Source organism: Anaerolineaceae bacterium oral taxon 439 (assembly GCA_001717545.1).
Taxonomy (GTDB): Bacteria; Chloroflexota; Anaerolineae; order Anaerolineales; family Anaerolineaceae; genus Flexilinea.
The window spans coordinates 517,085-747,770 of sequence record CP017039.1; the positions used below are offsets into that span (position 1 = coordinate 517,085).

General features: G+C 55.0%; 204 protein-coding genes, 5 tRNA genes, 1 pseudogene, 1 CRISPR repeat array and 1 other annotated feature (2 of these 212 cut by a window edge). Of the genes and pseudogenes, 150 read left to right on the forward strand and 60 right to left on the reverse strand.

All coding sequences use genetic code 11. The features are described from left to right. The 5 genes from BEQ56_02430 to BEQ56_02450 all read left to right on the forward strand — a co-directional run. Positions 1 to 231, forward strand: partial view of a diguanylate cyclase gene (locus BEQ56_02430; GenBank protein ID AOH42436.1) — the end only. Its footprint begins 1,332 nt before the window's first position; only the last 231 of its 1,563 coding nucleotides appear in the window; its start codon lies beyond the left edge, outside the window; its stop codon occupies positions 229 to 231. 302 nt (positions 232 to 533) lie between these two features. After that, positions 534 to 1,739 (forward strand): hypothetical protein, encoded by a 1,206-nt coding sequence (locus BEQ56_02435; GenBank protein AOH42437.1) that lies wholly within the window; start codon positions 534 to 536, stop codon positions 1,737 to 1,739. After that, a complete protein-coding gene (locus BEQ56_02440; protein ID AOH42438.1) occupies positions 1,717 to 2,931 on the forward strand; it encodes a hypothetical protein in 1,215 nt (404 codons plus the stop codon). The genes BEQ56_02435 and BEQ56_02440 overlap by 23 nt, the downstream gene beginning before the upstream one ends. A 79-nt stretch (positions 2,932 to 3,010) precedes the next feature. Beyond that, a complete protein-coding gene (locus BEQ56_02445) occupies positions 3,011 to 3,274 on the forward strand; it encodes a prevent-host-death protein (protein ID AOH42439.1) in 264 nt (87 codons plus the stop codon). Continuing rightward, positions 3,228 to 3,569 carry an addiction module toxin RelE gene (locus tag BEQ56_02450; GenBank protein ID AOH42440.1) on the forward strand — a complete coding sequence of 114 codons (342 nt, stop codon included), beginning with the start codon at positions 3,228 to 3,230 and terminating at the stop codon, positions 3,567 to 3,569. The genes BEQ56_02445 and BEQ56_02450 overlap by 47 nt, the downstream gene beginning before the upstream one ends. Before the next feature lie 6 nt (positions 3,570 to 3,575). On the opposite strand, the gene BEQ56_02455 is transcribed toward BEQ56_02450, so the two are convergent. Further along, positions 3,576 to 4,412, reverse strand: a complete 837-nt coding sequence (locus tag BEQ56_02455; GenBank protein AOH42441.1) for a TIGR00268 family protein — start codon at positions 4,410 to 4,412, stop codon at positions 3,576 to 3,578. Beyond that, positions 4,409 to 5,209, reverse strand: a complete 801-nt coding sequence (locus BEQ56_02460; protein ID AOH44365.1) for a 1-(5-phosphoribosyl)-5-amino-4-imidazole-carboxylate carboxylase — start codon at positions 5,207 to 5,209, stop codon at positions 4,409 to 4,411. The genes BEQ56_02455 and BEQ56_02460 overlap by 4 nt, the downstream gene beginning before the upstream one ends. 100 nt (positions 5,210 to 5,309) lie before the next feature. Between BEQ56_02460 and BEQ56_02465 the strand changes: the two genes are divergently transcribed. The 8 genes from BEQ56_02465 (at position 5,310) to BEQ56_02500 (ending at position 16,499) form a co-directional block, all read left to right on the forward strand. Further along, positions 5,310 to 7,823, forward strand: a complete 2,514-nt coding sequence (locus tag BEQ56_02465; GenBank protein AOH42442.1) for a hypothetical protein — start codon at positions 5,310 to 5,312, stop codon at positions 7,821 to 7,823. A 16-nt stretch (positions 7,824 to 7,839) separates the two neighbouring features. Then, the gene (locus tag BEQ56_02470; protein AOH42443.1) at positions 7,840 to 8,823 is read left to right on the forward strand and encodes a hypothetical protein; all 984 of its coding nucleotides are present in this window, start codon (positions 7,840 to 7,842) and stop codon (positions 8,821 to 8,823) included. Next, on the forward strand, positions 8,810 to 10,633 hold the full coding sequence (locus BEQ56_02475) for a hypothetical protein (protein AOH42444.1): 1,824 nt from the start codon (positions 8,810 to 8,812) through the stop codon (positions 10,631 to 10,633). Before BEQ56_02470 ends, BEQ56_02475 begins: the two co-directional genes overlap by 14 nt. Next, positions 10,630 to 12,273, forward strand: a complete 1,644-nt coding sequence (locus tag BEQ56_02480) for a hypothetical protein (protein ID AOH42445.1) — start codon at positions 10,630 to 10,632, stop codon at positions 12,271 to 12,273. Before BEQ56_02475 ends, BEQ56_02480 begins: the two co-directional genes overlap by 4 nt. Before the next feature lie 177 nt (positions 12,274 to 12,450). Beyond that, positions 12,451 to 12,654 carry a hypothetical protein gene (locus BEQ56_02485; protein ID AOH42446.1) on the forward strand — a complete coding sequence of 68 codons (204 nt, stop codon included), beginning with the start codon at positions 12,451 to 12,453 and terminating at the stop codon, positions 12,652 to 12,654. Positions 12,655 to 12,775: 121 nt separating this feature from the next. After that, complete coding sequence (locus tag BEQ56_02490) at positions 12,776 to 13,234, forward strand: transcriptional regulator NrdR (GenBank protein AOH44366.1); 459 nt, start codon at positions 12,776 to 12,778, stop codon at positions 13,232 to 13,234. Between the two features lie 35 nt (positions 13,235 to 13,269). Continuing rightward, positions 13,270 to 15,888, forward strand: a complete 2,619-nt coding sequence (locus BEQ56_02495) for a ribonucleotide reductase (protein ID AOH42447.1) — start codon at positions 13,270 to 13,272, stop codon at positions 15,886 to 15,888. A gap of 170 nt (positions 15,889 to 16,058) precedes the next feature. Continuing rightward, positions 16,059 to 16,499, forward strand: coding sequence for a DNA starvation/stationary phase protection protein (locus BEQ56_02500; protein ID AOH42448.1), 441 nt, complete (start codon positions 16,059 to 16,061; stop codon positions 16,497 to 16,499). Between the two features lie 465 nt (positions 16,500 to 16,964). Here the strand turns inward: BEQ56_02500 and BEQ56_02505 are convergent, their stop codons facing one another. Further along, a complete protein-coding gene (locus tag BEQ56_02505; GenBank protein AOH42449.1) occupies positions 16,965 to 17,453 on the reverse strand; it encodes a hypothetical protein in 489 nt (162 codons plus the stop codon). Between the two features lie 203 nt (positions 17,454 to 17,656). Here BEQ56_02505 and BEQ56_02510 point away from each other — a divergent pair, with 203 nt between their 5' ends. The 11 genes from BEQ56_02510 (at position 17,657) to BEQ56_02560 (ending at position 24,156) form a co-directional block, all read left to right on the forward strand. Continuing rightward, complete coding sequence (locus tag BEQ56_02510; GenBank protein ID AOH42450.1) at positions 17,657 to 19,612, forward strand: hypothetical protein; 1,956 nt, start codon at positions 17,657 to 17,659, stop codon at positions 19,610 to 19,612. A 224-nt stretch (positions 19,613 to 19,836) separates the two neighbouring features. Further along, positions 19,837 to 19,909: transfer RNA gene (locus BEQ56_02515), tRNA-Thr, on the forward strand. A 73-nt stretch (positions 19,910 to 19,982) separates the two neighbouring features. Next, positions 19,983 to 20,065: transfer RNA gene (locus tag BEQ56_02520), tRNA-Tyr, on the forward strand. A gap of 81 nt (positions 20,066 to 20,146) precedes the next feature. Continuing rightward, positions 20,147 to 20,219, forward strand: a tRNA-Thr gene (locus tag BEQ56_02525). Positions 20,220 to 20,269: 50 nt separating this feature from the next. Beyond that, positions 20,270 to 21,472, forward strand: a complete 1,203-nt coding sequence (locus tag BEQ56_02530) for a translation elongation factor Tu (protein ID AOH42451.1) — start codon at positions 20,270 to 20,272, stop codon at positions 21,470 to 21,472. A gap of 32 nt (positions 21,473 to 21,504) precedes the next feature. Further along, positions 21,505 to 21,675, forward strand: coding sequence for a 50S ribosomal protein L33 (locus BEQ56_02535; GenBank protein AOH42452.1), 171 nt, complete (start codon positions 21,505 to 21,507; stop codon positions 21,673 to 21,675). A gap of 46 nt (positions 21,676 to 21,721) precedes the next feature. Beyond that, positions 21,722 to 21,795 (forward strand) — tRNA-Trp (locus BEQ56_02540). Positions 21,796 to 21,959: 164 nt separating this feature from the next. Next, positions 21,960 to 22,133 carry a preprotein translocase subunit SecE gene (locus tag BEQ56_02545; GenBank protein ID AOH44367.1) on the forward strand — a complete coding sequence of 58 codons (174 nt, stop codon included), beginning with the start codon at positions 21,960 to 21,962 and terminating at the stop codon, positions 22,131 to 22,133. Positions 22,134 to 22,362: 229 nt separating this feature from the next. Then, on the forward strand, positions 22,363 to 22,869 hold the full coding sequence (locus BEQ56_02550; protein ID AOH44368.1) for a transcription termination/antitermination protein NusG: 507 nt from the start codon (positions 22,363 to 22,365) through the stop codon (positions 22,867 to 22,869). 88 nt (positions 22,870 to 22,957) lie between these two features. Next, positions 22,958 to 23,383, forward strand: a complete 426-nt coding sequence (locus tag BEQ56_02555; GenBank protein ID AOH42453.1) for a 50S ribosomal protein L11 — start codon at positions 22,958 to 22,960, stop codon at positions 23,381 to 23,383. Between the two features lie 50 nt (positions 23,384 to 23,433). Then, entirely contained in the window at positions 23,434 to 24,156 is a 723-nt protein-coding gene (locus BEQ56_02560; GenBank protein ID AOH42454.1) for a 50S ribosomal protein L1, read from the forward strand. 307 nt (positions 24,157 to 24,463) lie between these two features. Here BEQ56_02560 and BEQ56_02565 read toward each other — a convergent pair whose 3' ends face one another. Continuing rightward, the gene (locus BEQ56_02565) at positions 24,464 to 24,925 is read right to left on the reverse strand and encodes a hypothetical protein (GenBank protein AOH42455.1); all 462 of its coding nucleotides are present in this window, start codon (positions 24,923 to 24,925) and stop codon (positions 24,464 to 24,466) included. A 477-nt stretch (positions 24,926 to 25,402) separates the two neighbouring features. Between BEQ56_02565 and BEQ56_02570 the strand changes: the two genes are divergently transcribed. From BEQ56_02570 to BEQ56_02590, 5 genes are all read left to right on the forward strand, one after another. Continuing rightward, positions 25,403 to 25,966, forward strand: coding sequence for a 50S ribosomal protein L10 (locus BEQ56_02570; GenBank protein AOH42456.1), 564 nt, complete (start codon positions 25,403 to 25,405; stop codon positions 25,964 to 25,966). Between the two features lie 84 nt (positions 25,967 to 26,050). After that, complete coding sequence (locus tag BEQ56_02575) at positions 26,051 to 26,437, forward strand: 50S ribosomal protein L7/L12 (GenBank protein ID AOH42457.1); 387 nt, start codon at positions 26,051 to 26,053, stop codon at positions 26,435 to 26,437. Positions 26,438 to 26,567: 130 nt separating this feature from the next. Then, positions 26,568 to 27,026 (forward strand): hypothetical protein, encoded by a 459-nt coding sequence (locus BEQ56_02580; protein AOH44369.1) that lies wholly within the window; start codon positions 26,568 to 26,570, stop codon positions 27,024 to 27,026. Between the two features lie 107 nt (positions 27,027 to 27,133). Continuing rightward, positions 27,134 to 28,981, forward strand: coding sequence for a hypothetical protein (locus BEQ56_02585; protein AOH42458.1), 1,848 nt, complete (start codon positions 27,134 to 27,136; stop codon positions 28,979 to 28,981). Positions 28,982 to 29,093: 112 nt separating this feature from the next. Then, on the forward strand, positions 29,094 to 29,585 hold the full coding sequence (locus BEQ56_02590; GenBank protein AOH42459.1) for a ferritin: 492 nt from the start codon (positions 29,094 to 29,096) through the stop codon (positions 29,583 to 29,585). 188 nt (positions 29,586 to 29,773) lie between these two features. Here BEQ56_02590 and BEQ56_02595 read toward each other — a convergent pair whose 3' ends face one another. Continuing rightward, the gene (locus tag BEQ56_02595; protein ID AOH42460.1) at positions 29,774 to 31,132 is read right to left on the reverse strand and encodes an ATPase; all 1,359 of its coding nucleotides are present in this window, start codon (positions 31,130 to 31,132) and stop codon (positions 29,774 to 29,776) included. Positions 31,133 to 31,449: 317 nt separating this feature from the next. Between BEQ56_02595 and BEQ56_02600 the strand changes: the two genes are divergently transcribed. The 8 genes from BEQ56_02600 to BEQ56_02635 all read left to right on the forward strand — a co-directional run bounded on the left by BEQ56_02600 (position 31,450) and on the right by BEQ56_02635 (position 46,701). After that, a complete protein-coding gene (locus tag BEQ56_02600; GenBank protein ID AOH42461.1) occupies positions 31,450 to 32,277 on the forward strand; it encodes a hypothetical protein in 828 nt (275 codons plus the stop codon). After that, complete coding sequence (locus tag BEQ56_02605) at positions 32,274 to 35,459, forward strand: hypothetical protein (protein AOH42462.1); 3,186 nt, start codon at positions 32,274 to 32,276, stop codon at positions 35,457 to 35,459. Before BEQ56_02600 ends, BEQ56_02605 begins: the two co-directional genes overlap by 4 nt. Positions 35,460 to 35,482: 23 nt before the next feature. Further along, positions 35,483 to 39,478, forward strand: a complete 3,996-nt coding sequence (locus BEQ56_02610; GenBank protein ID AOH42463.1) for a hypothetical protein — start codon at positions 35,483 to 35,485, stop codon at positions 39,476 to 39,478. Between the two features lie 198 nt (positions 39,479 to 39,676). Continuing rightward, the gene (locus BEQ56_02615) at positions 39,677 to 42,289 is read left to right on the forward strand and encodes a DNA gyrase subunit A (protein AOH42464.1); all 2,613 of its coding nucleotides are present in this window, start codon (positions 39,677 to 39,679) and stop codon (positions 42,287 to 42,289) included. A 71-nt stretch (positions 42,290 to 42,360) separates the two neighbouring features. Further along, complete coding sequence (locus tag BEQ56_02620; protein ID AOH44370.1) at positions 42,361 to 43,188, forward strand: Maebl; 828 nt, start codon at positions 42,361 to 42,363, stop codon at positions 43,186 to 43,188. A 2-nt stretch (positions 43,189 to 43,190) separates the two neighbouring features. Continuing rightward, entirely contained in the window at positions 43,191 to 43,730 is a 540-nt protein-coding gene (locus BEQ56_02625; GenBank protein AOH42465.1) for a hypothetical protein, read from the forward strand. Between the two features lie 19 nt (positions 43,731 to 43,749). Continuing rightward, entirely contained in the window at positions 43,750 to 45,003 is a 1,254-nt protein-coding gene (locus tag BEQ56_02630) for a hypothetical protein (GenBank protein AOH42466.1), read from the forward strand. A gap of 6 nt (positions 45,004 to 45,009) precedes the next feature. Then, the gene (locus BEQ56_02635; GenBank protein ID AOH42467.1) at positions 45,010 to 46,701 is read left to right on the forward strand and encodes a hypothetical protein; all 1,692 of its coding nucleotides are present in this window, start codon (positions 45,010 to 45,012) and stop codon (positions 46,699 to 46,701) included. Positions 46,702 to 46,863: 162 nt separating this feature from the next. Here BEQ56_02635 and BEQ56_02640 read toward each other — a convergent pair whose 3' ends face one another. The 6 genes from BEQ56_02640 to BEQ56_02665 form a co-directional block, all read right to left on the reverse strand. Next, complete coding sequence (locus BEQ56_02640; protein ID AOH42468.1) at positions 46,864 to 47,073, reverse strand: hypothetical protein; 210 nt, start codon at positions 47,071 to 47,073, stop codon at positions 46,864 to 46,866. Then, the gene (locus BEQ56_02645; GenBank protein AOH42469.1) at positions 47,070 to 47,318 is read right to left on the reverse strand and encodes a hypothetical protein; all 249 of its coding nucleotides are present in this window, start codon (positions 47,316 to 47,318) and stop codon (positions 47,070 to 47,072) included. The genes BEQ56_02640 and BEQ56_02645 overlap by 4 nt, the downstream gene beginning before the upstream one ends. Next, positions 47,311 to 47,793 carry a hypothetical protein gene (locus BEQ56_02650; GenBank protein ID AOH42470.1) on the reverse strand — a complete coding sequence of 161 codons (483 nt, stop codon included), beginning with the start codon at positions 47,791 to 47,793 and terminating at the stop codon, positions 47,311 to 47,313. Before BEQ56_02650 ends, BEQ56_02645 begins: the two co-directional genes overlap by 8 nt. Further along, complete coding sequence (locus BEQ56_02655; GenBank protein ID AOH42471.1) at positions 47,790 to 48,026, reverse strand: prevent-host-death protein; 237 nt, start codon at positions 48,024 to 48,026, stop codon at positions 47,790 to 47,792. The genes BEQ56_02650 and BEQ56_02655 overlap by 4 nt, the downstream gene beginning before the upstream one ends. Before the next feature lie 105 nt (positions 48,027 to 48,131). Next, complete coding sequence (locus BEQ56_02660; GenBank protein ID AOH42472.1) at positions 48,132 to 48,971, reverse strand: hypothetical protein; 840 nt, start codon at positions 48,969 to 48,971, stop codon at positions 48,132 to 48,134. Between the two features lie 174 nt (positions 48,972 to 49,145). After that, positions 49,146 to 50,351, reverse strand: a complete 1,206-nt coding sequence (locus tag BEQ56_02665; GenBank protein ID AOH42473.1) for a methionine adenosyltransferase — start codon at positions 50,349 to 50,351, stop codon at positions 49,146 to 49,148. Between the two features lie 60 nt (positions 50,352 to 50,411). Further along, positions 50,412 to 50,511, reverse strand: a binding site (SAM riboswitch class I). 215 nt (positions 50,512 to 50,726) lie between these two features. On the opposite strand from BEQ56_02665, the gene BEQ56_02670 reads away from it, so the two are divergent. The 23 genes from BEQ56_02670 to BEQ56_02780 all read left to right on the forward strand — a co-directional run bounded on the left by BEQ56_02670 (position 50,727) and on the right by BEQ56_02780 (position 73,029). Further along, the gene (locus BEQ56_02670) at positions 50,727 to 51,221 is read left to right on the forward strand and encodes an NADH dehydrogenase (protein ID AOH42474.1); all 495 of its coding nucleotides are present in this window, start codon (positions 50,727 to 50,729) and stop codon (positions 51,219 to 51,221) included. Continuing rightward, entirely contained in the window at positions 51,214 to 52,803 is a 1,590-nt protein-coding gene (locus BEQ56_02675) for an NADH dehydrogenase (GenBank protein ID AOH42475.1), read from the forward strand. The genes BEQ56_02670 and BEQ56_02675 overlap by 8 nt, the downstream gene beginning before the upstream one ends. Positions 52,804 to 52,833: 30 nt before the next feature. Beyond that, a complete protein-coding gene (locus tag BEQ56_02680; protein AOH42476.1) occupies positions 52,834 to 54,564 on the forward strand; it encodes an NADH:ubiquinone oxidoreductase in 1,731 nt (576 codons plus the stop codon). A 208-nt stretch (positions 54,565 to 54,772) separates the two neighbouring features. Further along, entirely contained in the window at positions 54,773 to 55,504 is a 732-nt protein-coding gene (locus BEQ56_02685) for a restriction endonuclease (protein ID AOH42477.1), read from the forward strand. 13 nt (positions 55,505 to 55,517) lie between these two features. Beyond that, positions 55,518 to 56,366, forward strand: coding sequence for a methyltransferase (locus BEQ56_02690; GenBank protein AOH42478.1), 849 nt, complete (start codon positions 55,518 to 55,520; stop codon positions 56,364 to 56,366). 87 nt (positions 56,367 to 56,453) lie between these two features. Continuing rightward, the gene (locus tag BEQ56_02695) at positions 56,454 to 56,720 is read left to right on the forward strand and encodes a hypothetical protein (protein ID AOH42479.1); all 267 of its coding nucleotides are present in this window, start codon (positions 56,454 to 56,456) and stop codon (positions 56,718 to 56,720) included. Further along, positions 56,717 to 57,247 (forward strand): CRISPR-associated protein Cas4, encoded by a 531-nt coding sequence (locus BEQ56_02700; GenBank protein ID AOH42480.1) that lies wholly within the window; start codon positions 56,717 to 56,719, stop codon positions 57,245 to 57,247. Before BEQ56_02695 ends, BEQ56_02700 begins: the two co-directional genes overlap by 4 nt. 1 nt (position 57,248) lies before the next feature. Continuing rightward, positions 57,249 to 58,142, forward strand: a complete 894-nt coding sequence (locus BEQ56_02705; GenBank protein AOH42481.1) for a hypothetical protein — start codon at positions 57,249 to 57,251, stop codon at positions 58,140 to 58,142. A gap of 39 nt (positions 58,143 to 58,181) precedes the next feature. Further along, entirely contained in the window at positions 58,182 to 58,727 is a 546-nt protein-coding gene (locus BEQ56_02710; GenBank protein AOH42482.1) for a hypothetical protein, read from the forward strand. A gap of 70 nt (positions 58,728 to 58,797) precedes the next feature. Further along, complete coding sequence (locus BEQ56_02715; protein ID AOH42483.1) at positions 58,798 to 60,534, forward strand: DNA repair protein RecN; 1,737 nt, start codon at positions 58,798 to 58,800, stop codon at positions 60,532 to 60,534. Next, positions 60,527 to 61,333, forward strand: a complete 807-nt coding sequence (locus tag BEQ56_02720) for a hypothetical protein (GenBank protein AOH42484.1) — start codon at positions 60,527 to 60,529, stop codon at positions 61,331 to 61,333. The genes BEQ56_02715 and BEQ56_02720 overlap by 8 nt, the downstream gene beginning before the upstream one ends. A gap of 44 nt (positions 61,334 to 61,377) precedes the next feature. Further along, complete coding sequence (locus BEQ56_02725; protein AOH42485.1) at positions 61,378 to 62,334, forward strand: hypothetical protein; 957 nt, start codon at positions 61,378 to 61,380, stop codon at positions 62,332 to 62,334. Beyond that, a complete protein-coding gene (locus BEQ56_02730) occupies positions 62,318 to 64,069 on the forward strand; it encodes a hypothetical protein (protein ID AOH42486.1) in 1,752 nt (583 codons plus the stop codon). Before BEQ56_02725 ends, BEQ56_02730 begins: the two co-directional genes overlap by 17 nt. A 3-nt stretch (positions 64,070 to 64,072) precedes the next feature. Beyond that, positions 64,073 to 64,729 carry a dTMP kinase gene (locus BEQ56_02735; protein ID AOH42487.1) on the forward strand — a complete coding sequence of 219 codons (657 nt, stop codon included), beginning with the start codon at positions 64,073 to 64,075 and terminating at the stop codon, positions 64,727 to 64,729. A 79-nt stretch (positions 64,730 to 64,808) separates the two neighbouring features. Next, positions 64,809 to 66,110: a hypothetical protein gene (locus BEQ56_02740; protein ID AOH42488.1), complete on the forward strand. Its 1,302-nt coding sequence runs from the start codon at positions 64,809 to 64,811 to the stop codon at positions 66,108 to 66,110. 112 nt (positions 66,111 to 66,222) lie between these two features. After that, positions 66,223 to 66,933 carry a hypothetical protein gene (locus BEQ56_02745; GenBank protein AOH42489.1) on the forward strand — a complete coding sequence of 237 codons (711 nt, stop codon included), beginning with the start codon at positions 66,223 to 66,225 and terminating at the stop codon, positions 66,931 to 66,933. 237 nt (positions 66,934 to 67,170) lie between these two features. After that, positions 67,171 to 68,442 carry a transcription termination factor Rho gene (locus tag BEQ56_02750; GenBank protein AOH44371.1) on the forward strand — a complete coding sequence of 424 codons (1,272 nt, stop codon included), beginning with the start codon at positions 67,171 to 67,173 and terminating at the stop codon, positions 68,440 to 68,442. Beyond that, entirely contained in the window at positions 68,439 to 69,536 is a 1,098-nt protein-coding gene (locus BEQ56_02755) for a hypothetical protein (GenBank protein ID AOH42490.1), read from the forward strand. The genes BEQ56_02750 and BEQ56_02755 overlap by 4 nt, the downstream gene beginning before the upstream one ends. A 16-nt stretch (positions 69,537 to 69,552) precedes the next feature. Next, positions 69,553 to 70,272: a hypothetical protein gene (locus BEQ56_02760; protein AOH42491.1), complete on the forward strand. Its 720-nt coding sequence runs from the start codon at positions 69,553 to 69,555 to the stop codon at positions 70,270 to 70,272. A 21-nt stretch (positions 70,273 to 70,293) separates the two neighbouring features. Beyond that, positions 70,294 to 70,782 carry a hypothetical protein gene (locus tag BEQ56_02765; protein ID AOH42492.1) on the forward strand — a complete coding sequence of 163 codons (489 nt, stop codon included), beginning with the start codon at positions 70,294 to 70,296 and terminating at the stop codon, positions 70,780 to 70,782. A 128-nt stretch (positions 70,783 to 70,910) separates the two neighbouring features. Further along, the gene (locus BEQ56_02770) at positions 70,911 to 71,468 is read left to right on the forward strand and encodes a ribosome recycling factor (protein ID AOH42493.1); all 558 of its coding nucleotides are present in this window, start codon (positions 70,911 to 70,913) and stop codon (positions 71,466 to 71,468) included. 9 nt (positions 71,469 to 71,477) lie between these two features. After that, a complete protein-coding gene (locus BEQ56_02775; protein ID AOH42494.1) occupies positions 71,478 to 72,209 on the forward strand; it encodes a di-trans,poly-cis-decaprenylcistransferase in 732 nt (243 codons plus the stop codon). Continuing rightward, on the forward strand, positions 72,199 to 73,029 hold the full coding sequence (locus BEQ56_02780; GenBank protein AOH42495.1) for a hypothetical protein: 831 nt from the start codon (positions 72,199 to 72,201) through the stop codon (positions 73,027 to 73,029). Before BEQ56_02775 ends, BEQ56_02780 begins: the two co-directional genes overlap by 11 nt. Here the strand turns inward: BEQ56_02780 and BEQ56_02785 are convergent. From BEQ56_02785 to BEQ56_02805, 5 genes are all read right to left on the reverse strand, one after another. After that, entirely contained in the window at positions 73,026 to 74,189 is a 1,164-nt protein-coding gene (locus BEQ56_02785; GenBank protein ID AOH42496.1) for a hypothetical protein, read from the reverse strand. The two genes, BEQ56_02780 and BEQ56_02785, sit on opposite strands and share 4 nt — an antisense overlap. A gap of 140 nt (positions 74,190 to 74,329) precedes the next feature. Continuing rightward, positions 74,330 to 75,457, reverse strand: coding sequence for a hypothetical protein (locus BEQ56_02790; protein ID AOH42497.1), 1,128 nt, complete (start codon positions 75,455 to 75,457; stop codon positions 74,330 to 74,332). A gap of 3 nt (positions 75,458 to 75,460) precedes the next feature. Further along, positions 75,461 to 76,489, reverse strand: coding sequence for a hypothetical protein (locus BEQ56_02795; protein ID AOH42498.1), 1,029 nt, complete (start codon positions 76,487 to 76,489; stop codon positions 75,461 to 75,463). Between the two features lie 150 nt (positions 76,490 to 76,639). Continuing rightward, positions 76,640 to 76,993, reverse strand: a complete 354-nt coding sequence (locus BEQ56_02800) for a hypothetical protein (protein AOH42499.1) — start codon at positions 76,991 to 76,993, stop codon at positions 76,640 to 76,642. Between the two features lie 385 nt (positions 76,994 to 77,378). Then, positions 77,379 to 78,281, reverse strand: a complete 903-nt coding sequence (locus BEQ56_02805; protein ID AOH42500.1) for a hypothetical protein — start codon at positions 78,279 to 78,281, stop codon at positions 77,379 to 77,381. 198 nt (positions 78,282 to 78,479) lie between these two features. Between BEQ56_02805 and BEQ56_02810 the strand changes: the two genes are divergently transcribed. The 10 genes from BEQ56_02810 to BEQ56_02855 all read left to right on the forward strand — a co-directional run bounded on the left by BEQ56_02810 (position 78,480) and on the right by BEQ56_02855 (position 88,458). Beyond that, the gene (locus tag BEQ56_02810; protein ID AOH42501.1) at positions 78,480 to 79,322 is read left to right on the forward strand and encodes a hypothetical protein; all 843 of its coding nucleotides are present in this window, start codon (positions 78,480 to 78,482) and stop codon (positions 79,320 to 79,322) included. A gap of 132 nt (positions 79,323 to 79,454) precedes the next feature. After that, the gene (locus BEQ56_02815) at positions 79,455 to 80,969 is read left to right on the forward strand and encodes a hypothetical protein (GenBank protein ID AOH42502.1); all 1,515 of its coding nucleotides are present in this window, start codon (positions 79,455 to 79,457) and stop codon (positions 80,967 to 80,969) included. A gap of 84 nt (positions 80,970 to 81,053) precedes the next feature. Further along, positions 81,054 to 81,989, forward strand: coding sequence for a peptide ABC transporter (locus BEQ56_02820; GenBank protein ID AOH42503.1), 936 nt, complete (start codon positions 81,054 to 81,056; stop codon positions 81,987 to 81,989). Between the two features lie 4 nt (positions 81,990 to 81,993). Next, entirely contained in the window at positions 81,994 to 82,875 is an 882-nt protein-coding gene (locus tag BEQ56_02825; protein AOH42504.1) for a peptide ABC transporter permease, read from the forward strand. 13 nt (positions 82,876 to 82,888) lie between these two features. Further along, positions 82,889 to 83,899 (forward strand): dipeptide/oligopeptide/nickel ABC transporter ATP-binding protein, encoded by a 1,011-nt coding sequence (locus tag BEQ56_02830; GenBank protein AOH42505.1) that lies wholly within the window; start codon positions 82,889 to 82,891, stop codon positions 83,897 to 83,899. Further along, the gene (locus BEQ56_02835) at positions 83,892 to 84,866 is read left to right on the forward strand and encodes a peptide ABC transporter ATP-binding protein (protein ID AOH42506.1); all 975 of its coding nucleotides are present in this window, start codon (positions 83,892 to 83,894) and stop codon (positions 84,864 to 84,866) included. Before BEQ56_02830 ends, BEQ56_02835 begins: the two co-directional genes overlap by 8 nt. Beyond that, the gene (locus tag BEQ56_02840; GenBank protein AOH42507.1) at positions 84,867 to 85,862 is read left to right on the forward strand and encodes a hypothetical protein; all 996 of its coding nucleotides are present in this window, start codon (positions 84,867 to 84,869) and stop codon (positions 85,860 to 85,862) included. It begins immediately after the preceding gene. 15 nt (positions 85,863 to 85,877) lie between these two features. Beyond that, positions 85,878 to 86,846, forward strand: coding sequence for a hypothetical protein (locus BEQ56_02845; protein AOH42508.1), 969 nt, complete (start codon positions 85,878 to 85,880; stop codon positions 86,844 to 86,846). A gap of 5 nt (positions 86,847 to 86,851) precedes the next feature. After that, the gene (locus tag BEQ56_02850; protein ID AOH42509.1) at positions 86,852 to 87,829 is read left to right on the forward strand and encodes a hypothetical protein; all 978 of its coding nucleotides are present in this window, start codon (positions 86,852 to 86,854) and stop codon (positions 87,827 to 87,829) included. Between the two features lie 374 nt (positions 87,830 to 88,203). Next, a complete protein-coding gene (locus tag BEQ56_02855; GenBank protein AOH42510.1) occupies positions 88,204 to 88,458 on the forward strand; it encodes a hypothetical protein in 255 nt (84 codons plus the stop codon). A gap of 390 nt (positions 88,459 to 88,848) precedes the next feature. After that, positions 88,849 to 90,538: a CRISPR direct-repeat array (repeat unit 32 nt; unit sequence ATTTCAATCCACGCGCCCACGAGGGGCGCGAC). A 160-nt stretch (positions 90,539 to 90,698) separates the two neighbouring features. Here BEQ56_02855 and BEQ56_02860 read toward each other — a convergent pair. Genes BEQ56_02860 through BEQ56_02890 form a run of 7 tightly spaced genes read right to left on the reverse strand, consistent with a single transcriptional unit; the run spans position 90,699 to position 98,491 of the window. Next, positions 90,699 to 90,989 carry a CRISPR-associated endonuclease Cas2 gene (locus BEQ56_02860; protein ID AOH42511.1) on the reverse strand — a complete coding sequence of 97 codons (291 nt, stop codon included), beginning with the start codon at positions 90,987 to 90,989 and terminating at the stop codon, positions 90,699 to 90,701. Between the two features lie 11 nt (positions 90,990 to 91,000). After that, positions 91,001 to 92,029 carry a subtype I-C CRISPR-associated endonuclease Cas1 gene (locus tag BEQ56_02865; protein ID AOH42512.1) on the reverse strand — a complete coding sequence of 343 codons (1,029 nt, stop codon included), beginning with the start codon at positions 92,027 to 92,029 and terminating at the stop codon, positions 91,001 to 91,003. Continuing rightward, positions 92,026 to 92,694: a CRISPR-associated protein Cas4 gene (locus BEQ56_02870; protein AOH42513.1), complete on the reverse strand. Its 669-nt coding sequence runs from the start codon at positions 92,692 to 92,694 to the stop codon at positions 92,026 to 92,028. The genes BEQ56_02865 and BEQ56_02870 overlap by 4 nt, the downstream gene beginning before the upstream one ends. A 30-nt stretch (positions 92,695 to 92,724) precedes the next feature. After that, entirely contained in the window at positions 92,725 to 94,902 is a 2,178-nt protein-coding gene (locus BEQ56_02875) for a CRISPR-associated endonuclease Cas3'' (GenBank protein ID AOH42514.1), read from the reverse strand. A 2-nt stretch (positions 94,903 to 94,904) separates the two neighbouring features. Next, positions 94,905 to 95,765: a CRISPR-associated protein gene (locus tag BEQ56_02880; GenBank protein ID AOH42515.1), complete on the reverse strand. Its 861-nt coding sequence runs from the start codon at positions 95,763 to 95,765 to the stop codon at positions 94,905 to 94,907. A gap of 37 nt (positions 95,766 to 95,802) precedes the next feature. Continuing rightward, positions 95,803 to 97,875, reverse strand: coding sequence for a hypothetical protein (locus tag BEQ56_02885; GenBank protein AOH42516.1), 2,073 nt, complete (start codon positions 97,873 to 97,875; stop codon positions 95,803 to 95,805). After that, positions 97,868 to 98,491 carry a CRISPR-associated protein Cas5 gene (locus BEQ56_02890; GenBank protein AOH44372.1) on the reverse strand — a complete coding sequence of 208 codons (624 nt, stop codon included), beginning with the start codon at positions 98,489 to 98,491 and terminating at the stop codon, positions 97,868 to 97,870. Before BEQ56_02890 ends, BEQ56_02885 begins: the two co-directional genes overlap by 8 nt. A 321-nt stretch (positions 98,492 to 98,812) precedes the next feature. Here BEQ56_02890 and BEQ56_02895 point away from each other — a divergent pair, with 321 nt between their 5' ends. The 13 genes from BEQ56_02895 (at position 98,813) to BEQ56_02955 (ending at position 111,520) form a co-directional block, all read left to right on the forward strand. After that, positions 98,813 to 99,421: a hypothetical protein gene (locus BEQ56_02895; GenBank protein AOH42517.1), complete on the forward strand. Its 609-nt coding sequence runs from the start codon at positions 98,813 to 98,815 to the stop codon at positions 99,419 to 99,421. 177 nt (positions 99,422 to 99,598) lie between these two features. Continuing rightward, positions 99,599 to 101,821, forward strand: a complete 2,223-nt coding sequence (locus BEQ56_02900) for a hypothetical protein (GenBank protein AOH42518.1) — start codon at positions 99,599 to 99,601, stop codon at positions 101,819 to 101,821. A 127-nt stretch (positions 101,822 to 101,948) separates the two neighbouring features. Next, complete coding sequence (locus BEQ56_02905) at positions 101,949 to 102,878, forward strand: hypothetical protein (GenBank protein AOH42519.1); 930 nt, start codon at positions 101,949 to 101,951, stop codon at positions 102,876 to 102,878. Between the two features lie 24 nt (positions 102,879 to 102,902). Next, positions 102,903 to 103,895: a hypothetical protein gene (locus tag BEQ56_02910; GenBank protein ID AOH42520.1), complete on the forward strand. Its 993-nt coding sequence runs from the start codon at positions 102,903 to 102,905 to the stop codon at positions 103,893 to 103,895. A 189-nt stretch (positions 103,896 to 104,084) separates the two neighbouring features. Further along, positions 104,085 to 105,188, forward strand: a complete 1,104-nt coding sequence (locus BEQ56_02915) for a heat-inducible transcription repressor HrcA (GenBank protein ID AOH42521.1) — start codon at positions 104,085 to 104,087, stop codon at positions 105,186 to 105,188. A 25-nt stretch (positions 105,189 to 105,213) separates the two neighbouring features. After that, a complete protein-coding gene (locus tag BEQ56_02920) occupies positions 105,214 to 105,777 on the forward strand; it encodes a nucleotide exchange factor GrpE (protein AOH42522.1) in 564 nt (187 codons plus the stop codon). Between the two features lie 15 nt (positions 105,778 to 105,792). Further along, positions 105,793 to 107,697, forward strand: coding sequence for a molecular chaperone DnaK (locus tag BEQ56_02925; GenBank protein AOH42523.1), 1,905 nt, complete (start codon positions 105,793 to 105,795; stop codon positions 107,695 to 107,697). A gap of 117 nt (positions 107,698 to 107,814) precedes the next feature. Next, a complete protein-coding gene (locus BEQ56_02930; GenBank protein ID AOH42524.1) occupies positions 107,815 to 108,933 on the forward strand; it encodes a molecular chaperone DnaJ in 1,119 nt (372 codons plus the stop codon). Next, entirely contained in the window at positions 108,926 to 109,846 is a 921-nt protein-coding gene (locus BEQ56_02935; GenBank protein AOH42525.1) for a hypothetical protein, read from the forward strand. Before BEQ56_02930 ends, BEQ56_02935 begins: the two co-directional genes overlap by 8 nt. A gap of 10 nt (positions 109,847 to 109,856) precedes the next feature. Further along, entirely contained in the window at positions 109,857 to 110,084 is a 228-nt protein-coding gene (locus BEQ56_02940) for a hypothetical protein (GenBank protein ID AOH42526.1), read from the forward strand. 131 nt (positions 110,085 to 110,215) lie between these two features. Further along, complete coding sequence (locus BEQ56_02945) at positions 110,216 to 110,722, forward strand: hypothetical protein (protein AOH42527.1); 507 nt, start codon at positions 110,216 to 110,218, stop codon at positions 110,720 to 110,722. Between the two features lie 167 nt (positions 110,723 to 110,889). Then, positions 110,890 to 111,141: a hypothetical protein gene (locus BEQ56_02950; GenBank protein AOH42528.1), complete on the forward strand. Its 252-nt coding sequence runs from the start codon at positions 110,890 to 110,892 to the stop codon at positions 111,139 to 111,141. A 103-nt stretch (positions 111,142 to 111,244) separates the two neighbouring features. After that, positions 111,245 to 111,520 (forward strand): hypothetical protein, encoded by a 276-nt coding sequence (locus tag BEQ56_02955; protein ID AOH42529.1) that lies wholly within the window; start codon positions 111,245 to 111,247, stop codon positions 111,518 to 111,520. 39 nt (positions 111,521 to 111,559) lie between these two features. On the opposite strand, the gene BEQ56_02960 is transcribed toward BEQ56_02955, so the two are convergent. From BEQ56_02960 to BEQ56_02985, 6 genes are all read right to left on the reverse strand, one after another. After that, a complete protein-coding gene (locus BEQ56_02960) occupies positions 111,560 to 112,012 on the reverse strand; it encodes a hypothetical protein (GenBank protein ID AOH44373.1) in 453 nt (150 codons plus the stop codon). 25 nt (positions 112,013 to 112,037) lie between these two features. Then, complete coding sequence (locus BEQ56_02965; GenBank protein ID AOH42530.1) at positions 112,038 to 112,481, reverse strand: purine-nucleoside phosphorylase; 444 nt, start codon at positions 112,479 to 112,481, stop codon at positions 112,038 to 112,040. Then, positions 112,481 to 113,176: an orotate phosphoribosyltransferase gene (locus tag BEQ56_02970; protein AOH42531.1), complete on the reverse strand. Its 696-nt coding sequence runs from the start codon at positions 113,174 to 113,176 to the stop codon at positions 112,481 to 112,483. Before BEQ56_02970 ends, BEQ56_02965 begins: the two co-directional genes overlap by 1 nt. Before the next feature lie 17 nt (positions 113,177 to 113,193). Further along, positions 113,194 to 114,102, reverse strand: coding sequence for a dihydroorotate dehydrogenase B catalytic subunit (locus BEQ56_02975; GenBank protein ID AOH44374.1), 909 nt, complete (start codon positions 114,100 to 114,102; stop codon positions 113,194 to 113,196). 52 nt (positions 114,103 to 114,154) lie between these two features. Next, positions 114,155 to 114,997, reverse strand: a complete 843-nt coding sequence (locus BEQ56_02980) for a hypothetical protein (protein AOH42532.1) — start codon at positions 114,995 to 114,997, stop codon at positions 114,155 to 114,157. A 126-nt stretch (positions 114,998 to 115,123) separates the two neighbouring features. After that, positions 115,124 to 116,173 (reverse strand): hypothetical protein, encoded by a 1,050-nt coding sequence (locus tag BEQ56_02985; GenBank protein AOH42533.1) that lies wholly within the window; start codon positions 116,171 to 116,173, stop codon positions 115,124 to 115,126. 841 nt (positions 116,174 to 117,014) lie between these two features. On the opposite strand from BEQ56_02985, the gene BEQ56_02990 reads away from it, so the two are divergent. From BEQ56_02990 to BEQ56_03015, 6 genes are all read left to right on the forward strand, one after another. Then, entirely contained in the window at positions 117,015 to 117,824 is an 810-nt protein-coding gene (locus tag BEQ56_02990; GenBank protein ID AOH44375.1) for a hypothetical protein, read from the forward strand. Then, positions 117,802 to 118,206 carry a cytidine deaminase gene (locus BEQ56_02995; GenBank protein ID AOH42534.1) on the forward strand — a complete coding sequence of 135 codons (405 nt, stop codon included), beginning with the start codon at positions 117,802 to 117,804 and terminating at the stop codon, positions 118,204 to 118,206. Before BEQ56_02990 ends, BEQ56_02995 begins: the two co-directional genes overlap by 23 nt. Positions 118,207 to 118,222: 16 nt before the next feature. Then, the gene (locus BEQ56_03000; protein ID AOH42535.1) at positions 118,223 to 118,981 is read left to right on the forward strand and encodes a DNA repair protein RecO; all 759 of its coding nucleotides are present in this window, start codon (positions 118,223 to 118,225) and stop codon (positions 118,979 to 118,981) included. A gap of 265 nt (positions 118,982 to 119,246) precedes the next feature. After that, complete coding sequence (locus BEQ56_03005) at positions 119,247 to 119,540, forward strand: hypothetical protein (protein AOH42536.1); 294 nt, start codon at positions 119,247 to 119,249, stop codon at positions 119,538 to 119,540. A 57-nt stretch (positions 119,541 to 119,597) separates the two neighbouring features. Then, the gene (locus BEQ56_03010) at positions 119,598 to 120,254 is read left to right on the forward strand and encodes a hypothetical protein (GenBank protein ID AOH42537.1); all 657 of its coding nucleotides are present in this window, start codon (positions 119,598 to 119,600) and stop codon (positions 120,252 to 120,254) included. Positions 120,255 to 120,266: 12 nt separating this feature from the next. Beyond that, a complete protein-coding gene (locus tag BEQ56_03015) occupies positions 120,267 to 121,454 on the forward strand; it encodes a glutaconyl-CoA decarboxylase subunit beta (GenBank protein ID AOH42538.1) in 1,188 nt (395 codons plus the stop codon). Positions 121,455 to 121,536: 82 nt separating this feature from the next. Here BEQ56_03015 and BEQ56_03020 read toward each other — a convergent pair whose 3' ends face one another. Then, entirely contained in the window at positions 121,537 to 122,802 is a 1,266-nt protein-coding gene (locus tag BEQ56_03020) for a hypothetical protein (GenBank protein AOH42539.1), read from the reverse strand. 288 nt (positions 122,803 to 123,090) lie between these two features. After that, the gene (locus BEQ56_03025) at positions 123,091 to 123,420 is read right to left on the reverse strand and encodes a hypothetical protein (GenBank protein AOH42540.1); all 330 of its coding nucleotides are present in this window, start codon (positions 123,418 to 123,420) and stop codon (positions 123,091 to 123,093) included. A gap of 146 nt (positions 123,421 to 123,566) precedes the next feature. Here BEQ56_03025 and BEQ56_03030 point away from each other — a divergent pair, with 146 nt between their 5' ends. The 5 genes from BEQ56_03030 to BEQ56_03050 all read left to right on the forward strand — a co-directional run bounded on the left by BEQ56_03030 (position 123,567) and on the right by BEQ56_03050 (position 128,746). Continuing rightward, positions 123,567 to 124,505: a hypothetical protein gene (locus BEQ56_03030; GenBank protein ID AOH42541.1), complete on the forward strand. Its 939-nt coding sequence runs from the start codon at positions 123,567 to 123,569 to the stop codon at positions 124,503 to 124,505. A gap of 211 nt (positions 124,506 to 124,716) precedes the next feature. Beyond that, positions 124,717 to 125,673, forward strand: coding sequence for a hypothetical protein (locus BEQ56_03035; GenBank protein AOH44376.1), 957 nt, complete (start codon positions 124,717 to 124,719; stop codon positions 125,671 to 125,673). Between the two features lie 5 nt (positions 125,674 to 125,678). Beyond that, complete coding sequence (locus tag BEQ56_03040; protein ID AOH42542.1) at positions 125,679 to 127,334, forward strand: ribonuclease J; 1,656 nt, start codon at positions 125,679 to 125,681, stop codon at positions 127,332 to 127,334. Between the two features lie 48 nt (positions 127,335 to 127,382). Then, on the forward strand, positions 127,383 to 128,057 hold the full coding sequence (locus BEQ56_03045; GenBank protein AOH42543.1) for a restriction endonuclease: 675 nt from the start codon (positions 127,383 to 127,385) through the stop codon (positions 128,055 to 128,057). After that, on the forward strand, positions 128,057 to 128,746 hold the full coding sequence (locus tag BEQ56_03050) for an S-adenosylmethionine-binding protein (protein AOH42544.1): 690 nt from the start codon (positions 128,057 to 128,059) through the stop codon (positions 128,744 to 128,746). The genes BEQ56_03045 and BEQ56_03050 overlap by 1 nt, the downstream gene beginning before the upstream one ends. A gap of 102 nt (positions 128,747 to 128,848) precedes the next feature. On the opposite strand, the gene BEQ56_03055 is transcribed toward BEQ56_03050, so the two are convergent. The 3 genes from BEQ56_03055 to BEQ56_03065 form a co-directional block, all read right to left on the reverse strand. Next, on the reverse strand, positions 128,849 to 129,835 hold the full coding sequence (locus BEQ56_03055) for a sugar ABC transporter permease (protein AOH42545.1): 987 nt from the start codon (positions 129,833 to 129,835) through the stop codon (positions 128,849 to 128,851). Between the two features lie 55 nt (positions 129,836 to 129,890). Then, complete coding sequence (locus tag BEQ56_03060) at positions 129,891 to 131,405, reverse strand: D-xylose ABC transporter ATP-binding protein (protein ID AOH42546.1); 1,515 nt, start codon at positions 131,403 to 131,405, stop codon at positions 129,891 to 129,893. Between the two features lie 108 nt (positions 131,406 to 131,513). Next, complete coding sequence (locus BEQ56_03065) at positions 131,514 to 132,458, reverse strand: sugar ABC transporter substrate-binding protein (GenBank protein AOH42547.1); 945 nt, start codon at positions 132,456 to 132,458, stop codon at positions 131,514 to 131,516. A 229-nt stretch (positions 132,459 to 132,687) separates the two neighbouring features. On the opposite strand from BEQ56_03065, the gene BEQ56_03070 reads away from it, so the two are divergent. Beyond that, entirely contained in the window at positions 132,688 to 133,710 is a 1,023-nt protein-coding gene (locus BEQ56_03070; GenBank protein AOH42548.1) for an inositol 2-dehydrogenase, read from the forward strand. A 23-nt stretch (positions 133,711 to 133,733) separates the two neighbouring features. Here the strand turns inward: BEQ56_03070 and BEQ56_03075 are convergent, their stop codons facing one another. Next, on the reverse strand, positions 133,734 to 134,513 hold the full coding sequence (locus BEQ56_03075) for a hypothetical protein (protein ID AOH42549.1): 780 nt from the start codon (positions 134,511 to 134,513) through the stop codon (positions 133,734 to 133,736). A gap of 194 nt (positions 134,514 to 134,707) precedes the next feature. Between BEQ56_03075 and BEQ56_03080 the strand changes: the two genes are divergently transcribed. The 10 genes from BEQ56_03080 to BEQ56_03125 all read left to right on the forward strand — a co-directional run bounded on the left by BEQ56_03080 (position 134,708) and on the right by BEQ56_03125 (position 146,139). After that, a complete protein-coding gene (locus BEQ56_03080) occupies positions 134,708 to 135,799 on the forward strand; it encodes a hypothetical protein (protein ID AOH42550.1) in 1,092 nt (363 codons plus the stop codon). 34 nt (positions 135,800 to 135,833) lie between these two features. Then, entirely contained in the window at positions 135,834 to 137,378 is a 1,545-nt protein-coding gene (locus BEQ56_03085) for a hypothetical protein (protein ID AOH42551.1), read from the forward strand. A gap of 20 nt (positions 137,379 to 137,398) precedes the next feature. Continuing rightward, positions 137,399 to 138,358 carry a hypothetical protein gene (locus BEQ56_03090; protein ID AOH42552.1) on the forward strand — a complete coding sequence of 320 codons (960 nt, stop codon included), beginning with the start codon at positions 137,399 to 137,401 and terminating at the stop codon, positions 138,356 to 138,358. A 24-nt stretch (positions 138,359 to 138,382) separates the two neighbouring features. After that, positions 138,383 to 139,792, forward strand: coding sequence for an L-fucose isomerase (locus BEQ56_03095; protein ID AOH42553.1), 1,410 nt, complete (start codon positions 138,383 to 138,385; stop codon positions 139,790 to 139,792). Positions 139,793 to 139,819: 27 nt separating this feature from the next. Beyond that, positions 139,820 to 140,824: a dihydroxyacetone kinase gene (locus BEQ56_03100; GenBank protein AOH42554.1), complete on the forward strand. Its 1,005-nt coding sequence runs from the start codon at positions 139,820 to 139,822 to the stop codon at positions 140,822 to 140,824. A gap of 4 nt (positions 140,825 to 140,828) precedes the next feature. Continuing rightward, on the forward strand, positions 140,829 to 141,470 hold the full coding sequence (locus tag BEQ56_03105) for a dihydroxyacetone kinase subunit L (protein AOH42555.1): 642 nt from the start codon (positions 140,829 to 140,831) through the stop codon (positions 141,468 to 141,470). Between the two features lie 15 nt (positions 141,471 to 141,485). Continuing rightward, complete coding sequence (locus BEQ56_03110; GenBank protein ID AOH44377.1) at positions 141,486 to 141,929, forward strand: sugar phosphate isomerase; 444 nt, start codon at positions 141,486 to 141,488, stop codon at positions 141,927 to 141,929. Positions 141,930 to 142,139: 210 nt separating this feature from the next. Continuing rightward, positions 142,140 to 143,759, forward strand: a complete 1,620-nt coding sequence (locus tag BEQ56_03115) for a hypothetical protein (GenBank protein AOH42556.1) — start codon at positions 142,140 to 142,142, stop codon at positions 143,757 to 143,759. A gap of 121 nt (positions 143,760 to 143,880) precedes the next feature. Next, complete coding sequence (locus tag BEQ56_03120) at positions 143,881 to 145,068, forward strand: 30S ribosomal protein S1 (GenBank protein AOH42557.1); 1,188 nt, start codon at positions 143,881 to 143,883, stop codon at positions 145,066 to 145,068. A gap of 120 nt (positions 145,069 to 145,188) precedes the next feature. Beyond that, positions 145,189 to 146,139, forward strand: a complete 951-nt coding sequence (locus tag BEQ56_03125; protein AOH42558.1) for an epimerase — start codon at positions 145,189 to 145,191, stop codon at positions 146,137 to 146,139. A 34-nt stretch (positions 146,140 to 146,173) separates the two neighbouring features. On the opposite strand, the gene BEQ56_03130 is transcribed toward BEQ56_03125, so the two are convergent. After that, complete coding sequence (locus tag BEQ56_03130; protein AOH42559.1) at positions 146,174 to 146,887, reverse strand: hypothetical protein; 714 nt, start codon at positions 146,885 to 146,887, stop codon at positions 146,174 to 146,176. Positions 146,888 to 147,048: 161 nt separating this feature from the next. Then, entirely contained in the window at positions 147,049 to 147,966 is a 918-nt protein-coding gene (locus tag BEQ56_03135; protein ID AOH42560.1) for an N-acetylneuraminate lyase, read from the reverse strand. Between the two features lie 267 nt (positions 147,967 to 148,233). On the opposite strand from BEQ56_03135, the gene BEQ56_03140 reads away from it, so the two are divergent. The 3 genes from BEQ56_03140 to BEQ56_03150 all read left to right on the forward strand — a co-directional run bounded on the left by BEQ56_03140 (position 148,234) and on the right by BEQ56_03150 (position 151,410). After that, the gene (locus BEQ56_03140; protein ID AOH42561.1) at positions 148,234 to 149,517 is read left to right on the forward strand and encodes a hypothetical protein; all 1,284 of its coding nucleotides are present in this window, start codon (positions 148,234 to 148,236) and stop codon (positions 149,515 to 149,517) included. 166 nt (positions 149,518 to 149,683) lie between these two features. After that, positions 149,684 to 150,571 (forward strand): acetylneuraminate ABC transporter permease, encoded by an 888-nt coding sequence (locus BEQ56_03145; protein AOH44378.1) that lies wholly within the window; start codon positions 149,684 to 149,686, stop codon positions 150,569 to 150,571. Positions 150,572 to 150,582: 11 nt separating this feature from the next. Next, positions 150,583 to 151,410 carry a sugar ABC transporter permease gene (locus BEQ56_03150; GenBank protein AOH42562.1) on the forward strand — a complete coding sequence of 276 codons (828 nt, stop codon included), beginning with the start codon at positions 150,583 to 150,585 and terminating at the stop codon, positions 151,408 to 151,410. A gap of 55 nt (positions 151,411 to 151,465) precedes the next feature. Here the strand turns inward: BEQ56_03150 and BEQ56_03155 are convergent, their stop codons facing one another. Then, positions 151,466 to 152,161, reverse strand: a complete 696-nt coding sequence (locus tag BEQ56_03155) for a hypothetical protein (protein ID AOH42563.1) — start codon at positions 152,159 to 152,161, stop codon at positions 151,466 to 151,468. Positions 152,162 to 152,236: 75 nt separating this feature from the next. Here BEQ56_03155 and BEQ56_03160 point away from each other — a divergent pair, with 75 nt between their 5' ends. The 9 genes and pseudogenes from BEQ56_03160 to BEQ56_03200 all read left to right on the forward strand — a co-directional run bounded on the left by BEQ56_03160 (position 152,237) and on the right by BEQ56_03200 (position 160,545). Beyond that, a complete protein-coding gene (locus BEQ56_03160; protein ID AOH44379.1) occupies positions 152,237 to 153,448 on the forward strand; it encodes a hypothetical protein in 1,212 nt (403 codons plus the stop codon). Between the two features lie 119 nt (positions 153,449 to 153,567). Further along, positions 153,568 to 153,978, forward strand: a pseudogene (locus BEQ56_03165) (hypothetical protein). 246 nt (positions 153,979 to 154,224) lie between these two features. After that, on the forward strand, positions 154,225 to 154,821 hold the full coding sequence (locus BEQ56_03170) for a hypothetical protein (GenBank protein AOH44380.1): 597 nt from the start codon (positions 154,225 to 154,227) through the stop codon (positions 154,819 to 154,821). Between the two features lie 39 nt (positions 154,822 to 154,860). Then, the gene (locus BEQ56_03175; GenBank protein AOH42564.1) at positions 154,861 to 155,649 is read left to right on the forward strand and encodes a hypothetical protein; all 789 of its coding nucleotides are present in this window, start codon (positions 154,861 to 154,863) and stop codon (positions 155,647 to 155,649) included. A 1-nt stretch (position 155,650) separates the two neighbouring features. Beyond that, a complete protein-coding gene (locus BEQ56_03180; GenBank protein AOH42565.1) occupies positions 155,651 to 156,511 on the forward strand; it encodes an ABC transporter ATP-binding protein in 861 nt (286 codons plus the stop codon). Beyond that, positions 156,508 to 157,341 (forward strand): ABC transporter ATP-binding protein, encoded by an 834-nt coding sequence (locus BEQ56_03185; GenBank protein ID AOH42566.1) that lies wholly within the window; start codon positions 156,508 to 156,510, stop codon positions 157,339 to 157,341. Before BEQ56_03180 ends, BEQ56_03185 begins: the two co-directional genes overlap by 4 nt. Next, complete coding sequence (locus tag BEQ56_03190; GenBank protein AOH44381.1) at positions 157,329 to 158,633, forward strand: acetylornithine deacetylase; 1,305 nt, start codon at positions 157,329 to 157,331, stop codon at positions 158,631 to 158,633. Before BEQ56_03185 ends, BEQ56_03190 begins: the two co-directional genes overlap by 13 nt. Next, positions 158,626 to 159,369, forward strand: coding sequence for a cytoplasmic protein (locus BEQ56_03195; GenBank protein AOH42567.1), 744 nt, complete (start codon positions 158,626 to 158,628; stop codon positions 159,367 to 159,369). The genes BEQ56_03190 and BEQ56_03195 overlap by 8 nt, the downstream gene beginning before the upstream one ends. A 156-nt stretch (positions 159,370 to 159,525) precedes the next feature. Then, the gene (locus BEQ56_03200) at positions 159,526 to 160,545 is read left to right on the forward strand and encodes a transcriptional regulator (protein ID AOH42568.1); all 1,020 of its coding nucleotides are present in this window, start codon (positions 159,526 to 159,528) and stop codon (positions 160,543 to 160,545) included. An 86-nt stretch (positions 160,546 to 160,631) separates the two neighbouring features. Here the strand turns inward: BEQ56_03200 and BEQ56_03205 are convergent, their stop codons facing one another. After that, the gene (locus BEQ56_03205; GenBank protein ID AOH42569.1) at positions 160,632 to 162,443 is read right to left on the reverse strand and encodes a hypothetical protein; all 1,812 of its coding nucleotides are present in this window, start codon (positions 162,441 to 162,443) and stop codon (positions 160,632 to 160,634) included. A 306-nt stretch (positions 162,444 to 162,749) separates the two neighbouring features. On the opposite strand from BEQ56_03205, the gene BEQ56_03210 reads away from it, so the two are divergent. Beyond that, positions 162,750 to 163,238 (forward strand): hypothetical protein, encoded by a 489-nt coding sequence (locus tag BEQ56_03210; GenBank protein AOH42570.1) that lies wholly within the window; start codon positions 162,750 to 162,752, stop codon positions 163,236 to 163,238. 234 nt (positions 163,239 to 163,472) lie between these two features. On the opposite strand, the gene BEQ56_03215 is transcribed toward BEQ56_03210, so the two are convergent. Beyond that, entirely contained in the window at positions 163,473 to 164,402 is a 930-nt protein-coding gene (locus BEQ56_03215; protein ID AOH42571.1) for an integrase, read from the reverse strand. Between the two features lie 314 nt (positions 164,403 to 164,716). On the opposite strand from BEQ56_03215, the gene BEQ56_03220 reads away from it, so the two are divergent. Next, positions 164,717 to 166,894 carry a hypothetical protein gene (locus BEQ56_03220; protein AOH42572.1) on the forward strand — a complete coding sequence of 726 codons (2,178 nt, stop codon included), beginning with the start codon at positions 164,717 to 164,719 and terminating at the stop codon, positions 166,892 to 166,894. A gap of 555 nt (positions 166,895 to 167,449) precedes the next feature. Here the strand turns inward: BEQ56_03220 and BEQ56_03225 are convergent. Both BEQ56_03225 and BEQ56_03230 read right to left on the reverse strand, forming a co-directional pair. Beyond that, a complete protein-coding gene (locus BEQ56_03225; GenBank protein AOH42573.1) occupies positions 167,450 to 170,872 on the reverse strand; it encodes a transcription-repair coupling factor in 3,423 nt (1,140 codons plus the stop codon). Then, positions 170,872 to 171,435 carry an aminoacyl-tRNA hydrolase gene (locus BEQ56_03230; protein AOH44382.1) on the reverse strand — a complete coding sequence of 188 codons (564 nt, stop codon included), beginning with the start codon at positions 171,433 to 171,435 and terminating at the stop codon, positions 170,872 to 170,874. The genes BEQ56_03225 and BEQ56_03230 overlap by 1 nt, the downstream gene beginning before the upstream one ends. Before the next feature lie 579 nt (positions 171,436 to 172,014). On the opposite strand from BEQ56_03230, the gene BEQ56_03235 reads away from it, so the two are divergent. From BEQ56_03235 to BEQ56_03245, 3 genes are read left to right on the forward strand one after another with little or no spacing between them, the layout of a single operon-like run. Further along, positions 172,015 to 173,247 (forward strand): hypothetical protein, encoded by a 1,233-nt coding sequence (locus BEQ56_03235; protein AOH42574.1) that lies wholly within the window; start codon positions 172,015 to 172,017, stop codon positions 173,245 to 173,247. Then, the gene (locus BEQ56_03240; GenBank protein AOH42575.1) at positions 173,244 to 174,242 is read left to right on the forward strand and encodes a hypothetical protein; all 999 of its coding nucleotides are present in this window, start codon (positions 173,244 to 173,246) and stop codon (positions 174,240 to 174,242) included. The genes BEQ56_03235 and BEQ56_03240 overlap by 4 nt, the downstream gene beginning before the upstream one ends. Further along, positions 174,239 to 175,279, forward strand: coding sequence for a hypothetical protein (locus BEQ56_03245; GenBank protein ID AOH42576.1), 1,041 nt, complete (start codon positions 174,239 to 174,241; stop codon positions 175,277 to 175,279). The genes BEQ56_03240 and BEQ56_03245 overlap by 4 nt, the downstream gene beginning before the upstream one ends. A gap of 183 nt (positions 175,280 to 175,462) precedes the next feature. On the opposite strand, the gene BEQ56_03250 is transcribed toward BEQ56_03245, so the two are convergent. Together BEQ56_03250 and BEQ56_03255 are read right to left on the reverse strand one after the other, a co-directional pair. Next, positions 175,463 to 176,215, reverse strand: coding sequence for a hypothetical protein (locus BEQ56_03250; GenBank protein AOH42577.1), 753 nt, complete (start codon positions 176,213 to 176,215; stop codon positions 175,463 to 175,465). A gap of 141 nt (positions 176,216 to 176,356) precedes the next feature. After that, positions 176,357 to 176,557, reverse strand: coding sequence for a hypothetical protein (locus BEQ56_03255; GenBank protein ID AOH42578.1), 201 nt, complete (start codon positions 176,555 to 176,557; stop codon positions 176,357 to 176,359). A 180-nt stretch (positions 176,558 to 176,737) separates the two neighbouring features. On the opposite strand from BEQ56_03255, the gene BEQ56_03260 reads away from it, so the two are divergent. Both BEQ56_03260 and BEQ56_03265 read left to right on the forward strand, forming a co-directional pair. Further along, positions 176,738 to 177,625 (forward strand): hypothetical protein, encoded by an 888-nt coding sequence (locus tag BEQ56_03260; protein ID AOH42579.1) that lies wholly within the window; start codon positions 176,738 to 176,740, stop codon positions 177,623 to 177,625. A gap of 313 nt (positions 177,626 to 177,938) precedes the next feature. Then, positions 177,939 to 179,060 (forward strand): hypothetical protein, encoded by a 1,122-nt coding sequence (locus tag BEQ56_03265; protein AOH42580.1) that lies wholly within the window; start codon positions 177,939 to 177,941, stop codon positions 179,058 to 179,060. A 15-nt stretch (positions 179,061 to 179,075) separates the two neighbouring features. On the opposite strand, the gene BEQ56_03270 is transcribed toward BEQ56_03265, so the two are convergent. From BEQ56_03270 to BEQ56_03280, 3 genes are all read right to left on the reverse strand, one after another. After that, entirely contained in the window at positions 179,076 to 180,569 is a 1,494-nt protein-coding gene (locus BEQ56_03270) for a hypothetical protein (GenBank protein ID AOH42581.1), read from the reverse strand. A gap of 6 nt (positions 180,570 to 180,575) precedes the next feature. Next, positions 180,576 to 181,661 carry a hypothetical protein gene (locus BEQ56_03275; protein ID AOH42582.1) on the reverse strand — a complete coding sequence of 362 codons (1,086 nt, stop codon included), beginning with the start codon at positions 181,659 to 181,661 and terminating at the stop codon, positions 180,576 to 180,578. Positions 181,662 to 181,789: 128 nt separating this feature from the next. Beyond that, a complete protein-coding gene (locus BEQ56_03280; protein AOH42583.1) occupies positions 181,790 to 182,311 on the reverse strand; it encodes a hypothetical protein in 522 nt (173 codons plus the stop codon). Between the two features lie 427 nt (positions 182,312 to 182,738). Between BEQ56_03280 and BEQ56_03285 the strand changes: the two genes are divergently transcribed. Beyond that, a complete protein-coding gene (locus tag BEQ56_03285; protein ID AOH42584.1) occupies positions 182,739 to 183,239 on the forward strand; it encodes a hypothetical protein in 501 nt (166 codons plus the stop codon). Here the strand turns inward: BEQ56_03285 and BEQ56_03290 are convergent. From BEQ56_03290 to BEQ56_03300, 3 genes are all read right to left on the reverse strand, one after another. Further along, positions 183,224 to 184,120: a hypothetical protein gene (locus BEQ56_03290; GenBank protein AOH42585.1), complete on the reverse strand. Its 897-nt coding sequence runs from the start codon at positions 184,118 to 184,120 to the stop codon at positions 183,224 to 183,226. The two genes, BEQ56_03285 and BEQ56_03290, sit on opposite strands and share 16 nt — an antisense overlap. Before the next feature lie 148 nt (positions 184,121 to 184,268). After that, positions 184,269 to 184,353, reverse strand: a tRNA-Ser gene (locus tag BEQ56_03295). Positions 184,354 to 184,406: 53 nt separating this feature from the next. Further along, positions 184,407 to 185,315 (reverse strand): ribokinase, encoded by a 909-nt coding sequence (locus BEQ56_03300; GenBank protein AOH42586.1) that lies wholly within the window; start codon positions 185,313 to 185,315, stop codon positions 184,407 to 184,409. A 167-nt stretch (positions 185,316 to 185,482) separates the two neighbouring features. Here BEQ56_03300 and BEQ56_03305 point away from each other — a divergent pair, with 167 nt between their 5' ends. The 7 genes from BEQ56_03305 to BEQ56_03335 all read left to right on the forward strand — a co-directional run bounded on the left by BEQ56_03305 (position 185,483) and on the right by BEQ56_03335 (position 192,323). Further along, positions 185,483 to 186,916 (forward strand): hypothetical protein, encoded by a 1,434-nt coding sequence (locus BEQ56_03305; GenBank protein AOH42587.1) that lies wholly within the window; start codon positions 185,483 to 185,485, stop codon positions 186,914 to 186,916. Between the two features lie 8 nt (positions 186,917 to 186,924). After that, the gene (locus BEQ56_03310) at positions 186,925 to 188,274 is read left to right on the forward strand and encodes a cell division protein FtsZ (protein AOH42588.1); all 1,350 of its coding nucleotides are present in this window, start codon (positions 186,925 to 186,927) and stop codon (positions 188,272 to 188,274) included. Between the two features lie 41 nt (positions 188,275 to 188,315). Continuing rightward, a complete protein-coding gene (locus BEQ56_03315) occupies positions 188,316 to 188,558 on the forward strand; it encodes a hypothetical protein (GenBank protein ID AOH42589.1) in 243 nt (80 codons plus the stop codon). 145 nt (positions 188,559 to 188,703) lie between these two features. Then, entirely contained in the window at positions 188,704 to 189,222 is a 519-nt protein-coding gene (locus BEQ56_03320; protein ID AOH42590.1) for a hypothetical protein, read from the forward strand. A gap of 37 nt (positions 189,223 to 189,259) precedes the next feature. After that, positions 189,260 to 189,802 carry a hypothetical protein gene (locus tag BEQ56_03325; GenBank protein ID AOH42591.1) on the forward strand — a complete coding sequence of 181 codons (543 nt, stop codon included), beginning with the start codon at positions 189,260 to 189,262 and terminating at the stop codon, positions 189,800 to 189,802. Between the two features lie 26 nt (positions 189,803 to 189,828). Further along, on the forward strand, positions 189,829 to 190,341 hold the full coding sequence (locus BEQ56_03330) for a hypothetical protein (GenBank protein AOH42592.1): 513 nt from the start codon (positions 189,829 to 189,831) through the stop codon (positions 190,339 to 190,341). A gap of 260 nt (positions 190,342 to 190,601) precedes the next feature. After that, positions 190,602 to 192,323 (forward strand): hypothetical protein, encoded by a 1,722-nt coding sequence (locus BEQ56_03335; GenBank protein ID AOH42593.1) that lies wholly within the window; start codon positions 190,602 to 190,604, stop codon positions 192,321 to 192,323. Between the two features lie 83 nt (positions 192,324 to 192,406). Here BEQ56_03335 and BEQ56_03340 read toward each other — a convergent pair whose 3' ends face one another. Next, complete coding sequence (locus BEQ56_03340) at positions 192,407 to 198,535, reverse strand: hypothetical protein (GenBank protein ID AOH42594.1); 6,129 nt, start codon at positions 198,533 to 198,535, stop codon at positions 192,407 to 192,409. A gap of 395 nt (positions 198,536 to 198,930) precedes the next feature. On the opposite strand from BEQ56_03340, the gene BEQ56_03345 reads away from it, so the two are divergent. From BEQ56_03345 to BEQ56_03370, 6 genes are all read left to right on the forward strand, one after another. Then, the gene (locus BEQ56_03345) at positions 198,931 to 199,203 is read left to right on the forward strand and encodes a 30S ribosomal protein S15 (GenBank protein AOH42595.1); all 273 of its coding nucleotides are present in this window, start codon (positions 198,931 to 198,933) and stop codon (positions 199,201 to 199,203) included. A 196-nt stretch (positions 199,204 to 199,399) separates the two neighbouring features. Further along, positions 199,400 to 201,610 carry a polyribonucleotide nucleotidyltransferase gene (locus BEQ56_03350; protein ID AOH42596.1) on the forward strand — a complete coding sequence of 737 codons (2,211 nt, stop codon included), beginning with the start codon at positions 199,400 to 199,402 and terminating at the stop codon, positions 201,608 to 201,610. A 224-nt stretch (positions 201,611 to 201,834) separates the two neighbouring features. Next, positions 201,835 to 202,098: a damage-inducible protein J gene (locus tag BEQ56_03355; GenBank protein ID AOH42597.1), complete on the forward strand. Its 264-nt coding sequence runs from the start codon at positions 201,835 to 201,837 to the stop codon at positions 202,096 to 202,098. A 3-nt stretch (positions 202,099 to 202,101) separates the two neighbouring features. Next, positions 202,102 to 202,371, forward strand: coding sequence for an addiction module protein (locus tag BEQ56_03360; protein AOH42598.1), 270 nt, complete (start codon positions 202,102 to 202,104; stop codon positions 202,369 to 202,371). 36 nt (positions 202,372 to 202,407) lie between these two features. Beyond that, a complete protein-coding gene (locus tag BEQ56_03365; GenBank protein AOH42599.1) occupies positions 202,408 to 203,025 on the forward strand; it encodes a hypothetical protein in 618 nt (205 codons plus the stop codon). A gap of 81 nt (positions 203,026 to 203,106) precedes the next feature. Beyond that, a complete protein-coding gene (locus BEQ56_03370; GenBank protein ID AOH42600.1) occupies positions 203,107 to 203,685 on the forward strand; it encodes a hypothetical protein in 579 nt (192 codons plus the stop codon). A 37-nt stretch (positions 203,686 to 203,722) separates the two neighbouring features. Here the strand turns inward: BEQ56_03370 and BEQ56_03375 are convergent, their stop codons facing one another. The 8 genes from BEQ56_03375 to BEQ56_03410 all read right to left on the reverse strand — a co-directional run bounded on the left by BEQ56_03375 (position 203,723) and on the right by BEQ56_03410 (position 213,093). Next, on the reverse strand, positions 203,723 to 205,135 hold the full coding sequence (locus BEQ56_03375) for a hypothetical protein (protein ID AOH42601.1): 1,413 nt from the start codon (positions 205,133 to 205,135) through the stop codon (positions 203,723 to 203,725). Between the two features lie 110 nt (positions 205,136 to 205,245). Further along, positions 205,246 to 206,625 carry a hypothetical protein gene (locus BEQ56_03380; protein AOH42602.1) on the reverse strand — a complete coding sequence of 460 codons (1,380 nt, stop codon included), beginning with the start codon at positions 206,623 to 206,625 and terminating at the stop codon, positions 205,246 to 205,248. 193 nt (positions 206,626 to 206,818) lie between these two features. Continuing rightward, positions 206,819 to 207,325 (reverse strand): hypothetical protein, encoded by a 507-nt coding sequence (locus BEQ56_03385; protein AOH42603.1) that lies wholly within the window; start codon positions 207,323 to 207,325, stop codon positions 206,819 to 206,821. After that, the gene (locus BEQ56_03390; GenBank protein ID AOH42604.1) at positions 207,322 to 209,586 is read right to left on the reverse strand and encodes a hypothetical protein; all 2,265 of its coding nucleotides are present in this window, start codon (positions 209,584 to 209,586) and stop codon (positions 207,322 to 207,324) included. Before BEQ56_03390 ends, BEQ56_03385 begins: the two co-directional genes overlap by 4 nt. A 17-nt stretch (positions 209,587 to 209,603) precedes the next feature. Beyond that, on the reverse strand, positions 209,604 to 209,981 hold the full coding sequence (locus BEQ56_03395; GenBank protein ID AOH42605.1) for a hypothetical protein: 378 nt from the start codon (positions 209,979 to 209,981) through the stop codon (positions 209,604 to 209,606). A gap of 1 nt (position 209,982) precedes the next feature. Further along, positions 209,983 to 211,476 (reverse strand): AAA family ATPase, encoded by a 1,494-nt coding sequence (locus BEQ56_03400; GenBank protein ID AOH42606.1) that lies wholly within the window; start codon positions 211,474 to 211,476, stop codon positions 209,983 to 209,985. A gap of 65 nt (positions 211,477 to 211,541) precedes the next feature. Then, on the reverse strand, positions 211,542 to 212,084 hold the full coding sequence (locus BEQ56_03405) for a hypothetical protein (protein ID AOH42607.1): 543 nt from the start codon (positions 212,082 to 212,084) through the stop codon (positions 211,542 to 211,544). A 112-nt stretch (positions 212,085 to 212,196) separates the two neighbouring features. Next, the gene (locus tag BEQ56_03410; GenBank protein ID AOH42608.1) at positions 212,197 to 213,093 is read right to left on the reverse strand and encodes a transcriptional regulator; all 897 of its coding nucleotides are present in this window, start codon (positions 213,091 to 213,093) and stop codon (positions 212,197 to 212,199) included. Between the two features lie 184 nt (positions 213,094 to 213,277). Here BEQ56_03410 and BEQ56_03415 point away from each other — a divergent pair, with 184 nt between their 5' ends. Both BEQ56_03415 and BEQ56_03420 read left to right on the forward strand, forming a co-directional pair. Beyond that, positions 213,278 to 214,000 carry a hypothetical protein gene (locus BEQ56_03415; GenBank protein AOH44383.1) on the forward strand — a complete coding sequence of 241 codons (723 nt, stop codon included), beginning with the start codon at positions 213,278 to 213,280 and terminating at the stop codon, positions 213,998 to 214,000. 42 nt (positions 214,001 to 214,042) lie between these two features. Then, a complete protein-coding gene (locus BEQ56_03420) occupies positions 214,043 to 214,867 on the forward strand; it encodes a manganese ABC transporter permease (protein ID AOH42609.1) in 825 nt (274 codons plus the stop codon). A 138-nt stretch (positions 214,868 to 215,005) separates the two neighbouring features. On the opposite strand, the gene BEQ56_03425 is transcribed toward BEQ56_03420, so the two are convergent. After that, a complete protein-coding gene (locus BEQ56_03425) occupies positions 215,006 to 217,600 on the reverse strand; it encodes a selenium-dependent xanthine dehydrogenase (protein ID AOH42610.1) in 2,595 nt (864 codons plus the stop codon). A gap of 430 nt (positions 217,601 to 218,030) precedes the next feature. Between BEQ56_03425 and BEQ56_03430 the strand changes: the two genes are divergently transcribed. From BEQ56_03430 to BEQ56_03475, 10 genes are all read left to right on the forward strand, one after another. After that, positions 218,031 to 220,148, forward strand: coding sequence for an aldehyde oxidase (locus tag BEQ56_03430; protein AOH42611.1), 2,118 nt, complete (start codon positions 218,031 to 218,033; stop codon positions 220,146 to 220,148). A 67-nt stretch (positions 220,149 to 220,215) separates the two neighbouring features. Continuing rightward, a complete protein-coding gene (locus BEQ56_03435; GenBank protein AOH44384.1) occupies positions 220,216 to 220,692 on the forward strand; it encodes a ferredoxin in 477 nt (158 codons plus the stop codon). A 2-nt stretch (positions 220,693 to 220,694) separates the two neighbouring features. After that, on the forward strand, positions 220,695 to 221,513 hold the full coding sequence (locus BEQ56_03440; protein AOH44385.1) for a molybdopterin dehydrogenase: 819 nt from the start codon (positions 220,695 to 220,697) through the stop codon (positions 221,511 to 221,513). A 398-nt stretch (positions 221,514 to 221,911) separates the two neighbouring features. After that, the gene (locus BEQ56_03445; GenBank protein ID AOH42612.1) at positions 221,912 to 223,861 is read left to right on the forward strand and encodes a YgiQ family radical SAM protein; all 1,950 of its coding nucleotides are present in this window, start codon (positions 221,912 to 221,914) and stop codon (positions 223,859 to 223,861) included. Positions 223,862 to 223,960: 99 nt separating this feature from the next. Then, positions 223,961 to 224,884 carry a hypothetical protein gene (locus BEQ56_03450; protein AOH42613.1) on the forward strand — a complete coding sequence of 308 codons (924 nt, stop codon included), beginning with the start codon at positions 223,961 to 223,963 and terminating at the stop codon, positions 224,882 to 224,884. A gap of 16 nt (positions 224,885 to 224,900) precedes the next feature. Beyond that, the gene (locus tag BEQ56_03455; protein ID AOH42614.1) at positions 224,901 to 226,973 is read left to right on the forward strand and encodes a hypothetical protein; all 2,073 of its coding nucleotides are present in this window, start codon (positions 224,901 to 224,903) and stop codon (positions 226,971 to 226,973) included. A 49-nt stretch (positions 226,974 to 227,022) separates the two neighbouring features. Next, a complete protein-coding gene (locus BEQ56_03460) occupies positions 227,023 to 227,535 on the forward strand; it encodes a hypothetical protein (GenBank protein ID AOH42615.1) in 513 nt (170 codons plus the stop codon). Between the two features lie 166 nt (positions 227,536 to 227,701). Beyond that, complete coding sequence (locus BEQ56_03465; GenBank protein AOH42616.1) at positions 227,702 to 228,667, forward strand: hypothetical protein; 966 nt, start codon at positions 227,702 to 227,704, stop codon at positions 228,665 to 228,667. A 157-nt stretch (positions 228,668 to 228,824) separates the two neighbouring features. Further along, positions 228,825 to 229,850 (forward strand): 3-deoxy-7-phosphoheptulonate synthase, encoded by a 1,026-nt coding sequence (locus BEQ56_03470; protein AOH42617.1) that lies wholly within the window; start codon positions 228,825 to 228,827, stop codon positions 229,848 to 229,850. Next, a protein-coding gene (locus BEQ56_03475) for a dehydrogenase (protein AOH42618.1) crosses the window boundary here: on the forward strand, positions 229,847 to 230,686 show its 5' portion. 3 nt of this gene lie beyond the right edge of the window; 840 of the gene's 843 nt are visible here — the first part of the coding sequence; the start codon lies at positions 229,847 to 229,849; its stop codon lies beyond the right edge, outside the window. Before BEQ56_03470 ends, BEQ56_03475 begins: the two co-directional genes overlap by 4 nt.

A 230,686-nucleotide genomic window follows, 5' to 3' on the forward strand; every position in this document is an offset into this window, starting at 1 on the left:
GGCGCGATTGAAATCAGCGCGGAAACGAAGCTGTCGGATCTGCTGGCTCGTTATCCATGGATGAAGGAAGAGCTAGTCAGGCTGCGCCCGAATTTTAAGATGCTGAATACGCCGTTGGCGCGGATCATGATCCCGAAAGCGACGGTCGCGATGATGAGCGAGCGGGGCGAAATTGCGCTGGATGAGCTGATTCAGGCGATGAAAAAAATGATTGCCGCGCGCGCGGGATAGGGAATCGCCGCGGCGGAGGCGAACCGCGCTCGTCAGGATTCAACGGATTGCGCTGATAGATTTCGGGAGGAAGCCGGCGCGATCCGTTTTGATATTTAAACAATATTTAATCTTGACGGGGGAAAAGAGATGGATAAAAATAGAACTAATGTTTTCTGAACAGGATTGACAGCGTAAATCCTGGCGTTCCGCAATCGACAAGCTGTTCTGGGCGCTCGCAGAGTTCCCTGCGCTTCAGACGATGAAAATTGACGAGTATCTCCCCTTTATAGCGGCGATGAATCGTAGATAAGGAGTTTTGTGTGAGAAGAAAAGCCGTTCTGACGCCTGAGCTTCTTCCGCTGGTTATCGGGCAGTTTATTTCCTCCTGGGGAGAATGGATATTTGATTTTTTTATTTTAATTTATATCTATGATAAGACGACCTCGCCCATGATGGTCGCCCTGCTGACGATTGTTCAGGTTGCGCCGAACGTCGCGCTGAGCCCTGCGGCGGGTATTTATGTTGACTGGCATGAGCGTACGCGGATTCTGTTCCTGACGGACCTGATCCGGGGCGCGGCGATTCTCGGGATCCTGTTTTTTGACAACATTGCCGTCATCTTCTGGTTAATTCTGCTGAAAAGTACGGTTTCCGTTTTTTTCGACCCCGCGCGGATTTCCTATATCACGGAGGCTTCCGACGAGGCGTCGCTGCTGACGACGAATTCAGCGTTTTCGTTTATTTATACGTCGACGATGGCGCTGGGGCCGCTGACCGCCGGGTTCCTGTATGGCCGCTTCAGGATGGAATGGCTGGTGCTGTTCGTGGCGTTAACCTATTTTATTTCGGCGGCGACGTCGCTGAAGCTTCCGAAAGCGGTGAAAGAGAATCAAAACGAATTCCCGGACGCGCGGCCGTCTTTTATTTCCGAGCTGAAAAATGGACTGAGTTATCTGGGTCGGGATCGACGGATTCAGCGCGTCTTCCTGGTCTCGGCAGGGCTGATTTTTGCGATTGGCGTTTTTAATATTGTTGAGATGACTTATTGTCAGTCGGTCCTGAATTTAACCGACGAGCAGATTGGTTTTCTGTATAGCTGCGATGGGGTCGGGCTGGCGCTCGGCGCCTGGCTGATCGGGATGAATCGGATCCGGCTGAAAAATACGCTGCTGTTCGGCGGAATTCTTCTGGCGATTAATTTTTTTGCTTTAGCCGTATTCCGGAATTATATCGTTGTCATTATCGGGAATCTTACAGGCGGAATCGGGAACACGTTCATTCTGACCGGTTCGCAAACGCTCGTCCAGTTATTCTCGCCGAAGGAGGATATCGGGAAGATCATCAGTCTCCGATATACGGTTCATGGGCTGTTTTCTTTGATCGCTTCTTTCCTTGGCGGGATCGCTCTTTCCAGGGTTGGAAGCGTTCCGTTATTGATTTTTCTGGGGATTCTGGCGGCGGGGATCAGCCTGTTGTCGGTCGGAATGGATGGAACCGGTCATGATGCCGTCGCAGCGGATTTCTGAAAGCGGGTTTTTTTTCTCGCGGCATGGGACAACGTTTCTTTATCCTTTGCAGGTTCGCCTGATTGAAACGCTTCATCAGGCGAACCTGTCCGGTACGGTTTCGGTTCCATCTGATTTTCTTGTCGAAAAGCTTCTGGAAAGAGGATATTCGAAAAAGGCGATCGATTCAGAAATCGGCCGGTGTTTTTATTTCGGTACGTTAACTCGAATGGGCGTTGAGCGTGATGACGAAGTGCGGATAACCCCGTTTTTTAATCTGCTGTATCCGTCGTACATGAAGGAAATCAGCCGGCAGGAAAACGAGGTCTTGATCCGAGTCTATCGCAGGGGCGCCGACCGGTTTTCTTTGGTCGTCCGGGATACGTCATTCCTGAACGCTGCGTTAAGACGATGGCTGGACGAGCAAGGCTTTAAGAAGGTCCCGATCTATGAGCTTAGAAAAAGCGGCGTAACGGTCCGTGAAACGGGCCGGATTTTCCATGAATTATTTGATTTAATTTCTGAATACGGACACGGAAGCAGCGATTATCGGCATATAAGCGAATCGGAAGCGCTTATTTTACTGATTGAAAAGTATGGGAAATATTACGGCAGTATTAAAGATAAATATGTCCATTACGCTCTTCCGCACGAGTACTCATGGCGGGATTCTTGGATTCTTCGAAGCGTCCTGGCGCAGATCCGGAAAGTCGCTCGCGGTCCTTTGGAATGGCGCGGAAGTCCTTTTTCGCAGGCAGAAATTTATCGGTCCCTGACGCGGGACGGCGACGAGGCGCCTCGTCGGGTTCGCCGCGAAGATTTTGAACAGTGCTATTTATACCTGCAGCGGAAGCTGTTCATCCGCTCCCTTGGCGTGATGAACGGGATTGAGAAATTCACGATGGTCGGACAGGCCGAAATCTGGATCGAAGAATTTTTCCGTACGATAAACGAGAACTATTCGATGCTGGACGCGTCGATTCTATATAGCGGTCAGAATGAATATTCGATCCGGGTCGCCAATAATTCGTTTCTCCCGAACCGGATTCGTTCCAGATTTGAAGATCTGCGCGCTGAAATGACGGAATATTGGATTCGTGCGGAAAATATCCGCGGCGATGATCTCGTCGATCTGCTGACGGACTGTTCTTTGGATTTGACGGTTTGGAGAAAAAGAAATGCGCCGATCCGGATTTTTTCCGGGCGGGGTTGATTCTGGAAAGTGACATGAATCAACCTTGCCAATGCACATAATTATGCTATAATGGTGCGCAAGAAAGGGAGCGTGAAATATGCCGATGATCAAACCCATTACACATCTTAGAAATACTACGGAAATATCGAACCTTTGTCACGAAAAGAAAGAGCCGCTCTTTATCACGAAGAATGGCTATGGTGATCTGGTGGTCATGAGTATAGAAGTTTACGAGGAAATGTTTGAAACGTCGCAGATCGATACCGTGATCCGCGAAGCTGAAGAGGAGTTCGCCGAGAACGGCGTTCTATTAGATGCGCGGGACGCGCTTTCTTCTCTACGTAGGAAATATTTTGGATAAGTATCTTGTAAAGATCTACGCTCGGGCTTATCGTGATTTGGATTCGATTTATGCTTACATTGCGGAAAGCCTTTCAGAGCCTGATATCGTATTGCGCACAATTAATGAATTGGAATCCGCTTTTTATAGGTTGGAAGATTTTCCGGATCGAGGTTCAATTTGTCGTAAAGCTGCCTATGCAGACCGAGGCTTTCGACAGTTGTTTGTAAAAAATTATTGCATTCTTTATCAAGTGTTGGATGAGAAGAGAGAAATACATATTTTAGGTGTGTGGAATATGCGGCGCAATTTCTAAAAAAATTCACCGCTTTCCACGCTGCGCTCCAGGCCGCGTCATTAATCCGCCGTCAAAGCTCCCGCTTCGGTACCCCCTTAAATCGAGGACGCAGCGCTCAAAGTCGAGCGCGCGCAGCCGCGTATTCAGCGCCTCCCTGGCGCTGAGAACCGTCTCCATGTCCTCCGGCGCGACTTCGATCACGGCGATCCCGGCGATCAGCCGGACGCGGCAGTCCGCAATCCCGAGCTCCCTGACGCTGCGCTCCGCTTCGGCGATCCGATCGAGATCGGCCCGCCGGATCGGTACGTTATACGGGATCCGCGTCGCGAGGCAGGGCGAGGCGGGCGCGTTCCAGGTCGGCAGTCCGAGCTCTTTCGAAAGCGCGCGGATTTCCGCCTTGGTCAGTCCGGCTTCCGCGAGCGGCGACCGCGTTCCGGTTTCCTCGACCGCCCGTCTTCCCGGGCGATAAACCTTTCCGTCGTCGGCGTTCTGTCCTTCGATAACGACCGCGGCGCCGCGTTCCCGGGCGATCGCCCAGATCCGCTCCATCATGAGCTTTTTACACCGGTAACAGCGATCGGGCGGATTCCGCAGGATTTCCGGATCTTCTTCGATTTCAACGCGGATCCATTCATGCCGGAAGCCAAAGCGCGCCGCGAACGCTTCCGCGGCGGCGCGGAGCTCAGGCGGGTTGAAATCCGAAAGGATCGTCAGCGCGCTGAACCGGTCGCCCAGGACGTCTGCGGCGACGACGGCGAGGAGGGCGCTGTCAACGCCGGCGGAGAACGCGGCGATCGCGGACGGGAACGAGCTCAGGATTTTCCGGAGGCGCTCGTATTTTTCGCGTAATTCGGGTTTCATCCGCCGTCGCAGCCCATTGCGTTAATTTTTGCGGCAAGATAGCCGGCCCCGAACCCATTGTCGATATTGACGACGGCGATCCCATTCGCGCAGGCGTTCAGCATCGTCAGCAGCGCGGCCAGCCCGTTAAACGAAGCGCCGTACCCGACGCTCGTCGGCAGCGCGATCACCGGGCAGCTGACAAGGCCGCCGACGACGCTCGCGAGCGCCCCTTCCATCCCTGCGGCGACGACGATGACACGCGAGGCGCGAATCTCGTCGAGCCGGTTGAAGAGGCGATGGATCCCGGAGACGCCGACGTCCTGGATCCGCAGCACGTCGTTCCCGATCAGCTCGGCGGTCAGCGCCGCTTCGGCGGCGACCGGCAGGTCGGCGGTTCCGGCGGTGATGACAGTGATCCCGGGACGAAGCGGTTTTTCCGGGTCGCGGATATACAGGATCTTAGCCAGCGGGTCATATTCGGTTTCGGGAAGCTCGCACTGGATTCGGCCGTAAACGTCGGCGGCGATCCGCGTCGCCATGACGCAGCGATTCTTCGCGCGCAGCCGCCGGAAAAGCGTCACGATCTGGTCGTCGCTTTTCCCCTGTCCGAAGATGACCTCGGGGAACCCGGTCCGGTTCGCGCGGTCGGTATCGAGGACGGCGAATTCGCCGACGGCTTCGGCCTTCTTTTCGCGGTAGCGCGCGAGCGCGTCGTCGGGGCTCAGCCTTCCGGCGGCGACGGATTCGAAGATTTTTTTGAGCGCGCCGTCGCTTAAATCGAGCGTTTCGGCGGCGCTCGTTTGTTGATTGCGCATGATAATCCCTCGCGTTGGCGGATCGGTTCCGCGCTTCGGGCGCGGCCGTCCGTCTTCTTTTATAATAATAAACGGATTTATCGCGCTCGCGTCTTCTAACATGAAGCGGCGAGCGGAAAGGGGCTTCATGACGATCGATCGGGATTCGGTCCGGATTCGGCGCTTCGCCGTTCTCGGCGGCGTTCTGGCGGCGGGCGCGCTGGCGTTGGCGCTGCTGGGACCGTTGCGGCTGGGCGCGCCGCCGCTGCGGAGGTCGCTTCTGAGTTGGGCGGCGGCGCTTCCGCCGGCCGCGGCGTTGATTTTCGCGGGAGCGGTCGTCAGCCGTCCGGGATTCCGGTCCGGATTGCGCGCTGCGTTTTCTGGCGGCGGGCGCCGGTTCGCGGTACTGACGACCTTGATCAGCGGCGGGGGGATCGCGGTCTGGGCGGCGCTGATCGTTCGGCTCCGCTTGGGAACGGCCGGTATTTTTGCGGACAGGGTCCTGTTGACGCGGCTGGAACCGGCGGCGCTGGCGGTTTGGGCGCTGAGCGCGGTTCTCTATCCCTTCCTCGCGGATTCGGCGGCGGCACGGGCGGGTCGGACGAAAGCGCGGATTTTTATTGCGCTGCTCGGGATCATGTCGCTGGTCGCGCTGACGGTTTGGCGGACGGGGCTCGGGCTGACGAAGGAAAACGCGTTCTGGGGCGAGCCGACGGTCCCGCTTCTCGAATGGCATCTTCTGGTCGTCTGGGCGCTGCTCCTGGCGGCGCTGCGGCTGGCGGTCTGGGGCGGCCTTCGGACTCCATTCGCCGCTCGATATTCGGCATGGCTCATCCCTGTCGCGATCTATTTGACGGCCGCGCTCGTCTGGCTTTCGATCCCGAATCAGCATGGGTTTTTCTCGCCGCCGGGACGCGAACCGAATTTCGAAACGTACCCGTTTTCGGACGGCGCTTTTTACGGTCATTACGCGCGCGCGCTGATGAACGGGATGGGGTTCAAGGGCGCGGATATTCCGCCGCGGCCGCTGTATATCCTGATCCTGGCGCTGTGTCACCTGCCATTCGGCGTCCGCTACGAATCGGTGATCGTTTGCCAGACGCTGATTTTAGCGCTGCTTCCGGTCGTGATCTATCAGGTCGGCGCTGCGCTGCATAGCCGCGGGGCGGGCGCCGCGGCGGCCGCGCTTTGTATTCTTCGCGAGACGCATGGTATTTTCGCGGCGACATACGCGCATAACGTTTCGATCACGAAGTATTTTTTCGCCGACTTGCCGGCGGCGCTGGCGGCGGCGTTTTTTTTCTGGGCGTTGATTCAATATGCGGCCGCGGCGCGTTCCGGTTCGCCGCGCGCGCGGTTTTTCGCGCTGCTCAGCGGCGGGGCGCTGGGGATCCTGACGCTGATCCGAACGCAGAGCCTGATCCTGCTCCTCGTCGCGCTTCCGACCGCGATTTTCGCGAACCGGAACGCTGCGCTGAAGCGGCGCGCGGCCGTCGCCGGATGGCTCGTTCTGGGGCTGGCGCTCTGCGTATCTCCATGGCTGATCCGCAGCCGCGTAATCACCGGCTCGTTCGTCTTTGATCATCCGCGGACCCAGACAGGAGAGCTGGCCGCCAGCTACAATATCGGCGGGTTCGACCTGTCGCGCGAGGACGGGATGAGCGACGGGGCTTATCAGGAGAAGCTTTCCGCCGCGATCCGGCGGAATATAGCGGGCTATCCGGAAGAAATCGCTTCGTTCGTCATCGCGCATTTTTTCAACGCGCTGATCGCGTCGGTTCGCCTTTTCCCGGTTCGGACGGCGCTTTCGCGATATGACGAGCTGGGCGGCGGAACGGCGTTCTGGGAAACGGGGCTGGCGTCGGAAACGCCCGCCGTCGTTTCGATCGGGATGGTTGCCGGCTGCCTGTTGGCGGCGTATGGGATCGCCGCCGCCGTCCGGAAACGGGGGCGGCGCGGCTGCCTTCCGGCGATCGGGCTGATCGTTTTTCATTTCAGCACGGCGCTGGGCCGTTATTCCGCGGGACGTTACCTGATCCCGATGGATTGGGCGATGCTGCTTTACTTCGGGACGGCGCTGGCGGAGCTTCGCGACGACCTGACGCGCGCGGCCGGATGGCGTCCGGTCCGGCGGCGCGTGGACGTTTTCCCGCCCTGTTCGCTCCGTTCTTTTGGAAGTCGCGGCGTCTTCGCTTTAGCGGCGGTGTTGGCGCTCCTCGGAGCGGCGCTTCCGCTGGCGGGGCGACTGTTCCCAGCGACGCTCGTACCGGCGGGGCGCGCGGAAGTCGCGGCGAAATTAGGGCTGAGCGAAACGGATGCCGCGGCGTATGATTACCTGCGGAGCGCGATCGCGATTTATCCGCGCTATTACGAGCCGGGGAGCGGCGAACCGGAGAGCGCGAAGGTTGGCTATGACGCCGCGCCGGAGGGACGGCTGATGTTTCTGACGCTGTCGCCGGGAGGGTTTGGAACGATGCGCCTCAGGACGGACGCCGCGCCGGCTTTTTTCCCGGATAACGCGACGGTTTGGATTGCCGGGAAGACGGACGGCGCGGTGACGGATGTGTCGCTGGTCCTGGTCGAGGCGGGGGATAAATCCGCGCTGATTCAAAGCGGGCCGCGGCGGAAGGAATAAGGGAAAGGATGTCAAGATGAGATTTTTAGTCGCTGGATACGGATCGATCGGCCGCCGGCATTTACGCAACCTGCGCGCCCTGGGGCAGGAGGATCTGGTGTTATTGCGTTCGGGACGCAGTACGCTCCCCGAGGATGAGATCAAAGATGTTCCCGTTGTCAGGACGATCGAAGCAGGGCTTTCCTATTGCCCCGACGGCGTCGTCGTCGCGAACCCCACCGCGCTGCATCTGGCGGTTGCGCTGCCGGCGTTGGCGGCCGGCTGCGCTGTTTTGATGGAAAAGCCGATCGACGGCGGGCTTCAACCGGTTCTCGCGGAGCGGGCGGCGCTTGAAGCGGGGGCGGATCGCTTCCTGATGGGGTTTCAGTACCGGTATCATCCTGGCCTGATCCAGGTACGCAGCCTGATTGCGGAAAATACGATCGGACGCGTCCTTTCCTACCGGATCCACTGGGGCGAATACCTCCCGGAATGGCACCCGTGGGAGGATTACCGCCGCTCGTACGCGGCGCGCGCGGATTTAGGCGGCGGCGTGCTGCGGACCCTCTGCCATCCGCTCGACTATAGCGCCTGGCTCTTCGGCGAACCGGCTCAGCTCTGGGGCTACAGCGGTAAGGTTTCCAATCTGGAGCTTGAGGTCGACGATCTGGCCGAGATCGGGATCCGGCATGAGACAGGGATTGTCGGCTCGATTCATCTGGACTATTTTCGCCGTGCGGCGCGGAACGACATGGAGATCGTCGGCAGCGAGGGCGTTATCCGCTGGCGGAACGACGACGGGCAGGTCTGCGTCCTGAAGCCGGGGCGGACGCCGGATCTCTGGACGCCGCCGGCGGGGTTCGAGCGGAACTGGCTCTTCCTGGAAGAGGCGCGTGAATTTATTGCCGTGGCGCGTCGTACTGCGGAACCGTCCTGCACGGTCGGCGACGGGATTCGCGTGATGCGGATGATTGAGGCTGTGCGGACGTCGATGACGGAGGAGCGCTTTGTCCGGCTGTAAACGGGGCGCAGGAGCGGAGAGCGCGCTTTGTCGCCGGAAGCCGCCCCGGTTGATCCTGCTGGACGCGGGCGCGCTCCTGGCGTATCTGATCCTCGCGATTGCGTTTACCCGCCCGCTTTGGGCGACGTTGACGGACGGGATTATCGGCCGGATTGGCGACAATATCTATTTTATCTGGCTGGTCGGCTGGTTTAAGAAGGCGTATTTTTCGCTCGGCGTCGATCCGATGAATGTCTGGTTCCTGAATTATCCGGCGGGCTGGTCGTTGGCGTCTACCGAAATTGCTCCGGCGCAGCTGGCGATCGCGGTCCCGTTCGCGCTCTTGGGCGGCGAGACGTTCGGGTATAACGCAGCGCTGCTGATCAGCTTCGCGCTGTCGGGCTGGTTCTGCTATCATTGGGTCGCGTCGCTGACCGGATCGCGCCGCGCCGGTTTCCTTTCCGGCGTGATTTTCGCCTGTCTCCCGTATCGTCAGGCGCATTTTCTGGCGGGTCACCTGAACCTGTCCGGGACGCAGTGGCTTCCGCTTTTTTTCTGGGGCTGGTTCGAGATTCTGCGGGCGGATCGCGCGGACGGGCGCGCTGCGCTGTGGCCGGCGCTGCTCGCTGCGTTGGGGCTGGGGCTGACCGCTCTCTGCTCTCAGTATTACGCGTTCATGCTGATATTTCTTTCCGGGTCGCTGATGATCCTGACGCTGGTCCTTCGGGACCGAAAGCGGTTCCGATCGGCGGCGTTCTGGAAGACGCTCGCGGCTTTCGTCGTTTTTTCGCTTCCGCTCCTGATCGTCGCGGAGGCGCCGTTCCTGACGCTGAACGCTTCGGGCGCGCTCCCCGACCGCGATCTTTCCGCCGTTCGGCAGTATTCCGCGTCGGTCAGCGATTTCTTCCTGCCGGCGACGACGCATTTCGCCTGGGGCGGGCGCGTCGGCTCGATATTTCGTCGGGACCTCTGGATCGAATCGACGTTATACCTCGGGGTCGCGGCGCTGGCGCTCTTTTTCGTCGGTCTGACGCTGCGGCGGCGCCCGGGAGGGGAACGGACGCGCTGGCTCTGGTTCCTGCTCTCTGCCGGCGTTCTTCTCAGCGCGCTTCTGGCGATGGGGACCGATCTGCATTGGAACGAGCGTCCGGTCGAACTGCCGCTGCCGTCGGCGCTGGCGGAGCGGCTGGGGCGCGGATCGCTCCCGCTCCTTCTCCCCGGATATTTCCTGTTCCGGTTCGTTCCGTTTTACGCGAAGATCCGGGCGACGATGCGTTTCGGCCTGTTTACCGGACTGTTCGTCGCCGTTGGCGCAGGGTTGGGCGCGGCCCGGCTCCTCGGTCGGACCCGGCGGCGATATGGCACGGCACTTTTTCTGGGCCTGATTTTAATCTGCGTCCTCGATTTTTATCCGAAATCGTTTCCGGAGCGCGCCGAAATCGCGCCGCGTCCGGTCGATCTCTGGCTGGCGGGAGAAGCGGGCGAAGGCGCGGTCATGCGGCTGCCGTTCGCGCTGAACGACGATCAGGCGGCGACGTACGCTACGCTGATTCATGGGAAGCCGTTCGTCGGCGGCTTTTTCAACGCTTTCCCGACGGCGCAGTATCGAAAAATTCGCCCGGTCATGGAGACGTTTCCTTCCATGGAGGCGCTTCAGCTCGCGAAGGAACTGGGCGTCGGTTATTTCATTCTCGAACGCGACGACGCGCTCCCGGAAGCGGAACGCGCCGCCGTCCAGGTCGCGACGGGCGAACGGGCGGAAGCGCTCGGACTGATCCGCCTGTATCAGGACGCGGACGTGATCGTCATGGGTTTTCAGGAGGACGAATGAGGCTCCGGATAAAAAATTCAAATTCATCGCTGCTTTGGGCTGGCGCGCTTGGAAGCGCGTTCGCCGGCGCGCTCCTGCTGTGGGTGAGCATGTCGCAGTCAGTCGGGATCGGCGGCGACGCGGTTATTTATCTCGAATCGGCGCGGAATTTTGCCGCCGGGCGCGGGATCGGACTGATCCAGCCGGACGGTACGTTCCGCCTGATCCCCTATTTCCCGCCGTTTTATCCGATCGTCCTCGCCGGTTTCGCGAAGCTCGGAATGGAAATCCTTTCGGCGGCGAAGCTGATCAATCTGGCCTGCTTTATGCTGATGATCGCGTTGGTCAGCTGGGGCGTCGGGCGGGCGGCGAAGCGCTGGTACGTCGGCTGGCTCTGCGGCGGGCTGCTGGCGGGGTCGCCGATTCTGGTTCCCGGGTATTCATGGGCGATGTCCGAGCCGCTGGCGAATTTATTCGCGGTGGGAGCGCTGGCGTTCCTGCTGCGTTCTTTTGAGGCGGAGGGCTGCGGGGCGTCGTTTGCGTTGTCGATCGGCTGCGCGGCGGCGGCGGCGGCGACGCGCTACTCGATGATCCTTGTCCCGATCGCCGGAGCGGGACTGACGCTGATCCTCGGCCGGAGCCGGACGGCGGCGCGCCGCGTTTTCGCGGCGTTCCTTTATGGGGCGGCGTCGCTGCTCCCGTTGGGGGGATGGATGGCGTATGATCATGCGGTGACGGCGACGACCGCGTCCCGTTCGCTTCTTGACCGTTCGGAGCTGACGCATGAAATTTTTCGCTACCTGCGGGAGATGGGGATCGTAATTCAGGGTTGGTTCGTTCCAGAATCATGGTTGGCGAGGCTCGATTGGCGGGAATTTCCGGCCCTGGCGGCTGCGCTGCTGCTGATCGGGCTGCTGCTGATTGTCCTGATCGCTGCGGCGACGGTTCGCATCGGGGGCGGCAGGGACCGGGACGAGCCGTCGAATACGCTGCTGCTGGCGGCGGCCGCGTTTATACTGGGATATATCGCGCTGATCGGCGCGGTTTCGGTAAGGACGTATCCGCCGATTACGATCGGCCAGCGCATGTTCCTTCCGGCGCACATTGCGGCGATCGTGGTTTTTTCGCTGTTGGTCGGGTCGGATTGGACGGCGCGGGAGGCGCGGACGAAAGCCGGCTTCGCGGTGACGGCGCTTTGCGCGCTGCTGGCCGTCGGGTTTTTTACGCTGAGAACCGTCCGGATCGCGCGCCAGAACGCTGTTTCCGGTTTCGCCTTCGACGCGCCGGGCTGGCGGGAATCGGAGACGATCGCGGCGCTGAAAACGCGGATGGGCGGCGACAGCGTGATTGTTTCGAACGAGGAAACGGCGCTGCGGCTGTACCTTGAGCGTCCGATCTGGCAGCTGCGCGAGATTTACGCCGGCGCGGGCGATCCGTTCCCGCCGTCGTTCAGCGACAGAACCGCCGCCACGGGAGATCCGGCGCGGGCGGCGATTCTCGCGCCGGACGGGATCCTCGTCCTTTTCGACAGTTTTGAAGATCAGCTGGCCGAGCTTTACGGCGGAAACGGCGCGGAGCTTGCGAAGCGGCTGACCGAGGGGCTGACGCTCGTTTACGACGGCGGCGACGGGAAGATTTACCGCTTCGACCCGGTTCCATAAAGGCGAAGGCGTTTCTCCTGTCCTGTCGTGAGAACGGGAAGAAAGTCATGAAAAAATAAGGATGTCATCAATTCGGGCGGGCGGACGCTGCTATAGCGCTGGGGTTCCGCTCCGTTTCTTCGAAATTTTCGCGGCTGAAAGACCAAAATACAGGCGTGCGGCGATACGGTTTTGCCTGTGTACCGAAAATATACGGCCGGTTTGAGCCTGCGCGGGTTCTATGCTAAAATTTATTTTGCGCTATATGCAGGGAAATCGGTTATGCGAAACCCTATATATAGCAAAAATGGAAACGCGAAATTGGCCCGGCGCGCTGCGGCTGGCAAGGCGGCGGCGATCGGGATCCTGAGGCTTCGAAACGGGACCGGCGAAAGGGGTTGATCCGATTGGAGGTTCCGGGCGTCATGTTGGATGGGCCGATTTCATAAAGGCGAGTATAATAGAACAAATGTTTGCGCAGATGGTGATTTTGTCTGCGGATTTGATTTCAGGAGAGCGTCAGATGATTTGTCCGTTTTGCGGTGCAGAAAAGACCCGTGTAATCGATACGGGCGAGAAGTGCGACGGCACGGTTGTTCAGCGTCGCCGGCAGTGCGTCAGCTGTAAAAAGCGATTTAATACGTATGAACGTTCCAGCCTTGGAATGCCGATGGTGATCAAGGAGGACGGCTCGCGGCAGACGTTCAGCCGGGATAAGCTGGCGCGCGGGATTCGGATTGCCTGCGCGAAGCGGCCGGTTCCGGCCGGACGGATCGACGCGCTCGTCGACGAGATTGAACGCGATTTACAGAATTCTACCAGACGGGAAATCAACTCCCGGACGATCGGCGACAAGGTCATCGCCGGACTGAAGACGATCGATCCGATCGCCTATATTCGCTACGCGATCGTCTATTTCAAGCTGGACGATTTATCCGCGATTCGGGCTGAAATCGATCGGCTGACTTCCGAAGGTTTATAAACGACAGCGCTTATGGAAAGGTTTGGTGAAGGCAGATGGGAAAATCGGAACTGACCGCTATTCCTCCGCTTCCGGAGGGTTTACCCAGGATCGAGCTGAGCGACAATTCAATTCAAGTTCTGCGGAAGCGTTACCTGCGCCGTGGGGCGAACGACGAACCGGTCGAAACGGTTGACGAGATGTTCTGGCGGGTTGCGTATAATATCGCGGCGGTTGAGGCGAATTACGGCGGCGGCGTCATAGACCGGGCGAAGCAGTTTTATTCGCTGATGACGACGCGGAAATTTTTCCCGAATTCGCCGACGTTTACCGGCGCAGGAACGCCGCTGGGTCAGCTGGCCGCCTGTTTCGTGCTCCCGATCAGCGACGACATGGGTAAAAAATCGACCGGAATTTTTCAGACGCTCCGCGACGCCGCGCTCATTCAGCAGACCGGCGGCGGAAACGGATTTTCATTTTCGCGCCTCCGTCCGAAGGGCATGATCGTTCGGTCGTCCGCCGGAAAAGCGACCGGTCCGGTCGGCTTTTTACGCGTGTATGACCATGCGTTCAACGAGGTCGCGCAGGGGGGATCCCGCCGCGGCGCCAACATGGCGGTTTTACGCGTGGATCATCCGGATATCGAAGAGTTCGTTACCTGCAAAACGAGCGAGAACGCGATTACCAATTTCAATTTATCTGTCGCGATGACCGACGATTTCATGCGCGCGGTTGAAGCTGACGCCGATTGGAACCTCGTTTATCCTGATCTGACCGCGCCGGATTTCCCTGCTGATTTTGACGGCGATGTGTCCGACGCGTTGAAGGCGGGGCTGCCGGTCCGCGTTTTCAAGACGCTGCGCGCCCGCGAGCTGTTCGACCTGATCGTGACGCAGGCGCATCACAACGGCGAGCCGGGGGTCCTTTTCGTCGACGCGGCGAATCGGGAAAATCCGATTCCGAACCTGTACCGGCTGGAATCGACGAATCCCTGCGGCGAGCAATGGCTCGGACCGTATGAGAACTGCTGTCTGGGGTCGATTAACCTTGCGCGGCATGGCAAAGAGGACGGCTCGATCGACTGGGCTGCGCTTCGCGAATCGGTCCAAACGGCGACGCGTTTTCTGGATGACGTTATTGACGCGAACGCTTACGTTCCCGCCGTTCCGCAGCTGCGGACCGCGGCGTTGACCGCGCGCCGGATCGGGCTGGGGATTATGGGGCTGGCGGATATGATGTACATGAACCGGATCCGCTACGGCTCGGACGAAGGTCAGGAGTTCGCCGCTCAGGTCATCGAGTTTATCCGCTTTCATACGATGAAGGAAAGCATGAGGCTGGCGAAGGAGCGCGGCGCGTTTAAAGCAATTCAGGGGTCCGTCTACGATCCGAAGGCTTTGAAATGGACCGCGCCGAAGCCGATCGCGCCGTACCGCTGCGATTTTGGCCGGCCGGCGGTCGATTGGGACGAGATTGCGGCTGAGCTTCGGGAAAACGGGATCCGAAACGCGGCGCAGCTGACGATCGCGCCGACGGGAACGATCGCGACGGTGATCGGCTGCGAAGGGTACGGCTGCGAACCGGTTTTCGCGCTGGCGTATATTCGTCACATGAACGATAACGGGAAGGACGTCCTGCTGACCTACGCCTCGCCGCAGTTCGAAGCGGCGCTGGTCCAGTCCGGGCTATCGGAGGAACAGCGGCAGTCGATCGTCAATCAGGTCATGTCGGAGGGCAGCTGCCAGTCGATCCTGGAGCTTCCCGACGAGATCCGGAATACCTTCGTCGTTTCCGCGGATATTACCGCGGTCGAGCATATCCGTACGCAGGCGGCGCTCCAGGCGTTCGTTGATAACAGTCTGTCCAAAACGGTTAATTTCCCGGCTGGTACGACGGTTGAGGAGGTTGCCGACGCGTATAAGATGGCGTGGAAGCTTGGTTGCAAGGGGACGACGGTGTATATTACCGGATCGCGCGACAAGGTTGTTTTAGAGACGCGGTCGACGATGGAAAAGAAGACGGACGGCGCGGAGGCACCGGACGAGCCGGCGATGCTTGCCGTTCCGGCTGGTGAAGAGGGACAGCAGATGCGCTTGTGGCATGATATTAAGAAGCCGCGTCCGCGCTCCCTTCGTGGCTTTACGTATAAAAGCGATACGCCGATCGGAAAATCGTTTATTACGATTAACGAAAACGGCGGCGACCAGCCGTTCGAGGTTTTTATCAATACGGCCAAAGCAGGATCGGAGACTTCGGCGATTTCGGAGGCGATCGGGCGGCTGATCTCGTATAACCTGCGGATGGCTTCGCCGGTTGAACCGGTTCGGCGGCTGAAGGATATCGCGGATCAGCTTCATGATATCGGCGGCGGTCGTTCGCTCGGTTTTGGCCCCAACCGCGTTCGCTCGCTTCCGGACGGGTTGGCGACGACGCTCCTGGACTATGTCCGCGAGCGGCGCGAGCGGATCGCGGCCGAGGAAGGCTTCCGGACCGCGGCGTCGGGTCCGATTTCACGAGCGGGGGAGACCCGCGAATCCGGGCCTGCCGGCGCGCTGAACGAGGATTCCGCGGGCTTCATGCGGATCGGCGATTTATGCCCTGAATGCGGCGAGGCGTCGGTGATCAACGAGGAAGGTTGCCGGAAGTGTTATAGCTGTGGATATTCTGAGTGCTAAGGAACGGCGCGATTCGTGATAAGTTGGATTGGCCGGGGCGGACGTTCCGATTAATGTTTTCTTAATGTTGAAATAGTTACAAGTCGGGAATCTGTAAGGGATGATGATGTTATACTCAATGCGACAACAACGGCGCGGATGACTGCGCTTTAGGACAAGAAAGGGATCTTATGAAGCTTGTAAAAGAATTTAATCAGTATCTGGCCAATTTAGCCGTCGTTACCTTCAAGCTGCACAACGTTCACTGGAATACGGTGGGGACGCAGTTTGTCCGGGTTCATGAGTACACCGAAGAGCTGTATGACGAAACGTTCGAGTTTTTTGACGCGGTCGCGGAAATTTTGAAAATGAATGACGTCACGCCGGATTCCCGGCTGGCGGATTATCTGAAGAACGCGACGATTTCCGAAGGCGAAAAAACGGTTTTTGACTGCCGCGAAGCTTTTGAGGTGGTGCTGGCCGATCTGAAGGCGCTGCGTGAGGAAGCGAACGCGCTGCGGAACGCCTGCGACGCCGAAGGGTGGTTTACCTCCGCGGCTTTATTCGAGGATCAGATCGAAAGCTACAACAAGCGGATCTGGTTCGTGAAGTCGATTCTGGCGGCTGCGTAAGCGAAAGCGTTTGTGGAATGGCTCGGCCCGCTCTGATGAGGTGCGGGCCGAATCTTTTTATGGGGTCCTTCCGGATCCAGCGGGACGCCGCGGATCCGTTTTATCGGAGTTTCAGCGCAGTGTCCGGGGCAATGGCTCGTTTTTCACAAAACGTCATAACTTAAAACGGATTCACACTTGACAGGATCCGATTAGTTAGGTATAACTAATAGTGTCAATGGCAAACGGATCGTTCGATCGAAAGGCATATCCTGACGATCGGCCGGAATTCATCAGGTAGCTCCTCCCAAGCGAACTGGGTTCCGGATACGGTTCTCCTGAACGCGTGTTTCCCTGACGCGATCAATGACCGCAAATTTTGGGTGCCTCCGATAGTGCGGTTGATATCTTGACATTTTTACTCCCTTTTCTTTAGACCGCTCAGCCTGACGATTCCTGCGTCAGGCTGAGAATTTTAAGCGCCAGTCATGGTTTTCGACGGGCTTTGGCGCTGAGCGTATCGACCCGGAGACGGATGACCGCAACGCCGGAAATCGCGGCCTCGGGAATCGCAGCGGCTTTCCCGTTCACCTGGATCAGGATCGATTCAAGGCCGGCGCGTTTTTCCGCCGGATCGTCGATCAGCTCGATGGATCCGGTCCCGATGATCGAGCGATAGGAAAAACTGTTCCGGCAGGCGATTTCGTGCGGCAGGGCTTCATGATCGCTGTCGATTTCGAAAGCCGCTTTCCCGCCCGGCTTCATGGACCGGATCGCGCGGATTTTTCGCCCATCCGGCGCGCTATGGAAATAGAGTGTCGGCGCGGCTTCGGTTTCCTTCCAGCGATAGCCGTAATTCAGGGGAACGATATACATGCCTTCCTCGTCCTGAAGCCCAAGGCGGCAGACGAGGCTTCGATTCAGGATATCCGCGATTTCGGCGCGGTCTTCGACTTGACGGTCTTTACGGCGCATGGGCGTGGTCATCATGAGCCTCCTGAGCGGGATAAATTTTGGGTTTGCTTCGATGTCTTCTTCATAAAAAAGATTATATCCTTCCGTTTACCGATTGGTCCGGTTGAAAATTAACTCGGATCGGGTATCATTTCAGAGATGAAGCAGACGGACTGTTTGAATATGAATGAATCTCGGTTATTCAGGAACGGAATAAATTAACTATGACGAATCCAGACGCGTTAAATTGCAGCTCAAAATCGTTTTTACTCCGGTTCATCCTTTTTCTTACCGGCTGTGCGGCGGTTTCATGGCTGCTGCTGACGATTCCGCTGGATCGGAACCCCGGTCTGATCGCGCGCCAGAAGCTGATCGTCCTCCCGGCGCTCTTCTTCCTTGCGTTCGCGGCGGCGAAGGCACGCCGCGCGGGGCTGCGGCTGGGTTTGAGCTGGCTGATGTACGCGGCGTTTTTGCTGCCTTTGATCGGGCTCTGGAACTCCGGCAGTTCGGATCAGTATATTTTCGCCGGGTCGATTCCGTTTTCCGACGCGTTTATTCATCGAAACAGCGTGCTGCGCTACCTTTACGGCGGAACGATGGGTCAGAGCTCCGCTGTGCGCCCGTTATCGCTGCTGTTCTACGCGGGAATTCTCTACCTGAGCGGGAATCATTTTTACCTGCTGTACGCGCTGACGGCGGCGGCGATCGCTCTTCTGGCGCTGAACGCGTTTCGGTTGATCGCGCGGCGCTTCGGCCCGGTCGCTGCGGCCGTTTTCTGGGTCCATACTTTTTTCTACGTCCGGCGTTTTATCGGGACGTTCATGACCGAGCCGGTTGCGGTTGCGGTTGGACTGGCGGCGCTGTGCCTGCTGATCGTCGGACTGAGCGAAAAACGGACGGGCGTCCTGATTTTCGGGCTGTCGGCGCTGTCGCTGGCGCTGAACCTGCGTCCCGCCGCAGTTTTGATGCTGGCGACGGCCGGGCTCTGGTTTTACGGCGTTTGGCTCCGGCGCGTCGAGCCCGGACGGTCGTGGCCGGAATGGAAACGGATTTTGATCGCAGGGTTTGCGCTGACGGCGATGCTGCTCCCGGTCTGGCTGAACGGTTTCGCGGGGAAGTGCGTTTACGAGCCCGGGGCGCTGCTGACGAATAATCAGGCGTACGAGATTCTGTACGGCTTATGTTTGGGCGGGAAGGACGCTTATCATGCGATGTTCCGAACGGAGCTGACGACCGCGTTCGGGACCGACGAGGCTTTGCCGCGTCTGCTTGGACTTTGCGCGGCGGAGTTTCGCGCGCGTCCGGAGAATATCCGGATGGCGCTGGAGGCGGTCTGGCTGCCGTACCTGTTTGATCCCGAGCGCGGGTTCTTTTCGTATTTTGACGGCGCGCGTCCGGCGTTCGTCGAAGGTTTTCGTTATGGCCTGATGGCGCTCTGGACGGCGGGGCTTGCGCTTCTCGTCCGGCGCAGGAAAGACGTGGACGCTTCCTTCTGGCTGGCGGCGGTTTTTGGGATTTTTATCTCCCGGTTTATCCTACCGCCGAATTATTTCAGGCTGCGGTACGATGCCGCGACGAACTGGGTGGCCGGATTTATTTTAGCGGTCGGGGCTCAGACCTGTTTCAACGGCTGCGTCCAGCGATGGGTTTTTTCCCGGAGAGAGCGTCCGGCTTTCGAGGCGGAAGCGCAGCGCGCGGAGCGGTGCGCAGCACTGCCATCGGCGCTGTTCCTGGGGGTTTTCGCGTTGATGATCGCCGCGGCGTTGGGACCGTTCCGCGCGTCTCCGGAGCCCGTTCCGGCGAAAAGCGGGCGGCGCTGCGCGGATGGGAGCGAGCCATGGCTGACGCGGATCGAACCGGGAAATTTTGTCGTGCTGCGGAATTATGACCTGCCCCTGCCGCACGCGCCGGCGTATCACCTGAATTACGTCCGGCCGGGGCTGCACGATACATCGGCGAGCGAGACGTTCGAATATACCGACGCGTTTTCCGGCGAGATGACGATTTTCAGCGGGCTGAATCTCGAAACGTTCGATGACCTGACCGTTTTCGCCGATTGGCCGCTTCCGGCGGATTCGGCTGGATTCGTCGAAGTCTGCGGAACGGAGATCGATCCGCCGCTTTACCGCCGGTACCACTATGTCGAAGCGAGCGAAGTCCGGGGCGTAGAGGCTCCCTGATCCCGCGCGGGCCCGGAGCCGTTCCGTTTTCACGCTTTGGAAAATCCGGGCGCAAATTCGGGTACAATAGAAAGCGGGGTAAAAGGGTTTCGGATTCGGGTTCCGCGCTAAAAATTAATCAGTTTTACGATTGACCTTGACCGCCGGGTCGAAATCCTTTATACTATGCTCTTGCACGCTGCGGAAAGGTCTGGGATGCTGGAGCGCGCAGAACGTTATCACGCGCCGACATAGCTCAATTGGCAGAGCAACCGCCTTGTAAGCGGTAGGTCATGGGTTCAAGTCCCATTGTCGGCTCACCCGGTTGTATATTGGTACGTGCGTTTGAAATGATTCGAACGCGCATACGAATCGACAACGGTTCGCAAACGGACGGTTACCCAAGTGGCCAACGGGGTCTGACTGTAAATCAGATAGCAGAAGCTTTCGGAGGTTCGAATCCTTCACCGTCCACTTCAGACGCGGCGTCAGTTCGGCTCTGAGCCGGACGAAACGTCTGAAACCGGGAGGCGGGACGCTTTCCGGATCGGGAACGCCCTCATAGCTCAGTCGGCAGAGCGCAGTCTTGGTAAGACTGAGGTCATGGGTTCAAGTCTCATTGAGGGCTCTTTTAACGAACGGACGTCGAGTCCTTTTTTATTGAGGAGAGAATAAAACATGGCAAAGCAGCATTTTGATCGAACCAAACCCCACCTGAACGTGGGTACGATGGGTCATATCGACCATGGCAAAACGACCTTGACCGCCGCGATCACGAAATATTGCGCGATGCTGGGTGGAGCGGATTTCCGTGCGTACGATCAGATCGATAACGCCCCGGAAGAAAAAGCGCGCGGGATCACGATTAATATTTCGCACGTGGAATATGAGACGAAGAACCGGCATTACGCTCATGTCGACATGCCGGGGCACCGGGACTATATCAAGAACATGATCACGGGAGCGGCGCAGGTCGACGGGGCGATCCTGGTAGTGGCGGCGCCGGACGGCCCGATGCCGCAGACGAAGGAACACGTCCTGTTAGCGCGACAGGTAGAAGTTCCGTCGATCCTGATCTTCCTGAACAAGACGGACCAGATGGACGATCCGGAGCTGCTGGAGCTGGTGGAGATGGAGCTGCGGGAGCTGCTGAATTCGTACGGGTTCCCTGGAGACGAAACGCCGATTATCCGGGGCTCGGCGCTGAAGGCGCTGGAGTCGACGTCGACGGACCCGAACGATCCGGTGTACAAGCCGATCGCCGACCTGATGGACGCGGTCGACACGTTCGTAAAGGAACCGCAGCGGGAAACGGACAAGCCGTTCATGATGCCGATCGAGGACGTGTTTTCGATCAAGGGTCGGGGGACGGTCGTGACGGGCCGCGCGGAACGGGGTATCATCAAGGTCGGGGATCCGGTTGAGATCGTCGGGCTGCGCGAAAAGAGCATGAGCTCGGTTTGCACGGGCGTCGAGATGTTCCATAAGATCGTGGACGAAGGTCAGGCGGGGGACAATCTGGGATTGCTGCTGCGGGGGATCGAGCGGACGGACGTGGAGCGAGGCATGGTCGTATCGAAGCCGGGATCGATCAAGCCGCATACGAAATTCAAGGCGAGCGTGTACGTCCTGAAGCGCGACGAAGGCGGACGGCATAAGCCGTTCTTCAACGGGTATCGGCCGCAGTTCTACATCCGGACGATGGACGTGACGGGCGTGATCACGCTGCCGGCGTCGGTAGAAATGGTGATGCCCGGGGACAACGTCGAGATGGAAGTCGAGCTGATTATCCCGGTAGCGCTGGAACAGGGATCGAAATTCGCGATCCGCGAAGGCGGGCTGACGGTTGGCGCCGGCGTGATCACCGAAATTATCGCGTAAATGATATTGAGACGCGCTGAAAGAGAACGGAAATGGCTTCAAAACGTAAAGATGTTCGCCCGGTGATTACCTTCGCGTGCACCGAATGCAAAGAGCGGAATTATGTTTCCGAGAAGAATCGCCGGAACGATCCCGGTCGGATGGAAATCAGCAAGTTCTGCCCGCGCTGCCGGAAGCACACGCTGCACCGCGAATCGAAGTAAAGATGGGTTTTTCCATACCCGGGGCGTTCTTCGTTCCGGGTATCTCAGGTGAATAGCTCAATTAGGCAGAGCGCCTGTCTCCAAAACAGGAGGTTGTGGGTTCGATTCCTGCTTCACCTGCTCGAAAAAGCAGCGCCGCTTGAAACAGAGCGGCGCTTATTTCCTTGAAATACCGGCGACCGATAGACGAAGGAGATCTGAAGAAAATGGCTACGGATAAGAAAACTGAATCAGCGGCGAAATCGCCCGTAAAAAAAGACGCCCAGAAGAAGAAGCCGTCCCGCGTGGAGAAATGGTGGAATGAAACGCTCGGCGAGCTCCGCCGCGTTACCTGGCCGACGAAGGATGACGCGATTCAGATGACGAAAATCGTGCTCGTCGTCGTTTTCGCCATGGCGGCGTTTCTTGGGGTTGTTGACTTCGTATTTTCGGAGCTTTTCAGGTTGATTATCAGCTGATCCATCCTGTCAGGAAGTTGGAGAAAATATGGAATCTTACGATATCGAGCTTTCGAACTCGGGAACTGGATCGGACCCTTTAAGCGAGGCGTTCAGCGCTAAGGAAGGAAGAGCGCGCGAGGCGAGCGCGAAAAAAGCCAGAGCGTCGGCTCAGGCTTCGGCTAAAGCCTCGAAGAAGGGCGCCGAAGAACCGGAACAGGTCGAAGCGACCCACGAGCGCGGCTGGTTCGTGATCAATTGCTACTCCGGATACGAGAAAAAAGTCCGGAAAAACCTGTCGCAGCGGATCGAGTCGATGGGCATGAAAGAGTACATCTTTGATATCGTCGTTCCGACGCAGGAGGAAATCGAAGTCAAAGACGGAAAACGCGTCACGATCGACCGCCTGATTTTCCCCGGCTATCTGCTCGTGAATATGATCCTGACGGAGGAGTCCTGGTTTATCGTTCGGAATACCCCGGGCGTGACCGGCTTCGTTGGGATGGGGAACCAGCCGACTCCGCTCCGGCAGGAAGAGGTCAACGGAATTATCAAGCGCATGGAAGCGCAGGCGCCGGTCGTCAACGCGAATTTCAAGCTTGGCGAGAAAGTCCGGATCATTGACGGGCCGTTCAACGATTTCCGCGGCAATATTGCCGAAATCGACATGGAAAAGACGAAGGTCCGCGTCATGGTCAATTTTTTCGGACGCGAAACGCCGGTCGAGCTCGACTTTTTGCAGGTTGAGAAGTGCTGATCGGAAGGTGTGGATAGGAGGTTCGGCGACGAACTTCTGATGATCATGTGGAAGGGCTTCGGTCCGCTACTACCACGAGGAGAAAAGAATGGTAAAAAAGATTAAAGCAGTCGTCAAGTTGAATTTGAACGCCGGCAAGGCGAATCCGGCGCCGCCGGTCGGGCCGGCGCTGGCGGGCCATGGGATCAATATCATGGCTTTCTGTAAGGAATATAACGCCCGGACGCAGAATCGCGTCGGCGAAGTTATCCCTGCGGAAATTACCGTTTTTTCGGACGGTTCGTTTACGTTCGTATTGAAAACGCCGCCGACAACATTCCTGATCAAGAAAGCCTCTGGCCTTGAAAAAGGGTCGGGTCTGGCGAGCAAGGGCAAGGAAGGCAAGATCACGCGCGCGCAGATCCGCGAAATCGCTGAAACGAAATTCAACGACACGAACGCCGTCGATATCGAAGGGGCGATCCGCCAGATTGAAGGCAGCGTCCGCAACATGGGAATTCAGATCGTTGACTGATCAGGAACGGTGGGAGAGGCGCAGCCTCGACAGGACCACAAGGAGAAAAAATGGCAAAACATGGTAAGAAATTTACAGACGCGGCGAAAAAAGTTGATCGCAGCGTTTATTACAGTCCGCGTGAAGCGGTCGCGTTAGCGAAGGATACGTCGACGACGAAGTTCGACTCCACGATCGAGATCCATATCAATACGTCGCTGGATCCGCGTCAGGCGGATCAGCTCGTCCGCGACGTCGTCGTTCTCCCGAACGGCCTCGGCAAGTCGGTCCGCGTCCTCGTTTTCGCCCAGGGCGAAGGGGTCGCGTTAGCGAATGAAGCCGGCGCGGATTACGTCGCTGATTCTGAGGACTGGATCAAGAAGATCCAGGATGGCTTTACCGATTTCGACGTCGCGATCGCGACGCCGGACATGATGGCGAAGGCCGGGCGGTTGGGACGCGTTCTCGGTCCGCGCGGCCTGATGCCGAACCCGAAGGCCGGGACGGTCGTTCCCGCCGCCGAGCTCCCGCGCGTGATCAGGGAAGCGAAAGCCGGCCGCGTTGAGTTCCGTCTCGATAAATCCGCGAATCTCCATGCGCCGATCGGGAAATCTTCCTTCCCGGTCCAGGCGCTCTACGAGAACCTGCAGGCGTTCATGGAAGCCGTCCGCAAGGCGAAGCCCGCCGGCGCGAAGGGCGCGTACATCCGCCGGGTGACGCTGACCTCGACGATGGGCCCCGGCGTCCGCGTCGACGCGTCGCAGGCGCAGTCGATGCAGAATTATTCGGAATAAAAAAGATCCGATTTTAGGAAATCATTGCCGTTGGCAGACCCCGGAACCGCAGGCGAGGGGGTCTGCCAACGGTTTTTCATTTTCAGAGTCCTGAAAGTCGGAAGTTTCGGGCGAATATGATTAAAGCTTTTTCCTGACTAAACAATATCCGATCCCTTGAGGATGGTACGAAAAATAGCGTCTGATGACGTGAAAGCCGGGGTTTTCCCCGGTTTCCACAAAAAAAAAACACCTGCGTAAAAAGTCAGCGTCTGAAGCGGATCATTCCAGAAGACGCTTATTCGCACGGATGACGATATGACCCGTTTCACCGCCGAAGTACGTCGTCGCCGCTGATGGTGATGTCGCTGGCCGTGCCGCCGATGCCCGCGGCTGTCAGGCTGCCGTTATTGTTGGCATCGCTGGCGGTCAACTCGCCGTCATTGTTTGTCTCCAACCCGGCATGGCCGTCGCCGCCTTGCAGCGTGTTATCGCCGTTCAGCTCGATGTTCACGTTCCCCTCGCCGTTGGTGGAAACCGCTGCCTCGTCCCCGCCGCTGGCGTCGATGTTCAGGTTCTCGAACGCCACGTTTGCGGTCTGGCCGACTTCTGCGTTGATGGCGACGGTGTTGGTGTCAGACGATCCGGTGATCGCCGGGGCATCGTCTGGAACATCAACCTGCGTTCCCTGTGTAACGGTTTGCCCGCCGCCCTCGGCGTTGACCGCAATATCTCCGTTCGCGATGTTCCAGTCCCCGGCGAAGACCGGCGTAAGCTGACCTGCCGGCAACAAAAAAGCGCTGAGCGCTGAAAAACCCCTTCGCTTCTCATGTATAAAACCTCTCTTTCGTATTTCATCGGTCCGTCCTGGACGGCGTGAATACAGGTGTACGGCGAAGGGTGCGCCGGCCTAATGATCCGCTGTTGATTTTATGACGCCGAATACATCTGATACCTGCTCTTTTTATCAGAGAACAGTCGACTTTGGCAGGGAGATCCGGGGAAATCCTGCGCTCTCCGGCGCAAATCCGTTCGTCACGTCCCCTCGCGTTTTTGGGAAGTTTCGTGTATAATATTTCCGTTCTCTGAAGACAGCCGGTGCCCGGGAAAGGGCTTAATATCCTGCCGAGGTGAATGACATAAGCGTTTACGCATCCCGCGTTGTCTGGAACTGCGCGGAGGTTGCGGCCACGACATGAACGTCTTTACCTTGCTGACCGGTTGAGACGTTTTTTATTGAAATTTTACGGGAAGGAGGAATTGAACCTTGGCCTTTACTAAATCTGAGAAAAGCGCGATGATGGACGGGTATCGGGAAATGCTCGATCGATGCCAGGCGATCTTCGTGCTCGAATACTCGAAGATGGACATGCCCGTGATCGACCGGATCCATAAGCAGGCCCGGGAAGCGGGCGGCGAACTGCATGTCGTCAAAAATACGCTTTTCACGAAAGTCGCGGAAGAAATTGGTTATACGATGACCAGCGATATCAACGTCGGTACGTCGTTCGTCGGGTTCGCGTTCAGGGACGCGGCCTCGTTAGCGAAAGTGATCACCGATATCGCGAAGGACGAGGCGTTTAAGATCAAAGGCGGCTATCTCGATAAAGCGTTCCTGAACGTGAAAGAGATCAAAGCGTTGTCCGACCTGCCGCCGCTTCCGGTCATGCGTGCGAAGCTGCTCGGGACGATCCTGGCGCCTGCGTCGAAACTCGTTCGGACGATCAACGAGCCGGCGCGTTCGCTCGCCGCTGTCGTTCAGGCACATGTCCAGGCAGAGTCTCCCGCTAAGCCGCCGGACGTTGGGATAAATTGCCTCCCGGTCCTTTAAAAAACGGCGAGGGAGAAGGATCGGCGGACGATCCGTCCGCCAACGATCGAATAAAAAAATTGAAAAACGCAGGAGTTTTTTATCATGGCTGATATCGCTAAATTAGTTGAAGACCTGAGCGCGCTGAGCGTTCTCGAAGCTGCCGATCTGGTTAAGGCGTTGGAAGAAAAATGGGGCGTTTCCGCCGCCGCGCCTGTCGCCGCCGTTGCCGTCGCCGGTCCGGCCGAAGCCGCTGCCCCGGTCGAAGAAGCGACCGAATTCGATGTTGTTATCAAGGACGCTGGCCCGAAGAAGATCGACACGATCAAAGTCGTCCGCGCGCTGACCAGCCTCGGCCTCGTTGAAGCCAAGCAGATGGCCGAAACCGCCGGATCGAAGGTCCTGACCGCCGTCAGCAAAGACGCGGCCGCCGACGCTAAGAAGAAGCTCGAAGACGCCGGCGCCTCTGTCGAGGTCGTCCCCGCCGCGTAAGTTCCGCGTCAGGGTCCTGAAAAGAAGGCCGTTCGCCTGTTTCGCAGTGCGGGCGGTTTTTTTTATGGGCGCGCCGGACATCGCGAAAACCGTTTACAATTGTCTCAGGAGCGATGAGAAGATGAGACCGATGATGACAGTCCGGCGGAGTTCGGTCTTTCCGGCTTCCGCGGATGAAATTTTCCGGCGGCTTCAGCGGCTTGATACGCTGCAATATATCGCGGCTCCACTGGCGACCTTCTCTCCGACCGGCGAGACGCCGCCGGACGGTGAGCTGCGCTGGGAGGCGGGAAAGACGTTCGCTTTCAGGCTGCGCCTTTTCGGGGTCATCCCGTTGGGGGACCATGTGATCCGCGTTCTTGAATTTGGCGATCGTCCTTACGCGATCTTCACGCGCGAATCGAACCCGTCCGTCCCCACCTGGAACCACAGGATCGAGCTTTCCGCGCTGGACGCGGATCGGACGCGGTATACGGACGACGTCGAAATCGGCGCCGGCTGGAAAACGCCGTTGATCTGGCTCTGGGCCTGGTTCTTCTATGGCCACCGTCAGCGGAAATGGATCCGTATCCTGACACGGGAGCGTTAAGCGGCGGGCTCCCGGAACGAACGCCTGCTTTTTTCTCTTTTCGCGCTGCGGGTCCCGGCTTTCGAATACCGGGCTGAATTTCATGAGGATATCGAGGTGAAAACGCTATGCAGTATTTTCCGTTTGGCATGTGGAAAAGTCCGATCGACGACCAGCGCTATATCCGCGCGGGCGGCCGTCTTCAGCAGCTTCAATTCGGTCGGAACGGTTCGCTTCTGATTACGGAGGCGAAGGACGACCGAAGCTTATATCTGTATGACGGGGCCGAGGGAAAGCGCCGGTTGAACGGGGACGCCGCGGTCGGCGGAACGGTCGGATACGGCGGAGGCGATTTTGACGCGGACGGCGCCCGGATCGTATTCTGTTCCCCCGGGAAAGGGCTGTTTGTCCGCGGGTACGATAAAAACCCGCCGCGCCAGCTCGTCGAGACGGCGCGTTCGCTTTCGTCGCCGGCGATTTCCCCGGACGGGCGTTTCCTGATCTATATTGAAAGCGACGGCGTTCAGGACTGGCTTTCGCTGGCGTCGCTGGGCGACGGATTTCTTTCAAAAGTAGTTTCCGGCGCTGATTTTTACATGCAGCCGGTCTGGGCTCCGGACGGGACGCGCCTCGCCTGGGTCGAATGGGACCATCCATTCATGCCCTGGGCTGGTTCGCGCGTCATGACCGGTGCGTTTGACCGCGAAATGCTAAAAATCAGCGACGTTCGGACGGTCGCTGGCGGGACCGATTTCCCCGCGGATCAGCCGCGCTTCTCCCCCGACGGGCGTTACCTGAGCTATATCGTTTCGAATGGCGAATGGCAGGATATCGCGCTGTTTGAGCTGGAGACAGGCGAGCGCCATGTCCTCGTTCATGGCGCCGGCGCTGAATTTTCGCAGCCGGCTTTCGTCATGGGGATCCGGACGACCGCCTGGTTCGGCGACAGCCGGCGGCTCCTCTTCCGGCGTCAGCGCGGCGTCCGCTCGACCCTCGAAATCGTCAGCGTTCCGGACGGAGCGACGGCGCGCGCGCCGGTTCCCGAACGTTATACCGGCTTCGATCAGGTCGCCGTCGACGCGGAAAGCGGCGCGATCGCCGCGATCGCCGTTTCGCCGGTCGAAGGCCCGGTCGCGCTGCGCGTCGCGGACGGGAAAACGTCGATCGTTCATCGGCTCAGTCTCGACGAGCTTCCTGAGGACTGGATTTCCGATCCGCGCGAAATCTCCTGGGAAGCGAGCGACGGGAGCCCGGTTCATGCCGTTTTCTACGCGCCGAAGAATCCGGAGTTCAGCTGGACCGGGAAACCCCCGGCTTTCGTCATGATCCACGGTGGCCCGACTTCGATCCGTGACCTTCGTTTCAGCGCGGAGCGGAGCTACTTTACCTCGCGCGGTTACGGCTGGCTCGACGTCAATTACCGCGGATCGACCGGCTACGGCCGGACGTACCTGAACGCGTTGAACGGGTTCTGGGGGATGAAGGACGTTGAGGACGCGATCGGCGGCGCGAACTGCGCCGGGAAGCTGGGGCTGGCGGATCGGAGCCGGATGCTGATTATCGGCGGGAGCGCGGGTGGCTATACGGTTTTGAACGCCCTTTCGCGGTACCCCGAGTCGTTTAAAGCGGGCGCGTCGTTATTCGGCGTTACGAACCTGTACGCGATTTCGCTGGACACGCACAAAGTTGAACTGCATTACAACGATTCGCTCGTTGGGACCCTTCCCAAAGACGATATCCGGTACCGCGATTGGTCCCCGGCTTTCCATGCCGGGCGGATCAAAGCGCCGCTGGCGGTTTTTCAGGGCGAAGACGATCCGGTCGTCCCGCCGGATCAGGCGCGGCGGCTCGTTCGCGCTCTGCGCTGCGCGAACGTCGTCCGCTTTTATCCGGGCGAGGGCCATGGCTTCCGCAAGCCGGAAACGAATCTGGATTATATCCGGACGCTGACCGCCTTTGTTCAGGATTACCTGTAGCCGGCGTCGGGCGTTTCGCGGATTGCCGGCCCCGTTCCGGCGAAGGCCGTATGTCTGGAACAAGTTAAAAGATGAAGTAGCTGCAAAGTGTAAAAATATAAAGGAGAAAAAAATGTTATCGGAAAAAGTTGCCGCGGCTCTGAATAGCCAGGTGAATAAAGAATTATTCTCGGCGTACATGTACCTGGGGATGGCCAATTATCTGAACGGGCAGGATTTTAAGGGAATGGCGGCCTGGATGAAGAAGCAGTCGGCTGAAGAAGTCGGGCACGCGGAAAAGATTATCGAATATCTTCAGGACTGCGGCGCGGCTGTCGAACTGGAAGCGATCGATAAGCCGAAGAACGAATACGAATCGGTTCCGGGCGTTTTTGGCGCCGCGCTGGAACATGAAAAGTTCGTCAGCGCGTCGATCCATGACCTCGTCTATCTGGTCCGGGAAGAAAAGGATTTGCCGACCGAGAATTTCCTCGGCTGGTTCGTCAGCGAACAGGTTGAAGAAGAAGCCACGTTCAGCCATGTCGTCGAGCTGCTGAAAAAAATCAATAACGCCCCCGCCGGACTGATCATCCTCGATGGGCAGCTGGGCGGTCGGGAAGACTGATTGCAGCGTTGATGATTTGCAAATAAGAAGGACGGGCTTTCCTCCTGCGCCGGGAGAGCCCGTTTTTTGATGGAAGCGGATCGCGGGGCCAAGCGCAGCTGGCGTCTGCGAACTAAAAGTGCTCCAAGGGCCCTTTTTAGTTCTTAGCCCGCGGACGCGGGATATTTGCGCGCGGGGGAGCTTCCCCGTTAAAATCCGATCATCCGTTCGTCCAGTAAAAAATCCTGAATCCCGATGTAGAAAATTCCTTTTTCGTCCTGCCAGGGATGGATCCGGTCCTGGACGACGACGATTTTCCTGAATGAATCGTCGATCCGGAGGAGGGAGTTGGTCTCCTGCTCCCGTTTTTCAGCTTCGTCGATCCGCAGCGCGGATTGGATATAGGTTCGCTGGCTCCCATGGTTGACGACGAAATCGACTTCAAGCTGGCCGCGGGTTTTCCGTTCCCCGCCCGGATCGCCTGCCGCCCGGGTGCTGTATGGAACGACGCCGACGTCGACGTTATATCCGCGTCGGATCAGGTCGTTATACAGGATATTTTCCATGAGATGCGTTTCTTCCGTTTGCCGGAAGTTGAGACGCGCGTTCCGAAGCCCGATATCGGTAAAATAATATTTCAGCGGCGTGTCAAAATATTTCGCCCCTTTGATATCGTACCGTTTCGCGGCGCTGAGAAGATACGCTTCGACGAAATAGTCGAGATATCTGGCGATGGTACTGTGAGAAATGCGCAGCTTCCTTTCTGAGAGGAAGCGGTTCTCCAGCTTCGTCGGGTTCGTCAGTGAGCCGATCGCCGAGGAGACGAAATCCAGCAGGATTTCGAGCGTTTCTTTTTCGTTTCGGATATCGTTCCGTTCGATAATGTCCCTGACGTACGTTTCGTCCATCAGGTCTTTCAGATAGCGGCTTTTTTCCTCTGCGCTTTCGAGCGATAAAAGATAAGGCATCCCTCCGTACGTACAGTATTCTATCCAGGCGTCGCCGCCCGGACTTAACGCTGATAACGGGTCTGCGCGGTAAGATGCGGAATGCGTTTCGTAGTAAGCTGGATAAAATTCACCGAACGATAGCGGAAAGACGCGGATTTCATCGCCCCGGTCCCGGAACTGGGTCAGGACTTCCCGGGAGAGCATTTTCGAATTGCTCCCGGATACGTAGAGGTCGAGATTCCTGATTTTCATCAAGCCGAGAACCGTGTCGATAAAAGTAACTTTTTCGTTCGGGTCGTCGAGGTATGGATTCGAAACGCTCGCGCAAAGCTGGATTTCGTCGATAAAAACGTACGCCCGGTCGGTCTTTCCCGCGATTTTCTCTTTGACGAACTCGTTCAGCGCGAATGGGTTGCGATAGCGAACGCTGTCGATTTCGTCGAGCGCGATTTCGACGATCTGGTCCTCCCGTACCCCGTTTCGCAGCAGGTAATTTTTATATAAATTGAAGAGCAGGTAAGATTTTCCGCAGCGCCGGATCCCGGTGATAATCTTGACGCGGCCATTGTCCTTTTTCCGGATCAGTGCGTTCAGGTATGCGTCTCTTTTGATTTCCATGCGATCGACTCCTTTTCTCAGTTCGTGCAATTTACGTTCCATGGCGCACTTTCAGTTCGCAGCGCGCCGCGGGCAGAGGCGCTCGGTGCAGGGCGCGGCGGTAAAGAAAGTTTAAGCTTTTCCGGCGCGCGTCCGCGTCCGTGGTCATGCCTGCCGGGGCGCCCTCGCCTTTTCCGGCGTTTCCGTTTAAAATTTAACCTGCTGTCAATTTTTTTTGACGGGGCGGTCGGTTTTTCGTCTGTGATGAGAACTGGGCTATAATGAAACTGAGGAAACGGACGCTTTTCCTTTGTCGGATCGCGTCAGGCAAAGAATGAATGGGCAAACGACATTTGGTCTTATCGGATATCCACGAAAACAGCGGCAGCCTGCAAAGGATTTTAGCCGAAGCGCGGAAAACGAACGGCGGATATGACGATATCTGGCTTTTGGGGGATATCCTGGGGCATGCGGACCGGATCAGCGGGAAAGACGCGTTCGATTCCGACGTCCCGGCCGTGATCGCGCTGATCGAGAACGAGACGAGCGAAGCGGTCTTCGGGAATTGGGAATACTGGCTGACGCATCCGGAGGACGACCGCGTCAACCCGGCGCAGGAAAAATACCTGGATCAGCTTCAAGGCCTTCGTGCGGGACTGAACGGAACGCTGACTCAGGTCCTGGAGAAGCTGTCGATGAAGTCGATGGTGACCGTTACGAAGGAAACGCCGGAATTCACTTTATTCCATGGCTGTACCTTCCGGCTTTACAACGGCGACGGCCATACCGCGGCTCCCTGGGAAAGCTACCTGTACCCGAAGGAGCTGAACCGCGTTACCCGCGGCCTTTTTGAAAATACGGCGAATTTAACGACGGATCATTTTCTTTTTGGACATACGCACATGCCGGGATATTTTGTTTATTCGATGCGGACGCTGACGAACGCCTGGATGCAGTTCACCGAGAACTGGCTGGGTGTCGTTTTCCCGTACCGGAACGGCGTTCAGCGTTTCGGGATCAACCCGGGAAGCGTCGGCGAACGGCGAGCCGGCTTGCCGCGCACGGCGTTAATTGTCGATCAGGAGCGCGCGACGTTCGAGTATGTCGCCGATCCGAAGTCGCTCTGCGGCGGGAGGAATGGCGCGCGGGCTTTTGGAGGGATATGAAATCCGATAAAATCGATCCGATCGTCGCTGAGATCAGCGGCGCCCGAATCGGCGATCAATTCGTCGAGCTGACGTATACCGGCGGGAAAAGTCAGGTCAGCGCCGCGTTCGCGTACGAATTCATCGCGCAGTCAGGCGGCGCGCGATATATCCTGAAATTTTTCGACGCGAAGGACGGACTGAATAACGAAACCAGCGTATTGAAACAGGTTAATCGCCTCTTTCAGACGGAATCGATCCTTGAATCAAGCGCGGTCAAGCAGATGGGGTACATGCCGGTCCCGACGGTCGTCGGCGATTCGATTGAGCTGTTCAACGACGAATTCATGCGCTCGGTTGACCCGAGCGAATATAAGATTTTGCTGGAGACGGCCGCCCGCGGGCAGAGCTGCGAGCGGGAGCTTCCGCCGACGTATTCGGAACGGCTGAAGATCGTCGTCGAGCTGGCGAAGCTGCTGCGTCTCTGCGCACGGGCGAAGATCGCTTACGTTGATATCAAGCCGCTGGAACACGTTTTCTGGACAACGGGGACGTCCGGACGAACGGAGATCACGCTGATCGACTGGGGGAACGCGCGGACCGACGCGACGACGACGCAGCTCGTCGACGATATCCGCAAGTTCTGTACTTTCCTGCCGGAGCTGATTTACGGGAAAAAGATGCTCGACCTGACGAATAACGGGAAGTACGAATACCCGATTCAGAAAGAGAACGACCGGCGCCTGATTTCGCTGCTGGGGCAGCTGTCCTTCAATACCAATAATCCGCCGCTGACACAGAAATACGCGCAGCTGGTCGGCGACCTGGTCGCGGGTTCGCTGAACGAAATCCGGCTTCAGACGAAGATCGTCGACGTATGGGACGATATCTTACGGATCCTTTTCGAAGCGCAGTCCGCCTTCGAGCGGGATACCGGCGCGATCGTATCCTGGGAATCGCTCCGTCGGGACGCGGAAGCGGCTTTCAGCGTCGACGCGGACGTTTTCCGGTCCCGCGATTTCGCCCGGCTTTGCGCGCCGCGGCTGACGTCGCTCGCTTCGTACCGGGCGTGGCTGCTGCCGGCGATGCGTTTTATTCAGACCTGGTATGGGAAGATCGACCTGATCCCGCAGCGCGGTTTTGATGATTGTTCCGAGCGGATCTTGGTGAACGATCCGACGGGACTGCAAGACGCGTTTACGAAGGTCGGCGGCGTCATCCGGGCGAAATTCAACCGCATGACGCTGCGCAGCGATTTTTCGGAAACGCTGCTGGAAAGCCTGACGCACTGCGCCGACGTGATTCAGGCGTGGGAATTCATGAAGGAAATCGAGGACGACAAGATGTCGTCCGGCGTTTTCCAGGTCACGTTCAGTACGTCGAATTTACGCGTGATCGATCCGCTTTTGGCCGACGCCTATCGGAAACAATGTAAACACAGCGTCGAGATTACCGCTGAGCGCGCGATCGAATCGGCCCCGTCCGAACCGGAACCCGTTCCTGCGACCGAGGCGGTTATCGAAGGCGAAATTATTCCGGTCGAACCGAAGGCGGCGGAGCCGCCGCCGGCGTTTAATCGGCGCTCGGCGCAGCTGCTTGACGTGTACCGGAACCTGAAACGCTTTTCACACCTGGCGAATGTCGATTTTTTCCGGGATCTGAACGATTTTATTACTGAGAATAAGGATTATGAAACCGAAATTGCGGCGCGGCTGTCGCCGGTTTTCGACGGCATGCTCAGCGAGGTGGAGGCCTGGATCGACGGGATCAGCCCCGACCGCTTTATTGTTCCTGACGCGTTTCTGAACAGCGTCGACTGGCTGCAGAACCTGCCTCCGGCGGTCGAAGGCCTTCGGGTTTCGGTCCAGGGGTCGGAGCTCTCGATTTTTGAGGCGTTCCAGGACAAGCTGTATACCTGTCAGATTGACCTGGCGCGGGCGGGGAACGCATCGCTCGAGCTGCGTCAGAATCCGGCGCTCCGCGATTCGGTCGGGCGGATTAAAATGCTGCGGAAAAAGCTGGACAGCGAGAACATGATCCGCTTCCGCCGCCTGCTTCAGGAGCACGATTACGTCAGCGTTCAGCAGATTATCGACGATCACTATATCGAATTTCCAGAGATGTACGAACGGCTCCGGAACGAAATGGCGTTTCAGGAGCGGAACGACGAGGATCAGCGGACGCTGGCGATTATTAACACAGTCGTCAATGACCTCTATCACAACAGCGGCAATCTTGAAACCGGGAAGCTCCTGAAAAATCAGGGAAATATCCCGTATATTTCGCAGCGTCTTTCCGATTACCGGCAGCGCAACGCGCAGATGATCGAGATGCAGTCCGAATTGATGAATACGAAGGAATTCGCGATGCGCGCGGCGCGTTCGATTCAGGAAGGGAAACGGCTGTCGGCGCTGACGATCCTGATCGCGGTCGTTATGCTGATTGTTGGCATCGTGCTGTTGGCGACGTCGATGTCGCGAAACGTATCCCAGACGCAGATGATCTCCCAGCTCCAGCGTCAGATCAGCGAATATCAGGCGACGAATCAGGCGTTAGCGCAGCGGCAGGCCGAAGCGACGCCGATCGTGATCGTCGCGACGATGGCTCCGACCGCGGCGGCGGCGACGCCTCCCGCGGACGTACCGGTTGTTATCGTGGGTCCCGACGCGGGAACGGAAACGGGCGAAAGCGCGGCCGCGGAACCGACGGCCGATCTTTCGAGCGAAAGCGTTCCTCCGATTCAAACGCCGGTCGACGCCGAAGCGGAAGCGCTCCTCTCCCCCTCGGACAGGCACCTCAACGCGCTTCTCAATCAGCAGGTCCGTTTTACGCTTCCCGGAAATTTAGCGCTTTTCGGCGACGCGGAGCTCACCCCGAAGCTTCAGGTCGGAACGGTTACCGACTTCGCGCAGGACGTCGGCGGCAAGCTCGTCGCTTATAACGAAAAAGCGGTTCAGCTCGAAATCCCGTTTAATATCTTTAAAGACCGCGTTTCGGCCAGCACGCAGCAGAACGTCCTGAACGCGACGAATATCCGCCGCTACTCGGATACGCCGGGGAATACCCCGCTCGTCTTTATCACGATGGTCGACGTTGTGCTGACCGAGCCGATTAAGGACTGTACGGAGGAAGCGACGTCGTTCTGCCACGGTACTTTCTCCCTTTGGATCGAACGGTCCGGGATCGAAAATTCGATAAAATAGGATCGGATTGGAAGCGTCCAGCTATGAGCAAGAAAACAACTTTCGCTGAAATTATCGAACTGATTCTGGATTGGCAGTTAAAAGAAGCCGGAGACCAGATCGATCAGAACCTGACGTCGCTTTCGACCTCTGACCTGAATAAGCTTCGGCTTCTCCTGGATCAGTATCGCGGTTATCAGATCGATTTCTCCGAAGCGGTCGCCCGTCTCGACGGCGATCCCGAGCAGTCCGAATTCATCTTGAACCAGATTCCGGATAACGTCCGCGTTACCCATCCCGAATATCAGGTTCTCATGCGCAATATTCAGGCGTTCCGCGATCAGTCGGCGCTTAAAAAAGCGGAAGCGCTGGTCGGGAAAGCGGCGGAATATATCCAGATCGAGTTCAACCCGACGCGGGCGGAGGAGGCGATCGAAAACGCGCAGCGGACGTATCCCAACTGGGATCAGGTTTCGTCGCTGCGGATGAAGATTCATTCCACGCTGGACCTTGTCGGGAAGTTTTCGAAAGGCCTCTCGATTCAGAAGGAAGTCAGCGCGCTGCGCGAGAAGGGCGGGCTCGCCTCGTATCAGAAAGCCATGCGCCTGATTAATGAGTATGCGACGCTGGGGCTGGAAAAGCTGGGGATTAAGCTTTTCGACGCGGAGATGGAGCGCGAGGAGCTTTTGAAGATGATTACCCGCGCTGAGGGGGAAAGCTGGACCCATCGTCTCAGCGGCGACGATCAGGATCTCGAAGAAATCCTGAAACTCGAGCAGTCGATTCGTTCGCTGGAAGACGCCGAAACGAAAAACGTCCGCGTCCTGTATAACAACAACGCCCGGTTGATGAATTTATTACTGGCGGAAATCGGGACGCTCGATTTATCGTCGGAGCGCGCGATTCAGGCGGATAAACGGATCGGCGAGCTTCGCGAAAAGAACAGTAAACTTAAAGAGGAAGCGATTCTGGACGTCGCGAACCGCGGAAACGGATATTACGAACTGGCGCTCAAAGCGTTCGAAATAGGCGAGTTCGCGACCGCGGAGGACAACCTTCGCTTAGCGCTCGAAGCCGGAACGAGCGATTCGACGTACGCAGAGGGGGAATATCTCGGGAATATCGAGCTCCCGAAGGAAACGGTCGCCCGGATTCAGGAGCTTTCCGATCGGCTTCGGGAAGCCAGGGCGCAGCGGGAAAAGTTCGGGTTCCGGCTGAACGAGATTCGGAAGGCATACAGCGACGAGAAATTCGAATCTGTTTCCGAGCTGGAAAACTGGCTCGCGGAGATCAGCGTTTTTTACCGGCTTGACGCCGCGACGCCGGGGCTGGCCGATTTCAGGCGCGAATTAACCGAAAAGCTGGAGCGGATGCGGTCGTTTTCGCTTGATCTGGAAACCGAGAAGGTCGCGCGGGCGCTTGATGAAGGCAACTTTGACGGCGCTTCGGAGACGATCGAAGCGCTTCAGGAACTCAAGGGCGCCCTGACCGCTTCGGACCGCGAGAGCCTGAAGCGGCTCGAAGAGCGGGTCAGGAAGCTCCGCGATACCAGGGCCGCGGCCGATCCCAGCGTGGCAGAGATGGATCGCCTGTATGAAAAGGCGGTCGCCTCGCTCCAGCTCGCTGAGCCGGAACACGAGGCCTATCGCGCGGCTTTCGCGGCGGTTGAGGCGCGGTACCGGGAAGCCTGGATCGACGTCCCGCTGAAGCTCAGCCGGCAATTTTCGCACCAGGACGCGATCCTTTCCGTGATTGCGGAGAAAAGCGAGGCGGTCGCCGCGGCCCAGCGCGCCGTTGAGGCCGGACGGGTCACGGAAGCGGACGCTGCTGCGCTGAACGAGCTGAGCGATTCAGCGCTGGCGGAATTCCCTGCGTATAAAACACTGCGGAAAAAGGCGAACCGGTTATCCGTGCGTAAGGAAGATCATATCATGCAGGACAAGAAGGAAGAAACGACGGTGGCGGACGCCGGGCGGGAAGCGGCGGCCCCATTCGAAATCAAGACGCGCCGGCAGCGTATTTTCGAAACGCTTTACGCGTTCGACAGTGGGGATTCCTACGCGGAAGCCGCCGATTTTATCGAGCGGACGCTGACCGAGGAGGAGAAAGAGGATCCGGCGATTAAATTCGAAATCGATCGGATTTATCAGGCAAACCGGACGAAACAGGCGAAATTCTACTATTCGCAGGCGGGAGAAGCGTTGGAACGCCGCGATTACGAGGACGCGGAGGATTTCGCGACGCTTTCGCTGAACGAATTGAATACGGTAAACGCCGCGCAGCTTTTAGCGGAGGTGAAGAACCGCAGAGAGGCGCAGGAGCGTTCGCTTTCGGAAATCGACGAGTTTATCGAGCTGGAGCTTGACGGATCGAAGCCGCTTTCGGAAGAGGACATCGAGACGATCCGGCGGATTTCCGACAGAATCGAATCTTTCGGTTCGTTTGAGTCGTTCGACGGGAACGGACGGAGTCGGCTGGAAACCGCGGACAACCGGATCAAGCGGCTCAAGAATCAGGAAGCGCTCGATTTTTCGAACCTGATGCGCCGGTTTGAGACCTGGGTCATGACCGGGGAGGAAGGACTCCAGAACGCCGAAGAGGTTTTAGACGCGGTCGAGAAACGGGCCTGGATCGAGAATCACCGGCAGGAGATTTTCGAAGCGCGCCTCAGGATCGACGAGGTCCGCAATACGAATCAGGCGCTGGAAATCCTGATCCGGCAGGCGGACCAGTTTATTAAAATCGGCGATTTCAGGTCGGCTGGACGAATAATAAACTCTTTCAATACCGAAAATATCGCCGCCTGGCCCGACTGGCTTTCGATCCGGCATGATAACGCGTCGCTCCGGATCGAGGAGCTGAAAACGCGCTATGACGACGTCGTGGCGCAGTTCGCCCGTGACGAGTCCGGATCCTCGCCGATTCTCGACGCGGTTCGGAACGTGCTCGATCCGGAGACGGGCGGAGCGGACGCGATTTCCGGCCTGTTGAACCGGCTGACGCTGATGAAAGGGACGCTGGAAAAAGAGATCGAGGTCGATCCGGAAGTTAACCCGTATCCAAAGCAGTGCGGCTTCCTGATCGATACGCTGCGTTGGGCGTCGTCGATCGACGACGCGATCAGCCCCTCGTTCACGAAAACGTCTGAGCTGACGCCGGAAGCGATTTTTTCGCTTCGGCGCGTTGGACGCGATTTAACGGAGCGCATTCCATCGGGATTGGGCTCGCTTCAGGGCGCGTTCGACGAACGGTTGAAATGGCTCGAAACCCGGTCGCAGGCCGCGCAGATCCTCACGTCGGTCCGGGAAAGTCAGAAGCGCGGCGCGAAACGGGACGGCAGGTCGCAGACGGTCGATCAGGACCTGGCGGCGCTTGGGACGATGGCGCTGACCGAGCGGGAAGCGAAAACGCTCGGCGAGCTTCAGGGCGAACGAAAAAAGCGGCGACGGGCCGGCGGGATCCTGATCGCGATTCTATTGGCGATCCTGACGTTGATTGTGGGACTGTACTATTATTCGCCGAAGCTGATTATGATGTTGACGCCGACGCCGACGGTGACCTCGACGGTTACGCTGACGCCGACCGCGACGCTGACGCCGACGGATACGCTCGAACCAACGGCGACGGGAACCGCGACGGCGACGCCTGAGCCGACGGCGACGATAACGCTGACGCCCGAACCGACGATCGCGCCGATCTCCGGGCAGGTCAGGCGGAAGCGCATTGGCGTATACGCGCTTCCGACGGGGCTGAGCGTGAATCTTTCCAACGGGCATCTTGCCGTGGATTCGCCGATCGAGATCCTGCGCTATTGTCAGCCGACCGGGACGCGCGATTATTGGGTCCTCGTCCGCTATCCGAGCGCGGAGCGGAATAACGGATGGGTCTGGGCGTATATTGGCGACGTGGGACAGAGTAATATCTCGATTCAGCCGACGGACGTTCCGGTGAACGAGGCGTTGGAGATGTATCCCGCGGGGTTCAGGATCCCCTGTCCGCTTGACCCGAACGAGGTCATGCCGGACCAGCCGCCGGGTTAAGCCGCGGCGCGATCGGTTCTTTTTCTCTGCGATCGATGAACTGGGGCGTGCGGAAGCTGGAACGACGCTTTCGCGCGCTCTTTTTGAAGGAATGAGAAGCTTTGCGGAGCGGATCGGTTCCCGAGGTGTCGGACGGATGGGACCAGAGGGTGATATAATTAATCCGTTAAATTTTAAAGATTGAGCGCACGGACTTATATGGAAAAAGATGAAATTCAGTTAGTCGATATCGATCGGCAAATGCGGGAGGCGTATCTCGATTATGCGATGAGCGTTATCGTTTCGCGCGCGCTTCCCGACGCCCGGGACGGGTTGAAGCCGGTTCATCGCCGGATTCTGTTCGCGATGCAGGACATGGGGATTCGCGCCAGCGGAGCGCACAAGAAGTCGGCGCGTATCGTCGGCGAAGTTTTAGGCAAGTACCATCCGCATGGCGACAGCTCGATTTACGACGCGATGGCGCGCATGGCGCAGGATTTCTCGATGCGTTACACGCTGGTCGACGGGCAGGGCAACTTTGGTTCGATCGACGGCGATTCCCCTGCGGCGATGCGGTACACGGAGGCGCGGCTCGAAAAAATTACCGAGGAGATCCTCGCTGATATCGATAAAGACACGATCGATTTCACCGATAACTTTGACGGGACGCTGAAGGAACCGACGGTCATGCCGACCAGGGTCCCGCTTTTGCTGATGAACGGGTCGTCGGGAATCGCGGTCGGGATGGCGACGAACGTTCCGCCGCATAATCTCGGCGAGCTCTGCGACGCGATTAACTACATGATCGAGAATTTCGACAACCTTGACGATATTTCGGTCGACGACCTGATGAATTTCGTTAAGGGACCGGATTTCCCGACCGGCGGCGTGATCATGGGCCGCGAAGCGATCGCGCAGGCGTATTCGACCGGCCGCGGCAAGATCGTCGTCCGCGGGCGAACGCATTTTGAAGAAACGCGCGGAAGCGAACGCTACGATATTGTCATCACCGAAATTCCGTATCAGGTCAATAAAACGACGCTGATCGAACGCATTGCGCAAATGGCGCGCGAGGGACGGATCGATCAGATTTTTAATTTGCGCGACGAATCCGACCGCGATGGCATGCGCATCGTGATCGAGCTGAAAAAAGGGAGCCAGCCGAATCAGGTTCTCAACCTGCTTTATAAGCATACGCCGCTCCAATCGACGTTCGGCGTGATCAACCTGGCGCTGGTCGAGGACCAGCCGCGGACGCTTTCGCTGAAACGGGCGCTTCGGATTTTTATCAACCACCGCCTCGTCGTCGTGCGCCGCCGCAGCGAATACGAACTCCGCAAGGCGCGGGAACGCGCCCATATTTTAGAAGGCCTGATGATCGCGCTGGCAAATCTGGACGACGTTATCGCGCTGATCCGCGCCGCGAAGGATACTCCGACCGCCAAAGAACAGCTCATGACGCGGTACGGGCTGACCGATATTCAGGCGCAGGCAATCCTGGACCTGCAGCTGCGCCGGCTTTCCGCGCTGGAACAGCAGAAAATCGAAGACGAGCTCGCCGAAATCCGGAACAGGATCGCGTATCTTGAATCGGTCTTAGCCGATCCAAAGCTGCAGCTGGGGATCGTCGAGACGGAAACCCGCGAAATTCGCGAGAAATACGCCGACGAGCGGCGGACGACGATCGATCTGGACGCGACCGACGCGCTGGACGATCTGGACATGGTTGAAGATCGCTCGGTTTTCGTTTCTCTGACGAAGCGCGGCTATATCAAGCGTGTCAACTCCGATACTTATCGGACGTATAACCGCGGCGCGATGGGGATCGCGGGTCATGCGCTCAAGGATGAAGACCATGCGCTCAAGCTCGTTCACGCCAATACGCTGGATAAGATGCTCTTCTTTACGGATCGCGGGAAGGTTTACGCCGAATACGTCTTCCGGATCGCCGAGGGCGGGCGGACGGATAAAGGGACGCCGGCGATCAATATTATCAATCTTGAGGCGGACGAGAAAATTACCGAGATGGTCTGCGTTCATGAGTTCTCGCCGGCGAAATACCTGCTGATGGGGACCGCGAACGGGAAGGTCAAGCGGACGCCGCTCTCCGATTTCGCGAATATCCGCTCCTCCGGGATTATCGCGATGGGGATGGAGGAAGGCGACGAGCTGCTTTGGGCGAAGATTACCGGCGGGAACGACGACGTCGTCATCGTCAGTCGCAACGGCAAGGGGCTCCGCTTCGGCGAAAAGAAAATTCGCGCGATCGGCAGGACGGGTTCCGGCGTTCGCGCGATGAAATTAGCGGAGGGCGACCGCGTCGCCTCGATGGCGGTCTGCCGCCCGGAAGAAAAGCTGTTGATTATCAGCGAGCGCGGGATCGGGAAACGGATCCTCGTTTCTTCGCTGACGCCGCATGGCCGCGGAACGGGCGGCGTGATGGTGACCAGCGCACGGTGTCTGGATATCTGCGGCCGGATCGTTTCGGCAATCGTTATCGCCGACGACGAGGACGCGACCTTCCTGACGAGCGTTGGGAATATTATCCGACTCCGCGGCGATAAGATCCCGGTTCAGGGGCGCGCTGCGCGCGGGGTCCGCGTCATCCGGCTCGGCGAGGACGCGGCGATCGTGTCCGTCGTCGCCAGCGAGCATGACGAAACGGCGGGAGAAGCGGACGTCGTTCTTGACGGCGAGACCGGCGAAGCGATCAGCCCGGCGGACGAACTCGACGAGCTCGATCGCGAACTCGCGGAGGACGATCTCGACGAACCGGAAGAAGAGGAACTCGACGAGGACGCCGGGGATGAGGATGAAGACGGAGAAGTATGAATTCAGATTTAATTAATTCGAGTTTTACAATTAAGGATATCGCCGACGTCACGCCGACGCAGCGGATCGCCATGCTGATCGACGGCGACAACGCGCAGCCGTCGCTGATCGATAAAATTCTGGCAGAGACGACGAAATACGGCCTGATCACGATCCGGCGGATTTACGGGGATTGGACCTCGGCGAATATGGGAGGCTGGAAAGACACGCTTCAGAGCCACGCGATCCAGCCGATCCAGCAGTTCCGCTACACGGTCGGCAAGAACGCGACCGATTCGGCGATGATTATCGACGCGATGGATATCTTTTATTCGGGAACGGTAGACGCGTTCTGCCTCGTTTCGAGCGACAGCGATTATACGCGCCTGGCGACCCGGATCCGCGAACAGGGTATCTTCGTCATGGGGATCGGCAAGAAAATTACGCCGCGCGCGTTCGTAAACGCCTGCGATGTGTTCGTGTATACTGAAAACCTCGTCCCCGCGGATCAGCTTCGTTCCGCCCCCGCGTCGGGGAGCGGTTCTGGAAATGGGAACGGGGGTTCGCATAAGCGCAAAACGGCTAAAGCGTCCGCGGCGCAAAATACGGCTCCGTCGGCGCCGGCCGTCACGGACCCGACGCTCGAACTCGACAGCGCTTCGAACGATCCGCTGCCGCTGCTGCGTTCCGCGTTCGATTTAGCGGCGAGCGATAACGGCTGGGCGTTTCTCGGAACGCTGGGGCATCACCTGCGTCAGCTCGACCCCGGTTTCGATTCGCGGACCTTCGGTTATCGTCAGCTGTCGCTGATGATCCAGGCGTATCCGGACGTAATCGAGACGAAGGAAGTCAAGGGGACGGACGGGACGGCGGCGATTTACGCGCGGCTCCGGACGCCGGATCCGATGAAAGCGAAATAACGATGGCGACGCCGGAGTATCTGATGGACCGCCTGACTTCGGCGCTTTCAGCGGCGAAGGAAATGGGGTCGGTTTGGGTCTGGGCGACCGGATTGGGGCCGCTCCGGAACGCGTTCCCCGATCTTTTCGGACGCGAGCTGATCCTTGTATTTTCCGACGGCGCGGCGAAGGAAGGCTGCTTCTGTTTTGAGAAAAATGGCGCGCTTTACGCGCTGATCCATGGTTCGAAGAGCGCGGAGGCCGAACGGCGGATCCTTTCCGGTTCGATCGTTCAGCTTTGGTCCGACGACGGCTGGTTCAGCGCTGAAGCGCGGATGCTTCCCGGCGAGGAAGCGGAAGCGGTCCTGGCCGGAATCCACGAGCGGGAGCTTTACGGGGCGATCGGCGCACGCGCGATGGCCGGGCGGGCGATTTCCCGCGTGATTCAGCTGCGGCGGATCGCCGCCTGCACGGGAAAAAAAGGGCCGGGCCAGTATGCCTGGATCTGGGCGCTTTTTTCTTTCTATCTTTTAATCCGATCGCTTTTCCGACCGAAAAAATAACGGGAGGAGCTTTACGAAGATGAATTCATACGCTGATATCACCCCGCCGCGCCGGCCGCGGAAATCGCGGCGATCCTGCGGCGAAATAATCCTGCTGGCGATCGCCGCGCTGGCGTTCTCGTTCCTCGGCGCGGGCGTATTCGCGCTGATTCAGGGCGGGCTCGACGAATCGCCGGCGAACAGCGGCGAGATCGAGTCGCTTCGGAACGAAATCCGCGCGCTCCAGACGCAGGCGGCGTCAGCGCCGCTGCGCGCGCTGACGAAGGAGACGATCCGCGAAGTCAGCGTCGACAGCGAGGTCACGCGCGTCGTAGAGTCGGTCGGGCCGGCCGTCGTCACGATTACCGCCGAGAAGCCGATCGACGCCGGAAGCTACGGCTACTGGGGCTTCTTTATGCGCCCGCAGGGGTCGAGTACCAGCATGGGGTCGGGCGTCATTATTCATCCGGATGGTTACGTGCTGACGAATAATCATGTCGTCGACGGGGCTTCGTCGTTTACGATCGAGCTCGCGACCGGCGAGACGATCCCCGCCGAGCTGATCAGCAGCGACCAATTCAGCGATCTGGCGGTTCTGAAGATGAATGGGGTGGTTCCAGCGGTCGCGGAGCTCGGCGATTCCGATTCGCTGAAATCCGGCGAAACCGTTATCGCGATCGGGTCGCCGCTGGGAAGCTTTAAAAATACGGTCACGACCGGCGTCGTTTCCGCGACCGGCCGCTTCCTTCCGACCGATGACGGGTACTATATGGAGAACCTGATCCAGACCGACGCGGCGATTAATCAGGGGAACTCCGGCGGGCCGCTGATGAATCTTGACGGAAAGGTTATCGGGATTAACGTCATGATCGTTCGCGGGTCGTCGTCGAGCTCGGCCGGCGCCGAAGGGCTGGGGTTCGCGATCCCGTCGAATACGGCTAAGCTCATCGCCGATCAGATGATCGCGAACGGCGATTTCCAGCGGCCTTACCTCGGGATCCAATGGCAGGACCTGACGCCGCGGCTGGCGTACCGGTTCGACCTCCCGGTCAGCTATGGGACGTACGTTTATGAAGTGATCGCGGGCGGCCCGGCGGATCAGGCGGGAATCCGCGCCGGGGATATCCTGACGAAGATCGGATCGCGCTCGATCGACGCCGACGGCTCTTTCTATAACGCGCTCTTCGCGTATGGTCCGGGCGAACGAGTCAGCGTTGAGCTGATCCGTGGTTCGGAGCGTATGACAGTCGACGTGACGCTGGGCGGCGGTGCGGCTTCTTCGACGGGGCTGTAAACGGCGATGATAACCGAAGGGAGACTTCGCGCCGCGCTCCGCGCTTCGGCGTGGGCCGCGCTTCTTGCCGTTGGCTGGACGCTGGGAACACGGTCCGAAGCGTCTTCGGCCGTTCTTTTCGGTTACTCGCCGCTGCGGCTCGCGCTGGCGGGCGGACTGATACTCGCCGCAGTGCTGATTTTTCTATTAATTCGGAAATCGGCCGTTTTGAGCGCATGGCTGACCGGATTTTTCGTGGTACGCGAACGCGTCTATCGGGCGTTGCTGTTGCTCTGGGTTGCGCTTGGCGTTTTGTTGTGGTGCTTCCTGTTCAGCTGGCTTTTCGTTCCGGCGAATTTGCGTCCGGCGCTGCTCTGGCTGATCTGGACGTTGGGGCTTGCGATTGCGCTCCTTCGGGTTGGGTACCGCGGCGTTTTTCGCGCGGAGCCTTTCCGCTCCCATTTCCGAATCTTCCCGCGCTGGGAGGCGATCGCCCCGGTTCAGAAAAAAACAATGGGGATCCTGCTGATCCTTTCGCTCCTGTACCTGGCGATCCTGATTCCGTCGAACCTGAACGGGACGGCGGACCTGGAAGCTTTTTCGCGGTATGGCGGCGACGAATTCGTGATTTATCCGATCCTGATGGACGTTATGAAGCCCGGGGAGACGTTCGGCGCGACGCTTTATCACCTGTTTATTTACGAGGACTATCATTACGGCTATCCCTTTTACGCCGTTTCGACGCTGCTGCTGACGCCGGTCAGGCTGATGACCGGGGCGGCGTTCCCCGATCGGGTTGACCTGAATCTGCCGATCCTCCGGATGGGGGTGTCGGTCGTCCCGCTCGTTCTCGCCGCCTGGGCGATCGTATACCTGTTTACCCGTTTCCGGCGTCCGCTCGTTTCGGCGCTGACGCTCGTTTTTCTCCTGTTCGCGCCCGGCTCGCTTCAAAATAATCAGGGCTTCTGGCATCCCGACGGACTGAACCTGTTGTTTGTCTGCCTTTCGCTCGTTTTTATCCGGCGCGACGACGAGCGTTTGGGGCGGAATTTCTACGCGGCGGCTGTCTGCGTCGGGCTGTCGATTGCGACGCGGCTTTACGGCTTTTTCTTCGCGCCGGCGATTGCGGTTTACCTGACCGGCGCCGTGCTGCGGAAAAAGGCGACCTGGCTGCGCGCGGTTCGGGCGGGAACGATCTTCATTCTGGTCATGACGCTGACGGTCGCGCTGTCGTCGCCGTATCTTTTCCGCGCGGACGCCCGCGGACGCATGATCGAGATTCTCAGCGAAAAATCCGGCGAAATGGCGCATGGCTACGAAGGAGATTTCGATCCGCGGAACGATTACCGCCCCGGCTGGGCGGCCTGGCGCCCTGCCTTCGAGGATCATTACGTCAGGATGTTCTGCTTCGCGTTCCTCTGGGGCTCGCTCCTGACCGGCGCGTTTCTGGGAAGCGAGCGGCTGACTTACCGGACGGTCGCGCTGTGGTCGCTGACGATTACCGCTTATCTCGTCTTTTTCGTGGCGGTTAAATCGACCCAGTACGTCCTGCCGGCGCTGCTGCCGCTGATGGGGGCGATATTCGCGCTGCCGCTGACGATCGAGGACGCGGGGATCTTCTCGAAACGAACCCGAACGGTCGCCTGGCTCGCGAGCGGAGCCGTTTTCGCCGCGCAGCTTGTTTTGAACCTGATCCGGATCCGCCCGCGCTTTTTCTGATCTTCTGAATTTGAATCCGGATAAGCTGTGGATAGCCGGAACGTATCCACAGCTTATGCACAGCGTTGTCCGCAACGCTGTGAGCGGATCGGGCGTGGAAAACGTGTAGATAAATGGCGGGATGCGGCTTACGGTGGATAACCCGTGGATAAGTTGGCGGCTTTACCAGGCGTGACGCCCGGTCGTCAGCAGGCTGTCAATATCTTCGAACGCGTTTTCGAGGCGTTCCTGATGATACGTTTCATAGTTGTTAAAAATCCGCTGCGTGACGCCCCGTTCGTCCCATTCGCGCAGCACATCGCCGGTGAGCCTGTCTTTCGCCGCCGCGTACCGTTCGATCAGGAAAAGGAAAAACTTCATCTCGTTGGTCATTCGTCTACCCGTATATGTTCAGAGTTTCGCGGGTCGCCGGTTATTTTCTCGACTTCCCATATTTCGAAGATGAACCTTTCCGCGAATTCCCACATGGCCAGATCTGCGTTCTCCAGCATCGCGTGCGTTTTCGATTGCAGAAATTCGCGCGCCGCGTCCATCTCGGTCATCGCGTATTTGTCGACGATCCGCTGGACGACGCTTTTGTTATAGTAGTCTAACGAAGTTTTTTGAAGCTTATTCACAGAGGATCGCCTCCTTCCATTCAAGCAATTGAATCGCGGTATTTGTCTTAAACGTGATCTGATCTTTTAATTTTTGTGGCAGGAGCCTACGAATCGCCTCATCCTCGTCATACATTCCGTCTAAAAACAGGTCGATGACCGATGCCGTCAGGTCGTTTGCGACAGGACCGATAATCAGATCCCATGAATCGAGGATCGGCAAGCCTTTTCGGTTTGCGACGATGAATCGTAGCCAGCCCTGATCTGGAATTTTGAATCGAAGCGTACGCAGATCGAGAATCTGATCATCGCGTAATTCGTAGACTGATACGACTGAATTTGGCTCTCCCAACCGCCAGGACGTTCTCTTCGCCCAACGGACCGCCTGATTCAGGTCGCTCGTTGTATAAAAACCAGCGCCGAAATCGAGTTGTCGCTGCTTTTTGAGAAGCTTGGGCCTCCGAACCTCTACGTTGCTGCCATGATACAGAATCAAGCCAACCCTCTTTCAGACGCATCCTCCTGTCGGGAACTTAAAATGCTGTCGACCATCCCCGGGATTGAATTCAGGTACAGCGTCTCCTGAATTGCGTTCCAATCCTGTTCGGACAGCAGAACTGCGTTCTTTCCCTTGCTGTTTGTTATCGTGATGGGCGAAGAATATTCGTTGACATCCATGATCAATCGATACAGGTTCTTTTGTGCGGCGGATAGGTTTACGCTATGCATCTTTCACTTCCCTTTTCTGATTAATTATATCCTGCGTTGCCTTGCCGGTTTGTACGGATATGGAGGCGGAGGCTTTCGATTTCCCGCCTGTTCCTAATGTGCGGTTTAGTTAAAATAGACGCTGACCACCTGTGTTTTAATAAAATGATCTGCGACGAAAGACATAATTTTATTAAATAAGGTGATATTCCGCCCCCGCAGCGGCCCGTATCCGGTCATGTACTTTTTCGAGACCACGCGCATTTTATTGGCCCAGGGCGCAATTTCGCGCGCTGCGTCGCTGACCGAGAAAAACGTACCGACGTCTTTAATTCCAGATTTCTTGATAAACGTCTTTAGCATCATCTTGCAGCCGGTCTCGTTGCAGATATCGAACGTCAGCTTTCCGTTGGGGAACTGCTGGCTCATGTGGATCAGCAGGCTTTTGACGTCCGCCGTTTTCAGGTAGTAAAAAACGCCGGGCGCGATGAAAACGGTCCCATTGCGATTTGGAATCGCGTCCATCCATTCGTGATTCGTCAGATCGCAGGGAATATTCGTCTCCCGTTCTCCCGCCGGGAGCATGGCGGTCCGCGCCGCGATGACGTCGGGAAGATCGACGTTGTAAAATGCGCAGCTGCCATTGTCGCATTGCTTCGGCGTTTCATCGAGGCCGCAGCCCAGATTGACGACGGAAGCCCGCGGATAATCCTTCAGGTAATCGTTGATTTCGATGATCATGTCGGCGCAGCGTTTCGCGGCTTCCAGATACCCGAACCGGTAAAAAGCCGATTCCGCCGCTTTGTCATGCTTTGAAAAGTCGTAATCCAATCGCTGGATCAGGCGTTCCGCCGCCGGATCGGCGCAGATATCGGGGTACATCTCTGCGCTTTTCATTCTTCCGTAAAGCGGGATGATCAGCGTTTCCTGTACCGAATTCTCTTCGATATGAATTTTCTCTTCCATAGTAGGAGGCTCCTGAATCTTATTTTTTCTTACGGCGCCCGCCGCTTTTCTAAATTTTTAAAGTAGTTAGCTTATTGTAACTCTGATTCGCTGGATCAATCCGGTTTCAGCGGGACAATCAAAAAAGGCCGCCCCATTTATTTTGGGGCAGCCCTCTCTTTATCAATATCAGTTCTATAATCCGGCGGCTTTCCGAAGCGTCTCCGCCATGTCGGTCTTTTCCCAGGTGAAATCTGCGTCCTCGCGTCCGAAATGGCCCCAGTAGGCGGTTTTTCGGAAGATCGGCCGGCGCAGCCCTAACCGCTCGATAATCGCGCCCGGGCGCAGGTCAAAATTTTCGCCGACGATCGCGGCAATTTTTTCATCGGCGATTTTTCCGGTCCCGAACGTTTCAACGTTGATCGAGAGCGGCTTCGCGACGCCAATCGCGTAGGAAAGCTGGATTTCGCAGCGGTCCGCGATCCCGGCGGCGACGATATTTTTCGCGACCCAGCGCGCGGCGTAAGCGGCCGAACGGTCGACCTTGGTCGCGTCTTTTCCGCTGAACGCGCCGCCGCCATGCCGGCCCATCCCGCCGTACGTATCGACAATAATCTTTCGCCCGGTCAGCCCGGAGTCGCCGAGCGGTCCGCCGATGACGAATTCGCCGGTCGGGTTCACGAAGACCTTGAGCTCGCTGTCGACGAGCGCTGGCGGCAGCACCGGATCGATGACATGTTTCCGGATCGCGGCTTCGATTTCGTCATGCTTCCCGCGCATGGAAGCGGCGTGCTGAGTGGAGATTACGACGGCTTCGATCCGTTTCGGCTTCCCGAAGCTGTACTCGACCGTGACCTGGCTTTTCCCGTCGGGATAGACCCAGGGGAGCGTCCCGTTTTTCCGAACCTCTTCGAGCTTCTCGACGAGCCGATGCGCCAGGTAGATCGGCGTCGGCATTAACGTTTCCGTTTCGTTGCAGGCGAACCCGAACATCATTCCCTGATCGCCGGCTCCGGTACTGAAATCGGCGTCCGTTCCCTTTTTCGCTTCAAGCGACTTATCGACGCCGAGGGCGATATCCGCGGATTGGGTCGAGATCGCGGACAACACGGCGCAGGTATTTCCGTCGAAGCATTTTTCGCTCGAATCGTAGCCGATTTCCTTAATGACGTCGCGGACGAGGATATCGAAATTAACGAACGCGGCGGTCGTAATTTCGCCGAAAACCATCGCGAAACCGGTCTTTACCGCCGTTTCGCAGGCGACGCGCGAATTCGGATCCTGCTCCAGGCAGGCGTCGAGGATCGCGTCGCTGATCTGGTCGCAGACTTTATCCGAATGTCCCGCGGTGACGGATTCGGACGTGAAGTAGAACCTGGGTGAGTTCATGAACGTTGACATGTGGTTTCCTCCAAAAAATGAACCCCTCGGCAATTGAGGGGTTTGAAAGTTTATCGTTCCCTCTTATCTTCCAGATACCTGTCGGAATTGGCACCTTAATCAAGGCGATCAGGTTGCCGAGGTTTCATCGGGCCGGTCCCTCTACCTCTCTGGATAAGAGCGCCTTTCGGCGGTTCTTTATATTTAGCGGTATTTAATCATGCGCCTCCGGATCCGTCAATAGAAGCCGCGAAAAATGATGATTCGACGATGAATTCAGGATGAATGTCATATGTTTAGAGGTTTGTGCATGCATACGGTAGAGTTAATTATGACTAATACCGCTTGACACACTATAATTATAAAAGGTCTCACGAACAGGAAAGGATACAGGCTATGCAAGTTCCGATCGATCCGGCAAAGTACGAAGCTTTGAAGTTATTTCTTTCGACGGTTGAACCGTCTGAAAAATCGTTAATTGCCTCGCTGCATAAGACGCAGACGCTTTTCGGTTATATTCCGCGCGAGGCGCAGCTCATGATCGCGAAGGCGCTTCATCTTCCGGCCGCGAAGGTTTACGGCGTCGTGACCTTCTACTCATATTTTACGGAAATCCCGCGTGGAAAATATCAGATCAGCGTCTGTCTCGGGACGGCGTGTTACGTGAAAGGGGCTCAGGCCGTCCTTAAGGCGTTCGAGGACGAGCTGAAAATACATGCCGGAGAGACGACGGACGACCTGATGTTCTCGATTTGCCAATCGCGCTGTCTGGGCGACTGCTCCAATGCGCCGGTCGTCATGATCAACGACGAAATCTATCCGCAGGTCCACGCGGACGAAGTTCCGGCGATTTTACTGAATATTCGGGAGGCGGAGAAGAACCATGCTTAACTACGACGCTTTACGAAGCCTGAAAGCGGAAGCTTATCCGAAACTTTGCGCCCGGCTCGATACGGTTCCGACCGTTTTCCGGGATGGGGACGGGAATTATAAGCTCCGGGGCGACTATTTTGAGAAACAGACGCGGATCGTATTGAAAAACTGCGAGGTTATCGATCCTGAGAACATTGAAGAATATATTGCGCTCGGCGGATATCAGGCGCTGGCCGGTCTTCTCGAACGGAAAGCGACGGGACGGGAGATCGTCGACGAAATGACCCGGTCCGGGCTGCGCGGGCGCGGCGGGGCGGGCTTTCCGACCGGGCGGAAATGGGCGGAAGCGCTGAAGCATGACGCCGATCATAAATATGTTATCTGCAACGCGGACGAAGGCGATCCGGGCGCGTATATGGATCGGTCGGTCCTTGAAAACGATCCGCATTCCGTCCTGGAGGGCATGGCGATCGCCGGGCTGGGGATTGGCGCGGATCACGGTTACGTTTACGTCCGCGCGGAATATCCGAACGCGGTAAAGCGGCTGAATATCGCGATCGCCGCGGCGAAGGAGCTGGGCCTGTTGGGAGAAAATATCCTCGGATCCGGCTTCTCGTTCAATATCGAGCTGCGGTTGGGCGCGGGAGCGTTCGTCTGCGGCGAGGGAACGGCCCTGATGGAGTCGATCGAGGGACGGCGCGGGATGCCGCGGAATAAGATTTACCGGACGGCGGAACGCGGGCTTTTCGATAAGCCGACGATTATCAACAACGTTGAAACGCTTGCCAACGTGCATCATATCTATCTCCATGGCGCGGACTGGTTCGCCGGGATTGGAACCTCGAAGTCGACCGGGACGAAGGTCTTTTCGGTCGTCGGGAAGGTCAAGAACGCCGGGCTGGTAGAAGTCCCGATGGGAACGTCGCTGACCGAGATCATTTACGATATTTCCGGCGGGATCAGGAACGATCGCAGGATTAAAGCGGTTCAGACCGGCGGGCCCTCCGGCGGCTGTATCCCCGCGGAGCTGGTCCCGACGACGAACGTCGATTTCGAGTCGCTGGCGGCGATTGGCTCGATTATGGGATCGGGCGGGCTCGTCGTCATGGACGAAACCGACTGCATGGTCGATATTTCGCGCTTTTTCATGGACTTCACCGTCGAGGAATCCTGCGGGAAATGCACCCCCTGCCGAATCGGGAACAAGCGCGTTTTGGAGATGCTGGAAAAGTTTATCGCCGGGAAAGGCGAGATGCGCGATCTGGCAAGGCTTCAGGAGCTTTGCGAGATGATTCGCGATACGTCGCTCTGCGGACTGGGGCAGGCGGCGCCGAATCCGGTGTTGTCCACGCTGAAATATTTCCGGGACGAATACGTTTCGCATGTCCGGGATAAACGCTGTCCGGCGGGCGTCTGCAAGAAGCTGATGACGTATGTCATCCTTGACGGCTGCGTCGGCTGTGGAAAGTGCAAGATTAATTGTCCGGTCTCCTGTATTACGGGCGAACGGAAACAGAAGCATTTTATCGATCCGACCGTCTGTATCCGTTGCGGTTTGTGCGCCGCAAAGTGCCCGGTGCATGCGATCGAACTGGCGTAAGGAAGAAGCGGGAGAAAGGCATTTGACGTTATGATCACTTTTAAAATTAACGATCAGGAAGTTACCGTTCCGGAAGGAACGACGATTTTAAACGCCGCGAATTCGGTGGGCATCAAGATCCCGACGCTCTGTTTCCTCAAGGAGCAGCAGGGGATCGAATTCCAGAGCGCTTCCTGCCGCGTCTGCATGGTCGAGGAACCGGGACGGCAGAAGATGTTGGCGGCCTGCTCGACGAAGGCCTGGAACGGGCTCCAGGTCCGGACCGATACGCCGCGCGTGATTAAAACGCGGCGGGCGATGATCGAGCTGCTCCTCTCGAATCATCCGAAAGACTGCCTGATCTGCCATAAAAACGGCGACTGCGAGCTGCAGAACCTGGCGGCGGAATGCGGCGTGCGCGAGGTTCCGTTCCAGGGCGAGATGAACAAGTGCAGAATTGATCATTCTTCGCTCTCAATTGTCCGCGACATGAATAAATGCATCCTTTGCAAGCGCTGTCAGGAGGTTTGCACCAACGTGCAGTCGGTCGGCTGTCTGACCGACGTCGGCCGCGGCTTCCATACCGTCGTCGGAACGGCGTTCGATATGCCGATGATCGATACGACGTGTACCTTCTGCGGCCAGTGTCTGGCGGTCTGCCCAACCGGAGCGCTGGCGGAGGTCGATAACACGTCGAAGGTCTGGGACGCGCTCGTTTCCGGGAAAACAGTCGTCGTTCAGACCGCGCCGGCGGTCCGGGTCGCGCTGGGCGAAATGTTCGGGATGGAGCCCGGCGAAGTCGTGACCGGGAAAATGGTCGGGGCGCTGCGGATGCTGGGGTTCGACTATGTTTACGATACGAACTTTGCCGCCGACGTGACGATTATGGAAGAGGCCGCCGAGCTGGTTCATCGCCTGAAGCATGGCGGCGTGCTGCCGATCCTGACGTCCTGCTGCCCGTCCTGGATCAAATTCATCGAGCATAATTTCGGCGACATGCTGGAAATTCCGTCGAGCTGCAAGTCGCCGCACGAGATGTTCGGGGCGTTGGCGAAGACATATCTGGCGGATCGGCTGAAAATCGATCGCGAGGACATGGTTGTCGTCTCGGTCATGCCCTGCGTCGCGAAGAAGTACGAATCGGCGCGGCCGGAGCTGTCGGTTGACGGCGCGTCCGACGTCGATATCGTGATTTCAACGCGCGAACTGGGGCACATGCTCAGGGAGATCGGCGTCCGGTTCGATGCGGTCCCGGACAGCGAGTTTGACGATTTCATGGGCGAGTCGTCCGGCGCGGGAACGATTTTCGGCGTCACCGGCGGCGTTCTGGAAGCGACGCTGCGGACGGCGTACGAATGGATCACTGGCGAAACGCTCGATCAGGTCGTTTTTGAGGATCTTCGCGGGTATCGGAACGTCAAGTCGGCGACGATCGATATTCAGGGGAAACCGTTCCGCGTTGCTTCGGCGAGCGGGCTGAAAAACGCGCGGATGCTGCTGAACCAGATTCGGTCCGGCGAGGAAAAATTCGATGCGATCGAGATTATGGCGTGTCCGGGCGGCTGTATCGCGGGCGGCGGTCAGCCATCGGTTCATCAGGATTACACGATTCTCGAAAAGCGCATGGCGGCGATTTACAGGATCGACGAACGCAAGGTCATCCGCCAGTCCCATAAGAACCCGAGCGTGATCCGGCTGTACGACGAATTTATCGGCGAGCCCTACGGCGAAAAAGCGCATGCGCTGCTGCATACGGAATTCAAGATGCGGACGAAGATGTAGACCGGTTGAGGGGAGGGGAATGAAGCTGACGTTTCTCCCCTCCCATGCGTTGTCTGGATCCCGCGCAGGCGGATTCGGAAAATTCTTTCGCGGTACGCTCAGAGTTTTTCCTGAAATTATTAAATGATCGTCTGAATCGCTGATCCTATAGCGGGATCAGCGGTTTTCTATTAAACTTCTACTAATTACAGCGGAGGGCAGGGAGAGAATGACCAGGATTATAATGCCGGACGATTTTGACCAGAAAGTTTTTTATGCTGTTGAATCATTTTGGAAAACACGCAGCAGGCAAAAAAATCGTCAGGGACCAGGCGGGCTTGCCGGGCAGGGAAATCGAAGCGCTGTTACAGGTGGAAAGCAATTGGATAGCTTTGTTAAATTGTTTTGCGATCTCCTGATTCTGAATAGGGTGCCGGAGAAAAGTATTTTTACTGACTTTTCTTTAGAATTGCCCGGCTTTTATCGTCCGAATAAAAAATGGGATTTGTTGGTTGTAGATCGCGGAAGGCTTATTATCGCGATTGAGTTTAAAAGCCAGATCGGGCCATCATTTGGCAATAACTTTAATAATCGGACGGAAGAGGCGATCGGAAGCGCTCTGGACCTTTGGACCGCTTATCGGGAAGGCGTTTTTGGATCATATAAAGCGCCATGGCTCGGTTATTTTCTTTTGCTGGAGGATTGTAAGAAATCGAATGACCCTATTAAGGCGAATTCTCCGCATTTTCCAGTGCTGGATGAATTTATTGGTGCGTCCTATAAAAAAAGGTATGAAGTTTTCTGTGGTAAATTGCTTTTAGAGCGTCAATATAACGCAGCATGTTTCATGGTAAGTAAAGGATTGCCGGATGGTATCGATTACGAATATCCTCGGCCGGATCTTTCCTGCCGGGACTTCGCTGTTTCAATGATTTGTGCGGCGGGTTCTTATTTTGCTTGAAGGCGGTATGCACATGACGGAACATCTTCTGTACCATGCGGACGCCCGTGATTTGAGCTATATCGAAGATGACAGCGTGCATTTGGTTTTGACGTCTCCTCCGTATTTTAATCTGAAAGCGTATCAGCGAGGAGAAAACCAGCTTGGCCTGATTGAAGATTATCAGCAGTTTGTTGATGAATTAGAAAAAGTCTGGCGGGAATGCTATCGGATTCTGGTAAGCGGCGGGCGTGTTGTCTGCGTTGTCGGAGACGTTTGTCTTTCCAGACGGAAATATGGACGGCATGCTGTTTTACCGCTGCATTCGGACATCGCTGTCTCTTGCAGGAAGATTGGCTTTGATAATCTGAATCCCATTTTGTGGCATAAAATTTCCAACGCTTCTTTTGAAGCGAATACAAGCAGTTCTATTTTAGGAAAACCGTATGAGCCTAACGCAATTATCAAGAATGATTTGGAATATATTTTAATGGAGAGGAAACCCGGCGGTTACAGGAAGCCGACGGATCAGCAAAGAATCGAAAGTCGGATCAACGAATCTGATTTTCAAAAATGGTTCAGGCAGATATGGAACATGCCGGGTGCGTCGACCCGAAATGGTCATCCAGCGCCGTTCCCATTAGAACTTGCGGCACGATTGATTCGAATGTTCTCCTTTGTCGGCGATACGGTCGTCGATCCGTTTTGCGGAAGCGGAACGACCATGCTCGCGGCGATTCAAACGAAGCGGAACAGTATTGGAATTGAAGTTGAAAGGGACTATTGCCAATCTACGGTTGAGCGTTTGGAGTATGGGCGGACGATGCTGGACGAATTTTCATTAAGGTACGAAGACCTTTGCGGTGTGAAAAATTCAGCCTGACCGAAGGTTCGATCCGCGGATCAAATCGATGCCGCTTAAATATGAACACATGTTTTATCCGTTTCGACAAACGCAGCGAAACGTGATATGCTTTTCGCTATGCAGAGCGGAGAACGAAAACGGCGGATTCAGGCCTCGGAGCTGGGGACGTATCTTTATTGCGCGCGGGCGCTGGGATACCGGCGCGCCGGGGCCCCGTCGGAAAACCGGGCGCAGATGGAAGCCGGGGAGCTCGACCACGACCGGCTCAGCCGGTCGGCGCGGCGGATCCGCGGCTCGGTATCCCTGTTGGCGGCACTTCTCGTTCTCGCTGCGCTGACGCTTTGGATGATCCTGCGATCGGAGGGCGGATGAACCGGTCATGGCTGGTCCCGATCCTGATCGCGTTGATCGCCGCCTTCGCCGCGGCGCTGATCGCGCTGATCGTCGCAGGCCGACGCGGACGGATCCCCTGGCGGCGGGTCCGTTACGACGACGCGGCGCGGCGCGGGCGGAAACCGGAGCGGACTTATTATGACGCGGAGACGGGGCTCAGCGGGAAACCGGATTTTATTATCGACGGCTGGGGGACGTCGACGCCGATTGAGGTTAAAAGCGGACGGACGCCGGATTCGCCATACCCGAGCCACGTGATGCAGTTGGCGGCGTACTGTTACCTGATTGAGCGCTGCGACGGGCGGAGCGTTCGCCGGGGAATTTTACGTTATCCTGAGACCTCTTTCGAAATTTCGTATACAATTGAGTTGCGCCGCCGCTTGCTGGCGACGCTGGAGGCGCTCCGGAAGGCGGAAGCGGAAGGCTATCCCCGGACGCATCGCGATTTTACGAAGTGCCGCGGCTGCGGGTACCGATCGCACTGCGACGAGAGGTTAGGAAGCTGAGATGAAATCTCCGACCCGAAAACCGAGGAATATCGCTGTCGTCTGGCATGGCAGTATTGAAGGCGCGGAAAGCGTCGCGCGCGAGATCGCCGCGGCGATCGAAACGGACAGCTCCGGCCGGGCTTCGGCGGAATGTTCCCCGCTTCATGACGAAGCGTTCCGGATGCGGCTGAAACAATATACGTATGATCTGGTCATAACGCTGGGCGGAGATGGAACGATGCTGCGGACCGGACGGCTCTGTGCTCCGCTGAAGGTCCCGATCTGCGGCGTGAACCTGGGGAGCTTCGGTTTCATGATGGAGCTGCCGAAAAACGGCTGGCGGGAGGCGATTCCGGCGCTGATCGACGGAAGGTTCCGGATCGAGACGCGGATGATGATTCATGTCGACGTGATCCGTCCTTCCGGGCTGACGGTCAGCCGCGACGTCTTAAACGACGCGGTCATTGCGCGGGGAATGGACGTGCGTCCGGTTCGGACCGTCGTTCGCGTCAACGGGAATTTCCTGACGGAATATGTTTCCGATGGATTGATCGCGTCGACGGCGACCGGTTCAACCGCATATGCGATGGCGGTTGGCGGGCCGATTATCGAACCGGAGATGCGGACGATCCTGCTGATTCCGATCGCGCCGCATCTGTCGCTGAACCACGGCCTGATTCTCCAGCCGCACGATGTGATTGAATGCACCTGCCGGAGCCGCGACGTGACGGTTTTATCGCTGGACGGGGGGCCCTCGATTCAGGTCGCGGAAGAGGATAAAATCCGGATCACCGCTTCCGATGATTCGGCTTATTTCGTTCGGATCAGCTCGGATGGCTTTTTCTACCGGAACTTTATTCAGTACATGCAGCGGAACCCGAGCGCGGTTCAGTCGCGGACGCCGCCCGCTTAAGCCGTTCCGCAGATTGGCAGAGACCACAGAAGGAATGATATGACGGAAAACTTTGATTCACCCGATAACCTCAGCGTGACCGCGGATATGACCTGCTACAGGCATCCCGACCGGGTCACCGCGTTGCGCTGCCATTCGTGCCTGAACCCGATCTGTCCGGATTGCGCGCGGACGTCGCCGACCGGGTATATCTGCCCGGATTGTCTTGAGCGGGGGCGGAAGCGTTTTGAAACGACGCAGGGGCGGGACTATCCGATCGCGGGCGTGGTCTCGTTCGTTTTGGGCCTGGTCGGCTATTGGCTGATGGCGCAGCTTCCCTTCGGCGGTATCTGGATTTCGTTGATCGGCGGATGGTTGGTCGGGATGGCGATTGCGAAAGTCGTCCGTGTCGTAACTGAGAAGCGGCGGTCGCCGAAGCTGGTTTGGACGATTGTGGGGAGCGCCGGGCTCGGCGCGCTGATTTTCGCACTGCCGGGAATCTGGGTCGGGGGCTGGTACGGAGCGATTCAATTGGTGCTGTTTATCGCGGCGGCGGGGCGGGCGATTGCGCTCGGGTACGGAATCGGGCTGCGGATTAGAAAGTAAGAACGGGTTTTCCGGGTAGCCTTCGGGCTGGGAATTTTCGGGGAACCTGGAGAAGAAGGCGGATACAGACGTGTTAAAGAGATTGACGATCCGGAATTTCGCGCTGATATCGTCGTTGGACGTATCGTTCTGCGATGGATTGAACGTACTGACCGGCGAGACCGGGGCGGGAAAATCGATCGTTCTGGACGCGCTGTCGGCGGTGCTTGGCGGAAAGGCCGACGCTGAAATGATCCGCGTCGGAGAGAACCGCGCGGTTATCGAAGCGACGTTTCAATATACGCCGATCCGCGCCGCGATGAACGACTATCTCGACGCGGGCGATTTGCTGGACGAGCCGGAGGACGACGAAATCGTCCTGAGCCGCGAGATTCGGACGACCGGGAGGAGCAGCGCGCGGGTTAACGGGCGCGCGGTCACGCAGGCAATTTTACGCGAGATCGGCGGCTTCCTCGTCGATATCCACGGCCAGTCGGATCATCTATCGCTCCTGAACCCGGGGGCGCATCTGGCGCTGATCGATCGTTTCGCGGATAACGCGCAGTCGCTCAGCGATTACCGCGCGCAGCTTAAAGCTTATCGTGAAGCGCAGTCCGAGCTTCAGGCGCTCGCGGGGAGCGACGCGGAAAAGGAGCGCCGCCGCGAGATGATCCTCTATCAGCTCGACGAAATCGACGGCGCGAAGCTGAAGCGCGGGGAAGAAGAGCCGCTGACGCTCGAACGGGACCGGATCGGAAACGCCGAAACGCTGAATCGCTATCTTTCAAAAGGCTTTGACCTGTTAGAGGGGCGCGGCGAACGCCAGCCGGGAGTCGTCGACCAGCTGAACGCGCTTCAGGGCTGTCTGGATCGGATCGCGCGGCTGGACGCGGACCGGGGCGAATGGACCGAGATCGTTCTGAACCTGCTCGACGAGAGCGCGAACCTGCTCGACGCGTTCCGCGCTTACCGCGAGGAAATCGATTATGATCCGAACCGGCTGACGGAGGTTGAAGACAGGCTCCACCTGATCCATAGTCTGGAACGGAAGTACGGCGCGACGATCGACGACGTTTTAGCGTTCGCGGAGCGGATCCGCGCGGAGCTGGAGACGATCGAAAACGCCGATGAGCGGATTCGCGTTCTCGCGGCCGAGGCGGTGAAACGGAAGGAAGCGCTTTCCGGAATCGCGGAACGCCTTTCGCTTCGGCGGCGTGAGGTCGCCGGGCGAATCGCGGAGCGGGTCGAGGCGGAACTGGCGGATTTATCGATGGGGACCGCGACGTTCGAAATCAGCATGAAGCTGGAGGAGGACGCGGACGGGCTCCGGTTCTCGGACGGGCGCGCCTACGCGTTCAATTCGTCCGGAAGCGACCGGGCGGAATTCATGATCGCGCCGAATCGCGGCGAAGGCGTTAAACCGCTGGTGAAGATCGCTTCCGGCGGCGAAACCTCGCGCCTGATGCTGGCGCTGAAGAATACGCTCGCGGAGGCGGACGAGATCCCGACGATGGTCTTCGACGAAATCGACACGGGGATCAGCGGGCGCGTCGGGGCTGCGGTCGGCGAGAAGCTTTGGCGCTTGTCAAGGAATCATCAGGTCATTTGTGTGACGCACCTGCCGCAGCTGGCCGCGTTCCGCGACGCGCATTTCAGCGTTACCAAGATCGTTCTGAACGACCGGACGGAAACCGGGCTCCGGCTCCTGAACGAGGAGGAATCGGCGCGCGAAATCGCGATGGTTCTCGGCGGCGCTGGTGCTGAAAATCTTCAGGCGGCAAAGGCGATGATCGCGGAAGCCGAGAGGACGAAACGGAAAAATGGATGATATAATTTATACGATGAAGAAATTTCCAGCTTTCCCAAATTTCATCCCGCTGCTTTTGGCGCTGACGCTGCTTTTCGCCGCCGTGCCGACGGCTCTCGGGCAGGCGCTCGTTTCTCCCACGCCGGATTTTGACGGCAATATTTATTACATGGTTCAGGGGAACGATACCTGTTTGAGTATTTCGTTAAAAATGGGGGTCGAAATCGAAACATTGCGGCAGCTGAACGATCTGGATATCGACTGCTCGCTGATCGCGGATACGCGGCTCTTATTGGGGCGGGTATTGACGGCGACGCCAACGTCGGGGCCGACGCCGACGCCGACGCCCGTCTTACCGACGCCGACGCCCTACGATGGGAACGCCTCCGTCTGTATTTACCTGTTCGACGACTTAAACGGGAATTCGACGGTTCAGGGCGGTGAAAACGGAATCGCGGGCGGCGCGGTCAGCGTAACCAAGCGCGACGGTGTTGAGAATTTTACCGGCCTGACAACCGGGATTGAAGATCTCTGTTTCCCGGAGGTTCCGGAGGGAAGATACGTTATCAGCATCGCTCTCCCGAACGAATATAATCCGACGACGGCGATGAATTACGAGATGGAAATTAACGCCGGCGACCGGGTCCAGGTTAACTTCGGCGCGCAGAAGCAAGCCGTCCTGGAGCAGAAGCTTCAAAGCGAAGCTCAGCAGGCGATTACCGAAACGCGTTCCCCGCTTTTAGGGATTATCGGCGGCGGATTGATCGCGTTGGCGATCGGCGTGGCGGTTCTTTACGGGGTTATTTCCCGGAGAGATTAGACCTCGCCTTCTTTAGAATTGATGAACCCCGTAAGGAATTTGAATTGCCTTTTGTTCGTCTTGCCGTTCCCTTCGATGCGTTTTTTTTCCTCCGACCTGAAACGAAAACGGATCTTTTTTTTAACCCGGAACGTTTTACCGGGGTTCGTACGTCTTTAATTACGAAGGGCGTTCTTGCTTTGAATCTGGAGCCGGACCGGCTGACGACAGTTCTGAAAAACGAGCGCGTCTGGACGCGGGCGGCGCTCCGGATCCGGTTCGATCCGGAAAAGAAGGCGGCGTGGATCGATTCGCTGTACCGCGCCGAGGGAGCGACAGCTGCGGATTGGGAGGCGTTGATCGACGACGCGGCGGTTCGAGCTGGCGAAGCAGGGATGTTCAGCTGCGCCGTGACGCTCGACGACGGGAGCGAACCGGTCGAATCGTTTCTTCGCGCGGGGTTTATCCGCCGGCGGCGGCAGTCCGTTTACGTCGGGCCCGCGGCCAGCCTTCCGGCGGCGGACGTCCGCTGTTATCGCTGGATCCCGGTCAGCCGCTCCGTTCCTGACCCGTTTATCCGTTTTCGGAGCAGGGAGCTTAAGGAGAATCAGGCGGCCATTTTTGATTGTGGCCGGCGAAAATTTTACGGACTTCGCGAGGGGAATCGGGTTATCGGCTGCGCCGCGGCTGCGAAAGGATCGCAGTCGCTCTACCTGGAGCCCTGCCTGTCGGTCGCCGGTCCCGCGGAAGCGGCGGAGGCGCTTGCCGCGCTCGCGGAGCGCTGCGGCGCGGAAGAACGGACGCGGATCGCGGTCTGCGTTGACGAAACGCAGCGGCTGGTTGGGGGGTGTCTTAAAAACCGGTTTGAACTCGCGGCGGCGCAGGGAATTTACGTGAAATGCCTGACGCGGTCGGTACGGCATCGCGAACCCCGCCCCGTCGAATCCTTTCCGAACCTGAGCGTTGCGACGGTTCAAAAAGCAGAATCAAAACCGATAGAAACCTATGAGCCAGATTTTTGAAAACCAGAATAATTCAGAAGATACCGGGCGGCTGTTGAAAATACTGCCGTCCGATTTAGCGGCGCGCGTCGAATCGTCCGGCGACCTTTCCGCGCTGACGGAGATCGTTTTAGACGTTGGTCGGGAGCCGTTGGCGCGATTTGGGGACCGGGAGGCGCCGCTGGCGGATACGGAGGCTGATTATGACCTGATCGATCGGATCAGCGCCAACGTCGGCGAATTCGACCTCGATAATCGCGCCGGCATGATCCGCACGCTGCACCGTATTTCCGCGATCCGTAACCGTAAGGGACGGATTATCGGGCTGACGATCCGGATCGGGCGCGCGATATTCGGAACGGCCGAGATTCTTCGCGACCTGATCGACGCGAACCGGTCGATCCTGATCCTGGGGAAGCCGGGGATCGGGAAGACGACGATTTTACGCGAGGCGGCGCGGATTCTTTCCGAACGGAAGCGCGTCGTTATCGTCGATACCTCGAACGAGATCGGCGGCGACGGGGACATCCCGCACCCGGCGATCGGACGTTCTCGGCGGCTCCAGGTCGCGAAGCCGGCTCTCCAGCATGAGGTCATGATCGAGGCGGTCGAGAACCATAATCCGGAAGTGATCGTTATTGACGAGATTGGCCGTGAAATCGAGGCTCAGGCGGCGCGGACGATTGCTGAGCGCGGCGTTCAGCTCATCGGGACGGCGCATGGTCAGACGATCAATAATCTGCTGATGAACCCGACGCTGTCCGACCTGATCGGCGGGATCGAGTCGGTAACCCTCTCCGACGAAGAGGCGAAGCGCAGGGGAACGCAGAAGACGGTTCTCGAACGGCGTTCGCCGCCGACGTTTAATACGCTCGTCGAAATCGTTGCCCGCAACCATATGGTCGTGTACGCGGATATCGCGGCGGCGGTCGACGCGCTCGTCCGCGGCGTCGCGCTTCAGCCGGAAGCGCGCCAGCTCGACGAGCGCGGTCAGATCGTTCGGTCGAAAGCGGCCGCGCCGGTTCTCGAAAGCCGGTCCGGCGTTCTCCAACCGGGCGGTTCGGAAAAGAACGGCGCCGTCAACCGAAATACCGTCAACCGCAATATTTATCAGATCAGCGGGCATACGCGCCGCGACCGCGCCTGGGACGGGGCGCGTTCCTCCCGGTTCACGGATCCGATTCTCCTGAGCCCGGAGCGCGACGGTTTTCAGTGCGGTCCTGGCGCGCCGGCGGAGGCTGCGGCGGCCGGATCGGAAAACGGACGGAACGGACGGAGAGCGCGGAAAATCTTTTTGCATGGCGTCGCGCGTAACCGTTTCCAGCGCGCCTCGGAGCGGTTAGGCGTCCGGGCGCTGATTGCGAACCGGATCGAGGAAGCGGACGCGCTGATGACGCTGCGTCCGTATTATCGCGACCGGCAGTCGGTTATCGTCGACGCGGAGGAGCGCGGCGTTCCGGTTTACGTCCTGCGGTCGAATACGATAAACCAGATCGAATCCGGGCTTTCCTCGCTCTTTGAGGTCCCGATCCGGAAACGCGAGACGAACCGGGACCGCGCTGAGGACGAGACGGTTCAGGCGATCGAAACGATCCTGGCCGGGACGATGGACTGGATCGACCTGCCGCCAGCGGACGCGCAGCTGCGCGCGCTGGAGCATGAGCTGATCGAGAAGCATGGGCTTTTCGCGCAGTCGATCGGGAAAGAGCCGAAGCGGTTTATCCGCGTTTATCGCCTGGAAACGGAAGAGGAATAAGGCATGTTTATTACGTTCGAGGGTCCGGATGGGGCAGGGAAGACGACGCAGCTCCGTCGGATCGAAAAGCTTTTCACGCGGTTGGGCGTTCCGCTGATGGTCACGCGCGAACCGGGCGGAACCGAGATCGGGGACCAGGTCCGCGAGGTGATCATGAACATGAGAAACCGCTCGATGCGCCCGCGGACGGAGATCCTGCTCTTTAACGCCGCACGGGCGCAGCTCGTCGAAGAATCGCTTCGTCCGGCGCTCGCGAACGGCGTCGTCGTTGTTTCCGACCGTTTTGCCGATTCGACGCTGGCTTATCAGGGATACGGCTATGAAGCGGATCTGGCGCCGCTGCGCGCGCTGCTCGCGTTCGCGACGGGCGGCCTGGTTCCGGACCTGACGCTGCTTTTTGACGTTCCTGCCGGAATCGGACTGCGCCGGCGAATCGACAATCATGAAGAATGGAACCGGCTTGACGATTACAACGTCCAATTTCATCGCCGTGTCCGCGAGGGATATCTGGCGTTGGCGGCGGCTGAACCCGACCGCTGGCTGGTGATCGATGCGGCGGCTGGCATGGACGACGTGACGCGGGTGGTGATCGATTGCCTGGCCGACCGCGGCGTTTTGCCTCCGGGCGCGCGGGAGGTTCCGCTTGCGGAGATCGCTTGAATTTTCTATTAAATTTTAAGATCAGATTGAGACGAAGTGCGATAGAATCGAATCAGTCAAGATGAAAGGTTTATATGCTATGAAAAAATATCGAATCTTGCCGTTGTTCAGCGCAGCGTTGGCGCTGGTTACCGTCGTTACAGGGGCTTTCGCTGAATCCTGGAAAGAGGCGGACGTCGCGCCGATCGGAAACGATCGAATGGAAGGGACGATTTTCGTGGGGATTCAGCCAAACGCCTCGATCGTCGAGCGTCTGGGCGAAATCAGCGACGCCGACTGGGCGATCGGTCCGGAGGACGCGCCGCTGACGATCCTGATGTACTCGGATTTTCAATGTCCATACTGTTCGTTAGCCGGGCTGGCGCTGCTGGAGTATCAGGCGGCGCACGCGGACGAGGTCCGGTACGTCTATCGTCATTTCCCGCTTCCGTACCATGCGAAAGCGCCGGCCGCGGCGTACGCCGCCAACGCCGCCGGGAAACAGGACGAAGCGCTGTTTTTTGAGGTTGAACATCTTCTCTACGAAGAACAGGCGGCCTGGGCACAGCTGGAGACGGACGAGGAATTCGAAGCCTGGATCAGGGAAAAGATTCAGGCGATCGATTCGATCGACTATGAACAGTGGGAAAAGGATTTCAATGATGAAACGATGCGGGCGGAGCTGGCGGCTGCGTTCGATGAAGCTTCGGCGACAGGCCTGATCGAAGGGACGCCGACGTTGTTTTTGAATATGAATTCGTTTAAGGGCGGCTGGGAAGCGGCGACGCTCGATAAATATTTATCGTATTTTAAGCTTCAGCGCGAATTTTATACCGAGCTCCCGCCGATTGTAATCGACGCAGAGAAGGATTATCGGGCGGTCGTCGAAACGACGAAGGGAACGCTGACGATCGATTTATTGGAAAGCGACGCTCCTGCGGCCGTGAATAATTTCGTTTTTCTGGCGAGCGAGGGCTGGTACGACGGGAATCCGTTTTATCGCGTCGAACCGGGGTTTATCGCCGAGACCGGCGATAAGGCCGGAAGCGGGCTGGGGAACCCGGGGTACTATTTTGCCGGCGATGAGAACGACCTGCTGTATGGGGAAATCGGGATGGTTGGAATGGTCAACGGCGGGGAAGACAAAAACGGATCGAAATTCTTCCTGAGCGACGATCTGACCGCTTATTACACGGGCAAGATTACGGCGCTGAACGAGTCGTCGAAGGAAGAAAACCGGATCAGCGAGGACCAGATTTCCATGGAAGTTGAAAAAGAGCTGGCGAAGCTCTCCGCTGCGTATCCGATTTTCGGGCGCGTCGTCGAAGGCGCGGAGCTGATCCCGGAGCTGACGACCGACGATTCGATCGTTTCCGTACGAATTGAAGTAAAATCCGAATAGGTTTATTATAATAACCGATGGGGATCCTCCCCATCGGTTTCAAAACCGCCGAAAGACTGAGCGCGGATTCTCGCGCGGATTTCTTTTCTTTCGGAACGGGACGGAGGATAGATTGAATCGTGTAACGCTGTTCAGGATTGTCGAGAAATTATATCGGGCCTTAAGCCGGGTCACGGTCGAGAACGAGGATTTATTGCCCGCCGAAGGGCCGGTTCTGATCGTCATGAACCATATCAGTTTTTGGGATTTTCCGGCGCTGACGCTGCAGCGGCGGCGCGATGACTGGAACGTTTTTATCGCTTCGTCGTATAAGAATCATCCGGTCTTCAGTCGGATCGCGAATTCGGTCCAGCTGGTCTGGATCGATCGGGGAAAGGCCGATTTCACGGCCATTAAGCAGGCGTACGGCTGGCTTCAAAACGGCGGCGCTTTTTCGCTCTCGCCGGAGGGGACCCGATCGCGTTCGAAAGCGCTGCTGCGGGCGAAGGAAGGCGTTGCGATGATCGCGCTGAAGGCGAGCGTCCCGATCGTTCCGGTCGGGATCGTCGGGTCGGATCGTATCTTCGCGGATCTTTTGAAGCTGCGCCGCGCGAAGGTCACGATGCGTTTCGGCCCGCCGGAGTCATATCCGCCGATCGATCCGGAACGCCGGAGCGAGTCGCTGCGCGAGATGACCGACGATATCATGTGCCGGATCGGCGCGCTGCTGCCTGACGCGATGCATGGGTTTTACGCGGGGAACCCTGCGATCGAACGAATTCGCGCGGAATGGCGCGGTCGCTATCCGGGTATGAGCCTTCCGGATTCGGATAGAACTGCCTGATTAATGGTGTTATAATCTCGAATATGAAGTGTACTGAATCCGGCGTGACGAAGGCCCGAAACCGCCGAATTTCAGTAGAATCCGCATGGCGTACTTAATTTAAACGATTATGAAAAAAGAAGCCGGCCCTGTGCGCCCGGATGAATTTCCAGGAGCGCCTGGTCGCTCCGCGTTCATCCGATTCCGACGCTGCGAACGGGACAGGATGCGGGAGGAATCCACGAAATGGAAAAAAATATGAGAGCCGAAGAATTATTAAATTTACCGTTAGCCGAATTGCGTAAGATTGCCGTTGATCTGGAAGTTCCGAACGCGCAGCGTTTGAAAAAAGATACCCTGATCGTAAAAATCCGGCAGGCGGAAGGCGAACGCGAGGGCGTCGATATCCGCGGCGGGATTTTAGAGATTCAGAACGAAGGAATCGGTTTCCTGAGGACGAATTACCAGGTCGGAAAAGAAGACGTCTACGTTTCCCAGGCGCAGCTTCGTCGCTACGATTTACGCAACGGCGATCAGATTATCGGTTTCGTTCGTCAGCCGCGCGAATCCGAGCGGCATTACGGCCTGCTCCGGATCGAGTCGATCAACGGGCAGGCGCCGGAACAGGCGAAAAAGCGCAAAAGCTTTGAGTCGATGACGCCGATTTTCCCGAATCATCAGTTCAATCTCGAATACGAACCGTCCGGGATGGCGACGCGCATGATCAACCTGATCGCGCCGATCGGACGAGGTCAGCGCGGCATGATCGTTTCGCCGCCGAAGGCCGGGAAGACGACGATCCTGAAACAGGTCGCGAACGCGATTTCGGCGCGTTATCCCGATGTTCACCTGATTATCGCGCTGATTGGAGAACGGCCGGAGGAGGTTACCGATATGGACCGCTCGGTCGACGCCGAAGTCGTCGCGTCGACATTCGACGAACCGGTCAACCAGCATGTCCGGACTTCGGAAATTACGCTCGAACGGGCGAAGCGGCTCGTTGAGATCGGGAAGGACGTCGTCATCCTGCTGGATTCGCTGACGCGGTTGGCGCGCGCTTATAACATGGTCGTCAATCCGTCCGGCCGGACGTTGTCGGGCGGGATGGACCCGTCGGCGATGTACCCGCCGAAGCGGTTTTTCGGCGCGGCGCGCAACCTCGAAGAAGGCGGATCGCTGACGATCCTGGCGACCGCGCTCGTCGATACCGGGTCGCGTTTGGACGACGTCGTTTACGAAGAGTTTAAGGGAACGGGGAACATGGAGCTGCATCTGTCCCGGAAGCTTCAGGAACGGCGAATTTATCCGGCGATCGATATTGAAAAATCGGGTACGCGCCGCGAAGATCTCCTGATCGGGCAGGATCTCCCGCGCGTCTGGCTGATGCGCCGGATGTACATGCAGATGATTTCGCAGCCGCCGCAGGGCGCGGGGATGGATACCGCGGTTGCGACCGAGGCGATTATTCAGCGCATGCAGCGTGCGAAGACGAACGCTGAGTTCCTCGAGAACCTGACGGAGAATTCATGAAATCCTTTTCCAGCTCGCCGACGGAGCGAACGGTTCCGCTTTGGGTCGTTCTGGCGTTATGGCTGGTCGCTTTTGCCGCAATGTTCTTCATGGGCGTCGTTATCGCTCAGCGGACGCCGGTTATCCGCGGCTCGGTCGATCAGGCCGAGCGCAGCGCCGAAATTGGCGCCGGATATCAGGAGCGCGTCGAATCGAACGCGTCGCTCCCGAGTCAGATCCCGCCGTATACTCCGGATTCGGACCGGTCGATCAGGCGTTCTTCGATCCTGATCACTGATAAGCCGGAGTCGGCGACGACCGAAGCGACGAAGTACACGATTGCGGCCGGCGACTCGATTTACAGTATCGCCAGTCGGTTCAACCTGGAGCCGGAGACGATCCTCTGGTCAAATTATGACGTTCTTCATGACGACGCGCATAATATTTCCATTGGCGACGAGCTGATTATTCCTCCCTCAGACGGGATTTATTATCTTTGGAAGGAGAACGACGTACTGCAGCGGGTCGCGGATAAATATCATGTCGATCCTAAGGCGATCCTGCTCGATCCGGCGAACAGGCTGGATATTACGTCGCCGAAGATTAAGGCTGGGGAATATGTGATGCTTCCCGGCGGGTACCGCGCGACGGCGGTGATCAGTCCGGTGGTTTTCGAGTATTCGAAGGATTCCGGCGTTAAGAAGAAAATTTCCGGGCCCGGCGGCTGTGACTGGGATTATGCGGGATATGGGAACGGCTCGTTTGTCTGGCCTTCGGCGACGCATTCGGTGTCCGGAAATGATTTCTGGTCCGGGCATATGGGATTGGATATCGCGTCGGTTCTGGGCGGTCCGATTTACGCCGCTGACGGCGGGACAGTGATTTATTCGGGGCCGATCAGCGGTGGTTATGGGATCATGATCATGATCGACCATGGCAACGGCTACCAGACGCTGTATGCGCATTTGTCTTCTGTTTCGGTGGGCTGCGGTCAGGGGGTGTCGCAGGGTCAGGTTATCGGCGCTGGGGGAAGTACCGGGAACTCGACCGGCCCGCATCTGCATTTCGAGGTGCGTTACGGCGGCGGGTACGTAAATCCGTGGAACGTGCTTTAGGCGCGCATCGCCGCTGGTGGATGGAAATCGGGACCTCCCGGGGAAGAGCCGGGAGGTTTTTGATTCACCGCGCTTTCTGATAAAATCATATTCAATCATGAGCAGCCGAAGAGGGTTCTGGTTCGTTATCGTCATCCTGGTTGGGTTCGGTGTCGGGCTGTATTTCGCCTGGATGGTTTATCCGATTCATATCGTCGATTCCACGTACCACGACCTACGTCAGGATTACAAGACGGATTATGTCCTGATGGTCGCCGAGGTTTATCAGAAGGACCGCCGCCGTTTTGACGCGATTATCCGGCTGGACAGGCTCGAAGAGGAGTCGACCGAGGCGGCGATTCTGCGCGCGATCGAGAACGCTGAAAAGTTAGGGTACCCTGATTCGGATATCGATATACTTTATGCGCTGAACGCCGCGATCAGCGGCAACGCGGAGGATAATTTACGGCCGGAAGACGTGTATATCGATTTTAACCCGCTGCAGGCGACGCCGACGTCGACCGCCGAGCCGGCGCCGATCCTCGAAATTGGCGGCGATCCGCCCGTGCCCGCCGCGGCGACGGCCTCGCCGCTCCCGACCGGAACGGCGGCGGATCCGTTTGGAACGGACGCCGAGCCGCAGAATCCTTTTCAGACCGGGACGGATTTCTTCAGCGTTTTCCCGACCGGAGAATCGTTCCTGACGCCGCTGGACGCGGTCCCGACGCCGGCGGGCGAGCCGTTTGACTGGAATTAAGCGAAGACAGGGGAGGAATACATGGTCAAATCTGGGAAGGGCAGTCGGCTCTACCTCCTGACCGGGCTGGTGATCGGCTATGTGCTGGCGTATATTGCCAGCTGCACGGTCCTTCCGCTCGAATACTACGATATCAATCCCGCTTCGCTGCACCATGACTTGAAGATGGATTATTTCGTCTTGATTGCGGACGCGTTTGCGTCGAACGAAGATATCGGCCGCGCGGCCGCGCGGATCAACGCGCTTCTGGACAATCCGGATATGAACGATCTGCGCATTTTGCAGTTTGAAATTGAATCGGACGATCGTTATATCGAGTCCGGCGAGGCAGTCCGCAGTCTTGTCAACCACATGGACGTATTTCTTCAGGCGATCGGCGGCGGCGCGGTCCCAGCCGAGACCCCGGCGCCGGGCCCGGACGCGCCGGCCGAATTCATTCCGACCGCGGTCCCGGACGAGGACCCGTTCAGCTCGCACCCCGGCGGCGAAGCTCGTTCGTTTTACGGGTAGAAAGATTACCATGGAAAAGGTATAATAGGTTCTGTCGGCAGGCGCGGAAAACCGGAGCAGCCGACGGCTGAGCCTGAGGACGATCAGGAGAATCAAGGCAAATCATCAGGAAAGGATAAGGAGTTTTTATGATCCAGGAGATTTTAACCGATGCTGAAACGCGAATGAAGGGCGCGTTAACCGTTTTGAAAAGCGATTTAGATGGGATCCGGACCGGGCGGGCGACCCCGGCGTTGGTTGAAAGGTTGGACGTTGAATATTACGGCTCCCAGACGCCGTTCAATCAGGTCGCGACGATCAGCTGCCCGGACGCGCGAACGATCATGATCCGCCCGTTCGAGAGTTCGCTGATTCGCGCGATGGAAAAAGTGATTCAGGCTTCTGAATTGGGGCTGACGCCGAGCAATGACGGGAAGTCGATTCGCCTGATGCTCCCCCCGTTGACGGAACAGCGGCGTAAAGAGCTCGTCAAGGTCGTCGGCAGCCGCCTCGAAGATACGCGCGTCGCGATCCGGAACGTCCGCCGCGATGCCGCCCGCGATATTAAGGACGCGGAGAAGGAGAAACTGATTTCCGAGGATGAGATGAAAAAGGGAGAAGAGAAACTTCAGAAGCTGACCGATAAGCAGATCGCCGAGATCGAAGTTATCGGGAAGAAAAAAGAAGCCGAGATCATGGAGGTCTGAGGGAGGCTCATGACGGAGACCGTTTTAAACGTTCCGGCGGAGCGTGTCCCGCGGCATATCGCGGTGATCATGGACGGGAACGGTCGCTGGGCGAAGAAGCGCGGACTTCCGCGTCTCTTGGGTCATCGGCAGGGGACGGAAAATTTGCGCCGGATTATTAAGGCCTGCGTCAGGGCGGGGGTCCGCTACCTGACGATTTACGCGTTTTCTACCGAGAACTGGGGCAGGCCGCAGGATGAGCTGAAAGGCCTGATGCAGATTTTTAACGATGCGTTCGTCAACGAGATCAGCGAGCTGGTCCGTGAGGGCGTCCGCATCCTGCATATCGGCCAGCGGGAGGGTATCCCGGCCGACCTGCTGAATAAAATTGATCAGGCGGTCGAACGCTCTGAAGATAACGGCCGACTGATTCTGTCGGTGGGGCTGAACTACGGCGGGCGGAACGAGATCATGCATGCGGTTCGGAAAATCGTCGCTTCCGGCGTCGCGCCGGAGGAGGTTACCGAATCGCTGATTTCGGAGAACCTGTTTACCGCGGGAACGCCTGACCCGGACCTGGTTATTCGAACCAGCGGCGAATACCGCATATCCAATTTCCTGCTTTGGCAGTCGGCTTATGCGGAATGGGATTTCCCTGAGACGCTTTGGCCCGATTTTGGCGTGGAAGAACTTTATGCGTCGATTGAACGGTACGCGAAACGCGACCGCCGTTTTGGAAAATTGTCGGCGAATGACGGCTAAGCTGACGAATTTGCAGCAGCGGATCCTGACCGCGGCGGTTTTACTGCCGCTGGTTTGTTTTCTGATTTATGCCGGCGGAATGGTTTTCCTGATTGGCGTGGTCGTTTTTCTCGGGCTTGGCGCCTGGGAATTTCATCATATTTATCTCAATAAGCCGGATAACCGGACGTCGACGATTTTCATGGTCGCGATGGTCGTGATTATGTGCCTCTGCCGTTATTTTTTCGGGTTCAACTGGAGTTGGAGGCTGTTTACGCTGTGTTTCATGCTGTCGATGGTTTTCAGCGTCGTTTCGTATGAGCTGGGCGACGACGCGGCGGCGAACGGCTTCTCGACGCTCGTTACCGGAGTTGTCTATTTAGGTTGGCTCGGGTCGTACCTTGTCGCGCTGAGGCAGCTTGACGATGGTTTGGTCTGGGTTGCCTTTACCGTTTTGTTGGCGATATCCGCCGATTTGGGCGCGTTCATTTTCGGACGTCTTTTCGGGCGGCGTCATATGTTCACGCGTGTCAGCCCGAAAAAGACCTGGGAAGGCTATTTCGGCGGGATCGCCTTTACGATCGGCGTTGCCGCGCTGGCGCATGCCGTTATTCAGGGCGTTCAGGGCCTGATGTCGCTGAAGCTGGTTCTGGCGTTTGCGGTCGCGGTCGCGGTTGTCTGCCCGTTCGGCGATTTTGGCGAGAGCATGATCAAGCGATCGTTTGGCGTCAAGGATTCTTCCAACCTGATCCCGGGGCATGGCGGCGTACTTGACCGCCTGGACTCGATTCTGTTTTCCATGCCGATCGCGTTCTGGTTCTATGAGATCGTCAACCGCTAATTTTCCGACAGTTTTATTTCGATCGTTCCGTTGGGCGCGGCCGCGTCAACGTTGACTTGATACGCGTCGCCGACGTTCAGGATTTCGCCGTTGGGGTAAATTTGCCCGCCGTTCCGCGTATAAGCCGCCGGGTATATGGCTTCCGCTTCGGGCGGGAGCGTGATAAACGCGTTGACTCCCTTGGGGACGTAAATCCGCAGGTTCCCGTTCTGACAATCGAAACGGAGGGCTTGTTGCGCCTGATAGGGAAGAAGGACGTCGATATTACCGCGGCGTGAAGTAACTGACGCCGAATGCAGCGCGACGCGCGACAGGTTGAGCAGCTGGTACCCGTTGTTCATCGTCGTCTCCAGCGTCAGCGGCAGGCTCTGGTCGACTTCCAGCTTCCAAAGCGCGTCGGTTTGCTGTTCCTGTCCGAATTCGAGCGTTCCGTCGGTTTCGGTCGCTTCCGCCGATAATTCATAGCGCATCAGCGCGCCCGATCCGTCCGCGCTTTCGCTGAACGTTTCGCCGTTTGCGAGACGGACGCTCCCGGTCAGCGCACTGGCCCCGAGCGCGTTTCCGCGGAGGTCGATCTGTCCTGACGGCGCGTGAATTATCAGCGAGGCCGCGTTATGATCCGGGTAGGGGTAGGCGATCGTCTGTTGCGAAGCGCGCGAGGGAAGCGCGTACGGCGTTTGGTTGATTGTGACGCTTTTCGGCAGCGTGATATTCGGGATCGTCAGTAGTCCGTTCGAGACAAAAATCGTGATCAGGATTGCTCCACCGACGAAAACGAACGAAACGATTGCGCCGATGACCCGCGATCGGAGGAGAATATCGATGCCAACCGCGACGAGGAGGAGGGGCCAGAAGCGGTTGAAGATTTCGCGGAGGCCGCCGGCGTCCCCGCTGCCGAAGTTCAGCACCAGGACGACGCCTCCGAGCAGCGTCAGGACCGCGCCGCTGATGAAGCGCTTCTGAACTATGAGGAAATCGAGGCCCGCCGCGACGATGACGATCGCCCAGGCGCGCTCTAAGAAAGCTGGATCCGGCGCGCCGCCGAGCCCCGATGCGTAAAGCTGGAGAAGCGTTCCGCCGATAATCAGGATAAGCGGAAGGACGCTGCCGCGGCGCGGCTGCGGCGTTGGCGCGAAGGAGGGATCGAGGTCTTGGTTCATGCCTTTTCCCGTGCAATTAGTATGCCTTCGATCGTCAGGGAAACGGGCGATGGGAAGCGTCCGGCTTTTTCTCGCGGTCCGGGTTAGCGGCGAACGATCGCGGATTCGATAGCGGCGTTTCCCGCCCCCGATCTTTTCGCTTAAGCTGGTTTTCGCAGGAGGAGCGTCATGATCAGTCCCAGAACGCTGAGCCCGATCAGGCCCCACGCCAGAGCCGGCTTGAACGCTTCGATTTTCATGAAAAAATCGTTGATGTAGCCCCCTGGCTCGCGGTTCTCCTCGGAGGCAGGATTCGCCGCGGCATTGGTCGGATCCGCGGTATAGGTCGGGCGCGGGGTCCGGGTTGGCGGGATCGGCGTCTTCGTAATCGTCGGCGTAACCGTGTCGGTAAATCTGGGCTGGATGAGAATCGTGTCGCCCTCGTAGATAACCGGGTTCTCAGGATCGAGGCTGTTCAGGAGCGCAAGCCCGTTCCATCCGATATCGTACGCGGCCGCGATTTCGGAGAGCGTCTGGTCCTTCAGCACGACATGCGCGACCGAGCCGTCCGACGCCGGCGTCGAAGTCACGACCGGATTTTCGTCCGGAAGCTCCGTCTCAGACCATGGAGCGTCGGCAGGGGGCGGAGTTGCGTTTTCGATCGTCGGAAGCGGCGTATAAGTCAGCGAGCCGTCGGCGAGCTTTCCGGTGATCAGCGCGACAAAGCGGCGGTTATTGATGACGATTGTCGCGATTCCGGCGTGAAGGTAATCGGCGCTCAGGAGCTTCGCGCGTTCGCCGACCGTTGAGAACCAGATCTTCTCGATAATATATTCCGGCGGTGTCGTCCGCCAGACCATCGCGGAATTCTGATGAAGCGAGAAAGCGGCTCCCCCGGCGTACTGGTATTCCTGCGCTACCGACTTGAGCGACCGGTTGTCTTTCGAGCGCTCGCTGAGTCGGTTCAGCCTGGCGAAGACGCTGACCTGCGCTGCGGCGACTTTTTCCAGCGCTGCGTCCGGAATCAGTTCCGGACGGTCATATTCGGCGCGCAGCCGGTTAATTTCCGTCAGGAGCGCTTCGACGTAGGCTTCGTTTTCGCGAAATTCGCGTTCTTCGGCTGACAGTTCGCGGGTTTGCGTTGGCGATGGGGCCAGCGACGGCGTTGTGGAGGCGGACGCCGTTTCCCGGGCGGTTGGCGTTGGGGTCGTCGTGGCGTTAGCCCTTCCGGAAAGAATCAGGAGGTATCCGAGGATCAGGAAACTTGAAAACGTCCGCCGGCGATTCATGTCCTATTTTTCGCGCAGGAACCCGAAGACCCAGGTCAGGATCAGCCCGATTCCGCAGGCGATTACCAGGAAAATGCCCAGCGTTCGCGCTCCCGGTTCGTCGAAAAAGGAAATATATTTGATAAGCGGGCCCGGCGTTGGCGTCATTGTAATCGTCGGCGTCGGCGAATCGAGCGGCGCGAGCGTTGGGGTAATCGTCGAGGTTGGGCGCGGCGTGTTGGTTGACGGCGGCGGCGTGACCGTCGGCGTCAGCGTATCGGCGACCGGCGTTCCCCCGTAGTGAATCAGGATGCGCTGTCCGGCTGTAACCGAGGTGTCCTCCGCGCTCATGTTATTCATCGCCTGGATCTGAGCGATTGTCGTTCCGTAGTTGATCGCGATCGTCCAAAGCGTTTCGTTGGCTTGAACGATATGGAAAATCGAGCCGTCCGGCTGTGCCGTGCTGGTCGCGAATTCGCCCGGCTGAACCGGGGCGGCTAAAATATCGACATCGGCGTTTCCGGCGTTGAGGTTGGCGGCGACCTGCGCGCCGCTTCCGCCCGCCGCAGCGGTGGGCACGCCCACTTTGTCGAGACCCGTGTCCGCGCCCTGGCTGTTGACGAGGAGTGTATAATACGCCGCGCCGCCGGCCGAGAGCGCGTAACCCGCGCCGACCGTTCCCGAATCCATCCCGATCATCGTGTACAGGTGCAGCTCGTCCGTCCACATCGAACTGACGCACCAGGAGGCGGTTACGCCCGCCCCGCCGCAGACGTTTTCCGACCGCGCAGGGATTTGCGACCCGTCGGCGCGGTTATGCGTTGTTTCGCCGATCGAAGCCTGATATTCGCTTTGGGCCTGCGCGGCGGCGTTGAGCCCGCCGTCGACGGCGTACGGTTCGAGCCCGTTCTGTGCCCGGAGCGCGTTGACGGCCTGTATGAGCGCGTCGGCGCTCTGCGTGCGGGCTGGCTGGTGAATAAGGAGAAAAACCGCGAGGATCAGCGCGAACGCGGGGACGATTTTGTGGAAAAGCGTCGAGTTCCGATTGTTCATGGAAGGAAATTATACTCGAATTCTGTTACGTCCATGCGCCGCGCCGTCCGGAGGAGCTTTCCCATATCGGTGGCCGGCTTCCCGTTCCTGCAGGGCGGTCAAATTTTCGGAACGTAGCCATGATCTGCACGCAAATGACCGACACTAAAGTCAGTCCAGACACCCTCGGACGGGATGTTTATCGGGTTGGCGGTCGAATCGCGGAATTTGGACCCATTCCATATCAAAAAGGCCATTCGTTCTGCCTGTGGCGATGCCATCGATCTGAAACCTGTGTTTACGGCTCTTTTCTCTGAAGGCTTCGACGCCGTTTCCGACAGACTTCTGCCTCTGAATTTCACTGGAAAACTTACCACCCGAGGAGAAAGGCAACGTTGTTTTGATGATCTCAAGCGTCATGAGGATGAGATCCTGCCGCTCGATCAGCGTTCGCTTCCCTATTGCCCATTTTTCTTCAATGGGCTGTATCGAAGCAAATGTCGGTAAACTGATTGCACTGCTCATGAAATCCCGTGGCTGCAGCTGGTTGAGAGCCGGCGCTCAGGCTATGGCTACCATTCTTTCCCTATCTTCCTGAACTGGAAGCCCAATGTGTTCACTTATGCCATCCGAATGACTCCGAAAATCATCCTGTTCGGTCGGCCTCTGAACGCAAAGACGCGCACAGCCTTTAATGAATCATGCTGCTTCTTTCCTGATTCTTAAGAGCGGAAAAATGTCTTCCCCCTGTTATTCGCTTTTCAAGAGTATAATCTATGGCAGCGACCTTCTTTAAAATCCCATAGAAATTTGAAACAGACTCTGGACACGTGCTGAAACGTGGCGGTCCTGTCTGGAATTGGCTTTTTCAGGTCTACCGACCAGTGCAGCATACTGAAAATTTGGAACACTACATAAAAAAATCATCAGTACGCTGGTGTAGATAGTCAACAAATAGAAGTTCACGTTGATTCAAGGGCTGATAATGATTCTTTATCATGCAGATTATAAATTTTTCTGTATCCGGAATAACCCGACAAACACACCCCACTATCTTTGCTTCAGATTCAGGAATCTTCAGCCCGATAGAGAAAAACATTCCTGATCTGATCGCGTCATAAGTTATTCCTTTGTCGTTGGCAAACAGGATCTTATTTCGATCATGTAATCCTAATATACCTAAGGTATCCTCCGGTGTAATTTGCGCGTCTGCAACAAATGCATATTTCTCTAAATCCGCTTTTTTTATGTTTTTCATTCTTGCTAATGGGTGCTGTCTGGACACTGCGATGCAGGCAGGAATGTTATCCCGCAAAATTCGAAAATCAAGAGCATACTGTTCCGCAATCTGCTGATAATATTCGGTTCTGCTTTCAAACATGCTTAGTAGTCCGATTCGACATTGCTGCGCAACAATGCTTCGTATATTTTCTACGATTCCGGCGCATAAAAAAGAATCATGCGCAATTGAGCAAGGATACGCATGGCGAAAATCAAAAAAACATCGCGAGAAAAAAGCAGCGCGAGCAGCGATCACCGACAAACTATTATTGTCCGGGAGTATATTTGGAATGTTTTGAATATTCCTTCTCTCGTTGACGATTCGTTCAGCGGAAAGCATGAATTTTATGCCGGCGGGGGTTGCTGTGATTCCCGATTTCGAACGTAAAAAGATCGGGAACCCAATTTCGTTTTCCACGTTTTTTATAATGTTGCTGAGGTTTGATTGCGAGATGTAGCAGTTTTTAGCGGCCTGATTAACAGATCCGCATTTATATGTTTCGATGATGTAAACAAGGTGGTTAATGTTCATGACGATTCTTTTCGGTTAAAAAGTCCTGACATTATATGCATTGCGCAATAATGTAGCGCTTGCCTGATTATACATGTTTGTTACGTTCACAGAATTCGCTACCCTATCTTTCTTTCAGATATCAGAAGGGATATGGTATATGCTAAGATCATTTTACCAGAACCATTAAAACGTATGTCCATTCTCAGGAAGGGCTCCATGGAAAGACACAGCAAACGGGAAAAAACGGTTAATATTTTGGATAAGTTATATTGGACTGTTCAACCACCAATTGGTGTCATTCTCGGTGATTATTTTCGGGAAGAAAACTGGTTTGCGCCTCATTTTGCTGGCGATCAGGGATATCATGGCATTCTTGAAGTCGTCAGAGACCAGGAACGTATTGTTTGGATCCGATTTAACGAGATAAATAATCCTACTTACTATATAAAGAAATATCAGGGCGTTTCAAAGCGCTTGTCGGATTATTGCTTTTTTCAGGCGACGAAAGAACGAACAGAAAAAACAGGAGTTGTGCTGACAAATGGGCTTGTTCATCTTGAGAATCAGATGATTGCTGAAAATCGACTTACAGGCAGTTTTGATGTGTTATGCGGCGCCTCGAACAGTATCAAGCGATCGATGCTTCCCTTGGCCGAAAAGATTTCTGGTCGTCTCCTGTCAAAGGCCGACGGTAAATATTATGGAATTGCTGAGTCTCTTGGCGGAGGCGTTACGGGTCATCTTCAGGTTGTAATCAATAACGGATCTATTATTCAATGTTTCTATGATGAAATTTTTGCTGATCGGGAGGAAGAAATCGATGATCCCGAATTGAAGCCGTATTATCGGCAGTCGAAATATCATTGTCTTGATTACGTTTCTACCCTTGGAATAGGATTTAACATTTTTTCCGAGATGATAAGCGCCCGGGTTCAGGCGACACAGAATTTGTTGGATTTGGACGGGCTTCCTTTTTCTAATGAAATTGGCTGCGCGGTTGAATGGGATAACTATATTCGTCTGGCGACTAAATTAAATGTATGTATTAATCAGATATAAATTATTCAATAAAAAGGAGGCCAGTCCCTTGCCCTCATATGAAGGTAAAGAATAAATATCCTTATTTGTAAGATTAAAAATCTAGGTTATCGATGGCCTTGATTTAAAAACGTTCATTAAAAAGGAGAAGAAATGAAAAGGAAGTTGTTGGTTGTTGTTCTGGTTGTTGTCGCGCTTTTAACAGTTTCAGCGCTCGTTTTCGGCGCGCCGTCTCCGAACAAGGACGATGGTACGTTGATTGTTGCTGTCCCTGACGCGCCTTCCTACATGGATCCCCAGGTTCAGGCTTCCATTGGTACTTATCGCGTGACGACACAGATTTTCGATAGGCTTGTGTCAATGGATACTGAAATGAATTTAGTCCCCGGACTTGCGGAGTCCTGGGATGTTGAAGATGAAAAAACAACGGTTTTTCATCTCCGGAAAGGCGTAAAGTTTCATAATGGCGAGGAAATGACTTCTGAAGATGTGAAATACAGTCTTGAGCGGTGTATTGCTTCAAGCGGCGTGAACTACAATTATTTAATTATCGACAATATAGAAATAATAGATAATTATACTATCAAGATAATCACAAAAGAACCTTTCAATGCCCTGCTTTATCGGTTAACTCTGGATGCGGCTTCGATTGTTTCAAAGAAAGCAGCTACTAGTTCCGAAGAATTTAATAAGCATCCGGTTGGTGCAGGCCCATTCAAATTTGTTTCATGGGAGATGGGCGGAGATGTGGTTCTTGAAGCGAATGAAGATTATTATAAAGGCGCTCCAAAAATTAAAAAACTGATCTTTCGGCAGATCCCCGAAGCGTTGAATCGCGCAATTGGCCTTGAAACGGCGGAAATTGACCTTGCTTATGATCTCGCTATCACGGATCTGGATATGTTGATGGAAAATGAGATGATTACGGTTGAAACCGTTCCGAGCACGACCGTATGGTACCTTGGTTTCAATGTTCAAAAGGAACCTCTTGATAATGTTCTGGTGCGCCAAGCTGTCGCTTATGGACTGAATACGCAGGATGTAATTGATATTGTCTATAATGGTGTTGCCTCGCCAGCGCATAATACAATGCTTCCCCCCAGATTATTCGGGTATGCTCCGGACACAGTTGAGTATCCATATAGTATTGAGAAGGCTAAAGAGGTTTTGGCTGAGGCTGGTTATCCGGATGGTTTTGCCACAACGCTCTGGTGTTCCGACAGTCAGGTAATGCGGGATATTGCGGTTGTTGTTCAGGAACAGCTGCGAGTGATTGGTATTTCAGCAGAAATCAAGACGGTTGAGGCCGGAAATTATTATGCTGCGACTGGCGCTGGGGAGCAGGATCTATTTATCCTTTCAAAAACTTCCATAGATCCGGATTCGATGCTCAGAGCGATGTATCATACGGAGGCTTTCGGCCTTTCCGGGAATCGTTCGTTTTGGGCGACGCCAGAAACAGACGAGAAGATAAATCAGGCTTCGATTACTCTGGAACCCCAAAAAGCGCAGGAGCTCTATCGGGAAATTCAAACGATTGTTGCGCAGCAGCTCCCATTGATACCTCTTATGATTGAAAACCTGAATGCAGGCATGCAGTCCAATGTTAAGGGGTTTGAATTGTATCCTGGAAAGTCCCATTATATCTATGGAACCTGGTTCGAATAGAGCCTAATGACAGTGCGACTGTACATCTTTCGGATGTACAGTCGTTTTGTTTCGGGGCAAATTACAAGCCAAGGAGAACAATTCATGTGCAGATTTATTACTCGAAGGCTTATCTTATTGATCCCGGTTTTACTGGGCGTCAGCTTCATCGTTTTTTCAATCCTTAGTCTTACGCCAGGCGATCCCGTGCAGATACGTCTGGGGGATAATTACACCCCTGAATCATATGCTTCAATGAAGCATGAGATGGGATTGGATCAGCCTTATATCCTCCGTTACCTATCGTATATCTGGAATGTGATTCGGGGGGATTTTGGAAAATCGTATACGACGAATAACCCGGTCGTAAGTGAAATAATGGCGAGATTCCCGAATACGCTGCTCCTTTCATTTTGCGCAATGCTGTTCGCCATTGTTATTGGCGTATCGCTTGGTGTGATTTCAGCAACTCGACAATATTCATTTCTGGATAGTACGTCTATGGTTGCTGCGTTGATCGGCGTATCTATGCCAAATTTCTGGTTAGGTTTGATGTTAATCCTGGTATTCGCCGCCAGACTTGGCTGGTTCCCTTCCGCCGGATTTAAAACCTTCAGATCGTTAGTATTGCCTGCGTTAACGTTGAGCGCTAACTCGTTGGCAATCATTACCAGGATGACGCGATCCTCAATGCTGGAAACGGTTCGCATGGACTATATCCGTACAGCGCGCGCTAAAGGTGTAAATGAAAACACTGTCATTCTGAAACATGCGCTCCGGAATGCATTGATGCCTGTCGTTACAACTATAGGGTTACAGTTCGGTTTTTCTATCGGCGGCGCTGTCCTGGTTGAAACGGTTTATTCCTGGCCTGGGTTAGGACGATTGTTAGTTGAAGCAATTAAATATAAAGACACGCCGTTGGTTACGGCGATTGTGATAATTTTAGCGACAATGTTCACTGTGATCAATTTATTTGTTGATGTCCTTTATGCCGCTTTAGATCCGCGAATCCGCGCACAATACAAAGGAAAAGGATAGGCGCATGATCATTCATCCTCAGATTAAAAGCAGGAAAAAATCGCAGCTTTCCGCGGTTTGGAGGCGACTTATCAAGAACAGGATGGCCGTTGTTGGGTTGGTAATTTTATGTCTTATTATATTAGCCGCCCTGTTTGCGGGTGTCTTATTTGATTACGAAAAAATGGTCATTCAGCAAAGCGCTTCCTTACGGTTAAAGGGTCCTTCCACTGAGCATTGGTTCGGAACGGACGAAGTCGGAAGAGATATCCTCGCCCGTATCATTTATGGCGCGCGCGTGTCTTTGCCGGTTGCGTTTGCAACGATTGCGATTGCATCGGTCATAGGAGGACTTCTTGGTGCGATCGCTGGGTATGGAAGTAAACGTGTTGACAATATTATTATGCGGATCATGGATATTTTCTTAGCTATTCCCAGTGTATTACTTTCAATTACGTTAGTTTCGGCGCTGGGCGCAAGTATGGGCAATTTGCTGTTGGCAATCAGCATATCGAATATTCCTCCGTTTGCCCGGATCGTCCGTTCCTCCGTTCTGACAATCCGTAATGAAGAATATATTGAAGCGGCTCAAGCGATTGGGGGCGGAGATATACGAATTATTACCAAGCATATCATCCCAAATTGCATGGCCCCATTGATTGTTCAGGCAACCCTCAGTGTTGCGGGATCTATTTTAGCAATTTCAAGCCTGAGTTTTCTGGGGCTTGGAATTCAGCCGCCAACGCCTGAATGGGGATCTATGTTGTCAAGCGGGCGTCAATATATTCGTTATGCCTGGTGGGTTTGCGCTTTTCCTGGTATAGCGATCATGTTGATTATTCTCTCGCTCAATTTATTAGGTGATGGCCTTCGGGACGCGCTTGACCCGAAGTTGAAAAATCGATGAGGACGATAGCATCATGAATCAACAAGTCCTATTGGATATAAAAAATCTCTGTGTCGAATATCGTTCGGATGAAGAGACTGTCTTCGCTGTCAACTCGTTAAATTTGCGATTAAATCGAGGCGAAAGTCTTGGTTTAGTCGGCGAGACCGGGGCCGGAAAAACGACGACGGCTTTAAGTATTCTGAATCTGGTATGTGATCCTCCGGGAAAGATTGTGAATGGGGAGATCTTCTTTGAAGGAGCGGATCTGTTGAAAATGAAGATGAATGAAATACGCGACATACGTGTGCAGAAGATTTCTATTATTTTTCAAGATCCAATGACTAGTCTGAATCCTGTTTATTCCGTCGGCGATCAAATTGCAGAAGTTATTATTTTGCATGAAAAATGCAACAAGCATGAGGCGCGACAAAAGGCTGGCGATATGCTCGAAAGAGTGGGTATTCCGCGAGAACGCTATGATGAATATCCACATCAATTTTCCGGCGGAATGAAGCAACGCGTAGTTATCGCAATGAGTATCGCCTGCGCTCCCGAATTAATTCTGGCTGATGAGCCGACGACAGCTTTGGACGTGACAATTCAAGCTCAGGTTCTTGAATTGATGTCTGATCTGAAAGAAAAAATGAATACATCGCTGTTGCTCATTACTCATGATCTGGGCGTAGTTGCGCAAATTTGCGATCGGGTCGCTATTATGTATGCAGGGAAAATTGTTGAAAATGGCACGATTGAGGAAGTCTTTGATCACCCAAGGCATCCATATACGATTGGATTATTTGGATCAATCCCAACATTAGATGATTGTGTTGAAAAGCTGAAGCCGATTAAGGGCGAAACACCTGATCCGACGAATTTGCCGCCCGGATGTTCTTTTCATCCCCGTTGTCAGTATGCGAATGAATGCTGTTCAAAAGATAGGCCACAGAAAACCATATTGAATGGAACTCATATGGTTCGATGTCTGGCGTATGAAGGGAAGTTCGAAGCAGATGGATTGGCAGAGGAGCTCAGGTATGACTGATGAAATTCTGATAATCAGGAATCTGAAAAAGTATTTTGAGACCAGGTTAGGAACCTTGCATGCGGTTGACGACGTTTCCTTCAAAATTAAACGCGGTGAGACGCTGGGTTTGGTTGGCGAATCCGGATGCGGGAAATCGACAATAGGACGTTTGATTTTGGGATTGCAAACCGCAACCAGTGGCGAAATATTGTTTAATGGGAAAGATGTTTGCAAAATGAGCAAACAGGAACTGAAAAACGTTCGTAAAGATCTTCAAATTATTTTTCAAGATCCTTTTTCGTCATTGAATCCCAGAATGTCGGTAAGCGAAATAATTCGCGAACCATTGCAAATCCATAATCTTGTTCGCGGGAGAGCTGAATCAGACAAGGAAGTTTTTCGTTTAATGAATATCGTTGGACTCAGTCAACGGTTGCTCAATGCCTATCCACATGAATTGGACGGAGGCCGGAGGCAGCGCGTTGGAATCGCAAGGGCTTTAGCTTTGCAGCCACAATTTATTGTCTGTGACGAACCCGTTTCGTCTCTTGACGTTTCAATTCAGGCTCAGGTTTTGAATTTGCTGAAGGATCTGCAAAAAGAACTTGGATTAACTTATTTATTTATTACGCACGATCTTTCCGTTGTCAAGTTTTTTTCTGACAATATTGCCGTAATGTATTTAGGTCAGTTAGTGGAAACCGCAAAATCTGACGAGTTATTTCAACAACCATTGCATCCGTATTCTCAAGCGTTGCTATCCGCGATTCCGGTACCTGACTGCCATAAAAAAATGCGTCGAGTAAAGCTGATTGGCGAAATCCAGAGTCCGGTTAATCCGCTTCCAGGGTGCAGGTTTGCAAAACGCTGCTTATATCAGGATGAAGCTTGTACAATGCAGGATCTTGAATTGAAACCATATGGCGATGCGCATTATTGCGCATGCTGCAAAGTTGGTCAAATTAATATTGCAAAGGAAATATAGATGATAGACAAGACGAGATGGTTAGGACTGGGTCCATGGCACGAGGATAATGAATCAGAATTGATCGATTGGACTGTGCAACCGCAATATCAGGGGATCCTGAAGGGTAATTACTATCATGCTGAGCTACGTTATAGCGGGCGTTGGGGAGATTCGGGTCATTTAGGAGAACTTGACGTTGTTACAGACCCTGAAGACAGGGTGATTTTCGCGGAATTTAATGAAACAACAATGAGGAACTATTATGTCCGTCATTTTCAGAACGTCAGCAAAAGAAGGACAGAATTCCAGTTCTTTCAAGATTTTCATGATAAGCGGCGTAGCGTTTCTTACGGTAAGGTTCTGGCAAATGGCTTTAAATACGTGGAAGATCAAATTCTCGCTGCAAAAAATCTGAACTGTGATTTTGACTTATTAACCGGCGCGTCTTTTTCTATGAAGAACATGATCGGGCTTACGAAAAAGATCGGCGAGGAAATTCAGGATTCTACGCATGAGAAACAAGACTATTATGGGTATGCAGAGAATTTCGGATATGGTTTAACCGGATGGCTTCAAGTTGTACTGGAAAAAGGAAGGATTGTTAAATGCTTTTATGATGAGATTTTCGCTGATCATACAGATGAAATCCTCTATGACGAGCTGAAACAGTTCTATCGCCAATCTAAATATTATTCGACGACTTATGAAGATCCGTTTCCTTCAGGGTGGGATCGACATGCATGGCTGGTTTGCTTTAAAGACTTAAGTGACCAGTTAAATAAAAAGGTCTGCGAAACGCAGGATATGCTTGACATTACCGGACTCCCATGCGTTGATGGCCCTGATCTGGGCGTCGTCTGGGACAGGCCGCATAAAGATGATATCCCTTTGATTTCGAACAACGACGCTACCACGCGTTCAGTTACGCGTCCGCGCTCTCCAGTGTGGAATAATTATCTCAGGATGGCAAAAATTCTTTTGGATGAAATCAATAAGGATAAGAAATTTCAGTAAAGGGAATGGCATACGATGGATAATGCAGGGAATTCGCCCGTTTGGTCGGTTCAGCCGCCACAAGGGTTGATTAAAGGAGATTATTACCATTTGGAAGAGCGTTTCCCGCCCTATTATCATGGCGTTGAAGGTCAGTTTCCAGATGACCCCGGGCATCTGGGAATTGTCGATGTGATCAAGTCGGATGGGCGGATGGTATTTATTGAATTGAATGAAATCACCGCTCCATCTTACTATAATCATCTTTACAGGAATATTTCCAAGAGACGTTCCGATTATAGTTTTTGGCAGTACACCAAAGATCGTATGAAAAAAGCGGGTTCCGTTCTTACGATGGGCCTGGAATATGTGGAAGATCAGATGCTTAAGGAGCAGCGGCTGACTGGGGAATTTGATCTTCTCTCCAGCGCATCCGGTAGCGTGAAAAAATTGCTCAAAATTGCGGATAAACTTGAGGCAGAAATAAACAAACCATCTTCGAAGAAGATGTATAGTTATAGCGAAAAGTATGGCTATGGCCTGACAGGATGGTTGCGAGTTGTCATTGAAAATGGGAAGATTGTCAGTTGTCGATTTGACGAGATATTTGCTGACAATCAGGAGGATATCGTTTGCCCTGAGCTTAAGCGATACTATCGCCAGTCAAAATATGACTGCGCATATTATGAGGATCCGTTTCCGCCAGGGTGGGATCGCCATGCTTTTCTGGTAGGTTTCAGAACTCAAATGGATAACCTGAACGCGAAAGTTGTTGCTACGCAGGACATGCTTGACTTGACGGGACTTCCACACACCGTTGGCATTAATCTGGGCCCGATTTGGGATAAACCTCTTAACGAGAAAGCGGAGTTAAATATGAAGGAACGTCCGGTTTATCCTGCGTGGAAAAATTACCTGCGCATGGCGAAAATCGTTTTGGCTGAGATGAAAAAGGATCATGTTTTGCAGTCGTTTATTCGTTCAGGCGTGGGTTTGGAAGGGTAGCGAGAATGCAAAAACATGAATGGACACAAGGCATCGATTTTTTTGCGTTTGACACGTTATGTAGTATCCGTATTATGCCTTATTCCAGATCGGCGGCCGCTCCAATTTTAAAAGATGCGTGGGAAACTGCGCATCTCGTTGAACAAACATTGAATATGTTTGACGAAACCTCAGAGTTATCTTGTCTGTGCAATAACTATGCGATTTCTTTTCCTTTTCAAGCTTCTGCGATGTTATATTCATTTATCGAGGATAATCTTCGTATCGCAGCTCTGACAGATGGGCAATTTGATTTTACGGTAGGGGCATTGATAAAATTATGGGACTTCTTGGCGGACAACCCGGAAGTCCCTGCAAAAGAAAAAATCGCAGATCTTCTTCAAAGCGTCGGGTACCAGCATCTTTCGCTTCTTCCGGAAAGAAGGAGTGTTGTCATAGACTGTAAAGGGATTCAACTTGATCCGGGCGCTTCAGGAAAAGGCTTTGCGTTAGATAAAGTATCCGTGCGTCTTCGTCAACATCATGTTCAACACGCTGTTTTAGATTTTGGCGGGAATATCTTTACGATTGGCGGAAAATGGGACGCCGTTGGCTCTCCTGGCGGACGTCCCTGGATTACCGCGCTCCGCAATCCGACGGATCCAGGCTCTGTTATCGGGAGCGTTCCGCTTGTTGATGCGGGTATTGCCACGTCTTCATGGTATGAACATTGTTTTAAGAAAGATGGGGAAGTTTATTATCATATATTAAATCCTTATACTGGATTCCCTTTGCCTATGGAGTTGAAGAGTATGACGATCATTTCTCCTTCTGCGCTTTATTCGGATATTTTATCAACGGCCTTTTTCGTTCTTGGCCTGGAAAAAGGAATGCGGTTGGCTGAGGCGCTGAAAGAGGATATAGGGACTATTGAATATGTTGCAGTAACGAAGGATGATCGTATCCTGAGTTCCCCAGGTGCCGGTTTCAACTCTGCCGCTTAGATTGACGCGGGGAGTTCGCTTTTCCTGCGGCGTAAGTTGGAAAAGGTGAATTGAAAAGTCAAACGCAGCCATGGGCAGCAGAAAGCTGAAGTTCGGTTCCATTTACCTTGACAACTGACTAAAATGTAACGATTGTCATACGAAACTATTGACACAGAATGACAATCGTCTATAATCAGTCGTGAACAGCAAAACTAAATTCTTCTTTTTATCTGTTTCAGCTGTTGATGTTCCTCCTTTCATCAGCAGCACTCCTTTTTCTGAAAAAAAGCCTGTCCTCCTTTCGGGCTTTTTTTCGTTTAGATGGAGGTGAGTCTGTTTCAAATTCCCATGGAATTAAAGAAGTTCGGTGTCATGGATTATACGCTTGAAAAGTGAATAATAGAGGGAAGACATTTTTTCGCTTTTATGAATCGGGGAAGAAGCGGCAGGCTCTCATCCTCCTGGCGCTTGAAATCATCAAAACAACGCTGCCTTTCTCTTTGGGTGGTAAGTTTTCCGGTGGCATTCAGGTGCAGAAGTCTGTTGAAAATGGCGTTGAAACCTTCAGAGAAAAGAATCGTAAAAACAGGTTCCAGATCGATGGCATCGCCATAGGCGGAACGAATGGCCTTTTTGATATGGAATAGGTCCAAAACGCGCTCAATCCATTTGGCGGAACACAGGTTAAACATAACCCCAGCCTAGGCTCCGCCGACAGCCAACAGCCTGATCGAAGGTGGCTGAACTGACTTTAGCGTCGGTTATTTGCGTGCAGATCATGGCTGCCTTCCGGAAATTTGACTGCGCGGCGAGGATATTTTCGATTTCCTGCACGCGTTGGTCCCGTCGAATGTACGGTTCTAAGCTCCTTCTGGTTGGTCTAAAACTTATTACAGGAACTTCCTATTATTTTATCAAATAATTAGAGCTGGTTTTGTATTGTTAACTGGCTCTTATCTTGACTGCGGAAATTTGAAGCGCAGACGCCCATGAGGGGCGCGACAGTACGGATAAAATCACATACCGTGTCTTTTCCAATTTCAATCCACGCGCCCACGCGGGGTGCGTCCTAAATGTGCGGGCAATGTCCTTCTCGCCAGCAATTTCAATCCACGCGCCCACGAGGGGCGCGACAAATAGAATACAGATCAAAATAAAATGGATCACAGATTTCAATCCACGCGCCCACGAGGGGCGCGACGCCGCCGGACAGGTCGATCGATACGCGCGAAACATTTCAATCCACGCGCCCACGAGGGGCGCGACAAGATGGGGCGGGTAACGGTCGAAGGGAGCCGCGAATTTCAATCCACGCGCCCACGAGGGGCGCGACATCGGCGCGTATCCATACCACGCTTGTATAGTCATTATTTCAATCCACGCGCCCACGAGGGGCGCGACCCTCTTCACACCCTTTATTCCCACAACATTTAGATTTCAATCCACGCGCCCACGAGGGGCGCGACCCTGCGTTGCTCAATCCAACCTCGTAGGATTGCTTCATTTCAATCCACGCGCCACGAGGGGCGCGACACCAGCCGGAGGGTATTTTCACGGGCATCGGCGAATTTCAATCCACGCGCCCACGAGGGGCGCGACCCAATAGATTTGGCGTACTCCTGCCACATCTTGGCATTTCAATCCACGCGCCCACGAGGGGCGCGACCGCCTGCGCAGAAATATCCACGCCAAACAGGATAATTTCAATCCACGCGCCCACGAGGGGCGCGACATTTTTTCATACGGTAGAATGGTGCGTAGTAAAAATTTCAATCCACGCGCCCACGAGGGGCGCGACATACTCAACTGCCCGATGGAAAAAGAATAGAATTATTTCAATCCACGCGCCCACGAGGGGCGCGACGCTGATGGAGAATGGGTAAATACCAAATCTTATGATTTCAATCCACGCGCCCACGAGGGGCGCGACGACGAGGAGTGGATTTTAAGGCGCTCAATAGAATATTTCAATCCACGCGCCCACGAGGGGCGCGACACATGATTCGCCTTGAACGAAATTATCTTAGGGTTATTTCAATCCACGCGCCCACGAGGGGCGCGACGCCCCAGCTCAGAGCACAAATTTGTGAAAAAATAATTTCAATCCACGCGCCCACGAGGGGCGCGACTTTCCCTCCTCCGTCACGCTTACGCCGTCCAATGATTTCAATCCACGCGCCCACGAGGGGCGCGACATTACTCACAGCTTCAGGCGAATTCAAAAAGTCAATTTCAATCCACGCGCCCACGAGGGGCGCGACACGAAGGATGGAGAAATCATGAGCGCGTACCCGATTTCAATCCACGCGCCCACGAGGGGCGCGACGATTCACCGCCTTTCAACAGCCTCGAAGAGGGCATGATTTCAATCCACGCGCCCACGAGGGGCGCGACGATTCACCGCCTTTCAACAGCCTCGAAGAGGGCATGATTTCAATCCACGCGCCCACGAGGGGCGCGACGAGGTTGCCAAGCAACAAATCGAAGATTGGAAAAATTTCAATCCACGCGCCCACGAGGGGCGCGACTGGAAATGGTTCCGTGTATTCGGATTGAAGATTTATTTCAATCCACGCGCCCACGAGGGGCGCGACGAGAACGAAGCAGGAAAATGAGAGAGATTTAGAAAATTTCAATCCACGCGCCCACGAGGGGCGCGACCGCGCTGCAGCAGGACTTACCGCGGGTTAAGGTTATTTCAATCCACGCGCCCACGAGGGGCGCGACTGCAAATGTACAGAAAAACCATACGTTCGCATTCGTTATTATATCCAGATGAGCGAAAAAAGCAATGTTTTAAAGAACAACTTCTTGATATGCAGCGAAAATGAGCCGAAGCGGGATGGTGCGAATAAATGAATAGTTTAATGAGCGCTTACAGTTCGCACTAAAAGATTAACGGTCTGTCAACGTGAATTCCTTTTTCAATACCGATATGCTCAATTTTAGTCTCATATTTATTTCCCAGGTAATAAAACCGGAGGCTATCCGTATTAACATCAATAATCTTAGATAGCTCATGTTTCAGCTTTACCGCCTGCGCATTGTCAATAATACATTCAAAAACAGAATTCTGGACCCTTGATCCATAGTTTACACACATTTTCGCGACTTTACGCAATCTTTTTTTTCCTTCCGCCGTCTCCGTATTGACATCATAGGTAATCAACACTAACAACTTCTTTTATCCTATTTCCACAAAAAAGGAGGGTATGCATCGAGATCGCCGCGTAAATGCCGACTGAGGAGCATCGCCTGCGCAAAAGGGACAAGACCCCATTCCATCTTCTCTTTCAGGAATGGATGCTCTAAGGTGTCCTTTTTTCGATTTTGCCACTCTGCAAGAACAGTCCGTCTCGAATCATCTTTCAATAGCACAGCGCCATTTTCTTTCTGAATAAAATCTTTTCCATTGACGATTCGCTTATTGACGAGCGCCAAGACGAATCGGTCGGCAATCGCCGGGCGCAGCTCTTCCATCAAGTCCAAAGCTAATGAAGCCCTGCCAGGGCGATCCGTATGCATCATGCCGACGTATGGGTCTAATCCGACCGTCTCAAGCGCTGACGCAACAGAGCTCGTCAGCAGCGAATAGCAGAAAGATAAAAGTGCGTTGACTTTATCCATTGGCGGACGGCGACTCCTGCCGAGGAAGACAAAATCTTTCTTTTGCTGCAAAATTAATTCATCAAAAATGCCGAAATAAACTCTGGCGGCTTCGCCCTCTTCCCCTCGGAGCTGCTCTTTGCTTTCCGCTGCCATAACGCGCGTCATCGCCGCTTTTAGAAAAGCGGACGCTTTTTTCAGCGCTTCAACGTCTACTTGCATTGGATGATCGCGCGTTACGCGTTCTAAAACCCAACGTGCGTTATAAATTTTCCCGAGAATACAATTTTTCGCAATTTCCAGGCTTTCTGCAGAATCAGCGACTTGATGCTGCTTCCTGCGAAGCAGGACGTTCCCTTTTGTCTTTCCGATAATTCTGGCCAGAAAACGACCCTGCGGCGTCATAAAACAGAGGGATATATTCCGCTCAGCGCAGGCGCCCATCAGAGCCGGACTCGCTCCGCGATATCCGAAGGAAACGATCTCTTCCAGGTTATGAAGCGGGACCCTGCCGATTTCTTTATCTCCGTCGATGATAACAACATTTTCCCCGTCAAGGGAAAGATAGCCTCCTTCAGAACTGACATACAGGACATTCATCACCTTTCTCATGAGGCGACTTCTTCCTGAAGCTTATCGTGAATGAATTTATTTACGCTGCTCGCTCTTTCGAGCTCCGGCATGCATAAATCGATCAGTGAACATCCGCGGCATCTTTTGTGTGTCTTGACCTTGGGCGTATATCCGCGGCTGAAATATTGATGCATTTCAGCAATGACATTTTCAGCTTCCATGCGCAGCTCATCCGTAATCGGGATTCTCTCTCTCCGTCGCGTCGAACCATAAAAAAGCGCTCCCTCTGAAACCCGGGCGGAAAACATCTCCTCAAGACAGAGCGATTGCGCGATCAGCTGCATAACGTCTTCTTTCTCTACTTTGGGTCCACCTTTTTTATACTCAACCGGATAAATCGAATAGGTTCCGCGATGCCCATGGAGACGAATTCCGTCCGGCGATTTCTGAAATTCAACCACGTCGCATTCGCCGCTGAGCCCAAGCCGCTTTGAAGAGACTGGCAGCGCACGTATAACAATTGTGTCATTGCGCTTCTCTGCCAGGTAAGGATCATGTGCGTTTTCATGCATGATTTCGCCCAGAATCGTGTGATAATTTTCTGCCCAGAGTTGTTCCAAGTGGACTAATGCCCAACGTCTTCGACAGAACAGGAAATGTCTTATGCCAGAGATCATGAGAAAATCTTCTTCAGCGTATTCCATAGACAACTCGCTTGAAAAAAAGAATAGAAATTAAAAGTCAAGAAAACTGGTTTTGGTTTTTTCCTTCCATAAAACCCCTTTCATGTACCCGAGAAAATCGTCGTAATCAAGCATCCATTGATAAATATCCGGAGCGATCATCTTGAGATTCATGTCGGATTCCTTGCCCTTCCGAATATTAAAAGAATGATTCTGGATCAATCGCCAATTCCCTTTGCCGAATTGAACGTTGCGAATCAATTCCGGATCAAAAATCGCGACAACCGTATGATCTTCAATCACATTAAATTCTTTCGCTACCGTTTCAAAAGCCATCTCTTTTTCTTTATCAAGAAAATAATGAACGGTTCTTAAAACGCTGTCATTTTCCGTGATCTGGTCCTCTATGGCTTTTGTACTCAGCGCAGGAGATATTTCTTTGCCATTGACGAAATACTTTTTCAGAATCTGCGCGGACAGCTCAAACCCCTTATGATTTGGAAAAGAATCGTTATCCTGAAAGGTAAAATCCCATATTTCAGCGTTTGGATAACGTCCATGCCGATTGACTCTTCCCGATGCTTGAATGAGCGAAAGCAAAGAGGCCGTCTGGCGGAATCCTGTTCGAAACGAGAAATCAACACCGGCCTCCACACAGGAAGTTGCTACCAGCGTCCAATCCGTATCTTTTTCATCCTCTAACCGAGCCTTAATACGCCGAACTGTAATGGCTCTGTCCGCCGCGGTCAGCGCAGTTGACAGATGCTCAATATGGTCTCTCCCATAGCGGCTGCAGAGTTCATCTGCGACAACCGCAGCACACTTGATTGTGTTGACGATGACCAAACGTGGGCCGGGAAAAGATTGGGTCCAGTCTATGAATTCATCCAGGCTTAACGGCTGATCGTTTCTCTGAAAAGTGATCCGGTCTTTTTCATATTGCATGAGCTGATTTCGCAGCTGCGAGGGTACCAACTCGGGAATTATCGGATGATACTCAGTCAGTCGGTTCAATTTCCAAAATTCAACTAAGGAGCCTGACCCAAGGACCCAATAGCAGCTCCATTCTTCGGCGAGTTTAACCATCCATTTCCAGGCCAGCGGCAGCAGGGTTAAAGGCAGCGATGCGTGAGATTCGTCGATGAAAAACGCGGATCCTGGCAATTCGTGCAGCCGTCGAAGCGTAGACGGATAATTCGACGCCAGCGTTTCGTAAAAAGCCACCGCTGTTGTCACGATGATTGGCGATCGCCATAAACTGGTTAGATACCGGGTCTCTTTGTCTTCGAAATCCGCTCTGGAATGCAGCTCGGCGACGACCTTTTCAGGGTCCTCCCCGGGCAGTGTCAGCGCCCGGCGATAAACGTCGACAGATTGTGTAATAATTGTCGTAAACGGAAGGACGACAAATATCCGGCGCAATCCGCGCGAGGAAGCTTGTTTCAGCAGGTGTGCCATAACGGCCGTTGTTTTTCCGGAACCAACTGGGCTGTCGCAGGATACAAACTGGGAAGCCTGGACAGAATTGCGGCAATTTTCATACATCTGACTTCGCAGATGGCTGCGCGGATCAGAAGTCTCTAACGACTTAACGTACGCGTCAAGTTGTTTCAAACGCTCTTCCGCTTGGAGTTCTGGCATCTCATCCAACGTTGGGTACTGACCATAATTCTCAGCTGTATTTGTATGATCCGCGTCCGTCAGACAAGATAAAAGCAATCTTATGAAGAGGTTCTGATCGCCTTCGTAAGATTCCGTTGGATATGTAATTGTAGTGTCATAAATCTGATGATGAATCTCCGCGATTCGATCCAATTCTTTATTCGTCCGCTCGATTACTTCTGGTTGGGCATCTCGAAACGCGTTCCCTTCGCGATTGAATTCTTTTTGAAAGTCAGGCAGCCCGCGATGATGCGCAAAGACGGAAATTGCGGCATAATTCGCTTCTTTGTTCAAAAGGTAAGCAACTCCTGCGTCTTCATGATGAATTGGGAGGCGGGCGCTTTTTTTATCGCCGCGTAAAACCTCCTGATTTTCTTCGAGAAGTTTGCCGAAATCATGGAGACTGGCGCCGGCATCCGTATTTTCGGTCAGAAGGCCCTTCGATTGGGTTGCAAATCGCTCTGCTTCTTGAGCAAAGCGATTTGCAAGCCGGTGAACGTTTTCTACATGATCCCGATAAGTTTGCGCCGGAATGTCTCCTTTGGGACTGTGCGCAAAGTATTCCATTCCTACCCCATTAAGTCGACAACCGAAGCCAGGCGGACCGCGAGGTTTTCAGGAAGCGAAGTCCGATCTTCATAATCTTCCCAGCAGGTTGACGGATCATCTTTATGATCGCGGCGGATCGGCGTCAGGGCTTCGATTAACAGGTATTCCGGACAGCTGCCCAGAATATTCTTGTGCTCCATGTACCAGGCATGGCGAATCCGAATATCCGGACGAATCGCGGAACGGTTCATTTCATACGCATGCGGTATTAATAACTTCAGCAGCTCGATATCATCCTCTGTACAGCCGCTATGATACGCAAAATTCGGATTCACGTAGAACGGCATGCAGTATACGCCATGTTCAACGAATCGGTAAGCCAAAGGCGCCATACCCGCGTTTTTTCCTTCCTGAACGCCGGCTTTATTGGTATTGGTTTGTCGTTGAACGCTGATCGGAGAAATCGATACGCCCATTCCGAATTGAACGACCCCGGTTTTGATGAACCCTTTATCGCCTTCTTTTTCTAAAAAGGTGTTCCCAAAAACGCGGGCGTCCCAGTATTTTTTGACAAAAGTACTCTGAAGGAAACTCCCGCCGTCTTTCATTTCTGCGGTAATCGAGGCTCGATCCCGGCCTCGATGTTCCAGGATATAGTACCGGTCTTGATTGTGGAATTTTTCAGGTAGCGTATTGAAAAATGGCGCTGAATGATCGTCGATCAGGTCGCGCAGTTTTCGTTTGAAAGAAACCGGAGAAATCTCCCCACAGCCATTCGGACGCTGGCGGGGATCGCTCTCGCGATCCGGATCGCCGTTCGGATTCGAGTTGACAACTTCAATGACAAGAAAACCAGTAGCACGTTTTATCAATTCGTTCATTTTGACCTCTTCTCAATCTATTTGATAGGATCGGAAATTATTCCGTTACTTCTTCCGCAGGTTCCGAATCTGTCGTGCTTTCCCGTTTCGGGAAAGCGGCTAAAAATCCAATAAACAGCTGCGCTTTTTCTGCGTCGTTGAATCGCGTTTCAGGATTCCAGACTGTGTAAAGTTTGGTCATATTTTTTTCATAAAGGGATATAAGCCATTTCGCTTTCCAGCTTTCCGAACCTTCAGCTGTAACATTCTTGTACTGATAGGTTTTTGCCCAGGTAATATAGGGGTTCATTCGCTGCGCAAGCACGTTCAGCGTCCGGATCGGCGTTTCAACGGCTGACGGGTAAATACTACTTCCGGCTAATTGCGGAGGCAGGTCGCCGTTTCGAACAACCCGGCAATATAAGGCGTGAAGCTCATCAGAGATCTTCAATAATTGCCCGTAAAGATACGGAAAGTCTTCCATGTAATTTTCCTTTCTGATTCCAATACGATATAGCAAGAGTCCGAACAAAGAAAGCTGGTCGCTTACCTTGTAGATTGCCTTGTCTTCATCGGCAGGTTTTTTGGCATTGTCATTTTTTTTGAAAAACCTGATGCCAATATATGGGATTAGATTGATTGAACCCTGAACTGCCATGTGTAAATCCTGGTCGGTTGGGATTCCTGTGTCCAGAAGCAGTTCCACGCCATGATATTCAGGAACTGGCCGGAACTTATCCGTCACAATCGTTCCATCCAGTTTCCATACGCGGTTCAGGATGGATGGGACTCTTGCCGGGAAGAGCGTTCTGGGCCTGAGTCGCGCGATCTGTGGAAGATTCTGACACCCCAGCGTCCAGGCTTCGCTTAGTTTTTCCATTTCAGGTGCATTGCTTACTTTAGAGTAGACGATTTTTGTCCGTGCTCTATCAATCTTTCTGAGAATAAAGAATTGAATCCGATCCGCGTTCGAATCGGCGCCTGGAACATGTGTCTGTTTTAAATTTGTGATAAACCGTTCTGCCTCTGTTTCGAAAGATGCCTGTTCATCTAATGCAGCTTTGAACATTTTGGTAAACGAAACCTTGATTTTTGGCAAAGTATGCGGATATGCAAACAGAATGATGTCTTTATCCAGATTTATCCAGGTCTCTTCCTTGTGTTCCGCTCTGCTGATCCAGTTTAACGCGGTTTGCAAATCAATTCGCATTTCAGGCGAGATTGGATAGGATCCATCATCAATCTTTCCATAACGATATTGACAGTGATGTGCGTGAAACATCGTCCGCAACGTCGCATCAAACCCGCCGGCAAGTCTTACAGAGGGCATTATTTCAGTAAACGGGCTAAACGCAAGGCCAAACGCGTCTACCGAATTTCTGCCCGCCGTCACCCGGTTCCCTGACTCTGCTTGCATGAGTTTCTGATTGAACGATTCGACGAACTGTTCGCTGACGGCTGGGATCCCGGCTTCGATAAGCCGTTCACAATCAAATGCAACGGAAAGGTTTTCCGGTGCTTCCTTTTTTGATTTGTGATCACCTTCTATTTGAAATAATACATGCAGCGCAAGATCAATGTCAATTTTCGCCTCCAACTTCTCAAATAACGCTGATTCGAGAGCAGCACGAAACACCTTGGAATCAGAGATCAGATCTGTTTCAGAGATGAGAATTTCGATCGGTTCAAAGCTGTTTTCGCATGATAACATTTCATGGATCTCTTTTGTAACGTTTATGAGAGATACGCGATATTTTTCTATAAGCCCTCTTACCCAGTTATCGTTTTCAGGCACACACCAACTTCGGAGCCTGCCGATTAATTCTGGCGTCAAAGTTTCGGCGTTCAACGATCCGATCGTTTTTTTGGATTCCGGATCGTTGATTCGATAGAGCGGAGCCAGATTTAAGAATGGATATGTCCCGTTATTCGTTCCATACTTTCGAAGGCCTTTTCCTAATTCAGCGGGAATGGATCGAATCTGAGTTATTTTTCCGCTTGACAAAATAAATTGAATGCAGGGAGTTTTCAACGTTATTTTGGGAATAGGCTTGTACTTACGATGATAACTCGGCGCAATGATATTATGCTTCTTCATCGTGACGGATAATGGGTACAATTCATTAATCATGAACCGTCTCCTTTCGCTCCGGATATGTTAAGACCCCGTTTCGAATAAAAATATTCGTGTCGTAAATTGCGTTAAATTCTGATTCGTATCCGTCTGAAAAAACTTCCCGGAGCATCGACGGGATCGGAATATCCGGTAATTCAGTATGGACTCGCGTATTATCCCGGAATGGGCCAAAATACGATGCTGTAAATTCGCTCCATCCTAAGCATAATGTTCGGAATGATTGCCCCCGTTTTAACCTCCGGTTGAATATTTCCTGATAGGCATGTCCCGGGGATGTCGTTCTCCGATCCCAATCCAATGCATTGGCTGGCATCTTACTTTTCCCAGGATTTGGAACAACGTCAGCATACAGCCGATAACAGACGTCTAAAAGAACGGTTGCGTACAACTGATAATTATTCCCTTTTGTAAATGCGTCCGGACTCCGTAATGGGCCGCCATAATTGGTTACGTATGAGTGAAATTGCGGCGGGGAACAGAGTTCAACCTTTCGCGGGATGATTTGAATTGCTGGCCCCCAGAGGATTCCCTCGAAAAGCGCCTTCGCCGCTGAATAGGTTGGCGCAGGGTAACTGCAAGGGGAATCGCCGCAATCCGGCCGCGTCCACATCGCAGTGGGACCTGCAATTTCGAAAGAAACTGAATAGCCTTTATAGTTCACTGATTAACCTCCTTTTCATTAGTAAACAGGTTAATGGTTTGTAGGGGTGAATTTGTATATTTATTTTATTTTGTTTTTCTTGGTTTGTCAACGGCAATTTTATCTCTCGTCTGCAGGCACGGAAAAATGTAATTTGATTTTTTTATTTTTTGAAAATTTCTGTCAATTTGATGGCAAAACGTTATGTTGCGTTTGGTTGTGGTATATTAACGAATAGTTAAGAAGCGCTTACAAAAAGTCTTAAACATTTCAATTCGAAGGAGTAAGATCATGAAAAAAATCGTTGTTGTGTTGTTGCTGCTTGTCAGCGTCCTGTCCTTAACCGCCGGGGCCTTCGCCCAGGAGTTTTACGTTTACGAGAATCCGGACGATTCGGAGGAAACGATTAAGATTCCGGTCGATCAAGCCCATGTCATCGGAACTATCCGATTCTGCGTTGAAGAAGCGCAGCGGCTTCCCGCCGAAATTGACGGCGCGATCTGCGATGGCGATGACGACGCGTACAATTCCAAGATGGCCGAATTAGCGTCCTATATCGCCCAGGCGAACAGCGCCATGGCGGATACGAAAATGCCGAATACGCTGAATCTCTGGCGGGTCTACAGTATCCTGAAGGAAAAGAATTGCGGCGTGGGCGCGGCGGCGACGTCTCATGCCGACTGGGCGCGGGAAGAGCTCGATCGCGTCGGTCAGCGGATCGGTTCGATCGAATTCGATAACTGCCCATATGGCGATCGTGAAGTCTGGAGAGCAGGAACATTTTTTAAGTGGAATCCGGCTACGCGCAAATGGGAACGCCAATACTTCGACGGTATTTTTGAGGTTGTCGGTTGCTCCAGATCCGGGCATTTACGGTATGACTTAGTTGAACGGCGGTAAAGAATTCTTATCGAATCTGTAAGCATGAGGAAAATTCAAGCTAAAATAAGCATAATTTAAAAATCTTTACCTGAATTTCTGCGATAGAGGACAGGTGTCGGATTGATTTACCCCCAAAGGTTGAATGAATTTACAACTTTTGGGGGTTGTCATGTCTTGCAAAGAGGTTATCATTTCATGCATTCTTCACGTCGAATCCTGATCATTCTGTATCTTATTCTTTGTCTGGCTATTCTGTACGCCGTTAACGAAGATATTTTTAAGTTTTCCGACACGTATTTTATCAATCATAAATTTGATCCATCTATTTATCAAAAGAGCGATTACCTCCTTCAACCGCGGCTGACGTTAAGGAAAGGTTCCTACTGGGTCGCTTTTCAGGTTAACGCGAATGGAACTGGCAATGGATATTATATTGTTAACCAAACCGGAGAAGTTCTCGTTCGCGACGAATTCCGCCCTGAAATTCATACCGAGATTTTTCAGCTGAAAATCGACAAACCGTCTGAGCAGGTCCGTTTTGGGATTTCTTTTGACCCTGCGGGTGAGAGGCTTGACGTTTTGGAGTTATTTGTAACGTCCGATTTCGTTATTTCGCGGGACTCAATCCTTCGTCATTTCGTTACAACGCTGTTTTTAACGACGATCTTCTTGCTCATCGGGTGGCGTATTTTCAGTCCTGCTTCCTGGTTCGGCCGGCTCGGCCAGCTTTCGTCGCCGGTCAACGAAAGAATCCTTATTGTTCTTTTGGGTCTTTCCGCGATAACGTCTTTCCCGTTCTTCTATAATAAATTTTATTTGCAGACCGACGATTACATGTTCCACCTGCTTCGGATTGAAGGCATTAAGGTCGGATTGGAAAATGGGATCTTTCCGGTCCGCGTGAATCCATATTTTTTGCATGGATTCGGCTATGGGGATGGGCTGTTTTATCCGAGTCTGACGCTCGTTTTTCCCGCGGTGCTGCGGATCCTGGGGTTCGATCCGACGACAGTATTTAAAATTTTTGTGATCCTGCTGAACTTCTTGTCGATTGGCTGTTTTTATCTCGTGACCTGGAAGATTTCGAAATCACGATACAGCGGGCTGATGGGCGCGATCTTTTATGCGTTCGCGTCGTACCGGCTGATCGATATTCTATTCCGCTGCGGTTTCGGCGAAGCGCAGTCGTTCCTTTTCACACCGGTGATTATTTTGGGCCTTTACGAAATATTCAGCGGTCGTCCTGAAAAATGGTATATCTTCGCCGCGGGATTTCTTGGACTGGCCTGTACCCACCTGCTCAGTCTGGTGTTGGCGATCTGCTTTGTCGGCGTTTTCTGTCTCTTTCGGATTCGCAGGATCCTTTCAGATCGAAGCGTGTTGATGGCGTTGGTAAAATCGGTCCTGCTCGTTCTGGGGCTGTCCGCGTTCTTTTTTCTCCCGATGGCGGAGCTGGTCCTTACCTCAGCTTCGAAAGCAAATCTTCTGGTGTCCACGAGTCTGGACCTGGAAAATTTCATGCATGGGATCATTCCCGGCTCGCACCTGTTGACGCCGATCCCCAGCTGGTATCCGGTGGTCGATCCGAATCTGGGCCTGCCTTTTATCATTCTGCCGTTTGCATTTTTCATGGTGAAAAAAAGCGATCCACGCCCCATGAAGCGGCTGGCGAGCCTCTGCCTGATTGCGGGCTGCGTCGCGGCTTTTATTTCGACGGAATGGTTCCCCTGGGGACTGGCCGCGTGGATTGGGAATCGTTTGCAATTCGCTTGGCGCGTTCTTCTGATCGCCGTACCGCTTTTATCGATGGCGGGCGGGTTGATCAGCGAATCCATCTTCGATCGGAATCAGAAAAAGCTGGCAATTTTAGGTCTTGCCGCGCTCAGCATGGTTTCAACGGCGCCGATGTTTTTTAACGCGACGCGGCTCCGTTTAGAGACCCGCTACCCGCTGCACTTGAATTCAGTCGATATCATTGGCGGCGAGTACATGCCGGTAGGATCTGACCTGGATTTCATTCTGGATAATGGCGATACGGTCTTATCGAATGATCCTGAATTGACGATATTGAAGCATGACCGGCGGCCGCTGTATTTCAGCTTCGAGTTTGAAACGACCTCAAGTCCCGAAAATGGTCTTCAGTTCGAGATTCCACTCTTGTTTTATACGGGGTATGTCGCGGAGTTCGAAGCCCCGGGCGCGGCTCCGGTTGAACTGAAGCCCCGTCTTGGGGAACATGGCTTCGTCGCGGTGGATATCCCGAACGTCGCCAAAGGCCGCGTCACCGCGTTTTATCGGACGACGCTTGTTCAGCGGCTGGGCGATTTTATTACGATCTTAACGCTGGCGGGTTGTATCGGTTTCGGGATCCGCCGCTGGAGGATGAAGCGGAACGGATTGAATGCGGTTTCGACTTGATGGGTGTGGGGACCTGACGCTTCGCTGCTTTATCGAATTGCGCTGACGATCGATAAAGGCATCCAACGTTCGGCCGTTCCTGACTATAATTAAGCGTGGTAAACACGACGAATTGAGGGTGAAGAAGATGTCGCTTGACGAATCCGTATTGATGATATTCCAGTCGCTCCGTATACCGGCGCTGACGGGGGTCTTTTTATTTCTGACAGAATTCGGAGCCGAAACGATCCAGCTCCCGTTGATCGCTTATTTATACTGGTGCGGAAAGAAGCGCAGCGCAATCCTGATCGGGATCAGCTTTTTCTCTGGCATGATCGTCAACCAGCTGCTCAAGATCACGTTCTGCGTTCAGCGTCCATTCCTGCGGTTTGAGAATCTCGCCGCGGTCGCTGAAGCGCTTCCCGGCGCCAGCGGTTTTTCCTTCCCGAGCGGGCATACGGCGGGAGCGATCAGCGTTTATGGGATGATCGCGGCGCTGACGGAAAAGCGCTGGCTGAAAATCGTTATGGTTTCCCTGATCGTCGCGGTCGGGATATCGCGTCTGTACCTGGGAGTGCATACGCCGACCGACGTCCTTGCCGCGATCATCGTCGGGGCGCTGGTCCTGATCGCGGTTTGCGTCGCGTCGCGTGCGCTCGCGGCGGATCCGGCGCTGAAAAACCGTTTCCTTCTTTTCGGTTTCGCGCTCCTGTTGGTCGGCGCGCTTTATGCCCTGATGAAACCGTATCCGGAAGGAACCGGCGCGTTTCTCCGTTCCGACGTCATGAAGACGATCGGCGCGGCGCTGGGCGGGCTGATCGGGTTCATGATCGAGGAGACAAAGCTTCGCTTTGAGGCCCCGAAGAGCTGGATCGGGAAAATCCTCGTTTTCATTCCCGGAATTGCGCTGACGATGGCGCTGCGCGTCTATCTGAAAGCGCCGCTGAACGCGGCGTTCGGCGAACTCGTCGGGAGCCTCGTTCGTTATATTCTGGTAACGTTCTGGATCACCGCGCTCTATCCGGTTCTTTTCGACTGGGCGCTGCGGCGCGCGAAGCAAACCGTTCCGGAAGCCTGATCCAGGCCGGGCCTGCGCTTGACGATGGACTTTACGACAGCGAATCCAGGACTTCGTATCCGTAAAATTCTTCCCGGACGCGACAATCTGGCAATCGCCGACCTGATCGAGCGGAGCTTCCGGGAATTCCTCGATCCGGACGGGAGAGCGTTTATCGAAACGCTGCGAAAAACGGCGCGGATCAACTGGCTGGACCGGCTGTTCCCCGATATCGGCGGCGCGGAAGCTGAAGGGTTTGTCTGCGTCAATGCGGATGGCAAACCCATCGCAATCCTGCACCTGCTCCCGATTCATCCTCCGGAAGGCGGCGGGTACCTGATCGTCAATGTCTGCGTTGACGAAGGATACCGCGGCCGTGGGATCGCGGTGGAATTACTGCGCAAGGCGATCGCTCATGCGCGGAACTATGCCGCTTCGGCCCTGTATCTTCAGGTCCGATCGGGGAATCCTTCTGTCGTTCACTTATACGAATCGCAGGGGTTTGAAATCGTTACCGTACGGACAGATTGGCTGAAAGAGAAAATGGACGCGGAGAATCTGGCGGCGGTCGAACGGCTCCGGACAAGCTGCGTTGAGCCGGAACGCGAGGAGCGGGACGAATTTACCCGCTCAGCTGCGCGGGCCGTCCCGCCAGCCTTTCGCTGGAATATTGGCTGGGACGATCGGGTATGCTGTTTCTCCAGGCCGCTCCGTTTCCTGAAACGGCTCGCCGGATACCGGGAGGAATTCTGGACGGTCGTCGATTTAAACGGGGACGCGAACGGGCGGAAAATCGGTTGGATCGCGTTTCAGCCGACGGGAAATTACGCGGACCGGGTCTGGATACTTCCGGCGGAAGACAGCGTGGAAGCGGACCGGCTCGTGCTGATGGGAACGGCGCTGCGGAGGTTCCGCTGCGGGAAGCCGATAACCGTGAACATGGGCGCGGAAGACGATTGTGGCTGCTGCCGCGCGTTCGGATTCAGCGACCGGCGGGAATTGATCTGGATGCGGTTGATCCTGACGGAGCGTGACTGAGCCGGGCAGTCGCTCCGGCGGAATGCGCTGTCTCCGGCCGCGCTTATACCCTGAGTTTACGCGCACGCCCTGTTAAAACTTCGTTAGAAACGTCAAAAAAGATTGAAATTCGTTCGCAAACCCGATATACTACAGTCTGAGCGGGTTGGCACTCATTTCTACCGAGTGCTAATCCGCGGAGAAGAAGGCATGACGAAGAGAATGAGCGAACGGCAGAGAATGATCCTGAGCCTGGTCGTCCATGATTATATTCGGACGGCGACGCCGATCGGATCGAAAAAGCTGGTCGAGCGGTATCGGCTGGAGATCAGCCCGGCGACCGTTCGCGCCGAGCTGGCGGCGCTCACGGAGCTGGGACTGCTGAATCAGCAGCACACCTCCGCCGGCCGCTCCCCGACCGAGAGCGGCTATCGATACTTCGTTGGGACTTTAATGAAGCTGCAGGAGCTTCCTGAATCGACCCGCCGCAGGATCGAGCATCAGTTTTATCAGATGCAGTCTGATCAGGGTGTGGACGGCTGGATGAAGCTGTCGGCGTCGATCCTGGCGTCGGTATCCGGGGCGATTTCGCTGGTTTCCGCGCCCTATTCGAAGGATATCGCCGTGAAGCATATCGCGCTGGTCGGGTTATCCGAGCGGCAGGCGCTGATGATCGTCGTGACCAATACCAGCCAGGCGCAGCAGCGTTTCGTCTCGCTGGGGCTGCCGATGAATCAGGGACGGCTGACGATGATCGAGAATGAATTCAACGAAGCGTTCTCCGGGCTGAACTCGCGTCAGATCCGCGAAAAAATCCTCCAGGGGACGGTAACGCGGGATTCGGCGGCGAAAGCCGACCTCGCAGGTCAGGTCGCCGCGGCGATCGCCGAAGTTGAGGCGTCGCGGGGCGGCGAAATTTATACCGACGGACTCCACAACGTCATCAGCGAGCCCGAGTTTACCGAAACCGGCGAAGCGCATGGCGCGCTGAAGCTTCTCGGGGAGAAAACGGTCCTGCGTTCGATCCTGACGAAAACGGACGCGGACCGGAAAATCGGCGGGATCCAGATCCTGATCGGAGGGGAAGGCTCGATCGCGGCGCTGCATCACTGTTCGCTGGTTTTAGCCCGGTATGGGCGGGCGAACGCGATCGGCGGGACGATCGGGATTTTAGGCCCGATGCGGATGCCGTATGCGATGAATATTCCGACGGTTCGCTTTATCGCCGGAATCTTATCGGATCTGGTCAGCGACGCTTTCATGGACGAGAAGGACGAGGGCGAAAAGCAGGTTTTCGTCAGCGATACCATTTGACAAAGGATTGAAAAAAAAGAAAGACATGAAAAAAAAGCATGAAGAAAAAATAGAGAAGGAACCGGAAGAGCTCCCGGAAGCGCCGGGTTTGGAGGAAGAAAGCTCGGGGGAATCCGACGTCGAATTGGTCGATCTCGTCGCGGAGTTAGCGAAAGCGCGCGAGGAAGCGGAAACGCTCAGGAACGCGCTGACGCGCGAGCGGGCGGATTTCACGAACTACCGGCGTCTCGTCGAGAATGAAAAGAACTCCGCGGGGAATGAATACCGGATCAGTATGCTCCAGAAAATTCTTCCGATCCTGGACGATCTCGAATTGGCGATCCGGAATCGCGTTCAGGACGGCGCTGAGCCGGATACCTGGGCCGAGGGGATCGAGATGATCGCGCGAAAGTATCGTGCGCTCGTCGAAGCGGAAGGGGTTAAACCCTCCGCGGCGGTCGGGGAACCGTTCGATCCCAGATTTCATCAGGCGATTTCGCAGGAAGAAAACCCTGACGTTGAGTCGGGAACGATTTTAGAAGTGTTAAGCAGCGGTTATATTTTAGGCGACCGGGCGCTGAAAACGGCGTTAGTCCGGGTCGCAGCATAGGAGAAATGAAAGAATATGTCAAAGATTATCGGTATTGATTTAGGGACTACAAACTCTGTTATGGCGGTTATCGTCGGCGGCGAATCGACCGTTATTCCGACTTCGGAAGGGGAGCGGACCTGCCCGTCCGTCGTCGCGGTCAACAAGAATGGTGAGCGGCTCGTCGGGCGTGTCGCCCGGAACCAGGCGATTACCAATCCGGAAAACACGATCTTCTCGATCAAGCGTTTCATGGGGCGGAAATTCGACGATCCGGAAGTCCAGCGCGACCTGAGCCGGATTCCGTATAAAGTTACGAAAGCGCCGAACGGCGACGTCCGCGTTATCCTTGGCGGGAAAGAATATTCAGCTCCGGAAATTTCCGCGATGATTCTGGCGAAGATGAAGACGGACGCGGAAGCGTATCTTGGCGAAAAGATCACGCAGGCGGTTATTACCGTCCCCGCGTATTTCAACGACAGCCAGCGAAACGCGACCAAAGACGCCGGAAAGATCGCCGGAATGGAAGTTTCGCGGATTATTAACGAACCGACCGCCTCGTCGTTAGCTTACGGACTGAATAAGAAAACCAATGAATCGATCGCCGTGTACGACCTGGGCGGCGGCACGTTCGACGTTTCGATCCTTGACGTCGGCGACGGCGTCTTCCAGGTCCGTTCAACCTCCGGCGATACCCATCTGGGTGGCGACGATTTTGACCAGCGCGTTATGGATTACCTGATCGACGAGTTCAGGAAGAGCAACGGAATCGACCTGCGAAACGATCGTCAGGCGCTTCAGCGGCTTAAGGAAGCGGCTGAAAAAGCGAAAATCGAGCTGTCCTCGACGATGCAGACGGAAGTGAACCTGCCGTATATTACCGCGGACGCGTCCGGCCCGAAGCACCTGCTCCTGACGCTGACCCGCTCCAAGCTGGAACAGCTGACCGCTGACCTGATCGATCGGTCGTTAGGCCCGGTCCGCAAAGCGTTGAGCGACGCCGACTTGAAGCCCGCGGATATTAACGAGGTCGTTCTCGTCGGCGGAATGACGCGGATGCCGGCCGTTCAGGAAGCGGTCCGCAAAGAATTCGGGAAAGATCCGAATAAGGGCGTCAATCCGGACGAGGTCGTCGCGATCGGCGCCGCGATTCAGGCCGGCGTTCTCGATAACGTGGTGAACGATATCCTGCTTCTCGACGTGACGCCGCTGACGCTCTCGGTCGAAACGATGGGCGGCGTCGCGACGCCGATGATCGAGCGGAATACGACGATCCCGGCGAAGAAGACGCAGGTGTACTCGACGGCGGCGGACAGCCAGACGTCGGTCGATATCCATATCGTTCAGGGCGAACGGCCGATGGCCGCGGACAACAAGAGCCTGGGGCAGTTCCGTCTCGACGGGATCCCGGCGGCTCCCCGCGGCGTTCCGCAGATCGAAGTCACGTTCGATATCGACGCGAACGGCATCCTGAAAGTCTCGGCGATCGATAAGGCCAGCGGCAACAGCCAGAATATTACGATTACCGCCTCGTCCGGCCTGTCGGAATCGGAGGTCGAGCGCATGCGCAAGGAGGCGGAAGCGCACGCCGAGGAAGATAAGAAGCGCAAGGAAGGGATCGAGATTCATAATCAGGCCGACAACATGGTTTACACGGCTGAGAAACTGCTGAACGAGAACGGCGATAAGATTCCGGACGCGATGAAGGACGAGCTGAAGACGAAGATCGAGGCGGTCAAATCGACGCTGAACGGGACTGATTATGACGCGATGAAAGCCAGGTCGGAAGAACTGAACCAGGCGGTTCAGAAAATCGGCGCGAGCATGTACCAGCAGCAGCCAGGCCCGGACGCTGCCGGCGGCGCTGGCTCGAATCCGGAAAGCGGACCGTCTGCGTCGGGTGGCGACGACGTTGTCGACGGTGAGTTTCATAGCATGTAATCACGCTTAGCGCGTGAAAAAGATTTCGCGCCGATAACTGCCTCTATAATCAGGTGGTTATCGGCTGCGAATTTTATTATTTAACCAGAGCGAAGGAGATTACGGACCACGGGCATTATGGCGGAGGAACGCGATTATTACGAAATTTTAGGAGTTGGGCGGAGCGCGTCGGCGGACGAAATCAGGAACGCATTCCGCGTCAACGCACGGAAGTATCATCCGGATATCAACAAGGATCCGGACGCGGAAGATAAGTTCAAGGAAATTAACGAAGCGTATCAGGTTCTCTCCGATCCGGATAAACGCGCTGCGTACGATCGTTTCGGAAAAGCGGGTGTCGGCGGGGCGTCCGGCCCGTTCGATTATCAGGCGGTTGATTTCTCCGATATTTTCGGCGATCTCTTCGGCTTCGGCGGGGCTTCCTCTCGGCAGCGGAACAGCCCGCGGCGCGGCGCGGATATTGGGCACCGCGTTACAATCGAATTTCTGGAAGCCTGCTTTGGGGTCAGCAAGGAAATCTCCTTTACCCGCGACGAATCCTGCGATCATTGTCATGGGAACGGGGCGGAACCGGGAACGAAAGTCGTCCGCTGTGCGAGCTGCGGAGGGACGGGCGAGGTTAAAACGATGCGCAATACCATGTTCGGCCAGATGGTCCAGGTTCAGACCTGTCCGAGCTGCGGCGGGCGCGGCGAAACGATTCAAACGCCTTGCGCGGTTTGCGGCGGTCGGAAAACCGTCCGGAAGACGGTCCGGCGCATGCTGACGATACCGGCGGGCGTCGATAACGGAACGCGGATCCGCCTTTCCGGCGAGGGCCAGCCGGGGCTGAACGGAGGGCCGAAGGGCGACCTCTACGTCGAAATCTCCGTCCGGGCGCATGAAATTTTTCGCCGGGACGACGACGATATCGTAATGGGGCTGAACCTCAACGTCGCGCAGGCGACGTTAGGCGACGAAATCGAAATTCCAACGATTCATGGCATGGAGAAAATCGTCATCCCCGCCGGAACGCAGCCGGGAAAGGTCATCACGCTCAAGCGGAAGGGCGTCCCGAAGCTTCAGCGGAAGGACGAATTTGGCGACCAGCGGATCACGGTTACCGTCGTGATTCCACGCGAGCTGACCGAGGATCAGCGCGAGCTGATGGAAGCGTTCGGAAAGACGCTCGGGAGCGAAATTCAGCCGCAGGACCGCGGTTTCTGGGATAAGATTAAGGATAAATTCAATGGATAATCAAGTCTGGGTCGAGGTGTCGGTCGTCGTCAGTCCGGAATCCGCCGAATCGGTTTCCGAACTCTTTTCGCGCTATACCGATTCCGTCGTCGTTGAACAGGGCGTCGAGTTTCGCGGTCCTGACGACCGCGGGACGCCGTACGGCCCCTGTCGGGTCTGCGCTTTTCTGGACCTGGACGACCGGCTCGAAACGACGAAGCGGAAAATCAGCGAAGGCTTATGGTACCTGTCGCGGATTCGTTCGGATATTCCCGAACCGACGTTCAGAACGATCGAGGATCAGAACTGGATGGAATCCTGGAAGCAGTTTTATCATCCGGTTTTCGTCGGCGAAAAGATCCAGGTCCTGCCGGCCTGGATCGAAAATCAGCATCCGGAGAAGCTGGCGATCCGGATCGAACCGACGATGGCCTTCGGGACGGGGACGCATCCGACGACCCAGCTCAGCCTGATGCTGACCGAGCTGTACGTCCGGCCGGGCGAGCCGTTTATCGACGTGGGGTCGGGATCGGGGATCCTCTCGATCGCGGCGATTCTTCTCGGCGCGAGGGAAGCGCTCGGGATCGATATTGACGAAGAGTCGATGCGTTCCGGGCGGGAAAACGCTGAACGGAACGGCGTCGCCGATCGGATTACGTTTACGAGGCGGACGATCCCGGAGCTCATGGCGGACGGCGAGGCGCTGAACGAAGCGCCAGTCGTGATCGCGAATATCCTGACGCCGATCCTGGAAGCGCTCTTCGACGTCGGGATGGCGGATCTTGTCGCGCCGGGCGGGGTCCTCCTGCTGAGCGGGATTTTAACGGATCAGGACGAGCGTATCCGCCGCGCCGCGGAAGGGCGGGGGCTGACTTTTGAGAAGCGCCTGCTGATTGAGGACTGGGCCGGATACGCGTTTCGGAAAGCGAGGTAAAAGGAAAACGATGAAAAACAGCGTTATCTTAGTTACGCGGTATGGAATGGGCGACGCTCCCGAGGAACTGCGGCTGAAATTGATCGGGTCGTATTTGTCGCTGATGAACAGTACGGATACGCTCCTTCCGAACGCGATCTGCTTTTACGCTGACGGGGTTAAATTAGCCGTCGAGGGATCGCCGGCGCTTGAATCGCTTCGGGCGCTTGAAGCCAGGGGCGTCCGCCTGATATTATGAGGGACGTGCCTGAATTGGTTCGGGCTGACGGACCGGCTGCGCGTCGGGATTGTTGGCGGGATGACCGATATTATCGAAGCGCAGCGGCTCGCGGATAAGGTGATTACGCTCTGAACCGCGGAGGAGAAACGATGGAAACCTTATGGGCGCCCTGGCGGAGCGCGTATCTTAATGAAAGTATGGAAAAAGAAGCGAAGAAAATCGTCAGCGGCTGCGTATTCTGCGAAGCGCTGGCGCAGCCCGACGATCGGGCGCGGTACATCGTGTATCGCGGCGCCGGGGCGTTCGTTATCCTGAATCTCTATCCGTATAATAACGGGCATATGCTGATCATTCCGAACGTGCATGTGGACCGGCTCGATCTCGTCCCGGCGGAAACGCGCGCTGAGGTGATGGAGCTGATCAACAGGGCTCAGCTCGTTCTTCAGCGCGTCTACCAGCCGCATGGGATCAATATCGGCAACAATACGGGACAGGCGGCCGGGGCGGGGATCGCTGATCATCTGCATTTTCACGTGCTGCCGCGCTGGACGGCGGACGCGAACTTCCTGACGACGGTCGCGAATTCGCGCGTTATTCCTGAATCGCTGGACAGGAGCTGGGAGCGGATTCGCGAGGCCTGGGAAAAAGCGGCGTAGCTTTTCGCGCGGAGTATGGTAAACTATCCATAAGGCGTTAGCTGTTCCTTTTTTAGCGGATGATCAGGATTCGATCGAACGTTCTGTTGAGTATTTCTGTGTTCGACTGTCCCGAATTATCAGGCTCATTACCAAATCTTTCAAAATTGAATAGGAGGAATTTAGCCATGGACTACGCAATGGTCAATAAGTTGGAGAAAGCGAAGGCATACGCAAAGGACCGCGGTCGGTTCACGATTGATAAATTCGAAGCGTCCGTTCAAGGCTCGAACGGGGCGCATCAGGTTGCGTATGATAACGGGGCGTGGAGCTGCGATTGCGGTTTCTTTCAGACGCGCGGCCGGTGCAGCCATACGATGGCGTTGGAAATTCTGTTAGAGGACATGGTTCAAATCGCTTTCGACGAACCGGAAAAATAAAGTTGAGATTTTTTTGCTGATCTGAAAACACGCGGTCAAACGGAATCCTGATTGCGTGTTTTTATAATGAGACGTCGTTATTCCTAAAGGAGGATTGAGACGAATGGGCGTTAAGCTTACTGTATACGGTTCGCCGCTGTGCGGGGACTGCGTCGAGACCGAGCGCGTTTTTCAGGAACGCGGGATTGAATATGAGTTTGTGAATATTACCGAATCGATAGCGAATTTGAGAGCTTTTTTAGCCTTTCGCGATCAGGATGAACGCTTTGCCGATATCCGCGGGTTGGGGCGGGTCGGGATCCCATTTTTCGTTTTTTCGCACGGCGCGCGGACGTTTGACCGCGAAGCGGCGGTCGACGAATATATCGCAACGCGCTGAGGCTTTCCAATTTTCGATCGATCGTTTTTCTATCAGGGGCTAAATCGAACGGATCCTTTTTTCGATGATTGCCGCTGATTCTTCGACGCGCCGCTGGTCTTCCGCGCTGAAGCGGTTCAGCGTCGGACTATCCAGATCGAGGACGGCGAAGGGAACGCCGTCCTCGTCGCGGAGCGGTACGACCAGCTCCGAATTCGACGCCCCGTCGCAGGCGATATGCCCTGCGAATTCATGGACGTTTCCGACGCGGACGCTTTCGTTCCGGGCGAACGCAGTTCCGCAGACGCCGCGTCCGACCGCGATTCGCGTGCAGGCCGGTTTCCCCTGGAACGGGCCGACGACGAGCGCGTCTTTCTCCGCGCGGAACAGGTAAAAGCCGCACCAGTTCAGGTCGTCCAGCTCCTGATAGAGAAAGGCGGCCGCGTTCGCGAGCGTCGCGATCGGGTCGTCCTCGCCGTTTAGCAGGGCGGATAATCGTTTAGCTTGATTCATATCGGTTTCCTCCAGCTTCAGCATTTCAATTCAGCGCCGCGAAATCGTCGTTCTCGTCAAAAAGAGGGATCCCGGCGCAGCGGAGCCATTCCGCGGTGATTCCGTCGCCGTCGCGTAGCCTGCCGCTGAACGTTCCGTCGTAGATTCGTCCAACGCCGCAGGAAGGGCTCCTGCTTTTCAGGATCGCCGCGGCGACGTTCCGTTCGCGCGCGACCGCCAGCGTTCGTTCCGCGCCGAGACGGAAAGCGGCGCTGACGTCGGTTCCGTCCGAGCGAACGACGCGAAGCCCGCGCCGTTCCGCCGGAAGCCGCGGGGTCGTCAACCCGCCGAGGACTTCCGGACAGACAGGGACCAGCTCGAACCGCTTTCCGAGCGCCTGTACGGCGGGCGATTCGCTCGCCCGCCCGTCGTAGCGGCAGCGTTCTCCCAGGAGGCAGGCGCTGACAAGCAGCGCCGCTTTTTTCGCCATCACGGCATGACGCAGTACTGCGCCCAGTAGGCTTCCATCCGCGCCCGGATCCCGTCGTCGATATAAACCTTCCCGTCCAGCTCGCGGTTATATAGAACGTCGAGAATCTCGCGGATCGTTACGATCGGAAAGACCGGAAGATGAAAGTCTCTGCGAATTTCTTCGATCGCCGTCAGCTCTCCCTGCCCGCGTTCCATGCGGTCGACGCTGACGAAAACGCCTTTAACCGGCGCGTTCAGCGTCTTGAAAATGGGCATGACCTGGCGGATCGCCGTCCCGGCCGTAATTACGTCTTCGATAATCACGACTTCGTCGTCCGGTCCGGGTTTATAGCCGACGAGCGAGCCGCCCTCGCCATGATCCTTTTCTTCCTTCCGATCGAAGCAGTAGTGCAGCGAGGTCTGGTAGCGGTTCTGGAGCGCGATCGCGGTTCCGACCGCCAGCGGGATTCCCTTATACGCCGGACCGAATAAGCAGTTGATTTTATCGCTGAGTTCCCCGCTTGCCTGCCGGGCCCTGAGCGCCCCGGCGTAGTAGCCGCCGAGCGCGGCGGCCTGCGCGCCGGTATGATATTTCCCGGTGTTGATAAAGTAGGGCGTTTTCCTGCCGCTTTTGGTCACGAAGTCGCCGAAGGCCAGCGCGCCCGATCGGACCATGAATTCAATGAATTCTATTTTATATGGCTGAATCGTCATTTTTCAAGTCTCTCCTTCTAAGCCGGTTCGACCAGCGAATTTTTCAGTTCGCGAACCGACGCTGCGCCGATTTTCCGCATGACCGTTCGCAGCTCTCCTAAAATCCGAATCGGGGCGTCCGGCGTCAGCAGCGCGGCGGTCCCGACCGCGACCGCGTCGGCGCCGGCGAGGATGAGCTCGGCGGCGTCTTCTCCGTTCATGACCCCGCCCATCCCGACGATCGGGAGCGGGACCGCGCGGCGGACCTCGTAAACCATGCGGACGGCGATCGGATGAATCCCTGGTCCGGAGAGTCCGCCGGTTTTATTCGCCAGAACGACCTTCCGACGGTACACGTCGATTTTCATTCCCAGAAGCGTATTGATCAGCGACAGCGCGTCTGCGCCTGCGTCGGCCGCGGCTTTCGCCATGTCGCAGATTTGGGTGACGTTCGGGCTGAGCTTCACGATCAGCGGTTTTTTCGCCGCTTTTCGGACGGCGGCGGTCGTCGCGTAAACGCCTTCGACCGTCGTCCCGAACGCGATTCCGCCTTCCTTAACGTTGGGACAGGAGATATTCAACTCGATCATGTCGACGTCGGTTTCGGAAAGGCGTGCCGCGACGGCGGCGTATTCCTCGACCGTTTTCCCGACGATATTGGCGATAATCGGGAGACCGGGAACCGACCGCAGCGCGGGGAGCTCGTCGCGGATCCAGGCTTCCATCCCGACGTTCTGAAGCCCGACGGCGTTCAGCATCCCGCCATAGGTTTCGGCGATCCGGGGCGTTTTATTGCCGGGCCAGGGAACCGTCGCGATTCCCTTTGTTGTTACCGCGCCCAGCCGCCCGATATCGTAGCAGGCGCGCGCGTTCAGCGTGAAGGTTCCGGAGGCGGTCGTGATCGGATTTTTCCAGCGGACCCCGGCGATTTCGACGCTCAGGTCCAATTCTTTCCCGCTGTCCGCGGAATGGAACGGCGCTGGGTTGTTTTGAGTTGGCTCATGCATTGAATACCACCGTTTCTCCTGCGAAGACCGGCCCCTTTGAGCAGACGCCCATCCGGCTTATCGCGCCGGACGCTCGGTCGCGGATATCGGCGACGCATCCGGCGCAGCAGCCGAACCCGCATCCCATCCGTTCTTCTAACGAAAATTGAAGATCGAAGCGGTCGGGCGGCGCGAACGCCTGAATCGCTTTCATCATCGGCCCCGGCCCGCAGCTGACGATCAGCGCTTTTCCTTCTTTCGGGACCGGGAGCTGCTTCAGGATTGTCAGGACGGTTCCCGTCTCGAGCTGAATTTCAGGGAAGGCGGTTCGAAGCGCCGGGACCGCCTTCCCGTCCTCGATCGCGCAGCGAACGTTCTCAGCGCCAATCGACGCGGCGAGCTCGTTCAGCAGGATTGGGTCGGAACGGAAGCCCATGATCGCGACGACCTTTTTCCCGGCAGAGGCGGCTTTTTTCGCCGCCGCGTAAACGGGCGGGACGCCGACGCCGCCGCCGACAGCGATAACCGTGGACGCGGAATCGATCGAGAATCCGTGCCCCAAAATCGTCGTGACGTCGATTTTATCGCCCGGCTGAAGCGCGCTGAGCCGTTCCGTGCCTTTCCCGACGACGGCGTAGATAAGCCGGATCCAGTCGCCGCCGCTGTCCGCGACGCTGATCGGGCGGGGGAGGAGCCAGTCTCCGCGATTCAGGTAGATATTGACGAATTGTCCGGGCGTGAAATCGGGATGAGGATGTTCAACGCGGAGGTCGTAAATCGTTGGGGTGAGCGGATGATTAGCGAGAATGCGCGTCTCGAAACGGCGGACGCTCGCCTGATTTATCTCGTCTGGCATGGAGCTGCTCCTTAAGAACTGCTGTTTCTTTTTATTATACGCGAGGAATTGAAGGTTAAAACAGGCGGAGAACGGGTGCGTTAAAAGGGAGACGGAAGCGGGCGCAGGCCGGCCGCAAATCCCCGTTTATAAAACGGTCGGCAGCAGCTGGGAATCCCTGAACCGTTCCCGCCAGCCGTCGAGGAAACGCGTTTCGGCGTCCTCTCCGCCGTTTGAGAGGAGCGCGAATACGGTTTCGCTCGTTGTATTCATCAGCAGGATGCAGCCGGTTCGGCTGAGGAAAACATGCCAATCGGACGGCTGGGTGCGTCGCGGCGGTTCGAGGAATGACAGCGGGTCGGTGGGGGAGAACTCTTTTTTCGTAATTTTCCGCAGCAGGAAAGCCCCGCCCGCCGCGACTTCGTACGCCGTACTGAAAAGTCCGGATTCGCCCGAAACGCCGCTCAGCTTCGCGCAGAGCGAATCGCTCGTTACACCGATTCGCAGTTCTTTCGGATTGTCGGCGCTAAACGTCGGCGCGATTCCTTCGCGGGGAATCGGCAGCGCCGCGACCGATCCGCGCATCAGCGGACGAAAACCGGTCTCAACCAACGGAATTTCGTTCAGGACCTGGTCGCTGAAGACGAGGGGAAGCGGACGTCCGGTCAGCGTCTCGAGAATGACGCCGAGAAGCGTATACCCGATGACGGATTTCCGCGCCTGCGCGCCCGGCGCGGATTCGAACGGGGAGGCGTATATTTTTCGCAGCACGCTTTCCCGGTCGTCCTTGTCGTCGAGCTGAATCGTCTCAGGAAGCCCCGACGTATGCCGAAGCAGCTGCGCGATGGTTACGGCGGAAAGATCGACGCGCTGAACCGGCTCGCCGCGAATCGAGCGCAGCCCCGAAAATTCAGGTTGGACGGACTGGATCGGGGTCGCCGCGGGCAAAGCGAGTTTTTTAATGACGTTATTCGTCGCGTAAAAAGTAAAGTAGCGCGTAATTGCGCCGATATCGAAAAGCGTCAGCTCCTGAACCGGGTACCGTTCCCCTTCCAGTGTAAAGCAACCAAATTGCGCGGCTGCGGTTTGGCGATTATTTTCGAATACGCAGCTCTGCGCACAGAAAAGCGGGTTGTTCGTCTTTTGGAGATGGGTCCAATCGTTGACGAAATCGTTGATTGCGACGAGATCCCCCATAGTAGCGCGGGTTCCTTTCCAGTACAGGCGAATGGCGACGTGCAGCGATGAGGAAATACCCTGTACGCCGTTTCTAACGATTCAAACAGACGTTAATAAGGATAGCGGAAAGTAAAGCGCGCGTCAACGGTATATCGTCAGCTCAAATTAGTGACATTTTCCATAGGCCCGCGGAAACGGACGGGGTTCCCGGATTATCATTGTTCACGCGCTGATTGATTTCGGGTTGTTTTTGAAAGCGTATAATTAACCATATATCGTAAATTTAAGATTTGGAGAAAGGCCGAAAAAACGATCGCCAGAGTTCGATGAGCGTTCCCTGATGGAATCTGATAGTATTTCTTCCGTATCCGCTTTATCTGATGCGTTCCTGTCCATGTTTATTTTCTTCTTAATTCTTCTTCTTGCAGACCAGTTCCTGACCCTGATCCGCGCGGCGGTTGTCAGCGCGAACTTTTCCGACGATCTCGTCGATAGCTCGAAGTCGGATCGTAAAGCGATGACTTCGCTGTTTACCGCGACGGCGGCGAATCTCGCGGTTCTCGATTTCGCGCTGTCCTGTGCGAACGTTCTGACCGCGATCGCGGGCGTGCTGCTGACGTTTTCCGGTTTAGCGGGTACGGCCGTGAAGCTGACGCCGGTGGTGGTCTGCCTGATCATTCCGGCCGCGCTGCTGCTGATATCCGGGATGACGAACGGAGTGGGGACGCGTTTCGCGAATCAGCTTGCGCCCGCCCTCCTGCCTGCGGCAAATCTTGTCGTTGCGGTTGCGCGTCCTTTTCATACTTTTTATCACTCGTTTGAACCGCGGCCAAAAACGTCGCAGGTTACATTCGATCAGATTGAATCGAACCTGATCGAATGGGTTGAGAACGCGCCGTCGCCGAAAAAGCTTAAGGAAGAGGAGCGGAAGATGGTCCGTTCGATACTGGGATTCAGCGATACGCTGATCCGGGAGATCATGATCCCGCGGATTGACCTGACCGCGATCGAGTTGAATACGGATCTGGCGGCTGCCGCGGAAACGATCCTGGCCTCGGGCCATTCCCGCCTGCCTGTGTATGACGATGAAATCGATAATATTGTTGGGATTCTTTACGCGAAGGACCTGATCAAGTATTATTCGGAAGAACATGCCGAACCGTTCTCGTTGAAATCGATGATGCGGGAGCCGGTTTACGTTCCTGAGTCGAAGAAAGCGGGCGACCTGCTCGCCGACATGCAGCTGGACGGAATTCACATGGTGATCGTCGTCGACGAATATGGCGGAACGGCGGGGATCGTTTCGATGGAAGATATTGTAGAGGAAATTGTCGGCGAGATTCGCGACGAATTCGATAACGCGGAAGAGATCCCGATCGAGGAGCTTGGTCCGGACGTTTATAGTTTTCTGGGACGCGTCGATATTACCGACGTGAACGAAACGCTGGGGACGCATCTATCGCGCGAATCTTCGGATACGATCGCCGGATTTATGTATACGATGATTGGAAAGGTTCCCGAGGGGGACGAAATCGTTAACGTTGAGGACTGGCGCTTTACGATCGCGGAACTGACCGGGAACCGGATTCGCCGTGTCCGCGTCGAGCGCCGAAGCGAAGATCCTGAAAGCGATACGGAGGAACCGAATGAACAGGAAGCAACTCATTGATCTCGCGCTTGACGCGCGAAAAAAATCTTACAGTCCGTATTCCGGATATGCCGTCGGCGCCGCGCTGTTGACGAAGAGCGGGGCGGTTTTTACCGGCGCGAATATCGAGAATGCCGTGCTGGGGCTGACGATCTGCGCTGAGCGGACCGCGATTTTTCAGGCGGTTCTCGCCGGCGAACGCGCGTTTGAACGGATTGTCGTCGCGACGCGGGACGGCGGTTCTCCCTGCGGCTCCTGCCGTCAGGTCATGGCCGAGTTTTCGCTCGAAATGGAAGTGACGATGGTGAACGGGGATGGAGAAATCGTCTCCGAGAGTACGGTTGCGGGGCTTCTTCCGTACGCGTTTACGCCGCTCAACCTGAAATCCGCTGAACGCGGCTGAGACCGATCGGAACGCGATGCCTTTCGTCGAAAAATCGATCCGCGTTCAGGCGATGATCCTCGCGCATTATAACTATGGGGAGTCCGACCGCTTCGTCCGCATGCTGACGCCGGACCGCGGAAAGCTCTCGGCGCTGGCGCGCGGGGTCCGAAAGATGAATTCGCGAAAAGCGGGGCATCTCGAACCGTTCACTGTCGTCAGCGCGCAGCTCGTCCAGGGGCGCGGTTCCGCCTGGACGGTCCAGCAGGTCGAAACGCAGGAGGCTTATCCTGATTTAGCGTGCAATCTGGAAACGACCTGTTACGCTGCGTATGTCGCCGAGCTGGCTGATCGGTTTTCTGATGAGGAAACGGAGAGCCGCGACTTGTTTAACCTGGTCGTGCGGACGATCCGCCGGCTTCATTCTGACGATGATCCTTATCCGGCGCTGCGTCTTTTCGATTTCCGGCTGCTGGATTTAACCGGTTACCGTCCCCAGCTGCAGGATTGCGTCGGGTGCGGCGAGGCGATTCGGCCTCAGGCGCAGTATTTTTCGTTGTCGTTTGGCGGGGCGCTCTGTCCGAATTGCGCGGCGCTCGACTGCCATGCGCTTCCGATTTCGACGCGGACGCTGAAGTTTTTTCGCTATTATCAGGCACGTTCGTTAGCCGACACGGGAGTTGTTCCCTGGCCAGGGGAGCTCCGTGCGGAATCGGACCGGATCCTGAACGCGTATTTTACGCATATTCTGGAGCGGAAAATAAACAGTCGTGAGTTCCTGGAAAAGGTGGGGTAGGGGGGAGAGGAGAATAGATCGTTGCGAAAATCAGGATTCTTCTTCTGATTGTTCAGTTCGCGATCCGGCGCTGAAAAAAGAGAAAACTGCGGTAGAATTGGTATGTCTGAGGATGTCGATCCGACGCCGTCGAATCGCGCCGAGGATTTTCAGGGCCGGTTTTTTCAACGCAGCCGCCGTTCCGTTGGTGAATGCGTAAAAACATTTCTATTATTTTTATCCTGTCGGAATCGGCGAGGCCGGGTTCGGCAAGAAAGGAGAACGTATGGAAATTACTGTGACGCCGGAGGTTGCCAACGCCGTCGACGCCGCCGTTTCGGGAGCGAACAGCGCGATTATCCGTCAGGCGCTCGCGATTACCGGGATCGGGATGCTGATTTTGTTCGTGTCCCTGCTGATTCTCTGGGCGGCGATGGAATTGTTGGTCCGATTCGTTAAAGACGCGCCGAAGTCTGCGGACGACGAACGCATGGGCGAGACCGATGAGGCCGGCGAGATTGCCGTCAAGGCGAAGGTTGCCGCCGCCGCGGCGGGATATGTTCTTTCGAAAAAGGAGTAATCGCCTGGCGCGGCGCGCGCCGATCGATGCTCAGGATAAAAATAAGGAGTATTTCATATGAAACTTGTTGTTGCGGTTGAAGGGAAAACCTTCAACGTTGAAATTGAAAATCCGAACGCTTCGCCGCTCATCGTCAACGTCGACGGGACTGCGTTTTCCGTCTCGGCGGACGGCGCGGCTGAACCCGCCGCTGCCGCTGCAGCTCCTGCCGCCGGCGGTGCCGACGTTATCGCCCCGATCCCCGGCGTAATTCAGGAAGTCAACGTTAAGGAAGGTCAGACAGTTAAGAAGGGCGACGTTCTTTTTGTCCTCGAAGCGATGAAGATGAAGAATAATATCACGGCGAAAACGGCCGGGAAAGTCGCTTCGGTCAACGTTTCAAAAGGCGATTCGGTTACGCATGGCCAGGTCCTGATGACTTACGTTGGATCGCCCGCCCCCGTCCCGACCGAAACGAAGACGGTCGCGCCGACCGCTGAAGCGCCGAAGGCTTCGGGCGGTTCCGAAGTGACCGCTCCGATCCCGGGCGTTATCCAGGAAGTCAACGTCAAGGAAGGTCAGACAGTTAAGAAGGGCGACGTTCTTTTTGTCCTCGAAGCGATGAAGATGAAGAATAATATCACGGCGAAGACGGCGGGTACGATCGTTTCTGTTAATGTTTCGAAAGGCGATACGGTTTCACACGGGCAAGTATTGCTGACCTATAAGGCGTAAGAGGAGTCCCTCATGAGCATTAGCAGTATTTTTGATACGTTCTATTTCCTGAACTGGAAAGAATTAGTTATGATCGCGATCGGCCTGATCCTGATTTATCTGGCGATCGTTCGCGAATATGAACCGACGCTGCTGCTGCCGATCGGGTTCGGCTGTATTCTTGCCAACTTGGGAATGTCCTCCTATCAGACGTTTACCGCGACCGAAATCAACGCGGCGACCGGCGAAATCGTATCGGTTACGAAATCCGGTTTCATGAAGGTTCTTTACGACGCAGGGATCGGGACCGAGCTTTTCCCGCTCCTGATTTTTATCGGCGTGGGCGCGATGATCGACTTTCGTCCGCTGCTTGCGATGCCGAAGATGGTTATCCTTGGCGCGGCCGGGCAGTTCGGAATTTACGGGACGCTGATTCTCGCTTCGGCGCTCGCGAAGTTCATCCCGGGCCTGAACTGGGGCTTGGCGGAGACCGCTTCGATCGGTACGATCGGCGCGATCGACGGACCGACGGCGATCTACGTCACGTCAAAAATCGCGCCGCAGATCCTGGGCCCGGTCGCGGTCGCCGCTTATTCGTACATGAGCCTGATCCCGATTATTCAGCCTCCGGTCATGAAGGCGCTGACGTCGAGAAAAGACCGGATGATCCATATGGAATACGCGCCGAGGCCGGTTTCCGACCGCGCGATTATCGTTTTCCCGATGCTGGTCACGATCGCGATTTCGATTATCTCCCCTGACGCCGCGCCGTTGATCGCCGCGCTGATGCTGGGGAACTTGATGAAGGAGTCGGGCGTTGTCGATCGTCTTGATAAAGCGTCGCAGAACGAAATTATCAACGTTTCGACGTTGTTCCTCGGGTTGACGGTCGGCGGAACGATGACCGGGGATCAGTTCCTGAACTTCGGCGTCCTGATTATCATGGTTCTCGGATTATTCGCGTTCGTTCTCGATACCGCCGCCGGCGTTCTCTTTGGTCAGTTGATGAAAGTCCTGACCGGCGGGAAGATTAACCCGCTGATCGGCGCCTGCGGAATCAGCGCGTTCCCGATGGCCGGACGGATCGCCGCGCAGATGGCGCTTGAAGAAGACGATGGGAACTTTATTCTGATGCATGCGATGGGCGCGAACACGGCGGGCCAGCTGGGCTCGGTTATTGCCGGCGGCGTCCTCCTGGCGCTCGTACAGAGTATTCTGTAAAACGTTCTTTTCTGCGATATGAAAACGCCTCTCGGATCCGGGAGGCGTTTTTTGAATAGCGGGGAACAGAAATACCGGTGGTTCAGCCCGCGCGAGCTATCGTGTGGTAGCGTCCGCTGACCTTTTGAATCAGCTTTCTCTGGATCAGGCCATCGATTGCGGCGGCCGTCTTCGCCCGGTTCCAGCCAAGGTATTTCGAAATATCATCCTGTGAAAGCTTGTCATGCCGGTCCAGCAGGTTGTAAAGCGATCGTTCTTCGGCGCCGATCCCGGTTCGGTCTTCGCGGATAACCGGGAGCACGACCGTTACCGAATCCGGCAGGATTTTAAACGATGGCTTGACGAGCGCCTCCTGATAAGCTTCGTTGATCTTGACGATTCCGCTTCCGAAGCTCTCGATCCAGCCAAGCCGGAATAAAATATTCCCTAAAATCGGATTGCGAAAAATAGAGACATGTCCGTGTAAAAAATTGGATCGCGACAGGTTTTTCGGAAGTCCACCGGGGGAAACGATCTCAATCCGATTTTCGAACATCAGGATACGGGTATGGCTTTCGAAATCCCATCTTCGGTGAACCAGGCTGTTGACGAGTGCTTCCCGAAAAGCGGTACCGGGAATCAGTTCAATGTCTTCTCTTCGGAAATCGACGATTCCTTCGAAAACGTAGTACCTTCGGAACCGCCGCATCATGCTTTCGAATTGCGCCAGAATCGATATTCTTTCGAAGATTTCGCGATCGAAAATTTCGCTGAAGGATTCTCCGATTCGCGCGGTATCGATTCCTGGAAATGAATTCTCGTCCGCGATCAGCTCCGCCGCCTTATTGAAGCCCTCTTTCTCGCTGAAGAGTTGAAGCGTTTTTAAAATATCTTGAGTTAATTCGCTGATCTTCAGCTTATTTTTAAGCTCCTGCTCTAAGCGAACGAAGGTCAGCGGCCCGGATGCGGCGGGAAGCGATTCGAAATTGATATGATGCCCTTCCATGATCAAGTTCTTGAGTTCCGAGCGGTCGACTTCAACGGTTGAGCTGTCTGCTCTTTGATATGCTTTGTTTTTTACCATGTACGGTTTGGCAGAACCTTCGCCGACGTTGAGTTCAATTGTTTTGGCCTGCTGATGAATTTGGAGCCGGAACCTGGGTACCGGACGCAGGTTGTCGTTGATAATGTTTTCAATGCTCAGACAGTGCTGTATTAAATCTCCCGCCAGCCCGACCGTTTCGCCGTTATCGTTGATACCGAAAATGATTTTTCCGCCGCTGTAATTCGCGAACGCGCTGACGGTTTTCAGGAACGAGTTCGAGATAGTTTCTTTATATTCAAGATCGCTTGATTCCCGTTCGATCATAGCGCCTCCTTCCAACAATATAGATTTTAATCGAATTATCCTGAAATCGGAATCAGCGCGTTCCCGATGGCCGGACGGATCGCCGCGCAGATGGCGCTTGAAGAAGACGATGGGAACTTTATCCTGATGCATGCGATGGGCGCGAACACGGCGGGCCAGCTGGGCTCGGTTATTGCCGGCGGCGTCCTCCTGGCGCTCGTACAGAGTATTCTGTAAAACGTTCTTTTCTGCGATATGAAAACGCCTCTCGGATCCGGGAGGCGTTCGTTTTTATCGTTTAGCGAATCTTCAGACCGTCAATCCGCAGAAATACGTCATCGACCGGTTGATCCTGTAAGGCTTCGACGTTCCTTCTTCGATTATCAATTCGATCGTTTTTGTATCTTCATTTATCGAAATATGATGCGGAGGCAGAGGACAGATATAATCAACGATCTTTTTATCAATGGTTTCGCTCAGCCGGCTCAAATCTCCGGATAATCCAACGATCTCTCCCTTGCTGCTCGCTCCGAAAACGATTTTCCCGCCGTTGTAATTCGCGAACGCGCAGGCATTTTTCAAAAATGCAGTTGAAATCGTCTCTTTATATTCGATATCGTCATATATATTCGTTTCCATAATCCTCCATTTTGCTAAGTATACCTTGAATTATCACGGAGCAAATTGGCGAAACAAGCTGAAAATATGGTTTACTTGCCAAATTATTCGGCTATGGACTAAAATTCAAATCAGGGAATTAGGAAACGGATAGAAGGCAAGATATGATGTTGGAACGGATCAGCGAGCATATTTGGATCATGCCGAAGGACGACGAGACCGATCGTCCGGTATTAGGTTATGTCGCCGGTACGAAGACCGCGTTGTTGATCGACGCAGGCAATTCTCCGGACCATATTTCCTATTTCTACGGAGCGGTCCGATCGATGGGTATGCCGGATCCGTCGTTTATCGCGCTGACGCATTGGCACTGGGACCACGTTTTCGGGCTTTCAGGATCACCCGCGAAATCGATCGCCAGCGTCGCGACGAACGAACGGTTGGTTCTGATGCATCGTTGGGACTGGACTGACAGCGCGCTGAGCAGCCGGATCGCCGCAGGGCTGGAGATTCAATGGTCCGCGGATATGATTCGGAGAGCAATGCCTATCCGGCAGAGTTTTAAAATCAAGTCGGCAGATATTACCTTCGAGGATCATTGCGGGCTGCGGATCGATAATATTGAATGCCAGATGCTGCATGTCGGCGGGCCGCACAGCGACGATTCGACCGTCGTTTATATTCCGTCTGAAGACGTGCTGTTTTTGGGCGATTGCTACGCTGAGGATATTTACATGCATAACAGTATCCGGCTGCGCGAGCTGTCGCCGCTTCTCCGGCGGCTCGAAAAAATTGACGCGAAATGGTTTATCCCATCGCATGGCGAGCCGATGGAAAAAGGCGTTTTTCTTGAGGAAATGGGGAAGGTCGAAAAAATCGGTAAGCTGGTTGGGAAGATTACCAACGATGGCGCGCTGGCTGCGGCGTTGGAAAAAGGGTTGGGGCGCCCCGCTACCGAAGATGAACTGACGACGGGTAAGTTTTTCGTTGCCGGGAACCGCTTGAAGCCGGGCGAGAAGAAGCGTTTTATCGACGAGAAAAAAGCGAATATGCATCGCGGTATCGATTCCCGGATCGACGATATTTTATCCGAAGGCTTCATGTAGCTGTTTCGGGTCAGGAATTCGGGAAGCGGTCCTGAGGCGATGCGGCGCGTCATGTAAAATAGAGGCGGAGTTCCCCGCCGAAAAGGCGGACGGCGGCTTAACGAAATTCATATAAAACCCCTGTAGAATGAGGATAGGCGCTGCGTTTGATCGGGTCCGGGCTGACCCGAAGCAAAGCCGAATTCAGCGGAACGGCGGGGGGAAGTTTAAGATGGAATATAAAGATTATTATCAGATTTTGGGCGTCGCGAAAACGGCGAGCGACGATGAAATAAAAAAAGCCTATCGGACGTTGGCGAAAAAATATCATCCGGACGTCAACCGGAACGATAAAAAAGCCGAAGAAAAATTTAAAGAGATTAACGAGGCGTATACCGTTCTTAAGGATAAGGAACAGCGCGCGCGTTACGATCAACTCGGTTCGTCGTATGCGGCCTGGCAGCGGCAGGGTGGAAATTCGGCGAATTATGACTGGTCAAGCTGGCGTCAGGCAGGGCCTGGCGGCGCGACGTACACGACCGGCGGTTATGGCGATTTTTCTGACTTTTTTGAGCAGATTTTCAGCGCTTACGGCCAGCGGGGGCAGTCGACGTACCGGACGGCAACTGCCGATATCGACGGATTTGGCGATATTTTTGGCGGTTTTTCCCGTTCCGGAACGCGGACGGTGGCTCGCGAGGAGCCGAAAAAGATCGAAAAGGAAATCGAGATTACCTTCGACGAGGCGTTTCATGGGACGGAACGCGTGATTACGCTGAACGAAAAGCGGATTACGGCGAAGATTCCTGCCGGCGCGAAGACTGGAACGAAGGTAAGATTAAAGGGCGTTCTCCCGAACGGCGGGGATTTATATCTGGTCGTTCGCCTGGCGCAGGGTTCGAAATTTACGGTGGACGGCGATACGCTTGTTACCGATGTTAAAGTGGATTTGCTGACCGCGGTATTGGGCGGGTCGGCGGTCGTTGAAACGCCGGACGATAAGGTCATGCTGACGATTCCGGCGGGAACGCAGTCGGAAACGAAGTTCCGGCTGGCGGGGAAAGGCATGCCGAAGGTGAACCGGGGCGGAGAACGCGGCGATCTTTACGCGCGAATTCGCGTCGTGATTCCCGAGTCGCTGACTCCGCAGCAGCGCGGATTATATGAAGAATTGAGGAAAGTGACTTAGACCGTATGAAGAAAAAGAAATTGCATTTTATTCCGCTCGGCGGATTGGGTGAGGTTGGGCGGAATATGATGCTCTTCGGGTATGACGACCGCTATATTATTATTGACTGCGGCGTTCAATTTCCGGATAGTTCGATGATCGGGATTGATTTTATTATTCCGGATATGACGTTCCTCCAGGGAAAAGAAGCGAATATTTTAGGCGTTTTCGTGACGCACGCGCATGAGGACCATATTGGCGCGCTGGTCCACCTGTTTAAGGTTATCGAGAACGTTCCGACCTACGCGACGCAGCTGACGGCCGGCATGATTGAGACGCGCCTGGCGCGCGGCGGGCAGCTGAATAAAACGAAGATTATGGTCACCAACGCCGGCGATACGATCGAGACGGGACCGTTTAAAGTTGAATTTATTCACGTTACCCATTCGATCCCGGACTCGGTCGCGTTCGCGATTCATACGCCGGCAGGGACGGTCGTCGTAACCGGCGACTTCAAGTTTGACCTGACGCCGATCGATGGCTGGGGCGCGGATTTATCCAAGCTGGCTTCCGTCGGCGATAAGGGCGTTTTAGCCCTTTTCAGCGATTCGACCAACAGCGAGAAGCCGGGCTGGACGCCGTCCGAGCGGGAAATTACCCCCACGTTTGAGCATGTTTTTGAGACGGCGCCGGGCCGGATTATTATTTCGTCGTTCGCCTCGCTGATTTCCCGGCTGCAGCAGGTAACGGACATTGCGCGCCGTTATGGACGGAAGATCTGTATCGTCGGAACGAGCATGATCGATAACGTCAATCTGGCAAAGAAGCTCGGCTATCTTGAAATGCCTGACGATTGCGTTGTGTCGTTGGACGACGCGCTGTCGCTTCCGGATCATAAGCTCGTTATTCTCTGTACGGGGTCGCAGGGCGAGCCGACGGCGATCCTCGGACGCTTATCGACCGGAAAATATTCGGCGTTCAGTATCAAGGAAGGCGATACGGTCGTCCTCTCGTCGCATCCGATTCCCGGCAATGAGGAACAGGTGTCGCTGATTATTAATCGCCTGATCCGCATGGGGGCGAACGTGATCTATAATTCGCTGCTTTCGGTGCATGTCTCAGGTCATGCCTGCGCGGATGAAATGAAGATGATGATCAGTCTGATCCGGCCGAAATACCTGATCCCGGTCCATGGCGAGCTGCGCCAGCTGACGCGGCATAAGACGCTCGGGACGCTGATGGATATTCCTGCGGAAAATATTTTTGTGATCGAAAATGGGCAGACGCTGGTCTTTGACGACGGTACGGCGAAGCTGGGGCCGAAGGTGCCGGCGTCCGTCGTCCTGGTCGATGGGACGAACGTTGGCGATATGACGGCGGATATTCTGTATCAGCGCGAGCGCCTGGCGGACAGCGGGGTTGTCGTCGTGACGCTGATCCTGAACCGCGGGAATAACAGCCTGATCCGTGAGCCGAAGATCGTTCATGAGGGCCTGATGACGGAAAAGGAGATGATGAGTTATCAGGAGGAGCTGGACGATCTGATCGCGTCGACGATCGCGAAGAAAAATGGCCAGAGCCAGGAGGCGCTGGAGAAGAACCTGGAACAGGTCCTCAGGCGGTTCTTCTATACGACGACCGGGCGCGCGCCCTGGATTATCGTGAACCCGTTTTATCTGTGAGGAATGTTTTTAGTATCCCATGAAAATTCGAGAGGAACCCTGCGACGGATGGAAAACTTAGCAAAATATATTCGGCCCAGCTTAGCGGAAAAGTTCGAATTTCAAAGCTATGGCCATGCGCTGGAGATTCTGAGCGAAGCGTTCCCGACTGAGTGGAAAGAGATTCAAGATTGCCTGGAAAATTTATCCATATCGGTCGCAGATATTCGAGCCGCAGGGGGAAACGAAACGGCGATCCCGAAAAAATTCGACGATTTCCTCTATCCAGTCGGTTGGAGAGAGATAAAAATTACCGGAGACTTACTCGTTAAGCTTTTCCCACGAAGAGAGAATCAACGCGGAAGATTTTCAAATATGCCTTATGAGGAACGGATTATCTCGGGATATATCGATGGCCACAATATCGACTTTATTAAAAACAAGGTCGCGTTTGATTTGGAATGGAATAGTAAGGACCAAACGTTTGACAGGGACTTACTGGCGATGCGAACGTATTTCGATTGCGGATTAATAGAGGTAGGTATTATCGTAACTCGTTCCAAAGAGTTAGACGAGGTTTTCAGAAGTCTTATCGATTTAAACGGAAGATCCCTGATTCAAAAGTATGGAGCGAGTACGACATGGCTCGGGAAATTGGAAACTCGATTGAAATCAAGACGAAATGGCGGTTGTCCAATTTTGGCCGTTGGAATTCGGAAGACGTGCATTATGGTGGATTTGTAATGGAATCGGGGGAGTTAGATCGAACAGTTGCGGATCTCCTTGCGTATACCGCGGGGAAAAAATATAAAACGATTTATGCCGATCCGCCATGGCAATTTCAGAACCGAACCGGGAAGGTCGCTCCGGAGCATAAACGATTAAGTCGGTATCCTACGATGGACTTGGATCAGATTAAAGCGCTTCCTGTTGGAAGGATCGCCGACGAGAAAAGTCATTTGTATTTGTGGGTCCCGAACGCTTTACTCCCGGATGGCTTGGATGTCATGAAAGATTGGGGCTTTGAGTATAAAACCAATATTATTTGGGAAAAGATCCGAAAAGACGGAATGCCGGATGGGCGGGGCGTTGGTTTTTATTTTCGGAATGTGACGGAGATTCTTTTGTTTGGCGTCAGAGGCGATAAAAATCGGACGCGCGAGTCTGGTCGTTCTCAAGTCAATCTGATTCGTTCTATGAAGCGGGAGCACTCTCGCAAGCCGGATGAATTTATTTCTTTAATTGAAGACTGCTCTTTTGAACCATATATAGAATTATTCGCTCGTGGAAATCGGAGTGGCTGGGACATGTGGGGGAATCAAGCTGATGACGATTATGAACCAACGTGGGATACGTACGCGAATCATACGGTCTCAATCAAATCTTCGCAGCTTCGTTTTATCGTCGATGGGGCAACGGAAGTTGTCGGATAGGTCCGCTGCTCTGATGGACTGCCCCAGAGAGTCAGACTTTTCGTTTCAATCAAAAAGAACGGCCTTTTATTGGCCGTTCTTTTCATCCGCCGCGACAGGCTTTTAACTTTTGCGGGCGTTCTTGCGCATGTCGAAGATGACCGACAGGATAATTACGAGGCCCTCGACGATCTGCTGCCAGTAGGAATGCACCCCCATCAGCGTCATCCCGTTGCGCATGACCGAAAGGACGAGCGCGCCGATAACCGCGCCGCCGATCGTTCCGATTCCGCCGGAATGGCTCGTTCCGCCGATCGTCGTCGACGCGATCGCGGTCAGCTCGTACCCGGTCGCCAGTCCTGGCTGAGCTGAGACCATCCGTCCGGACGAAACGATCGCCGCCACGCCGCAGAGCAAGCCCATCAGCGTATAGATCCAGACGAGCGTTCCTTTGACGTTGACGCCGGAAACCTGCGCTGCGTTGATGTTGCCGCCGATCGCGTACGCGCGTTTCCCGAAACGCGTCTGCGAGAGGAGGGTCCACATGATCGCGATCATGACGATATAAATCCATCCGGGCATCGGGATCCCGAGGAAACGCCCCTGCCCGATGAATTTGAACTGCGGGATGAGCGTGCTGATCGGGCGTCCGTTGGTATAGAGGTACGTCGCGCCCCGCGCGATTGTCGTCATCCCCAACGTTGCGATAAACGCCGGGATCCCTGTGTAGGCGATAAGCGATCCGTTAATCGCTCCGGCAACCATGCCGACGAGCAGCGCGGCGAGAATCGGGACGATAATCGGAAGCTCCGGCAGGTTCGGATAAACTTTATTCGCGGCGCCGGAGGTCTGGCCCAGCGAGGTCGCGACAACCGCCGACAGCGCTAAAATCGATCCGACGGACAGGTCGATTCCTTTTGAGATGATTACGATCGTCATCCCCAGCGATAGGATCCCGTAGATCGACGTCTGGGTTAAAATATTCAGCAGGTTATCCCAGGTCCGGAAATTCGGCTTGACGATCGACAGGAACAGGATCATCGCCAATAAGACGATCGCAATCCCGTATTTATTAAGAATCGTTTTGAAAGTGGTCTGGTTAGGTTTCATGAAAGCGTTCCTTCTCTGAGGTTTACTTGGATCCGTTTATTGCGAACCGCCGTTTTTATGGAAGCGCCTGTTCCGCGGTTCCGGTTGCGTAGCGGAGTACGGTCTCCTGCGTCAGGTCGGGGGTGTTTTCCAGGATTCCGGTAACTTTCCCTTCGTGCATGACGAGAATTCGATCGCTCATCCCCAAAATTTCCGGCATCTCCGACGAGACCATCAGGATCGATTTCCCTTCCTTCGCCAGCAGCGTCATCAGCCGGTAGATTTCGGCTTTCGCGCCGATGTCGATTCCGCGCGTTGGTTCGTCTAAAAAGAGGATTTCCGGCTGGGTCATCAGCCAGCGGGCCAGCAGGACTTTCTGCTGATTTCCGCCGCTCAGGTTTTCAATCGACGTATTCAGCGACGGCGTCTTGATCTGCATCTGGTCGACGAACCTGTCGCAGCCTTTATCGACTTCCTTCTGATCGATCAGTCCGAGGCGGTTCAGGAAGTCGTCGTAACTGGAAATTGCGACGTTGATATGGATCGGGAGCGGCCCGTATATTCCGTTCATCCGCCGGTCTTCGGTCAGGAAAGCCATCCGCTGCCCGATTGCGTCGCTTGGCTGCCTGATTTCTACTGGATTGCCGTGAATCCGGATTTCACCGGCGGCTTTTGAGCGGATGCCGAAAATCGTCTCGACGACCTCGGTCCGACCCGCGCCGACGAGGCCCGCGATCCCGAGAATTTCGCCGGACCGAAGCGTAAACGATACGTTCCTGAAGTATTTTTCATGGCTCAGCTCCTTGACTTCAAGAACAGGACCGCCGATCTCGGTTTTAATTTTCGGGTAAAGTTCGGATAATTCGCGTCCGATCATCATGGTAATCATGTCGTCCATCGTCAGGTCTTTTACGAAACGCGTTCCGATATATTCGCCGTCGCGGAGTACGGTCGCGCGGTCGGCGATCTCGAGAATCTCGTTCAGGCGGTGCGAGATGTAGATAATTGAGGTTCCCTGATCGCGGAGACGGTTGATAATCCGGAAAAGCTGTTCCTGTTCATGTTCCGTCAGCGCGGACGAGGGCTCGTCCATGATGATCAGTTTCGCGTCATATGAGATCGCTTTGGCGATTTCGACCATCTGCATCTTGGCGACCGTCAGCTCCGACATATGGACCGTCGGATCGATCTCAAAGTCGATCCGCCTCAGGACTTCACGGCTCATGTTTGCCATTTTCTGATGATCTACCAGTCCGAATCGATTCAGCGGTTCGCGTCCGAGCCAGATATTCTCCATGATCGGGCGATGAAGAACGGGGGATAGCTCCTGATGAATCATCGAGATCCCTTTTCTCAGCGCGTTGGCGGTCGTCGTATGGTCGAGGCGTTCGCCGTCGAAGATGATTTCGCCGTCGTCGATTTGATAAATTCCGAGAAGGCATTTCATCAAAGTCGATTTCCCCGCGCCGTTTTCTCCCAGAAGCGCATGAACTTCACCGCGGGCGATTTCGAGCGAAACGTTTTTGAGCGCGTTAACGCCGGGGAAGCGCTTGCTGATATTCTGCATGGTCAACAATGGTGTTTCATTCATGCCATTTTTATCCTTTCTCGAAACGGCTGATTTGTCTGAATATGGTTTGAAAGAGGGTGGCGCGCACCCTCTTTCAATCTGTCTTTTTTCGTTTCGCAGCGCTCCGTTTTACTCAAAATCGGCGATATTTTCGGGGGTGGCTAAAACGAACGGAATTTTCGTATACGGTTCGGGGTCTTCGTCGCGGAGCGCGGCTAACGCGACTTTCATCGCGCCTTCGCCCTGCCCCTTTCCGTCCTGCATGACGGAAGCGTCGAGCCGTCCGTCGATGATCGCCTGTTTCGCGTCAGGAATCAGGTCAACGCCCATGATAATAATATCCTCGCGTCCGGCGGCTTCCGTGGCTTCAACGGCGCCTAATGCCATTTCGTCGTTATTTGAGAGGATCAGTTTTAATTCGTCGCCGTAGGCGGTCAGCCAGTTTTCCGTGATGGTCATGCCCTGGTCGCGCTGCCAATCGCCGTTCAGCTCAGCAAGAAGTTTATAGTTTTTCATTTCTTTCAGGGCGTCTTTATTCCCCTGCGTTCGGGCAATCGCGCCCTGGTTCGAGAGGATACCGACGAGGATCGCGTAACCGATTTCCTCTTTTTCGCCGAGAAGCTCGACGGCGTATTCAGCCTGGAATTTCCCGGCTTCAGACTCTTCAGACCCAACGTAATAAACGTTTTCAGGATAATCTTCCGGATCCAGATCTGAGAACGGATTGCGGTTGACGAAGACGAGCGGGATACCGGCCTTCTGGGCGGCTTCGATAATCGGTTCGACGGCGCTGGTATCGATCGGCACGACGATTAAAGCGTCGACGCCTTCGGCGATAAACGCGTTGATCTGGTCCTGCTGCTTGAGGATGTCTTCGCCGCCGTCGGAGTAAACGAATTCGACGCCTTCCTTCTCGGCGTAAGCGCGCGCGTGATCTTCGATAAACGTCTGGAAGGTGTCGTTAAAGTTGTTGCAGGCATAGCCGACTTTGAACGTGTCTTGCGCGAAAACAGCGCTGCTGAGAACGAGGACGAGTACGACTGTTGACAGGGCGATCATGAATTTCTTTTGCATAACGGGCTCCTTTGATTTCTTAAACAAAATCTTACACGAATATAAAAAGAATTATAACGAACCTGGCGCATAGGCGAAAGGGATAAACGGAGGACGTTTGTCATATTTTTATGGTTGGGTTTGTGTGATAAAAATCATATTGCATTGAGTACGAAAATCTGAGCGGTTTGCATTTATGATTCAATAGTGAATAGCAGCTTGGGTTTTTATAGCGTATTAAGGAGGCGCGATGGAAAAGGTACGGATTGCGATTGCCGGGTTGGGGCGGTTGGGAAAGATTCACGCGAATCATCTTTGCGGCCAGATCCCGGGCGCAGAGGTTACGGCGGCCTGTTCGATTATTGATGCGGAGCTGCGCTATGCGCGCGAGACGTTGGGGATCCGCGACGTTTATCGCGATTATGACGAGATGATTGAACGGGGAAATTTTGACGCGGTGGCGATCGTTACGGCTTCGGGGGTGCATTGTTCGCAGCTGACGCGGGCGCTGGAGGCGGGGAAGCATGTTTTCTGCGAAAAGCCGCTGGGCGTGACGGTTGACGAATGCCTCCGCGCGGCGAAAGTCGTTCAGGCGCATCCGGACCTGGTTTTCCAGCTGGGTTTCATGCGCCGGTTCGATCCGTCCTATCGATACGCGATGGAGAAAATTCGCGGCGGGCTGATCGGGGATCCGTACCTGGTTAAGGCGGTGGGGCTGGATCCATTGAAGCTGCTCCCGGGGGCGATGAACTTCCTGGCGACGAGCGGCGGGATTTTCGTCGATATGGCGATTCATGATATTGACCTGATGCGATGGTTCCTTGGGGCGGAACCGGAATCGGTTTTCGCGGTTGGCTCGACGTTCGGATTCCCCGGGATCGCTGCGATTGGAGACGTTGAGGCTGGCTGTGCTTTGTACCGTTTTGAGAATGGGGCGATGGGGACGATTCATACGAGCCGGACCGCGCCGTATGGGTACCATATTGAAACGGAGATCGTGGGGACGAAGGGCGCGATCCGAATCGGTCAGGTCCCGGCGAAGAACGGCGCGGTCCTGTACACGGACACCGGCGTTGGGGTCGACTGCGTCGAAGCGTTTCCGGAACGGTTCGAGCGCGCTTTTCTGGATGAAAAGGTCTGTTTTGTCGATTGCGTCCGGAATGGGAAAAAACCGGAGATCGACGTCATCGACGGAGTGCGGTCGGCGGAAATTGCGTTGGCGACGACGCAGTCGCTGAAGGGCGGCGAGCTCGTGCGAATCCGGTACCGGTAAATAAGGCGGGGAGGACTGAATCCTCAGCGTCTTATTTCATCTGATATTTGAGACCCGGTTAGCCGTAACTGTTTTAGCAGGGATTCAAACGCTTCGCCTTCATAGCTTGAAATATGGCCCGTTAATCCAAGCGCGGCAATTGGATTGTTTTCCTGATCGTACAGCGCGACAGCTAAGCAGCCAATTCCAAGCGCGTATTCTTCCCGATCGACTGCATATCCCTGTTCGTTGGATACGGCTAATTTCTTTTTATATTCTTCGATGTCAAGAATCGAATACTCGGTCTGTTCCCGGACGGTTTTCCAGGCCTTTTTTAAAAACAGAGTTAATTTTGCGTTGGGGAGGAGCGAAGTCAGGATTGTTCCCCCCGCGCTTAAATTAATGGGAATTTTTTCCCCTATTTTCGCAATAACGGTAATTACAGAAAGCGGAAGCGCTTGATGGATTGTGATTACGGAATCGTTGTCTAAAACCAGTAATTGACAGGCCTGCGCCGTATCCGCCGCAAGCTTTTCCATGTACTTGTTCGCAACTTCAATGATATTGAATTTGTCCTGCGCATACCGTCCTAATGAGATAAGTTTGTATCCCAGTGTAAATTTATCTGAGAAATATCGGCTTTCCCTGAGATATCCTTTGCTGCGCAGGCAATTCACAATTCGATAGGTCGACGCAATTGGAATTTGCAATTCTTCGCTGATTTCTTTGGATGATTTTGGAGTTTCGCTTTCACACAGGTATTCCAAAATACTCAGCGCCCGCTCTAACGCAGGCGGGAAATTAGATTCGTCTTGTTCGCTCATATGCCTCCTAAACGGCTATCCAATTATATGAGAGAAATAACCTTTTTTTGCTGATTTCTGATATTGACAAATGAAAACAGGGTGGCTACAATTATCAAATATAAGAACTCTTGAATCATATGTGATTAACGGATGCTTTGTGGGAATCAAGCGCTTTGCTTGAAAGTATTTATCAGCTAAGAAAGAAGGGATTTATGAAAAGGGTGATTGTTTTTGGTTTGGTTTTTGCGATGCTGATCTCAAGCTTCGCCGTTGGCGTTCATCCGACGATTGTTTCCGCAATGCAAATGGAGCCTAAGAAGGACTTGAAAATCGGAATGATTGTTCCGACGCTGGGGGCTCAGTTCTGGGCGAACAGTGTGGATTTTGCGAAAAAAGGCGCGGAGGAATTAGGCTTTGAGCTGGTTGTTTTTAACGCTGATAACAAGGCCGACCAGATCAATAAGCTGATTGAGGACGCGATTGCTTCTGGTATCGACGGGTTGATTTTTGTTCCCTACTGGTCGGCGGGAAGAAAAGCGGTCATGGATTGCGAAGCTGCTGGAATTCCGATTATCACGATCGATTGTTTTATTGAAGATATCGAGCCTCAGGACGCTTTCGCGAACTATATTGCGTTTATCGGTCCGAATGACGAAGACGCCGGGTATCGGATGGCGAAGGCGCTGTTCGAAGCTACGCCGGTATCCGATGATGGAAAGAAATATGTCGGCGTTATCCAGGGAACGCCGGGAACGACCGTTGCGATCAATCGGGAAAAAGGATTTGACAAAGCGTTAGCCGAGGAAACGAACGTCGTCGTCGTTGGTCGGGTTAATGGGAATTTTGTCCGCGATGAGTCTCAAAGCGCGATGGAAGATCTTTATCAGGCGCATCCGGAACTTAAAGGCGTCTGGGCTGCGAATGGAGGTACGGCGACTGGCGTGATGACTGCCTTGAAGAACGCGGGGAAGAAACCGGGCGAGGATGTTATTGTCGTCGCAATGGATTTGAATCCGGAAAACGTTGACGCGGTTGAGAATGGGGAGCTTCTTTTCGATATAGGAGGACACTGGCTTCAGGGCGGTTTTGCCGCTGTGATGATGTTCGATTATCTGAATGGTTTCCCGATTCCTGCGGATGAGAAGAATACGGTCTTGAATTTATTGCCATTGACGCAAGATAAAGTAGACCAGTTTAAGAGTGATTTCCCAGGCGGAATTCCTGCTTTCGATTTCAAGGAATCGTCGAAGGTTTATAACCCGGACGCATCGCAGGCTGTCTTTGAGATGAAGTACAGCAAATAAAACTTTGTAAAAGGCTGAAGCGACGGCGATCGATATGAGGACTGTCGCTTCAGCAACTCCGGATTTTCGCGAAATTTTTAAGGAAAGGTATCAGATGATCGTTCAAGCGGTAGATATCTGCAAGAGATTTGACGCAACCGTAGCTTTAGATCATGCGAAAATCGAATTGGTTCCCGGACAAATTCATTCGATCGTTGGGGAGAACGGCGCCGGAAAATCGACGTTATTAAAGGTTATCGCCGCGGTTCATAAACCGGATAGTGGAAAAATTACGATTGATGGGCAGCATTTCGCTCCGTTGAATTTTCTGGACGCCTCGAAAAAGGGGGTGACGATCGTTTTTCAGGAGTCGTCGATTAATCCTTACCTGACGATCGCTGAAAACATATTTATCGGCAGGCATCATGAATTCAGCCGTCCTTTCCTGGGGCTTGACTGGAAGAGAATGAATCGGGAGGCGCAGGATATTTTAGCGTCGATCGAGTCCGGAATTGATATTCGACAGAATATAAGAAGTCTTGATTTTGGTCAGTGGAAATTGATCGAAATCGCGAGAGCGTTATCCTACAATCCGAAAGTCTTGCTGTTTGACGAGTCAACCGCGTTCCTCAATAATCGAGAGTCAAGGGTATTTCTTCAAGCTGTTCGAAACCTCCGGAATCGGCAGATTGCGATCGGTTTTGTATCGCATCATATGAACGAAGTCTTTGAGGTTTCGGATCGGATTACAGTAATGCGCGATGGAAAATTTATCGCGGAATACGACCGGAACGAGGCGACAGTTGAGAAAATTGAATCTGCGATGGTTGGAAGATCGATCGGATCAAGTATTTATCCGGATCATCCTACGGTCAAGGCGTCCGACGACGTTATCCTGAGCGTGAAGAATCTCTCGGTTGATAACAGGGTGACCGATATTACGTTCGATCTTCGGCGGGGCGAGATTTTAGGCGTCGGCGGCCTGAAGGGAGCGGGCGGGGAAGCGATCCTTAACGCGATTTACGGATCGGAAAAGATAACGGCCGGTCAAATTTATTTATCGTCTTCGCGCTATTTGGCGCCCACCCCTTCGAAAAGCGTCCTGAATCGGATTGCGTTGGTGCCCGGGGAGAGAACGGTAGAAGGGCTGATACCCGAATTTTCAATCCATGACAATCTGAATATGACGGCGCTTCCGCGAAGGGGGCTCCTTCGCGATAAGGCGAAGGAAAAAGCGTTAACAGGCGCGCAAATCGATTCGATCGGAATCAAAACCGTTGACGCAATGCATCCGGTGAATTCACTAAGCGGCGGGAATATGCAGAAAGTGGTGTTGGGAAAATGTTTATCGATTCATCCGGATATTTTGCTTCTGAATAATCCAACGCGCGGGATCGATATCAAGGCACGACAGGATATATATGCGTTGCTCCGTGAGCTTTGTTCTCAGGGCGTCTCGATTCTCCTGTTGACGGAGGATTTGCTGGAGTTGTTGGGCATGAGCGATCGAATTTTGTTATTGAAGAAGAAAAGGGTTTCGAAGATCTTTGAAGAAAATCGGGATCTCGCGGAAGAAGATGTGATCCGTTTTATCGTTTAGCGGCGTGGAGGCAGCGAATTATGTTCGGGTTCTCGATTGAGAGGGTTAAAAGGGTTGAATTCAGGAAGTTCTTTCCGTTTATGCTGTTAACCGCTCTTTGTATTATTTTTACGATTACAAATAAGCGTTTCTTCCAGCTCTCTAACTTTATGATTATCGCGCAGCAGATGGTCGTAACGTTGATAGCCGCGTTGGGAATGACGTTCATTATCGTTACCGGCTCGGTCGATTTATCGGTTGGATCGATTGTCGCCTTGTCGGCGCTGACGACAGCGCTGACGGTTCCAAAATTCGGTGTTTTCGCTGTGATTCCTGCTGCGGCTGTCGGTACGCTCTGCGGACTGCTGAACGGGTTCGTTTTTACGAAGGGAAAAGTTCCGTCGTTTATCGTTACGATGGGCGCGATGGTATCTTATCGCGGGCTGGTCTTGTTGATAACGCATGGCGCGCCGGTTGAAATAAAGGATATGACCTTTATCAAGACTTATGCGGGAAGGACGTTCTTTAATACGCCGAATTCCGTCCTGTTTTCGCTATGTATCCTGTTTGTGATGTGTTACATGTTTGAGAATTTTGCGTTTAGCCGGGAGGTTCGGGCTGTCGGCGGGTCTGAAAGAGTTGCGAAACTGACGGGAATTCGCGTCGACAGGGTGAAGATTCTGGTTTTCGTGCTTTTTGGGTTGATGGCCGGGTTGGCGGGCCTGTTTCAGGCGGCGCGGACCTACGCGGCAACGCCGACTTTAGGCGAAGGGATGGAGCTGGACGTTATCGCTGCGGTTGTCGTTGGCGGGACGCCGATGTCCGGGGGAGTGGGAAGTGTCGTTGGGACGCTGCTGGGAACGTTCATCATCGCGGTCCTCAGCAACGGTATGAATATTATGGGATTGTCTTCTGAGATTCAGCAGATTGCCAAAGGGATCGTTCTGATTCTTGCGGTTTTTGCGACGATCGATCATAAGAAGATTAGCGTTATCAAATAAGCAGAGAAAAGGAGAAAAAAGAGGATGAATAGGAAACCGATGATTGGTCTGATTGGATTTTCGGACGGCGAGCCTGCCGTTCATGAGCAATTAAAGGAAATTGTTCAGAAACAGGTCGATGTTATCGCGGAGGAACTCGAAAAACAGGGAGAGATTATCGTACTAAAGGCGGATCGGCTCGTTTGCTCGGTTGAGAGCGCGAAAGAGGAAGCTGAGAAGCTGAAGGCGAAGGGCGTTGACGGGACGATTTTTTCCTACGGGGTCTTTGCTTTCCCGAATTTTTCGGCGATTGCTGCGCAAAATGGGAAGGGACCGTTTCTACTTGCAGCGAACCTGAATCCGGATTGGCCGGGAATGGTTGCGATGCTGGCGGCCGGCGGCGCGTTGCATCATCTCGGTATCGAGCATTTTCGCGCGGCTGGAGATTTTCGGGATCCGAAGGTCCTGGAGAAAATTACCCATTTCGCCCGATGCGCGATGGTTGTGTCCCGGTTGAATGGACAGAAATATGGGCTGATCGGGGGACGAAGCCTTGGAATGTACAGCTCGACGGTGAGCATGCAGGATTGGCAAAAGAAATTTGGGATCGACGTGGATCATTTAGATCAATCCGAAATCCTCCGGATTGCGGAAGAGATTCCTGAAGCGCAGGTTGAAAAGGCGTTTGAATGGCTGAGCGAAAACGTCGGCGAAATTAAATATAATGGGACTTCTTTCACTTCAGAAAAACTCAAGCAGCAAATTCGACATTATGAAGCGACAAAAAGAATCGTGCAGGAGAATCATTACGATTTCGTCGGTGTAAAGTGTCATTATGAAATGAGCCGGCACTATTGTACGGAATGCCTTAGCGCCGCTTTCATGAATGATCCTTATGACTGGGACGGTGAAAAAGAACCGGTTGTATTTGCCTGTGAAGCGGATTCGGACGCGGCGCTAACGATGCAGATTTTGCATCTGCTGACTGGCGATCCGGTTGTGTTCATGGACGTTCGTCATTATGACGCCGAGGAAGACGTCATGGTATTCTGTAATTGCGGGTCGGAATCGACCTATTACGCTACCGGAACGAAAGATTTTCGAGCAAACTTGAAAAAGACGACGTTATATCCATGCCTGGATATTTATTCCGGCGGCGGATGTCACGTGAATTTAATGACAAAGGCGGGAAAAGCGACGATCGCGCGATTGAATCGAAACGAGGGAAAATATCGGATGACGATTATTCCGGCGGAATTCGTTGAGCTTCCGCGGGAAAAAATGAAGGAAACGACCGAAGAATGGCCGCATGTATTTGCGAAGCTGCCTTTCGATCATTCCGTTTTCCTGGATCGTTTTGACGCGAATCACTGCCATGCGGTTTATGGCGATCATGTGGATGATTTGAAGATGATTTGCAGTATGTTGAATGTTGAAGTGGAGATGTTTTCATAGCTCAAATCAATTGTGAAGGAGATGATGATGCAGCGGTTCTTAAATAATCCGGATGATGTCGTCGATGAGATGCTGCGGGGTTTTCTAAAGTGTCATCCTGATATTGTTGCCGAAACAACGAATCCCCGCGTCCTGAAATATGTACATGCGCCAGTTCAGGGGAAGGTAGGGATCGTTACCGGCGGAGGCTCAGGGCATAAACCGGCTTTTATCGGATATATTGGGAAAAATATGTGCGATGCTGTCGCCGTAGGCGAGGTCTGCTCCTCGCCTACGGCTAATGCCTTTTTAGACGCGTTCCGTGCGGCAGACAGCGGGAAGGGCGTTGCCTGCCTTTATGGAAACTATTCCGGCGACAACATGAACGTCAAGATGGCGGTGAAGCTCGCGAAGAAAGAAGGTATTGAGGTCAGAACGGTCGTCGCGAACGACGACGCGGCGTCCGCCCCGAAGGACCAGGCGGAGAAACGAAGAGGCGTCGCAGGGGAAATCCTGATGTGGAAGGCTGCTGGGGCAATGGCAGCGTCGGGGGCGGACTTGGAGGATGTTATCGCCTCGGCAAAGGATGCGATCGATCATACTCGAAGCGTGGGTATCGGGTTGACGCCCTGTACTTTACCAGCCGTGGGGCATCCGAATTTCGAAATAAAGGATGGAACGATGGAGGTGGGAATCGGTCATCACGGAGAACCGGGGATTGAGGTCTGTCCATTGGAGAGCGCAGCGTCGGTCGCGAGACGGATGACCAAGATTGTCTGCGACGATCTGCCTTTCCTTCCCGGCGACGAGACAGTTGTCCTGCTCTCCGGTTTAGGCGCGACTCCGTTGATGGAGCTTTATATTTTATACGATGAAGTTCAGCGTATTCTGGCTTCGATGGAAATTTCTGTTCATCGGGCTTACGTTGGAAATTATTTTACTTCGCTTGAAATGAGCGGCGCGTCGCTTACGGTCATGAAGCTCAATGACCGGCTGAAAACGCTGATTGACTTGGACGTATATTCTGTCGGGCTGAAACAGCAGCAGGGGTAAGAATATGGACTATTTTCTTAATTCTGATGGGAAGAAGATCCTGACGCGGATTATCGGAGCAATTCAGGAGAATAAAGAGTACCTGAGCGAAATTGACGGACGAATTGGCGACGGCGATCATGGTATTAACATGAACAAGGGGTTTTCCATTTTCGAGGAACGTATCCGCGATCGGGACGTTGCTTTTTCCGATGGGTTGGGCGAGCTGGGCGAAATCCTGTTAACTGAGATTGGCGGTTCGATGGGGCCGATATACGGGACAATTTTCTGTGGAATGGCTGAACGCTGCGAAGGCGCTGAGAAAATCGATCTGACCCTTTATGCCGAAATGCTCCGCCGGGGATTGGAGGACCTTTCCGAAATTATTGAGGCGAAAGTTGGCGATAAAACAATTGTTGATACTTTGGCGCCGGCTGTCGAAGCGGTTGAACGATCGGTTAACCAGGGTGAGCCGATCGACAGGGCAATGGCGTCGATGATCTCTGCGGCGGAACAAGGAAAGGAATCAACAAGGGACATGGTCGCGAGGGTTGGGCGTTCCAGCCGGTTAGGCGAACGGTCGAAAGGCGTTCTTGATGCCGGCGCGGTTTCATGCTTCCTGATTATCGAAGCGATGGGACAGGGGATTCAGGATCTTTGCCTGTAAGAGATCGGGGACATGATGTATAAAATTGCGATTGGCGCGGATCCGAATGCCGGTGAATTAAAGTCATACCTGATGGAGGTTTGTAAAGACTTGGGGCATCAGGTGATCGACATGGGCGATGAAGACGCTATCTACGCTAACACGGCGATTAAAGTCGCGAAGCAGGTCGCGAATGGATCTGCGGATAAGGGGATCCTGCTCTGTGGAACAGGAATTGGAATGAGTATTGCCGCAAATAAGGTTCATGGCGCGTATGCCGCTTTGCTGACCGACGCCTATAGCGCGGAAAAAGCGCGGACGAGTAATAATACAAATATCGCCTGTTTAGGCGCGTTTACGATTGGAAGAGAGGTCGCGAAAAAAATATTGGGAATCTGGCTGACTGCTGATTTTGATTCCGCTTCGCCGTCGGCGAAAAAAGTCCAACGAATTATCGATTATGAAGATGGCAATAGCTGATTTTATATTTCTATAAATCTGGCGATTTTCGTCAAGCATTAACTCTGCGTTTTCGGGTTGGACGTCCGATCGGATTTCCAACCCGATTTCACTGCTTAGCCGGTGTCGGTTTCTTCGGTTTATTCCGCGATCGCTGTCAATTTCTCTTTCTCATGATACACTTTCTCCCAGATAGAATAGAACTGTTTGGTAAATAAGGCGGCCCCGGATATGACACATCCTTCGCATGAAAAAGCCCTCCCGATTCGCATCCCGAATCTTTCTTTTGTCGTCACGCTCCTGATCCTGCTCGCTGCGGGCGCGATCCTGTACGCCTATATCACGCCGGACGGGCTCGGTCTCACGAACGACAGCGCCGATTACCTCGGCGGCGCGCGCGCGATTCTCGCCGGCGACGGCTACGTCCGTTATTCCGGCGATCGCCAGCCCCGGCCGATTACGCAGTTTCCTCCGGGGTATGCGTTGGCGATTGCGAAAGCGGCGGCGTTGGGCGCGCCGGACGTTTTCGCCGCCGCGAAAGCGATCAACGGGATCGCGATCGTTCTGAACCTGTTCCTGATCGCGGCGCTGGCGTTGGCGACGACACGGCGCGAATCAGCCGCCGCCTTCGCCGCGGCGCTGACGCTGGTTTCCGTTCCGTTCCTCAGGGCGCAGTCATCCGGCCTGAGCGAGGCCCTGGCGTCCGTCTGGATCCTGGGCGGACTGCTCCTGCTGTCGGTCGCGCTAAGGAAAGCGCGGCGTCCGCTTTGGGCCTGGCTCCTGATCGGCGCGGTTTTCGGGGTCGCCGTCCTGATCCGCTACGCGGCGCTGATTTTTTTCGCCGGGGCGCTTTTCTTAGCCTTCGCGAACGGGCGGACAGCGCGCGATCGCTGGACCCCGGCCTTCGGAATCGCGGCCGGTTTCTCCGTTTTCTTTCTTCCCTGGCTGATCCGCGGGCGGATCGTCAGCGACGGCGGCGTCAACCGGACTTTCGCGCTGCATTTTCCGACGGCGGACCGGCTTTGGGACGGCGTCCGAACGGTCATGGGCTTTTTCCTCCCTGAAGCCGGAGGAATCGTTGAAAAACCGCGCGTCGTTTGGGCAGGGTTGATCCTGATCACGCTGGCGGCGCTGACGGTTCGCACGGCGTTGAAACTGATCGCCGTTTTCCGCGGAACGGCGCAGCATCCCGATGGCGAAGCGATGCCGCTGGCGCCGGCCGATTTCTTCGTTTATTTCCTGCTGCTGTATCTGGCGGAGCTGTTCCTGACCGCGGTTTTCGTCGACGGATCGACCGTTTTCGACGACCGGATGCTCTACCCGTTTTTTATCCTGACAATTTCAGCGGTCACGTCCGCCGCCGCGGGGTTCATGGAAAAGCCCGGACAGCGCGCCGCGGCGATTATCGTCCTGACGCTTTTCGGTCTTTCGCTTCTCGAAGACAGTCTCGACCTGATCCGGTCGTTCCACGCTGACGGTCAGGGTTTCGCGGGCCGCGCATGGCGCGAATCTGAAACGGCGAGGGCGATCGCCGGGCTGCCCGACGGGATAACCTGCTTCAGCAACCGGCGGACGTTCCTTGGCCTGGTAAAAGAGCTTCCCTGCTACGTCCTCCCGGTTGGGTTTAACGCCGCGACGCAGCAGGCCTCGGCATCGTTTACGGCGGATCGCGAATGGATGCGGTCTGAGATTCTGTCCGGAAAAGCGGCCGCGATCGTTTTCGGCTTCGCTGATGACCTCGATCCAGAATCGGGGGATTTCAGCTATTATGACGCGCTGTTTGCGGAGCTGCCGTTGTACGGCGCGTATTCGGATGGGAAAATTTTTGCCCGGCCTGATTCAACGAGATGAGTTGTCGGACAATTTTGTGATTTATAGTGTGAAAATGATAAGAAATTGGCTCGTAACTTGCCAACTATTCGTTTTAGCCTTATAATCCGTAGATAACTTGTTTTGTTGGAGATTAGTAAAGATGGAACATTCCGTTTCCCCGATTGGTTCTGAGAAAGAATCTTTTGACTTTGAAGCCCTTCTTGACGAAGGGATTCGTATCGATTTTCCCAGAAAAGGCGAAATTCGTGAGGGCGTAATCGCCAGTATTACCCCGGACCAAATTTTAGTTAACGTTGGAACGAAGTCGGAAGGCGTTATAACCGGTCGGGAATTAGAGTCGATTCCGAAGGATATTCTCGAATCCTTCGACGTGGATCAACCGATTTTAGTTTACATTCTTGATCCGGAAGATCAGAACGGGAATCTTGTTTTGTCTTATACCAAAGCGTATGAAGAACAGATCTGGAAAAAAGCCGAAGAGGCAATGGCTTCGAAAGAAGCGATCGATTCGGTTATCAGCGGCTACAATAAGGGCGGGCTGATCGTCGATTTTGGGATCCTCCGCGGTTTTATTCCGGCGTCGCAGATCGCTTTGTCGCGGAGAATGGACGTCAGCGGCGAAAGCCCGGAACAGCGTTACGGTAAAATGGTCGGGCAGCCGATCCGGATCCGGATTATCGAGGTCGATCGCGAGCGCCGCCGGCTGATCTTCTCGGAGCGGCAGGCGAGCTCGGAAACGCGCGAATCGCTGAAACAGAAAGTCATCGACGGGCTTACCGAAGGCGAAATCCTGACCGGCCGCGTCGCCAGCCTCGCCGATTTCGGCGCATTCATTAATATTAACGGAATGGCGGACGGCCTTGTCCATCTTTCCGAAATTTCCTGGGATCATATCAGGAAACCCTCCGACGTCCTTCAGGTCGGACAGGAGGTCCAGGTCAAGGTTATCAGCGTTGATAAGGAGAAGAACCGGATCGGTCTTTCGATTCGCCAGACGCAGGACGATCCCTGGCTCGGTCAGGTCGCGAAATATCAGGTTGGACAGCTCGTCGAAGGGGTTATTACCCGGCTGACCAAGTTCGGCGCGTTCGCGAAACTCGACGATGCGTTCGAAGGACTGATCCATATTTCCGAAATCAGCGACAAGCGTATCGAGCATGCCAAAGAAGTTCTCAAGGAAGGCGATAAGGTTACGCTTCGAATTATCAAGATCGACCCCGCCAATCACAGGATCGGTTTATCGGTTCGCCGCGTCGACTCGATGGCTTATTCCGAAATGGACTGGGATACCTTGATGGCCGATCTCGATTCGCTGACGGAAGAATAATTCAACCGTTCGCCTGAATTCAGTGCGTTTGAAAGGCGTATCGCTCTGTCTGGTTTGTGGATGGATACGCCTTTTTCCTTTCGCCGCCGTTGAATTCGCAGCCTGAGGAGAGAGACGTTTATGAAAATCTTTATTACTGGCGCCGCGGGCTTTATCGGGTCGCATTTAGCCAATACGCTCTGCGAACGGGGACATACCGTTATTGGGTTTGACAACTGCTCGACCGGTCATCCCGAGTCGCTCGCTTCCGGCGTCGAACTCGTTCGCGGCGATATTAACGACCGGGAACACCTTTGGCGCCTGCTCCAGCAGGTCGACTGCGTTTATCATTTAGCCGCGCGCGTCGTCGTCCCTGAGTCGATCGATTACCCCCGCGAGTTCGAACGTGTCAACGTCGGCGGGACGGTTACGCTTCTGGAAGCGATGCGCGACGTGGGGATCCACCGCATGATTTTCGCGTCGTCCGGCGCGATTTATGGGATCCAGTGTCAGCAGCCGCTCAACGAGAACACGAGCAAGCCGAGGCCCGCTTCCCCATACGCCGTTTCCAAACTGGCGTCAGAATACTATATTAATACGATCGGCCGGCTTTGGGGCCTGGAGGCGGTCTGTCTCCGGATTTTCAACGCCTATGGACCGCGGCAGGGCTTCTCGTTTTCGCACGCGGCCGTCATTCCGACCTTCCTGAAGCAGGCCGCCGCCAAAGGTACGATCGTTATTCATGGCGACGGAACCAAGACGCGCGATTTCGTTTATATCAGCGATGTCGTCGACGCATTGATCGCGGCGATGGACCTGAAGAAGCCGGACGAAACCGTGATCAATATCGGCTCGGGAGAGGAAACGACGATTAACCGTGTCTGCGAGCTGGCGCAAAAAATAACCGGTCAGTTGCCGGAAATCGTTTATAACCCGAAACGCGTCGGCGGCCCGGATCGCATGCGCGCGGACCTGACGCTGGCCCGCGAGATGCTCGGATATGCGCCGAAAGTACCGCTCGAAGAAGGCATGCGGCTTGCTTATGAACTTGATCCGCGGCTGCGGCAGGCGGGACGCGGCCTTTTCCTTTGACGCCCCGCTATTCCGTTCGCTGACGTTTAATCGATTATTTACAGCCGGAATTTCCTTGGCTGACGAGCGGCCAATATGGGAGCGGCTTTGCGTTTCGTTGGATCATGAAATCACAATAGTCCCCATCCTCGAAGCAGGTATGCGTTCTTCGCAGCGGGATATTTAACATACTCGCCGTCACATAATCCAGATTGCATAAATACGGCATGTACGCTTCGTATCCATACGCCTTGGCAAAATCGCTCAGCGGGCATACCGTATTGTGAAAGATGGCCGAATATTTCTCATTCGGTGGGAGCGCTTCGGTTTGGAAGCTGCCGGGATTGACGGCCGCGTTAGCGGCGGCTTTTTCAGCCCGTTTCGTTAATACCTTCGTCATAAGGCCCGAGCAGCCCGTTATTCTCGGTAAAATAAATCGGACGATACCGGGGGTCTTCCCGAAAACCGATTCGAAACATTGAACCATCCTGTACCCGATCGTCTCCATATTGACCGCGTACTTCTTCAGGACCTCGCCCATCGCAACCAACATGAAGGCTCCCGTCAGGTTTTTCGTTCCGCCCGCGCTGTCTCCGCCGATATAAGGAAACCTTTCAAGCATCTCCTTTTCATATAGATCCCAGATTTCCGCGTTGAGATCGCTGAAGCTTCTTCCTGTGTCCTTTTCCAATTCCGCGGAAATCGTTTTCAGGAAGCCTTCCATTTCCTTTCTCAGCTTTCCGGATTTTTTTCGGTAATATTCATGCATGTCTGCCTCCTCATGTCGCTGATCTCATGTCTTCCTGAATTATACAATACTCAGATTTATCCGATCGATTTCAAGGCTGTCTCTGCCTGTCATGGTATCGGCGAAGGGAGGGGGGCTGGGGCGCGTTTTTCGGAAAGCCGACTCGCGGACGCGGGAAAAGGTTACCAGGACGCGGTATCTCGGATCGCGGCTTTTATATCGCGATGGAGCCGGATGACGTCCGGATTTTCCGAGCTGACCGGGAGGAACGGGGCGCGCGTATCGCCAATATCGCAGCCGTCCAGCCGGACGATCGCTTTTACCGTTCCATACAGCGATCCGAACGTGCAGAGGCGGGCAATGAAGGCGGTGATCATTCGCTGGAGGTTCAGCGCGACGTCGATCCGGCCCTCGCGGATCAGGTTTTCCAGCTTCAGGTACAGCTCAGGCATCGCGGCGTACGTCCCGCCGATTCCGGCGTCCGCACCCATGATCCGCCCGGCGAGATACTGCTCATCCGGCCCGTTGAAGACGATAAAATCTTTTCCGCCTTCTTCCTTGAAATGCATGATATCCTGAACGGATTCGGAGGAGCATTTAATCCCCGCGACCCGCTCGTTTTGAAGCATGCGCCGGAACATCGGCATCGACAGGCTGTATCCTGTCAGCTGCGGAATGTTGTAAATAAAAAACGGAAGGTCGGCGGCTTCCGTAATCGCGGTCCAATGCCGATAGATACTTTCTTCGCCGGGGCGATAGTAAACGCAGGGGACGGCGGAGGTTGCGTGCGCTCCGGTTTCCGCCGCGTGGGCGGCGAGGTCGACCGCTTCGCGCGTCGCCGCCGTCCCGACATGGACGATGATCGTCATATCCTCAGGCGCGGCCGATACGACGGCCTCGAGGATTTGCTTGCGTTCCGGGATGGAAAGGAGGAAGCCTTCGCCCGTACTGCCGCAGACGTACAGCGAGCGGACGCCTTTGGTATACTGGTATTGGACGAAATTCCGGGTAGCGGCGAGCGAAATCTCGCCTTTGGCGTCGAATGGCGTGTTCAGCGCGATCGTGACGTTCCGAAAACGGTTTACAGCATATTTTGTCATGGGTCCCTTTGCCTTTCAGTCTGACCGATATCAGAAAAAAACCTGAAAAAATTCAAACGATTTTATTTTTTATACCGTGATTCTGCGAAAAAGTGGGTGGAAAATCGGTCGGAATAATCGTATTTTTAAATATTGGTGACAGAAGTCATGCGAAAATGGTTATCATCGTCTTGTTTAGTTCTTTGTTTATTTCAACTATAATATTGGATGTCAGAAAAGACGTGAATCATTCCTGAACGTCATTTCATCATTCATGAGGAGATAAGTATGAAAAAAATGATTGTGTTGTTTCTTGCGTTAGCCCTGTTGATCGGCGTCCTCCCGGTATCGGCTCAGGCGACCGAAATTACCTGGTGGGCTTTCCCGACGTTCGCGACGGTCGACGACACCGTTGGTAAATACGAGCAATCGGTAATTGACGCATTCCAGGCCGCAAACCCGGATATCACCGTCAAGCTCGAAATGATTGACTTCCAATCCGGTCCGGAAAAAATTGCCACTGCGATCGAAGGCGGTACGGCGCCTGACGTTCTCTTCGATGCTCCGGGCCGTATCATTGACTACGGAAAGAATGGAAAACTTGCAACCTTAGACGACCTGTTCACCGACGAATACAAGGCTGATATAGCGAACGAAAATATTATCGGTGCCTGCTCGGACGGCGAGCACTATTATATGTATCCCTTTTCAACATTTCCATTTGTTATGGCATACAACAAGACCCTCCTTGAAAAAGAAGGTCTGCTTGATTTGGTCAACCTCGAAGGTGACCGTACTTGGACAACTGAAAAATTCACCGAACTCAATACCGCTTTAGCGGAAAAAGGTGTGATGGGACCGATCGTTTTCTGTCAAGCTCAGGGCGGCGACCAGGGGACACGCGCGTTCATCCAAAACCTCTACTCAGCCCAGATGCTGAATCCTGAAATGACCGAATGGACGCTGAATAGCGAAGCCGGTATCAAGGCCATGCAGTATGTTGTCGACGAAGTCAATGCCGGTCATTTAACCGAAGGCATTACCTATGCCGGAACCCCCGCTATTGAAGCATTCGTTGCTGGCACGGTTTCTGGCACACTGCTTTGGACTCCAGCCAACGCAAAAAACCACGCCGCAACGCTTGAAGAGAATGGTATTGAAGTCATTGCTATGCCCTATCCGTCGGACGATGAAACTCCAGATTTGGAGTATTACGTCGGCGGCTTCGCCGTCTTCAATAACGGCGACGACGCCAAAATCGAAGCCGCGAAGAAATTCATCCAGTTCTTAGCCGATGATAAAGTTGTTGGACCGCAAAATGTTCTCGCGAGCAATGCATTTCCAGTTCGAACGTCCTTCGGAGATCTGTATCCCGGGAATGAAGAAATGAAGTTTTATGCCTCATTGACAAAATATTATAGCCCGTACTACAACACGATCGACGGATTCGCGGGAATGCGTCCGGCGTGGTGGAGCAACCTCCAGGCGGCTCTGACCGGAGAAAAGACCGCTGAACAGGCGATGAACGATTTCGTTACTGACGCGAACAAGGCTTACGCCGACGCTCAGTAATCGTCAGTCTCAGGAAATTGAAAACTGCGGGTGGGGTAAAACCTACCCGCGGTTTTTTCAGGAAACGCGCTGAGCGCTCTCTCGCCAAAAATCATAAACTTTTAATTCGTCCGACAGGGCAACACTCAAAATCTACGAGGGAATTCCGATGCAAGCAAATAAAGTGATGACCATGAAGCAGGCAAATCAGCGAGAGGCGATAACTGCCTACCTGTTTTTATTACCCGCGCTGATTTTCTTCTTCGTCTTTGTCGTCGTCCCAATTGGACAGGGAATGTGGACCAGCTTCTTCAACTACACGATGAAACATTACCAATGGATCGGGATCGGAAACTATATTGAATTACTCAGCGACCAGGTTTTTTTGAAATCGCTTGGGAATACGATCCTGTTAGTTGTCGCAGCTGTCCCCGTGATCGTCGTTTTCAGTATTTTCGCCTCGGTCACGCTTTACGAAAAAAGCGCCTGGGTCCGTTCTCTTTTCCGCGGGATTTTCTATTTACCGGTCGTTACCGGTACCGTCTCGGTTATCGTCGTCTGGAAATGGATGTTCGACCCATTGACCGGTATTCTGAACTTCGTTCTCAAGGACGCCGGGATTATAACGCGCAACATCAACTGGCTCGGGGATAAACGTTTTGCACTTTGGGCGATCGCGCTCGTCCTTTTTACGACTTCGGTCGGTCAGCCGATCATCCTTTTTATCGCCGCGCTCGGGAATCTCGATAAGTCGCAGGTCGAGGCGGCCGAGATCGACGGCGCGAACAGAGCGCAGATTTTCCGTTACGTCGAATGGCCGGGAATCATGCCGACGACGCTCTACGTTGTCGTTATTACGACAATTAATACTTTCCAATGTTTCTCTCTAATCCAGTTACTGACTTCCGGAGGGCCAAACTTTAACACGAGTACGATCATGTATCAGGTCTACGAGACCGCCTTTCGCCTCCACCGCTACGGCTATGCCAACGCGATGGGCGTCGTCTTGGCGATCTTTATCGTTCTTTTCAGTACGGTTCAATTCCGCGTTTTCAACGCGAATATTGATTATTAGGAGCGTTCGTCATGGGATACAAAAAGTATAGTCCCTTTAATATCATTTCGACGATTCTGCTGTTGATCGTAACGTTCATTTTCGTTTTTCCGTTCTACTGGGTTGTCACCGGCTCGCTCAAGGAACAGCGGGTTACAGTAAAGTTGCCGCCGGAGTGGTTTCCTCTTTCGCCAACAATAGCTAACTATCAAACATTATTTAAGAACCCGGCATTACAATGGTTCGGGAACTCGGTCATTATTTCGCTCATCGCCATGGTGCTTGTCTGCACCGTTGCTGCGCTCGCGGGTTACGTATTAGCTAAGAAAAAATTCCCGGGACGAAACCTGATATTTTCAATGTTCGTTGGCGCGATGGCGCTTCCGAAGCAGGTCGTCCTCGTGCCGCTGGTGAAGCTGGTTTCCTCCTGGGGAATGCATGATACGCTCTGGGCGGTTATTTTACCGTCGGTCGGCTGGCCGTTTGGGATCTTTTTAATGAAGCAGTTCAGCGAAACGGTTCCGAACGAGATTCTTGAAGCGGCGAAGATCGACGGCTGCGGCGAGTTTCAGACGTTTCGCTCGGTCGTGCTGCCAATTGTCCGTCCGGGGGTCGGCGCGCTGGCGATTTTCACGTTTATTTCGACCTGGAACGACTATTTTCTGCAATTGATCATGCTGAACAGCCGGACGGCGCTGACGCTCCAGCTGGGGATCGCGACGCTCCAGGCTGAATTCGCAACCAACTATGGCGCATTGATGGCCGGCGCGACGTTCGCCGCGCTGCCGATCGTCCTGGTCTTCCTGCTCTTCCAGAACGCGTTTACGCAGGGGATTACGATGGGCGCGGTTAAAGGCTGACGCAGTATTCCGGGCGTTTGGTTTCAGGATTCGGAACGCGGGGCGGGAATTCCGGTTAATGACGTAGGTAAAAGCTTTCGTCTTCGGTTCCGTCCCGCGGTATGTTTCCGGCGTTCCGGATAACGTACCTTCGGAGCCCGTCGTAAGCGACATGTGTCGAAAGGAAGAGAACGGGACCGAACGAGAAAAGCGGAATGACGATCAGCGACAGCGGCAGCTTCCATCCATAAATGAAGCCGACGATCAGCGCGCTGAATAAAACGATCAGGTTGCGCGGGGCAGCGAGGAACGCTAATTGCAGGCTGTTCCTGAAGATGACGCCGGGGGATAAGTCGACGATCGCCAGCATCGGCCAGAGATAGAACGAAGTCGCCAGCCAGACGAAAGCGAGCGCAACGCAGAGGACCGCCGCGACCGTAAGCAGCGGGTTCCCGACGCTCATCCGGTAGTAAAGCGACGCCGCGAAGATCGAGGCGGCTCCGAGGATCAGGACGGCGAAACCGACGGCGAGCGAACGCCTGAATTCGCGTTTGAACGCGGTAAAATAATCTCGACGGAGCGAATACGGTTCGTTCCTGAAAATACGAAGGAAGACAGCCGCTCCGGCGACGAACGCGGACGGAATCCCGACGATCGTCAGGAACGTCAGGCTCATGAGAAGATTCACGGCGACGATGTCGCTGAAATGTTGGATGAAAGCGGAGATAAACGGTTTTAGCCCGAAGCGGTAAGTTTGGAGATCGTCGTCCATGCGAATTCCTTTCAGCGGTTGAAACGGCTGAAGCCAGATTAAAACGATTATAAACGATCGAGGAGAATCAGGATGATGAAACGAGACGAGTTTTTAAGGATTCAGGAAAGATATCGCGACGCTTTATTGAAGGATTGTATTCCGTTCTGGTTAAAAAATGGGATGGACGCGGAATACGGCGGGATGTGCACGTATTTGGATCGGGAAGGGAAGCGGTACGTTTCCGATAAAAGCGTCTGGCTGAACGGGCGCGCGGCCTGGGTTTTCGCGCTGCTCTGCGAAACGTACGGCGAAAGAACGGATTGGAAAGCGGCGGCGTATAGCTGTCTGGATTTTTTGAACCAGTACTGTATCGATCCGGCGGACGGGCGGATGTATTTTTCGGTGACCCGCGAGGGAAAACCGCTCCGAAAGCGCCGTTATTTTTTCAGCGAGACGTTTTATACGATTGCCAACGCGCAATCGTATCGATCTTTCGGAGATCTTCAGGCGCTCGGAACGGCGCGGAAATATTACGATTTCCTGCTGGCGATGTATGACGATCCTGCGGCCGATCCGTTCAGGATTACGCCGAAGGTGTACGCCGAAACGCGGTCCGGGCGTGCGTTTGCGCGGCCGATGATCCTGCTGAACGTGACGCACGAAATGCACCGCTGCGATCCGGAACGGGCTGAGCTTTACGAATCGCGCGGCAGGTCTTTGACCAGCGACATATTCCGGTATTTTTATAAAGAGGATTTCGGCGTTTTCCTTGAGTCGGTCGGCCCGAACGGCGAGTTCATGGCCGACGCTGCGGGCGGACGTACGATTAATCCGGGACATACGATCGAAGGGGTCTGGTTCCTGCTGAATCAGGCGAAGCTTTCGGGCGACGCCGCGCTCGTTCGGAAGGCGGCGTCGATCTTTGACCGGGCGACCGAGCTCGGGTGGGACGAGCGCTACGGGGGGATCCTGGCGTTTATTGACGCGCTGAATTTTCCGCCGGAGCAGCTCGAACACGACATGAAGCTGTGGTGGCCGATGACGGAGACGCTGATCAGCGCGGTTATGCTGCACGAGATGACGGGCGAAGCGAAATATTGGGACTGGTTCGTAAAAGCGGACGCTTATTCGTTTGAGCGGTTCGCCGATCCGGCGTATGGGGAGTGGTTCGGGTATTTGCGGCGCGATGGGACGCCGACGGATCCGCCCTGCAAGGGGAATCTGTTTAAGGGGTGTTTTCATCTTCCGCGGGCGCTGCTGCTGGTGGACGCCTGTTTGGGGCGGTTGGCGGATCGGGCGGCGTAAGGCTTATGGGGGCGGCGCGCCGTTCTAAACCGTTCGGGCTGCGCTCCGGAAGTAAGGACACAATTCCCAGAAACGACACGCCGCCTTCGATATCAATCCGGTGGAAAGGGGAATGCCTGATGAAAGCGCTTAGTATTCGTCAGCCTTGGGCCTGGCTGATTGTGTATGGTGCGAAAACCGTTGAAAATTGAAGCTGGAAAACGGCTTTTCGCGGCCGCTTTTACGTTCACGCTTCAGAGAAGTTTGATATGTCAATTCAGGAATATGCTGTCTTCAAGCGCGACCTTGAGGCGGACGCGAGAGAAGACGGTTTTGAACTGACGATGCCCGCGACGGCTGCGGATTTTGAGCGCGGCGGGATTATTGGATCGGTCGGCCTTGTCGATTGTGTGACGGAGTGTGAGGGTGAAGTCGATTGCTCATGGCATAATCCTGGGGATTTCGCTTTTCTTCTTGATAACGCCGAACCGCTCCCATTCCGACCGATGAAAGGAAAGCTTCATTTTTTTGAAGTTGAGGAGGCTGATTGAAATTGAACGGTGTGCCTGCCGGTTCGGAAATGACATGACGCTGCGGAAGGGGTGGAAAGTGCCCCCAAGGGAGACGCACTGTGAAAATGAGACGCGGGGAAGAATCCCGGCGTTTTTTAATTGGCAGCGCGAAAAAAAGGATTGACTGTTGTTGAAAGATATGGTAACATCTGAATTAGGTAAAACCTTTTACCTAATCATTTTTTTCTACATTTTTAAAGGAGAAAAGCTGCAATGAACAAGAACATGAGCAAAATCAGCAGGATGGTTATTTTTCTGATTCCGGTCTGTATCGCGATTAACCTGGTCGGGGGACAGTTGGCGATCATGCTGAAGCTCCCGGTTTTTCTGGATGCGATCGGTACGATTATTGCCGGCGCGCTCTGCGGACCGGTTCCGGGCATGATGGTTGGACTGATTACCAATCTGATTAACGCTATTTCGCTGCCTACGATTTTAGGCTATGCCATTATCAACGTGGTTTTTGGCTTGATCGCGGGGCTTTTATCGAGGAAAGGGATGTTCCTGACGTTGCCGAAGGTCCTGCTCTCAGCCGTGATTTTTGCGGTAATGGCTTGCGCGATGGCGATTCCGATCACGATAACGTTCTTCGGTGGCTTTGCGGGTACCGGCGCGACGGTGATTGTTTCTTTTCTGATGACGGCGGGTTGGGGTCTCCTGCCGGCTACAGTCGTAAGTGAGTTGTGTACTGAGCTGCTGGATAAATTCTGTACGTTGATGATATGTTATTTCATTTTGAAAAGTATGTCCGATCGCTTCCTGGTTAAGCTTCCTTTGGGGGATATTTATATCAGAGGCAAGCGAACCGCGAAGGCTGAATGACAGTGAGGCATGCCGATTTTTTGACTGAGGAGAGAAGAAATGGCGTCTGCTTTTGTTGAACGGTTTTCCGCGCCGCGGCGCACTGGTAATTTTATATTGGATTTGCATCCGTTGGTAAAGCTGAACGTTATGATCTCGTTATGCGCGCTGAACTTCCTGTTTGATTCGCTGTACGGCTCTCTGGGTCTTTGTGTTTTTTCTTTCCTGATAGCGGTCGCGGCAGGTAAATTCCGTTCCTTTTTTAAGATTTATTCAAGGGTTATTCTATTTTTCGGTTTATTCTGGTTTATTTTTAACGCGGCGTTTTCAGGAGGAGAGAACGTTATTTTTCAGCTGGCTGGGATTCGCGTTTCTGATGAAAGTCTCTTAAAAGGTTTTTCTTCCAGCCTGCTGATTTTAGGATTCAGCGGAATCTTCCTTCTTTTTTTTCAGCTGACGCCAATGAGTGAACTGATGCTGGCGTTTGAGAATCTGGGAATGTCCCGAACCGCGTCGTTTATTTTCCTGTCGACGTTTCAGAGCATTATCGATCTTTCAGTTAACGCGAAAATGATCATGGAATCCCAGAAATCCCGCGGCATCGAAACGGATGGAAATCTGTTCATTCGTTTGAAGGCCTATCTTCCTGTGCTTGGCCCATTGGTCCTGAGCGCTGTCGCCAGTACGGAAGAGAAAACGATTGCGATGGAAGCGCGGGCTTTCTCTGCGTCAGGGAAACCTACGCAACTCTGTCAGCTTCCAAGATTTGACGCTGTCCAGATTGGAATGGTTGTTTTAGCAAATCTGGCGCTGATCGTGGGTATCGTGCTGCGAGTTCGGGGGGTTTAAGATGGCGGCGGTCGAATTAAGAAACGTATCCTACGCTTATCCGCTGGCGGAAGAGAAGGCGTTGAGGAATATTTCGGTCAGTTTTGAGGCAGGGAAGCTATATGGGATTATCGGTCCTAACGGAAGCGGGAAAACGACCTTGTGTAACTTGGTCCGGGGACTGGCGCCTTATTTTTACAGGGGCGAACTGGAAGGAGAATGCCGGATCAATGGAAGGCTGCTGAAGGATATCGATTTCGACGAGCTTTCAGTTGAGGTTGGATTTATCTTTCAAAACCCGTTTACCCAAATCAGCGGTGTGAAAGAGACCGTTTTCGAAGAAATTGCTATGGGCTTAGAAAACCTTGGCGTATCGAGGGAAGATATGATTCGGAGAACGGTTCAAATCATTCGGGACCTTGGAATCGAAGATATTATGGATAAGAATCCGAACGCTCTTTCCGGAGGCCAAAAACAGCGTGTGGCGTTCGCTTCGATTATCGTGATGGAACCCCCGATTATCGTGATCGATGAACCAACTTCGCAGCTTGATCCACATGGAACGGATATGATTTTCGAAATTATTTATAAGATGAAGGAACGGGGAAAAACGATTTTACTGGTTGAACATAAAGTTGACTTATTGGCTGATTATGCCGATGAGATTCTGGTCCTGAACAAAGGTGAGCTTGTTGCGCATGGTCCAACACGGGAGATCTTGACGGACGATTCACTGCTGAATCAGGGAACGGCAATTCCAGAGGTCGCCCTGTTAGGGCGGGATCTGAAACTCGATGGACTGAATCTGCCTGAAATTCCGATTACGATTCAGCGGGCTGCGGAAGTCCTTTCGAGTTTTGTGACGCTTGGGGCAGGCTCATGAATCGGATTATCCTGGAAAACGCGTCTTTTCAGTATTCGCCGGGAACCTGGGCGGTTGAGAACCTGAATTTAACGATCGACCAAGGCGAAGCGGTCGCGATTGTAGGCCAGAATGGCGCAGGAAAAACAACCGCGGTGAAAATGATGAACGGACTGTATAAGCCTGTGAAAGGACGAGTTTGGGTAAATGGCGTTGATACGAGGGAGAAAACGACAGCTCAGATCGCAGCGCTGGTGGGCTATGTTTTTCAAAATCCGGACGATCAGATTTTTAACGCTACCGTACATGATGAAATTGCCTACATGCCGAGGTACCTGAAGCTTAGCGACGTCGAGACGGAACGGCGCGTAGCGGCGGCGGTGGAGCTGACGGGAATTGGTCCCTATCTGAACTACAATCCATTTGATATTCCATATTCCATTCGTAAATTTGTTGCGATTGCAGCAATTTTAGCTACGCATCCGCGGTATATGATTTTAGACGAACCTACGGCTGGGCAGGATTTAATCGGAACCCGGACTTTGAATCGGCTGATTCGTTATTTGCGAAGCGAAGACGTTACAGTTATCACGATTTCACACGATATGGAATTTGTTGCTGAAAATTTTGAGCGTGTCGTTGCCATGGCGCATCGGCGGATTCTCTTTGACGGTCGGATGGAAGAGTTGTTTGCGAACGACGCGGTGTTGAGAGAATGCCGGATTAAGAAGCCGCAGATCGCGCGGCTTGCGGACCTGTTGGGTTATCCTCCGGGTATTATCTTTCGGGATCAACTGCGGCAGTCTTTACGATCTCAATTGGGGAAAGGAGAAAGATTATGGATGAATTAGGCCAATTGAGGATAACGTTGGCGGAACGGCGCGACGAGTATCTGGCGTACCTGCTGGAATTGGTAAAAAAGGATACCCGCGATTTGGGGCATGGGATTAAAGGCGGGCTTGAAGCAAACGGGCAGGCAGCTCTGAAGGCCCTATATGAGCAGATGGGCGCGAGCAAGATCCAGGTCGAGGCTATGTCCGAAGAGCCAATTCAAAAGGCTCTGGCTCTGTATAACGAAGGAAATCCCGGGCATAATTATCAGGGTCGATATAATTTGTATGCGGCTTTTGAAGGAATTCGTCCGTTATCAATCTTGTTCAACGGTCATATAGATACGCTACCGCCTGAAGACGAATCTGCTTGGGATTTCCCGCCATTGGATGCGCATGTTAAAAATGGGCGGGTTTATGGGATGGGCGTGTGCGACATGAAGGCGGGTATCATGGCCGCCTGTCTCGCCGTCAAGCTATTCCAGGACGCAAGGATCCCGCTCCCATGCCGGGTGTTGTTGTCATCTGTTTGCGACGAAGAGGGCGGGGGAAACGGTTCGATAGTGGCAGCGATGGGCGGGCTTAAGGCTGACGCCGTCGTTGTCTGCGAACCGACAACGCGTCAGCTGATTTTAGCGCATATGGGCTTTGTATTTTTTGAAGTTGAAGTGTCCGGCGCAGCGGTGCATTCAGGACTGAAGGTCGACGGGGTCAGCGCGATTGAGAAGGCTGTGAAACTCATGGCAGCGTTGGACGAGCTCGAACGTGGGTGGCTCCTGAGGTATAAACATCCGCTTTTGCCTCCGCCTTCCGGCAACGTAGGCGTGATTCGAGGCGGTGAGAATGGCTCGACTGTTCCAGATAAGTGCGTGTTTAAAACCTGCGTTCATTATCATCCGAAAACGATGAGTTACGAGAGCGTTGTGGCTGAAGTTCAGGGATGTATCGATCGATGCTCCAGCGGGGACGTCTATCTGGAGGCGCATCCCCCCAAGGTCACGGTATATCAGGCTGGCGGACCTTTTGAAATGGAGCCGGATCACGCGCTGGTTCAAAGCTTCGTGCATGCGTACGAGGATGTTTTCGATCGGACTCCGGACATCGTCGGGTCTCCGGCGGGATGCGATTCTCGGACCTGGCGAAGGATTGCGGGGTGCCCTACGATACAGTATGGCCCTGGTTCATTGCGTCAATCACATGCGGCGAATGAATATGTTGAAGTTGAAGAATATTTAGATACGATCCTGCTATACGCGGGGCTGATTTTACGATGGGGAAGAAAAGATGATAACGAAGGAAATAAAAATGGCTAAGAAAATTTTGATCGCGGGCGAATCCTGGACGAGCGTCACGACGCATATCAAGGGCGCCGATACCTTTATCACTTCCGTTTACGCGGAGGGGGCGGATTATTTACGGGAAGCGTTGGAATCGGGCGGCTATGAAGTAACCTACGTCCCGAATCATCACGCGCAGGATGGTCTTCCTTTTACGGGTCAGGAGTATGCCGCTTACGACGCGGTTATTCTTTCGGATATCGGTTCGAATACGCTGTTGCTGCCGAGCGCTACGTTTGGCCGGAGTGAGAAACGTCCGAATCGTTGTCAGGCGATCCGCGATTATGTCCTGGACGGCGGGGCGCTTGTGATGATCGGTGGGTATATGTCGTTTACCGGAATCGACGCTAAAGCGCGTTATGGTTCGACGGCCTTGGCAGACGTACTTCCGGTTGTCTGTCTGGAGATGGATGACAGGCGTGAGCATAGCGAAGGCGTGTATGGCGTCGTGACGAAAGATCATCCGCTGACGCAGGGAATTGTTGGGGACTGGCCGGCGCTTTTAGGCTATAACAGGACGCTGCCAAAGGCCGGCTGTGACGTTGTCGCGGAGATCGAGGGTGATCCGCTGATGGCCGTCGGCGATTTCGGCAAGGGGCGGAGCGCGGTTTTCACGTCGGATTGCTCGCCGCATTGGGCGCCGATGGAATTTGTTTCATGGGCGCATTATAAAACGATCTGGCTCAATATACTGGAATATATTTGCGGATAGCGTCAGATTTTTCCATTAACTGGATTATGAAGGACCTCCTCACAGCTGCGGTTCAAAATGGGGAGGTCTTTTATAATTATGGATGGGGAGGCTTTTACGAAAGGTGTATAGGAGGACGTTAAATCGATCTGAAAGCATAGGAACGGAGGCTGAAGCTTGCGAACGACGATTAAGGATATAGCTCAGGAGACCGGCCTGTCGATTACGACGGTTTCACTGATTCTGAACGGTAAGGGGAAAAAATTCCCGCCGGATACGAAGGATCTGGTTTTGGTCGCGGCGAAAAAGCTGAATTATCGTCCGAATCAGTTGGCAGTTGGCCTGCTGAAAAAGCATACGCAGACGTTAGGGCTTATTATTCCGGATATCAGCAATGTTTTTTTCTCCGAATTTGCCAAAGGAGTTGAGGATCGGGGCAGAGAAGAACAGTACAGTATTATATTATGCAACTCGGATGACCGATTTCATCAGGAACAGCAAAGCATCAACATTTTAGCGGATCGCGGCGTGGATGGGATTATCATCATACTATCGTCTGAAAGTTTTGGTTCTAAGAATGAAGAATGTCTGGTTGCGCTGCGAGCAACTGGGAAACCGGTCATTTTGGCGGACTGTTTTAATGAGGTCGTTGATTTCAGCACTATGGAGATAGATAATCGGAAGGGATCGGCTCTGGCGGTTGAGCATCTGGTTTCCCTCGGCCATTCCCGGATTGCCTGTATAACGGGTCCACAGGGGTTGAAAAGTAATAAGGAACGAATGGCAGGGTTTACGACTACCATGCGCGATCATGATATTCCGTTGGACGACCGGCTAATTTTTGAGGGTGATTTTCGTTACCAAAGCGGCTATGATGGGGCGCTTAAATTGCTGAAAGATTGTCCGACAGCTATTTATTGCCATAACGATATGATGGCTTTCGGCGCTTTGAGAGCCTTGCGGGACTGTGGAATCCGTGTTCCGAAGGACGTTTCTCTGGTCGGTTTTGATGATGTCTTCTTTTCCCGCTATATGGAAGTTCCACTGACGACAGTCAGGCAGCCTATCTATACAATGGGGCGGCAGACTGCATCTCTGTTGCTCGAAGAGATTGACAACCATGAAAAGGCCCCCCAGCATGTTGTATTTGCCCCCCGGCTGGTGGTTCGCGCCAGTACGGCCGCGCCTGCGCGCTGAGGCGGTGGCAGTCCGCAAGTGAATTCAGACAGGCAAAAAAGCTGGCAACGATATAGCCAGCTTCTTCGATCCCGCCGCATTGGCGTTTACTGATAATCCTCGATAATCTCGCGCAGCGTTACAACGCCGGGATAATCCGGCGGTGTCTCGTACGTCAGCCAGCTTTCGATCAGCCCGCGCAGATCTTCGCCCGCGATTTCGTTTGCCAGCGCGATCCATTCCTCTGTCGAGATCGTCCCATAGGCGTAGCGATCGATCATTGCCCGGATGAATTCATGAAACTTCGTTTCTCCCAGCGTGTCCTCGATCAGGTAATATATCAGCGCGCCGCCGTCGTACGCTGCGCTCGAATACATCGAGCGGAAATCCGCCGTGATTGCTTTCGGCCCGCCGACCTTGATGATCCCGTCGATCCGCTCGTCCGAGAACCCCAGCTCACGGTAAAGCGCCCGCTGCTTTTCCGGATAAAGGACGAAATTCCGACAGAGCTTCCCGATCGCAGTCCCGGTCTCGACAATTTCGACCGCCGTATTTTCCCCGAAAACACTGTCCAGCTTTTCCCGGAACGCGTCATTCGCTTCCTTTTCGCAGAGAATTTCCGCGGCGCGAATAGCCTGATCTTTCGTTACCGGGGTCAGCTCGTCGCGGAATTGCATTGTTAATTCATGAACAAACATGTTCGGCGCCTGATACGAGAGAACCGAGAAAGCCATCGCGTCATAAACCTCGCGGATCGTTTTCTCTCGGCTGTAGTTTTTCATGGAGCAGGATTTCCATTTTCCTTCAGCGTACGTCGCGAAGCCTTCTTTAATCCATAGATCGCTCCAGTCCCGGATCCCGACTAAATCGCCGATCCACTGGTGCGCTAACTCATGCGCGAAGCCATTCTCTAAAGAAAAGACCATATCCGAACCGTAGACCGAACGCGTCTGGTTCTCCAGGGCGCCGCCGAACGACGTATTGATGACGACGGAGCCAGCGTCGCGGAACGGGTACGCCCCGGTCATCGGCTCGAAACATTCCGCCATCGCTTCCATTTTTTCCGCGGCCGATTTGAATTCGGCGCGGGAGACCAGCTTTCGGTCGATAAAATCCGTTCGAAGAACGCCGTCGAAAATCGGGGCCTGATACATATCGAACTCGTCGATACAGACCGTAAATAAATACGCCGCCATCTTTTCCGTCGCCGCGAACCGATACGTCACGCGTGGCAGTTTTCCGCCTTCTTCGGCGTATTTCGCTCCCTGCGCGGAAAGATCGGCGAGCGATTCGGCGTTAATCGATCTTAACCTCTGCCCATCGGCATCCATAACTTCTGTCAGTCTTCCGTTCGCCGCGACTGAAAATTTCGCGGGAACGGTGACGCTGACGTTGAACGAAGCCTTATCCGTCAGCGAATCGTTGCAGGGGAACCAATTCGACGCCATGACCGGTTCGTTGACCATGCAGAACGGGTCGCCGTCCTGCCGAAGTCCGCCCGTTCCCGTGAAAACGGTCTTGCTTTCCGCCTGCCCCGAGTACAGGACGCGCAGCGCGATCGTTTCGTCAGCCTTCAGGCTCAGGTCGAGCGTCAGGTTATTGTCTTTATGCTGAAATGGGATGGATGCGTCGTCGATGGTAACGTCGCTGACGGCATGCTGCGTTGCGAAATCGAGCTTCAATTCGGAGAGATCGGTTAACGCCTTGACGGTTATCGTAACGTCCCCTTTCAGCAGGTTCGTCGCGTCATCCCAGTCAAAAACGATATCGTATGATTGAACGTCATAGCCGCAGTTCCCGTTTTCAGGAAAGAGCGAATCGGCGCGGCAGCCGAGATTGTCGTACGCGGACGCGGGTCCCGCTAACGCGAGAACCGCCAGGATCAGGGCGAGAAGTATTCCAGGTTTATTTATTTTCATAATTTCATCCTTTCGAAAGCCAGCCTGCGGCTTTTGTCGTCGCGGTTAATTATTACCATGCTTTGGGACTTCGTATGGGTGCAAGGTGTTTTTATATCCTGTCCCGGTCGATTCAATAGGTGCAGGCCGGAGCTGAGAGCGAAAGATTTTCCCGCCAATCATAAGTCGGGCAGGTCGGGGAGGTCGGCTTTCGCTGATTTTCCGTCGGATTCAATTTTAATGATTTTTTTGCGAGGCTGGTATGATTGATAAGCGTAGGAACGATACAGCTTTCAGGAATAGTTCAGGTTGGGAGGATGGCGAATCTTGGACACACGAAAAGAGCAGGAACGGGCGGAGCTGCACCGCACGATCTGGAATATTGCGAATGACTTACGCGGGAGCGTAGACGGCTGGGATTTCAAGCAATATGTTCTCGGCATGCTGTTTTATCGTTATATTTCCGAGAATCTGACGGAATACATTAATCGTGGAGAGCGGAAGGCGACCGGAGATGAAACGTTTGACTACGCCCGCCTTTCCGACTCCGACGCGGAGAACGCGCGCAGCGGGTTGGTTATGGAAAAGGGACTTTTTATCCTTCCGAGCCAGTTATTCGAGAACGTTCGAATCCGCGCTGCGCAGGACGAGAACTTAAACGAAACGTTGGCTGCGGTTTTCCGGAGTATCGAAGATTCGGCGCGGGGTACCGCCAGCGAAGAGAGTTTCAAGGGACTGTTTGACGACATCGACGTTAACAGCAACAAGCTGGGCAACAGCGTCGCGAATCGTAATGATCGGCTGGTTAAACTATAGGAAATCTCAAAGATTAACCGCAGTCTTCATACTGATGCCATTAAGGAATGTCTATTAGTTGATTTAATAAACGAATAGTTGCTCTGCAAATATGTAAGTGAAGCCGATATGCTCAATGTTTCTCTATTCAATAAGCGAGCTAAACAATGGCGTGAAGAAAATTCAGGTTTAAAGGGAAATATGAGAGACTATGCAAGTCTAAATGAACTATTGTGTTGGTTTGTCAATGATGCGTTACAAATTTGAAAGATGAATCTTAAGGAACTGAGAAGGGGAAAGCCAGGCGAGAGGACGCATCGGGAAATTGTTGTACCAATGGTTATGAACCTTCAGTTGTTTCTTAAAATCGTTTAGCGAATAGAAGGGATGAGTTGCGTAAAAGTACTCATTATCTTTACGGTGTGAACGTTCGACCTTACCGTTATGACGAGGGGTATAGGGACGAATGAGTTTGTGGACGATGCCACGCTGTTTGAGCAGCTGCTCAAACAGCGTGGGGCGATCGCGATTCGAGGTAAATCGGTTTGTGAATTCGGTACCGTTATCTGTTTGAACGCATTCAACCTTGAATTTGAAGGCTTTAAGCATATTCTCCAGGAAGACAGCAGAGGAAAAGGTACTCAGCTCATCGAAGCCTTCAACGTAACGAAAACGAGAATATTCATCGATAGCAGTATATTGGTAGTATTTCTTACTTCCGAATGAATTAGAAGCAATACAAGCGGGAGGAACGTGCTTGACATCAATTTGAACGCGTTGTCCCGGATATTGCATCGCTTCGTATGTCTTAGGAATATATTTTGGATTTTTCACCTTGATCGCCATTTCTCCACTTTTACAGAGGATGCGGTACAAACCTGTAATGGTGCGGGTATACCCTCGCTGGCGCAGTTTTACCCAGAATACGACTAATCCGGCATGCGGATTCCGTTTTCGCATGTTATGAATCAGCTTGAGCTCTTCTTCTGTATGCTGATTCGGATGACTTTTAGGTTTATGAGAGAAATCCCGCAAAGAATCTTGTGTCCCGTCATACCGTTTCATCCATCTGTATACAGTTGGGCGGCTGACCTTGTATTTTCTTGCTGTTTCACTAACTCCATGCTTTTCACAATACTTTACCATGGACTCCCTGAATCTAAGAATTTGTGTTATCGTCTTCATAGCGAATGGGTATCTCCTTTTCTTTGGTTTTCGCAGACTCAACTATAAACGAGATTTCTTCATTCGCTTTTCTTTTTCTCTAATTTGTAACGCATCTATGGTAATCCTACACTATGCAAGTCTAAATGAACTATTGGTACTTGCGGATATGGAAAGCTATAATGTAGTCCTAATTCGAAAAGGGATTGAGCAAAAAGAAAGAATGATTGAACTTAGAAAGCTTGAAAAGTTAAATGACACAGAATTTAAGAGTTTAAAATATAAGTAAAAAAGTAGTAGGTATATTATGAAATGGGCATTGGGAGAGTGTTTATATGAATTACAGTGCAGATAAACCAATTGATACAGAAGAACAAGATTTATTAGGAAGATCAGTTTTTTCAAAACAGTTAGGAAAAGCAGTTTATGAATATAATGCTAAAGATGGATTGGTGATAGGATTATTTGGAAAATGGGGAACTGGAAAGACGTCTGTTATTAATATGGCAGAAAATGAGATTGATAGACTTGCAAAAGAAGATGAAAACAAACCATTAATCATGAGATTTGTTCCGTGGAATTATTCTGATAAGGATAATCTCATTAGTTTGTTTTTTCAAAGTTTAAAAAATAAAATAGAAGTTCAAGGTAACGAACAAATTAAAAATAAAGTAGGAAAAGCATTGAGTGATTATGCGGGAGCTTTTGATGCATTATCGATTGTGCCAGTGGTCGGTTCAGGAGTTGCTGCAATGTTAAGGACTCTTGCTAAAGTACAAGGAACTAATCTTATGCAAGTTCCTGATTTGGATAAGACCAGAGAAAATCTTGAAGAGGAATTGATAAAAGCTGATAAAAAAATTATTATCGTAATTGACGATATAGACCGATTAACTAATTCACAGATTAGAGATATTTTTCAGCTAGTTAAACAGGTGGCGGATTTCCCTAATGTAATATATATATTGGTTATGGATAGAACCGTTGTTCGTCGTGCATTGACAGAGATGCATAACATAGATGGAAATGCATACTTAGAGAAGATTATTCAGGTTCCATTCGAACTTCCGGAATTACGAAAAACTAAATTGCACAATATTTTACTTATCAAGCTTGATCAAATTGTTCGTGATTTACCTAAGGAAGTGGTATTAGATGAAAACTATTGGAGCAAAGTATTCACAAACTGCATAAGTCCATATATTAATACATTAAGAGATATAAATAGATTGGTTAATGCTTTTCAGTTTAGGTATGAGATGCTATATCAAGAAACTTCTTTTGAGGATATGTTAGGTATTACAACTCTTGAAGTATTAGAACCAGAATTGTATAAATGGATTTGCAATAATAAAGATGCTGTTTGTGGAGGACTTATGCATGGTTTGATATCAAGTATGGGTGATAAACCAGATTATTGTAAATTGTATCATGATGAATTTGTAAGTATTGGAATAGATCCAAATGTGGCGATAAGATGTATTTCAACAATGTTTCCTGTATTTTCAAAAGACGTTGGCGAATATCAGTATGATTATCAATCGATATCAGATATTAGAGCGAGCATGAGGGTTGCTCATGAAGGAAGATTTGAATTATATTTTATGCTTGACTTGGACGATATAAAAGTTTCTAGAAGCATAATAAATGCATGCATCTTTGAGCTTGATAGAAAAGCATTGTGTACAGCTATTGAAGAAATCAACAATAAGGGAGATATTATCTATTTTCTAGAAGAAATCAGATCGCTAAGTGATAAGATACCATATGGGCGTTTGTCCTTAATCGCATCTGTGCTGCTTGATTTACACGGGGGATTTAAAGGTGAGAATTCAAAGAGCATTTTTTCAAGAGCGGCATGTGATGTAGCTAATTATTTTATAGAAAATATTATAAAAAAACTTAATACAGAGAAAGAAAAATATCAAATTATTCGCGCTGCAATAGAAAAAGTTGATAAAAATGGATTAGCGGCAATGGCTAGAATTATAAACGGCATAGAACTCTCATACGGAAGATTAGCAGGGGGTTCAGAAAATAGGGATAAACAAGCTGTAAGTTTAGCGCATCTTGAAGAACTTGAAAAAATTTATGTAGAAAAAATTCGTATTATTACAAGTTCTGAATCGATATCGGATATAAATGGATTTGGTCATGCTTTTTATTTATGGGAGAATCTTGATGAAAATGGAGTGACAAAATATCTGAAAAAAATATTCAAATGTGAAGTAAATAAACTTAAATTTATTTGTTCTATGGCAAGTAGGTGGAATGGCACTAATGGTAGTGGTTGGGGTTTTTATTCAAAAAACTATGAAAAATACATTTCACAAGATGAAGTTTATAATATCATACAAAGTTTTGACAAAAATAAGCTGCATGAGTTTACTGAAATTGAGCAAATCAAATTAGCTTCATTTGTTTTGAATTACCAGACGAATGAAATGGACCATGTTAATGAACAAAAGGCACAGAAGCTTGTAAATCGATGGAAAGCAGGCGAAGTTGAATAAGATAGTATAACTGTCAATTTGATAAATATTATGATTATGTAATATAATAATTTATAATATATAACAAATTAAATATTCATAATTTAAAAAAATTAAAATATATATAAAGATGGCATGTAACCATTGAAATTGATTAAAACTTAGTAATTGGCCCGGATCGCTCCTTCTCAAAGCGGCCAAAATTCTTGGCAGGAAAAACGTTCGTCAGGGCTTTTATGGCCAGGAGATCAACATTACGACGTATAATCTCTGCCGGATCAATATGTTTTTGCATGATATTGGTTATAATAAATTCAATGTCGCGCATGGGGATACGTTGATCGATCCGCAGCATTGGGACGACGAACCTTTCGAAGCGATCGTATTAAATCCCCCGTATTCGTTTGTTGGTTTGCCAATGATCTATACTTATCTTGCGTTTTAAACGAAGACCGTTATCTTCCATAAATATGGGGCGTTCGTTGCAAATGATGCAGTAGATAACACCTGAAAAAAGGATAAATCTGGAGTTCTCGTCCTCCAATAAATATTCTGCCTTTTACAGTTAAAAAATACTTACATCTTAGCTACCCGCTCCATCCGCGCCAGAACAGCTTCCCGCCAGTCGTCCGTCTCAAAATCAAGCCCTGTCAGCCAGTAAGCGTTCTTTCCAGCTCGAATCCCCTGCCCGACGTCCTCCAGTCCGCGCGTCTCGACGTTCCCCGGCAGCGGCGGGAAGCGCAGCACGATCGCAGCCGCCTCCTTTACCACAGCCGAAAGTCCGATTCGCTCGGCGAGGATCTTCAGTTGGATCTGATAAAAAAGGTTCCCAAGCGGTTCAGGAAGCGGCCCAAACCGATCGGTAAACTCATCCCGCAGCGCCTCCAGCTTCATCGAGTCATGCACCGCCGCAATTCGCCGGTACAGTTTAATCCGCGTCGTCCGCTCCGCGACGTAGCTTTCCGGAATTCCGATATCGAGCGGAAGCTCGACCGTAATCGGATCGAAAAGCAGCCCCATCTCTCGGGTCACCGCGATATCCTCGTCGGGAATCTCAACGCCCCTGATCTCTTTGACCGTCTTGACCGCCTGCGCCAGCATGCGCGTGTAAAGGCTGAAACCGATCGCGGCGATCGCTCCGCTTTGCTTATGCCCTAACAGTTCGCCTGCGCCGCGCATCTCCAGATCGCGCATCGCGATCGAATATCCCGCGCCCAGCTGTGTATTCTCAGCGATCACGTCAAGGCGTTCGATCCCTTCCGGCGTCGATTTCGTATTTCGGAAAAAATAAGCGTAGGCGCGCTGCGTGCTCCGTCCGACGCGTCCGCGAATCTGGTACAGCTGCGCCAGGCCCAGCGCGTCGGCATGATCGGCGATCAGCGTATTCGCGTTGGGAACGTCAAGCCCGGATTCGATAATCGAAGTGCTTAAAAGGATATCAATTTCATGGCGGTAAAACGCGTCCATGACCGCCGAAAGCTCCTTTTCCGGAAGCTGACCATGTCCAACGCCGATCCGTGCCTGAGGAACGAGCGCTTCCAGCTGCTGCTTAACGACATAGATTGACTGAACGCGATTATGGAGATAGAAGATCTGGCCGTCGCGTTCGAGCTCCCGCAAAATCGCCTGACGAACGAGCTTCTCGGAATACGGACCGGCATGCGTTATCACGGCGACGCGGTCGTCGGGCGGGGTCGTAATACTCGAAATATCGCGCGCGCCTGTCAACGCCATGTACAGCGTCCGGGGGATCGGCGTTGCCGACATCGTCAATACGTCGACTTTCGTCCGCAGCTTTTTCAGGTATTCCTTCTGCGCGACGCCGAAGCGCTGCTCCTCGTCGATCACGACGAGACCAAGATCCTTGAAGCGAACGTCGGCGGAAACGAGCCGGTGCGTCCCGATAATAACGTCGATTTTTCCATCGGCCAGATCGGCAAGGATCCGTCGCTGTTCCGAGGCGGTCCGAAATCGGGAAAGCATTTCGACCGTGACCGGGAATGGGGCGAATCGCTGCGAAAAGGTTTCGTAATGCTGCTGCGCCAGGACGGTCGTTGGGACCAGGATCGCGACCTGCTTCCCTGCTGTCGCCGCCTTAAACGCGGCGCGCAGCGCGACCTCAGTTTTTCCGAAACCAACGTCGCCGCAGATTAATCGGTCCATCGGCCGCGGCCGCTCCATATCCGCCTTAACCGCGTCGATCGCCTTCTTCTGGTCCTCTGTTTCAAAGTATGGAAACGCGCCTTCGAGATCCTGCTGCCAGGGACTGTCTTCCGGGAAAGCGTAACCGTCGACGACCTGCCGCTTTGCGTACAGCTCGATCAGGTCTTCCGCGACCTCGACGACCTTCTCTTTAACATGCTGCCTGACGTTCAGCCATTCCGTCGTCCCCAGGCGGGTCGGAACCGGCTCGCTCAGGTCCGGGCCGATATAATTCGTAACCCGATCGGCCTGATGAACCGGGACGTAAAGCTCGTCGCCCGCGGCATATAAAATTTTTAGAAATTCCTTCGATGAACCGTCGATCGAGCGCGTTACGATCCCGGCGTACTGACCGATTCCGTAATCGATATGAACAAGCCAGTCGCCAGGCCGGAACTCATCGATCCCGTTTTCCGACGTTTCGACCGCGCGCTGCGTTTTTCGCCGCGGAACGGGCCGTTCCCAACCGAAAATCTCCTGATCGCTCCAGAGCTGCGCCCGCGCTTCCCCATTTTCGCCTATCAGGCGGAACCCTTCGCGAAGCGTCCCGTTCAGGACCACCGGCGGTTTAAGCTCTTCTTCAGCGAGAAGCGCAGCGTCGATCATTTTTTGCAGCCGGGCGGACTGCCGGCTGACGATCGTGACCGGAACGCCCGCCGCTTCGCTTTGGAACGCGGCCTGGACCATGTCGCTCAGCTTCCCGCCGAAGCGCTCCGCCGGTTCAAAATCGCTGAAGTTCGCGGCGTTATCATCCTCCGTTTCGCCGCGCGCCCCCAGGTTCAGAAGATCAAACGATTCCATCCGGTCCCGTAGCTCCGACATCGAAACATACGGCTGCGGAAAATCCTCGGGGAGAAGGTGATCAAAAACCGACACGCCCCGCTGGCGTTCCGCCTGTTCCTCGATATCGTCCGCCTGATCCATGATCCGAAGCTCGTCGTCAAAGACGATCAGCGTATTTGATGGAAGATAATCGAGTAAACAGGCCTGAATCCGGTTCCGCAGCGGGATCATGAACTCGTCGGTTTCAATATCGGCGAACGTCCCATCCGCAAGAGCCGGCGTAAAAACCTCGCGCGCCGGAGGAACGAGGATCCGCTCCGCTCTGCTGGTGTTGCGCTGCGTCGCCGCGTCAAAGGTATACATCGCGTCGAGATCATCGCCGAAAAAATCGAGGCGGACCGGCGTTTTTTCGGTATATGGCCAAACGTCGAGGAGTCCGCCGCGCAGCGAAAACGATCCCTGTTCCCGGACGATTTCGCCGCCGGCGTAGCCGGTCTCACGCCAGAGGCGAGCCAGCGCCGTCGGACTTGCCTGCTGGGAGACACGGAGAATTTTCGTTGCTTTAAGAAACGCCTTCCGGTCGATCGTCCGCGTCATGACCGCCCGCAACGGCGCGACGATCAGCGGCGCCGCGGCCCCTTTCGTTTCACCGGGAAGCGCGCGTTTCGCTAACGAAGTCAGGACACGGATTCGCTCAGCACGAATTTCCGGGCCCCATGCGCCCGGTTCGTAAAAAAGCGGGTCCGGCGCGGGAAATATCTGGACCGGCCGGGACTCGACCCAGAACTGAAGCTCGTCGGCGATCAGGTTCGCCGTCGACGGCTTATCGGTCAGGATCAGGATCGGACGGGTTCCGACTTCCGCGAGCTTTGGATCCGAAGCAAGCGCCGCGATCAGCAAGGGCCGCCCGCTTCGAATCCATCCACGGCCGCCGCGTTCCAGGCGAAACTTGCGCAGCTCGTGAAAAAACGGCTGCGCCCGAATCATATCGAGAAGCGCGGCTTTGGAATTCATCAATCTGCTTTCCCGTTATACTTCGTCATAGCGCACTGAATCCCATCGACAACGAATGCCGTCGCCGCGTCCGCCGCGCGATCAAGAACGGCGGGGAGCTCCGCTTCTTCCTCTTTCCGGAACTTGCTCAGGACATAATCGGAAACTATCATTCGGCCGGTCGGATGGTCGATTCCACAGCGCAGCCGCGCGAAATCCTGCGTCCCCAGCTGCTCAATCGTGGAAACCAGCCCCTTTTGACCGCCGGATCCGCCTCCGGGACGCATCCGCAGCGTTCCAAACGGCAGGTCGAGATCGTCATGCATCACGAGAAGACGGGTGAGCGGAATTTTATAATACCGCAGGAGCGCAGAAACCGCCTGCCCTGAAAGATTCATGAACGTCTGCGGCTTGGCGATCAGGACGCGCCGACCGTTGATCGTCGTGGTAGCCGTGATCGCTTTCAGCTGAGCTTTGTCTGCCGCTGTCCCTGCCCGTTCGCAGATACGATCGGCGACCATGAAACCGAAATTATGACGGGTTTCGCGGTATTCGCGCCCGGGATTTCCCAACCCGACGAGCAGAAACGTTTCTCCGCCCGGTCCGGCGGAAGAGGAAGCCTCCCGCCTGTCTTTCAGTGCTCTGAAAAATTCCTCCATACCTCGTCCTTTACTGACGCCGCCCGAAACCCATCTAATTATCGATAACGATAGCTTCGAAGGTCGAATAATATTTTCAAGAAAAAGAAAAACAGGACCGTTAAGCCGGTCGCAATGAAGACCGTCAGGACGACCGTTCCGCTCGATATCGCCGCTGGATTCGGAACCGGCGTCGCCGTTGGCGCTGGCGTTATCTCCATCGAAAGTTTTCCTCCGTTCCCATATCAATCTTTAAGTGTACATGAGAATTCGCGGTTTAACGAGGAAAATGCGCGATTTTCGGTGAAAGGGGCAAAGGATGTGAGCTGTCAAAGTAATGCGGCCAGGGACGGCGGGCGGAAAAGCTGAAGTGCAGCTGCATTTACTTTGTCAGATTGACCAAGCCTTTCGGAGAAGCCGCGGACAGCGCGGAAAAGAAGCGGAACAGTGCTCTATATTATAATAGGCCGAAAGGCGGAACCATTTCCGCTGAAATTATCTCGCCCAAATCGAAGAGGTAGAAGCATGGAACAAAACAGCATCATCAGAAAAATCACCGGCGCCGTTTTGACGCCGAGACTGACCCCTGAAAATTCATACGCGCTCGTTCTTTCCGGCGGCGGAACACGAGGCGCATATGAAATCGGGGTCTGGAAGGCGCTGAAAGAACTCCGGATCCCGATTGGAGGCGTCTGCGGCACGTCGATTGGGGCGATCAACGGCGCATTGTTCCTGACCAATACCGTCAGGGCAATCGAGAAAATCTACCTGAATATCAGGATGGACGATATCGTCGAAGTCAACGACAGCGTCAACCGCGAAAAGGATCTCATGGCGCCGGAGAATATCAGGGCGATGGTCGGGAAGTTCCTGAATCAAGGCGGTCTCTCGAACGAAGCGCTGGCCAACCTGATCTCGGGCCATATCGACGTTCAGAAGATCTACCGTTCACCGCTCGATTTCGGCCTTGTCACCGTCGATATTAAAGGCCGCAAGCCGGTCGAATTATTTAAAGACGAGATCGCGCCGGAGAAAATGCATGAGTATATTCTCAGCTCAGCCAATTTCCCGATCTTCAAGCCGGTTAAATCCGAGGAGAAAGCGCTCATCGACGGGGGCCTTTACGATAACATGCCAATCAACATGATGATCCGCCGCGGGTTCAAGAAAATTATTGCGGTCGATATCGACGGGACCGGCCATTTCCCGCCGATTACCGACCCGAGCGTCTACGTGAAACGGATCGTTTTTACTGAAGACCTGGGCGGCGTTTTCGAATTCAACCATGAACGGATCGAACGCAATATCAAGATGGGCTACTTCGACGCGCTGAAAGCGTTCCGCCGCGTCGACGGCTTTTTCCATTATTTCACGCGGGTGTACTTCCGGAAACTCCTGGATTATTTTGATCTGGAAACGCTCCGCGGAATCGAAAAAGCGGCGCAGCTGTATAAAATCGACCGCTACCAGCTCATCAAAGACGATTCGTTCCTGAAAACCGTAGCAGCGCAGCACAAAGAAGCGGTCGCGCGCTATCAGGCCACCAAGTCGACGAACTGGCTGACAACCCTGATCCAGGATCCGCGCAGGATTACCGAAATGATCGATGACGGGATTATCCTCGGCTGGGCGCAGGAACAGCGCGACAGCGCCGCCCGAATCCAGAAGAACTGGCTGACGGACCTGATGTCCGATTATTTCGCTGCTGCGAAAGGGATGACGGAGCTCGAAAACTACCTCCAGGAAGCGCGCGAATGATCGTTCTCGTCACAGGCGCGACCGGCTTTATCGGGGGCGCGCTCTGCCGTACGCTCGTTGAACGCGGAGACCAGGTCGTCGCGTTTCATCGATATTCGAGCTCGCTCGCCGGATTGACCGACCTCCCGATTCAGCGCGTCATTGGCGACCTGACCGACGAAGCGTCGATCCAGGCCGCGATGCGCTATTATCCTGACGCAGTTGTACATCTCGCCGCGCGCCGCCTGTCGACCCGTTCGCTCGATCCGCTCTACGCGGTCAACGTCGTCGGGGCGCGCCTTGTTTTTCAGGAAGCCTTCCGAGCGGGCGTTCGCCGCGTTGTCTTTGTCAGCGCCGCCTCGACGGTCGGCTGCGTCGTCGGACGCGCGCCGGACGGCGGGAAAATTATCCCGGTCACGGAGAGCCACGGGACCGAGCTTCGAATCGAGGACGAACCGTTTACCGCGTCGAAAAAGCTGGCGGAAACCGAAGCCCAGTGGGCGTTAGCCTACGGACTCGACGTTGTTACCGTCAACCCGGGCCAGGTTGTCGGGCCGGGAGACCGCTCCCGGAGAAAACTGAACCTGATAACGCGGTTCGCGGAAAAACCGCCGGCCTTCCGCTTCGAGGGCGGAATCAACCTAATCGACATCCGCGACGTCGTCGATGGGCTTATTGGTGCGATCGACTATGGCGAACGCGGACGGCGCTACCTGCTGACCGGAGAAAATCTCACCTACGACGATCTTTATCGTAAATTGTCCGAGATCACGGGGAAGCCCGCGCCGGCGCTGAAAATCGGATCCGGCGCGGTCAACCGCTACTTTCGCCTGAAACAGCGCGCGCGCAGCCTTTTTCCCGCCGGCGGAAGCGATTCGGACCCCGCGCGGCTCGCCGGGAAATATTACTTTTACAATAACGAGTCGTCGAGATTGGCGTTGCGGTTGCGTCCGGCGCGGCCGATCGGCGAATCGCTGAAAGACGCTTACGACTGGCTGAAAGGAGAAAACGCATGACGGAAAACCTCTGCCTGGTTCCCAGGATCGAATCGATCGGAGGCCCCGCCTCCTTTCAGCAATCCTTCCTCCGCGCCGCCGCTGAATTCGGCGTCGAGGCGCATTTCGAGCTGGACCGCAAAGACGTCGGCGCTTATCTCGTTATCGGCGGGCCGCTGCGCCCGCTGCCCGCGCTGATCCGGGCGCGGCGGCAGGGCGTTCCCGTCGTACACCGGCTCAACGGCATGAACTGGCTTCATCGTGTTCAAAGCGCCGGCCTCCGCTATGGGATCAAAGCCGACCTTGCGAATTCGCGGATCGCCTGGACGCGCCGCTTCCTCGCCAGCGCAATCGTTTATCAGAGCCGGTTCTGCGAAGAAAATTGGAATGCTGTTCACGGACCTGTCTCAAAGCCATCGACGATAATCTATAATGGCGTCGATACCGACCGTTTCTCGCCGATTCGCGATCCTGAAAACTGGCGGACGAGCGAACCGATTCGCGTCCTGATTGCCGAAGGCAATTTACAGCATGGATCGGAAATCCTCCTCGGGAGCGCGCTGGACTGCTGCGCGGCGCTGCGTCAGAAATACGGCGTTCCGGTCCGGCTGACGATCGCCGGGAATGTCCCGGACGCGATCCGCGCCCGTACCGAAGCCGAAGCCCCCCGGCACGAATCCGGACTCACGTTCGACTGGAAAGGCGTCATCCCGAAAGACGAGCTGATCGCGCTGGAACGGGAAGCGACGTTCTTCCTGTCGGTCGAGCCGGAACCGGCCTGTCCCAACGCCGTGATCGAAGCGCTGAGTGTCGGGCTTCCGGTCGTCGGTTACGATACCGGGTCGTTAAAGGACGTCGTCGGGCCGGGAGGGGCGATCGCCGACCCTGGCGTCAGCCTCCGGAAGCTCGAAACCCCGGATTCAGCCTCGCTCGCAGCCGCCGCGGGAGCCGTTCTCGAAAACCGCGCCGCGTTCAGCGCCGCCGCCCGCGAAACGGCGCTCCGCCGCTTCCGCGTTGAAAAAATGACCGAGGCATATCTTAAGATATGCCTCGAGTAAGCGCTCGCGCGCCGCGTCGGCCTCCGTATCCGCTTTACCCGCGCTTCCATCCCCGGTTTTCACCGTTCCGAAGATCTCGTCCTAATTCATCATGAAGCTGAAATCGCCGCGGACCTTATACAACCCCTTCATCAGCGACGCCGACCCCTCCATCTTCCCTTCCGAAATGTCCTTCCAGCCCTTTCAGGGCGTTTCGATCGTCGCCGTCGCCGCTTTCGGACTCGACCGGACAACTTCGCAGCGCTCCGCGTCCATGATCAGCTTGAACGATACGTCCAGATCGGAATAGATCATTTCGAGAATGCGTTCCTTCCCCTGATAACTCTCCGGCCGGTACATCGCGCTCATCCCCTTCGTCAGAATAAACGCTTCCCGCTGCGCCGCGGTTAACGGCATTTCCTCGTCGGCCGCGTCTTCCGGCGCGGTTTCCACCAGAGCGGCTTCCGTTTCCAACGTTTTTGCCGACTTGCGCGGACCCTCGACGCCCCAGCTCAGATTCGCCATCTCAATAAACAGATCGACCGGAAAAAGCGGTTCTACGATCGCCCGCGCCGTTTCCGGAGAAATCCGAAAATCGGAGGCGTATTCTCGTCCAGCCTTACGGACTTTCTCTAAATATGCGTCGGTTGTCCCGCGCAAGGCTGGCTGTTGAAAGAGCTCGCCCATCGGGCAGAAGATCGTCGTCAGCAAATTCTTCGGCGTCATGATTGCGTACTGCAACGCCAACGCGTCAATATTCCGTTTCAGCGTATAAAATCCGGCGGTCGAAATCAGGACGACCCGCGGGCTGTCCGAACGGAAACGCTGCGGATGGGTCGCAGTTCCGTCCGCCTCCTGACCAATAAACGGAAGGCTCAGCGGCAGTGTCCGATCCAAAAGTGCCTTGACCTGGGACGGCATCCCGAAAAAGTACAGTGGGAAACTCCAGACGATCAAGCCAGAAGCGGAACGCCGTCAGGAGACGATCTTTCGCCTTGGCGCGCCTGAAGCGGGCGTCTTAAAAGGTTCGGCGGCAACGAATCGGAATCGTTCCGATCCGCCGCCGCCGATTCAATTCATATCGACGGCAATCGTCTTTTACGGAGCTTCCGTAACGATCACCATATCAGCGGGGCCGCCTGCGCCATCCGGAGAGGCAACCTCAACCGACTCAACGGCAGCGTCGACCGTCGGTTCAGCCGTCGGCTCATCCTTCGAGCAAGCGGTCATCGCAAAAACCGACACAACAAGTACAGCTAAAACGACTAATAACAATTTTTTCATGATCTCCTCCATCATTGGGCAACCGGCAACCCGACTTTACATATCCTATCCGGTTTTCAACGTTCCGGGGCTTAACCATACGGCCAGACCCCCGACTACAATTTAATTATAGCCATTTTATTTCTCAAACGCCGGAAATGATGAAATAAATGATGAAACGGATTGAAATTGACGTTCCTGACTATAATTAATCGTATGGCAAAACGAAAATTCGCGGATGAATTAGACGAGGACGAGCTCAAGGATCTTTTCATCGATCGGAAAATCCTCGGGAGAAGCGCGCGGATCGCGTCATATCGCGCGAACGGTCGCGCCGTAAACAGTGAAGACACCCCGATAAATCATGAGCTCAACCGGCGTCTCTCCGATCCAAAAAACGAACCGCGAAGCGGATCCTCGCCGAAACGGAAAATCGACCGGATCCTGCTGGCGGTTGAAATCTGCGCTGTAATCGGGGTCCTCTGGATCTTTTTCCGCGGCGCGCAGACGCTCAACCGGATCAACCGCGAAGCTTCGGAAAGCATGATCCTGCCGACGCTGACGCCGACGGCGATTATCAGCGCGGTCGTCCTCCCCGGCGGCCATACGCCGCCGGACGAGAGCGGGACCGCTTCATTTAATGAAGCCGAAATCCCGGCGCACCTGCGATCGCTCATCGTTCAGGGATCGTCAGCGCCGCTCCAGATACCCGAAGGCCGGGCCCGACCGATCCGCGTCCGGATCCCGGCGATCAACGTTGACGCGCCGGTAAACTGGGGCGACGACTGGAACGCGCTGAAAAATGGCGTCGGCGAAAACGCCGCCAGCGCCGAACCGGGGCAAGCCGGCAACCTCATCCTCTCCGCGCATAACGATATCTTCGGTCAGCTCTTTCGCGACCTGGATCAGCTCCGTTCCGGAGACGAAATTATCCTGTTAACCGAAAAACAGTCGTATACTTATACCGTTCAGGAGACGAAAATCGTTCAACCGAACCAGGTTGAGGTCATGAGTCAGACCGCCGACGCGACCGTCACGCTGATTTCCTGTTACCCTTACCTGATCGACAATCAAAGAATCGTCGTCACGGGGAAATATGATTAATCCACCCCGCGCGGTTTTACTAAAATCGGAGGATTTCTAAACATGGCAAAAAAGACTCGACGCAGCTTCTCATCTTCCGGCAGCGAGATCAGCGAAACGCCGGCCGGTTTCAATCCGGATTATACCTACGTCGTCAGCAACCTGAAACGGATCGGCGTCCTCGCCGTGATCTTTATCGGCGCGTTAATCGTCCTTTCGCTCGTTCTCTGACGGGCGCGGACCGTTCGGATCCACGACTAAAACGGAAGTTCCGATCCGCCGGTGCGGATTCGGTTTTTCCGTTTAATCGTTCCGTACCGGCCGTAATCAGCGCATGAAATATACCTTTACGCCGTTCCCCGGCGCCGTCGCGCCCGCCGTTCTCGCCGCAATGGCCAGGCCGTACAGCGTTGACGTAAATGAGCTTCCACGCCTGCATGAAATCCGTTTTCGCGAGATTTTCTTTTCGGACGCGGCTCAGGTTGCCCTCCTTCCGCAGCGGCGCGAAGCGCTATTCGAGCTCATCCTCAACAGCTTTACTGACGCCAGTCCGATCCTCCTCGGCGTTAACGGCCCGATCTCGTCGCAGATGATGACCGTCGCGAAGGCGCTCAATAAAGATTTCGAAATCCTCGATGCCAGCTACGGGTCTGTCTTTCGCAAAGCGCAGCTGACCAAAGCCCTCGATCAGGAGTCCTACAGCGCCATATTTTTCGTTGAAATCGATCCGTACAGCGGCGTCAGGCTCGACATTCCAACCTACGCCGAGCTGATCCGCCGGACGCAGCCGGACGCGATGATCTTCGTTGACGCGTCGTCAGCGCTCGGCGCGGGCAAACCGCTCCGCGTCGGGCCGGACGTCGACGTTTACTACGCCGGGCTGGACGGATCGTTCGGCGTCCCCGCCGGCCTCTCCGTCGTCGCGCTCAGCGAACGCGCCGGTCTCAAGACGCTCTCAAACGCGGGTACCGGATTGACGCTGAACTTCAGCTGGCAGCAGCAGCTCAACGAGAAACCGCCGGTCTTCGCATCCTGCCTCTATCCGCAGCTGAACGCGCTGAATAAGCAGCTGGACCTGATCTTTCTTGAAGGACTCGAAGCCAGGTCCCGCCGGATCGAAGAGATCGGCGCCGCGGTTCGGACATGGGCTGAGGAAAACGGCTTTACGACGCTCTGCGAAAGCGGTTCCGCGGCGGGCGTCGCGACCGTTCTTAAACGAAAACCGATCTTCACGACGCGCGCGATCGTCGACTACTGCGCCTCGTATGGAATCTTTATCGGAGATTGTCCGGATGAACTTGCGGAAGAATACTTCGTCATTGCGCATCAGAACCAATGCGACCGGGATGAGCTGGAAATCCTGCTCTCGGTCCTGAATAAATTCGTCGCGGAATATGATACCGAGTTGAAGATCAGGTCTAACCCGATTGCCGACTTCTTCCGGCGAAAAGCCTGAATCGATCGCCGCACGTCAGGCAAAATCGATCTTAATCATCTCCGCCGTATTCTCCGCGCCCAGGAGGACGCCGGGGATCGAGCCGCCGGGATGCGCCCCCGCGCCGACGAGGTATAACCGCTCGATATCCTTGCTCCGGTTCGAAAGCCGAAGCTGACCGTCCCGCCGAAGCTCCGGGAGCGACGACATCAGCGCCCCTGCGTACGACCCGACCCGGCCCGCAAGCCCGTTCGGATCGATATAAAACTCGGTTGCGATCAGCGAACGGATATCGACCGAAAAAAGCGAACCCAGCCGCTTCAGGATCAGGTCGCGGTAGGCGTACGACTGCTGGGCCCAGTTGACCCGTCCGCCGAGCGTATTCGGAACCGGAACGATCGCAATAATGGATTCGTTCCCTGCCGGGGCCTGATCCGGGAGCGTTTTCGTCGGAATCCGGAACCAGATCAGCGGATCGTCCGGAAGCGTCCCCCAACGGAAAACGTCGTCAAGATACGCTTCATAGTTTTCCGGAAAAAGGATATTCGTTCCGGCAAGCGAAATCCGTTCCGGAAGAATCTCTTTTGTCCCGATAAAATAGACAAACGCGCTCATTCCAGGCGTCCGTTCCTGCGCAAGCCGGACGCTTTCATATTTCGTCCGGTCCGAATCGATGAGCTCCCGATACGTCGTCAGCGTATCGACGTCCGAAATAACGATGTCGGCCTGCTGGATCGAGCCGTCGCGGAGCCGAACGCCGGTCGCCCGTTTATTCATGATCTGGATATTCTGAACCGCGGCGTTCAGGCGAATTTCGCCGCCCATTTCCTGAAAAAGCTGCGCCATACTGTCGACGATTCGATTCATTCCCCCGATCGGGACCGTCGCTCCCCATCGCAGGAACAGCTCCGGAAGCAGGGCGAAAAGCCGGCTCGACCTGCGCGGGTCACCGCCGGATAACAGCGGCCAGAACCCGAACAGCGCGCCGAGCTCCGGAGCGGCGAACGTCTTTTTCCCCAGCTCATAACACGACTGGTTCACGTCAAGGCGGCGGAACCAGGCGTTATTCCGAAACGCCAGAAACCGCTCGTCTACCACCCGTCCGCAGTAATCGAAAAACAGCGAATCAAAATTCACCGCGTTCTCTTCCAGATACGTCTTTAACGCCCCCTGATCCGATTCCTCCCAAAACACGTTCAGCGAAAGCGTTTCCTCCTGTGTCGGGTAGAACGCGAAACGCCGGCCGTTCGGAAAAAGCGCTTGAAAAATCGGGACCGTCTCGATCAGCTTGAAATAATCGACGCGCCTGCGCCCGACCGATTCGAACAGCTGATCGAAAAGGAAAGGCGCGGTAACGATCTCCGCGCCCAGATTAAATAGAAAACCGCCGCGCTCCGTCGACCCCAGAAGACCGCCGACGCGCCCGTTCTTTTCGAAGACACGAACACGGCAGCCCTCCGCCGCCAACCGGATCCCAACCGCCAGGCCGCCCAGTCCGGCGCCGATCACCGCGACGTTCGCCGACTTCATCGTCCTTTACCGGACCGCCCACAAAACTTCAAGCGCCGCTTCGGCGTTTTCCCGCGTCGCCTGCGTCCCCATATGTCCCAGGCGGAAGACTTTTCCGGCGATCTTCCCGAAACTTCCCGCAATCCCCATGCCATGCGCGCCGACAGCCTGACTGAACGCGTCGTACGTCCGTCCTTCGGGAAGATAAACCGCGGTCACGGAGGGAGACGGTACCGCGTCCGGCTTCGGGAAGAGCCGGTACCCGGCCTCGACGAGGCCCGAACGAACGAATGCCGCGACGGATTCATGCCGCGCGAAAACGGCTTCAAGTCCCTCGCCGTCCAGAATGTCGTCCAATACGTCGTTCAGCGCCGCGGTCTGGTTCCAATCCGCCGTGTTCGGATGCGCCTTCGTTCGCGGGAGATCGCGATATGGAGCGAACGCTTCGTACCCGACGTAGTTTACCTCGCGAATAATCTCCCAGGCGGCGTCGCTGACCGAAGCGAACGCCTGACTTGGCGGAAGCGAAAGGCCCTTCTGTGTCCCGCCTAAAACGATATCCGCGTTCCAATCGTCGCCGCGAACCGGCGCGCAGCTGATCGACGAGACCGCGTCGACGATCATGACCGGAATATCGTAACGCTTTTTTAACGCGCCGAGTTCGTCGAGCGGATTCAACGTCCCGGACGGCGTTTCGCAATGCACCACGGTCAGAACCTTCGGGCGGAAGCGTTTAATCGCGTCCTCGACGCGGTCCAAATCATGAATCGTTTCGTCGTAATCATAAGCGACCGTTTCTCCGCGCGCGCCGATCCCCTTCGCCATGTCGGCGAACCCTTCGCCGAACAGGCCCGTGCTGACCGCCAGCAGCGTTTCGCCAGGCTTCAGCGTACTTTTAACCGCCCCCCAGAGCACCGCCATTCCCTCGCCCGGCTGAAGGATGACCTCGTTTTCGGTCCCCATCAGGCGGGCTAATTTCCGGCCAACCGCGCCGTAAAGCTCATAAAATTCTTCTTCCTGATAACTCGCGCCAAAATCGCTCGTCAACGCCTTAAAGCTGACCGGATTGAGCCGGGTCGGACCGGGAATCATGGGAATTCGATAATTTTTCATCAGTTTTTACGCCTCTTTTCAATATTTTTAACGCGCTAAGCATAGCACAAAATAAAAAAGACCGGATCCCTTCGCAGCACGCTGGCGTCCGATCTGAAATTTCGGAATCTGACTGGACGATCAGGCGATCAGTGGCAGCCGGAACAGCAGGCGCAGCCTCCGCTCGCGCAGCCGCCCTGTGGAACGAAGCCCATACTGATCTCAGTCGGCGTCGGCTCGCGCAGATCGGCGATTTTCACGTCGAACGTCAACTCTTTCCCCGCTAACGGATGATTCAGGTCAACCGTAACGGTCGCGTCGTCAACTTTCAGGACGCGCGCTTCGAAATACTGGTTGGCCTCGTCCTGAAGATGAACCGTGCTGCCGAGCTGAAGCGATTCCGGATCGGCGAAAAGCGTCCGATCCAGCCCGATAATCGCCTCCTGATCAAATTCGCCGTAACCGTCCGCCGCCGCGACCTTCACGTAGCGCGACTCGCCGACTTTCATCCCCTCGATTTCACGTTCCAACCCCGGGATCAGGTTCCCGCGTCCATGGAGATAGACGAGCGGGCGTTCTTCCGACGCCTGGTCGACCGTATCCCCGTCAACCGTCAGTTCATACGCCAAACTGACAACCATATTCTCTTTTACCGCTAATTCATTCGTCATATTTCTCTCATTCCTGACCCGATCCGCAGATCGTTTTTCGTTATTCCCGGCTCCGATCCCGGCGAAGCTTCCCCCGGTATATCATGAAAACCGCGAGGACCGCGCCTCCAACCCACCCCCAGGGGGGCAGGAGAAAATAAAAGGCCAACCCGAGAAAAAACGTTACGCCAGCCGCCAAAAGCCAATCAGTCCGGTCCATTCCCGCTATTATATCATTCGGTCCCGGGCGGAACCGCCTGCCTCCGCCTTTTCCAAGACCAGAAAAGATTAGAAATTTATTAAACCTTCGTTTCCGCCCGATTCTTCCCCGAATCCCGCCCCAAAAAGGATTTTTTGGGTATTCTTATACGCGAATCCACCTGCGCGGGGAAACGCGAAAACGCCGGGCGGCGCTCGACGATTTCTTTGAAGAAAGCCGACTTATTTTATGATGAACGAACCGATCCAATACCGCTGTACCAGCTGCAATGCGCATTATTCAGATTATCACGAACGTTGTTTGAACTGCGGCGCGGTCAGAACGATTGTGCGGATCAGCGACGGCGCAAAAGAACCGGACCCGTACGTCGTCTGCGAATACTGTAAGTCCAGCTACGACCGGAAACTGCTGAAATGTCCCTCCTGCGGCGCGTCGTCGTCCGCGCCTGAGAAAAAAGCGGTCTCCCTCCCGGTCCAGCCCGCTGAACCGAACCGGATCCCGATCGCCGAGGCCCTCCCGACCGTCCGTCAGGTTTCCAGCGCAATTTCATCCGCGGCCGGATGCTTCACGACGATTAAGATGATCCTGCTGATCATTGTTGTTCTCGTCCTGTTATTCTTCGTAGCGATCTGCGTGCTCGCTTTTATCCGGGCAGCCTCCTCCGAAGGTTCGGCGACCGGCGCAAATCTGCGCGCCGCCGCTGCGCTCTGGGGTCAGCTCGCTGGCTGATCGGATGCGGACGCCGGGTCATTGATGAATCTCGCCCTGTTTTTCAGGATCAGCGCTGCATACCCCGCGATCAGGATCAGGCACAGCACCAGAACCGGATAGCCGGCCTCAAACCCGTAAGCGCCTCCGTTTAAACCCGCACGCGTCATGTTCGAATGGGTTGCCAGTACGCTCGTCGGGAGCTCGAACCCGCTGACCGCGACGCCCAGGACCGGACCAAGAATAAAGTTCCAGCCCGAATGAAACCCGCTGACGAGCCAGACGGTATCATGATAATAAAATAACAGACTGAAAACAATACCGATCAGGAACGTATTCAGCGTACTGAGCCATGTCGCGCCGCTGTTGCCAACGTGCCCCAAAGAAAAAAGCAGAGAGTTCAAGAGAATCCCAAGCAAAGCGCCAAGCCTAAGCGAAAGCTGTGTCATAATCAGCGAGCGCAGCAGAAATTCTTCCATGAAGCCCTGAAAGACAAAACCAACGAATAGCAACGCCAACAGCCAGCCGCTGAAACCCGGGTTCAGCGATGTCTCGATCACCCCGAAGAAATAATTCACGAGCCAGACGGCGCATAGAGAAATCGCGGCGAAAAGCCAGCCCAACGCATAGCGTTTAAAAAACCCATCCAGCGCCAGTCCCAGCGACTCCGGCGTTCGTTTTCCGATCGTCAGCATGAACAAAACGCAGCCAACCGTCGCAACAGCGTTCGAGATCAAAAGCGACGTGATTTCTGCTCCTATGCCGATTGAGCGGACGAGCCATCCGCTGCCCAGCAGCAATAAAACGTAAATCCCGTAGCATATTAAGAGCTTTCCCCATCCGGAACTCCTGATCCGCCGCGCCGCGTCAATGACCTCGTTTGGTTTAAGGATATTCAGCATGAAGCCTCCTCAATGAAATAAGATATGCTTCTATATACGGGGTGGATCCTCCTTCGTTGCATGGGAACCACTCCGTGCGGGGGGACTGGAATCTCGCTCATGCACTGTAAAATCAAAATACCGCCAACACGCGGTATTTTGATTTCAGCGGAGAGAGAGGGATTCGAACCCACGGTGAGTTTCCCCACACTTGTTTTCAAGACAAGCGCCTTAAACCGCTCGGCCATCTCTCCGAAAGCGGAATAAATATATCATGCTTTCTTCCGCCTGACAAATCGTCTCCCGCCTACAGCCCCGTTTCAGCGCGGCTCGGATAGGACGGCTGCGCACCCGGTCGGGACACGCTCATCGCAGCCACCCGGTTCGCCTTTTCGATCGCAGCGCGAACTGAATCGCCCTCTCCATAAAAAACGGAAAAGCTCCCCAGAAAGCAATCTCCCGCCCCCGTCGTATCGACCGCGTCAACGTTCAGCCCGGGAACAAGGAACGCCGTTTCGCGATCCGCGTAATAAGCCCCATGTCGCCCCAGCGTCATCAGGACTGCCTTCACGCCGCGATCCAGAAAGACCCGCGCCGCACGGGGCGCGTCCTCAGCGCTCGCGACCGGCACTCCGCTCATCATCTCCGCTTCGATCTCGTTCGGGCAGAAGAAATCGCAGAGCGGATACAGCGCCGGATCCAGCTCAGCCGCCGGAGCCGGGTTCAGGATCGTCGTTGCGCCGTACTCCCGCGCAATCTCAAAAAAGCGCCGGACGGACGGGATCGGGATTTCAAGCTGCGTCAGGCAGATTTTCGCCCCGCGAATCGCCGGACGCGCCGCCTCAATTTCCGCAATTCCCACTTCGGAATTCGCCCCGGCAACAACGATAATCGAATTACGGCTGTCCGCGTCAACCGTAATCGCCGCAATCCCGGTCGGTGCGCTCTCCGAACGCCCGACATAATCCATTCGCACACCAACGTCGCGGTAATTCCGGAGATATGCTTCCCCAAACGCGTCGTCGCCAACCTTCGCGATCATCGCGACGTCTGCGCCCAGCTTCGCCGCAATCACCGCCTGATTCGCGCCCTTGCCGCCGAAAACAGTTTTGAAGCCGGTCCCCAGGATCGTCTCGCCCGGGAGCGGCATCCGCGAAACCGTCGTCACCAGATCCATGTTAGACGAGCCTGCGATACAGATTTTCGTTTGAACCATGAAGTTCGTTCCTCCTCTTTCGCTCCAATGAAGCCAATCGATCCGGATCGGATCGCTGTTTTTTCTTCTGTCAATTCTAACGCCGATTCTGGAAATAAGCGACCGATCCGAATGGCATATTTATTGCATATTCAAAAAGACACGTTAAAAAGGGGTGGCTTTTTATCATGGCAAACGATCGGCAGCTAACGTCCAAAATCAATCGCCTTGGATTCCAATACTATAATGACACGGATCATTTCGACGAAGCCAGTCTTTCGTTCTGGCTCCCGAAGCTGACGGCGGCCGGGACACGTTGGGTCGTTCTTCCAATTCCCGAATCGGCGGAAATCCCGGAAAATTTCCTGCGCGAGATCGTCAGCGCCGGAATCGAACCGATCATTCGCGTCGGTTATTCCTTGAAGAATCTGCCTTCTCCGAGCGTTTTCCGCGAACGGATCGCGTATTATCAGGGGCTCGGGGTTCATCTCGTCCAGTTTTTCCATGCGCCCAACCTGAAATCGTCCTGGAAGGCGGCGGACTGGCGAAAGGCCGGCCCAGTTGAGCGTTTCGTCGCCATATTCCAAACCTACGCGCGAATCTGCGTCGAGTTAAAAGTCATTCCCGTTTTCCCGACGCTCGTTCCCGGCGGGGACTATCCCGATTTAGCCTTTCTCGCCGAATCGCTGCGCCTGATGAAAACCGATGGGAACGCGCTGATTTCAAATCTCTTCTTATCCGCCGACGCCGGTTTTCAGGAACACGCGACCGAATGGGGGATGGGCGGGCCGATCGTCGAAGCCGGCCGGCTGAATTTTCGCGAAACCGGGGAAGATCATCGCGGATTTCATATATACGAATGGTACAACGCGGTCGCAGGTTCCATCCTCGGCCGCCCGATCCCGATGATCCTGATGGAAGTTGGCCGATGGTCGTCAGAAACCGGACCGTTCGACCTGATCCCCGCGCAATCGAAAAAGCAGCAGATGAACCTTCTCCGCCGGATCCAGGAACCTGCGACCGTCGCCAACGAGGCCGAACGCATTCCAGGCTACGTTATCGCCGCCAATTTTTACAAGCTTCCCAGCGAGTCGGCTTCGAACGCAGCGCAATCCGTTCAATCGCTCGCCGGAGGGAATCTCCTGTCCGCGATTTCGAACGGACTTCGAAACGGGTTCGCGTTCACGGACGCGCCGGCCGGACGAACGATCCGATCGGCAAAAACAGTCCGGGAAGAGCTCGATTCCGGGGCGGCGCTTCTCCTGTCGCGGATTTTCCCGGATTTCTTCAACGCCGACGAACCGCTCCTGCGCCAGCTGATTGTGAAGCTGATCGACCTGCTTCGGCGGGGACTGGCTTTCCTCCGCGGACGGATCAGCAGCGAAGGATACTTCCTGATACCGGACCTGAACAACGAACTCGACGCCGCGCAATCGCAGCTCATCGAACTGTTCGTTAAGTCAACGAAAGTCCGCTCCGGGCATAACCTCAACGAGGCGATCGGCGCAAAAAAAGTCATCCTTTTAGACGACCAGTCGTTATATCCGAGTAACATTATCCACTTACTGCAGCGCAACCAATGCTCCATTCAGACGCTTTCGGTTGTGAAAAATGAAAGATAGAGGGAACGATGGAAAACTTGAACCAGCCGAAAACGGAAATCCTATTCAGAAAACCGATCATTAAAGTTATCGGGCTTGGCGGCGGCGGCGGGAACGCGGTCGCGCGCATGGTCCGGAAAGGTTTCGCCGACGTCGAGTTCATCGTCGCCAATACCGACGCCCAGGCGCTCCTCAACGTCTCAGGGGCGAAAAAGGTCCTCCTCGGACCTGACAGCTCTTCCGGAAAGGGCGCGGGCGGAAACCCGATCAACGGCGAGATCGCAGCCCGGGAAAGCGCGTCAGCAATTCGCGAAGCGCTAAGCGGCGCCGATATCGTTTTCCTGACCGCTGGAATGGGCGGCGGAACCGGTTCCGGCGCAATCCCGGTCGCGGCTGAAATCGCTCGCGAACAGGGAGCGATCACGATCGCGATCGTCAGCACGCCATTCTCGTTCGAAGCCGGCCGCCGAATCGCCAACGCCAACGCCGGGCTCAGCAAGCTCGCCGCGTTCGCCGACACGATGATCGCGATTCCGAATGATCAGCTGCTGAAAATCAGTCCGAAAAGCATGACGCTCAAAGAAACGTTCGAATTAGCTGACGACGTTCTTCGCCAGGGAGTCCAGGGCATGACCCATCTCCTTAACGGCTTCGGCGTTATTAACGTTGACTTCGCGCATATCCGCTCTATGCTCCTCAACGGACGCGGATCGATTCTTTCGATTGGCCGCGGAAAAGGAAAAGACCGGATCGCCGAAGCGCTTCATCAGGCACTGAACCATCCGCTTTTGGAACGGATCCCGATCGAAAACGCAACCGGAATCATCGCTAACTTCACCGGGCCGGAAGACCTCGGATTCGGCGAAATCGTCGACGCGATGAACTACCTGCAAAAATTGACAAACTACCGCGCCGACCTGATCCCGGGCCAGATTATCGATCCCGAAGCCGAGGATGGAAGCGTCGAACTGATTTTAATCCTGACCGGAATCGCCTCAACACCGTTCGAAACCGGATTCGAAAAGCCGAAAGAATATCAAAAGGAAATCCGAAGCGAAAACGCTTCGAAGACCGCGTCAGTTCGCAGGATTGAACCCCAGCCGGTCCAGAGCTCCGAAAACGTCATTACGCCGCCGGAAGAGGGAATCGCCGCGGCCGAGTTCTCGTATCAGACGACCCGGCGAATCTCCAGCGTGAAAACCAGCGTTCAACCGGAAAACGACCTCGCGCCGGAAGGCGACGCAGCCTTCAGCAGTCTCCTGTCGCCACTCAACCTGGGAAACGATATCAAAGCGGCGGAAGCCGATCCGTTTGCCGACTCGCTGATTGATACGCGCCGCGACCTCGACGTTCCAACGTTCATTCGCCGTAAGTTATAATCAGTCTTAACAACGGACAGGCAAAAGGAGCGAAAATCAGGATGAGATGGTTCGGGAAAGACGACGGTCAGGAAAAACTGATCCGCGATGTCGGGAAAAAAATATCAGGCGATTATCCGCAGTTTGCCCACACCCGTCCTCAGGTATCCAAACGTTCCGACGGCGCCTGCCTGCTCGTGTATGAAGAAAAGCTGCGCACGGTCGACGGTCTCTCGATTATGAGCCGTCTCCGCGTCGTCGCCGACGCGAATGGGGAAATATTGAAAATCTCCGTTTCCCGCTGAATCGAGCCGGAATTCTTTAAAGAGGAAAAGTATCGTAATCCTTTTCCTCTTTTTAGTTTTCCTACCTTCTTCGCTTCGTAAAAAGCCGGGTTTTCCGGTATAATCAACATCGAAACGCAATATTCACAGCATAAGGAGATTAAATATGAAGAGACTCATCCTTTTTGTGTTGATCCTCACGCTCGCGCTGACGATTCCCGCCGCGGCGCAGTCTGACACGAACGACTTGGAAACGCGCGTTACCAGGCTGGAGCAGGCGGTGAAAACGCTTCGGCTGAAACTCGGCGAACGGACCGGAACGCCCGCCGAAACGTCCGGTCCCAGCTCCGGGCCGGAAATTCACCGCATGAACGAAGTCGTTCCCACCGCGAACGGCGAATTCACGCTGAAGCGGGCGACGGTCGAATCTGGGATTCTGCGAATCGTCTTTTCAGCGCGGAATACGACCGGAGCTTCCGTCGAAATCTCCACCGCCGATTTCAGCGTAGAAAATTCGGAAGGCATCCGGCTGCTTCCGGAGGCCGCCTGCACAGGACCATTCCGCGGGACCGTTTTTCCCGGCGAGGAGCTGTCAGGGAACCTCTGCTTCGGGTTTTCGGGCGACGCACCGCTCCGGGTCACGTATGAACTTTCCGACGCTGTCGTCTGGGAACTGACGAAATAATGGGTAAAAGCCCGAAATCATGAAGGAGATATTTACGATGAAAAAAGCGCTTACGCTGATCCTCTGCTGCGCGCTGCTGATCGGGGTCATCGGCCGCGCCGCGGCGCAAACCGACGATTTATCCGTCCGCATCGCTGAACTTGAGAACGAAATCCGCCAGATCCAGAAGGAGATCGACATTCTCGTCGCCGACGGTACGCTTTCCGCGCCGGAAGAAGCCGCGATCGACCCCGCCCTGCTGCATGGCATGAACGAGCCGGTCGCTACGTCCGAGGGCGAATTCACTCTCCTGAACGCGAAGGTCACGAAAGATATGAACCTCGTCCTGACGTTCAAATACAGGAATACAACCGAGGAAGAAGTTTCGATTCGTAACTACAGTTTCTTCGCCCGTTCCGCCGACGGCTGGATCCTGGATTCCGTTTCCAACTATGACAATCCGATGGACGGCAGCGTCGAACCGGGAGAAGAATTGACGGGGGACGTCTTCTTCGAGTATTCGGGAGCCGCGCCCTATCGGATTTCTTACGAAATCAGTCGGTACCTTGGCGACGTCGTTGCCTGGGAACTCAACGAGTAACGCCGCAAATCAACAGGAGAACAGAAATGAAAAAGATTTTTTGGCTCATCTGTATCGTAGTCCTGACGCTATCCGCGCTCCCCGCTTCCGCGCAAAGCGGCGGCGAACTGGAACCGAGAGTCGCGGAGCTGGAAAAACTGACGGAGAAATTATTACTCACGCTGAGCGGGACGGAAGCGACCGTCGACCCCACCCTGATTCATCACATGCACGAGATCGTCCCCACCACCGTCGGTTACATGCAGCTGACCGAGGCTTTCGTCAGCCGCGATTCAATCCTGCGGTTATCGGTGAAGCTGACTAACACAACGGATGAACCGGTTGAATTCGATTATAGTAACCTGAGGGTGCGAAACGGAGACGGAACGCTGCTGGAATACGAGTACGACTGTCCTCGGCTCTTTGACCTGCTGGTCCTTCCCGGCGAGGTCATCCAGGGAAACGCCTGCTTTGAATATGAAGGCCCGCTCCCGCTTCGCGTTTACTACGGAGTTAACCCGTACCTGGCGAATCTGGTAAGCTGGGAAATCGGAGAATAACCCGCGGGTTCGAATTTTCAAACCGCGCCGATCCGCCCCGGATCAGGAAGACCGCTCCAAATTAAAAACCGCTTCAGCGGTTTTTAATTTGGATGAAACGGAAAGAATATCGCGATTTCATCATCGAATCATCATTTTTCAGTCCAGATACGGTATGATAAAAGCACGTTGCTTCTGAAAGCGTCAGGCTTGAATCAAATCGGTCCCGCGAGTCTTATGGTTCCATACCTGTATTGTATATTTTTCTCTGGAGGTGAAAAATGAGGACGTTTTATAAATCGATTGTTATCAGCTGCATTCTGGCGATCTTAATCATCGCCGCGCCCGCCTCGGCAGAGCAAGGTAAATTTTATCGAACCTTCTTCCAATCAGGCGATATTCCATCCATCGATCAGGCGCTCGTCGGCGACCAGATCGGGATCCAGCTTGTGGACGAGCTGACCGTCGGACTCCTGCGCCAGAACGAAGTCAGCGGGGCGATTGAAAACGGAATGGCCGAGTCGTTCGAGGTTTCCGCCGACGGCCGCGTTTACACCTTTAAAATCCGGCAGGGCGTTCCCTGGGTCCGCTACAACGCGGAAACCGACGCCGTCGAAGAGGCGCTTGACTGCGACGGGAAGGTTCGAATTGTAACCGCCGCGGACTTCGCCTATGGCGCCGAACGAACGCTGCGCCCGGAAACCGCTTCGGACTACGCCTACGTCGCTTACGCGATCGAAGGCGCCGAAGCGTTCAACATGCCGGAAGAAGACAAGGAGCCAGATTTCGCAGCCGTCGGCGTCAAGGTTATCGACGATTTCACGATCGAATATACGTTCGTTGAACCCGGCGTTTTCAACCAGAATATTATCTCGATGTGGATGCTGCATGCCATGCCCAGATGGGTCATTGAAGGAGACGCCTGCACCGAGGGCGTCGCGGAACGCTGGACCGAGAGCGAGACGTATCAGGGCTACGGCCCGTTCACGCTCAAAGAATGGATCCATGATTCGCACCTGACCATCCTCGCGAATCCCTTCTGGCCCGGGACAGAAGAAATCCCAGCGCCGACAATCGCCGGCGTTATTGTCCATATCATGGACTCGTCCGCCGGATTGTCCGAGTATGAAGCCGGGAACATGGACACCGCGGGAATCACCGCCGCGGATTACGATCGAATCATGACCGATCCGGTCCTCTCCGCCGAAGTCGTCGACCTGAAAGGCGACGTCGGGACGGAATTCCTGATCTTCAATCCGAACCTTCCCCCGACCGACGACGTCCGCGTCCGGAAAGCGTTAGCTTACGCGATTGATCGTGACGCAGTTGTTGCGACGCTGAAGGCCGGAATGACCGCCAAAGCGTTTATTCATCCGGGCGTAACCGGCGCGCCGGTCAGCGATGATCCCGACTTTGGCGCAAGCTTCGATACCGGAAAAGCTCGGGAACTGATCGCCGGTTACTGCGCAGAGAAGGGTATTACGCCCGCGGACATCACCGTTACCGTCGCGTATAACACGAGCGAAAGCCGAAAAATGTATATGGAACTGCTTCAGTACATGTGGTCCGATTCGCTGGGAATCAACGTCGAGCTGAAAAACAGCGAATGGAAGGTTTATAAGGTTGAACGCGAGGAGGGGACCTCGAACGTCTACCGCTCGACCTGGGTCCAGGATTACATGGACGCCAATAATTTTACCCGGGACGTTTTCCTCTGTGGCGCGTCGTATCAGGCCGTAACCGACTGGCCGAGCGTTGGCTGCGTTGAAAGGGATGACCCGCTCTTCCGGGAATACGAGGAAGTCGTCCTGACGGCGGCAAGGGAGCTCGACCCGGAAAAACGCGTGGAGCTGTATACGCGCTCGGACGAAATCCTGATCAACGAAGCGGCGATCGTCACGCCGACCTATTATTACGGTGGACCGTTCCTGCGGAAACCGAATATCAAGGCTCCGGAATCGCTGACCGGATATGAACGCTGGGAAAAATGGACGATAGAGTAAGAAAAACTGACATTTAATATTTAATCCAAAGAAGAAGCCGCGGAGCGTTTCACGCGGCTTCTTCTTTGTGTCGCGCTTCTTTTCTACTGGATAAAGCGGTTGACGACTGTCAGCCCGTTTTCCTCTTTCTCGTATCCTTCCGGAACGAAATCCAGACCGTAGGCGTTGACCTCCTGAACCGAAAAGATATAAGGAGCGCCCGCGCGGTTAGTCGATTCCAGATTCGCCCAGGCGACGCTCCTGACCGATCCGTTCAGCTGCTTCAGGATCGCGTCCGGGACCTCCTCCAGCGGCCCGCCCTCAACGTTCCGGAAAAGCTTGAACCAGACCGCAGGAACGTCCGCCGGCGCATCGACCCATTCGATCTCGGCCACCGCCGCGCCATTCATCGGAATCATGTACGTATTCGTCACGCGGAGCCCGCTCTCGCTCTTCACGTAATTCACCGGCACCGTGTCACGCCCCAGACTATCCACCTCGCGAACAGAAAACTGGTAAGGAATGCCGTTGATATCGGTCGATTCCAAACCGTCCCAATGCGCTGTTGTCATGCCGCTCGGAAGCTCGACGATCTTCGATCCGGGGATCAGGATTTCGGCTTCATCGCCAATGCGCCGGTAAACCCGGAACCAGGTTGTCGGACGATCGTCTTCCGGCCCGTCAACCCAGACTTTCGTCGCGTCGACGACTCCGTCGGTCGGGATAATGTATGTATTGATAACGACCTGGCCGCTGAGCTTCTTCAGGTAACCGGGCGCGTTCGTCGGCTCGCCGGCCTCATCAACGATCTGAATCGTAAATAAATACTCGTTTCCGTAAATATCAATTTCCTCCAGATCGGTCCATTCGACCGACGTCGTACCGTTCGGAAGCACCTTGATTTCCGCATTCGGGACATCCTCCGGGTAGCCGATATCGATCTGGCGTTGGAGCTTGAGGCGGACGGTCGGGCGATTATCCTTCGGGCCGCCTTTCCACTGTACCGTTCCGCGTGCCGTTCCTGTCTTCGGTACGACGAACGTATTCGTCACGGTCAGCCCGTCGACCGCCGTCACGTAGCGGTCGAGTACGAGGTCCCCGCCCTGCTCGTTAACCGGACGGACGCTGTAGAAATACGGCGTTCCCGCGATATCCGTCCGCGGAAGATCGGTCCATTTTACAACCGTCACGCCATTAACGAGCGCCTTTACGACCGCGTCCGGAACGGTCTCAATGACGCCGTTTTCGCCTGACTTTCGGAAAAGCTTCAGATAAACCGTCGGGCGCAGGATCGTTCCGCCCTGCCAGACGACATGGCCCTCGGCGTCGTAATCGAACGGGATCTGGTACGTATTGACGACCGACATTCCGTTTTCAGTCTTGAGGTAATCCTTCGGCGCCGCGCTCTTCCCGGTTTCGTCCGTTTCCATAACGCTGAACGTATACGTATTTGCCTCCGCGTCGGTCGCTTCAAGGTTGTCCCAGGACGCCGTCGTCATGCCATGGATCATTTTGACGATTGGCGCGTCCGGAACCGGGCCCGGCGCCCCTCCCGCCACGCTGCGCATCAGCCGCAGCCAGGTATCAGGGCGATGCGATCCGTCGCCGTCAACCCAGCTCAGCGTTGCCTGCGCGCTGGCATAGCGCGGAATGATATAACGATTCGTAATCGTCATCCCGTCCTCAATCTTTTCATAGTTGGCAAGGAAAAAAATCTCCCCGGCCGCGTTGACGAGGCGCACGCTGAATTCGTAAGGCCGGCCGTCGAGATCGGTCGCGTCCAGATTATCCCAGGTAACGCTGCTCTCCCCCGCTGGAACGGCTAAAATCTGCGCGTTGGGAACGGCCTCCGGGATCGCGTCCGGATCGCTCCTGCGGAAGAGGCTGAGCCAGATCGGCGGACGGTTATTCTTCGGACCGTCGATCCAGTTGACCCGCGCGGTTGCGGAGGCGTCCGTCGGAACGATAAAGACGTTCCGAACGATCAGCCCGTCGATCAAACTCGAATAATCTGGAATCGTCGTTTCCTCGTTCTGATTATTGACGATCCGAACTGAGAACTGATAAGGATTCCCGTTCAGGTCGCCGACCTCTAACCCATCCCAATGGACCGTTGTCATGTCGTTTTCGACCATGCGGCGCGGCGTATTCGGGACCGGTTCCGCTTCCCCGCCCATAACTGACCGGACAAGCGCTAACTGGAACGACGGGCGCGGAACGAGCGCCCCGTTCATCCATTCGATCGAGGCTGTCGCTTCCGCGTTCGTCGGGATCACGTATCGATTGACAACCGTCATCCCATTGACCAGCGCCGAATAATTTTCTGGCTCGGACGACTCGCCTTCAGAGTTGACGACGGAGACCGAGAAAATATACGGATCGCCGTCGATCGTCGTAACCTCTAATCCGGTCCAATGAACCGTCGCCACGCCGTTCGGAACGGACTGGATCGTCGCTTCCGGGACCTCCTCCACGGAAGCGCCTTCGATACGACGGTTCAGCTTCAGGTAAATTTCCGGACGGGAATCCTCCGGACCATTTTCCCAAAGAACCGTCGCGACCGCGCTTCCGTCTCTCGGGACGATATACGTATTGGTAACGATCGTCCCCATCTCCGCCCGCTCATACCCCAAGGGATTTTCCGGAACGAAAACGCCGTCGCGAAGCTGGCCCTCGATGACCGTAAAATTGTAGGCGCTGCCGGCAAGGTCCGTTCGTTCCAGCCCATACCAGGCGGCCTGTGTCGTGCCGGACGGAATTTCGATCGGTTCAGCGCCTGGAATATCCTGCGGTTCGCCGCCTTCGACCGCGCGCCGCGGCTTGAGCCAGACGGTCGGACGTTCTCCCCGGATCCCGCCATTCCAGATGATTTCCGCCTGAATTTCGCCATTCGTCGGAATAATGTACCGATTCGTCACGGTCAGCCCGTCCGCCGTCGTTTCGTAATCGTCGAGCCGGAGCGGTCTCCCGTTGGAAGCGACCGGTTCGACGCTGAACGTATACGGATTCCCGAAACGGTCCGTCCGTTCCAACTTCTCCCAGGAAGCGGTCGGCGCACCGTTTTCAACTTTCACCAGACCGACGGTCGGAACCGGTTCACGCTCTTCCTCTTCCGACTGCCGATAAAGCCTGAGGTAGATCGTCGGACGGTTTGCGGTCGATCCGTTCGTCCAATCGATAACCGCCTTCGCGGACGCGTCCGTCGTCACGATAAACGTATTCGTAACGTTCAGCCCGTCAACCGAAACGGCGTAAGCGTACGGATCCCGGGGAACAAATTCCCCGTTTTCCGTTTGGCCAACGCGGACGGAAAACGTATAGGGATTCCCATCGAGGTCGGTCTCTTCGAGCCCGCTCCAATCGCCTTCGGTCTCGCCCGCGGAAAGCGCGATCGTGTCCTGATCGGGGACCGGTTCCGCTTCACGCCCTGCCGCGCTGCGCATCAATTGCAGGTCGATATCCGGCTTTTCCGTCGGGCCGTCGACCCAGAGCACCGACGCTTTCGCGCTTCCGTTCGTCGGCGGGACGTAGGAGTTCGTAACCGTCAGTCCGGTTTCGGTCTTCGTATAATTCGGCGGCGTAAAATCGTCGCCAGCCAGATTCACCTGCCGGACCGAGAAGATATACGGTTCTCCCTGGATCGTCGTCATTTCCAGCCCGTTCCAGATAATTTTCCCATCGATCTTGGAAAACCGCGCGATCGTCGTATCGGGAGCGACGCGCGCTTCGGTCTGTCCGGCTAACTGGCGATAAAGCCGTCCGAATACGGTCGGGCGGTTGTCCGGATCGCCGTTCAGCCATTCGACCTGCGCGACGACCTGCCCATCGTTGCGGACGACATACTGGTTTGTGACCGTGAGTCCGTTAATAGCCGTATCGTAATCTTTCAAGCGCGCCTGCTTAAACGTACCGTCCTCGATAATCCCCTGCCGGACGCCGAACCGGTAAACGTCGCCCTTGAGCGACGTTCTTTCCAGGCCGCTCCAGGACGCCTCGGTCAGGCCCGAATCAAGAACGACGGGATCGACGCCGGGAACGGCTTCCTCCCCACCGAATCCAACCCGCCGTGTCAGCTGGAGCGCGACGGTGGGCCGCGCCTCCGGCCCATCGCGCCATTCAACCGCAGCTTTCGCCTCGCCGTCTACCGGGATCGAATACTGATTCCGAATTGTCAACGAATCCGGATAGGACGAAACGTAATCCGGAACCGGCTCCGCGAGCCCGATCCGGAATGCGCGCGGATTCCCGTGCAGGTCGGTTACGGCGACGTCACGCCAGATATATTGAAGGTCCCCATCGGTGACGGTCGCCGGTTCTGAAAAGACTGGCGTGTCGTTCTGATATAAAACGACTTTCAGATCGGGACGCCGGACCGGCCCGTCAACCCATTCGAATTTTCCGACGATATTCGCCGTTTCGGGCGTAAACCGATTGACCATGACGACCTCGATCGCTTTCGCGACCTCCGAAAGCTGGATTTTACCGTCCTGCGGTCCGCCGGCGGCCTCGTATCCGTCGGACAACTTGCTCCTCGTGATCTGATACTCGCCGTAAATCAGCTCGCTGAGCGTGACGGGGGCCTGTTCCGAGAGGGTAATTTTCTGATGATATCCGTTCGGCCCTTCGATAATATAATTGAACTCGCGGGAATCGTTTTCGATTCTGGCGCCGGACGGATCGATCAAATCCTGCCGGAAGGTCAGGATCCCTCCCGGCTTAATCTGATTCACGATCGTCAGGCTAACCGGTTCCGACTCCGGCGTCAGCGTAAACGAACTCGGCAGGATCATAACCGAATAATCGTCGATCGATCCGAGGTTCGTATCCGTTTCGACGACTTTGTACGTTCCGGGCGTGTCCAAATCCAAAATCATTTTCGTTTCATACGCGCCGATTTCGTAAACCTTCCTCTGATTCTCCGTCGTCAATTCAATTGTGAATTTCCGGTCCGGTTGGTTCACGAACTGATTCATTCCATCTAACAGGTGATTATCAACTCGGATAAAAACCGGCGAAACCTCCGGGGCTTCGATTGGAATCGATACGACGTCGGTTCCGGAGAGGCGATACCTGAGGACGCCGGTCGCGACCGTCGGATAGGATTTCCGATCCGGTGTCAGGATTTGAAGAATATCCTTTGTCGGGCGGATTACGTACGTAAGCGTCTGCCGTTCTCCGGCGGCAAACGGACCCGGTTCCCAGGTAAAAGCATCGTTTTTCTTGTTGTACGTGAACTTTCCTGAGCTGACCCTGACCGACTCGATCAGCTCGTCCGGAATCTCGAACCCCAGCTCGATTTGCTCCGTGTAGACGATTTCGCGCGGACTTCCGAGCGCCCCGGCGGCGACCTGCTGGAGAGTTTCGGCTAACTCAGCGAGCGACGCGTTATACGCCGGTCCGATAATCGAAGCGGCATTCTGATCCGTGTATTCGAGCGCGTTATCAATGGAAACAATAAAAAGCTCGATTCCCTTTGTCCGGGCAATAATCGATTCCGCAATCAGGCTGTTCGCCGCTTTCGAAGTAACCGCCGGCGCGGTATCCGGATAAACCTGCCCGTCATTGATCATCAAGTTATAATTAAAAGCGAAATCCGGTACGATCGTATTTGTCACCAGCTCGCTCCCCTGAATCAGGCTGTACTCCTGCGGATTGGAGATCGCGAAGCTGGCGGTCGGACCGCTATTGAGGACCAGGACAATATTCCTGCGTTCAGCCGCGCTCCTCTCGATCATCGTCTCGGCCAGGTGAAGCCCCGCCTGTGCGTTCGCCGCAGAGCCCGGCGTCAGCGAACGGATCGCGGAAAGCAGCGTTTCCAGCTCGGACGCCGGAACAAGATCCTGAATCAACTTAACATCCTCGTCAAAGCTGATCAGTCCGACGCGCGCCTCCGCGGTTCCCGACGTCAGTATCGATTCAGCGAGCGCAGCCAGCCCTTCCTTATATACGGCGAAATCCGCCTCCGAAGCGAAGCCGCTGCGGTCCGCGACAATCAGCGTATCGCGCCCCCCCGCCCCCGGAGAAGATGTTATATTCAATTCAACCGTCCAGGCGTTAATCCGATCCGTCGAAGCTGTAACCGTCTTCTCGGCGTAAACGGCGTCCTGCGCCGCGGCGGGCGAAACGCCGAAGCCAAAGAACGCGATCAGGATCAGCAGGATCGTGATCAGAGTTGTCGTAGAATAAGAACGTGCGGCGCGATACGCCGCCGGCTGGGAATAAGGTTCGGTCATTTCTGTCTCCTGCGCTATAATCTATTCGCGAATCATGTCCGCGATTATCAACAAAGCAAGCCTTATCTAATTTTAAGGGACTTTTGCCGTTCATGCGGAAGGAGATTTAAAAATGGTCAGGAGCCTTGCGTGTCTATAGCACGAATAAGTTGCTGGCACTTGCCAGTTATAGAAGAAAGCGCTCTGTCTCTGAAATGGTCTGCTATCAAAGCAAAGAGGCTCTGCCGCCTCTGGGTGCATTTACTTTAAACAGCCCCCCTTATCATGATTTTTGCATTCGGACAGGCGGCGGAAACGCGAAAAGGTGATATACTTACAAGTTGACTGGTCCCGTCGGCAGTGATTCCGCTTCCGAGCGCAGGAGACTTGCAATTTTTTTATCAGGAGCATTGTCAATGGCTTTATCGAAGGAACAGAAGTTAGAAATTCAGGCAAAATTTGGCAAACACGAAGGCGACAGCGGCTCGACCGAGGTTCAGATCGCGATGCTGACGCGGCGGATTTCCGAACTCACGGAGCACCTGAAGGCCAATAAGCACGACGAATCGTCTCGTCGCGGGCTGTTGAAGATGGTTGGGTACCGCCGGCGTCTTCTCGCGTATCTTCGGAAAAAGAACTTCGCGTCGTATCTCGAAGTCAACGAGAAGTTGGGGTTGCGCGCCAAGTAAGAAAACAGGGTGATCCGAAAAGCGTAGGTGACTTTCTCATCTACGCTTTTCAAAAACGGATTTGACACCGCTCAGATCCGTGTCGTTTGTCCGAGCCGCTCGTTGGGCATTGAAATAAGATTAGAAACCGACCGTTTTTCCGATCTTCTTTCAGTCCCTGACCGCGGCGCAAGTAGAAAAAAAACAGGTATTAGAAATGAAACCGGAAACTAAAAAGGTTACCGCCGTGGTTGGCGGCAATGAGTTTGTATTTGAAACGGGAAAGCTTGGGCTTCAGGCCGGCGGTTCCGTTACGGTCAGCTGCGGCGAGTCAGTCGTCTTCTGCGCGGCGACAATGAGCAAAGAGGTTCGCGAAGGGCAGGATTTCTTCCCGCTGACGGTCGAATATGAAGAACGTATGTACGCTGGGGGACGGATTCCCGGTTCGTTCTTCCGCCGTGAAGGACGTCCGTCGGGCGACGTCGTGTTGACGAGCCGGCTGATCGACCGGCCGCTCCGCCCGCTTTTTGATTCGGATATCCGCAATGAGGTTCAGGTTATTCTGTACAGTCTCTCGACGGACTATGAAACGCAGCTGGATATTTTAGCGCTGAACGCCGCTTCAGCCGCGCTGATGATTTCTGATATTCCCTGGAACGGGCCGATTGGCGCCGTTCGCATAGGTCGGATCGACGGGGAATTCGTTATCAACCCGACTCATAGCGAGATGGAAAAATCTGAACTTGACCTGCGGATTGCGGGGACGGCGGACGCAATCCTGATGGTCGAGGCTGGCGCGGATCAGGTCAGCAGCGAGCTGATGGTCGAAGCGTTGGAAATGGGTCATCGCGCGATTCAGCCGCTGATTGAAGCGCAGCTGCGAATGGCGGCGGAAGTTGGAAAACCGAAGGCGGATATTCCGCGCTTCGTCGTCGATGGCGAGAAAGCCGAGCGCATGTATGAACGGTTCGGCGCCCGCATGGACGCGCTGATGGACGCGCCGCATACGAAAGCGGAGCTGGCCGATGGTATCGAAGCGCTGAAAGCCGAAGCCGTCGCTGAATTCGCCGGCGATGACGAGGCGCTGATCGATGAGTATCATGAAGCGTTTGAATCGGCTTACAAGAAGGTTGTTCGAAGCCGGATCCTCGATCGCCATATCCGTCCTGACGGCCGACAGCTGACGGAGATTCGTCCGATTTGGACGGAGGTCAGCTGCCTTCCACGCGTTCATGGGACCGGGTTATTTACCCGTGGCGAGACGCAGGTCATGACGTCGGTCGCGCTCGGGACGCCGCGCGACGCTCAGGAAATCGATACGCTGTCCCCGGTTACCAGCAAACGTTATATTCATCATTATAATTTCCCGCCGTTCTGTACCGGCGAGACGAAGCGCCTCGGCGGTCAGAGCCGCCGCGAAATTGGGCATGGCGCGCTGGCGGAACGTGCGCTGATCCCCGTGATTCCGTCGGAAGCGGAATTCCCGTACACGATTCGCGTCGTTTCCGAGGTCCTCAGTTCGAACGGATCGAGCTCGATGGCTTCGGTCTGCGGTTCGACGATGGCGTTGATGGACGCGGGAGTCCCGATTAAAGCGCCGGTCACCGGAATCGCGATGGGACTGATTAAAGAAGGTGAAAATTTCGTGATCCTGAGCGATATTCAGGGCCTCGAGGATCATTTAGGCGATATGGATTTCAAGGTCGCCGGGACTGAGGCCGGGATTACCGCGCTGCAGATGGATATCAAAATTCGCGGGATTACGCCGGAGATCATGCGGAAAGCAATCGCGCAGGCGAACGATGGCCGCGCTCATATCCTGGGCAAGATCCGCGAGGTTATCGCCGCTCCGCGTCCAGACCTGAAGCCGTTCGTTCCTCGAATGACGACGATTCAGATCCCGATCGAAAAGATCGGCGCGATTATCGGTCCGGGCGGGAAAAATATCCGCTCGATTCAGGACGAGACGAATACCAGGATTGATATCGACGATAACGGTCTGGTCTTTATTTCTTCCGCGAACGGCGCGAATTCGGAAGCGGCCTGCGAAAAGATTCTGAGCATGATCGAGACGGCGATCCCTGGAAACCTGTATACCGGGAAGGTCGTTCGGATTACCGATTTTGGGGCGTTCGTTGAAATTCTTCCGAACGTTGACGGTATGGTCCATATTTCGCAGCTCGATACCGAACGCGTCAATAAGGTTGAAGATATCGTTTCGTTGGGCGACGAAATTACCGTCATGGTCACGGGCGTTGACGACGGGAAGGTTCGCCTGAGCCGCCAGGCAGTTCTCGAGGGCTGGACGCTGGAAGAGGCGATTGCCGCCGATTCGAAGAAGCCGGGCGGCGGGAATCGTGGTCATAACCGCCGTGATAACGATCGGAACCGCGATCGCGGAGGACGCGGCGCGGGCGGCAGGAAATAAGAGCCGGATAGCCGGGAATAATCGGAAGACCGTATTCAGAGAGAACGATCCAGAGTACGGTCTTCTTTTATTCCGGCGGCTTTGGAGCGCGCGGCTGAACGAGTTCTCGATCCAGGAAGCTCGCTTTGATGGCACATGGGAATGGATATGCCGAGAATGTAACGAATCATGCTTGCTTAATTCTTTCAGAATGCTATAATACAGAAAGAAAGGAGTTTGGAAAGATGGCGAACGCAGTTAACGTGAATTTTCGTTTGGATGAAGACGTAAAAAAGAGCATGGAACAGACATGCTCGGAACTGGGGCTTTCGATGAGCGCGGCGTTTACGATTTTCGCGAGGAAGGTCAGCCGTGAGAAACGGATTCCTTTTGAAATATCCGTCGATCCGTTTTATTCTGAGTCCAATATTCAGTATTTAGAAAGGAAGGTAGCTGAGTATAAAGCGGGGCGACTTAAGCTTTCTGAACATGAGCTGATTGAGGATTAGGCGATGCGGATGAAGACAATTGAATGGGATTTCGACGCATGGGAAGATTACCTGTATTGGCAGCAGCATGACAAAAAGAAGCTGCGCCGGGTAAATCAGCTGATAAAGGATCTTTTGAGAAATCCGTTGAGCGGTATTGGAAAACCGGAACCGTTGAAAGGAAGTTTGACCGGGTTTTGGAGCCGACGAATTGACGATGAGCATCGACTTGTGTATGCGGTTGAGGAATTGAAGATCGTGATTATCTCCTGCCGCGGGCATTACGATGATTGAGTATTCTGCGTTTGCGGATCAGACAGGGGACGATAGATGAAGCTGAGTCATATTATCCTGAAGGTTAACGATCTCGATCAGGCGGTCAAAATGTACCGCGAGAAAGGGTTTGCGGTCGAGTACGGGAAAACGAAGAATCCGTACAACGCGTTGATCTATTTTTCGAAAGGGCCTTATCTTGAATTGCTGGCCAGGACGGGAATGCCCAACTGGATCAAAAAGCTGATGCGGCTTCTTGGATACGGACTTTTCATGGATCGGATGGACAGGCTGGATAGCTGCGGGCCGGGTTACTGCGAGCTTGCGTTTGAGACTTATGAGGGGAATTTTGACGCAGAGCGTGCGATTTTAGCGAAATATGGCGTTCGCAGCGGCGGGCTTCCGAGCCGGCGCGTCGATACGCAGGGACGCGACTTGCGGTTTAAACTCCTGATTCCTGAGCCGCTCGACGTTCCGTTCTTCATGACGTATTTTTCGGTCGATCCGAAGCCGATTAACTTCGTTCATCCGAACGGCGTGAGGCGAATCGGGAAGGTTCTTTACCGGACGGCGCCGGAACGTTTTCAGATGATCCGGGAGCTCTGTGATGACGACAGGCTGGAGCTCGCTTCCGGGCGCGGGATCGAGGTCGAGTTCGAAAAGGCAGGGGCATAGATTATCTTAATAACCGTCCCCGTGACTGCCAGGGGGACGTTTTTTTTCAGCGATCGGCGCGAGATCAGGTAAAATGAGTACATGATCAATTATCGTTCGCAATCGAAAAATCAGGAGATCGAAGCGAAATTTCCGATCGGCGACAAAGCGCAGCTGCGCGAGCGGATTCTGGCGCTTGGCGCTGAATTGAGGATTGACGAGGTGTATGAGCTGAACTATATCCTCGACCGGGACGCGGCCCCGCTTCAGGACTCGTATCAGCGGCTCCGACTCCGCCTTCAGGGCTCGGTCGCGACGCTGACGTATAAGCGCAGCCTGAAAAAAATCGAGGGCATCGCGTTCCGTGAAGAGGTTGAAACCGAAGTCTCGGATTTCGAGAATACACGCCTGATTTTAGCGCGGCTGGGGTATACGACTCGGTTCATCTACGAAAAATATCGCAGCGTTTTCCAGGCGGGCGATTGCGTGCTGATGCTGGACGAGACGCCGATCGGGACGTATCTGGAAATCGAGGGCGATTCAAATGACCAGATTTTCGCGATGGCCGAGCGGCTGGGGCTGGATTCGGGATCGGCGATCGACTCAGGGTACCATCAGCTTTTCCTGAACTGGAAAGCGGCCGTCGGCGTCGACGACCGCGACATGATTTTCCGCAATTGATCGCCGGGGGGGCGAAATTTACGGGACAGCGCCCGATTTATGACAACGCTGCGTTTTCGGTCGGAAGTTCCCCGGTCAGGACGTTCGCCCATTTCCCGGAACGAACCCGGAACGTACAAACGGTGGCGGTCGTAACCCATTCCGCCGCCATCCCGAGATAGACGACCGTGATTGGGAAGTGGAATCCATGCGTCAGCAGCGCGGTCGTCGGAATTCCCGCAAGCCATATCGAAAGCGAATCCGCCAGCATGCAGAAGATAACGTCGCCGCCGCTGCGCAGGATCCCGATCATCATCGTATATCCAAGCGCGCGGATCGGGACTGACAGCGCGCAGATCATCAGCAATCCTGACGCGGCCTTCAGCGCTTCGGGAGAGAGAGCGTAGAACGAGAGAATCCGATCTCGAACCAGAAAAAGAACAAGCCCGAGAAGCGCCGCCGACGTTCCGTTGAGCCAGCGGGCGAGGTCCGCCAGCCGGCGGGCATGCGCGATTCCGCCGCGGCCGAGTTCGTTTCCGATCAGTACGGCGCAGGCATCGCCGAGCGCGCAGATCGTGATAAACAGGAGGGCGTCGATCGGCGATACGGCGGCGGCTGCCGCGGCCGCGACGGTTGAAATCTGCGCAAAGAGCGAGTAATAAACGTTGACGCCGGAGCCCCAGAGCGTTTCGTTGATCAGGACGGGCAGCGATTTTTTCAAAACTTTAACGACGAGAGCGCGCCGGAAGACGAAGTATTCGCGGATTTTCGCGGCGGCAGGCGTTCCGAAGCGGAACGTCAGCGCGATCATCAGCGTTATTTCAACGAATCTGGAGATCATTGTAGCGATTGCCGCGCCTTTGGTTCCGAGCGCAGGCGCGCCGAGTTTTCCGAAAATCAGGACGTAATTCAAACTCAGGTTGACGAGGAACGCGGACGTCCCGGTCAGCATCGGAATCCGCGTGAAACCGGTCGAACGATTGCCTGCGCTGAAAACCATCGTAACCGGATAGAAAAGGAAAACCGGAGCCTGAAACCGGAGGAATTCCCCGGCCATCCGGATCACGGCGGGATCGTTCGTATAGAAGCGGATGATCCGATCGGGGATCAGGACGACGCCCGTAAAGAAGAGGGCTCCGAGCGAAGCGCCGATCGTCAGGAGGACGCCCATGATACGATGAATCGTTTTTTTATCGCGGATCCCCCAGTACTGCGCAATGAAGACCGAGCCGCCGCTCCCGAGGCCGAACAGGATAACATGAAACAGGCGGGAAAAAAATTGGGTATGGATATTGACGGCGGTCAGCGCGGCGTCGCCGAGCGCCCCGACCATCAGCGCGTCGAGCAGGTTGACGGCTGTCGTGGCCGCCGATTGAATCATGATCGGATAGGCGATCCGCCAAAGGGCGGATATATCCTGTCGTGTTTCGGCGCTGAGGCGCGGCGGCAACGGTATCATGTCGTTAAGCATACCTGATTTAATCGGGAGCGCGCTGAATTCCGCAGGGGCGCATGAGCAGGGTTCACAAAAAAACCGCGCCCGGAAGCGCGGTTTTTTCAGCGGATGAATGCCTGAAAGGTTTAGTAATCCGTCGATTCGTACTCGACTACCGCCGGATTCAACATGCGCGCGAGGTCCTCCAGCGTCATGACCTCTTCTGTCTGGCTCTGAGTTTCGAAATCAAGCGATTTAACCGTAACGGTTTCGGCCTGAGGATCGAGCGTCGCGTTGAAAATTTCCATTCCCATCATGACAAAGGCGACGCTGCTGTCGGCTTTGTTGATCTTGAGCGAAAACCCGCTCATCATGCCCATTTCGCCGGCGCTGATTTCAATCTCGATCATCGATTCCGCTGCGTTAAAGGTCAGATTGACGATTTCGGTATCTCCGGACGTCAGTCGGACCGTTTTCGTTTCATCCTCAAATTTGAGCGTGATCGAATCGCCGGACGACTCAGCCCCGAGCTCCGCCGTCGCATCAGAAAGACCTTCCGCCGCGATCGTAATTTCTTTAGTCTCCGGGTAGAAATATGCCGTGAAAACTTCGACGCCGTCGGCGGTCACTCCGAACGATTTATTTTCAGGGTTTAATTCAAGCGTGTATGTCGCCGTGGAAGGAGCGTCTTTGTCGGCGAGGGTAGGCGTTTTCGGCGCTGTTAAGATTATCTGATATTTTTCGGGAACGAATTCAAGGGTGCTCGTCCTCTTATCCTCGAGCCCGGTTATCGAGATCTTATTGGTTTCCGTGAAAGCGATTTCAAGCGCGTCGCTGAATTCGCTTTCTTCCTCGAATTTCGCGGCGATCGTCAAAATATTATCGCCGAAGCGGACCAGGAAGTTGTTCTCCATCATCTTTCCGTCTTCGCCGGGCGCCTCATACGTGATCAGCATCGTATCCGCTTCCGGTCCCTTCGAGAGCGATACTCGCTGCATGACTTTTCCAGTCGCGTCAGCGTATACGTATGAGTTGCCTTCGACGGTCATCGTCATGATACCCATGATATCAAGCGAGTTATCAGAAACAATGGTGATATTCGATTTCGCGAATTCAGCCTTCGCCTTTTCGTCTGAAGCGCTGAGCCGGATCAGTTCTTCAAAAAAATCTTCTTTTCCATCGTCAACAATATTTTTCTTTAATTCGCCGAAAACAAAGTTCCTGGCGTCAGAGGTCATATCGTCTTTCCAGAAATCGAAATTGTCGGCAAGATCGACGATTTTACTGAACGACGCGTAAGCTTCGTCGGCGTCAAAATCAGAGACATAGTCCGCGATCGTTTTCAGCGTCAGACGCGCCTGATCCAGTTGAGCTTCGGTTACCGGAGCCTCCTCGAAGTCGGATTCTTCCGGAGCCGCTTCCTCCGCCGTCGTTTCGGATTCAAACGTAATCTGTGCGAAGGCTGGAGCCGCGATTAACGAAAAACAGAACGCAAAGATCAATAAAACGGATAAAAACTTCTTCATGATTTCCTTTCTGTAGCGTTCAGGCGCTACTGCCTTATCATCCTCACTAATCTGCCTGCTACGGATAAACGCTGCGTTCGTTTCCGAAGATCAGCTTTTCAAACTATATCATATTTTTACCCGCGGATTATTCGAAATGAATCGGATTATGTATTGCGACGAGGCGGCGCATGGGACGGAGCCCCTCCGGGCGTTACATGTTTTCGATCAGATCGAAAAGCCATTCGAGGAAACCTTTTCCCCGGCGGTAAGGCGATCGCGAAGCGGATTTCAGCTGGGCAGGGCGTTCCGAAGCGTTTCGGCAGGCTGCGTTTTTTTCGCCTGACGGTCGCGGAACGGATTTCCGCGCGAAGGCCTCTAAAAAATCGCTGGCTTCGCGGTAGCGGGCGAACGCTTTTTCGAGCTTTCGGAATTGCGGCGAGTGGACGCGGCGGCGGTTGTTGACGACGCTGTACCCCAGAGCCTTATGCAGCAGCTCATGATACATCACGAATTCGAGAACGTATTCGGGCGTATCCGCGCGGTTCAGCCGCCGGTTGATCGTCAGCGTGTCGGTCGTATAGTTATATTTTCCCATGGTATATTTCGCGCCGCGCGCGGACCAGGGCAGCTTCGGTCTGGCGATTTTTCCGCCGAAGTAGGTCTGGCTGACGCGGACGAAGATCTCGTCGAGGTCGAACGCAGGCGCCGCTTTTTTCATCCTTTTTCCAGTCCTCTGCTGATCTGATTGTCCTCCTCTTCAGCGTCGGTTTCGTCGCCGAAGTCCAGATCGATTTCGAATCGCCGCCGCCAATCGAGCCGGGCGCGGAGAAGCTCGCGAAGTCCGCTCGGCGCGTCGGCCTCGCCGATCTCGTCTGGATCGATCCCGTCGGCCGGAAGAAGCGTCAGCCGGAAATCGACGAGCGAAAGCCGGTACAGCAATCCGTTCCTTTCGGTCAGGTAGAGCGTCTTCCCGTCTCGCGCGATCCGCAGTCCGGCAAACGCGTGCTCGGCCGCGGCGTATTTCGCCGGCACTTCGAAGCGCAGCAGCTCCAGTTCTCCGGGAAGGGAAAACGCGAACAGGGTTCCCCCGGTCGTCAGCGCGAAAACGCAGCCTGGTTCGCACGCCAGCGCTGCGCCGGCGATTCGCCCCGGCGCGTCGTCGGGAAGCGTCCGCGACAGGATCGTCTTTCCGCTGGGGACGTGGGTAACGGTTAAGCGGCGCCCGGACGCGCTCGCGAGCCAATCGCGGTCAATTTCGTCGGAAAACGCGCTGAACGGGGCGGGGAGGCGGAAGCGTCCGACCGGGCGCCTCCGGTCTATATCGATCAGGAGCGCTTCGCCGTTCTCATTCGCGATCAGCGTTCGGTTTTTTCCCGGATCGAAAGCCGCGTTCGTGATCCGCGTTCCCGGAAGGACGGTTTCACGAAAAAGCTCAACGCCGGTCGGATAGGAAAAAGCGGCGATCGCCGACGATCGGTCGATCAGGATCAGCCGCCGACCGTCGCGCTGGACCCAGATCGCGGCGATTTCGTCCTCCGCGGCGTTGAACTGCTGAAGCTGGCGTGAGGTCGCGAGGTCGAAAATACGGATTGAACGGTCGGACCAGCCGCTGATCAGCCGTTTCCCGTCCGGACTGAAAAAAACGCGGCGCGGGATCCGGTTGGGGAGACGGATCTCAAGGAGCGGCGTTTTGGGAAAATCCCGGTCCAGCGCGGAAAGGCGTCCGTTCGCGCTGACGAACGCCAGGGTTCTTCCGTCGCCGCTGAGCTGAAAATCGACCGGCGAGCCGTCGATCGCGAGCGCCGGTTCGGACGGGACCGGCGGGAACGGAAGTCTCGATTCATGGATAAAGGCGGCGATCCGGTCAAACAACGCGCGTTCTTCGCCGTCTCCCGCCCGGAACCCCTCCGCTTCCAACCGTTGGATCGCGTCCGGCAGGACCGCGAGCGGCGCGGCCTGCGCCAGCGCCCATTGTCGGGCCGGTCCGTCGGGCTGCCGCGACGCTGCCTGAAATTGCCCTGTCCAGTCGGAAAGGCCGAAAACCGGGCGGGCTTCGCCGAAACGGTCGTCCGGATGAAGCGCCGTGAGCCATTCCTCGTCCCCACTGCGCGCCGCGGCCGCGATCAGGCGGACCTGGAGGGACGTATCCGGCCCGTCGAAGGTTCGCAGCAACGCGCGGAAAGCGACGTCATTTTCTTCGTAGCGCGCCCAGTCTTCGATCAGGTAGAAATAAACCGCGTTGTCGGCGGGATTCGAGGGGGCGGGATCGATCTCGATACAGCGTTCGCGCACGGCGTCGTCGTCGACCGTCAGGAATAAATCCGCTAAGAGCGTTTTCCCTAAGGCGGGGCTGTTTTCGATTTGCGCGAAGAAACAGGCGCGCTCTTCACGGTTAAACGTCGGGAACGCACGGATGACTTCGCCGCGTTTGTCCGGATCGTCCGCGTCCGCGATCCAGCCGGCGATCGCCGCCCAGCCATGGAGCGAGGTCCCCGCGCTCTTCAGCAGCGCCGCGCGGACGCCGTCGTTCGCGGCCAAATAAGCCCCGGTCAGCGCATCGAGCGCCGGATCGGTTCTCAGCAGCCGCTCCCGCTCGTTCAGGAGGAGCAACTTTGCCGTTTCGCGGCAGGGTTCGGTTGATTCGATTTTTTCCTGCTTCAGGAAGGCGAGCGCATCGGGGTTCAGTCCGTCGATCGCCAGGGCGAAGAGCGCGTCGATCGCAACCGGATTCTTCCGCAGCGCGGCTTCGTCTTCCAGCACGCGGAGCGCGCGGACGCGGACCGCTTCCGCCGGCGAACGCACTGCGGCTTCGGATAACAGCTTCGCGGCGTCCGGATCGCCCGCTGAAAGCGATTCGTCGAGCAGCGTCAGCGCGCCAATCCCGGCGAGCCGGTAGGTCAAATCGGGCGGGAAGTCGCGCGGGATTTCCGCCTCTGTCAGGATCGATCGCAGCTCTGAAAGCGATTCCAGCCAGATCATTTTCCGCTCGTTCCGTCTCAGCTTGTCCGCCGGAGGATCAGACGGATTCGCCCGCTTTCGTCGCGCATTTCTTCGACGAGCGAAAAGCCGTCGGCGGTCAGCGCTGACAGCGCGGTCAGGTAGGCGTACGTTCGGGTCAGCTCGGCGGTAAACGCTTTCCGATCCAGCTGGATCAGGAACCAGTCGGCAACGATCCGGTACCCGTTTTTTCCAGGGATGAATCCGATCGGCGCGGAATATGGCGGCGTTACCGTGAACTCGACGGTCCGGGCGCGGCCGTTGGCGCTGATTTTCTGATTCGCGGATGGGTTGACCTCGTATCCGAGCGTCCGGAGCGCGTCGAGAAGCACGGCGCGGTCGCGGAACTGGGTTCGCAGGATCGACAGGTGCGACATGCTAATGGGCCTGACTTTCCGGGGCGGAGGCGGATTGCGCCCTGCCTTCGCTGAGCCAGGAGCGCAGCCGGGCGACCGCTTCGCGCTGCGAAACCGAAAGCGGAACCTGACGCCGGAGCGCTTCGAGGATATCTTCGGTCGTAAATTCGCGTTCGCCGTCGTTGAACGCGACGTACATGGCGTCGATAACCGCCTGTTCCAGTTCGGAGCCGACGTAGCCTTCCGACGCTTCGGCGAGGCGGTCCAGGTCAAAAGATTCGGGGAGACGGCGTCGTTTTTCGAGATGAACCGCGAAGATTTCGCGCCGTTCGCGGCGATTCGGTAAATCGAGGAAAAAAATTTCGTCGAACCTTCCGCGGCGGAGGAGCTCCGGCGGGAGCGCGGTAATATCGTTGGCGGTAGCGACGACGAAAACCTCGCTTTTCTTTTCCTGCATCCAGGTTAAGATCGAGGCGAAAACGCGAGCCGACGTTCCGGAATCGCTTCCGCCATGAGCCAGTGCTTTTTCCAGCTCGTCGATCCAGAGGATACACGGCGCGATCCGCTCGGCGATTTTCAGCGCGCGGCGGACGCGGCTTTCCGATTCGCCGACGAGACTCCCGAAGAGCGCGCCGACGTCGAGGCGGATCAGCGGAGACTGCCAGGCGCGTCCGATCATTTTCGCCGTCAGCGACTTTCCGGTTCCGGGAATCCCGATCAGCGCGATCCCTTTCGGCGCGGGAAGTCCATACGCGGCGGCGTTGGCGCCGAAGGCTTTTTCACGGGAGGTCAGCCAGTCCTTCAGGACGTCGAGTCCGCCGACGGATTGCATTGGTTCGTTCGCGTCGGTATATTCGAGCGCTTCGCTTTCGAGCAGGGTTTTCTTCTTTTCTTTCGCGACCGCGGCGATATCTTCGTCGCTCAGGAATCCGGATCGGGCGATCGCTTTGGCAAACGCGCGCTGCGCCTGAGCGCTGGTCAGCCCGAGAGCGGCGCGGACGAGCCGTTCTCGCCCGGTTTCGCTGAGCCGGAGCGTCGTTCCCGGCTGGAGCCGGAGACGGTCGATTTCAGCGTTGATTTCAAACGCGTCGGGAAGCTCGAACGGAATTTCGACGGCCTCGCTGCGCAGCTCGACCGGGAGCTCGTCCTCGACCGTCGTGATCAGGATCGTTTTCCGGCTTTGCCGGAGCGTCTGGCTCAGCGTCCTGAGCCTGCGCCGGACGGTCGGGTTATCCCAGAACGCGTTGAAATCTTTGAGGAGGAAGAGCGCGGCCCGATCGGGCGCGGCTTTATCGATCGCTTCGAGCGCGGCGAGCGGGTCGCGGCCTCCGTCCGGCGCGTTTTTTCCGCGGAGCGGCGTAAACCCGGCGCAGATATCCCAAGAGATCAGCTCCCGGCCGGTATTCGCGGCGAAGGACAGAATTTCGCCCTGGACGCGCGCTTCTTCCGGCGTCCGGATCAGGATCAGCGCAGCTTTCGCGCGGATTTGGATATCGAGTTCGGCGATAAATCTCATGTCCGAAATTATACTGTACGCGGGCGGGGCGCGATCCTGAATCGTGGCGGGCGTGAATTTCGGCTTTAGCCGGCGGATAATTTCCGCTGATGCGCCTTGATTTTTTTTATCGCCCAGTCGTAATGGCTCGACGTGGCGCTGACGAAGTAAGAGCCTAACGGACTTCCGCCGACCCATGGATAGACGCCTTTCGAAAACAGTTCCTCGTTCGAAAACTTTTCGGCCAGCGCCAGGACGTCGCGATGCGACGCGGTCAGGAGCTCCTTCGCCGTTTCGATCGGAGTGGTTTGATGATCCCGCCAGAAAGCGACGTTCATTTCGCCGTACGTTTTCCAGTTGTACGGAAGCGGTATAAAGGGTTTCGCTTCGCCCTTTTCGTTCGACTCGACCCAATTCAGTAAAAGCCGGTGCCATTCGTACAAGTGAATCAGGACATCGCGCAGATTTTTATCCCGGCGCCAGTGCGCTTCCTTTTTCTTCGGGTCCGCGCTGAAATCGAACGGAGTTCCCAGTTCCGTTTCCGTCATGCCGTCGATCAGGCGGTTCAGCTTTTCGTATTGGCCCGCCGCGGCGGCGATTAAATCTGTCTTTGTCGCAGGTCTGCTCATGAGGCTTCGTTCCTTCCGTTTTCCGCGCGGCGTTGGATTCGGGGTTTCGTTCCCCGCGCCGCGCGAAGCTGCTGATACGAACAGGATAGCGCATGAACGATGACAGCGTATGTCAGGGTTTATTTTTGGCCATGATTTTCGCGGCTTCACGCGCTAAAACGCCGCGCAAAAAGTCGGGCCGGATCACGTCGACAGCCGCGCCGAACGAGAGAAGGTACCCGACGAGCCAGCCGTCTACCGGCATGACTGCCGTGACGGTCAACTCGCCATCCCGCGTTTCGCGGATTTGTCCCTCTGTGAATTCGTCGTAAACGCGCCAGGCGAATTCTTTCGGGAAACGCAGCGTAATCTCCTCGCAGCTTTCAGGAACCGACGCCGTTTCCTCGGGATATTCGAGCGGCGCGAATTCCTCGTTCAGGACCTCGCAGGCGAGGATCCGGTTGATCTTGAAAAGACGGAAAGCTTCCGTCTCTGCGCAGCGGGCTTTCAGGTACCAGTCCTTCGCTTTGTAGCTGAGCTTCAGCGGGTATATTTTTCTTGTTTTCCTCTCGCCCCAGGAGCTGACGTACACGATGGACAGAGCCTTCCGTTCGAAGGCTGCTTTCCTGATTCGCTGGTATTTAACAGTATCCGACGCCTCGTTTCCCCAGCGGGAAAAATCGATCTCCATCAGGCTTTCCGCTCGCGCGTTGAACAGGGCGGAAAGCTTCATTAATAAATCCTGATGACCGCCGCCGGTCATCCTGGAAAGGCTTTCCAACGCGGTCAGAAGCGTCGTTTTTTCATCCCCGGAAAGGAGTGCTTTTCTGAGGATAAAGCTGTCGAGGAGTTGGATCCCCCCGTTTCGGCCGGTCGTAACGTAGACGGGAATTCCCGAGCCGCTCAGCGCGTCTATATCCCGGTAAATCGTCCGGACCGAGACATCGAGTTCTTCTGCCAGTTCCGGCGCGGTCATCCGCCCCTGCCTTAGAAGCGCGTAGATGATTCTGAAATGGCGGTTTTCTTTCATTCCCCGATCTCCGTTGACGTCATGTCATTATAGCCTGAAAAAGCATGACAAAAGATGACAGGATTTCTCCTGGCGAGCGGGACGCCGCAGGAGGGGAACGTTCGTCCGCTCAGTTGGGGCGGATATCGGTACGGTTCAGAGTATAATGAGAACGATGATGGATAACGGAAACGCGAAACAACCGATGATCGAACTGATCGACGCTTCGCTGGGATACGCGGAGGAGCGCGAGGCGACGCTTCCGAATATCACGCTGACGATTTACGCCGGCGAGATGGTCGCGGTGATCGGGCCGAACGGCGCGGGAAAATCGACGCTCATGAAAACGATCGTCGGGCTGATCCCGCCGGTCTCCGGCCAGGTCCGGCTCCATGGCGCCGCGCCCGGCTCGCGGCACCGCGGTTGTATTTCCTACGTTCCGCAGCGCGAAGCGATCGACCGGAGCTATCCGATTACTGTCGGCGACGTCGTCATGATGGGGCGATACAGGTATCTTCCGCTGATTGGCTTCCCGTCGCGCGAGGATCGGAGGATCGTCGCCGAGGCGATGGAACGAATGGGGCTTTCGGCGTTCGCGAACCGGCGGATCAGCGATCTTTCCGGCGGTCAGCAGCAGCGGATTTTTTTAGCCCGCGCCTTTGCGCAGCAGCCGCGCATGCTGCTGATGGACGAGCCGTTCAACGCGGTCGATTTAAAAACCGAGGAAATTATCCTCGATAGTTTGCATGATTTCCATGCGCAGGGGGTTACGACGCTGATCGTAACGCATGATTTGAGCATTGTTCGTGATCATTTTGAAAAAGTGATCCTGTTGAACGACCGCGAGCTCGCTTACGGCCCGGCGGAAGAAATCATGGTTCGTGAGAAGCTGGAAGCGGTGTATGGGAAACGCGCGGTTATTTTTTAGTTTTTTTCGCGGGCGTGCGGCCCGCTTCGCAGGAGGATTTTTTTGATCGCTTCGCTGATCGAGCCGTTTCAGTTTGATTTTTTCGTGCGCAGCCTGTTAGCGGCGACGATCGTCGGCGCGGTCTGTTCCGTGATCGGCGTGTACGTCGTCGTGCGGTCGATGGCCTTTTTGGGCGACGCGCTGGCGCATGCGGTTCTTCCGGGCGTGGCGATCGCGTACCTTTTCGGCGGGAATCTGACGATTGGGGCGCTGGCGGCTTCCTGTCTGGTTGCGCTCGGCGTCGCGGAGCTTTCGGAAAACGCCGAGATTCGCGAAGATACCGCGATTGGGATCCTGTTTACCGCGGCGTTGGCGCTGGGCGTCGCGATGATCAGTTCGAACCGTTCATACGCCGTCGACCTGGCGCATATCCTGTTCGGAAACGTATTGGGCGTGAACACGGCGGATATTCGCTTTATCGCGGTCGCGGCGACGGTGGTCCTGCTGACGGTGGTCCTGCTGTACCGCCGGTTCCTGGCGATTACGTTCGATCCGATTATGGCGCGGACGATGGGCTGGAACGTACGGCTGCTGCGGTCGGTCCTGCTGGTCATGATTGCGGCGACGATTACGATTTCAATCAATATCGTCGGCGCGTCTCTGGTGACGGCGATGCTGATCACGCCGGCGGCGACCGCGCTGATGTTTACCAAAAAGCTGGCGCAGACGATGCTCGTGTCGGCGCTGATCGGGATGCTGTCCGGGTTTATCGGCCTGATGGCGAGTTATTACCTGAATATCAGCTCGGGCGCGTCGATCGTGCTGACCGCGACCGGTTTTTTCCTGATCGGAACGCTCTGGCGGAAGGTCTTCCCGCGAAGGAATTGAACGCGGAGGGCGCGGGCGAATTAACCGGGCGGCCGGGTGCGCGATGCGCCGTAAAGTTCAGGCGGGTCCAGGGGACAGACGAGATTTTCCTGACGCTTTTCCCGTTCGCCTGAATAACGGTTCGCTCGCGTGCACGGATCAGCGGAACGTCTTTTTCGGTTTCGAATAATACGTCTCGCTCATCGGCAGCTTCGTCCTCAGCACCCCGTCCATCGCGTAATACGCGCCCTGAACCGCGGGGGCGGTCGGGATGGAAGCGATTTCGCCGATCCCCTTCGCGCCGTACGCGACGTCCAGGTACTGATTCTTTTCGATATAGATTGCCTGGATCGGGGGCGCGTCGGTCGCGCGCATCAGTCCCAGCGTCCCGAATTTCTTCGGCGGGACGCAGTCTGGACAGACGAAATTTTCGGTCAGCGCGAATCCCAGCCCCATCAGGACGCCGCCTTCGATCTGGCCCTGGATTGCGATGGGATTGACGACGCGGCCGGAGTCATGCGCCGCGTAAACTTTCCTGACTTTCCCGTCGTCGTCGAGGATAACGACGTGGGTTGCGAAACCGTAGGCGATATGCGACTTCGGGTTGGGGACGTCCGCGCCAAGCTTGTCGGTCGGCTCGAAGTATTCGGCGAAGAACTCCCGCCCTTCGAGATCGGATAAATCGCCGCCGGACGCGTCGAGCGCCTCGCGGAGCTCCGTGGCGGCCATTCGGATCGCCTCGCCGCTGACGAGCGTCTGGCGCGAACCGGAGGTCGTTCCCGAGTCTGGGGAGAGCTCTGAATTTGCGCCGATGCAGCGCAGGCGGTCGCGGCCGATCGCGAGCGATTCTTCTGCGATCTGGACGAAGATCGTCGCACAGCCCTGACCGATATCCGACGCGCCGCAGTAAATTTCAACCATGCCGTTCCGGACGACCAGCCTTGCGCGGCCTTTATCGGGAAGACCGACGCCGACGCCGGAATTCTTCATCGCGCAGGCGATCCCGGCGCGGCCGGGATTCGCTTCGTAGACGTCTTTGACGGCGAGGAGCGTTTCTTTCAGCGCGGTCGAGCGGTCGGCGATCTGGCCGTTGGGGAGGACCGCCCCGGGTTCGATCGCGTTCCGGAAACGGATTTCCCAGGGCGAGATCCCGACCTTTTCGGCGAGCAGGTTGATATTCGATTCGAGCGCGAATTCGCTTTGGCAGACGCCGAACCCACGGTACGCCCCGGCAGGCGGGTTGTTCGTGTAATAGCCGTAACCGCGGATATCCGTATTCTGGTACCGGTAGGGCCCGACCGAATGGGTACAGGCGCGTTCAAGAACCGGGCCGCAGAGCGACGCGTAGGCGCCGGTATCGAAATAAATATCGCAGTCGAGCGCGGTAAAGATTCCGTTCTCGTCGCAGCCGAGCGTAAACGTCCCTTCCATCGCGTGCCGCTTTGGATGGAACGCGATCGATTCTTCGCGCGAAAACCTGACCTTGACGGGACGCTGCGTTTTCCAGGCGGCGAGAGCGGCGATATGCTGAGCCGAGACGTCCTCTTTTCCGCCGAAACCGCCGCCGACGTATTTATTCTCGACGATGATCCGTTCCTGATCCCAGCCGAACATGATCGCGACTTCGTGCCGCGTGTCATAGACGCTCTGGTCGGTCGAGAGGATCTTAATCCCGTCCTTATACGGGAACGCGATCGCGCATTCCGGTTCGAGGAAGGCATGTTCCGTCATGGGGGTGCTGTATTTCTGCGTGACGACGTATTTGGATTCCGCGAGCGCTTTTTTCGCGTCGCCTCGGGTGACGTGCCGCGTCTGGCAGAGGTTCCCCTTTGAATGCACCCGCGGCGCGCCGTCCGCCATCGCTTCGTAAACGTTCCGGACCGGTTCGAGCGGCTCGTATTCGATTTTGATCAGGTTTTTCGCCGCTTCGAGAATCGCCGGCGATTCGGCGACCACGAGACAGAGCGCGTCGCCGACGTAACGCGTGACGCTTCCGACGGGGATCATGACGTCCCAGTCCTGTTGGATATGGCCGACTTTATTGTTGGGGACGTCTTCGGCGGTCAGTACGTCGACTACGCCGGGGAGCGAACGGGCTGCGTTCGTATCGATCGAGAGGACGCGCGCGCGCGGATAGGCGGAACGGACCGCCGACGCATGAGCCATGCCTTCGATGACGACGTCGTCGACGTATTCGCCGACGCCGAGTACCTTATCGCGGACGTCGACGCGGAACGCATGTTTCCCGACGCCGAACGCGCCTTCCATCTCAAACTTCTCGTCGATCGAAGCTTCCCCGCGGAGGATCGCGGCGACTAACTGAATCCCTTTGACGATTTTCGTATAGCCGGTACAGCGGCAGATATTCCCGCGCAGCGCCAACCGGATTTCGTCTTCTTTTGGGTTGGGGTTCTGGTCGAGGAGCGCCTTGCCGGATATCACCATGCCCGGGATGCAGAAGCCGCACTGGACCGAGCCTTTCACGCCGAACGCGTAAACGAACGCCTCTTTTTCGCGGAGCGAAAGCCCTTCGACCGTCAGGATCGATTTCCCCACCGCTTTCGCGGTCGTCAGGACACAGGCGCGCGTCGTTTTCCCGTCGACGATAACCGTGCAGGTCCCGCAGGCTCCCTGGCTGCAGCCGTCTTTGACCGAATGCAGCCCGAGATCGTCGCGCAGGAAGCGCAGCAGGGATTTATTTTCAGCCGTTTCGACCGGTTTCCCGTTAACGATGAATGAATATGTTTCCGCCATTGCTTTTTCTTTCCTGTAGTTACCGAAAGATTTTTTTATTAAGCGCCGACGAACCGTTTCGGTTTGGGAACGCGGGATCGTTCGGTCGCTGATGCAAGCCGAGCATGCACATTCGGCCTGGCGGTTTTAGCGGGCCTTCCCCCGACGCTGCCGGTTATGAAACGCGAAACAGCGATGAACATATTGTAGTGCATAAACGAAAACTTCGTACTTATTCTATAAATAGACCCCAATTTGACCGGTGCGGGAGTGCTTATTTTATAAATATTGAAAAAGATGCCGCCTTTGCGTATAATGAAATCAGAAATGTCGGGTATTTCAAAGATCGGTTGATCTCATCAGAAAAGGAGCCGGCATTATGCTAATAGTCCGGTTGACGAATTCCGGGCGTTCTCAGAAGGAAACAGGGATTTGGGAAAGGCGTTAATCAATGAGTTCAATCAGTCAATCCGTTCGTAAGCTGGATCATTTAGCGAAAATATCCGGCGCTGCGAAGTATGTTGAGGATATTCGTCTCGACGGGATGCTGTACGGGAAGATCGTTCGCTCGACCGTTGCGCATGGGAAGATTACGGCGATTCATTTGCCGGAGATGGGTCCGGAATATACCGTCGTTCAGGCATCGGATATCCCGGGCGTGAATCAGGTCCATATCGTCGGCGACGATCATCCCGTTTTTTCGAATGGCGAGGTGAACTATATCGGCGAGGCGATTCTGATGATCGTCGGTCCGGATAAGCGGCAGGCTGGGAAATACGCCGCGGCGACGAAGGTCGATTATGAGATTCTGGACGCCTGTTTCGATCCGAAAAAATCCGATACGACATTTTACGAATACGCTTACGAAGAGGGTGATTGGGAGAAAGCCTTCGAGGAAGCCGACGAAATTATTGACGACGAAATTTTTTCAGCGCATCAGGAACACGCTTACATGGAGGTTCAGGGGCTTATCGGGGATTATCGGGACGGGAAGCTGACGGTCCGCGGCTCGATGCAGTGCCCGTTTTACGTGCATACGGCGGTAATGGCGGTTATGGGGATGAAACCGGAGGATATCAACGTTATCGCGGAGGATACCGGCGGCGGTTTCGGCGGGAAGGAGGATTATCCGTCGATCCTGGGGTCGCAGGTCGGCGTCGCCTCGTATAAGACCGGACGGCCGGTTAAATGCGTTTTTGACAGGCGCGAGGATATTACATGCACTTCGAAACGGCATCCGGCGTTCATGCGCTATCGGGTTGCGATTAAAGATGGGAAGATTACCGCGGTTGATACGGATATTCTTTACGACGGCGGCGGGTATACGACGCTGTCGATGGTCGTATTGCAGCGCGGCCTGATCGGCGCGCTGGGGATCTATAAATTCCCGCGCTACCGCGTTCACGGAAAAGCGGTCAAGACGCATACGGTCCCGAACGGGGCGTTCCGCGGCTTCGGCGGCCCGCAGACATTTTTCGCGATGGAACTGATGATGAATCATGCGGCGCGGAAGCTTGGGAAGGACCCGCTCGTACTCCGGAAAGAATACTGCGCGAAGAAGGGCGACGTTTCGCCGACGCATGGCGTTTATCATTTCGAAATCCCGATTCCTGACATGCTGGAGCAGATCGCGGAGGCGTCGGATTATTATCGAAAGGCTGAGGCATACAGGAACCAGACCGGGCGTTATCGCCGCGGGATCGGTATTTCGTCGGTCTATCATGGCTGCGGCTTTACCGGTGCGGGCGAACGCGATTTGATCAAGGCGGTTTTCAAGCTGCATAAACGGGCAGACGACACGGTCGAAATTCTGGCCGCCGCGGTCGATATGGGTCAGGGGGTCAAGACGGCGTTCCGGAAGATCGCGGCCAGCGTTCTCGACCTTCCGGTTGAGCGCGTTATTATCGTCAATCCGGATACCGACCGCGTCCCGAACTCCGGTCCGACGGTCGCGAGCCGCTCGGTCATGGTCGTCGGGAAGCTCATCGAACGGGCGGCGGAGCGGTTGAAAGCCGATTGGAAGCCCGGCGAGGACCAGCTCATCACCGAGCATTACGTCCATCCGGAATTCATGATTCCCTGGGACCTGGCGACGTTTTCCGGCGATCCTTACCCGGATTCGTCCTGGTCGACGAACGCCGTTGAAGTCGAGGTCGATACGCTGCTGGGGCTGACGAAGGTTTTGAACGCATGGGGCTGCTACGACGTGGGAACGGTGATCGACGAAAATATTGTCATCGGGCAGATGGAAGGCGGGCTGCTCCAGTCGATCGGGCACGGCGGAATCGAGCTGATTAATTATGACCGGACGGGACGTATCCGGAATAACAGCCTGAGCGATTATATCGTTCCGACTGCGCTCGACGTCCCGTCGCTGCATGTCATGTTCCACAACAGCGAATATGTTAATGGCCCGTTCGGTGCGAAGGCGGCGGGCGAGCTTCCGAACGTCGGCGGTTCGGCGGCGTATATCGGCGCGATGGAAATGGCTTTGGGAACCGATTTATATCAGACGCCGTTCTCGACGGAAGATACGATGCAATTATTGGAGGAGCGGCGAAATGGTTGAGAAAACTCACTTGATTTTGAGCGAATATGAGAGTCTCTCGGTTCAGCGATTCGAAACGTGGAACGATATGGCCGAAAAAATTCGCTTTATCCTGAACGGAGAACCGGTCGAATCGAACTGGAAAGCTAACGAGCGGCTGTTAGACGTCCTGCGGGAAGAATTCCGGATGACCGGCGTCAAGTGCGGCTGCCGGGAAGGCGAATGCGGCGCATGTTCAGTTTTAATCGACGGGCAGCTGGCGAATTCCTGTCTCGTCGCGCTCGGCGCCGTCTCTGGCCGGGAGGTCGAAACGATCGAGGGTTTCAGCCGCAGCGAACGATTCGAAATTTTATCTGACGCGTTCGCTGATTTGTCGGCGGTTCAATGCGGATTCTGTATTCCCGGGATGGTCCTGGCGGCGGAATCGCTGCTGCGTTTCAATCCGCATCCTACGGAACTCGAGATTCGCGAGGGATTGTCCGGAAATATTTGCCGCTGTACGGGATATAACGCGATCGTGCATGCGATTCAGAACGCGTCGGAAAAAGGAAACGGGCTATGGTAAAGCTGGAAAACGGCTACCTTCCCGAAACGCTGGCGGAAGCGCTGGAGATTCGCGCGGCGGAGAAGGTCGTTCCGTACGCCGGCGGGACGGACTTAATGGTTGAGGCGGCTGAAGAGGCGACGTACCTTTTTCTGAATCAGCTGCCGGAGCTGTCGCGGGTCCGTATTACCGACGATACGCTGGAAATTGGCGCCGCCTGTACGTATACGGAGCTGCTGAATCATGAAGCGGTTCCGCAGGTCCTGAAGGACGCGATGATCCGGATCGCGTCCCCGGCGACCAGGAACCAGGCGACGCCGGCGGGAAATATCTGTAACGCGTCGCCGAAGGCAGATTCGGCGTTGATTTTCGTCGCCGCGGGCGCGCGGCTGCGGCTGCGCAGCGTATCCGGCGAGCGTGTCGTTCCCATTTCTGAATTTTTTATCGATCGCGGGAAAACGTGCCTGCGGGAGGATGAACTCCTGACGGAGATCCTGATGCCGCGGCGCGGGCTGGAAAATTATTATTATAAGAAGATCGGCGCGCGGGCGGCGATGGCGATTTCGCGCGTTTCGTTCGTCGCGATCTACGGCGAAGCGGACGGTCGGATCGAACGCATGTCGATTGCGTTTGGCGCGGTCAGCGGCGTTGTGCTGCGCTTCCCGGAAGCTGAGGCGATGATGATCGGGAGGACGATTCCGGAGGCGAAAGCGATGAAAGCCGATTTTCTGAAGGAATATGACGAGCGGATCGTTCCGATCCGCGGCCGCGTTTCCGCGACCTATCGGAAACAGGCGTGCATGAACCTGCTCAACGATTTCCTGGAGAGCCGGGGTATCTGAACGGGTTGCGGATCCGGCTTTCAGATATCCATAAGCGCAGGGCTGTCTCAAAAGTTGAATTCCTGAAATTTTCAGGTGAATATTATTAAAGCGTTTTTCTGCCTGGAGGATAGCTGCGTCCTTGTGTAGAACACAAAAAACGGGATCCGATGGAGGGGAAGACAGGGATTTTCCCCATCTTCCACAAAAAACTACCCAAAGTCAATGTATTGAGGCCCCCTGAGACCTTTGGTCGAATGGGGGTCAATTCAATGCATTGATAAATAAGCAGGCGAATTTTATATAATAAAATTCGTTTTGATACAGCCCTGTTTCGTTCGGTCCCGGGACCCTTCAGGATCGGGGTATGATGGATGGACGGCGGAGTGGAGCCGCTGAGAAAGGATAAGGAGCGAGACATGTTTCTTCCGACGACGGCTGAGGAAATGCAGGCGCGGGGCTGGCGGCGTCCGGACGTCATCCTCGTCAGCGGCGATACTTATATTGATTCCCCGTACAGCGGCGTCGCGCTGATCGGCCGGATTTTAGATAACGCAGGCTATAAGGTCGCGATCCTGGCCCAGCCGGATATCGCGAGCGAGGAAGATTTTACCCGTCTGGGCGAACCGGCGCTTTTCTGGGGCGTGACCGGTGGGCTGGTTGACTCGATGGTTTCGAATTACACGGCGCTGAACAAGCCGCGCCGGCAGGACGATTTTACCCCAGGCGGCGTTAACAACCGGCGCCCGGACCGCGCCGTTCTCGCGTATACGAACCTGATCCGCCGTTATTTCAAGAATACTGTCCCGATCGTTCTGGGCGGGGTGGAAGCCGGGCTGCGCCGCGTCGCGCATTATGACTTCTGGACGAATAAGGTGCGCGGGTCGATCCTTTTCGACGCGAAGGCGGATTACCTGCTGTACGGGATGGCGGACCGCTCGATTTTGCAGCTGGCAAAGGCGCTCCGGGATGGGAAGCCGGTCGAGGCGATTCGCGGGCTTTGCTATGGGGCGAAGGAAGCGCCGGCAGGGGCTTCGATCCTGCCTTCGTTTGAGGAATGCCGGACGGATCCGGACGCTTTTACGCGCATGTTCAAGACGTTTTATCAGAATAACGACGCCGTCAGCGGTTTCATCCTGGCGCAGCGGCACGGCGAGCGTTATCTCGTTCAGAATCCGCCGGCGAAGCCGCTGAATCAGCGGGAGCTGGACGCGGTATACGACCTGCAGTTTGAACGGGACGTCCATCCGTATTATAAGCGGCAGGGCGAGGTCCGCGCGCTCCAGACGATTCGTTTCTCTGTCCCGACGCACCGCGGCTGCTACGGCGAATGCAATTACTGCGCTATTGCGGTTCACGAGGGCCGGACGGTGCAATGGCGATCGGAGGCGTCGATCCTGAGGGAGATTCGGACGATCAGCGAGCTTCCCGATTTTAAGGGGTATATTCTTGATCTGGGCGGTCCGACCGCGAACATGTACGGGTACGAATGCCCGAAGAAGCTGGTTAAGGGGGCCTGCAGGGATCGGCGCTGTATCTATCCGGCTGTCTGCCCCTCGCTTCCGGTCAATCATCAGTCGCAGCTGACGCTTCTCGAAAAGGCTCGGAAAATTCCGGGCGTGAAGAAAATTATGATCGCGTCGGGAATTCGATATGACCTGCTCCCGTCCGACCTGGTATACGGGAAGGCTTATCTCCGCGACGTGATCCGGTACCATGTTTCCGGTCAGCTGCGCGTCGCCCCGGAGCATGACAGCCCGAAGGTCCTGGCGGCGATGGGGAAGCCGGGGAAGGGAGCGCTCCTGACGTTCAAGCGCGAATTCGACCGTGAGACGAAGGCGGCAGGCCTGCCGCAGTTTTTAAGCTATTATTTCATCGCCTGTCATCCGGGCTGTGGCGAGCGGGACATGCTCGGGCTGAAGAAATTCTGCGACGAAACGCTGGGCGTGACGCCGGAACAGACGCAGATTTTCACCCCGACCCCTTCGACCTGGTCGTCGCTGATGTACTATACGGAGCGCGATCCGGAATCCGGAGAACCGATCTTCGTTGAGAAGGATCCTTTCCGAAAGCAGCGGCAAAAAGACATCCTTCTCGGGAAAACGGGGACTTCGGAACCGCGCGGCGGAGCGCCGGGCCGTCGGCGAACGAGGACCCGCGGCGAGCGGGATCTGAATCGGGAAGGTGCGCGGGGAGACCGTTCCGAGCGTTGGAGAAGCGCCCCGGCGCGCGGAGACGGAAAAAAAGCGGACCCCGCTCCCGAAACGCTGGAAGACGGTCGCCGCGGGTCGCGCTCTCCGTCGTTCCGTTGCAACGACCGGGCCCCGTCAGAAGACGGGTTCCCCGAAAAAATAAGCCGGCCGCCCTGAAGCGGATTCACGGTACAATTACCATTAATTCGGCCCGGCGGCGCTCGGATTCGCGCCATCCGCGTCGGTACTCTAAAATCAGATTGGATTCAGGCCGGCATGATCAAAACTATCGTTATTTACAATCGGCACGCTCTGAAGCGAAAGCCGCGTCATTCGATTGAGGAAGTCGGGAAAGCGCTTTTATCCGCGGGAATCGATCATGTCATGATTTCGCCGATGAAGAGCGGAGAAACGATCGAGCTCGTTGAAGCGGCGGTCCGGGACGGGACGGAGCGCGTGATCTGTACCGGGGGCGACGGGACGGTTAACGAAGTTGTCAACGGCGTCGTCCGCGCGGAGAAGAACGGCGCGGCGCGCGCGGCGATTGGGATTCTTCCGAACGGACGCGGGAATGATTTTGGATATGCCGTCGGAATCCCGCAGGATCTTCAGCGATCGATCGCGATTATCGCGGCGGGACATCTCAGAAGGGTCGACGTCGGGCGGGTTTATAACGGCCTTTGCGAACGGTATTTTATGAACGGCGCGGGCGTCGGGATCGACGCGGCGATTAACTACTGGGCGACGCTTTCGAGTTTAAACGGATTCCCGTCTTATGCCTGGGGCCTGCTGAAAGCGCTTTCCCGGAACTATGTCCAGCCGGTCATGCGCGTTCGGATCGACGGCGCATCGTTTGAGAAACCGGTCGTGATGCTGGCGGCGATGAATGGGCTCCGCGAGGGCGGGGGCTTCCAGCTCGCGCCTGATTTCGACCTGCAGGACGGGCTGCTGAACGTTTCGATCATCGGGGACGGACTTCCGCTCAGGCGGGTCCTCCCGATTATCCCGTCGTTTTTTAATGGAACGGTCGCTCAACAGAAGATAGTTCACCGGTACCTGGCCAGAAAGATCGAAGTCGAGATCCCGGATCGCGGCCTGATCGGGCAGGCGGACGGCGAAGTCCTCGGGACGGGGATTCGATCGTTTCGGGCGGAGATCGCCGGCGATTCGATCGACCTGATCGTTCCGAAGGCGGGCTGACGGAAGGCGGCCTGGGATGCGTTCGCAAGCGGAACCCAACCCCGACCGGCGAGGCGAAGCGCGCGCGTCGCTGATATTCGCGCTGACGGCGGCGTTGGCGGCGCTCGCCGCCTATGGGATCCTGATTCCGTCGTGGGCGGCGTTCGGCGACGATCCGAATTTTCTCTGGACGTATCATCGCGGCGGAGCGGCGGCTTACCGTCCCTTCATGGCCTGGATCCGGGAGTACGGCGTCCTTTTGTACGAATGGTTTTCGCCTTTTGCAGGCGAGGCGGTTATGCGCTGGCGGATCGCGGCTCTGGGGCTGCGCTGGCTTTCCTCCGTCCTTTATTTTATAACGCTGCGGCGCGCGTATCCGCGGCGGACAGGGCTGATCTTCGCGGCGGGGCTGCTGTTCCTGCTTTATCCGGGGTTCAGTCAGCAGGCGGTTCCCGTCGAATTTATTCTGCATTTTTTTTCGCTGTGCTGTATTCTGGCTTCGATCGCGATTCATCAGTCCGCGCTGAATTCGAGCCGGCGATCGCTTTCGGCGCTGCGGATGATCGCGGCGGGCGGGCTGTCGCTGGTCGGGGTTTTTTCCTGCGAATATTTTATTGGATTAGAGATTGTCCGCGCGGTTCTGGTTTACCGGAGTCTGGACGCGGACGACGCGGCGCGGACGCGTTTCAGGCGGACGGCGGTCACGACGCTCCCGTTCCTGGCGATCCTGGCGCTTTTCCTGTATTGGCGGCTGTTCCGGACGTCGATTACCTATCTGGAACCGGTCCTGCTGGAGGAGCTTCGGGCGGACCCGCTCAGCGCGGTGACCGGGCTCATGACGCAGGCTGTCGGAGATTTGAAGACTGCGTTTATCGACGCCTTCCGGCTCCCGCTGTCGACCCGGCTGAGTGGGAAGAGCGGATTTCTGGGACTGTTGCTGACGCTGGTTTTTTCGGTTCTTTTTTATGTTGTGGTCCGGCGTTTTGAGGCGCCAGGCGCGAACGAGGATACCGATTCGGAACGCAGGAGCCGGGACGAACGCTGGCGCATGGTCGGGCTCGGGCTTTTCGCGGGTCTCGTGGGCGGCGCGCCGGTCTGGGGCGCGGGGCTGGAAATGACGCTGACGCTGTTCTGGGACCGGCTGACGCTGTCGTTCGCCTGGGGGGCGGCGTTGGCGGCCGTGGCGTTTTTATCCGAGATCCTGCGCCCGCGTTACCGTGCGGTCGGGCTGGCGCTGCTGGCGGCGGTTCCGCTGGGGTACCAGTTCCAGGTTCAGAACCGCTTCCGGCGCGATTGGGAGCTGACGCGCGCGGCGGTCTGGGAGCTGAAATGGCGCGCGCCCGATTTAGCGCCGGGAACGCTCCTGCTCTTCGATCGGCTCCCGACCGGGTCGCTGACGGATAATTCGTTGAACGCGCTGGTCAACTGGGCGTATGAGACGCCCAGGGCGCCGGAGCGGGAGGCGTATAAGGTTTTTGAGATCGATAACCGGCGCGAGAGCCTGCTGACGCTGCGTCCGGAATCGCCGGTCGTTCACGGCGCGTTTCATGGCGTGATGAGTGACGCGGTGATCGCGGTGAAATCGCCTTCGGCTTGCCTGATGCTGCTCCGGCCGGGCGATCGGAACCTGCCGTTTTTATCGAAAACGGGGCGGGCGCTGCTGCCGATCGTGTCCGATCCGGGAAAGCGCGTGATCCCGACGGCGGATCGGCCGATGACGCTTCCTCCGTTTTTCGCCGATGAACCGGCGCATGGATGGTGTTTCTATTATGAGCGGGCGGAGGCGGCGGCGGATCGCGGCGATTGGGCGGAGGTTCTGAGACTGGCGCATGAGGCGGAGGCGCAGGGATTGGCGGCTTCGACCGCGGTTGAGCTGCGCAGCTTTTTGATCGCGGCGCTGATTGGCGGCGATCCTGAGCTGGCTGAGCGGTACGCGGCCGCGGTTGAAGCGGAGGAGGGCGTTCCGGCGTTTTTCCGTCCGGCGCTGGAAGCGTTCGACCCGGCGTCGCTGTCGCCCGAGGGGCGTCGGATACGGGAGCGGATGATCTCTGTTCCTGATTCGAGCGGTTTTGACCAGGAGGATTTTCGATCCGGAACGGCGTATAATTGATATAAGTTTCAATCCTGAAGCGTAAGGGCGTACGGGGGAAGGGAGCTGGATGAGCGAAGCGAAAGAAGAGAAATTGGACGTCAGAAAAAAGAAGAAAAAGCCAAGAGTCCGGTCGTCAGCGAAGGCGATCATCCTTCGGGACGGGAGCCTCCTGGCGCAGCGCTGCGATTTTGGCGACGGTATCGTTTGCTACCTGCTCCCCGGCGGGGGACAGAAATTCGGAGAATCGCTTCACGACGCGCTTCGGCGCGAGGTTCTGGAAGAAACCGGCGCGGAGATCGAGATCGGCCCGCTTGTCTGGATTCGGGATTATATCGGACGGAACCATGAGTTCGCCGAAGAGGACCCGGATACGCATCAGGTTTCACATTATTTTCTCTGCGAACTGGTATCCGGGCCGGACGGCGCGCGCGCGTCGAACCCCGATTCGGTTCAGGTCGGGTTGAATTGGATCCCGCTGACCGAAATCAGGTCGGCGAACCTGTACCCGAAAGCGCTGAAAGCGCGTTTCAGCGCGGATGGATGGATCGAGGGCGAGGTTTACGCTGGGGACGTCAATTAAGACGGCGTTGAGCGAACTGGCGGCTTTTATTGGGATTGGTTTAATTCTTGCACTTGTAAATAGCAGGCTAAAACATCCGTTTCTGGATGAATTATTCCGCAGGATTGGAAATAGCCGAGAAACTTGCGGGCATGCCGCAATCGAAAAAGTTATGCCGGAGGCAGATATGAAGCAATATAAAAGTATGATTTTCGTTCTTGTCATGATGATCGCGGTGCTGATTGTCAGTACCGCAGCCGTCGACGCCCAATCGGCGTCTATACCGGCGTATACGATTACCAGCGTTACCGCCGGATTGGAAGTCACGGTCCAGACGAAGGATTTCCCCGCGAGTACGGATTTCGTCGTCCGGATGCGCGATTTTGACGCGGGCGGCAACGCGATGAGCGTTGCGAGGTTTAATTCCGGCGCCGGCGGCGCGTTCGGGCTGGCGCTTCCGATTCCGTCGGAAGTCGCGGGCGCGCGGACGATCGAAATGACGATCGTTTCGGCCTCGGACCCGTTCGGGCTCAGTATCACGTCGCAGTTCGCGAACGGCGGGCCAGGCGGTAAAGTCAGCTGCAACTACAGCGTCATTCCGACGTTTAATCTCGACGCGGTCGCGAAAAACGGGAGCGTCACGGTTACGACCGCTAAATTTCCGCCGAATTCGACGTTCAAGGTTAAGATGGGCGTGATTACCGGCGGGTCGATCGTTCGCTATGGGATTAAGGGGTTCTCGACGTACGAGCTTCCGGATCCGTACTATGACGGGTCAATCGGGCCGATCGTTCCGTTGCCGTGGAATCTTCCGTATGTGCCCATTGATCCTTCGTTATATACGTATAATCTCCCGGATCCCGTCGTTCCGCCCTGCTGGCCGACCGGGCAGGACTGCGCTTATACAACGATTACCGTTCCGGGCAGCGGGACGATTTTCAGCGGGATCGAAGTCGGTACGTACGAGTCGATCGATGGCTCGCCCCAGACGGTCTCGTATCCGATCCCCACGGAGCTTAAAGACGTTTCCCCGATCATCCTCCGTTTCGAGGATCAGGGTCCCTGCGGAATCTATTCGTTCGGTTATTTCTGGAACGCGGATTTCCCCGTCGCGGGTACGGTTCCGACCGTCGAGATTCAGCCGATCCGGTAGGTAATAAATCCGGAACGGAAAGGCCCATAGCCGGAACGGCGCGGGGCGGGTCTCCTGCGGCGGCGCAGGATGATCCAGGGTTTCAAATTGCCGGCGGATTGCCAGATACCTCGAATGGGGCGGCGATCCGTCGGTTTTTTGTTCAGAGAGGAGATCTATGATTGTAGTCTTGAAGAAGGATCCGGACGAACGTCAGCTCGATAATTTAATCCAGTGGCTTAAGAGTTTAAACCTGGATGTTCATCTGAGTTCCGGGATCAACACGACGATCGTCGGGCTGGTCGGGGACACATCGGTCGTCGATATCGACCTGATCCGTGCGCTCGATATCGTTTCCGACGTTAAACGCGTTCAGGAGCCGTATAAAAACGCTAATCGCAAGTTTCATCCGGACGATACGGTTATCGAGGTCAGCGGGATTAAGATCGGCGGCGGAAACCGCGTCCTGATGGCCGGGCCCTGTTCCGTTGAATCCGAGGATCAGATCGTCGAAATCGCGAAACGCGTCAAGGCCGCGGGCGCGGCTTTTTTACGCGGCGGCGCGTTCAAGCCGCGGTCCTCGCCATACGCTTTTCAGGGGCTGGGAAAGGTTGGGCTGGAGCTGCTGAAAGTCGCGCGGGCGGAAACGGGGCTGCCGATTGTGACGGAGCTGATGACCTCGTCGCAGCTGCCGCTTTTCGACGATATCGACGTGATTCAGATCGGCGCGCGCAACATGCAGAATTTTGACCTGCTGAAGGACGTCGGACACAGCGATAAACCCGTCCTGCTCAAGCGCGGGCTGGCGAATACGCTGGAGGAATTGCTGATGAGCGCCGAATATATCATGGCGAACGGCAACCACAATGTGATGCTCTGTGAGCGCGGGTTCCGGACGTTTGAAACCGCCATGCGGAATACGCTCGATCTCGCCGCCATCCCCTACCTGAAAGAAAAGTCGCATTTGCCCGTGATCGTCGATCCGAGCCACGCGACCGGAGCGGCGGCGCTGATTAAGCCGGTCTCGCTGGCGGCGACGGTCGTCGGCGCGGATGGGCTGATTATCGAAGTGCATAATAATCCGGCGAAAGCGTTCAGCGATGGGAAGCAGTCGCTGACGCCGGACGCGTTCGACGACGTCGCACGCTCGGTCCGGCAGCTCTATCCATACGCTTACGATTTATGGAAAGAGGGACGGTTATGAAGATCGGGATTATCGGGTTGGGCTTAATTGGCGGCTCGATGGCGAAGGCGCTGAAAAACCGGACGGAAAACGTTGTCTTTGGCTATGATCAGTCCGAATCGATCCGGCTCAGGGCGCGATTGCTGGACGCGATCGACGGCGAGCTTACCGTGGAGAATATCGGAGAGATGGACGTCATTCTCGTCGCGCTCTATCCGAAAGCGGCGATCGAGGCGGTTCGTGAAAACGCGCCGCGGTTTAAGAAAGGCTGCGTCGTGATGGATCTCTGCGGTGTGAAAGAGGCGGTCTGCGAACCGATTCGCCGCTTCGCGGAAGAGAACGGTTTTACGTATATCGGGGCGCACCCGATGGCCGGACGCGAGTTTTCGGGGTTCAGTTATTCGACCGATACGCTTTTCGACGGCGCGTCGATGATCCTCGTTCCGTTCAGCGGTACGGCGATCCAGACGGTTCAGGCGGTCAAGCAGCTTTTTACCGCGATCGGATTCACGAATATTCAGATCTCAACGCCGGAGGAGCATGACCGCATGATTGCGTTCACGTCGCAGCTGGCGCATGTCGTTTCCAGCGCGTATATCAAGAGTCCGACCGCGCTGCATCATATCGGTTTCTCCGCCGGTTCGTATCGGGACATGACGCGGGTCGCCAGGCTGAACGAAGCGATGTGGACCGAGCTGTTCATGGAGAATCCGACGTATCTGGTCGAAGAGATCGATACGCTGATCGCGAATTTACAGGCTTACCGCGACGCGCTCGCGGCCGGCGACCGGGACCGCGTTTATCATCTTCTGAAAGAGGGGCGCGAGCGGAAAGCGATTATCGACGGCGGCGGGTCA

Excerpts from the sequence above, each read along its gene's own strand:
- BEQ56_02440 (AOH42438.1), top strand. The coding sequence starts at position 1,717 with ATGCCGTCGCAGCGGATTTCTGAAAGCGGGTTTTTTTTCTCGCGGCAT.
- BEQ56_02445 (AOH42439.1), top strand. The coding sequence starts at position 3,011 with ATGCCGATGATCAAACCCATTACACATCTTAGAAATACTACGGAAATA.
- BEQ56_02450 (AOH42440.1), top strand. The coding sequence starts at position 3,228 with ATGCGCGGGACGCGCTTTCTTCTCTACGTAGGAAATATTTTGGATAAG.
- BEQ56_02455 (AOH42441.1), bottom strand. The coding sequence starts at position 4,412 with ATGAAACCCGAATTACGCGAAAAATACGAGCGCCTCCGGAAAATCCTG.
- BEQ56_02460 (AOH44365.1), bottom strand. The coding sequence starts at position 5,209 with ATGCGCAATCAACAAACGAGCGCCGCCGAAACGCTCGATTTAAGCGAC.
- BEQ56_02465 (AOH42442.1), top strand. The coding sequence starts at position 5,310 with ATGAAGCGGCGAGCGGAAAGGGGCTTCATGACGATCGATCGGGATTCG.
- BEQ56_02470 (AOH42443.1), top strand. The coding sequence starts at position 7,840 with ATGAGATTTTTAGTCGCTGGATACGGATCGATCGGCCGCCGGCATTTA.
- BEQ56_02480 (AOH42445.1), top strand. The coding sequence starts at position 10,630 with ATGAGGCTCCGGATAAAAAATTCAAATTCATCGCTGCTTTGGGCTGGC.
- BEQ56_02490 (AOH44366.1), top strand. The coding sequence starts at position 12,776 with ATGATTTGTCCGTTTTGCGGTGCAGAAAAGACCCGTGTAATCGATACG.
- BEQ56_02495 (AOH42447.1), top strand. The coding sequence starts at position 13,270 with ATGGGAAAATCGGAACTGACCGCTATTCCTCCGCTTCCGGAGGGTTTA.
- BEQ56_02500 (AOH42448.1), top strand. The coding sequence starts at position 16,059 with ATGAAGCTTGTAAAAGAATTTAATCAGTATCTGGCCAATTTAGCCGTC.
- BEQ56_02505 (AOH42449.1), bottom strand. The coding sequence starts at position 17,453 with ATGCGCCGTAAAGACCGTCAAGTCGAAGACCGCGCCGAAATCGCGGAT.
- BEQ56_02510 (AOH42450.1), top strand. The coding sequence starts at position 17,657 with ATGACGAATCCAGACGCGTTAAATTGCAGCTCAAAATCGTTTTTACTC.
- BEQ56_02530 (AOH42451.1), top strand. The coding sequence starts at position 20,270 with ATGGCAAAGCAGCATTTTGATCGAACCAAACCCCACCTGAACGTGGGT.
- BEQ56_02535 (AOH42452.1), top strand. The coding sequence starts at position 21,505 with ATGGCTTCAAAACGTAAAGATGTTCGCCCGGTGATTACCTTCGCGTGC.
- BEQ56_02555 (AOH42453.1), top strand. The coding sequence starts at position 22,958 with ATGGTAAAAAAGATTAAAGCAGTCGTCAAGTTGAATTTGAACGCCGGC.
- BEQ56_02560 (AOH42454.1), top strand. The coding sequence starts at position 23,434 with ATGGCAAAACATGGTAAGAAATTTACAGACGCGGCGAAAAAAGTTGAT.
- BEQ56_02575 (AOH42457.1), top strand. The coding sequence starts at position 26,051 with ATGGCTGATATCGCTAAATTAGTTGAAGACCTGAGCGCGCTGAGCGTT.
- BEQ56_02580 (AOH44369.1), top strand. The coding sequence starts at position 26,568 with ATGATGACAGTCCGGCGGAGTTCGGTCTTTCCGGCTTCCGCGGATGAA.
- BEQ56_02585 (AOH42458.1), top strand. The coding sequence starts at position 27,134 with ATGCAGTATTTTCCGTTTGGCATGTGGAAAAGTCCGATCGACGACCAG.
- BEQ56_02590 (AOH42459.1), top strand. The coding sequence starts at position 29,094 with ATGTTATCGGAAAAAGTTGCCGCGGCTCTGAATAGCCAGGTGAATAAA.
- BEQ56_02595 (AOH42460.1), bottom strand. The coding sequence starts at position 31,132 with ATGGAAATCAAAAGAGACGCATACCTGAACGCACTGATCCGGAAAAAG.
- BEQ56_02600 (AOH42461.1), top strand. The coding sequence starts at position 31,450 with ATGGGCAAACGACATTTGGTCTTATCGGATATCCACGAAAACAGCGGC.
- BEQ56_02605 (AOH42462.1), top strand. The coding sequence starts at position 32,274 with ATGAAATCCGATAAAATCGATCCGATCGTCGCTGAGATCAGCGGCGCC.
- BEQ56_02610 (AOH42463.1), top strand. The coding sequence starts at position 35,483 with ATGAGCAAGAAAACAACTTTCGCTGAAATTATCGAACTGATTCTGGAT.
- BEQ56_02615 (AOH42464.1), top strand. The coding sequence starts at position 39,677 with ATGGAAAAAGATGAAATTCAGTTAGTCGATATCGATCGGCAAATGCGG.
- BEQ56_02620 (AOH44370.1), top strand. The coding sequence starts at position 42,361 with ATGCTGATCGACGGCGACAACGCGCAGCCGTCGCTGATCGATAAAATT.
- BEQ56_02625 (AOH42465.1), top strand. The coding sequence starts at position 43,191 with ATGGCGACGCCGGAGTATCTGATGGACCGCCTGACTTCGGCGCTTTCA.
- BEQ56_02630 (AOH42466.1), top strand. The coding sequence starts at position 43,750 with ATGAATTCATACGCTGATATCACCCCGCCGCGCCGGCCGCGGAAATCG.
- BEQ56_02635 (AOH42467.1), top strand. The coding sequence starts at position 45,010 with ATGATAACCGAAGGGAGACTTCGCGCCGCGCTCCGCGCTTCGGCGTGG.
- BEQ56_02640 (AOH42468.1), bottom strand. The coding sequence starts at position 47,073 with ATGACCAACGAGATGAAGTTTTTCCTTTTCCTGATCGAACGGTACGCG.
- BEQ56_02655 (AOH42471.1), bottom strand. The coding sequence starts at position 48,026 with ATGCATAGCGTAAACCTATCCGCCGCACAAAAGAACCTGTATCGATTG.
- BEQ56_02660 (AOH42472.1), bottom strand. The coding sequence starts at position 48,971 with ATGGAAGAGAAAATTCATATCGAAGAGAATTCGGTACAGGAAACGCTG.
- BEQ56_02665 (AOH42473.1), bottom strand. The coding sequence starts at position 50,351 with ATGTCAACGTTCATGAACTCACCCAGGTTCTACTTCACGTCCGAATCC.
- BEQ56_02670 (AOH42474.1), top strand. The coding sequence starts at position 50,727 with ATGCAAGTTCCGATCGATCCGGCAAAGTACGAAGCTTTGAAGTTATTT.
- BEQ56_02675 (AOH42475.1), top strand. The coding sequence starts at position 51,214 with ATGCTTAACTACGACGCTTTACGAAGCCTGAAAGCGGAAGCTTATCCG.
- BEQ56_02680 (AOH42476.1), top strand. The coding sequence starts at position 52,834 with ATGATCACTTTTAAAATTAACGATCAGGAAGTTACCGTTCCGGAAGGA.
- BEQ56_02685 (AOH42477.1), top strand. The coding sequence starts at position 54,773 with ATGACCAGGATTATAATGCCGGACGATTTTGACCAGAAAGTTTTTTAT.
- BEQ56_02690 (AOH42478.1), top strand. The coding sequence starts at position 55,518 with ATGACGGAACATCTTCTGTACCATGCGGACGCCCGTGATTTGAGCTAT.
- BEQ56_02695 (AOH42479.1), top strand. The coding sequence starts at position 56,454 with ATGCTTTTCGCTATGCAGAGCGGAGAACGAAAACGGCGGATTCAGGCC.
- BEQ56_02700 (AOH42480.1), top strand. The coding sequence starts at position 56,717 with ATGAACCGGTCATGGCTGGTCCCGATCCTGATCGCGTTGATCGCCGCC.
- BEQ56_02705 (AOH42481.1), top strand. The coding sequence starts at position 57,249 with ATGAAATCTCCGACCCGAAAACCGAGGAATATCGCTGTCGTCTGGCAT.
- BEQ56_02710 (AOH42482.1), top strand. The coding sequence starts at position 58,182 with ATGACGGAAAACTTTGATTCACCCGATAACCTCAGCGTGACCGCGGAT.
- BEQ56_02720 (AOH42484.1), top strand. The coding sequence starts at position 60,527 with ATGGATGATATAATTTATACGATGAAGAAATTTCCAGCTTTCCCAAAT.
- BEQ56_02730 (AOH42486.1), top strand. The coding sequence starts at position 62,318 with ATGAGCCAGATTTTTGAAAACCAGAATAATTCAGAAGATACCGGGCGG.
- BEQ56_02735 (AOH42487.1), top strand. The coding sequence starts at position 64,073 with ATGTTTATTACGTTCGAGGGTCCGGATGGGGCAGGGAAGACGACGCAG.
- BEQ56_02740 (AOH42488.1), top strand. The coding sequence starts at position 64,809 with ATGAAAAAATATCGAATCTTGCCGTTGTTCAGCGCAGCGTTGGCGCTG.
- BEQ56_02750 (AOH44371.1), top strand. The coding sequence starts at position 67,171 with ATGAGAGCCGAAGAATTATTAAATTTACCGTTAGCCGAATTGCGTAAG.
- BEQ56_02755 (AOH42490.1), top strand. The coding sequence starts at position 68,439 with ATGAAATCCTTTTCCAGCTCGCCGACGGAGCGAACGGTTCCGCTTTGG.
- BEQ56_02765 (AOH42492.1), top strand. The coding sequence starts at position 70,294 with ATGGTCAAATCTGGGAAGGGCAGTCGGCTCTACCTCCTGACCGGGCTG.
- BEQ56_02770 (AOH42493.1), top strand. The coding sequence starts at position 70,911 with ATGATCCAGGAGATTTTAACCGATGCTGAAACGCGAATGAAGGGCGCG.
- BEQ56_02775 (AOH42494.1), top strand. The coding sequence starts at position 71,478 with ATGACGGAGACCGTTTTAAACGTTCCGGCGGAGCGTGTCCCGCGGCAT.
- BEQ56_02780 (AOH42495.1), top strand. The coding sequence starts at position 72,199 with ATGACGGCTAAGCTGACGAATTTGCAGCAGCGGATCCTGACCGCGGCG.
- BEQ56_02785 (AOH42496.1), bottom strand. The coding sequence starts at position 74,189 with ATGAACCAAGACCTCGATCCCTCCTTCGCGCCAACGCCGCAGCCGCGC.
- BEQ56_02790 (AOH42497.1), bottom strand. The coding sequence starts at position 75,457 with ATGAATCGCCGGCGGACGTTTTCAAGTTTCCTGATCCTCGGATACCTC.
- BEQ56_02795 (AOH42498.1), bottom strand. The coding sequence starts at position 76,489 with ATGAACAATCGGAACTCGACGCTTTTCCACAAAATCGTCCCCGCGTTC.
- BEQ56_02800 (AOH42499.1), bottom strand. The coding sequence starts at position 76,993 with ATGAGCAGTGCAATCAGTTTACCGACATTTGCTTCGATACAGCCCATT.
- BEQ56_02805 (AOH42500.1), bottom strand. The coding sequence starts at position 78,281 with ATGAACATTAACCACCTTGTTTACATCATCGAAACATATAAATGCGGA.
- BEQ56_02810 (AOH42501.1), top strand. The coding sequence starts at position 78,480 with ATGGAAAGACACAGCAAACGGGAAAAAACGGTTAATATTTTGGATAAG.
- BEQ56_02815 (AOH42502.1), top strand. The coding sequence starts at position 79,455 with ATGAAAAGGAAGTTGTTGGTTGTTGTTCTGGTTGTTGTCGCGCTTTTA.
- BEQ56_02820 (AOH42503.1), top strand. The coding sequence starts at position 81,054 with ATGTGCAGATTTATTACTCGAAGGCTTATCTTATTGATCCCGGTTTTA.
- BEQ56_02825 (AOH42504.1), top strand. The coding sequence starts at position 81,994 with ATGATCATTCATCCTCAGATTAAAAGCAGGAAAAAATCGCAGCTTTCC.
- BEQ56_02830 (AOH42505.1), top strand. The coding sequence starts at position 82,889 with ATGAATCAACAAGTCCTATTGGATATAAAAAATCTCTGTGTCGAATAT.
- BEQ56_02835 (AOH42506.1), top strand. The coding sequence starts at position 83,892 with ATGACTGATGAAATTCTGATAATCAGGAATCTGAAAAAGTATTTTGAG.
- BEQ56_02840 (AOH42507.1), top strand. The coding sequence starts at position 84,867 with ATGATAGACAAGACGAGATGGTTAGGACTGGGTCCATGGCACGAGGAT.
- BEQ56_02845 (AOH42508.1), top strand. The coding sequence starts at position 85,878 with ATGGATAATGCAGGGAATTCGCCCGTTTGGTCGGTTCAGCCGCCACAA.
- BEQ56_02850 (AOH42509.1), top strand. The coding sequence starts at position 86,852 with ATGCAAAAACATGAATGGACACAAGGCATCGATTTTTTTGCGTTTGAC.
- BEQ56_02865 (AOH42512.1), bottom strand. The coding sequence starts at position 92,029 with ATGAGAAAGGTGATGAATGTCCTGTATGTCAGTTCTGAAGGAGGCTAT.
- BEQ56_02870 (AOH42513.1), bottom strand. The coding sequence starts at position 92,694 with ATGGAATACGCTGAAGAAGATTTTCTCATGATCTCTGGCATAAGACAT.
- BEQ56_02875 (AOH42514.1), bottom strand. The coding sequence starts at position 94,902 with ATGGAATACTTTGCGCACAGTCCCAAAGGAGACATTCCGGCGCAAACT.
- BEQ56_02880 (AOH42515.1), bottom strand. The coding sequence starts at position 95,765 with ATGAACGAATTGATAAAACGTGCTACTGGTTTTCTTGTCATTGAAGTT.
- BEQ56_02885 (AOH42516.1), bottom strand. The coding sequence starts at position 97,875 with ATGATTAATGAATTGTACCCATTATCCGTCACGATGAAGAAGCATAAT.
- BEQ56_02890 (AOH44372.1), bottom strand. The coding sequence starts at position 98,491 with ATGTGGACGCGGCCGGATTGCGGCGATTCCCCTTGCAGTTACCCTGCG.
- BEQ56_02895 (AOH42517.1), top strand. The coding sequence starts at position 98,813 with ATGAAAAAAATCGTTGTTGTGTTGTTGCTGCTTGTCAGCGTCCTGTCC.
- BEQ56_02900 (AOH42518.1), top strand. The coding sequence starts at position 99,599 with ATGCATTCTTCACGTCGAATCCTGATCATTCTGTATCTTATTCTTTGT.
- BEQ56_02905 (AOH42519.1), top strand. The coding sequence starts at position 101,949 with ATGTCGCTTGACGAATCCGTATTGATGATATTCCAGTCGCTCCGTATA.
- BEQ56_02910 (AOH42520.1), top strand. The coding sequence starts at position 102,903 with ATGGACTTTACGACAGCGAATCCAGGACTTCGTATCCGTAAAATTCTT.
- BEQ56_02915 (AOH42521.1), top strand. The coding sequence starts at position 104,085 with ATGACGAAGAGAATGAGCGAACGGCAGAGAATGATCCTGAGCCTGGTC.
- BEQ56_02920 (AOH42522.1), top strand. The coding sequence starts at position 105,214 with ATGAAAAAAAAGCATGAAGAAAAAATAGAGAAGGAACCGGAAGAGCTC.
- BEQ56_02925 (AOH42523.1), top strand. The coding sequence starts at position 105,793 with ATGTCAAAGATTATCGGTATTGATTTAGGGACTACAAACTCTGTTATG.
- BEQ56_02930 (AOH42524.1), top strand. The coding sequence starts at position 107,815 with ATGGCGGAGGAACGCGATTATTACGAAATTTTAGGAGTTGGGCGGAGC.
- BEQ56_02935 (AOH42525.1), top strand. The coding sequence starts at position 108,926 with ATGGATAATCAAGTCTGGGTCGAGGTGTCGGTCGTCGTCAGTCCGGAA.
- BEQ56_02940 (AOH42526.1), top strand. The coding sequence starts at position 109,857 with ATGAAAAACAGCGTTATCTTAGTTACGCGGTATGGAATGGGCGACGCT.
- BEQ56_02945 (AOH42527.1), top strand. The coding sequence starts at position 110,216 with ATGGAAACCTTATGGGCGCCCTGGCGGAGCGCGTATCTTAATGAAAGT.
- BEQ56_02950 (AOH42528.1), top strand. The coding sequence starts at position 110,890 with ATGGACTACGCAATGGTCAATAAGTTGGAGAAAGCGAAGGCATACGCA.
- BEQ56_02955 (AOH42529.1), top strand. The coding sequence starts at position 111,245 with ATGGGCGTTAAGCTTACTGTATACGGTTCGCCGCTGTGCGGGGACTGC.
- BEQ56_02960 (AOH44373.1), bottom strand. The coding sequence starts at position 112,012 with ATGAATCAAGCTAAACGATTATCCGCCCTGCTAAACGGCGAGGACGAC.
- BEQ56_02965 (AOH42530.1), bottom strand. The coding sequence starts at position 112,481 with ATGGCGAAAAAAGCGGCGCTGCTTGTCAGCGCCTGCCTCCTGGGAGAA.
- BEQ56_02970 (AOH42531.1), bottom strand. The coding sequence starts at position 113,176 with ATGACGATTCAGCCATATAAAATAGAATTCATTGAATTCATGGTCCGA.
- BEQ56_02980 (AOH42532.1), bottom strand. The coding sequence starts at position 114,997 with ATGCCAGACGAGATAAATCAGGCGAGCGTCCGCCGTTTCGAGACGCGC.
- BEQ56_02985 (AOH42533.1), bottom strand. The coding sequence starts at position 116,173 with ATGGGGGATCTCGTCGCAATCAACGATTTCGTCAACGATTGGACCCAT.
- BEQ56_02995 (AOH42534.1), top strand. The coding sequence starts at position 117,802 with ATGAACAGGAAGCAACTCATTGATCTCGCGCTTGACGCGCGAAAAAAA.
- BEQ56_03000 (AOH42535.1), top strand. The coding sequence starts at position 118,223 with ATGCCTTTCGTCGAAAAATCGATCCGCGTTCAGGCGATGATCCTCGCG.
- BEQ56_03005 (AOH42536.1), top strand. The coding sequence starts at position 119,247 with ATGGAAATTACTGTGACGCCGGAGGTTGCCAACGCCGTCGACGCCGCC.
- BEQ56_03010 (AOH42537.1), top strand. The coding sequence starts at position 119,598 with ATGAAACTTGTTGTTGCGGTTGAAGGGAAAACCTTCAACGTTGAAATT.
- BEQ56_03015 (AOH42538.1), top strand. The coding sequence starts at position 120,267 with ATGAGCATTAGCAGTATTTTTGATACGTTCTATTTCCTGAACTGGAAA.
- BEQ56_03020 (AOH42539.1), bottom strand. The coding sequence starts at position 122,802 with ATGATCGAACGGGAATCAAGCGATCTTGAATATAAAGAAACTATCTCG.
- BEQ56_03025 (AOH42540.1), bottom strand. The coding sequence starts at position 123,420 with ATGGAAACGAATATATATGACGATATCGAATATAAAGAGACGATTTCA.
- BEQ56_03030 (AOH42541.1), top strand. The coding sequence starts at position 123,567 with ATGTTGGAACGGATCAGCGAGCATATTTGGATCATGCCGAAGGACGAC.
- BEQ56_03035 (AOH44376.1), top strand. The coding sequence starts at position 124,717 with ATGGAATATAAAGATTATTATCAGATTTTGGGCGTCGCGAAAACGGCG.
- BEQ56_03040 (AOH42542.1), top strand. The coding sequence starts at position 125,679 with ATGAAGAAAAAGAAATTGCATTTTATTCCGCTCGGCGGATTGGGTGAG.
- BEQ56_03045 (AOH42543.1), top strand. The coding sequence starts at position 127,383 with ATGGAAAACTTAGCAAAATATATTCGGCCCAGCTTAGCGGAAAAGTTC.
- BEQ56_03050 (AOH42544.1), top strand. The coding sequence starts at position 128,057 with ATGGAATCGGGGGAGTTAGATCGAACAGTTGCGGATCTCCTTGCGTAT.
- BEQ56_03055 (AOH42545.1), bottom strand. The coding sequence starts at position 129,835 with ATGAAACCTAACCAGACCACTTTCAAAACGATTCTTAATAAATACGGG.
- BEQ56_03060 (AOH42546.1), bottom strand. The coding sequence starts at position 131,405 with ATGAATGAAACACCATTGTTGACCATGCAGAATATCAGCAAGCGCTTC.
- BEQ56_03065 (AOH42547.1), bottom strand. The coding sequence starts at position 132,458 with ATGCAAAAGAAATTCATGATCGCCCTGTCAACAGTCGTACTCGTCCTC.
- BEQ56_03070 (AOH42548.1), top strand. The coding sequence starts at position 132,688 with ATGGAAAAGGTACGGATTGCGATTGCCGGGTTGGGGCGGTTGGGAAAG.
- BEQ56_03075 (AOH42549.1), bottom strand. The coding sequence starts at position 134,513 with ATGAGCGAACAAGACGAATCTAATTTCCCGCCTGCGTTAGAGCGGGCG.
- BEQ56_03080 (AOH42550.1), top strand. The coding sequence starts at position 134,708 with ATGAAAAGGGTGATTGTTTTTGGTTTGGTTTTTGCGATGCTGATCTCA.
- BEQ56_03085 (AOH42551.1), top strand. The coding sequence starts at position 135,834 with ATGAGGACTGTCGCTTCAGCAACTCCGGATTTTCGCGAAATTTTTAAG.
- BEQ56_03090 (AOH42552.1), top strand. The coding sequence starts at position 137,399 with ATGTTCGGGTTCTCGATTGAGAGGGTTAAAAGGGTTGAATTCAGGAAG.
- BEQ56_03095 (AOH42553.1), top strand. The coding sequence starts at position 138,383 with ATGAATAGGAAACCGATGATTGGTCTGATTGGATTTTCGGACGGCGAG.
- BEQ56_03100 (AOH42554.1), top strand. The coding sequence starts at position 139,820 with ATGCAGCGGTTCTTAAATAATCCGGATGATGTCGTCGATGAGATGCTG.
- BEQ56_03105 (AOH42555.1), top strand. The coding sequence starts at position 140,829 with ATGGACTATTTTCTTAATTCTGATGGGAAGAAGATCCTGACGCGGATT.
- BEQ56_03110 (AOH44377.1), top strand. The coding sequence starts at position 141,486 with ATGTATAAAATTGCGATTGGCGCGGATCCGAATGCCGGTGAATTAAAG.
- BEQ56_03115 (AOH42556.1), top strand. The coding sequence starts at position 142,140 with ATGACACATCCTTCGCATGAAAAAGCCCTCCCGATTCGCATCCCGAAT.
- BEQ56_03120 (AOH42557.1), top strand. The coding sequence starts at position 143,881 with ATGGAACATTCCGTTTCCCCGATTGGTTCTGAGAAAGAATCTTTTGAC.
- BEQ56_03125 (AOH42558.1), top strand. The coding sequence starts at position 145,189 with ATGAAAATCTTTATTACTGGCGCCGCGGGCTTTATCGGGTCGCATTTA.
- BEQ56_03130 (AOH42559.1), bottom strand. The coding sequence starts at position 146,887 with ATGCATGAATATTACCGAAAAAAATCCGGAAAGCTGAGAAAGGAAATG.
- BEQ56_03135 (AOH42560.1), bottom strand. The coding sequence starts at position 147,966 with ATGACAAAATATGCTGTAAACCGTTTTCGGAACGTCACGATCGCGCTG.
- BEQ56_03140 (AOH42561.1), top strand. The coding sequence starts at position 148,234 with ATGAAAAAAATGATTGTGTTGTTTCTTGCGTTAGCCCTGTTGATCGGC.
- BEQ56_03145 (AOH44378.1), top strand. The coding sequence starts at position 149,684 with ATGACCATGAAGCAGGCAAATCAGCGAGAGGCGATAACTGCCTACCTG.
- BEQ56_03150 (AOH42562.1), top strand. The coding sequence starts at position 150,583 with ATGGGATACAAAAAGTATAGTCCCTTTAATATCATTTCGACGATTCTG.
- BEQ56_03155 (AOH42563.1), bottom strand. The coding sequence starts at position 152,161 with ATGGACGACGATCTCCAAACTTACCGCTTCGGGCTAAAACCGTTTATC.
- BEQ56_03160 (AOH44379.1), top strand. The coding sequence starts at position 152,237 with ATGAAACGAGACGAGTTTTTAAGGATTCAGGAAAGATATCGCGACGCT.
- BEQ56_03170 (AOH44380.1), top strand. The coding sequence starts at position 154,225 with ATGAGCAAAATCAGCAGGATGGTTATTTTTCTGATTCCGGTCTGTATC.
- BEQ56_03175 (AOH42564.1), top strand. The coding sequence starts at position 154,861 with ATGGCGTCTGCTTTTGTTGAACGGTTTTCCGCGCCGCGGCGCACTGGT.
- BEQ56_03180 (AOH42565.1), top strand. The coding sequence starts at position 155,651 with ATGGCGGCGGTCGAATTAAGAAACGTATCCTACGCTTATCCGCTGGCG.
- BEQ56_03185 (AOH42566.1), top strand. The coding sequence starts at position 156,508 with ATGAATCGGATTATCCTGGAAAACGCGTCTTTTCAGTATTCGCCGGGA.
- BEQ56_03190 (AOH44381.1), top strand. The coding sequence starts at position 157,329 with ATGGATGAATTAGGCCAATTGAGGATAACGTTGGCGGAACGGCGCGAC.
- BEQ56_03195 (AOH42567.1), top strand. The coding sequence starts at position 158,626 with ATGGCTAAGAAAATTTTGATCGCGGGCGAATCCTGGACGAGCGTCACG.
- BEQ56_03205 (AOH42569.1), bottom strand. The coding sequence starts at position 162,443 with ATGAAAATAAATAAACCTGGAATACTTCTCGCCCTGATCCTGGCGGTT.
- BEQ56_03215 (AOH42571.1), bottom strand. The coding sequence starts at position 164,402 with ATGAAGACGATAACACAAATTCTTAGATTCAGGGAGTCCATGGTAAAG.
- BEQ56_03220 (AOH42572.1), top strand. The coding sequence starts at position 164,717 with ATGAATTACAGTGCAGATAAACCAATTGATACAGAAGAACAAGATTTA.
- BEQ56_03225 (AOH42573.1), bottom strand. The coding sequence starts at position 170,872 with ATGAATTCCAAAGCCGCGCTTCTCGATATGATTCGGGCGCAGCCGTTT.
- BEQ56_03235 (AOH42574.1), top strand. The coding sequence starts at position 172,015 with ATGGAACAAAACAGCATCATCAGAAAAATCACCGGCGCCGTTTTGACG.
- BEQ56_03240 (AOH42575.1), top strand. The coding sequence starts at position 173,244 with ATGATCGTTCTCGTCACAGGCGCGACCGGCTTTATCGGGGGCGCGCTC.
- BEQ56_03245 (AOH42576.1), top strand. The coding sequence starts at position 174,239 with ATGACGGAAAACCTCTGCCTGGTTCCCAGGATCGAATCGATCGGAGGC.
- BEQ56_03255 (AOH42578.1), bottom strand. The coding sequence starts at position 176,557 with ATGATGGAGGAGATCATGAAAAAATTGTTATTAGTCGTTTTAGCTGTA.
- BEQ56_03260 (AOH42579.1), top strand. The coding sequence starts at position 176,738 with ATGGCAAAACGAAAATTCGCGGATGAATTAGACGAGGACGAGCTCAAG.
- BEQ56_03265 (AOH42580.1), top strand. The coding sequence starts at position 177,939 with ATGAAATATACCTTTACGCCGTTCCCCGGCGCCGTCGCGCCCGCCGTT.
- BEQ56_03270 (AOH42581.1), bottom strand. The coding sequence starts at position 180,569 with ATGAAGTCGGCGAACGTCGCGGTGATCGGCGCCGGACTGGGCGGCCTG.
- BEQ56_03275 (AOH42582.1), bottom strand. The coding sequence starts at position 181,661 with ATGAAAAATTATCGAATTCCCATGATTCCCGGTCCGACCCGGCTCAAT.
- BEQ56_03280 (AOH42583.1), bottom strand. The coding sequence starts at position 182,311 with ATGACGAATGAATTAGCGGTAAAAGAGAATATGGTTGTCAGTTTGGCG.
- BEQ56_03285 (AOH42584.1), top strand. The coding sequence starts at position 182,739 with ATGATGAACGAACCGATCCAATACCGCTGTACCAGCTGCAATGCGCAT.
- BEQ56_03290 (AOH42585.1), bottom strand. The coding sequence starts at position 184,120 with ATGCTGAATATCCTTAAACCAAACGAGGTCATTGACGCGGCGCGGCGG.
- BEQ56_03300 (AOH42586.1), bottom strand. The coding sequence starts at position 185,315 with ATGGTTCAAACGAAAATCTGTATCGCAGGCTCGTCTAACATGGATCTG.
- BEQ56_03305 (AOH42587.1), top strand. The coding sequence starts at position 185,483 with ATGGCAAACGATCGGCAGCTAACGTCCAAAATCAATCGCCTTGGATTC.
- BEQ56_03310 (AOH42588.1), top strand. The coding sequence starts at position 186,925 with ATGGAAAACTTGAACCAGCCGAAAACGGAAATCCTATTCAGAAAACCG.
- BEQ56_03315 (AOH42589.1), top strand. The coding sequence starts at position 188,316 with ATGAGATGGTTCGGGAAAGACGACGGTCAGGAAAAACTGATCCGCGAT.
- BEQ56_03320 (AOH42590.1), top strand. The coding sequence starts at position 188,704 with ATGAAGAGACTCATCCTTTTTGTGTTGATCCTCACGCTCGCGCTGACG.
- BEQ56_03325 (AOH42591.1), top strand. The coding sequence starts at position 189,260 with ATGAAAAAAGCGCTTACGCTGATCCTCTGCTGCGCGCTGCTGATCGGG.
- BEQ56_03330 (AOH42592.1), top strand. The coding sequence starts at position 189,829 with ATGAAAAAGATTTTTTGGCTCATCTGTATCGTAGTCCTGACGCTATCC.
- BEQ56_03335 (AOH42593.1), top strand. The coding sequence starts at position 190,602 with ATGAGGACGTTTTATAAATCGATTGTTATCAGCTGCATTCTGGCGATC.
- BEQ56_03340 (AOH42594.1), bottom strand. The coding sequence starts at position 198,535 with ATGACCGAACCTTATTCCCAGCCGGCGGCGTATCGCGCCGCACGTTCT.
- BEQ56_03345 (AOH42595.1), top strand. The coding sequence starts at position 198,931 with ATGGCTTTATCGAAGGAACAGAAGTTAGAAATTCAGGCAAAATTTGGC.
- BEQ56_03350 (AOH42596.1), top strand. The coding sequence starts at position 199,400 with ATGAAACCGGAAACTAAAAAGGTTACCGCCGTGGTTGGCGGCAATGAG.
- BEQ56_03355 (AOH42597.1), top strand. The coding sequence starts at position 201,835 with ATGGCGAACGCAGTTAACGTGAATTTTCGTTTGGATGAAGACGTAAAA.
- BEQ56_03360 (AOH42598.1), top strand. The coding sequence starts at position 202,102 with ATGCGGATGAAGACAATTGAATGGGATTTCGACGCATGGGAAGATTAC.
- BEQ56_03365 (AOH42599.1), top strand. The coding sequence starts at position 202,408 with ATGAAGCTGAGTCATATTATCCTGAAGGTTAACGATCTCGATCAGGCG.
- BEQ56_03370 (AOH42600.1), top strand. The coding sequence starts at position 203,107 with ATGATCAATTATCGTTCGCAATCGAAAAATCAGGAGATCGAAGCGAAA.
- BEQ56_03375 (AOH42601.1), bottom strand. The coding sequence starts at position 205,135 with ATGCTTAACGACATGATACCGTTGCCGCCGCGCCTCAGCGCCGAAACA.
- BEQ56_03380 (AOH42602.1), bottom strand. The coding sequence starts at position 206,625 with ATGAAGAAGTTTTTATCCGTTTTATTGATCTTTGCGTTCTGTTTTTCG.
- BEQ56_03385 (AOH42603.1), bottom strand. The coding sequence starts at position 207,325 with ATGAAAAAAGCGGCGCCTGCGTTCGACCTCGACGAGATCTTCGTCCGC.
- BEQ56_03390 (AOH42604.1), bottom strand. The coding sequence starts at position 209,586 with ATGATCTGGCTGGAATCGCTTTCAGAGCTGCGATCGATCCTGACAGAG.
- BEQ56_03395 (AOH42605.1), bottom strand. The coding sequence starts at position 209,981 with ATGTCGCACCTGTCGATCCTGCGAACCCAGTTCCGCGACCGCGCCGTG.
- BEQ56_03400 (AOH42606.1), bottom strand. The coding sequence starts at position 211,476 with ATGAGATTTATCGCCGAACTCGATATCCAAATCCGCGCGAAAGCTGCG.
- BEQ56_03405 (AOH42607.1), bottom strand. The coding sequence starts at position 212,084 with ATGAGCAGACCTGCGACAAAGACAGATTTAATCGCCGCCGCGGCGGGC.
- BEQ56_03410 (AOH42608.1), bottom strand. The coding sequence starts at position 213,093 with ATGAAAGAAAACCGCCATTTCAGAATCATCTACGCGCTTCTAAGGCAG.
- BEQ56_03415 (AOH44383.1), top strand. The coding sequence starts at position 213,278 with ATGATCGAACTGATCGACGCTTCGCTGGGATACGCGGAGGAGCGCGAG.
- BEQ56_03425 (AOH42610.1), bottom strand. The coding sequence starts at position 217,600 with ATGGCGGAAACATATTCATTCATCGTTAACGGGAAACCGGTCGAAACG.
- BEQ56_03430 (AOH42611.1), top strand. The coding sequence starts at position 218,031 with ATGAGTTCAATCAGTCAATCCGTTCGTAAGCTGGATCATTTAGCGAAA.
- BEQ56_03435 (AOH44384.1), top strand. The coding sequence starts at position 220,216 with ATGGCCGAAAAAATTCGCTTTATCCTGAACGGAGAACCGGTCGAATCG.
- BEQ56_03445 (AOH42612.1), top strand. The coding sequence starts at position 221,912 with ATGTTTCTTCCGACGACGGCTGAGGAAATGCAGGCGCGGGGCTGGCGG.
- BEQ56_03450 (AOH42613.1), top strand. The coding sequence starts at position 223,961 with ATGATCAAAACTATCGTTATTTACAATCGGCACGCTCTGAAGCGAAAG.
- BEQ56_03455 (AOH42614.1), top strand. The coding sequence starts at position 224,901 with ATGCGTTCGCAAGCGGAACCCAACCCCGACCGGCGAGGCGAAGCGCGC.
- BEQ56_03460 (AOH42615.1), top strand. The coding sequence starts at position 227,023 with ATGAGCGAAGCGAAAGAAGAGAAATTGGACGTCAGAAAAAAGAAGAAA.
- BEQ56_03465 (AOH42616.1), top strand. The coding sequence starts at position 227,702 with ATGAAGCAATATAAAAGTATGATTTTCGTTCTTGTCATGATGATCGCG.
- BEQ56_03470 (AOH42617.1), top strand. The coding sequence starts at position 228,825 with ATGATTGTAGTCTTGAAGAAGGATCCGGACGAACGTCAGCTCGATAAT.